This window comes from Pseudomonas sp. OV226 (genome assembly GCF_003148705.1).
Lineage (GTDB): Bacteria > Pseudomonadota > Gammaproteobacteria > Pseudomonadales > Pseudomonadaceae > Aquipseudomonas.
Genome location: NZ_QGGS01000003.1, coordinates 1 through 230,686, shown reverse-complemented (window position 1 = coordinate 230,686; position 230,686 = coordinate 1). Strand labels below are relative to the sequence as shown.

Annotated in this window: 211 protein-coding genes, 3 tRNA genes and 3 pseudogenes (1 of these 217 cut by a window edge); 110 read left to right on the top strand and 107 right to left on the bottom strand. The window is 59.0% G+C overall.

Features of this window, described 5'->3' with window-relative positions; all coding sequences use genetic code 11:
- The 10 genes from C7534_RS07125 to C7534_RS07080 form a co-directional block, all read left to right on the top strand.
- Positions 1-636, top strand: the 3' portion of a protein-coding gene (locus C7534_RS07125) for a primosomal protein N' (RefSeq protein WP_109785370.1). Its footprint begins 1,584 nt before the window's first position; only the last 636 of its 2,220 coding nucleotides appear in the window; the start codon falls outside the window, past its left edge; it ends in the stop codon at positions 634-636.
- 223 nt (positions 637-859) lie between these two features.
- Positions 860-2,596 (top strand): arginine--tRNA ligase, encoded by a 1,737-nt coding sequence (gene argS, locus C7534_RS07120; RefSeq protein WP_109785369.1) that lies wholly within the window; start codon positions 860-862, stop codon positions 2,594-2,596.
- Position 2,597: 1 nt separating this feature from the next.
- Positions 2,598-3,308 (top strand): SPOR domain-containing protein, encoded by a 711-nt coding sequence (locus tag C7534_RS07115; protein ID WP_109785368.1) that lies wholly within the window; start codon positions 2,598-2,600, stop codon positions 3,306-3,308.
- A 248-nt stretch (positions 3,309-3,556) separates the two neighbouring features.
- On the top strand, positions 3,557-4,087 hold the full coding sequence (gene hslV, locus C7534_RS07110) for an ATP-dependent protease subunit HslV (protein ID WP_046031180.1): 531 nt from the start codon (positions 3,557-3,559) through the stop codon (positions 4,085-4,087).
- A 55-nt stretch (positions 4,088-4,142) separates the two neighbouring features.
- Positions 4,143-5,480 (top strand): HslU--HslV peptidase ATPase subunit, encoded by a 1,338-nt coding sequence (gene hslU / locus C7534_RS07105; RefSeq protein WP_046031181.1) that lies wholly within the window; start codon positions 4,143-4,145, stop codon positions 5,478-5,480.
- 119 nt (positions 5,481-5,599) lie between these two features.
- Complete coding sequence (locus C7534_RS07100) at positions 5,600-5,971, top strand: gamma-butyrobetaine hydroxylase-like domain-containing protein (protein WP_046031182.1); 372 nt, start codon at positions 5,600-5,602, stop codon at positions 5,969-5,971.
- 258 nt (positions 5,972-6,229) lie between these two features.
- A complete protein-coding gene (gene phaC / locus C7534_RS07095; protein WP_109785367.1) occupies positions 6,230-7,909 on the top strand; it encodes a class II poly(R)-hydroxyalkanoic acid synthase in 1,680 nt (559 codons plus the stop codon).
- Positions 7,910-8,056: 147 nt separating this feature from the next.
- Positions 8,057-8,911, top strand: coding sequence for a poly(3-hydroxyalkanoate) depolymerase (gene phaZ / locus C7534_RS07090; protein ID WP_046031184.1), 855 nt, complete (start codon positions 8,057-8,059; stop codon positions 8,909-8,911).
- 125 nt (positions 8,912-9,036) lie between these two features.
- Positions 9,037-10,719 carry a class II poly(R)-hydroxyalkanoic acid synthase gene (phaC, locus tag C7534_RS07085; protein ID WP_046031185.1) on the top strand — a complete coding sequence of 561 codons (1,683 nt, stop codon included), beginning with the start codon at positions 9,037-9,039 and terminating at the stop codon, positions 10,717-10,719.
- Positions 10,720-10,778: 59 nt separating this feature from the next.
- The gene (locus C7534_RS07080; protein ID WP_046031186.1) at positions 10,779-11,399 is read left to right on the top strand and encodes a TetR/AcrR family transcriptional regulator; all 621 of its coding nucleotides are present in this window, start codon (positions 10,779-10,781) and stop codon (positions 11,397-11,399) included.
- A 178-nt stretch (positions 11,400-11,577) separates the two neighbouring features.
- Here the strand turns inward: C7534_RS07080 and C7534_RS07075 are convergent, their stop codons facing one another.
- The 3 genes from C7534_RS07075 to C7534_RS07065 all read right to left on the bottom strand — a co-directional run bounded on the left by C7534_RS07075 (position 11,578) and on the right by C7534_RS07065 (position 13,394).
- Positions 11,578-12,435, bottom strand: a complete 858-nt coding sequence (locus C7534_RS07075) for a phasin family protein (protein WP_109785366.1) — start codon at positions 12,433-12,435, stop codon at positions 11,578-11,580.
- 10 nt (positions 12,436-12,445) lie between these two features.
- Positions 12,446-12,868: a phasin family protein gene (locus tag C7534_RS07070; RefSeq protein WP_046031188.1), complete on the bottom strand. Its 423-nt coding sequence runs from the start codon at positions 12,866-12,868 to the stop codon at positions 12,446-12,448.
- Between the two features lie 250 nt (positions 12,869-13,118).
- On the bottom strand, positions 13,119-13,394 hold the full coding sequence (locus C7534_RS07065) for a polyhydroxyalkanoic acid system family protein (RefSeq protein WP_027922116.1): 276 nt from the start codon (positions 13,392-13,394) through the stop codon (positions 13,119-13,121).
- Between the two features lie 155 nt (positions 13,395-13,549).
- Between C7534_RS07065 and ubiE the strand changes: the two genes are divergently transcribed.
- The 11 genes and pseudogenes from ubiE to C7534_RS33235 all read left to right on the top strand — a co-directional run bounded on the left by ubiE (position 13,550) and on the right by C7534_RS33235 (position 21,778).
- Positions 13,550-14,320, top strand: a complete 771-nt coding sequence (gene ubiE / locus C7534_RS07060; RefSeq protein ID WP_007948968.1) for a bifunctional demethylmenaquinone methyltransferase/2-methoxy-6-polyprenyl-1,4-benzoquinol methylase UbiE — start codon at positions 13,550-13,552, stop codon at positions 14,318-14,320.
- Positions 14,320-14,943 (top strand): ubiquinone biosynthesis accessory factor UbiJ, encoded by a 624-nt coding sequence (locus C7534_RS07055; RefSeq protein ID WP_046031189.1) that lies wholly within the window; start codon positions 14,320-14,322, stop codon positions 14,941-14,943. The genes ubiE and C7534_RS07055 overlap by 1 nt, the downstream gene beginning before the upstream one ends.
- The gene (gene ubiB / locus C7534_RS07050; RefSeq protein ID WP_046031190.1) at positions 14,940-16,544 is read left to right on the top strand and encodes a ubiquinone biosynthesis regulatory protein kinase UbiB; all 1,605 of its coding nucleotides are present in this window, start codon (positions 14,940-14,942) and stop codon (positions 16,542-16,544) included. Before C7534_RS07055 ends, ubiB begins: the two co-directional genes overlap by 4 nt.
- A gap of 81 nt (positions 16,545-16,625) precedes the next feature.
- The gene (hisI, locus tag C7534_RS07045; protein ID WP_109785365.1) at positions 16,626-17,027 is read left to right on the top strand and encodes a phosphoribosyl-AMP cyclohydrolase; all 402 of its coding nucleotides are present in this window, start codon (positions 16,626-16,628) and stop codon (positions 17,025-17,027) included.
- Complete coding sequence (locus tag C7534_RS07040; protein ID WP_003220849.1) at positions 17,020-17,352, top strand: phosphoribosyl-ATP diphosphatase; 333 nt, start codon at positions 17,020-17,022, stop codon at positions 17,350-17,352. The genes hisI and C7534_RS07040 overlap by 8 nt, the downstream gene beginning before the upstream one ends.
- 25 nt (positions 17,353-17,377) lie before the next feature.
- Positions 17,378-17,650 (top strand): twin-arginine translocase TatA/TatE family subunit, encoded by a 273-nt coding sequence (locus C7534_RS07035; RefSeq protein ID WP_008005062.1) that lies wholly within the window; start codon positions 17,378-17,380, stop codon positions 17,648-17,650.
- A 10-nt stretch (positions 17,651-17,660) separates the two neighbouring features.
- Positions 17,661-18,119 carry a Sec-independent protein translocase protein TatB gene (gene tatB / locus C7534_RS07030; RefSeq protein WP_109785364.1) on the top strand — a complete coding sequence of 153 codons (459 nt, stop codon included), beginning with the start codon at positions 17,661-17,663 and terminating at the stop codon, positions 18,117-18,119.
- Positions 18,116-18,910, top strand: a complete 795-nt coding sequence (gene tatC / locus C7534_RS07025) for a twin-arginine translocase subunit TatC (RefSeq protein WP_109785363.1) — start codon at positions 18,116-18,118, stop codon at positions 18,908-18,910. Before tatB ends, tatC begins: the two co-directional genes overlap by 4 nt.
- Positions 18,907-19,614, top strand: coding sequence for a 16S rRNA (uracil(1498)-N(3))-methyltransferase (locus tag C7534_RS07020; protein ID WP_109785362.1), 708 nt, complete (start codon positions 18,907-18,909; stop codon positions 19,612-19,614). Before tatC ends, C7534_RS07020 begins: the two co-directional genes overlap by 4 nt.
- Before the next feature lie 247 nt (positions 19,615-19,861).
- Positions 19,862-20,920: pseudogene (locus C7534_RS33240) on the top strand (methyl-accepting chemotaxis protein); the annotation flags it as partial.
- Positions 20,906-21,778 carry a methyl-accepting chemotaxis protein gene (locus C7534_RS33235; RefSeq protein ID WP_371916745.1) on the top strand — a complete coding sequence of 291 codons (873 nt, stop codon included), beginning with the start codon at positions 20,906-20,908 and terminating at the stop codon, positions 21,776-21,778. The pseudogene C7534_RS33240 and the gene C7534_RS33235, both read left to right, overlap by 15 nt.
- A 157-nt stretch (positions 21,779-21,935) precedes the next feature.
- On the opposite strand, the gene C7534_RS07010 is transcribed toward C7534_RS33235, so the two are convergent.
- The 21 genes from C7534_RS07010 to hutC all read right to left on the bottom strand — a co-directional run bounded on the left by C7534_RS07010 (position 21,936) and on the right by hutC (position 47,937).
- The gene (locus tag C7534_RS07010) at positions 21,936-22,670 is read right to left on the bottom strand and encodes an amino acid ABC transporter ATP-binding protein (protein ID WP_046031197.1); all 735 of its coding nucleotides are present in this window, start codon (positions 22,668-22,670) and stop codon (positions 21,936-21,938) included.
- Entirely contained in the window at positions 22,663-23,622 is a 960-nt protein-coding gene (locus C7534_RS07005) for an amino acid ABC transporter permease (RefSeq protein ID WP_046031198.1), read from the bottom strand. Before C7534_RS07005 ends, C7534_RS07010 begins: the two co-directional genes overlap by 8 nt.
- 139 nt (positions 23,623-23,761) lie before the next feature.
- On the bottom strand, positions 23,762-24,559 hold the full coding sequence (locus C7534_RS07000) for a transporter substrate-binding domain-containing protein (RefSeq protein ID WP_109785528.1): 798 nt from the start codon (positions 24,557-24,559) through the stop codon (positions 23,762-23,764).
- Positions 24,560-24,749: 190 nt separating this feature from the next.
- Positions 24,750-27,320 carry a glucans biosynthesis glucosyltransferase MdoH gene (gene mdoH / locus C7534_RS06995; RefSeq protein WP_077432305.1) on the bottom strand — a complete coding sequence of 857 codons (2,571 nt, stop codon included), beginning with the start codon at positions 27,318-27,320 and terminating at the stop codon, positions 24,750-24,752.
- On the bottom strand, positions 27,313-29,127 hold the full coding sequence (locus tag C7534_RS06990) for a glucan biosynthesis protein G (protein ID WP_077432304.1): 1,815 nt from the start codon (positions 29,125-29,127) through the stop codon (positions 27,313-27,315). Before C7534_RS06990 ends, mdoH begins: the two co-directional genes overlap by 8 nt.
- A 321-nt stretch (positions 29,128-29,448) precedes the next feature.
- Entirely contained in the window at positions 29,449-29,886 is a 438-nt protein-coding gene (gene dtd, locus C7534_RS06985; protein WP_034148582.1) for a D-aminoacyl-tRNA deacylase, read from the bottom strand.
- Complete coding sequence (gene pip, locus C7534_RS06980) at positions 29,883-30,854, bottom strand: prolyl aminopeptidase (RefSeq protein WP_046031201.1); 972 nt, start codon at positions 30,852-30,854, stop codon at positions 29,883-29,885. The genes dtd and pip overlap by 4 nt, the downstream gene beginning before the upstream one ends.
- A gap of 105 nt (positions 30,855-30,959) precedes the next feature.
- Complete coding sequence (locus C7534_RS06975) at positions 30,960-31,877, bottom strand: alpha/beta hydrolase (protein ID WP_109785360.1); 918 nt, start codon at positions 31,875-31,877, stop codon at positions 30,960-30,962.
- 49 nt (positions 31,878-31,926) lie between these two features.
- Positions 31,927-32,874: a choline ABC transporter substrate-binding protein gene (locus C7534_RS06970; RefSeq protein WP_109785359.1), complete on the bottom strand. Its 948-nt coding sequence runs from the start codon at positions 32,872-32,874 to the stop codon at positions 31,927-31,929.
- Positions 32,875-33,139: 265 nt separating this feature from the next.
- Positions 33,140-33,943 carry an N-formylglutamate deformylase gene (gene hutG / locus C7534_RS06960; protein ID WP_109785358.1) on the bottom strand — a complete coding sequence of 268 codons (804 nt, stop codon included), beginning with the start codon at positions 33,941-33,943 and terminating at the stop codon, positions 33,140-33,142.
- Positions 33,944-33,953: 10 nt separating this feature from the next.
- Positions 33,954-35,159: an imidazolonepropionase gene (hutI, locus tag C7534_RS06955; RefSeq protein ID WP_109785357.1), complete on the bottom strand. Its 1,206-nt coding sequence runs from the start codon at positions 35,157-35,159 to the stop codon at positions 33,954-33,956.
- Between the two features lie 17 nt (positions 35,160-35,176).
- A complete protein-coding gene (locus C7534_RS06950) occupies positions 35,177-36,586 on the bottom strand; it encodes an amino acid permease (protein WP_077432302.1) in 1,410 nt (469 codons plus the stop codon).
- A gap of 110 nt (positions 36,587-36,696) precedes the next feature.
- Entirely contained in the window at positions 36,697-38,229 is a 1,533-nt protein-coding gene (hutH, locus tag C7534_RS06945; RefSeq protein ID WP_077432301.1) for a histidine ammonia-lyase, read from the bottom strand.
- A 131-nt stretch (positions 38,230-38,360) separates the two neighbouring features.
- Positions 38,361-39,884 carry a histidine ammonia-lyase gene (gene hutH, locus C7534_RS06940; RefSeq protein ID WP_109785356.1) on the bottom strand — a complete coding sequence of 508 codons (1,524 nt, stop codon included), beginning with the start codon at positions 39,882-39,884 and terminating at the stop codon, positions 38,361-38,363.
- A gap of 168 nt (positions 39,885-40,052) precedes the next feature.
- Positions 40,053-40,883: a quaternary amine ABC transporter ATP-binding protein gene (locus tag C7534_RS06935; protein ID WP_052961897.1), complete on the bottom strand. Its 831-nt coding sequence runs from the start codon at positions 40,881-40,883 to the stop codon at positions 40,053-40,055.
- Entirely contained in the window at positions 40,880-41,731 is an 852-nt protein-coding gene (locus tag C7534_RS06930; RefSeq protein ID WP_109785355.1) for an ABC transporter permease, read from the bottom strand. The genes C7534_RS06935 and C7534_RS06930 overlap by 4 nt, the downstream gene beginning before the upstream one ends.
- Positions 41,732-41,801: 70 nt before the next feature.
- Positions 41,802-42,770, bottom strand: a complete 969-nt coding sequence (locus C7534_RS06925) for an ABC transporter substrate-binding protein (protein WP_046031211.1) — start codon at positions 42,768-42,770, stop codon at positions 41,802-41,804.
- Positions 42,771-42,839: 69 nt separating this feature from the next.
- Positions 42,840-44,309: a purine-cytosine permease family protein gene (locus tag C7534_RS06920; protein ID WP_046031212.1), complete on the bottom strand. Its 1,470-nt coding sequence runs from the start codon at positions 44,307-44,309 to the stop codon at positions 42,840-42,842.
- Positions 44,310-44,464: 155 nt separating this feature from the next.
- Positions 44,465-46,132 carry a urocanate hydratase gene (gene hutU / locus C7534_RS06915; RefSeq protein WP_046031213.1) on the bottom strand — a complete coding sequence of 556 codons (1,668 nt, stop codon included), beginning with the start codon at positions 46,130-46,132 and terminating at the stop codon, positions 44,465-44,467.
- Positions 46,133-46,660: 528 nt separating this feature from the next.
- Complete coding sequence (locus tag C7534_RS06910) at positions 46,661-47,230, bottom strand: HutD/Ves family protein (RefSeq protein ID WP_109785354.1); 570 nt, start codon at positions 47,228-47,230, stop codon at positions 46,661-46,663.
- The gene (gene hutC, locus C7534_RS06905; RefSeq protein ID WP_154505298.1) at positions 47,227-47,937 is read right to left on the bottom strand and encodes a histidine utilization repressor; all 711 of its coding nucleotides are present in this window, start codon (positions 47,935-47,937) and stop codon (positions 47,227-47,229) included. The genes C7534_RS06910 and hutC overlap by 4 nt, the downstream gene beginning before the upstream one ends.
- A 146-nt stretch (positions 47,938-48,083) precedes the next feature.
- Between hutC and C7534_RS06900 the strand changes: the two genes are divergently transcribed.
- On the top strand, positions 48,084-49,448 hold the full coding sequence (locus tag C7534_RS06900; RefSeq protein WP_109785353.1) for a formimidoylglutamate deiminase: 1,365 nt from the start codon (positions 48,084-48,086) through the stop codon (positions 49,446-49,448).
- A 113-nt stretch (positions 49,449-49,561) separates the two neighbouring features.
- Here C7534_RS06900 and C7534_RS06895 read toward each other — a convergent pair whose 3' ends face one another.
- A complete protein-coding gene (locus C7534_RS06895) occupies positions 49,562-50,131 on the bottom strand; it encodes a lipocalin family protein (RefSeq protein WP_046031216.1) in 570 nt (189 codons plus the stop codon).
- A gap of 31 nt (positions 50,132-50,162) precedes the next feature.
- The gene (locus C7534_RS06890) at positions 50,163-50,417 is read right to left on the bottom strand and encodes a lipoprotein (RefSeq protein ID WP_046031217.1); all 255 of its coding nucleotides are present in this window, start codon (positions 50,415-50,417) and stop codon (positions 50,163-50,165) included.
- 274 nt (positions 50,418-50,691) lie between these two features.
- On the opposite strand from C7534_RS06890, the pseudogene C7534_RS33230 reads away from it, so the two are divergent.
- A pseudogene (locus C7534_RS33230) lies at positions 50,692-51,735 on the top strand (HAMP domain-containing protein); the annotation flags it as partial.
- 93 nt (positions 51,736-51,828) lie between these two features.
- Positions 51,829-52,593 carry a methyl-accepting chemotaxis protein gene (locus tag C7534_RS33225; RefSeq protein WP_371916744.1) on the top strand — a complete coding sequence of 255 codons (765 nt, stop codon included), beginning with the start codon at positions 51,829-51,831 and terminating at the stop codon, positions 52,591-52,593.
- 130 nt (positions 52,594-52,723) lie between these two features.
- Here C7534_RS33225 and C7534_RS06880 read toward each other — a convergent pair whose 3' ends face one another.
- The 5 genes from C7534_RS06880 to C7534_RS06860 form a co-directional block, all read right to left on the bottom strand.
- Positions 52,724-53,326 (bottom strand): DUF924 family protein, encoded by a 603-nt coding sequence (locus C7534_RS06880; protein WP_109785351.1) that lies wholly within the window; start codon positions 53,324-53,326, stop codon positions 52,724-52,726.
- 3 nt (positions 53,327-53,329) lie between these two features.
- Entirely contained in the window at positions 53,330-54,340 is a 1,011-nt protein-coding gene (locus tag C7534_RS06875) for a class 1 fructose-bisphosphatase (protein ID WP_046031220.1), read from the bottom strand.
- A 293-nt stretch (positions 54,341-54,633) separates the two neighbouring features.
- Positions 54,634-56,007 carry a DUF3999 domain-containing protein gene (locus C7534_RS06870; protein ID WP_109785350.1) on the bottom strand — a complete coding sequence of 458 codons (1,374 nt, stop codon included), beginning with the start codon at positions 56,005-56,007 and terminating at the stop codon, positions 54,634-54,636.
- On the bottom strand, positions 56,004-59,606 hold the full coding sequence (locus C7534_RS06865) for a DUF2339 domain-containing protein (protein WP_109785349.1): 3,603 nt from the start codon (positions 59,604-59,606) through the stop codon (positions 56,004-56,006). The genes C7534_RS06870 and C7534_RS06865 overlap by 4 nt, the downstream gene beginning before the upstream one ends.
- 102 nt (positions 59,607-59,708) lie before the next feature.
- Positions 59,709-62,159, bottom strand: coding sequence for a glycogen/starch/alpha-glucan phosphorylase (locus C7534_RS06860; protein ID WP_109785348.1), 2,451 nt, complete (start codon positions 62,157-62,159; stop codon positions 59,709-59,711).
- 259 nt (positions 62,160-62,418) lie between these two features.
- On the opposite strand from C7534_RS06860, the gene C7534_RS06855 reads away from it, so the two are divergent.
- Entirely contained in the window at positions 62,419-62,859 is a 441-nt protein-coding gene (locus tag C7534_RS06855; protein WP_090473876.1) for a YkgJ family cysteine cluster protein, read from the top strand.
- Positions 62,860-63,197: 338 nt separating this feature from the next.
- Here the strand turns inward: C7534_RS06855 and typA are convergent, their stop codons facing one another.
- Both typA and thiI read right to left on the bottom strand, forming a co-directional pair.
- A complete protein-coding gene (typA, locus tag C7534_RS06850) occupies positions 63,198-65,018 on the bottom strand; it encodes a translational GTPase TypA (protein WP_007949013.1) in 1,821 nt (606 codons plus the stop codon).
- Positions 65,019-65,157: 139 nt separating this feature from the next.
- The gene (gene thiI, locus C7534_RS06845; protein WP_046031225.1) at positions 65,158-66,612 is read right to left on the bottom strand and encodes a tRNA uracil 4-sulfurtransferase ThiI; all 1,455 of its coding nucleotides are present in this window, start codon (positions 66,610-66,612) and stop codon (positions 65,158-65,160) included.
- A gap of 330 nt (positions 66,613-66,942) precedes the next feature.
- On the opposite strand from thiI, the gene glnA reads away from it, so the two are divergent.
- From glnA to ntrC, 6 genes and pseudogenes are all read left to right on the top strand, one after another.
- Positions 66,943-68,349: a glutamate--ammonia ligase gene (gene glnA, locus C7534_RS06835; protein ID WP_046031226.1), complete on the top strand. Its 1,407-nt coding sequence runs from the start codon at positions 66,943-66,945 to the stop codon at positions 68,347-68,349.
- Positions 68,350-68,527: 178 nt separating this feature from the next.
- Positions 68,528-68,950, top strand: coding sequence for a cupin domain-containing protein (locus C7534_RS06830; RefSeq protein ID WP_109785347.1), 423 nt, complete (start codon positions 68,528-68,530; stop codon positions 68,948-68,950).
- 25 nt (positions 68,951-68,975) lie between these two features.
- On the top strand, positions 68,976-69,482 hold the full coding sequence (locus C7534_RS06825) for a DUF4124 domain-containing protein (RefSeq protein ID WP_109785346.1): 507 nt from the start codon (positions 68,976-68,978) through the stop codon (positions 69,480-69,482).
- A pseudogene (locus tag C7534_RS06820) lies at positions 69,479-70,098 on the top strand (DUF4124 domain-containing protein). Before C7534_RS06825 ends, C7534_RS06820 begins: the two are co-directional and overlap by 4 nt.
- Before the next feature lie 230 nt (positions 70,099-70,328).
- On the top strand, positions 70,329-71,414 hold the full coding sequence (glnL, locus tag C7534_RS06815) for a nitrogen regulation protein NR(II) (protein WP_046031230.1): 1,086 nt from the start codon (positions 70,329-70,331) through the stop codon (positions 71,412-71,414).
- Positions 71,411-72,847 (top strand): nitrogen regulation protein NR(I), encoded by a 1,437-nt coding sequence (ntrC, locus tag C7534_RS06810; RefSeq protein WP_046031231.1) that lies wholly within the window; start codon positions 71,411-71,413, stop codon positions 72,845-72,847. Before glnL ends, ntrC begins: the two co-directional genes overlap by 4 nt.
- Before the next feature lie 543 nt (positions 72,848-73,390).
- Here ntrC and C7534_RS06805 read toward each other — a convergent pair.
- Positions 73,391-73,831: a hypothetical protein gene (locus tag C7534_RS06805; RefSeq protein WP_046031232.1), complete on the bottom strand. Its 441-nt coding sequence runs from the start codon at positions 73,829-73,831 to the stop codon at positions 73,391-73,393.
- Between C7534_RS06805 and trmL the strand changes: the two genes are divergently transcribed.
- Entirely contained in the window at positions 73,830-74,285 is a 456-nt protein-coding gene (gene trmL / locus C7534_RS06800; protein WP_046031233.1) for a tRNA (uridine(34)/cytosine(34)/5-carboxymethylaminomethyluridine(34)-2'-O)-methyltransferase TrmL, read from the top strand. The genes C7534_RS06805 and trmL overlap by 2 nt on opposite strands.
- A 108-nt stretch (positions 74,286-74,393) precedes the next feature.
- Here trmL and secB read toward each other — a convergent pair whose 3' ends face one another.
- Genes secB through C7534_RS06785 form a run of 3 tightly spaced genes read right to left on the bottom strand, consistent with a single transcriptional unit; the run spans position 74,394 to position 75,596 of the window.
- Positions 74,394-74,885, bottom strand: a complete 492-nt coding sequence (gene secB, locus C7534_RS06795) for a protein-export chaperone SecB (RefSeq protein ID WP_046031234.1) — start codon at positions 74,883-74,885, stop codon at positions 74,394-74,396.
- 41 nt (positions 74,886-74,926) lie between these two features.
- Positions 74,927-75,181 carry a glutaredoxin 3 gene (gene grxC, locus C7534_RS06790; RefSeq protein ID WP_008149430.1) on the bottom strand — a complete coding sequence of 85 codons (255 nt, stop codon included), beginning with the start codon at positions 75,179-75,181 and terminating at the stop codon, positions 74,927-74,929.
- Between the two features lies 1 nt (position 75,182).
- Positions 75,183-75,596, bottom strand: a complete 414-nt coding sequence (locus tag C7534_RS06785) for a rhodanese-like domain-containing protein (RefSeq protein ID WP_077432291.1) — start codon at positions 75,594-75,596, stop codon at positions 75,183-75,185.
- 152 nt (positions 75,597-75,748) lie between these two features.
- Between C7534_RS06785 and gpmI the strand changes: the two genes are divergently transcribed.
- The 4 genes from gpmI (at position 75,749) to C7534_RS06765 (ending at position 80,956) form a co-directional block, all read left to right on the top strand.
- Complete coding sequence (gene gpmI / locus C7534_RS06780) at positions 75,749-77,278, top strand: 2,3-bisphosphoglycerate-independent phosphoglycerate mutase (protein ID WP_077432290.1); 1,530 nt, start codon at positions 75,749-75,751, stop codon at positions 77,276-77,278.
- 250 nt (positions 77,279-77,528) lie between these two features.
- Positions 77,529-78,827: a murein hydrolase activator EnvC family protein gene (locus C7534_RS06775; RefSeq protein ID WP_109785345.1), complete on the top strand. Its 1,299-nt coding sequence runs from the start codon at positions 77,529-77,531 to the stop codon at positions 78,825-78,827.
- A gap of 31 nt (positions 78,828-78,858) precedes the next feature.
- On the top strand, positions 78,859-80,178 hold the full coding sequence (locus tag C7534_RS06770) for a S41 family peptidase (protein WP_109785344.1): 1,320 nt from the start codon (positions 78,859-78,861) through the stop codon (positions 80,176-80,178).
- Between the two features lies 1 nt (position 80,179).
- Positions 80,180-80,956: a divergent polysaccharide deacetylase family protein gene (locus C7534_RS06765; protein ID WP_109785343.1), complete on the top strand. Its 777-nt coding sequence runs from the start codon at positions 80,180-80,182 to the stop codon at positions 80,954-80,956.
- A gap of 44 nt (positions 80,957-81,000) precedes the next feature.
- On the opposite strand, the gene C7534_RS06760 is transcribed toward C7534_RS06765, so the two are convergent.
- From C7534_RS06760 to C7534_RS06725, 7 genes are all read right to left on the bottom strand, one after another.
- Complete coding sequence (locus C7534_RS06760) at positions 81,001-81,756, bottom strand: substrate-binding periplasmic protein (RefSeq protein WP_046031240.1); 756 nt, start codon at positions 81,754-81,756, stop codon at positions 81,001-81,003.
- Positions 81,757-81,924: 168 nt separating this feature from the next.
- Complete coding sequence (gene hisF, locus C7534_RS06755; RefSeq protein WP_007897430.1) at positions 81,925-82,695, bottom strand: imidazole glycerol phosphate synthase subunit HisF; 771 nt, start codon at positions 82,693-82,695, stop codon at positions 81,925-81,927.
- A 9-nt stretch (positions 82,696-82,704) separates the two neighbouring features.
- Positions 82,705-83,442: a 1-(5-phosphoribosyl)-5-[(5-phosphoribosylamino)methylideneamino]imidazole-4-carboxamide isomerase gene (gene hisA / locus C7534_RS06750; protein WP_017336056.1), complete on the bottom strand. Its 738-nt coding sequence runs from the start codon at positions 83,440-83,442 to the stop codon at positions 82,705-82,707.
- Positions 83,443-83,484: 42 nt separating this feature from the next.
- Entirely contained in the window at positions 83,485-83,742 is a 258-nt protein-coding gene (locus C7534_RS06745; RefSeq protein ID WP_077432287.1) for a DUF2164 domain-containing protein, read from the bottom strand.
- Positions 83,743-84,381: an imidazole glycerol phosphate synthase subunit HisH gene (hisH, locus tag C7534_RS06740; RefSeq protein WP_046031242.1), complete on the bottom strand. Its 639-nt coding sequence runs from the start codon at positions 84,379-84,381 to the stop codon at positions 83,743-83,745.
- On the bottom strand, positions 84,381-84,974 hold the full coding sequence (hisB, locus tag C7534_RS06735; RefSeq protein WP_003218037.1) for an imidazoleglycerol-phosphate dehydratase HisB: 594 nt from the start codon (positions 84,972-84,974) through the stop codon (positions 84,381-84,383). Before hisB ends, hisH begins: the two co-directional genes overlap by 1 nt.
- A 293-nt stretch (positions 84,975-85,267) precedes the next feature.
- A complete protein-coding gene (locus C7534_RS06725; protein ID WP_109785341.1) occupies positions 85,268-86,932 on the bottom strand; it encodes an OFA family MFS transporter in 1,665 nt (554 codons plus the stop codon).
- A 221-nt stretch (positions 86,933-87,153) separates the two neighbouring features.
- Here C7534_RS06725 and C7534_RS06720 point away from each other — a divergent pair, with 221 nt between their 5' ends.
- From C7534_RS06720 to C7534_RS06650, 13 genes are all read left to right on the top strand, one after another.
- Positions 87,154-87,558 carry an acetyl-CoA sensor PanZ family protein gene (locus C7534_RS06720; protein ID WP_046031244.1) on the top strand — a complete coding sequence of 135 codons (405 nt, stop codon included), beginning with the start codon at positions 87,154-87,156 and terminating at the stop codon, positions 87,556-87,558.
- A 79-nt stretch (positions 87,559-87,637) separates the two neighbouring features.
- Positions 87,638-89,863: an AsmA family protein gene (locus tag C7534_RS06715; protein ID WP_109785340.1), complete on the top strand. Its 2,226-nt coding sequence runs from the start codon at positions 87,638-87,640 to the stop codon at positions 89,861-89,863.
- Positions 89,860-90,927, top strand: a complete 1,068-nt coding sequence (gene mutY, locus C7534_RS06710; RefSeq protein ID WP_109785339.1) for an A/G-specific adenine glycosylase — start codon at positions 89,860-89,862, stop codon at positions 90,925-90,927. Before C7534_RS06715 ends, mutY begins: the two co-directional genes overlap by 4 nt.
- Positions 90,924-91,196 (top strand): oxidative damage protection protein, encoded by a 273-nt coding sequence (locus C7534_RS06705; RefSeq protein WP_046031247.1) that lies wholly within the window; start codon positions 90,924-90,926, stop codon positions 91,194-91,196. The genes mutY and C7534_RS06705 overlap by 4 nt, the downstream gene beginning before the upstream one ends.
- A 103-nt stretch (positions 91,197-91,299) precedes the next feature.
- Positions 91,300-91,375, top strand: a tRNA-Phe gene (locus tag C7534_RS06700).
- Between the two features lie 173 nt (positions 91,376-91,548).
- Positions 91,549-92,772 (top strand): tyrosine-type recombinase/integrase, encoded by a 1,224-nt coding sequence (locus C7534_RS06695; RefSeq protein WP_442963199.1) that lies wholly within the window; start codon positions 91,549-91,551, stop codon positions 92,770-92,772.
- A 92-nt stretch (positions 92,773-92,864) separates the two neighbouring features.
- Positions 92,865-93,542 carry a hypothetical protein gene (locus C7534_RS06690; RefSeq protein WP_146206160.1) on the top strand — a complete coding sequence of 226 codons (678 nt, stop codon included), beginning with the start codon at positions 92,865-92,867 and terminating at the stop codon, positions 93,540-93,542.
- Positions 93,543-93,811: 269 nt separating this feature from the next.
- A complete protein-coding gene (locus C7534_RS06685; RefSeq protein ID WP_109785337.1) occupies positions 93,812-94,066 on the top strand; it encodes a helix-turn-helix transcriptional regulator in 255 nt (84 codons plus the stop codon).
- Between the two features lie 547 nt (positions 94,067-94,613).
- Entirely contained in the window at positions 94,614-97,214 is a 2,601-nt protein-coding gene (locus tag C7534_RS06675; RefSeq protein WP_109785335.1) for a phage/plasmid primase, P4 family, read from the top strand.
- A gap of 1,213 nt (positions 97,215-98,427) precedes the next feature.
- Complete coding sequence (locus C7534_RS06670) at positions 98,428-101,196, top strand: class I SAM-dependent DNA methyltransferase (protein ID WP_109785334.1); 2,769 nt, start codon at positions 98,428-98,430, stop codon at positions 101,194-101,196.
- A 51-nt stretch (positions 101,197-101,247) separates the two neighbouring features.
- A complete protein-coding gene (locus C7534_RS06665; RefSeq protein WP_109785333.1) occupies positions 101,248-103,362 on the top strand; it encodes a DEAD/DEAH box helicase in 2,115 nt (704 codons plus the stop codon).
- Entirely contained in the window at positions 103,355-104,545 is a 1,191-nt protein-coding gene (locus C7534_RS06660) for a GIY-YIG nuclease family protein (protein ID WP_109785332.1), read from the top strand. Before C7534_RS06665 ends, C7534_RS06660 begins: the two co-directional genes overlap by 8 nt.
- Positions 104,546-105,656: 1,111 nt before the next feature.
- The gene (locus tag C7534_RS06650; protein WP_046031248.1) at positions 105,657-106,118 is read left to right on the top strand and encodes a DUF4234 domain-containing protein; all 462 of its coding nucleotides are present in this window, start codon (positions 105,657-105,659) and stop codon (positions 106,116-106,118) included.
- Positions 106,119-106,197: 79 nt separating this feature from the next.
- On the opposite strand, the gene C7534_RS06645 is transcribed toward C7534_RS06650, so the two are convergent.
- Positions 106,198-106,641, bottom strand: coding sequence for a hypothetical protein (locus tag C7534_RS06645; RefSeq protein ID WP_046031249.1), 444 nt, complete (start codon positions 106,639-106,641; stop codon positions 106,198-106,200).
- 263 nt (positions 106,642-106,904) lie between these two features.
- Here C7534_RS06645 and C7534_RS06640 point away from each other — a divergent pair, with 263 nt between their 5' ends.
- From C7534_RS06640 to C7534_RS06625, 4 genes are all read left to right on the top strand, one after another.
- Positions 106,905-107,963, top strand: coding sequence for a PDDEXK nuclease domain-containing protein (locus tag C7534_RS06640; protein ID WP_109785330.1), 1,059 nt, complete (start codon positions 106,905-106,907; stop codon positions 107,961-107,963).
- Positions 107,964-108,031: 68 nt separating this feature from the next.
- Complete coding sequence (locus C7534_RS06635) at positions 108,032-109,006, top strand: alpha/beta hydrolase family protein (RefSeq protein ID WP_109785329.1); 975 nt, start codon at positions 108,032-108,034, stop codon at positions 109,004-109,006.
- A gap of 29 nt (positions 109,007-109,035) precedes the next feature.
- Positions 109,036-109,452, top strand: coding sequence for a hypothetical protein (locus C7534_RS06630; protein WP_046031252.1), 417 nt, complete (start codon positions 109,036-109,038; stop codon positions 109,450-109,452).
- Between the two features lie 6 nt (positions 109,453-109,458).
- Entirely contained in the window at positions 109,459-109,902 is a 444-nt protein-coding gene (locus C7534_RS06625) for a hypothetical protein (RefSeq protein WP_046031253.1), read from the top strand.
- A gap of 77 nt (positions 109,903-109,979) precedes the next feature.
- Here C7534_RS06625 and C7534_RS06620 read toward each other — a convergent pair whose 3' ends face one another.
- Positions 109,980-110,306 (bottom strand): hypothetical protein, encoded by a 327-nt coding sequence (locus C7534_RS06620; RefSeq protein WP_046031254.1) that lies wholly within the window; start codon positions 110,304-110,306, stop codon positions 109,980-109,982.
- Between the two features lie 381 nt (positions 110,307-110,687).
- A complete protein-coding gene (gabP, locus tag C7534_RS06615; RefSeq protein WP_046031255.1) occupies positions 110,688-112,079 on the bottom strand; it encodes a GABA permease in 1,392 nt (463 codons plus the stop codon).
- 562 nt (positions 112,080-112,641) lie between these two features.
- On the opposite strand from gabP, the gene C7534_RS06610 reads away from it, so the two are divergent.
- The 9 genes from C7534_RS06610 (at position 112,642) to C7534_RS06570 (ending at position 119,925) form a co-directional block, all read left to right on the top strand.
- Positions 112,642-113,415, top strand: coding sequence for an ABC transporter ATP-binding protein (locus tag C7534_RS06610; RefSeq protein ID WP_007897462.1), 774 nt, complete (start codon positions 112,642-112,644; stop codon positions 113,413-113,415).
- 13 nt (positions 113,416-113,428) lie between these two features.
- Positions 113,429-114,175 carry an ABC transporter substrate-binding protein gene (locus tag C7534_RS06605; protein ID WP_109785328.1) on the top strand — a complete coding sequence of 249 codons (747 nt, stop codon included), beginning with the start codon at positions 113,429-113,431 and terminating at the stop codon, positions 114,173-114,175.
- A gap of 78 nt (positions 114,176-114,253) precedes the next feature.
- Positions 114,254-114,949: an ABC transporter permease gene (locus tag C7534_RS06600; RefSeq protein ID WP_109785327.1), complete on the top strand. Its 696-nt coding sequence runs from the start codon at positions 114,254-114,256 to the stop codon at positions 114,947-114,949.
- Positions 114,946-115,635 carry an ABC transporter permease gene (locus C7534_RS06595; protein WP_046031258.1) on the top strand — a complete coding sequence of 230 codons (690 nt, stop codon included), beginning with the start codon at positions 114,946-114,948 and terminating at the stop codon, positions 115,633-115,635. The genes C7534_RS06600 and C7534_RS06595 overlap by 4 nt, the downstream gene beginning before the upstream one ends.
- On the top strand, positions 115,616-116,848 hold the full coding sequence (locus C7534_RS06590; protein ID WP_109785326.1) for a methyltransferase: 1,233 nt from the start codon (positions 115,616-115,618) through the stop codon (positions 116,846-116,848). Before C7534_RS06595 ends, C7534_RS06590 begins: the two co-directional genes overlap by 20 nt.
- A gap of 345 nt (positions 116,849-117,193) precedes the next feature.
- Positions 117,194-118,018: an FkbM family methyltransferase gene (locus C7534_RS06585; protein ID WP_109785325.1), complete on the top strand. Its 825-nt coding sequence runs from the start codon at positions 117,194-117,196 to the stop codon at positions 118,016-118,018.
- A 77-nt stretch (positions 118,019-118,095) separates the two neighbouring features.
- Positions 118,096-118,171, top strand: a tRNA-Thr gene (locus C7534_RS06580).
- Between the two features lie 251 nt (positions 118,172-118,422).
- Positions 118,423-118,635, top strand: a complete 213-nt coding sequence (locus C7534_RS06575) for a hypothetical protein (RefSeq protein WP_046031369.1) — start codon at positions 118,423-118,425, stop codon at positions 118,633-118,635.
- 300 nt (positions 118,636-118,935) lie between these two features.
- A complete protein-coding gene (locus C7534_RS06570) occupies positions 118,936-119,925 on the top strand; it encodes an Abi family protein (RefSeq protein ID WP_109785324.1) in 990 nt (329 codons plus the stop codon).
- Positions 119,926-119,997: 72 nt separating this feature from the next.
- Here the strand turns inward: C7534_RS06570 and C7534_RS06565 are convergent, their stop codons facing one another.
- Genes C7534_RS06565 through C7534_RS06555 form a run of 3 tightly spaced genes read right to left on the bottom strand, consistent with a single transcriptional unit; the run spans position 119,998 to position 121,627 of the window.
- On the bottom strand, positions 119,998-120,708 hold the full coding sequence (locus tag C7534_RS06565; RefSeq protein WP_027922197.1) for an SDR family NAD(P)-dependent oxidoreductase: 711 nt from the start codon (positions 120,706-120,708) through the stop codon (positions 119,998-120,000).
- 44 nt (positions 120,709-120,752) lie between these two features.
- On the bottom strand, positions 120,753-121,409 hold the full coding sequence (locus tag C7534_RS06560) for a DsbA family oxidoreductase (protein WP_109785323.1): 657 nt from the start codon (positions 121,407-121,409) through the stop codon (positions 120,753-120,755).
- Positions 121,406-121,627 carry a tautomerase family protein gene (locus tag C7534_RS06555; RefSeq protein WP_109785322.1) on the bottom strand — a complete coding sequence of 74 codons (222 nt, stop codon included), beginning with the start codon at positions 121,625-121,627 and terminating at the stop codon, positions 121,406-121,408. Before C7534_RS06555 ends, C7534_RS06560 begins: the two co-directional genes overlap by 4 nt.
- 225 nt (positions 121,628-121,852) lie before the next feature.
- Between C7534_RS06555 and C7534_RS06550 the strand changes: the two genes are divergently transcribed.
- Positions 121,853-122,176, top strand: a complete 324-nt coding sequence (locus C7534_RS06550) for a helix-turn-helix domain-containing protein (RefSeq protein ID WP_046031264.1) — start codon at positions 121,853-121,855, stop codon at positions 122,174-122,176.
- Here C7534_RS06550 and C7534_RS06545 read toward each other — a convergent pair.
- Together C7534_RS06545 and C7534_RS32290 are read right to left on the bottom strand one after the other, a co-directional pair.
- On the bottom strand, positions 122,173-122,520 hold the full coding sequence (locus C7534_RS06545; protein ID WP_109785321.1) for a type II toxin-antitoxin system RelE/ParE family toxin: 348 nt from the start codon (positions 122,518-122,520) through the stop codon (positions 122,173-122,175). The genes C7534_RS06550 and C7534_RS06545 overlap by 4 nt on opposite strands.
- A gap of 68 nt (positions 122,521-122,588) precedes the next feature.
- Entirely contained in the window at positions 122,589-122,837 is a 249-nt protein-coding gene (locus C7534_RS32290) for a hypothetical protein (protein ID WP_139348152.1), read from the bottom strand.
- Between the two features lie 494 nt (positions 122,838-123,331).
- Here C7534_RS32290 and C7534_RS06540 point away from each other — a divergent pair, with 494 nt between their 5' ends.
- On the top strand, positions 123,332-123,625 hold the full coding sequence (locus tag C7534_RS06540) for a DUF3077 domain-containing protein (RefSeq protein WP_109785320.1): 294 nt from the start codon (positions 123,332-123,334) through the stop codon (positions 123,623-123,625).
- A 280-nt stretch (positions 123,626-123,905) separates the two neighbouring features.
- On the opposite strand, the gene C7534_RS06535 is transcribed toward C7534_RS06540, so the two are convergent.
- From C7534_RS06535 to C7534_RS06520, 4 genes are read right to left on the bottom strand one after another with little or no spacing between them, the layout of a single operon-like run.
- Complete coding sequence (locus tag C7534_RS06535; RefSeq protein ID WP_109785319.1) at positions 123,906-124,679, bottom strand: DeoR/GlpR family DNA-binding transcription regulator; 774 nt, start codon at positions 124,677-124,679, stop codon at positions 123,906-123,908.
- 55 nt (positions 124,680-124,734) lie between these two features.
- On the bottom strand, positions 124,735-125,736 hold the full coding sequence (gene pdxA, locus C7534_RS06530) for a 4-hydroxythreonine-4-phosphate dehydrogenase PdxA (protein ID WP_046031370.1): 1,002 nt from the start codon (positions 125,734-125,736) through the stop codon (positions 124,735-124,737).
- A gap of 5 nt (positions 125,737-125,741) precedes the next feature.
- The gene (locus C7534_RS06525; RefSeq protein ID WP_109785318.1) at positions 125,742-127,022 is read right to left on the bottom strand and encodes a four-carbon acid sugar kinase family protein; all 1,281 of its coding nucleotides are present in this window, start codon (positions 127,020-127,022) and stop codon (positions 125,742-125,744) included.
- Complete coding sequence (locus C7534_RS06520) at positions 127,019-128,032, bottom strand: 2-keto-3-deoxygluconate permease (protein ID WP_077432267.1); 1,014 nt, start codon at positions 128,030-128,032, stop codon at positions 127,019-127,021. The genes C7534_RS06525 and C7534_RS06520 overlap by 4 nt, the downstream gene beginning before the upstream one ends.
- Positions 128,033-129,306: 1,274 nt before the next feature.
- Between C7534_RS06520 and C7534_RS06510 the strand changes: the two genes are divergently transcribed.
- Complete coding sequence (locus tag C7534_RS06510) at positions 129,307-130,233, top strand: LysR family transcriptional regulator (protein WP_109785316.1); 927 nt, start codon at positions 129,307-129,309, stop codon at positions 130,231-130,233.
- On the opposite strand, the gene C7534_RS06505 is transcribed toward C7534_RS06510, so the two are convergent.
- The 6 genes from C7534_RS06505 to C7534_RS06480 all read right to left on the bottom strand — a co-directional run bounded on the left by C7534_RS06505 (position 130,150) and on the right by C7534_RS06480 (position 134,731).
- Positions 130,150-130,467, bottom strand: coding sequence for an AzlD domain-containing protein (locus C7534_RS06505; RefSeq protein ID WP_109785315.1), 318 nt, complete (start codon positions 130,465-130,467; stop codon positions 130,150-130,152). The genes C7534_RS06510 and C7534_RS06505 overlap by 84 nt on opposite strands.
- Positions 130,446-131,165: an AzlC family ABC transporter permease gene (locus C7534_RS06500; RefSeq protein WP_046031272.1), complete on the bottom strand. Its 720-nt coding sequence runs from the start codon at positions 131,163-131,165 to the stop codon at positions 130,446-130,448. Before C7534_RS06500 ends, C7534_RS06505 begins: the two co-directional genes overlap by 22 nt.
- Positions 131,162-131,575 (bottom strand): GNAT family N-acetyltransferase, encoded by a 414-nt coding sequence (locus tag C7534_RS06495; RefSeq protein ID WP_175649052.1) that lies wholly within the window; start codon positions 131,573-131,575, stop codon positions 131,162-131,164. The genes C7534_RS06500 and C7534_RS06495 overlap by 4 nt, the downstream gene beginning before the upstream one ends.
- A gap of 46 nt (positions 131,576-131,621) precedes the next feature.
- The gene (locus C7534_RS06490; RefSeq protein WP_046031273.1) at positions 131,622-132,371 is read right to left on the bottom strand and encodes a 2OG-Fe dioxygenase family protein; all 750 of its coding nucleotides are present in this window, start codon (positions 132,369-132,371) and stop codon (positions 131,622-131,624) included.
- A gap of 229 nt (positions 132,372-132,600) precedes the next feature.
- The gene (locus C7534_RS06485; RefSeq protein ID WP_109785314.1) at positions 132,601-133,887 is read right to left on the bottom strand and encodes an OprD family porin; all 1,287 of its coding nucleotides are present in this window, start codon (positions 133,885-133,887) and stop codon (positions 132,601-132,603) included.
- A gap of 229 nt (positions 133,888-134,116) precedes the next feature.
- Positions 134,117-134,731: a DsbA family protein gene (locus C7534_RS06480; protein WP_109785313.1), complete on the bottom strand. Its 615-nt coding sequence runs from the start codon at positions 134,729-134,731 to the stop codon at positions 134,117-134,119.
- A gap of 256 nt (positions 134,732-134,987) precedes the next feature.
- On the opposite strand from C7534_RS06480, the gene C7534_RS06475 reads away from it, so the two are divergent.
- Positions 134,988-137,081: a TonB-dependent receptor gene (locus tag C7534_RS06475; RefSeq protein ID WP_109785526.1), complete on the top strand. Its 2,094-nt coding sequence runs from the start codon at positions 134,988-134,990 to the stop codon at positions 137,079-137,081.
- A gap of 231 nt (positions 137,082-137,312) precedes the next feature.
- On the opposite strand, the gene C7534_RS06470 is transcribed toward C7534_RS06475, so the two are convergent.
- From C7534_RS06470 to C7534_RS06455, 4 genes are all read right to left on the bottom strand, one after another.
- Positions 137,313-137,525, bottom strand: coding sequence for a hypothetical protein (locus tag C7534_RS06470; RefSeq protein ID WP_046031276.1), 213 nt, complete (start codon positions 137,523-137,525; stop codon positions 137,313-137,315).
- A gap of 245 nt (positions 137,526-137,770) precedes the next feature.
- Positions 137,771-138,877, bottom strand: a complete 1,107-nt coding sequence (aguA, locus tag C7534_RS06465; RefSeq protein WP_109785312.1) for an agmatine deiminase — start codon at positions 138,875-138,877, stop codon at positions 137,771-137,773.
- A gap of 5 nt (positions 138,878-138,882) precedes the next feature.
- Complete coding sequence (gene aguB, locus C7534_RS06460; RefSeq protein ID WP_046031278.1) at positions 138,883-139,761, bottom strand: N-carbamoylputrescine amidase; 879 nt, start codon at positions 139,759-139,761, stop codon at positions 138,883-138,885.
- Between the two features lie 211 nt (positions 139,762-139,972).
- A complete protein-coding gene (locus C7534_RS06455; protein WP_109785311.1) occupies positions 139,973-142,885 on the bottom strand; it encodes an aminotransferase in 2,913 nt (970 codons plus the stop codon).
- 198 nt (positions 142,886-143,083) lie between these two features.
- On the opposite strand from C7534_RS06455, the gene rfbC reads away from it, so the two are divergent.
- The 4 genes from rfbC to C7534_RS06435 all read left to right on the top strand — a co-directional run bounded on the left by rfbC (position 143,084) and on the right by C7534_RS06435 (position 147,410).
- Positions 143,084-143,629: a dTDP-4-dehydrorhamnose 3,5-epimerase gene (gene rfbC, locus C7534_RS06450; protein ID WP_109785310.1), complete on the top strand. Its 546-nt coding sequence runs from the start codon at positions 143,084-143,086 to the stop codon at positions 143,627-143,629.
- Between the two features lie 98 nt (positions 143,630-143,727).
- Positions 143,728-145,536 (top strand): sensor histidine kinase, encoded by a 1,809-nt coding sequence (locus tag C7534_RS06445; RefSeq protein WP_109785525.1) that lies wholly within the window; start codon positions 143,728-143,730, stop codon positions 145,534-145,536.
- On the top strand, positions 145,533-146,915 hold the full coding sequence (locus C7534_RS06440) for a sigma-54-dependent transcriptional regulator (RefSeq protein ID WP_109785309.1): 1,383 nt from the start codon (positions 145,533-145,535) through the stop codon (positions 146,913-146,915). The genes C7534_RS06445 and C7534_RS06440 overlap by 4 nt, the downstream gene beginning before the upstream one ends.
- A 39-nt stretch (positions 146,916-146,954) precedes the next feature.
- Complete coding sequence (locus tag C7534_RS06435; protein ID WP_046031285.1) at positions 146,955-147,410, top strand: thioesterase domain-containing protein; 456 nt, start codon at positions 146,955-146,957, stop codon at positions 147,408-147,410.
- A gap of 95 nt (positions 147,411-147,505) precedes the next feature.
- On the opposite strand, the gene cysQ is transcribed toward C7534_RS06435, so the two are convergent.
- Positions 147,506-148,339, bottom strand: a complete 834-nt coding sequence (gene cysQ, locus C7534_RS06430) for a 3'(2'),5'-bisphosphate nucleotidase CysQ (RefSeq protein ID WP_109785308.1) — start codon at positions 148,337-148,339, stop codon at positions 147,506-147,508.
- A complete protein-coding gene (gene nudE / locus C7534_RS06425) occupies positions 148,336-148,902 on the bottom strand; it encodes an ADP compounds hydrolase NudE (protein WP_046031287.1) in 567 nt (188 codons plus the stop codon). The genes cysQ and nudE overlap by 4 nt, the downstream gene beginning before the upstream one ends.
- A gap of 89 nt (positions 148,903-148,991) precedes the next feature.
- On the opposite strand from nudE, the gene yrfG reads away from it, so the two are divergent.
- Entirely contained in the window at positions 148,992-149,654 is a 663-nt protein-coding gene (gene yrfG, locus C7534_RS06420) for a GMP/IMP nucleotidase (protein WP_109785307.1), read from the top strand.
- A 95-nt stretch (positions 149,655-149,749) separates the two neighbouring features.
- On the opposite strand, the gene lysM is transcribed toward yrfG, so the two are convergent.
- The gene (lysM, locus tag C7534_RS06415) at positions 149,750-150,190 is read right to left on the bottom strand and encodes a peptidoglycan-binding protein LysM (protein ID WP_109785306.1); all 441 of its coding nucleotides are present in this window, start codon (positions 150,188-150,190) and stop codon (positions 149,750-149,752) included.
- Positions 150,191-150,326: 136 nt separating this feature from the next.
- On the opposite strand from lysM, the gene C7534_RS06410 reads away from it, so the two are divergent.
- The 4 genes from C7534_RS06410 (at position 150,327) to C7534_RS06395 (ending at position 155,322) form a co-directional block, all read left to right on the top strand.
- Positions 150,327-151,214, top strand: coding sequence for a LysR family transcriptional regulator (locus C7534_RS06410; RefSeq protein WP_046031290.1), 888 nt, complete (start codon positions 150,327-150,329; stop codon positions 151,212-151,214).
- A 94-nt stretch (positions 151,215-151,308) separates the two neighbouring features.
- On the top strand, positions 151,309-152,148 hold the full coding sequence (gene fdhD, locus C7534_RS06405; RefSeq protein WP_046031291.1) for a formate dehydrogenase accessory sulfurtransferase FdhD: 840 nt from the start codon (positions 151,309-151,311) through the stop codon (positions 152,146-152,148).
- Positions 152,145-154,493 carry an FdhF/YdeP family oxidoreductase gene (locus tag C7534_RS06400; RefSeq protein WP_109785305.1) on the top strand — a complete coding sequence of 783 codons (2,349 nt, stop codon included), beginning with the start codon at positions 152,145-152,147 and terminating at the stop codon, positions 154,491-154,493. Before fdhD ends, C7534_RS06400 begins: the two co-directional genes overlap by 4 nt.
- Positions 154,494-154,833: 340 nt before the next feature.
- Positions 154,834-155,322 carry a glycine zipper domain-containing protein gene (locus C7534_RS06395; RefSeq protein WP_046031293.1) on the top strand — a complete coding sequence of 163 codons (489 nt, stop codon included), beginning with the start codon at positions 154,834-154,836 and terminating at the stop codon, positions 155,320-155,322.
- Positions 155,323-155,393: 71 nt separating this feature from the next.
- Here the strand turns inward: C7534_RS06395 and C7534_RS06390 are convergent, their stop codons facing one another.
- From C7534_RS06390 to C7534_RS06380, 3 genes are all read right to left on the bottom strand, one after another.
- Positions 155,394-155,813 (bottom strand): acyl-CoA thioesterase, encoded by a 420-nt coding sequence (locus C7534_RS06390; protein ID WP_077432254.1) that lies wholly within the window; start codon positions 155,811-155,813, stop codon positions 155,394-155,396.
- Positions 155,814-155,951: 138 nt separating this feature from the next.
- Positions 155,952-157,178, bottom strand: a complete 1,227-nt coding sequence (locus C7534_RS06385; RefSeq protein ID WP_109785304.1) for a 3-hydroxyacyl-CoA dehydrogenase — start codon at positions 157,176-157,178, stop codon at positions 155,952-155,954.
- Between the two features lie 103 nt (positions 157,179-157,281).
- Positions 157,282-159,216 (bottom strand): RecQ family ATP-dependent DNA helicase, encoded by a 1,935-nt coding sequence (locus C7534_RS06380; protein ID WP_109785303.1) that lies wholly within the window; start codon positions 159,214-159,216, stop codon positions 157,282-157,284.
- Positions 159,217-159,542: 326 nt separating this feature from the next.
- Here C7534_RS06380 and C7534_RS06375 point away from each other — a divergent pair, with 326 nt between their 5' ends.
- From C7534_RS06375 to C7534_RS06355, 5 genes are all read left to right on the top strand, one after another.
- Positions 159,543-159,818 (top strand): hypothetical protein, encoded by a 276-nt coding sequence (locus C7534_RS06375; RefSeq protein ID WP_109785302.1) that lies wholly within the window; start codon positions 159,543-159,545, stop codon positions 159,816-159,818.
- A 281-nt stretch (positions 159,819-160,099) separates the two neighbouring features.
- Positions 160,100-160,396 (top strand): hypothetical protein, encoded by a 297-nt coding sequence (locus C7534_RS06370; RefSeq protein ID WP_109785301.1) that lies wholly within the window; start codon positions 160,100-160,102, stop codon positions 160,394-160,396.
- A gap of 92 nt (positions 160,397-160,488) precedes the next feature.
- Positions 160,489-160,992, top strand: a complete 504-nt coding sequence (locus tag C7534_RS06365) for an antitoxin PaaA2 family protein (protein ID WP_335739948.1) — start codon at positions 160,489-160,491, stop codon at positions 160,990-160,992.
- Positions 160,992-161,264 (top strand): type II toxin-antitoxin system RelE/ParE family toxin, encoded by a 273-nt coding sequence (locus C7534_RS06360; protein ID WP_109785300.1) that lies wholly within the window; start codon positions 160,992-160,994, stop codon positions 161,262-161,264. The genes C7534_RS06365 and C7534_RS06360 overlap by 1 nt, the downstream gene beginning before the upstream one ends.
- A gap of 119 nt (positions 161,265-161,383) precedes the next feature.
- Positions 161,384-161,749 (top strand): DUF1493 family protein, encoded by a 366-nt coding sequence (locus tag C7534_RS06355; protein WP_109785523.1) that lies wholly within the window; start codon positions 161,384-161,386, stop codon positions 161,747-161,749.
- Between the two features lie 129 nt (positions 161,750-161,878).
- Here C7534_RS06355 and C7534_RS06350 read toward each other — a convergent pair whose 3' ends face one another.
- From C7534_RS06350 to C7534_RS06340, 3 genes are all read right to left on the bottom strand, one after another.
- The gene (locus C7534_RS06350; RefSeq protein WP_046031304.1) at positions 161,879-163,420 is read right to left on the bottom strand and encodes a phosphoenolpyruvate carboxykinase; all 1,542 of its coding nucleotides are present in this window, start codon (positions 163,418-163,420) and stop codon (positions 161,879-161,881) included.
- A gap of 180 nt (positions 163,421-163,600) precedes the next feature.
- Positions 163,601-164,503, bottom strand: coding sequence for an Hsp33 family molecular chaperone HslO (gene hslO / locus C7534_RS06345; protein ID WP_046031305.1), 903 nt, complete (start codon positions 164,501-164,503; stop codon positions 163,601-163,603).
- Between the two features lie 204 nt (positions 164,504-164,707).
- The gene (locus tag C7534_RS06340) at positions 164,708-165,115 is read right to left on the bottom strand and encodes an RNA-binding S4 domain-containing protein (protein ID WP_046031306.1); all 408 of its coding nucleotides are present in this window, start codon (positions 165,113-165,115) and stop codon (positions 164,708-164,710) included.
- Between the two features lie 216 nt (positions 165,116-165,331).
- Between C7534_RS06340 and rimB the strand changes: the two genes are divergently transcribed.
- Together rimB and rimK are read left to right on the top strand one after the other, a co-directional pair.
- A complete protein-coding gene (gene rimB / locus C7534_RS06335) occupies positions 165,332-165,811 on the top strand; it encodes a retropepsin-like aspartic endopeptidase RimB (RefSeq protein ID WP_109785299.1) in 480 nt (159 codons plus the stop codon).
- Positions 165,808-166,713 carry a 30S ribosomal protein S6--L-glutamate ligase gene (rimK, locus tag C7534_RS06330; protein WP_007949201.1) on the top strand — a complete coding sequence of 302 codons (906 nt, stop codon included), beginning with the start codon at positions 165,808-165,810 and terminating at the stop codon, positions 166,711-166,713. Before rimB ends, rimK begins: the two co-directional genes overlap by 4 nt.
- A 38-nt stretch (positions 166,714-166,751) precedes the next feature.
- Here rimK and C7534_RS06325 read toward each other — a convergent pair whose 3' ends face one another.
- Both C7534_RS06325 and ompR read right to left on the bottom strand, forming a co-directional pair.
- Positions 166,752-168,065 (bottom strand): ATP-binding protein, encoded by a 1,314-nt coding sequence (locus C7534_RS06325; RefSeq protein WP_046031307.1) that lies wholly within the window; start codon positions 168,063-168,065, stop codon positions 166,752-166,754.
- A 103-nt stretch (positions 168,066-168,168) separates the two neighbouring features.
- Positions 168,169-168,909, bottom strand: a complete 741-nt coding sequence (gene ompR, locus C7534_RS06320) for an osmolarity response regulator transcription factor OmpR (RefSeq protein ID WP_046031308.1) — start codon at positions 168,907-168,909, stop codon at positions 168,169-168,171.
- A gap of 361 nt (positions 168,910-169,270) precedes the next feature.
- Here ompR and C7534_RS06315 point away from each other — a divergent pair, with 361 nt between their 5' ends.
- The 7 genes from C7534_RS06315 to tauD all read left to right on the top strand — a co-directional run bounded on the left by C7534_RS06315 (position 169,271) and on the right by tauD (position 177,667).
- A complete protein-coding gene (locus C7534_RS06315) occupies positions 169,271-171,595 on the top strand; it encodes a Tex family protein (protein ID WP_109785298.1) in 2,325 nt (774 codons plus the stop codon).
- On the top strand, positions 171,595-171,978 hold the full coding sequence (locus C7534_RS06310; protein WP_046031310.1) for a PaaI family thioesterase: 384 nt from the start codon (positions 171,595-171,597) through the stop codon (positions 171,976-171,978). Before C7534_RS06315 ends, C7534_RS06310 begins: the two co-directional genes overlap by 1 nt.
- A gap of 318 nt (positions 171,979-172,296) precedes the next feature.
- Entirely contained in the window at positions 172,297-173,880 is a 1,584-nt protein-coding gene (gshA, locus tag C7534_RS06305; RefSeq protein ID WP_109785297.1) for a glutamate--cysteine ligase, read from the top strand.
- A 181-nt stretch (positions 173,881-174,061) separates the two neighbouring features.
- Positions 174,062-175,039 carry a taurine ABC transporter substrate-binding protein gene (gene tauA, locus C7534_RS06300; protein ID WP_109785296.1) on the top strand — a complete coding sequence of 326 codons (978 nt, stop codon included), beginning with the start codon at positions 174,062-174,064 and terminating at the stop codon, positions 175,037-175,039.
- Between the two features lie 16 nt (positions 175,040-175,055).
- Positions 175,056-175,850: a taurine ABC transporter ATP-binding subunit gene (gene tauB / locus C7534_RS06295; RefSeq protein WP_109785295.1), complete on the top strand. Its 795-nt coding sequence runs from the start codon at positions 175,056-175,058 to the stop codon at positions 175,848-175,850.
- Complete coding sequence (gene tauC / locus C7534_RS06290; RefSeq protein ID WP_077432247.1) at positions 175,847-176,680, top strand: taurine ABC transporter permease TauC; 834 nt, start codon at positions 175,847-175,849, stop codon at positions 176,678-176,680. Before tauB ends, tauC begins: the two co-directional genes overlap by 4 nt.
- Before the next feature lie 144 nt (positions 176,681-176,824).
- Entirely contained in the window at positions 176,825-177,667 is an 843-nt protein-coding gene (tauD, locus tag C7534_RS06285) for a taurine dioxygenase (protein ID WP_109785294.1), read from the top strand.
- Between the two features lie 132 nt (positions 177,668-177,799).
- Here the strand turns inward: tauD and mgrA are convergent, their stop codons facing one another.
- From mgrA to C7534_RS06265, 4 genes are all read right to left on the bottom strand, one after another.
- Complete coding sequence (mgrA, locus tag C7534_RS06280) at positions 177,800-178,837, bottom strand: L-glyceraldehyde 3-phosphate reductase (protein ID WP_109785293.1); 1,038 nt, start codon at positions 178,835-178,837, stop codon at positions 177,800-177,802.
- Positions 178,838-178,972: 135 nt separating this feature from the next.
- Positions 178,973-179,437, bottom strand: a complete 465-nt coding sequence (locus tag C7534_RS06275) for a type II toxin-antitoxin system HicB family antitoxin (RefSeq protein ID WP_177412223.1) — start codon at positions 179,435-179,437, stop codon at positions 178,973-178,975.
- The gene (locus C7534_RS06270) at positions 179,434-179,616 is read right to left on the bottom strand and encodes a type II toxin-antitoxin system HicA family toxin (protein ID WP_046031318.1); all 183 of its coding nucleotides are present in this window, start codon (positions 179,614-179,616) and stop codon (positions 179,434-179,436) included. The genes C7534_RS06275 and C7534_RS06270 overlap by 4 nt, the downstream gene beginning before the upstream one ends.
- Positions 179,617-179,744: 128 nt before the next feature.
- Positions 179,745-180,635: a LysR family transcriptional regulator gene (locus C7534_RS06265; protein ID WP_109785292.1), complete on the bottom strand. Its 891-nt coding sequence runs from the start codon at positions 180,633-180,635 to the stop codon at positions 179,745-179,747.
- Between the two features lie 122 nt (positions 180,636-180,757).
- Here C7534_RS06265 and C7534_RS06260 point away from each other — a divergent pair, with 122 nt between their 5' ends.
- Together C7534_RS06260 and C7534_RS06255 are read left to right on the top strand one after the other, a co-directional pair.
- Entirely contained in the window at positions 180,758-181,492 is a 735-nt protein-coding gene (locus C7534_RS06260) for an SDR family oxidoreductase (protein ID WP_046031320.1), read from the top strand.
- Positions 181,493-181,630: 138 nt separating this feature from the next.
- The gene (locus C7534_RS06255; protein ID WP_046031321.1) at positions 181,631-181,891 is read left to right on the top strand and encodes a hypothetical protein; all 261 of its coding nucleotides are present in this window, start codon (positions 181,631-181,633) and stop codon (positions 181,889-181,891) included.
- A gap of 27 nt (positions 181,892-181,918) precedes the next feature.
- Here C7534_RS06255 and betT read toward each other — a convergent pair whose 3' ends face one another.
- Positions 181,919-183,880, bottom strand: a complete 1,962-nt coding sequence (gene betT, locus C7534_RS06250; RefSeq protein ID WP_109785291.1) for a choline transporter BetT — start codon at positions 183,878-183,880, stop codon at positions 181,919-181,921.
- 312 nt (positions 183,881-184,192) lie between these two features.
- Positions 184,193-185,119 carry a serine O-acetyltransferase EpsC gene (epsC, locus tag C7534_RS06245; RefSeq protein ID WP_046031323.1) on the bottom strand — a complete coding sequence of 309 codons (927 nt, stop codon included), beginning with the start codon at positions 185,117-185,119 and terminating at the stop codon, positions 184,193-184,195.
- 192 nt (positions 185,120-185,311) lie between these two features.
- On the opposite strand from epsC, the gene C7534_RS06240 reads away from it, so the two are divergent.
- The 13 genes from C7534_RS06240 to C7534_RS06175 all read left to right on the top strand — a co-directional run bounded on the left by C7534_RS06240 (position 185,312) and on the right by C7534_RS06175 (position 198,553).
- The gene (locus C7534_RS06240; protein WP_046031324.1) at positions 185,312-186,304 is read left to right on the top strand and encodes a D-cysteine desulfhydrase; all 993 of its coding nucleotides are present in this window, start codon (positions 185,312-185,314) and stop codon (positions 186,302-186,304) included.
- A gap of 315 nt (positions 186,305-186,619) precedes the next feature.
- On the top strand, positions 186,620-187,420 hold the full coding sequence (gene tcyJ / locus C7534_RS06230; protein WP_046031325.1) for a cystine ABC transporter substrate-binding protein: 801 nt from the start codon (positions 186,620-186,622) through the stop codon (positions 187,418-187,420).
- A complete protein-coding gene (gene tcyL, locus C7534_RS06225; protein ID WP_046031326.1) occupies positions 187,420-188,085 on the top strand; it encodes a cystine ABC transporter permease in 666 nt (221 codons plus the stop codon). The genes tcyJ and tcyL overlap by 1 nt, the downstream gene beginning before the upstream one ends.
- A 4-nt stretch (positions 188,086-188,089) precedes the next feature.
- On the top strand, positions 188,090-188,845 hold the full coding sequence (gene tcyN / locus C7534_RS06220) for an L-cystine ABC transporter ATP-binding protein TcyN (RefSeq protein WP_077432246.1): 756 nt from the start codon (positions 188,090-188,092) through the stop codon (positions 188,843-188,845).
- A 480-nt stretch (positions 188,846-189,325) separates the two neighbouring features.
- Positions 189,326-190,090, top strand: coding sequence for a hypothetical protein (locus C7534_RS06215; protein WP_077432245.1), 765 nt, complete (start codon positions 189,326-189,328; stop codon positions 190,088-190,090).
- 298 nt (positions 190,091-190,388) lie between these two features.
- On the top strand, positions 190,389-191,630 hold the full coding sequence (locus tag C7534_RS06210; RefSeq protein WP_046031329.1) for an SfnB family sulfur acquisition oxidoreductase: 1,242 nt from the start codon (positions 190,389-190,391) through the stop codon (positions 191,628-191,630).
- A 40-nt stretch (positions 191,631-191,670) separates the two neighbouring features.
- Positions 191,671-192,864: an SfnB family sulfur acquisition oxidoreductase gene (locus C7534_RS06205; RefSeq protein WP_109785289.1), complete on the top strand. Its 1,194-nt coding sequence runs from the start codon at positions 191,671-191,673 to the stop codon at positions 192,862-192,864.
- A complete protein-coding gene (locus C7534_RS06200) occupies positions 192,864-194,222 on the top strand; it encodes an LLM class flavin-dependent oxidoreductase (RefSeq protein WP_109785288.1) in 1,359 nt (452 codons plus the stop codon). Before C7534_RS06205 ends, C7534_RS06200 begins: the two co-directional genes overlap by 1 nt.
- Before the next feature lie 142 nt (positions 194,223-194,364).
- The gene (locus tag C7534_RS06195) at positions 194,365-195,174 is read left to right on the top strand and encodes a MetQ/NlpA family ABC transporter substrate-binding protein (protein ID WP_109785287.1); all 810 of its coding nucleotides are present in this window, start codon (positions 194,365-194,367) and stop codon (positions 195,172-195,174) included.
- A gap of 2 nt (positions 195,175-195,176) precedes the next feature.
- Positions 195,177-196,298, top strand: a complete 1,122-nt coding sequence (locus tag C7534_RS06190) for a methionine ABC transporter ATP-binding protein (RefSeq protein WP_109785286.1) — start codon at positions 195,177-195,179, stop codon at positions 196,296-196,298.
- A complete protein-coding gene (locus tag C7534_RS06185) occupies positions 196,288-196,932 on the top strand; it encodes a methionine ABC transporter permease (protein WP_046031334.1) in 645 nt (214 codons plus the stop codon). The genes C7534_RS06190 and C7534_RS06185 overlap by 11 nt, the downstream gene beginning before the upstream one ends.
- Positions 196,933-197,452: 520 nt before the next feature.
- On the top strand, positions 197,453-197,809 hold the full coding sequence (locus C7534_RS06180) for a DUF6124 family protein (RefSeq protein WP_046031335.1): 357 nt from the start codon (positions 197,453-197,455) through the stop codon (positions 197,807-197,809).
- Positions 197,810-197,923: 114 nt separating this feature from the next.
- Positions 197,924-198,553 carry a class I SAM-dependent methyltransferase gene (locus tag C7534_RS06175; RefSeq protein ID WP_109785285.1) on the top strand — a complete coding sequence of 210 codons (630 nt, stop codon included), beginning with the start codon at positions 197,924-197,926 and terminating at the stop codon, positions 198,551-198,553.
- 112 nt (positions 198,554-198,665) lie between these two features.
- Here the strand turns inward: C7534_RS06175 and C7534_RS06170 are convergent, their stop codons facing one another.
- The 3 genes from C7534_RS06170 to C7534_RS06160 are packed head-to-tail and all read right to left on the bottom strand — an operon-like array spanning position 198,666 to position 203,889.
- Positions 198,666-201,716, bottom strand: a complete 3,051-nt coding sequence (locus tag C7534_RS06170; RefSeq protein WP_046031337.1) for an efflux RND transporter permease subunit — start codon at positions 201,714-201,716, stop codon at positions 198,666-198,668.
- Positions 201,713-202,789, bottom strand: a complete 1,077-nt coding sequence (locus C7534_RS06165; RefSeq protein WP_109785284.1) for an efflux RND transporter periplasmic adaptor subunit — start codon at positions 202,787-202,789, stop codon at positions 201,713-201,715. The genes C7534_RS06170 and C7534_RS06165 overlap by 4 nt, the downstream gene beginning before the upstream one ends.
- Entirely contained in the window at positions 202,786-203,889 is a 1,104-nt protein-coding gene (locus C7534_RS06160) for an efflux RND transporter periplasmic adaptor subunit (RefSeq protein ID WP_077432237.1), read from the bottom strand. The genes C7534_RS06165 and C7534_RS06160 overlap by 4 nt, the downstream gene beginning before the upstream one ends.
- A gap of 178 nt (positions 203,890-204,067) precedes the next feature.
- On the opposite strand from C7534_RS06160, the gene C7534_RS06155 reads away from it, so the two are divergent.
- Positions 204,068-205,264 (top strand): AAA family ATPase, encoded by a 1,197-nt coding sequence (locus tag C7534_RS06155; RefSeq protein WP_109785283.1) that lies wholly within the window; start codon positions 204,068-204,070, stop codon positions 205,262-205,264.
- A gap of 97 nt (positions 205,265-205,361) precedes the next feature.
- Here C7534_RS06155 and C7534_RS06150 read toward each other — a convergent pair whose 3' ends face one another.
- The 8 genes from C7534_RS06150 to C7534_RS06110 all read right to left on the bottom strand — a co-directional run bounded on the left by C7534_RS06150 (position 205,362) and on the right by C7534_RS06110 (position 212,868).
- A complete protein-coding gene (locus C7534_RS06150; RefSeq protein WP_109785282.1) occupies positions 205,362-206,228 on the bottom strand; it encodes a transporter substrate-binding domain-containing protein in 867 nt (288 codons plus the stop codon).
- On the bottom strand, positions 206,225-207,007 hold the full coding sequence (locus C7534_RS06145; protein WP_046031342.1) for an amino acid ABC transporter ATP-binding protein: 783 nt from the start codon (positions 207,005-207,007) through the stop codon (positions 206,225-206,227). The genes C7534_RS06150 and C7534_RS06145 overlap by 4 nt, the downstream gene beginning before the upstream one ends.
- On the bottom strand, positions 207,004-207,663 hold the full coding sequence (locus C7534_RS06140; RefSeq protein WP_046031343.1) for an amino acid ABC transporter permease: 660 nt from the start codon (positions 207,661-207,663) through the stop codon (positions 207,004-207,006). Before C7534_RS06140 ends, C7534_RS06145 begins: the two co-directional genes overlap by 4 nt.
- Positions 207,644-208,309: an amino acid ABC transporter permease gene (locus tag C7534_RS06135; protein WP_046031344.1), complete on the bottom strand. Its 666-nt coding sequence runs from the start codon at positions 208,307-208,309 to the stop codon at positions 207,644-207,646. Before C7534_RS06135 ends, C7534_RS06140 begins: the two co-directional genes overlap by 20 nt.
- Positions 208,310-208,869: 560 nt before the next feature.
- Complete coding sequence (locus tag C7534_RS06125; protein WP_109785280.1) at positions 208,870-209,667, bottom strand: MetQ/NlpA family ABC transporter substrate-binding protein; 798 nt, start codon at positions 209,665-209,667, stop codon at positions 208,870-208,872.
- Positions 209,668-209,814: 147 nt separating this feature from the next.
- A complete protein-coding gene (locus C7534_RS06120; protein WP_109785279.1) occupies positions 209,815-210,759 on the bottom strand; it encodes a sigma 54-interacting transcriptional regulator in 945 nt (314 codons plus the stop codon).
- Between the two features lie 59 nt (positions 210,760-210,818).
- Complete coding sequence (locus C7534_RS06115) at positions 210,819-211,400, bottom strand: alpha/beta hydrolase (RefSeq protein WP_046031347.1); 582 nt, start codon at positions 211,398-211,400, stop codon at positions 210,819-210,821.
- Positions 211,401-211,794: 394 nt separating this feature from the next.
- Entirely contained in the window at positions 211,795-212,868 is a 1,074-nt protein-coding gene (locus C7534_RS06110) for a fatty acid desaturase (protein WP_109785278.1), read from the bottom strand.
- A 100-nt stretch (positions 212,869-212,968) separates the two neighbouring features.
- Between C7534_RS06110 and C7534_RS06105 the strand changes: the two genes are divergently transcribed.
- Positions 212,969-213,973 (top strand): AraC family transcriptional regulator, encoded by a 1,005-nt coding sequence (locus C7534_RS06105; RefSeq protein ID WP_046031349.1) that lies wholly within the window; start codon positions 212,969-212,971, stop codon positions 213,971-213,973.
- Here the strand turns inward: C7534_RS06105 and C7534_RS06100 are convergent, their stop codons facing one another.
- The 4 genes from C7534_RS06100 to C7534_RS06085 all read right to left on the bottom strand — a co-directional run bounded on the left by C7534_RS06100 (position 213,974) and on the right by C7534_RS06085 (position 216,120).
- Positions 213,974-214,645, bottom strand: coding sequence for a HipA N-terminal domain-containing protein (locus tag C7534_RS06100; RefSeq protein WP_109785277.1), 672 nt, complete (start codon positions 214,643-214,645; stop codon positions 213,974-213,976).
- Positions 214,638-214,886 carry a helix-turn-helix domain-containing protein gene (locus C7534_RS06095; protein ID WP_109785276.1) on the bottom strand — a complete coding sequence of 83 codons (249 nt, stop codon included), beginning with the start codon at positions 214,884-214,886 and terminating at the stop codon, positions 214,638-214,640. The genes C7534_RS06100 and C7534_RS06095 overlap by 8 nt, the downstream gene beginning before the upstream one ends.
- Before the next feature lie 111 nt (positions 214,887-214,997).
- A complete protein-coding gene (locus C7534_RS06090; protein ID WP_046031352.1) occupies positions 214,998-215,363 on the bottom strand; it encodes a response regulator in 366 nt (121 codons plus the stop codon).
- Between the two features lie 70 nt (positions 215,364-215,433).
- The gene (locus C7534_RS06085; protein ID WP_109785275.1) at positions 215,434-216,120 is read right to left on the bottom strand and encodes a Crp/Fnr family transcriptional regulator; all 687 of its coding nucleotides are present in this window, start codon (positions 216,118-216,120) and stop codon (positions 215,434-215,436) included.
- Between the two features lie 81 nt (positions 216,121-216,201).
- Here C7534_RS06085 and C7534_RS06080 point away from each other — a divergent pair, with 81 nt between their 5' ends.
- Positions 216,202-216,720 (top strand): Mpo1 family 2-hydroxy fatty acid dioxygenase, encoded by a 519-nt coding sequence (locus C7534_RS06080; protein WP_046031354.1) that lies wholly within the window; start codon positions 216,202-216,204, stop codon positions 216,718-216,720.
- 102 nt (positions 216,721-216,822) lie between these two features.
- On the opposite strand, the gene C7534_RS06075 is transcribed toward C7534_RS06080, so the two are convergent.
- The 6 genes from C7534_RS06075 to dibA all read right to left on the bottom strand — a co-directional run bounded on the left by C7534_RS06075 (position 216,823) and on the right by dibA (position 223,048).
- A complete protein-coding gene (locus C7534_RS06075) occupies positions 216,823-217,812 on the bottom strand; it encodes a sulfate/molybdate ABC transporter ATP-binding protein (protein ID WP_046031355.1) in 990 nt (329 codons plus the stop codon).
- Positions 217,813-217,815: 3 nt separating this feature from the next.
- A complete protein-coding gene (gene cysW, locus C7534_RS06070) occupies positions 217,816-218,688 on the bottom strand; it encodes a sulfate ABC transporter permease subunit CysW (RefSeq protein ID WP_046031356.1) in 873 nt (290 codons plus the stop codon).
- A 13-nt stretch (positions 218,689-218,701) separates the two neighbouring features.
- On the bottom strand, positions 218,702-219,520 hold the full coding sequence (cysT, locus tag C7534_RS06065; protein ID WP_033058556.1) for a sulfate ABC transporter permease subunit CysT: 819 nt from the start codon (positions 219,518-219,520) through the stop codon (positions 218,702-218,704).
- 69 nt (positions 219,521-219,589) lie between these two features.
- Positions 219,590-220,603, bottom strand: coding sequence for a sulfate ABC transporter substrate-binding protein (locus C7534_RS06060; protein ID WP_109785274.1), 1,014 nt, complete (start codon positions 220,601-220,603; stop codon positions 219,590-219,592).
- A gap of 69 nt (positions 220,604-220,672) precedes the next feature.
- Positions 220,673-220,852, bottom strand: coding sequence for a sulfur starvation response protein OscA (oscA, locus tag C7534_RS06055; RefSeq protein ID WP_046031358.1), 180 nt, complete (start codon positions 220,850-220,852; stop codon positions 220,673-220,675).
- A gap of 276 nt (positions 220,853-221,128) precedes the next feature.
- Positions 221,129-223,048, bottom strand: a complete 1,920-nt coding sequence (gene dibA, locus C7534_RS06050) for a phosphodiesterase DibA (protein ID WP_109785273.1) — start codon at positions 223,046-223,048, stop codon at positions 221,129-221,131.
- 147 nt (positions 223,049-223,195) lie between these two features.
- Here dibA and desA point away from each other — a divergent pair, with 147 nt between their 5' ends.
- Together desA and C7534_RS06040 are read left to right on the top strand one after the other, a co-directional pair.
- Positions 223,196-224,380: a delta-9 fatty acid desaturase DesA gene (desA, locus tag C7534_RS06045; protein ID WP_046031360.1), complete on the top strand. Its 1,185-nt coding sequence runs from the start codon at positions 223,196-223,198 to the stop codon at positions 224,378-224,380.
- A 148-nt stretch (positions 224,381-224,528) separates the two neighbouring features.
- Entirely contained in the window at positions 224,529-225,518 is a 990-nt protein-coding gene (locus C7534_RS06040; RefSeq protein ID WP_046031361.1) for a GGDEF domain-containing protein, read from the top strand.
- A gap of 32 nt (positions 225,519-225,550) precedes the next feature.
- Here the strand turns inward: C7534_RS06040 and C7534_RS06035 are convergent, their stop codons facing one another.
- The 3 genes from C7534_RS06035 to gabD form a co-directional block, all read right to left on the bottom strand.
- Positions 225,551-226,765 carry a response regulator gene (locus C7534_RS06035; RefSeq protein WP_109785272.1) on the bottom strand — a complete coding sequence of 405 codons (1,215 nt, stop codon included), beginning with the start codon at positions 226,763-226,765 and terminating at the stop codon, positions 225,551-225,553.
- 138 nt (positions 226,766-226,903) lie between these two features.
- Complete coding sequence (gene gabT, locus C7534_RS06030) at positions 226,904-228,181, bottom strand: 4-aminobutyrate--2-oxoglutarate transaminase (protein WP_046031363.1); 1,278 nt, start codon at positions 228,179-228,181, stop codon at positions 226,904-226,906.
- 183 nt (positions 228,182-228,364) lie between these two features.
- A complete protein-coding gene (gene gabD, locus C7534_RS06025; protein WP_109785271.1) occupies positions 228,365-229,807 on the bottom strand; it encodes an NADP-dependent succinate-semialdehyde dehydrogenase in 1,443 nt (480 codons plus the stop codon).
- A 347-nt stretch (positions 229,808-230,154) separates the two neighbouring features.
- Here gabD and C7534_RS06020 point away from each other — a divergent pair.
- A tRNA-Arg gene (locus C7534_RS06020) sits at positions 230,155-230,231 on the top strand.
- Positions 230,232-230,686 lie beyond the last annotated feature (455 nt).

The window sequence follows — 230,686 nt, the reverse complement described above, 5'->3', positions numbered from 1 at the left end:
TTTGCCACCATCCAAAAGGGCCAGCCGTGCATTTTGGTCGGCACGCAAATGCTTGCCAAAGGGCATCACTTTCCACGGGTGACGCTGGTGTCGATTCTCGACGCCGACGGCGGGTTGTACTCCGGTGACTTCCGCGCCAGCGAACGCATGGCGCAGTTGATTGTTCAAGTGGCCGGGCGGGCCGGGCGGGCGGAAGAGCCGGGCAAAGTCATCATCCAGACGCACCTGGCAGACCACCCGCTGCTGGTGCAGTTGACGGAGCAGGGCTATTTCGCATTCGCCGAACAGGCCTTGAGCGAACGTCGCTCGGCGGGCCTGCCGCCCTTCGCACACCTGGCGCTGCTGCGGGCCGAAGCGCACAAGCCGGGGCAGGCCGAAAGTTTCCTGGATGAAGCATGCAGCGAGGCCGAACGTTTGGTGGACGAACAGAATCTTGGCGGAATCGAACTGCTGGGGCCGGTGCCTGCGCCGATGGAACGCCGCGCCGGACGTTATCGTGCACAGCTATTATTGCAGGCCACGGCGCGGGCGCCGCTGCATCGGTTGCTGGCCAGTTGGTTGCTGGTGCTGGAGCAGATGCCGAGCGGACGGGCGGTGCGCTGGTCGCTGGATGTCGATCCTGTCGATTTGTATTGACCTGAAGATCGTCGTTGAATGTGTAGGAGCAAGGCTTGCCCGCGATAGCGATCTCAAGGGCGCCATCGCAGGCAAGCCTTGCTCCTACAAACGAAGACATTTGTCACCACATATCCACATCCTGCCTGCTAAGGTTGGCAAGCCCGCCTTCGCAACGGATAATGCCCAGTTTTTCCACCAGCGCATCGAAGCGCCGCCGCGCTTGCGGTCGAAAGAGAAGACCATGAAAGACACCATTCGCCAGCTGATCCAACAAGCCATCACCCAACTCGTCAACGAAGGTGTGTTGCCTGAAGGCCTGTCGCCGGCGATCCAGGTGGAAAACTCCCGCGACAAGAAGAACGGCGACTTCGCCAGCAACATCGCCATGATGCTGGCCAAACTGGCCGGCATGAAGCCGCGCGACCTGGCCGAGAAAATCATCGCCGCGCTGCCGGCTGATGAAAACATCACCAAAACCGAAATCGCCGGCCCGGGCTTCCTGAACTTCTTCCAGAACACCCAGGCCCTGGCCTCGCGCCTGGATGCCGCGCTGGCCGACAGTCAGATTGGCGTGCGCAAGGCCGGCCCGGCACAGCGCACGGTCATCGACTTGTCGGCACCGAACCTCGCCAAGGAAATGCACGTCGGCCATTTGCGCTCGACCATCATCGGTGACGGTGTCGCGCGAGTCCTGGAATTCCTCGGCGACGAAGTGATCCGTCAGAACCACGTGGGCGACTGGGGCACTCAGTTCGGCATGTTGATGGCGTACCTCCAGGAAAACCCGATCACCAGCGACGAGCTGTCGGACCTGGAAAACTTCTACCGTGCCGCCAAGCAGCGCTTCGACGAATCCGAAGAGTTTGCTGATCGCGCCCGAGGCCTGGTGGTCAAGCTGCAGGCCGGCGACCCGGACTGCCTGGCGCTGTGGACCAAGTTCAAAGACATTTCCCTGTCGCACTGCCAGAAAATCTACGAACTGCTGAACGTCAAACTGACCATGGCCGACGTCATGGGCGAAAGTGCCTACAACGACGACCTGATCAACGTGGTCAACGACCTCAAGGCCGCCGGCATGCTGGTCGAAAGCAACGGCGCCCAGTGCGTGTTCCTCGACGAGTTCAAGAACGCCGACGGCGATCCGCTGCCAGTCATCATCGTGAAAGCGGACGGCGGCTACCTCTACGCCACCACCGACCTGGCGGCCGTGCGTTACCGCAGCGGTAAGCTCAAGGCTGATCGCGCACTGTACTTCGTCGACCAGCGCCAGGCCCTGCACTTCCAGCAAGTGTTCGCCGTGGCGCGCAAGGCCGGCTTCGTGACGCACCCGATGGAAATGGAACACATGGGCTTCGGCACCATGAACGGCCCGGACGGCCGGCCGTTCAAGACCCGCGACGGCGGCACCGTGAAGCTGATCGATCTGCTGGTCGAAGCGCAAGAGCGCGCCTATACGCTGGTGAAGGAAAAGAATCCTGACCTGGCTGAAGAGGAACTGCGCAATATCGCCAAAGTGGTGGGCATTGCAGCGGTCAAATACGCCGACCTGTCCAAGCACCGCACCAGCGACTACAGCTTCAACTTCGAGCTGATGCTGAACTTCGAAGGCAACACCGCGCCTTACTTGCTGTACGCCTACACCCGCGTTGCCGGCGTGTTCCGCAAGCTGGGCAAGGACTTCACCGAAGTCGAAGGCCAGATCGTGCTGGAAGCCGCGCACGAACACGAACTGGCCGCCAAACTGGCGCAGTTCGGCGAAGTACTGAACAACGTTTCCGACAAAGGGACGCCGCACATCCTGTGCACCTACCTGTACGATGTGGCCGGCCTGTTCTCCAGTTTCTACGAGAACTGCCCGATCCTGAGCGCCGACACCCCGGCGCAAATGCAAAGCCGTCTGCGCCTCGCCGCACTGACCGGTCGCACACTCAAGCAAGGCCTGGAACTCTTGGGTCTGGAAACTCTGGAGCGTATGTAAGTTGGCTGCCAAGAAAAAACCTGCACCCAAGCGTGGCGCCAGCCGATACCAAGCTCCAGCAAAGCAACCGATCCCGGGTTGGTTGTGGATGGCCATCGGCCTGACGGTCGGCGCGTTCATCGTTTTCCTGATGAAACTGGAACCGGGCAAGGGCAGCGACACGGTCAAGCGCGAGAAGGTGGAGCAGCAACAGAAAGCCACCAAGATCGCCGAGGCCAACAAGACCCCGCCGAGCCCGACGCAACCGGTGAAGCCGAAATACGACTTCTACACCTTGCTGCCGGAATCGGAAGTGATCGTACCGCCGGATGCCGTGCCGGAAAAAACCCTGCCGACGCCACAGGTGCCAGCCATTCCGACCACACCGGTGACACCGGCGGAAGCGGCGAAGATCGACACGGCACGCGCGCAGGCTGCCCTGGCCGGGATAACACCACCGCCACCGCCGCCCGTCACCAAAGCCGCGCCGGTGACCAAGTTCTTCCTGCAGGCGGGCTCGTTCCGCAAAGAGGCTGATGCGGACAAGGTTCGTGCGCAGATCATTCTGCTGGGCCAGGCCGTGGCGGTTGAGTCCGGCACGGTGAAGGATGAGACCTGGTATCGCGTTCTGGTCGGGCCGTTCAGCAACCGCGAACAACTGACCACCGCGCAGAAACAACTGGCCGGCGCAGGCTTTAGCAACCTGTTGTTACAACAACGCCAAAGCCGCTGATTTCCCGGCAGGATCTGTGCGTCATCGTTCATCGCGGGCAAGTCGAATCGTCGCACCGCCGCTCCCACAGGATATGCGCTATCCCTGTGGGAGCGGGCTTGCCCGCGAAAGCGTTCTGATAAACACCACACATCCCATCTGACTCAAACCACTCGTCCCCTCTCCCGCCCCGCAGTTGAAAAATGCGCCACCACCCCCATATGAGTTGGCATAAGGCATTTTCGCCCCGCTGCGTGGAGACTCTTCCCTTGACCACCATCGTTTCAGTTCGCCGCCACGGCAAAGTCGTCATGGGCGGCGACGGCCAGGTTTCTCTCGGCAATACCGTGATGAAAGGCAACGCGAAGAAAGTTCGCCGCCTGTACCACGGCCAGGTCATCGCCGGTTTCGCCGGTGCCACCGCTGACGCCTTCACCCTCTTCGAACGTTTCGAAGGCCAGCTTGAGAAACATCAAGGTCACCTGGTTCGCGCAGCCGTCGAGCTCGCCAAAGAATGGCGCACCGACCGCTCCCTGAGCCGTCTCGAAGCCATGCTCGCCGTTGCCAACAAAGACGCCTCCCTGATCATTACCGGCAATGGCGATGTCGTAGAACCCGAAGAAGGCTTGATCGCCATGGGTTCCGGCGGCGGCTACGCCCAGGCCGCGGCCAGCGCACTGCTCAAGAAGACCGATCTGTCGGCCCGGGAAATCGTCGAAACCGCCCTCGGCATCGCTGCCGATATCTGCGTATTCACCAATCACACCCAGACCATTGAGGAGCAGGACTGCGCCGAGTAAGCCCGTGTTGGCCATCGTGCCACGGCTCATTCTTGCTTGAGGTCCGCTAAATACTATGTCCATGACTCCCCGTGAAATCGTCCACGAACTCAATCGCCATATCATCGGCCAGGACGATGCCAAGCGCGCCGTCGCCATTGCGCTGCGCAACCGCTGGCGCCGGATGCAGCTGCCTGAAGAGCTGCGCGTTGAAGTCACCCCCAAGAACATCCTGATGATCGGCCCGACCGGTGTCGGCAAAACCGAGATCGCTCGTCGCCTGGCCAAACTCGCCAACGCGCCCTTCATCAAAGTTGAAGCGACCAAGTTCACCGAAGTCGGCTATGTCGGCCGCGATGTGGAATCGATCATTCGTGACCTGGCTGACGCAGCCATCAAACTGCTGCGCGAACAGGAAATGACCAAGGTGCGCCACCGCGCCGAAGACGCTGCCGAAGAGCGCATTCTCGACGCCCTGCTGCCACCGGCACGCATGGGTTTCAACAACGACGAAGCACCCTCGGCCGATTCCAACACCCGCCAGCTGTTCCGCAAGCGTCTGCGTGAAGGTCAGTTGGACGACAAGGAAATTGAAATCGAAGTCGCCGAAGTGTCCGGCGTCGACATCTCCGCGCCACCTGGCATGGAAGAAATGACCAACCAGCTGCAAAGCCTGTTCGCCAACATGGGCAAGGGCAAACGCAAGAGCCGCAAGCTCAAGGTCAAGGAAGCGCTGAAACTGGTGCGCGACGAAGAAGCCAGCCGCCTGGTCAACGATGAAGAGCTGAAAGCCAAGGCACTGGAAGCGGTCGAGCAGCACGGCATCGTGTTCATCGACGAAATCGACAAGGTGGCCAAGCGCGGCAATTCCGGCGGTGTCGATGTGTCCCGCGAAGGCGTACAGCGCGATTTGCTGCCGCTGATCGAAGGCTGCACCGTCAATACCAAGCTGGGCATGGTCAAGACCGACCACATCCTGTTCATTGCCTCCGGTGCGTTCCACCTGAGCAAGCCGAGCGACCTGGTGCCAGAGCTGCAAGGCCGCCTGCCGATTCGTGTCGAGCTCAAGGCGCTGACGCCTGAAGACTTCGAGCGCATTCTCAGCGAGCCGCATGCCTCGCTCACCGAGCAATATTGTGCGCTGCTGAAGACTGAAGGCCTGGGCATCGAGTTCCAGCCGAGCGGCATCAAGCGCATTGCCGAGATCGCCTGGCAGGTTAACGAGAAGACCGAGAACATCGGTGCCCGTCGCCTGCACACCTTGCTTGAGCGACTGCTTGAAGAGGTGTCGTTCAGCGCCGGTGATCTGGCCAGTGCCCATGACGACAAGGTGATCCTGATCGACGCCGACTACGTCAACAGCCACCTGGGTGAATTGGCGCAGAACGAAGACCTGTCCCGTTATATCCTGTAAGCCATGTGACCTCCTGTAGGAGCACAGCTTGCTGGCGATGGCGCACTTGAAATCGCCATCGCCGGCAAGCCGTGCTCCTACAGGGGGCTGACCACACGCCTACAGACGGATACCCGGTCATGATCCCCACCGACATCAAACTGCACAAAGCCTCGAAAACCCTGTCGCTGAAATACGCGTCGGGCGAGGAATACACCCTGCCCGCCGAATTTCTTCGCGTGCACTCTCCCTCCGCCGAGGTCCAGGGCCACGGCAAACCTGTCCTGCAATTTGGCAAGATCAACGTAGGCCTGAGCAAGGTAGAACCGGCCGGTCAGTACGCACTGAAATTGACCTTCGATGACGGCCACGACAGCGGCCTGTTCACCTGGGAATACCTCTATGAATTGGCGCGACGTTATGACGCACTTTGGGCGGATTATCTTGCCGAGCTCAAAGCGGCCGGAAAAACCCGCGACCCGAATGAATCCGTCGTCAAGCTGATGCTCTAAGTCAGGCCTCTTGCTCTTTAGAGGGCATTTTCTAATTTCATCTGTTTGAATGCTCCGCTTCTGGGTCAATGATTGGCCTGCTTGCGAAAAAAATTAAACTCGGGTAACCAATGGAGCTGGCAAGTTCCCTGCAGTGCTCTCTGAACTAAAAAGCAGCGATGCAGTATTAACGGTCACCCGAGCAGTAGTACCTGGCATTGGCTGTGTGACTACACCGCTGGTATCAGGTACTCGTCTCAGGACAATGGAGCGTCGTAGATGAGTAACAAAAATAACGATGACTTGAAGACTCAAGCCTCGGAAAACACCTTGGGGCTGAATCCTGTCATTGGGCTGCGTGGAAAAGATCTATTGGCTTCTGCTCGCATGGTGCTCAGGCAGGCCATCAAACAACCGATTCACAGTGCCAGGCATGTCGCCCATTTCGGCCTTGAACTGAAGAACGTGTTGTTCGGCAAATCCGAACTTCAACCGTCCACCGATGACCGTCGTTTTGCCGATCCGGCCTGGAGCCAAAACCCGCTCTACAAACGTTATTTGCAAACTTACCTGGCGTGGCGCAAGGAGCTCCACGACTGGATCGATGACAGTAATCTGCCACCCAAAGATGTCGCTCGCGGGCATTTCGTGATCAACCTCATGACCGAAGCCATGGCCCCGACCAATACGGCGGCCAACCCGGCGGCGGTCAAACGCTTCTTCGAAACCGGTGGCAAGAGCCTGCTCGACGGCCTCTCGCACCTGGCCAAGGACATGGTGAACAACGGCGGCATGCCGAGCCAGGTCAACATGGGCGCATTCGAAGTCGGCAAGACCCTAGGCGTGACCGAAGGCGCGGTGGTGTTCCGCAATGACGTGCTGGAACTGATCCAGTACAAGCCCACCACCGAGCAGGTGCACGAACGCCCATTGCTGGTGGTGCCACCCCAGATCAACAAGTTCTACGTGTTCGACTTGAGCCCGGAGAAGAGCCTGGCGCGCTACTGCCTGCGCAGCAATGTGCAGACCTTTATCGTCAGTTGGCGCAACCCGACCAAGGAACAGCGCGAGTGGGGTCTGTCGACCTACATCGAGGCGCTCAAGGAAGCGGTCGACGTAGTCAGCGCTATCACCGGCAGTAAAGACATCAACATGCTCGGCGCCTGCTCCGGAGGCATCACCTGCACCGCGTTGCTGGGCCATTACGCGGCAATCGGCGAGAAAAAGGTCAACGCCCTGACGCTGCTGGTCAGCGTGCTGGACACCACCCTGGACAGCGACGTCGCCCTGTTCGTCGACGAGCAAACCCTGGAATCCGCCAAGCGCCAGTCCTATCAGGCCGGGGTTCTGGAAGGCCGCGACATGGCGAAAGTCTTCGCCTGGATGCGCCCCAACGATTTGATCTGGAACTACTGGGTCAACAACTACCTGCTGGGCAACGAGCCGCCGGTGTTCGACATCCTGTTCTGGAACAACGACACCACACGATTGCCGGCCGCGTTCCACGGCGACCTGATCGAGATGTTCAAAAGTAATCCACTGATCCGCTCCAATGCACTGGAAGTGTGCGGTACGCCGATTGACCTCAAGCAAGTCACCGCCGACATCTATTGCCTGGCTGGCACCAGCGACCACATCACCCCGTGGAAGTCCTGCTACAAGTCAGCGCAACTGTTCGGTGGCAAGGTCGAGTTCGTGCTGTCGAGCAGCGGGCATATCCAGAGCATTCTGAACCCGCCGGGCAACCCGAAATCGCGCTACATGACCAGCACCGAAATGCCGGTCAAGGCCGAAGACTGGCAAGAAAACTCCACCAAACACACCGATTCCTGGTGGCTGCACTGGCAGGCATGGCAAGCCGAACGTTCGGGCAAGCTGAAAAAATCCCCGACGATTCTGGGCAACAAAACCTATGTCGCGGCGGAAGCGGCACCGGGCACTTATGTGCATGAGCGGTAACTGACACACCTCGCGCCCCTGTAGGAGCCGAGCTTGCTCGCGAAGGCGGCAGCACAGTCAATATTGCTGAGCCTGCCCCACCGCTATCGTGAGCAAGCTCAACGCCTACAGAGGATCGGGGATGAATTAACCCACAGGGCTTGAAGCATGCCGCAACCGTTCATCTTTCGTACCGTCGACCTGGATGGCCAGACCCTCCGCACGGCAGTACGCCCCGGCAAGCCTCACTTGACGCCCTTGCTGATTTTCAACGGCATCGGCGCCAACCTGGAGCTGGTGTTTCCGTTCGTCGCGGCACTGGACCCGGACCTGGAAGTCATTGCTTTCGACGTACCCGGTGTCGGCGGTTCATCCACGCCGAACCGGCCTTATCGTTTCCCGGGCCTGGCGAAACTCACGGCACGGATGCTCGACTATCTTGACTACGGACAAGTCAACGTCATCGGTGTGTCCTGGGGTGGCGCCCTCGCCCAGCAGTTCGCGTATGACTACCCCGAGCGCTGCAAGAAACTCGTGTTGGCGGCCACGGCGGCCGGCGCGGTGATGGTGCCGGGCAAACCGAAAGTACTGTGGATGATGGCCAGCCCACGGCGCTACATCCAGCCGTCTCATGTCATCCGCATTGCTCCGATGATCTATGGCGGCTCGTTCCGTCGCGATCCCACCCTGGCGGCCAGCCACGCGGCGAAAGTCCGTTCGGCAGGCAAGCTCGGGTATTACTGGCAGCTGTTTGCCGGTCTTGGCTGGACCAGCATTCACTGGCTGCACAAGATCAACCAGCCGACCCTGGTATTGGCCGGCGACGACGACCCACTGATCCCGTTGATCAACATGCGCATGCTCGCCTGGCGTATTCCCAACGCCCAGTTGCACATCATCGATGACGGGCATTTGTTCCTGATTACCCGCGCCGAGGCGGTGGCACCGATCATCATGAAATTCCTCGAAGAGGAACGTCAGCGCGCCGTCATGCACCCACATCCGTCGCCATTGAGCGGTTAATTCGGGAATTTGTTTACCCAAACAGGCAGGCAGGACGCCACGCCGCGCAACAACCCACAACAGCGACTATGGTGATCTGGTTCTGTTTGTTTGTTTTTGGCTTGAAGACGAAGGAGTGTTGAGACATGCGCGAAAAACCAGCGAGAGACGCTTTGCCCACTCCCGCCGCGTTCATCAACGCACAGAGTGCGATTACCGGCCTGCGCGGCCGGGATCTGATTTCGACCCTGCGCAGTGTCGCGGCCCATGGCTTGCGCAACCCGGTGCACAGCGCCCGCCACGCCTTGAAGCTGGGCGGCCAGCTAGGTCGCGTATTGCTGGGTGAAACCTTGCACCCGACCAACCCGCAGGACAGTCGTTTCAACGACCCTGCGTGGAGCCTCAACCCTTTTTACCGACGCAGCCTGCAGGCCTACCTGAGCTGGCAGAAACAGGTGAAAAGCTGGATCGACGACAGCGCGATGTCGCCTGACGATCGTGCCCGCGCGCACTTTGCGTTTGCCTTGCTCAATGACGCGGTGTCGCCAACCAACACGTTGCTCAATCCATTGGCGATCAAGGAGATCTTCAATTCCGGCGGCAACAGCCTGGTGCGTGGTATCAGCCATCTGGTCGACGACCTCTTGCACAATGACGGCCTGCCTCGGCAAGTCACCAAGCAAGCGTTCGAAGTGGGCAAAACCGTGGCCACCACGACTGGCGCCGTGGTGTTTCGCAACGAGCTGCTGGAACTGATCCAGTACAAGCCGATGAGTGAAAAACAGTATTCCAAACCACTGCTGGTGGTGCCGCCGCAGATCAACAAGTACTACATTTTCGACCTCAGCCCGCATAACAGTTTCGTCCAGTACGCCCTGAAGAATGGCTTGCAAACCTTCATGATCAGTTGGCGCAATCCGGATGTGCGTCATCGCGAATGGGGGCTGTCGACGTACGTTGAAGCCGTGGAAGAAGCGATGAATGTCTGCCGGGCGATCACCGGCGCCCGCGAGGTGAACCTGATGGGTGCCTGCGCCGGCGGGCTGACCATCGCCGCGCTGCAAGGTCACTTGCAGGCCAAGCGACAGCTGCGGCGAGTGTCCAGCGCGACCTATCTGGTGAGCTTGCTCGACAGTCAAATGGACTCCCCGGCAACGCTGTTTGCCGACGAACAGACCCTTGAGGCGGCCAAGCGAAAGTCGTATCAAAAAGGCGTGCTGGAAGGTCGCGACATGGCGAAGGTGTTCGCCTGGATGCGTCCCAATGACTTGATCTGGAGCTACTTCGTCAATAACTACCTGCTCGGCAAAGAACCGCCAGCGTTCGACATCCTCTACTGGAACAACGACAACACTCGGCTGCCGGCAGCCTTTCATGGTGATCTGCTGGACTTCTTCAAGCACAACCCGCTGAGTCATCCGGGCGGCCTTGAAGTGTGCGGCACCCCCATCGATTTGCAGAAAGTCACCGTCGACAGCTTCAGCGTCGCGGGCATCAACGACCACATCACGCCGTGGGATGCGGTGTATCGCTCGACCCTGCTGCTGGGTGGCGAACGACGCTTCGTCTTGTCCAACAGCGGTCACGTACAGAGCATTCTCAACCCGCCAAGCAATCCGAAAGCCAACTACGTCGAGAGCGCAAAACTGAGCAGCGATCCGCGGGCCTGGTACTACGACGCCAAGCAAGTCGACGGCAGTTGGTGGTCGCAGTGGCTGGAGTGGATTCAGCAACGTTCCGGGGCACAAAAAGAAACTCACATGCCCCTCGGCAATCAGAACTACCCCCCGCAGGAGGCAGCACCCGGTACCTACGTGCGTGTGCGCTGACGTTCAACCCACCACGGCCGACGCCGGCCGTGGCCTGACTCGACCATTAAGAAGACTGGATGAAAACCCGCGACCGGATTCTCGAATGTGCCTTGCAGTTGTTCAATCACAAAGGCGAACCGAACGTCTCCACCATGGAAGTTGCCAACGAGATGGGCATCAGCCCCGGCAATCTCTACTACCACTTTCACGGCAAGGAACCGCTGATTCTCGGGTTGTTCGAGCGTTTCCAGACCGAGCTGGCGCCGCTGCTCGACCCACCCGCCGATGTGGAACTGGGACCAGACGATTACTGGCTGTTCCTGCACTTGATCGTCGAACGGCTGGCGCACTACCGGTTTCTGTTCCAGGACCTGTCGAATCTCGCCGGGCGCCTGCCGAAACTGGCCAAGGGCATACGCAATTTGCTCAATGCGCTGAAGCGCACACTGGCTTCATTGCTGGCGCGGTTGAAGGCTCAAGGGCAGTTGGTCAGTGACACCCAGGCGTTAGGGCAGTTGGTGGAACAGATCACCATGACGCTGCTGTTCTCGCTGGATTACCAACGGATTCTGGAGGGTGAAGGTGAAGTGCGGCTGGTGGTGTACCAGATCATGATGCTGGTGGCGCCGCACTTGCTGCCGCCGATCAAGGTCGCGACGGAGCAGATGGCCCTGCAATATCTCGAAGTCCACGACTAACCTTGTAGGAGCCGAGCTTGCTCGCGATGGCGTCGTGTCAGTCGATATTAAATTGGGCTGACACACCGCCATCGCGAGCAAGCTCGGCTCCTACCAAGGGCTGCGTCGCTCATTGAACCGTGCACAAACAAAAACGCCCGACCTTGGCAGGCCGGGCGTTTTTTTGAGCCCCGGGTTATCAGGACTGACTGGTTGGCGTCGATGGAGCTGGCGCGACAGTCGGGGTAACAGCTGGGGTTGGCGCAGTCGCGGAGTTCGATGCGCTGACCGGTGCTGTCGGGGTTGCCGGTTTGGCAGCCGCAACGGCTGGTTTTGCAACGGCTTTCGGTGCGGCCGGTTTTTTCACTGCCGGCTTCTTCGCTGCAGCAGGTTTTGCTGCCGGTTTGGCGGCTGCGGTTTTGACAGCCGGTTTAGCCGCTGGCTTAGCGGCCGCTTTGGCGGCGACCGGCTTGGCCGCTGGCTTGGCTGCTGCAGGTTTGGCGGCGGCAGTCTTGGCAGCTGGCTTGGCCGCTGCTTTCGTGGCTGGTTTGGCAGCCGGTTTAGCGGCAGCTTTGGCCAGTGGCTTGGCAGCCGATTTAGCAGCCGGTTTGGCCGCCGCGGTTTTCGCCGCAACAGGCGCAACCTTGGCACCGGTGAGTTTTTCGATTTGCTTGGTCAGGGTGTCGACCTTGCTGTGCAGTGCTTTGACTTCGTTGCGGCTCGGGACACCGAGGCGCGAAATGGCGCTGTTCAGACGCTTGTCGAAAGCCCCTTCCAGTTCATCCCACTTGCCCAGCGCACGATCTTTCACGCCGCTGATGCGCGACTTGGCCGACGAAGCAGAATCCTTGGCGGCGTCGACTTTCTTGCCAACAGCGCTCTTGGTGAGCTTCTCGGCTTTCTCGCCGTCTTTGACCAATGTATCGAAGAGCTTGCTGCCGTCAGTGTCAATCTTCGAGTACACGCCTAAACCAGCCAGCCAGATTTTGCGGGAGTAGTCTTCGACTTTCCCGATCCACGAGCTGCCTTCTTTTTCGGTGTTCTTTTTAACAGCCATCCCGTTCTCCTTAAGATTTACGCGCGACGTTTTCGAGCAATGCCGTCAGCTCATCGAGCTTAGCAGAGAGTGTCTCAACGTCATGTTTAGACGGAATGCCGATACGATTCAAGGCACTTGCGACACGCGAGTCAAAAGCCTTCTCGACCTTGTCGAGTTGAACTTCGACCTTGCCTTTGAAAGTGCTCACTTCACTCTTGGCTTCATCGATCTCGGCATTAGCGGCTTCAAGTTTCTCAGCCACTACTTTTTTGCCTTTCTTTTCAACAGTTTGACCAGCCTTGATCAACTCTTGAAAGTAATCGCTGCCCTCTTGGCCGACCTTGGCGTAGGCACCCAGGCCTGCCAGCCAGATCTTGCGGGCATAGGATTTGACGTCGCCCAGAGCAGTGGTCGATGCGTCGATTTTTTTCTTCAGAATAACTTTGGCCATGGTGCACCTCACGCGCAGAAGGTTTGAGGAACTGCCCGGATAAGTGTCGGGCTCAGGCACAAAGTAGGGAGAAAAATTAGAAACGGCACCCTAACAACTGACATAAACCAGTGGTGCCACACACCTCGACCTGTAGGAGCCGAGCTTGCTCGCGATAGCCCCTCATCATTCAAAATGGATGTGGACTGACACACCGCCATCGCGAGCAAGCTCGGCTCCTACAGGGACTGCCTTCAAAAATCGATGCAGGTCACACCAACGCTTTATCCAGCGCCTTCTCGATTTCCGATTTAATCATGCCGCTCATGGCCGACATCATCAGGCCCAGCTCGACATCGACGCGGATCGAATCTTCGCTGACATGCACCGCGCCTTTCACGCCGGAGCGCTTGAGGTTCAAGGTGTCACCCGACCACTGCGGCTCCAGGCCATATTGATCGGACAATTTCTGCGCCAGCTTGTCGGCCTTCTCGCGAGCCGCTTCCTTACCCAGGCCGTGGGCGCGTTCAACACTAATACGGGCCATCAAATGACTCCTGCTTTATGAATGCTTGGTCGGTAAATCCTGACCGCGGGTGCGGCAAAACGTCCCGAGGGTGATCCATCTTACCTTCAGCCTTGCCAAGACAAAGCATCCCTTGGGGATTAGAATGTCCCGCATTCTCTTCTGGTGACAGCGATATGACTGATCAGCGCAAAGGCAGCGATGCCGAACCCACCACGCACTTCGGTTTCAAAAACGTTCCGGAAAGCCAAAAAGCGGAAAAAGTCGCTGAGGTTTTCCATTCGGTAGCCGCCAAGTACGACTTGATGAACGACCTCCTGTCGGGCGGCATGCACCGCTTGTGGAAGCGTTTCGCAATCGAGCTTTCGGGCGTGCGCACCGGTAATCGCGTGTTGGACATCGCCGGCGGCACAGGCGACCTGACCAAAAAATTCTCGCACCTCGTTGGCCCGACGGGCCAGGTCGTGCTGGCCGACATCAACGAATCGATGCTCAAGGTCGGACGTGATCGCCTGCTGGACCTCGGTGTCGCCGGCAACGTCGAATTCGTTCAGGCCGACGCTGAAAAACTGCCGTTCCCGGACAATCACTTCGACTGCGTGACCATCGCCTTCGGCCTGCGCAACGTGACGCACAAAGAAGACGCCCTGCGTTCGATGCTGCGCGTACTCAAGCCTGGCGGTCGCCTGTTGGTGCTGGAGTTCTCCAAACCGACCAACGCGCTGATGTCCAAAGCCTACGATGCTTACTCGTTCGCCTTCATGCCGTTGATGGGCAAGCTGATCACCAACGACTCGGAAAGCTATCGCTACCTGGCCGAATCGATCCGCATGCACCCGAATCAGGAAACCCTGAAATCGATGATGGTCGAGGCCGGTTTCGACCGCGTGACCTACCACAACATGACCGCAGGCATCGTCGCCCTGCACCGCGGCATCAAACCCTGATGTTGCTGGCCGGCCTGCTCGCCAGCGTTGAACTCGGCCTGAACCGGGTGCTGCGTCTCGACAGCACGGCGCTGCCACGGCTGGCGCATTTGAGCGGCCGGGTGATAGCCATCGATTGCCGCAGCCCGGCATTGCAGCTGTTCATCCTGCCCAGCGACGAAGGCCTGATGCTCGCTTCCCACTGGGAAACCGGCGTTGATTGCACCTTGCGTGCACCGGCCTCAAGCCTGCTGAAACTGGCGATGAGCAAGGACAAGACCTCGGTCCTGCATGGCCCTGAAGTCGAACTCGACGGAGACAGCGGCGTGCTGCTGGAACTGGCGGCGATCCTTCAGGACCTCGAGCTGGATTGGGAGTATGAACTCTCGCGCTGGCTCGGCCCGGTGGCGACGCAACTGATCGGTGGTCACCTGCGCAGTCGCGCTCGCTGGTATCAGCAAGGGTTCATCAGCCTGGGGCAAAACCTGGGCGAATACCTGGCTGAAGAATCGCGAACCCTCGTCGGTCAGCGCGAAGCCGAAGCCCGTTTCAGTGAACTGGACCAGATCAAACTCGATCTGGAACGTCTCGAGGCGCGCTTCGAGCGCCTTTCCCGATCCCTCGACCCAAGCGATAACGCATGAAGCTGCTTGCCGTCCGCCGTTTGTTGCGCATCCAGCGCGTTGTGATTCGTTACCGTCTCGATGACCTGCTGTTCGCCCTGCCGCTGCCCTGGTTCCTGCTGGCGCTGCGTTACGCGTTGCCATGGCGCTGGTTCCCGCGCAAGACGCTGGACTTGAGCCGCGGCGCGCGATTGCGCCTGGCGCTGCAGGACCTCGGGCCGATTTTCATCAAGTTCGGGCAGATTCTGTCCACCCGCCGTGACCTGCTGCCGGAAGACATCGCCGATGAGCTGATGAAGCTGCAGGACCGCGTGCCGCCGTTCGACTCGCAAGTGTCGGTCAAACTGATCGAAGAACAGCTCGGCAAAAAGATCAGTGAAGTGTTCAGCCGCTTCGATGTCGAGCCACTGGCTTCCGCCTCGGTGGCGCAGGTGCATGCCGCGCAGTTGAAAACCGGCGAAGAAGTGGTGGTCAAGGTAATTCGCCCGGGCCTCAAACCGGTCATCGCCCAGGATCTGGCGTGGCTGTTCATTCTCGCCCGCGCCGCTGAAAAGCTCTCGGCCGACGCGCGTTTGCTGCACCCGGTGGACGTGGTCCAGGACTACGAAAAAACCATCTACGACGAACTCGATCTGCTGCGCGAGGCGGCGAACGCCAGCCAGTTGAAGCGCAACTTCGAAGGCTCGCCGCTGCTGTACGTGCCGCAAGTCTATTGGGACTGGTGCCGGCCGAAAGTGTTGGTGATGGAGCGCATCTACGGCATCCAGGTCACCGACCTGACGACCCTGGCCGACCAGCGTACCGACATGAAAATGCTCGCCGAACGCGGTGTGGAGATCTTCTTCACGCAAGTGTTCCGCGACAGTTTCTTCCATGCCGACATGCACCCCGGCAACATCTTCGTCAGCACCGTGAACCCGTGGAGCCCGCAATACATCGCGATCGACTGCGGCATCGTCGGCAGCCTGACCCCGGAAGACCAGGATTACCTGGCGCGCAACCTGTTCGCCTTCTTCAAGCGTGATTACCGGCGCGTGGCGCAGTTGCACATCGATTCGGGCTGGGTGCCGGCGGAAACCAAACTCAACGAATTCGAAGCGGCGATCCGTACGGTGTGCGAGCCGATTTTCGAAAAACCGTTAAAGGATATTTCCTTCGGTCAGGTGTTGATGCGCCTGTTCCAGACCGCCCGACGCTTCAACATGGAAGTGCAGCCGCAACTCGTTCTGCTGCAAAAGACCCTGTTGAACATCGAAGGCCTGGGCCGCCAGTTGTACCCGGACCTCGATCTGTGGAACACCGCGCAGCCGTTCCTCGAGCGCTGGATGCGCGAGCGCGTCAGCCCCAAAGCCTTGCTCGGCAACGTGCAGAGCCAGTTTGAACAGCTGCCGCACCTGGCCAATATGGCCCGCGACCTGCTGGAGCGCATGTCTCAACCCCACGCGTACGACCCGCCGCCACCGTGGCATCGACGCCGCGACGACTGGTTCCTGCGGTTGCTCGGTACGGCCCATCTGGCCGGTGGCGCGATACTCGCCGCTGGCGGGCCACTGAACCAGTTGGCCTACTGGCCGGCGGGAATCATGATGGCCGTCGGTTTGTATCTGGTCGTTCGCCGATAGCCAGTTGTGTTACGCACTGGCACACTGTTTCAACGCCTGGGCTTGACTATTGAAGTGTGGAGCCCGCTGTCGGAGTCGAAGATGAAAAACTGGCTGGACGAGATCAAGTGGGACGCCGACGGCCTGGTGCCCGCGATTGCCCAGGATCACAAGACCGGGCGCGTCCTGATGATGGCCTGGATGAACCGCGAAGCGCTGGAACTGACCGCTGCCGAGAACCGCGCCATCTACTGGTCGCGCTCGCGTGGCAAGCTGTGGCGCAAGGGCGAAGAGTCCGGCCACGTACAAACCCTGCACGAGATGCGTCTGGACTGTGACGCCGACGTGATCATCCTGATGGTCGAGCAGATCGGCGACATCGCGTGCCACACCGGTCGCCAGAGCTGCTTCTACCGCGTATACGAAAACGGCGACTGGACAACCGTCGACCCGGTTCTGAAAGATCCGCACGCCATCTATTCCGCAGGACACGCACATGAGTGACACTCTGACCCGTCTGGCCCAAGTGCTGGAAGAGCGCAAAGGCGCCGCCGCCGACAGCTCGTATGTCGCCAGCCTGTACCACAAGGGCTTGAACAAGATTCTGGAAAAAGTCGGCGAAGAGTCGGTCGAGACCATCATTGCCGCCAAGGATGCCGCCATCAGCGGTGACTGCAGCGATGTGATCTACGAGACCGCCGATTTGTGGTTCCACAGCATGGTCATGCTCGCCCAACTGGGGCAGCATCCACAGGCTGTACTCGATGAACTGGACCGTCGTTTCGGTCTCTCCGGACACGTCGAGAAAGCCTCGCGTCCGTCCGCCTGAATAACTATTAGAGAGGAGCTGCAACATGGGCATTTTTGACTGGAAACACTGGATCGTCATCCTGGTTGTTGTCGTGTTGGTATTCGGCACCAAGAAACTGAAGAACCTCGGCACGGACGTTGGCGAGTCGATCAAGGGCTTCAAGAAAGCCATGAACGACGACGAAAAACCGGCCGATCCGACCGCCACGCCGTCTCAACCAGTACCGCCGGTGCAGCCACAGGCCTCGGTAAACCAGCCGCACACCATCGATGTGCAGGCGCAAAAAGTCGAAGAGCCGATCCGCAAAGACGTGTGAGCACAGACTAATGTTTGGTATCAGCTTCTCTGAACTGCTGCTCGTCGGCCTCGTTGCCCTGCTCGTGCTGGGTCCTGAGCGCCTGCCGGGTGCTGCGCGCACCGCCGGCCTGTGGGTTGGGCGCTTGAAGCGCAGTTTCAATGCAATCAAACAGGAAGTTGAGCGTGAAATCGGTGCCGACGAAATTCGTCGGCAACTGCACAACGAGCACATTCTGTCGCTGGAACAGGAGGCGCGGAAGATCTTCACGCCGACCCAGCAGGAGCCGACGCCGGTGGAGCACGTGGGAGAGCAGACGATTCATGCCCCTGCCGCCGCCCTCGAACCCACACCCGCGCCTGCACCGGCTGTAGCGACCGCACAACCCGCGCCCGCTGCACCAGCGACGCCGGTTGAACCGGTTGCTCATGCCGTCGCGCCGACAGCGCCGGCCCCTCATGACCCCACACTGCCGCCGCGAGCCCCATGAGCGATCTCCCCGAAAACGACCAGCACATGCCGCTGGTTTCGCACCTCACCGAGTTGCGTACCCGCCTGCTGCGTTGCGTAGCGGCGATTTTCATCATCTTCGCCGGGTTGTTTGCCTTCACCCAGCAGATCTACACCTTCGTCTCCACGCCGCTGCGCGCGTACCTGCCTGCTGGCGCGACGATGATTGCCACCGACGTGTCGTCGCCGTTCCTGACGCCGCTGAAGCTGACCATGATGGTCTCGCTGTTCCTGGCGATCCCGGTGATCCTGCATCAGATCTGGGGCTTCATCGCACCGGGCCTGTACAAGCATGAAAAGCGCATTGCCGTGCCATTGCTGGTGTCCAGCATCCTGCTGTTCTACACCGGCATGGCGTTCGCCTATTACCTGGTCTTCCCGCTGATCTTCAAGTTCTTCGCTGCCGCCACCCCGGCCGGCGTGGAAATGATGACCGACATCACCAGTTACCTCGATTTCGTCATGACGCTGTTCTTCGCCTTTGGCGTGGCATTCGAAATCCCGGTGGCCGTGGTGCTGTTGGTGTGGATCGGCGTGGTCGACGTCAAATACCTGAAGAAAATCCGCCCATACGTGGTCATTGGCTGCTTCGTGGTCGGCATGATCCTGACGCCGCCGGACATCTTCTCGCAGACGCTGTTGGCAGTTCCGATGTGGCTGCTGTTCGAGATCGGCATCCTGTTTGGCAGCCTGGTCAGCAAGCGCGGCGAGCACCCGGACGATCAACCGGCTGACGACAACAACGACCAGCCGCCAGCAACCCAACCGTGAACCTGCTGCTGCTCGAAGAAGCCGATTTCATTGCGGCCGACCGGGTGATCCTGCGTGATCGCCGGTTGACGCACATGCAGGAAGTCCACCGCTGTGAAGTCGGTGACAACATGCGCGTCGGACGGATCGGCGGTTTGATGGGGGCAGCCGAAGTGCTGCGCCTGGACGCCAATGAAGCCGAGTTGCGTGTCACGCTGGACCAATCGCCCCCGACCAAGCTGCCGTTGACCCTGGTATTGGCCCTGCCACGCCCGAAAATGCTGCGTAGGGTGTTTCAGACCGTGGCCGCCATGGGTGTGCCGCGCATCGTCCTGGTGAACAGCTATCGCGTCGAGAAGAGCTTCTGGCAAACCCCGTTTCTGGAGCCCGAAGCGATTCGTGAGCAACTGATCCTCGGCCTCGAACAGGCCCGGGACAGTGTGCTGCCGGAAATCGTCATCGAAAAGCGCTTCAAGCCGTTCGTTGAGGACCGTTTGCCGGCAATCACCGAGGGCACCCTTGGCCTCGTTGGCCACCCCGGCAATTACCCGCCCTGCCCCCGTGGGCTAGACGAACCGGTGACGCTGGCCATCGGCCCCGAAGGTGGCTGGATCCCCTACGAGATCGACCTGCTGGGCAAGGCCGGCCTGCAACCGGTGCAACTCGGCGAGCGCATCCTGCGTGTCGAAACCGCCGTCACCGCGCTGCTCGCCCGCCTCTTCTAACCCCGACTACCTTGTAGCAGCTGGCGAAGCCTGCGTTCGGCTGCGAAGCAGTCGTCAATCCGGACAACTCGGACTACCTGAAACACCGCGGTGTCTGATTTCACGACTGCTTCGCAGCCGAACGCAGGCTTCGCCAGCTGCTACAGGGACTGTGATCGTCGCAAGTCCTTTTCCGCCCTACAGATTCTCTTTCGCCTGCCGATACAGTTCCCACAAAACCAAAATCAGTGGTCCAGGGAGTTGCAGCATGTACCAATGGCTAGCCGAGAATCTGGGAAACGTCAGCGTCAATCGCAAACTGGGAATCGGTTTCGGCCTGGTGCTGCTGCTTACCCTATCGATCACCGTCACCGGCTGGACCGGCCTGAGTGATGTGACGAGCCGCGGCGACAAGCTTGGGTTCATTGCCAGCCTCAATGACCTGACCAAAGACCTGCGCATCGCCCGCCTGGACTATGAGATGCGCCGCGGAGAACAAGGCCCGGGGGCGGTTAACGACAAGCTTGCGCAACTCGATACCGGCCTGCAAAGCGCCCGCAAAATGATCGAACAACCGGCTGATGCAGCGATGGTCGACCAGCAACTGGCCGCCGTCAGCCAGTACAAACAAGCGTTCGCCGCCATGACTCAGGCAGGCGCCAACCGCGAAGACGCCCGCAGCAAACTCGGCGCCACGGCCGATAATGCCGTGGCCCGCGTCGCTGAAGTCGAGAAGTCCCTGTTACAGGGCGATAGTGTTGCCGACTTCAATAGCGTGATTGATCTGAGCAAACTGATCCAGCAAGCGCGCTTCCAGGTCCGCGGCTACACCTATAGCGGCAAGGCCGAAGCTGAACAGCCAGCACTGGATGCCATCGACAACGCCCTGAAAAACCTCGAAAGCCTGCCGTCCAAATTGCCGGAGCAGCACATCGCCAACCTGCAACAGGCCACCGACTCGCTCAAGGCCTACCGCGCCGCCGTCAGCCAGTACCGCGACTCACAGGTCGCCAGCGCTGCCGCGCTCAAAACCATGGCTGCGCAAGGTGACATCCTGCTCGACGTCAGCAAAAAACTCACCGTGTCGCAAACCATTGTTCGCGATACCGATGCCGCACACGCCAAGAACATGCTGCTGCTGGCCACGGCTCTGGCCCTGGTCTTTGGCATGATTGCCGCTTGGGCGATCACCCGTCAGATCGTTATCCCGCTGAGCCAGACCCTGAAAGTCGCTGAGCGCGTCGCAGCAGGCGACCTGACTCACAACCTGACCTCCAAACGTCGCGACGAACTCGGCCAGCTCCAGCGCGCCATGCAGAGCATGATTCTGGGCCTGCGCGAACTGATCGGCGGCATCAGCGACGGCGTCACGCAAATCGCCAGCGCCGCCGAAGAGTTGTCGGCCGTCACCGAGCAGACCAGTGCCGGGGTCAACAGCCAGAAGGTCGAAACCGACCAGGTGGCCACCGCCATGAACGAAATGACCGCGACCGTGCAAGAAGTGGCGCGCAACGCCGAGGAAGCCAGCGAAGCCGCTGTCGCCGCCGATCAGCAAGCCCGCGAAGGTGACAAAGTGGTCGGCGAAGCCATCGCCCAGATCGAACGCCTGGCCCTCGAAGTCGGCAACTCCACTGCCGCGATGGGCGACCTCAAGCGCGAAAGTGACAAGATCGGCAGCGTGCTCGACGTGATCAAATCCGTGGCCCAGCAAACCAACCTGCTGGCCCTCAACGCCGCCATCGAAGCTGCCCGTGCCGGTGAGGCCGGACGGGGTTTTGCGGTGGTGGCCGATGAAGTTCGCAGCCTGGCGCAACGCACCCAGAAGTCCACCGAAGAAATCGAAGAGCTGATCGTCGGCCTGCAAGCCGGCACCCAGCAAGTCGCGACCATCATGGACAACAGCCGCACCCTGACCGACAGCAGCGTCGAACTGACCCGCCGCGCCGGCGGCTCACTGGAAAGCATCACCCGCACCGTGTCGGCCATTCAGACGATGAACCAGCAGATTGCCGCCGCTGCCGAGCAGCAAACCGCCGTGGCCGAGGAGATCAACCGCAGCGTGCTTAACGTGCGCGACGTGTCCGAACAAACCTCGGCCGCCAGCGAAGAGACCGCGGCCTCCAGCATTGAGCTGGCACGGCTGGGGACGCATCTGCAGATGCTGGTGGGCAAGTTCAAGGTTTGAGGGGGTGTTTTGACCTCGGTTCACTCAGGACCGAGGTGATGCAATCGCGGGCAAGCCCGCTCCCTCAGGGATAAGCGGTGTTACGCAAATAGCATGAACAGCGCAATCCATTGTGGGAGCGGGCTTGCCCGCGATGGCGATCGCAAGGTCGCCGCCGTCAGAGGACCTGACGCAAAAACGCCTGCGCCCGTGGATCCTTCGGCGCATCGAAGAATTCGGCCGGCGAAGCATCTTCCAGCAATTTGCCGTGATCGAAGAACAACACCCGATCCGCCACTTCCCGCGCAAAACCCATTTCGTGGGTGACACAGACCATGGTCATGCCCTCCAAGGCCAGGGTCTTCATCACATCCAGCACTTCGCCGACCATTTCCGGGTCCAGGGCCGACGTCGGTTCATCGAACAGCATGACCTTGGGTTCCATGGCCAATGCGCGGGCAATCGCCACACGCTGCTGCTGGCCACCGGACAAGCGCGATGGAAACTCGTGGGCCTTCTGCGCGATCCCGACTTTTTCCAGCAGCGCCAAGGCCTTGGCCTCGCGCTCCTTCTTGCCGCGCTTGCGCACGACTTTTTGCGCCAGGCAGAGGTTTTCCAGCACGGTCATGTGCGGGAACAGGTTGAAATGCTGGAACACCATGCCGACTTCGCGGCGGTAGGCATTCACGTCGGTTTTCGGGTCGGCCAGTTGCAGGCCATCGATGCTCACCGAACCCGAATCGAATTCTTCCAGGCCGTTGAGGCAGCGCAAGAAGGTCGACTTGCCGGAACCGGACGGACCGATCACCACCAGCACTTCGCCCTTGGCCACTTGCGTGGTGACGTTATCCACCGCGCGAACCACTTGGCCACGGGTGTCGAAGACTTTTACCAGATCGCGGACTTCAATCACTTTGCGCGAGCCTCCGTTCAAGCCGACTGGCGATTTTCGACAGTGGCAGGTTGATCAACAGGTACAACCCGGCCACGCAGAACAGGATTTCGAACGGCGAAAACGAGGTGGTAATAACTTCACGACCACTTTTGAGCAGTTCGGTAATCGCAATCACCGAGACCAGCGACGTGTCCTTGACCAGGCTGATGAACTGCCCGGCCAAGGGCGGCAGTACGCGCTTCAAGGCTTGCGGCATCACCACGTGGCGCATCGACTGGCCAGCACTCAGCCCCAACGAGCGCGCCGCTTCGTTTTGCCCCCGGGCGATGGACTGCACGCCGGAACGGATGATTTCCGCGACGTAGGCCCCGGTAAACAACGACAGTGCAGCGATCCCGGCGAATTCACGGGACAGGTTCATCACGGTGCCGATGAAGAAGTAGAAAATGAAGATCTGCACCAGCAGCGGCGTACCACGGACCAGCTCGACATAGATCGTCGAGAGATCGCGCAGCGTCGGGTTGTTCGAGAGCCGGCACAGGCCCGTGGCGAGACCAATCAACAGCCCGAGCACACCGGACACTACCGACAACCACAAAGTTGTCCACAGCCCCCAAAGCAGCGGCCCGGCGGCCCAATGACGGGTCACGCCAATCACATCGCCTTCGGCCACATCATCGCCTTGGGCGACTTGCAGGCTGTTGTCGTCGACGGTCACGCGTTGCTCATCGCCTGCGTCGTTGCGCAGCGTGACTTCAGCTTTATCGCCTTTGCGCACCAGTTCGCTGACAGTGGAGATATCAGTGGCGCGCTGGGATTCTTCGGCGTGGTAGGCGAAGTATTGCGGCACGCGATTCCAGCGCCATTCGTAGGACATCAGCGAGGTGGCGTAGTACAACGCACCAGCCAGGCCGATCAGCACCAGCACGGTTAATACGTGCCAGGGCCATTGGGATTTTTTTTGTTTCATTACGGGTTCCGGAATTTGATCGTTCCCACGCTCTGCGTGGGAATGCCGCCCGGGACGCTCCGCGTCCCTTCTCAAGCGTGACGCAGAGCGTCACAGGATGCGTTCCCACGCAGAGCGAGGGAACGATCAGCGGTAAGCCTTATTCCATGTCTTTCTGCCAAGCGGTGTCTTTGAACCACTTGTCATGGATGCGATCGTAGGTGCCGTCTTCGTGGATCTGGTGCAGGAAGTTGTTGATGAAGTTGATACTGTCGTAGTCACCCTTCTTCAGACCGAAGGCAAGCGGTTCGTAGGTGAACGGCTTATCGAGGAACACCAGCTTGCCGGCGCCGACCTTGTTCACCGCCACCACGTTGTAAGGCGCGTCGTAGATGAAGGCATCCGCCTTGCCGTTGACCACGTCGAGCACCGCTTCCTGCTCGTTGTCGTAGCCGTGGTATTTGGCTTTGGAGATCAGTTTTTTCGCGACCATTTCGCCGGTGGTGCCGAGCTTGGAGGTGATGCGGTACTCGTCGGTGTTCAAGTCTTTATAGGACTTGATAGTGCCTTCCAGCTCTTTGCGGATCAGCAGCGTCTGACCGACCACAATGAACGGTTCGCTGAAGTTCAGGCGCAGGTTGCGCTCTTGGGTCAGCGTCATGCCGCTGCCGATCAGGTCGAACTTGTCGGTCATCAGGGCCGGGATGATGCCGTCGTAGCCGGTGGACACCAGCTCCAGTTTCACGCCCATGGCCTTGGTCATGGCTTTGAGGATGTCGACTTCGAAACCGATGATCTCGCCGCGCTTGTTGGTCATCTCGAACGGCATGTAGGTCGGGTCCATGCCGACTTTCAGCGTGCCGCGCTTGACCGCGTCATCAATGGCGCCGGCCTGCGCCGTGCTGACTGCAACCAATGCCGTGACGCCGACCAGCAGCATCGAGAGATACTTCTTCATCATCATGTCCCCAAAACCATTGCGGTGTGAGGCGCGCAAACGGCCGTCTCCCTCAGGAAACGTAGCCATGTGGACAAAAATTATCCGGGCGCACCAATTCGGGGACGGATCCTAACGTACTCGTCCGTTTGCACAAGGGCTTGCAAACGATCAGGCAAAAAAAACCCCGCTTGATGAGCGGGGTTTTTTGTTATGCCAACTGAGGCTGTGCGCTCAGCGGCTTGAGCGGCAGCAGCGGCGCATGGGGATCGGATTTCACCGATGTACGCCAGGCTTGCAACCACTCTGCGTGACCTTCACTCCAGATCTGCTCATGCAGACGAGCCAATGCCACCGGGTCGCTCAGCAGTTGCACGCGCTCATTGTTGTTCAGGCCGTCAGGCCCGACTTTCAATGCATGACGCACCCGCTCGATCCGCAGCCACTCGATCGGCTCGGCCTGGCCGTGACGCGACGTCGCCAGCGAGCACGCCAGGGCGTTCTGCTGCGGGTCGACCACTGACCGGATGAAGCCGTCTTTGAGTGCGTGATAACGGTTTTCGTGGGTGTACTGGTCTGTGGCCAGCAGCGCCTGTGGCGGATTGTATTCCTCAGGGATCAGGAACAGGCTCTCGTCACGGGACTTCAGGCCCAGGCCAACACGGCTGGAGATCACGGACACCGGGATCGACAGCATCAACGAACCCACGATTGGCACCAGCCACCACAGGAAGCTCGGGTTCAGCCAGATCACCAGCAAGGCCCAGAAGAAGCCCAGCAAGGTTTGCGGACCATGGCGCTTGACCGCTTCGCTCCACGGCGTGGAGTCGTCGTCACGTTGTGGCGAGTTCCAGGTCGCCGCCCAGCCGAGGAACGCCGCAAGAACGAAACGGGTGTGGAAAATCATCCGCACCGGCGCCAGCAACATGGAGAACAACATCTCCAGCAGCATCGACAGGGTCACCTTGAACTTGCCGCCGAACTCTTTCGCGCCTTTGGCCCAGATCAGGATGATGCTCAGCAGCTTCGGCAGGAACAGCAACACGACGGTCGTGGAGAACAGCGCCACGGCCTTGTCCGGATGCCATTGCGGCCACAGCGGATACAGCTGTCGCGGCTCCATGAAGTACTGCGGCTCCATCAACGTGTTGACCGCCAGCAGCGCTGTCGACAGCACGAGGAAGAAGAACCACAACGGCGCCGACAGATAAGACATCACACCGGTCAGGAATACCGCCCGGTGAACCGGGTGCATGCCTTTGACCAGGAACAGACGGAAGTTCATCAGGTTACCGTGGCACCAGCGACGGTCACGCTTGAGTTCGTCCAGCAGGTTCGGTGGCAACTCTTCGTAACTGCCCGGCAAATCGTAGGCAATCCACACGCCCCAGCCAGCACGGCGCATCAGCGCGGCTTCAACGAAGTCGTGGGACAGAATTGCACCGGCGAAAGCCCCTTTACCAGGCAACGGCGCCAAGGCGCAGTGCTCGATGAACGGCTTCATGCGGATGATCGCGTTGTGACCCCAGTAGTGGGATTCGCCCAACTGCCAGAAGTGCAGGCCAGCCGTGAACAACGGGCCATACACGCGAGTCGCAAACTGCTGCATGCGCGCATACAGGGTGTCCATGCCCGACGCACGCGGCGCGGTCTGGATGATCCCGGCGTCCGGCGTGGCTTCCATCAAGCGCACCAGACTGGTCAGGCACTCGCCGCTCATGACGGAGTCAGCGTCGAGCACGACCATGTACTTGTAGTCACCGCCCCAGCGACGGCAGAAGTCGTCAAGGTTGCCGCTCTTGCGTTTGACGCGACGGCGACGGCGACGATAGAAGATCTTGCCGAAGCCTTTGGCTTCGCGACAAACGTCCAGCCAGGCTTGCTGCTCGGCGACGCAAATGTCGGCGTCGTTACTGTCGCTGAGGACGAAGAAGTCGAAGCGATCCAGGTCACCCGTGGCCGCGACCGACTCGAACGTCGCGCGCAAACCGGCAAACACCCGTGGCACGTCTTCGTTGCAGATCGGCATCACCAGTGCGGTGCGCGCATCCTTCGGAATCGGTTCATTGCCGGCGCTGGCGCCGGAAATGCGGTATTTGTCGTGACCGGTGAGCAGCTCGAGGAAACCCATCAGCGCGGTCCAGAAACCGGCCGATACCCAGCAGAACAGAATCCCGAACAGAATCAGGATGCTGGTTTGCAGTGCATACGGCAGCACTTGCGTGGCCGTTTGCAGCAGCGGTTGATGCAACACTTCGTTGAGGTCGACGAACGACCAGCCCTGGTACGGCATGATGCCTTTCATGTACCAACCGGCAACGATGGTCTGGCCGAGCATCAGCACCAGCAGAATGTAGCGACGGATCGAACCAACGGTCCGCCAGCGGGCAGCCGGCAACACGCGCTCATCTTTCGGCGGAGCCGGCGGATTGGTGCGACCGGTCAGACGCCGCCAGCCACGCACCAGAATGTTGGTGCGCCAAGGCTCCGGCACAACTTTGGTCCGGCGGATCGGCGGGGTGGCCTTGAGGCATACCCGGCCACTGGCGTCGACCGCCAGCATTTCCGCTTCTTCCAGCTCTTCAGCGGTGTTCAGAGTCAAGCGGCGGCCTACCGAAGCTTGAGCTGCTTCGGTCGGTGCGTCGAACGTGGAGGACGACAGACGCTGGTGCAACTCGCTGAAGGACTGGCAGCCCGCAAGTTCCGCGCGCTGCTCGTCGGTCATCGGTAAATGCGCCAGATACTCGGAAAGCGACTCTGGCTGTACTTGAGAATTACTCATCGGCAGGCAACTGGTAGCTCCAGGTCTCGGTCAGGACTTCTTCAGTCGGCGCCGATTCCGGTGTGGCTGGGGCCGCGTCGGCAGCAACAGGCTGCTTGGCGTCTTTGTTGGCCTTGTCCTTGGCATCTGCAACTGGCTTGGCATCAGCCTGCTTGGCTTCTGCTTGCTTGGCTTCCTTGTCCGCTTTCTCTTGTTGCTTGGCGGCAACCTTGTCGGCCTTGGCGACAGACGAATTCGACGCTGGAAGCGACGTTTTGGCCAGGTCAGCCGGCACGATGTTCTGGACCAGGGCCGCACGCATTTCGGTGGCCTTGCCCGGGTCCTTGATCTTCATGCGCAGCGTCAGGCGCCAGCCCTTGGTTTCAGGGTTGTAACGCACGCTGTTTTCGACCAGTTCGGCATTGTCGCCAACGCTGACCTGGCTGCGAACGTCCGCTTCCGGAGGCAATGCCGCCAGGGACGGGCCTTCGAAGTCCACCAGATAAGCCACGCTACCGTCCGGCTGACGAATCAGGTTGGACTGTTTAACGTCACCGGTGGAGCGCAGGGTCTGGCTGACCCAGGCGCTGTCGGGGGCGTGGATTGCGGATTCATCCATGGTCCAGTGCAGGCGATAGGCAACATCGAGCGGCTGGCCAGGTTCTGGCAGTTTTTCCGGGTTCCAGAAAGCAACGATATTGTCGTTGGTTTCGTCGGCGGTCGGAATCTCAACCAGATCCACGGTACCTTTACCCCAGTCACCCTTCGGCTCGATCCAGGCGCTTGGGCGCTTGTCGTAGCGGTCGTCGAGGTCTTCGTAGTGACTGAAGTCGCGGCCACGCTGCAGCAGACCGAAGCCACGCGGGTTCTCGACCGAGAAGTTGCTCACCGACAGGTGCTTGGGGTTGTTCAATGGACGCCAGATCCATTCGCCGTTGCCGGCATGAATCGCCAGGCCGCTGGAATCGTGCAATTCGCGACGATAGTTCAGCACTTTCGATGGCTGGTTGGCGCCGAACAGATACATGCTGGTCAATGGAGCGATACCCAGCTTGCCGACCTTGTCACGCAGGAACATCTGCGCCTTGACGTCGACAATGGTGTCGCTGCCCGGACGCAGGGTCAGGCGATAGGCGCCGGTGGCACGCGGCGAATCCAGCAGGGCGAAAATCACCAGGTGCTTGTCGCCCGGCTTCGGCTGTTGAATCCAGAATTCGGTGAAACGCGGGAACTCTTCGCCCGATGGCAATGCGGTATCAATCGCCATGCCGCGCGCGGACAAGCCATAGACGTGACCCTTGCCGACGACGCGGAAGTAGCTCGCGCCGAGCATGGTCATGATTTCGTCTTGCTTGTCAGCCTTGTTGATCGGGTACAGCACCCGGAAACCGGCATAACCCAGTTGTTCGGTGGCTTTAGGATCGAATTTCACATCGCCAAAATCGAAACGAGTCGGGTCGTACTTGATCTCTTCGACGGAGTTAGCTGTGATTTCGTTGATTTTCACCGGCGTATCGAAATGCATACCCTGGTGATAGAACGACAACTTGAACGGGGTTTTCTGATCCGCCCATTCGGCTTTTTCGGTCAGGAAACGAATTTTCTGATAGTCCGCGAATTTCATATCGCGGAACTCGTTCGGCAGGTTACTGCGCGGAGCTTCGTATTTTTGCGCGGCCAACTCTTTTGCCTTGACCGACACGTCATCCAGATTGAATGCCCAAAGCTGGCCGGCGCTGAACAGGCAGAGCAGTGCAGAGCCCGCTACCAGAGCGCTTCGGAACCGTTTGGCAGTCAATTTTGGTGCATTACAGGGACTAACAATCACGAGCAACCCTCGCCGAAAACAGATCAAAAAACCAACGGCCAGTTAAAGGATTTGCACGATCAACGGCCTGAAAAAACCGATCTTGCAAACCACTCTTGCCAAGTTGGCGAGCATTGTTCCGACTCCGATGGGGCTAAATGATTCCCCAAACGGTCCAGGACAAGTCTCTACCTAAGTCAAAATGGACCAACGAACGCCGATCCCCGTAGCGCGCGATTATCTAGTAGGCCGCGTTACAACGCATCAGGCGCAACAAAGTATTTCTCGCGTAAAACGCCTGTTTTCAGTCGAAAAGCCCTTAAAAAGTTGTTTCAAGCGCTTTCAGGTCTGTAACAGGAAGGTGACCGGGCCATCGTTGACCAGGTGCACCTGCATATCCGCGCCGAATCTACCTGATGCCACTGTGCCATGCACCTGTTTCGCTTTGCCTAATAGATAGTCGAAAAGCTCCTCGCCCAAGGCCGGAGGCGCCGCGGTCGAAAAACTCGGGCGCAACCCGCTTTTGGTGTCGGCAGCCAAGGTGAACTGTGAGACCAGCAGCAACCCGCCGCCGACATCCGCCAGGGACAGATTCATCTTGCCCTCGGCGTCGCTGAACACCCGATAGTTAAGCAGCTTATTAAGAAGTTTGTCGGCGCTGGCCCGAGTGTCCTCGGGCTCAACCGCGACCAGCACCAGCAACCCCTGGTCGACCGCTCCCACCACCTCGCCCGCGACCTCGACTCGCGCACCCCGTACGCGCTGGAGCAAACCCTTCATGCTTCTTCAGGCGGCAGGTCGAGCAAGCGGCGCGCCATCTGGTTGGCGGCTCGCACCAGCGCATCAGTGATACCCGGTTCGGAGGCAGCATGGCCGGCGTCCCGGATGACCTGCAATTCACTGTTCGGCCAATTCTGGTGCAATTCCCAAGCGTTATCCAACGGACAGATCACATCGTAGCGACCGTGAACGATCACGCCGGGCAAATGGGCAATCTTGCCCATGTCACGAATCAACTGGTTAGGCTCAAGGAACGCATTGTTGGTGAAGTAATGACATTCGATGCGAGCAATCGACAATGCACGCTGCGGCTCCGAGAAGCGATCGACCACCAGCGGGTTCGGACGCAGGGTGGCGGTCCGGCCTTCCCAGAGGGACCAGGCCTTGGCCGCGTGCATCTGGGCAATCTGGTCATTGCCGGTCAGGCGCTTGTGGAAAGCGCTGAGCAAATCGTCGCGCTCGTCCATCGGGATCGGCGCAACGTAGTCCTGCCAGTAGTCCGGGAACAGACGGCTGGCGCCCGCCTGGTAGAACCACTCGATTTCCTGTGGGCGGCAGAGAAAAATCCCGCGCAGGATCAGACCGTGTACACGCTCTGGGTGGGTTTGCGCGTAGGCCAACGCCAGGGTCGACCCCCAGGAGCCGCCAAACAGCACCCACTTGTCGATGCCCAGATGCTGGCGAATTCGCTCAAGGTCGGCGACCAGATCCCAGGTGGTGTTGTTTTCGAGGCTGGCGTGGGGGGTGGAGCGACCGCAGCCGCGCTGGTCAAAGGTAACGATGCGATACAGGTTTGGATCGAAATACCGACGGCTTTGGGCATCACACCCGGCACCGGGGCCGCCGTGGATAAACACCACCGGTAAACCTTCCGGTGAACCGCTTTCGTCGACGTAGAGGGTGTGGGTGTCATCGACGGCCAGATCGTGCCGGGCGTGGGGTTTGATCTGCGGGTACAAAGTCTGCATTGCGCGCTCCGTAAGGGGTCGAGGTCATCCCTGGGGGGACTTCTATTATTCTGCCGTCCGGCATCATAAACCCGAATTACGTCAATGAGCATGCCCCGTGCAGCGTCACAACTTGTCAGCCAAAAACCCGAGCAGTGTTTCATAGAGCGCATCGACCTCGGCGACTTGAGCGCGCGCGCGCAAACAACCATGAACCAGCCCCTCGCCGTAGTACAGCGTGGTGTCCACACCGGCGGCTTCCAGTTGCTCGGCGTAGAGCACGCCGTCATCGCGCAGCGGATCGAACTGCGCAACGGCGATCAATGCCGGTGGTAGACCACTGAAGTGTCCGGCGAGCAGTGGCATGGCATAGGCCCCCGGATGTCGGGTGCCATGCAGGTACAGCGCGTGATAACAATCCACATCGCTGCTGCTGAGCAACGGCGCGTCGATGCATTCGCCGCGCGATGGCAACTGATCACCGCCACCCAGTCCCGGATAGACCAGAATCTGCGCAGCAGGCAATGGCTCGCGAGCATCCCGCAGCGCCAGACATAATGCAGCGGCCAGGTTGCCGCCCGCGCTGTCCCCCATCACCAGCGTCCGCGCAGGATCAAGCCGGAATGGCCCCGTACGCAACGCCCGCCAGACCTTGATGCAATCATCGAACGCCGCCGGAAACGGATGCTCCGGCGCCAGGCGGTAATCAACCGCGATGACCAATACACCGAGGGTTGATGCGAGCTCGGCGCAGATGAAGTCGTGGGAATCCAGATCCCCCACCACCCACCCACCACCGTGCAGATACACAATGCACGGGCAAGCCTCGGACGACGATGAGGCGTGCGGCTGGTAGGACCTGATCGCCACGCCCGCCAGCTCGACATCAAGCACATAAAGCCCTTCAGGACGTGGCGGAGTAAACGCCCGGCACATCTCGCTGTAGGCCCGACGCAAACCCTCGAGGCTGCTGTCGGTGCTGTTGAAGCTGACGGTTGTCTCGACGAATGCCGTCATCTGTTCGGAAAGCGGGTAAGGAGCCATGAGCCTGGTGCCAGTCCGTTCAGCGGTTTAAGGAGAGCAACATTTGAATTCAGTTTTTCAAACTGGCCTGAACGGTGGCAACGCCATCCTTACCATCAAAACTGCTGACACCCGCCAACCAACGCTGCATATCTTCCGGGTGATCGCGCAACCACTGCCTGGCGACATCCTGCGGCGTCTTGCGCTCCATGATCGGCACCATCAACTGACTTTCCTGCGAGGCGCTGAAAGTCAGGTTCTCCAGCAGGCGATTTACATTCGGGCAACGTTCAGCGTAATCCGGCGAAGTGACCGTAGAGACCGTCGCCGCACCTTCGTTCGGTCCGTAGACGTCTTCACTGCCGGTCAGGTAGTCGATCTTCATGTTGATGTTCATCGGGTGCGGGGTCCAGCCGACGAACACCACGAACTCCTTGCGATTCACTGCACGCTGTACGGCGGCGAGCATGCCGGCCTCGCCGGATTCAATCAGTTTGAAATCCTTCAAGCCAAAGTGATTGGTCTCGATCATGGTTTTGATCGTGGTGTTGGCGCCGCTGCCGGGCTCGATGCCGTAGATCTTGCCGCCGAGCTGGTCTTTGAATCGGGCGATGTCGGCAAAGGTTTTCAAACCGGCGGCGGCCACGTAGTCCGGAACCGCGAGGGTGGCCTGAGCATCGGCCAGGCTCGGTTTCTCCATGACTTTCACTTGGTTGGCCGCCACGAACGGCGCGATGTTTTTGTCCATCGCCGGTTTCCAGTAACCCAGGAAAATGTCCAGGCGCTTGTCGCGGATGCCGGCGAAGATGATTTGCTGCACAGCGCTGGTTTGCTTGCTTTCGTAGCCCAGGCCATTGAGTAACACATCGGCCATGCCACTGGTGGCGATCACATCGGTCCAGTTGACCACGCCCATGCGCACGGCTTTGCAGGAAGCATCGTCGCTGGCCAGGACGCTGGTGCTCAGAAGAGCCGTGCCGCAGAGGATTGAGAGACAGCGGGTGAACAGTCTTTTCATCGGGAGAGTCTCGTGCGGCAGATTATTGTGAGGGCCGGTGTCTTCGTGCACCGTGCCCTGCACATTACGCAGCGTCGAGCGGGTAAAAGCGACCTGTGGCGACTGTGTTTTGCACAGAGGCGACAGTTCCAATCAGCTATGAAGGCCAATGAAAAACCTGTGGGAGCGAGCTTGCTCGCGATGAGGCCATAACATTCAACATAGATGTTGCCTGTTAGTCCGCCATCGCGAGCAAGCGCGCTCCCACAGGGTTATGCGCCAGGCTCTAGCGTTTGTAGTGGTTTTGGCCCCAATCGAGCAAACCTTGCAGCAGCTCCTTGAGCACCACTTGCGTCGGCGCAGCCAGATCCGGGCGATAGCGGAACGGTTCGAACTCTTCCATATATGTGCACTGACCCAACTCCAGTTGCACGGCATGGATATTCTCGGCCGGATTGCCGTAATGCCGGGTGATGTGGCCGCCCTTGAAGCGGCCGTTCAGCACATGGCTGTAATCGCCGTGGCGCGCGCAAATGGCTTCCAGTTGAGTGGCCAACTCAGGATCGCAACTGGCGCCATTGAAGGTGCCGAGGTTGAAGTCCGGCAGCTTGCCGTCGAACAGGTGCGGGATGATCGAGCGGATCGAGTGCGCGTCGAACAGCAACGCAAAACCGAACTCGGCTTTCAGCCGTGCCAGCTCGTTTTGCAATGTCGTGTGATACGGCGTCCAGATCTGTTCCAGCCAGGTCGTGCGCTCTTCTTTCGACGGTTCCAGGCCTTCGCGGAACAAGGGAATGCCATCGAACAGCGTCGCCGGGTACAGGCCCGTGGTCGCGCCGACATACAAAGGCTTGTCGTCGGAGGGACGGTTCAGGTCGATGACAAACCGCGAGTACTCGGCGGCCAGGGTGCTGGCGCCCAGTTCCGTGGCAAATTCATAAAGCTTCGGGATGTGCCAGTCGGTATCCGGCAGACTGCGGGCGTCGGGAATCAACCCGGCTTCGACCGCCGGGGTCAGGCGCACGCCCGCGTGAGGCATGCTGATCAGCAGCGGCACACGGCCTTGTTTGAAGTTCAGAACCTTATCCACAGCTGTTCTCCTAAACACTTGTCTCGACGCCGTGACGCACGACGCGTTTTTCCAGGTCACCGCCCAGCCAGTACGACAGATCGGCCGGACGATCGATTTGCCAGGCGACAAAATCCGCGACTTTTCCGGCTTCCAGCGAGCCGTGGGTATCGGCCATGCCCAGCGCGGTGGCGGCATGAATCGTCGCGCCCGCCAGCGCCTCTTCCGGGGTCATGCGGAAACAGGTGCAGGCCATGTTCAGCATCAAGCGCAACGACAGCGCAGGCGAGGTGCCCGGGTTGAGGTCGCTGGCGATGGCTATTTTCACACCGTGCTTGCGCAGCGCGTCCATCGGCGGCAACTGAGTTTCCCGCAGGAAGTAGAACGCGCCCGGCAGCAGCACCGCGACGGTTCCGGACTTGGCCATGGCGATGGCATCGTCCTCGGTCATGAATTCCAGATGATCGGCCGACAGTGCGTGATAACGCGCCGCCAGGCTCGAACCGTGCAGCGACGACAGTTGTTCTGCGTGCAGCTTCACCGGCAAACCGAGTTCCTGTGCGGTGATGAACACCCGTTCAACCTGCGCCGGCGAGAACGCCAGGTATTCGCAGAATGCATCCACCGCATCCACCAACCCTTCGGCGGCCAGGGCCGGGAGCATTTCGGCGCAGATGTGATCGATGTAGTCGTCGGCGCGGTCGGCGTATTCCGGCGGCAACGCGTGAGCGGCCAGGCACGTGCTGCGCACGCTGATCGGCAATTCGGCGCCGAGGCGGCGAATGACTCGAAGGATCTTGCGCTCGCTGGCCAGGTCGAGGCCGTAGCCGGATTTCATTTCGACCGTGGTCACGCCATCACGCATCAGGCTTTTAAGACGCTTGGCGGCGCTGGCGAACAGCTCGTCTTCAGAGGCTGCGCGGGTCGCGCGTACGGTGCTGGCGATGCCACCACCGGCCGCTGCGATTTCTGCGTAGCTGACGCCTTGCAGGCGCTGTTCGAATTCGCCGCTACGATTACCGCCAAACACCGTGTGGGTGTGGCAGTCGATCAGACCCGGCGTTACCCAGGCCCCTTGCAAATCGTTGACGGCCGGGTACTCGCCCGCGGGCAGGTCAGCGCGCGGGCCGATCCACTCAATGAGCGCACCTGACGTCACGATGGCCGCGTCCTCGATGATCGAGTAGACGCCTTGTGCCATGGTTGCGACGTGGCAGTGTTGCCAGAGAGTTTTCATCCGTGGCCTCCGTTAGGTTATTGATGTGAAAAAGAAGGTTCCTGCTCTACCAGTGCCGCCTGGCCCGCCGCCGGTTTCACCCACGTCAGGTAGGCCAGCACCAGCAGCACGATCCAGACCACACCGACGATCAGCGCCGCCTGGGTGTCCGGGAAATAACCCAGCACGCCGAAAATGAACAGCATGAAGGCAATCGCCGCCATCGGCGCATAGGGCCAGAACGGTACAGGGAACTTCAGTTGTGCGACCTGCTCGGCACTCATGGAGCGACGCATGGCCACCTGGGTACACAGAATCATCAGCCAGACCCATACCGTGGCAAAGGTCGCGATGGAGGCGATCAACAGAAACACGTTTTCCGGAATCAGGTAGTTCAACAGCACACCCAGCAGCAGCGCGGCACTCATCACCACCACGGTCATCCATGGCACGCCATTACGCGACAAACGGGCGAAGCCCTTAGGTGCGTGCCCTTGCTGGGCCAGACCGTACATCATGCGGCCAGCGCCGAAGATGTCGCTGTTGATGGCCGAGATCGCCGCCGAGATCACCACAATATTGAGGATGGTCGCCGCCGAGCTGATGCCCAGATTGTCGAAAATCTGCACGAACGGACTGCCTTGGCTGCCGATCTGCTGCCATGGAAAGATCGACATCAGTACGAACATGGTCAGCACATAGAACAGCAAAATACGCAACGGTACGGCATTGATCGCTCTAGGCAGCACATGCTGCGGATCTTTGGCCTCACCGGCGGTCACGCCGATGATTTCAATCCCGCCGAATGCGAACATCACCACCGCGAACGAAGCGATCAGGCCACCCACGCCATTGGGCATGAAACCGCCATGGCTCCAGAGGTTGCTGATATCGGTCGCTTGGGCGCCGGGCGCCGTGCTGATGCCGAACAGCATGATGCCGAAGCCACCCAGAATCATCGCGACGATGGCTGCGACCTTGAGCAGTGACAGCCAGAACTCCATTTCACCGAAGACCTTGACGTTACACAGGTTCAAGCCGCCGACCACCGAAACGATGCCCAGCACCCAGATCCAGCGGGAGACTTCCGGGAACCAGAAGCCCATGTAAATACCGAACGCGGTGACGTCGGCCATGCCGACGATGACCATTTCGAACGCGTAGGTCCAACCGAGGATGAAGCCCGCCATCGGCCCCAGATAGGTGCTGGCGTACTGACCGAAAGAGCCGGCCACCGGGTTGTGCACTGCCATCTCACCGAGGGCGCGCATGACCATGAACACCGCTGCGCCACCGATCAGGTAGGCGAGCAATACCGCGGGGCCGGCCATTTGAATGGCCGAGGCAGAACCGTAAAACAGCCCGGTGCCGATCGCCGACCCCAGCGCCATGAAGCGAATATGTCGGGCAGAAAGCCCGCGTTTCAAACCTTTTGCTGGCTGTTGCATTTCTCGTCCTTAATTATTCTTATTCGACGCAAAATCGAATCGCGAGCAGGCTCGCTCCCACAGGGTTTACACAATCCACTGTGGGAGCGAGCCTGCTCGCGAATAGGCCATTACAGGCTCGGCAGCAACTTCGCCATTACCAGCTCGTTCAGGCAACGCGAGGCCAACAACTCAGTCGCCGCATTGATGTCCGGCGCAAAGAAACGGTCCTTCTCATAGAACGGCACTTCCTTACGCAGGATGGCACGGGCCTTTTCCAGTTTTGCCGAGCTCTTCAGGCCTTCGCGCAAGTCCAGGCCTTGAGCCGCCGCCAACCATTCCACGGCCAGAACACCGCGGGTGTTTTCCGCCATTTCCCACAGGCGCTTGCCTGCAGCCGGGGCCATGGACACGTGGTCTTCCTGGTTCGCCGACGTCGGCAGGCTGTCTACCGAATGCGGATGTGACAGGGCCTTGTTCTCGCTGGCCAATGCGGCAGCGGTCACTTGGGCGATCATGAAGCCAGAGTTCACGCCGCCGTTTGCCACCAGGAATGGCGGCAGTTGCGACATGTGCTTGTCCATCATCAGCGAGATGCGGCGTTCGCTCAGAGAACCGATTTCAGCGATGGCCAGCGCCATGTTGTCAGCGGCCATGGCCACTGGTTCGGCGTGGAAGTTACCGCCGGAAATCACATCGCCTTCAGCGGCGAATACCAGCGGGTTATCGGAGACGGCGTTGGCCTCGATAGCGAGCACTTCAGCGGCCTGACGGAACTGAGTCAGGCAGGCGCCCATGACTTGTGGCTGGCAGCGCAGGGAGTACGGGTCCTGGACCTTTTCGCAGTTTTCGTGCGAGTCGGACACTTCACTGCGCTCGCCCAGCAGGTCGCGGTAAGCGGCAGCGGCGTCGATCTGGCCTTTCTGGCCACGGGCGGCATGGATGCGAGCATCGAACGGCGAGCGCGAGCCCAATACCGCTTCAACGGTCAGCGCGCCCAGCGCGACAGCGCCAGCGAACAGGTCTTCGCCTTCGAACAAACCGCGCAGTGCGTAAGCGGTCGACACTTGAGTGCCGTTGAGCAGCGCCAGGCCTTCTTTCGCGGCCAGGGTCAGCGGCGTCAGGCCGGCGACTTTCAGCGCTTCGGTCGCCTCCATCCACTCGCCCTTGTAGCGCGCCTTGCCTTCACCCAGCAGCACCAGCGACATATGGGCCAACGGCGCCAAATCGCCGGAAGCACCGACCGAGCCTTTCAATGGAATGTGCGGGTAAACCTCAGCGTTGATCAGGGCGATCAGCGCGTCGATGACCACGCGACGGATACCGGAGAAACCACGGCTCAGGCTGTTGACCTTGAGCACCATGACCAGGCGCACCAAGGCGTCGCTGATCGGCTCGCCGACACCGGCGGCGTGAGACAGCACCAGCGAGCGCTGAAGGTTTTCCAGGTCTTCGCTGGCGATGCGGGTCGAGGCCAGCAGGCCGAAACCGGTGTTGATGCCATAGGCGGTGCGGTTCTCGGCGAGGATCTGTTCCACGCAGGCAACGCTGGCTTCAATTTGTGCCGAGGCGCTGTTGTCGAGGGTCAATTTCACCGGCTGCTGATAGACATCACGCAGTTGGGCGAGGCTCAGTTGGCCGGGAATCAGGTTTAGCGCAGTCATTTTGTGCTCCTTTTGAGAGTTGTAAATGCTCTCTATTTAGAGAGGCAGACCAGACGCTCCGGAAATGTCCGTTGTCCGTCGCGTCTGCCTCTTGGGGAGACGCGCCTTGGCACGCTGGTTTTATTGGGAAATCAGTTCAGATTCGGTAAAGCCTTTTGCAGCAAGTTCGGGTCTTTCAATACACCGGCAGCGGCGGCAATGTCCGGTGCCAGCCAGCGGTCCTGATCGTAGGCAGGAACGCGCTCACGCAGCAGACGCCAGGCCGCATCGGTACCGGCGCCGAAGCGTTGCTCTTTCAAGAATTCAAACGCCTGAGACGCCAGCAGGTACTCGATGGCGAGGATCTGCGTGCAGTTTTCCAGTGCGCGGTGCAGCTTCAGCGCGGCGTTGGTGCCCAGGCTCAGGTGGTCTTCCTGAAGGCCCGACGTGACGTAGTTGTCGAGCACCGCCGGTTGCGCCAATTGGCGGTTTTCCGCGCACAGGGACGCGGCGACGTACTGGACGATCATCATCCCGGAGTTCACCCCCGGGTTGGCCACCAGAAATGCCGGCAGACCACTGACGTGAGGGTTGATCAAGCGGTCCAGGCGACGCTCGGCGATGGAGCCGATTTCGGCCATGGCGATGGCCAGCAGGTCTGCTGCCAATGCCACGGACTGACCGTGCGGGTTGGCCTGGGACACCACGCGGTAGTTGTCCGGCGTGCCCAGCACCAGCGGGTTGTCGGTGGCGCTGTTGAGTTCGGTTTCGATCTGTCGGGTCGCGTGAACCAGTTGATCGCGCGCCGCGCCGTGAACCTGCGGGATCGAACGAATGCTCAAGGCATCCTGGGTGCGAATGCCCTTGCTGCTGGCGATCACTTCGCTACCGTCGAGCACCGCACGCAGATTGATCCCCACTTGCTGCATGCCCGGGTGCGGCTTGAGTGCAATGATCTCGGCATCGAACGCATCGATCTGACCGCGCTGGGCCTCGAAACTCATGGCACCGATCACGTCGGCCCATTGCAGCAGGCGCGTGGCATCGGCAATGGCCAGGCAGCTCAGGCCGGTCATGCACGGCGTGCCGTTGACCAGGCACAAACCGTCCTTGGCGCCGAGCTTGACCGGTTGCAGGCCTTCTTCGGCCAGGGCTTGCTGAGCGGAAACGACCTGCCCGCGATAGCTGACATTGCCGACACCCAGCAGCGCAATGCCGATGTGCGCCATGTGGGTCAGGTAACCCACGGAACCCTGGGAAGGCACTTGCGGGGTAATGCCACGGTTGAGCAACGCCAGCAAGGCTTCGACCACCTGGCGGTGCAGGCCGGATTTGCCATGGCTGTAGTTGACGACAGCAGCGCACATGATCGAGCGAGTCTGCTCGTCGGTCAGGGGCGCGCCAACGCCACAGGCATGGCTGAGCAAGGTATTGCGCGACAACTGGCTGAGTTGTTCATCCGCCAGCGAGACGTTGCACAACGCCCCCAGCCCGGTGTTGATGCCGTAAGCGCGCTCACCGCTGGTGACGATACGCTGGACGATGCCTTGCGCGTTTTCAATCCGTGCCCAGACCTGCGCCGACAGCTCAAGCTGCGCGCCATCACGGGCGACGGCCACCACATCCTGCCAACGCACGGGGGCATCGGCGATAACGATTTTTTCAGCCTGGGACATCTTCAACCTCGTGCGTACAACCTGAATTGATCGTTCCCACGCTCTGCGTGGGAATGCTGCCTGGGACGCTCCGCGTCCCGTTGCCAGTGCAAGGCTCAAGCCCTGCGCATGTGTGACGCGGAGCGTCACGGGATGCATTCCCACGCAGAGCGTGGGAACGATCGACCTTTAAACCACCGCCGCCCGACGTTGCACAAACCGGTCGACATACTCATCCGCCGGCGAATGCAGGATCTCTCTCGGGGTGCCGACCTGGATCAGGCGGCCGTCCTTGAGGATCGCGATGCGGTTGCCGATGCGCACGGCCTCGTCGAGGTCGTGGGTGATGAAGACGATGGTCTTGTGCAGGGTCTTTTGCAGCTCCAGCAACTGGTCCTGCATCTCGGCGCGGATCAGCGGGTCGAGGGCGCTGAACGCTTCGTCCATCAGGATGATGTCGGTGTCCGCCGCCAGGGCACGGGCCAGGCCCACACGCTGGCGCATACCGCCGGAAAGCTGATGCGGGTATTTGTTTTCGTAGCCCTTGAGGCCCACGGTGTTGATCCAGTGCAGCGCACGCTCGGCGCACATGGCTTTGCTCTCGCCACGAATTTTCAAGCCGTAGGCGACGTTGTCCAGCACGCTCTTGTGCGGCAACAGGCCGAAGCTCTGGAACACCATGCTGATCTTGCGTCGACGAAATTCGCGCAGGGCTTCCATGTCGTATTGCAGGATGTCCACGCCATCCACCAGGATCGCGCCGCTGGTCGGGTCGATCAGGCGATTGAAGTGGCGTACCAAAGTCGACTTGCCGGAGCCCGACAGGCCCATGATCACGAAGATCTCGCCGCTGCCGATGCTCAGCGACAGATCGTTCACGCCGACCACGCAGCCGGTTTCGGCCAGCACCTGGTCCTTGGTTTTGCCCTGGCCAATCATCGCCAGTGCATCTTTGGAACGGTTGCCAAAAATCTTGAAGACGTTTTTGACTTCGATCTTGCTTACGGTCGCGTTGTTCATTTGCTCACCTCATGCCGGGCCCGACCGTACGCCTGAGTAATACGGTCGATCACCACAGCCAGAATCACGATCGCCAGACCGGCTTCCAGGCCACGTCCGACGTTGAGGGTCTGAATCCCCACCAGCACGTCTTCACCCAAGCCACGGGCACCGATCATCGAAGCAATGACCACCATCGACAGCGCCATCATGGTGGTCTGGTTGATCCCGGCCATGATGCTCGGCAGGGCCAGCGGCAGTTGCACGCCAAACAGTTGCTGCCAGCGGTTGGCACCGAAGGCGTTGATCGCTTCCATCACTTCACCGTCGACCTGGCGAATGCCCAGATCGGTCAAGCGGATCAGCGGTGGCGCGGCGTAAATCACGGTGGCGAAAATCGCCGGGACCTTGCCCAGGCCGAACAGCATCAGCACCGGGATCAGGTACACGAAACTCGGCATGGTCTGCATGATGTCCAGCAGCGGCATCAGTATCGAACGCAGGCGGTTGCTGCGCGCCGAGAGAATGCCCAGCGGAATGCCGATCAGCACCGAAATGATCGTCGCCACCATCATCAACGCCAGGGTTTGCATCAGCTTGTCCCAGAGGCCGACGGCACCCACCAGGAACAACAAGCCGACGATCACGGCCGTGGTCACGACTTTGCGGGTCGCGTGCCAGGCAACGCCTGCGACGATGGCCAACATCAGCCACCAGGGCGCCGCGCGCAGCAGCCCTTCAAGATTGACGATGGCCCACAGCAGGGTGTCAGAGATCTGCCGAAACACGTCGCCGTAGTTGGTGACCAACGAGTCGACCCAACCGTTGACCCAGTCGGCGATGGAAAAGGTAAAGCTTTCGGGAAACATAAGAGACTCTCAATCAAGGGGTTGCGATCAAGCGTCCGACTGCCGCTACCGGCAGTCGGAGAGGCCCAACCTACAAGGCCGCGTCGATTTTCTTGGCTGCGTCTTCGCTCACCCAGGCGTGCCAGACTTCAGGATGTTCCTTCAAGAAGATCTTGGCCAGTTTTGGCGACTCGATCCGCTCTTTGGTCATGCGCCCCAGGTTCTGGTTGAGGATGTCGATCGGCACATTGACTTTTTCCAGTACAGCCACCAGTTCCGGGGCTTGTTCGTGGAACGTCTTGGACAGGCCGACCTTGATATCCACGGTCTTGTTCACGCCTGGCTTCTCTTCGAGTTTCACCACATCGACCTGGCCCATCAGCGGGGTGGGCGACCAGTAGTAGAACAGGATCGGCTCGCCACGCTTGTAGCTCGACAGCACGGCGGCATCCAGCGCCGGGCCGGTGCCTGGGCGGAAGTTGGTGTAGGTGCTTTCCAGACCGTAGCTTTTCAGCATTTCGCTGTTGTCCAGCTCACAGGTCCAGCCGGCCGGGCAATTGTAGAAACGGCCTTTGGACGGCTCTTCAGCGTCTTTGAAGATCGCCGAGTATTTGCCCAGGTCAGCAATGTTTTTCAGGTCCGGGGCTTTAGGTTCCAGTTTGCGCTTGGCGTCGCCTTCGATCACGTAGCGCGGCACGTACCAGCCTTCAACCGCGCCAACAACCGGAGCGCCGACACCGACGACTTTGCCGGCCTTCTCGGCCTTGTTCCAGACTTCGCTGCGGCCGACCCACTCTTCGGCAAACACTTGAATGTCGTTGCTGCTCAGGGCGTTTTCCATGGTGATGGAGTTGCCCGGCAGGCTGTCGGTCTTGCAGTCGTAGCCTTTCTCCAACACGACTTGCAGCACGTCGGTCAGCAGCATGGCGCTTTCCCAGTTCAGGCCGGCAAATTTCACCGGTTTGCCCGACTCGCACCAACCGGCTGCCTGAGTGGCGCCGGCACTGGCCAGCAGGCCCATGGAAAGCAATGTGGTCAGCAGGGTCTTGTTCGATTTCATTGTTGTGACGCTCCTAATCATGAATTGGCTTACGGCAGTCAAGAGGCATCCAGCCCTGTCCACGTCCAATCAGGCCTGCGCCGAAGCGCGACCAACATTCAGCTTTTGTTCAGTGATCGCGTCCTGCTCGACCGGCAGGATCAAACGATCAGGCACTGTGCCGTGCCATTTTTTTGCGCACACGTAATACAGGGCGGCGGGAATCACCAGACCGATGATCCAGGAAATATCCACATCACCCAGGGCCGCCACCAGCGGACCGGTATAGAACTTGGTGGAAATGAACGGCAGTTGAACCAGCACACCGAAGACATAAATGCTGATACCGAGGACGTTCCAACGACCATAGCGACCGTTCGGATCGGCCAGCGCCGGCACGTCATAGCGCTCGCGGGTGATGCAGTAGTAGTCCACCAGGTTGATCGCGCTCCATGGCGTAAAGAACGCCAGCAGGAACAGGATGAAGGACTTGAACGCACCGAGGAACGAGTGCTGGCCGAGCAACGCCATCAGGGTCGCAGCCCCGACGATGACCAGCACGAACACCAGACGCTGCAAGCGCGATACCTTCAGGTCACCACGGAACCCGCTGATGATGGTCGCAATGCACATGAAGCTGCCGTAGGAGTTCAGCGTGGAGATGGTGACTTTGCCGAACGCAATGCTGAAGTACAGCAGCGCAGCGGTGGCACCGGTACCACCCAGACCCACGATGTAGGCCACTTCGTGGCCGGCGAATTGTCCGTTGGCCGAAGCGGCGGCGAACACGCCGAGGACCATCGCCACCTGTGCACCAATCACCGAACCGGCGCCTGCGGCGAAAAAGGTTTTCACCGAGGAAGTCTTGCTCGGCAGGTAGCGCGAATAGTCAGCCACGTACGGACCGAAGGCGATCTGCCACGACGCCGCGAGCGACACCGCGAGCAAGAAGCTGCTCCAGCTGAAGTGGCGGATTTGCAACAGCGCGCCGACGTCAGTCTGGCTCATCAGACGGCTGAACAGATAAACAAAGGCAATCACACCAATGACACTGGCGACACGGCCGATCCAATGGATCACCCGATAACCAAGCACCGTGACCAGCACGATGACGCTGGCGAAAATGAGGATACCGACGGTATCGCTGACACCAAACAACTGGCCCAGCGCCTGGCCGGACAGTACGGTTCCCGTTGCGGTGAAACCGAGATACATCAAGCAGACCAATACGATCGGGATGGCCGCGCCGTAAACACCGAACTGCACACGACTGGAGATCATCTGCGGCAGGCCAAGCTTGGGGCCTTGCGCGGCATGCAGCGCCATCACACCACCGCCGAGCAGTTGACCGATCAACAGACCGATCAACGACCAGAACACGTCACCGCCAAGGACCACGGCCAATGCGCCGGTGACAATCGCGGTGATTTGCAGGTTGGCACCCATCCACAGGGTGAACTGACTCAACAGACGACCGTGTCTTTCCGCTTCCGGGATGTAGTCGATCGAGCGTTTCTCGATCAACGGTTTGTTACCTGCACGCTCGCTGTTAACAGCCATGGTTCAACCTCTGTGGATTGTTATTCTGGTTTCACTCAATCTCTGTAGCAGCTGCCGAAGGCGGCGTCGGGTTGCGAAGCGACCCCGGCATTCCAACGCGGAACGAAGGTCCTTCGGCCCTTAACGCAGCCTGCGGCAGCTGCTACATGGCTTGTTTATTTGCCGGTGATCATCGGCAGGTTCAGCCCTTGTTCCTTGGCGCAGTCGATGGCGATCTGGTAGCCCGCATCGGCGTGCCGCATGACGCCGGTAGCCGGGTCGTTGTGCAGGACGCGAGCAATACGCTCGGCCGCTTCGTCAGTACCGTCGCAGACAATCACCATGCCCGAGTGCTGGGAGAAGCCCATGCCGACGCCGCCGCCGTGGTGCAGGGAAACCCAGGTCGCGCCGCTCGCGGTGTTGAGCAGAGCGTTGAGCAGTGGCCAGTCGGACACGGCGTCGGAACCGTCCTGCATGGATTCGGTTTCGCGGTTCGGGCTGGCTACCGAGCCGGAGTCCAGGTGGTCGCGACCGATGACGATAGGCGCGGACAATTCACCGCTGCGTACCATTTCGTTGAACGCCAGACCCAGCTTGGCGCGCAGGCCCAGGCCAACCCAGCAGATACGGGCCGGCAGACCCTGGAAGCTGATGCGCTCGCGGGCCATGTCCAGCCAGTTGTGCAGGTGGGCGTCGTCCGGGATCAGCTCTTTGACCTTGGCGTCGGTCTTGTAGATGTCTTCAGCGTTGCCCGACAGTGCAGCCCAACGGAATGGGCCGATGCCGCGGCAGAACAGTGGACGGATGTAAGCCGGTACGAAGCCTGGGAAGTCGAATGCGTTTTCCACGCCTTCTTCCTGCGCCATCTGACGGATGTTGTTGCCGTAGTCGAAGGTCGGGATGCCCATTTTCTGGAAATCCAGCATCGCTTTAACGTGCACGGCCATCGATTGCTTGGCGGCTTTGACCACGGCGGCAGGCTCGGTCTGGGCGCGAGCGCGGTACTCTTCCCAGGTCCAGCCGGCTGGCAGGTAACCGTTGAGCGGGTCGTGGGCGCTGGTCTGGTCGGTAACCATGTCCGGGCGTACGCCACGACGAACCAGTTCCGGCAGGATTTCAGCCGCGTTACCCAGCAGCGCGATGGAAATCGCCTTGCCTTCTTTGGTGTATTTGGCGATGCGGGCCAGCGCGTCGTCGAGGTCTTTGGCTTGCTCGTCGACGTAGCGGCTGTTCAGGCGAAAATCGATGCTGACCTGCTGGCATTCGATGTTCAGCGAGCAGGCACCGGCCAGGGTCGCGGCCAGCGGTTGGGCACCGCCCATGCCACCGAGGCCTGCGGTCAGGACCCAACGACCTTTCAGGTCATCGTTGTAGTGCTGACGACCGGCCTCGACGAAGGTTTCGTAGGTGCCTTGAACGATGCCCTGGCTACCGATGTAGATCCAGCTGCCGGCGGTCATCTGGCCGTACATGGCCAGGCCTTTGGCGTCCAGTTCGTTGAAGTGCTCCCAGCTTGCCCAGTGTGGAACCAGGTTGGAGTTGGCGATCAGAACACGCGGTGCGTTGCTGTGGGTCTTGAACACGCCGACCGGCTTGCCGGATTGCACCAGCAGGGTCTCGTCGTCGTTCAGATTGGTCAGGCTTTCAACGATCTTGTCGTAGCATTCCCAGTTACGTGCCGCACGACCGATACCACCGTAAACCACCAGTTCTTTAGGGTTCTCGGCGACTTCCGGGTCGAGGTTGTTCATCAGCATGCGCAGTGGCGCTTCGGTCAGCCAGCTCTTGGCGGTCAGCTTGTTACCGCGGGCAGCGCGGATTTCAACGTCACGAAATTTAGTCACGAAAAAAACTCCTCAGCAATCAATCCAAAACCAACCCAGGCAGTGGGCGAGCAAGCCGATGGGCATCAGTGCACACCGGCGAATCAGTGGACGACGGTTGAGTCTTCGTGACTCATACGCATACGTCTTTACTTGTACATACAAGCATATGCAATCAAGCGGCCAACTTGTTGGATGGATGTTCAAGAAAACCTTTTGGCATGGCTGGAGAGCGCCTGAATCAAGGGTTCTGGCGTAGATGAAATTTTTCGGGGGGGGATATTTTGCAGCGCTGCGATGGTGTTACTAGAGCGTGGTTTTGCGCCACGCTGGGGCGTTCGGTAACAAGTTGGTGCGCTTTGGGGAACAGATATGAAGTATCGGGCAACTTGCGATCTGTAGCAGCTGGCGAAGCCTGCGTTCGGCTGCGTTCGGCTGCGTAGCAGTCGCCTATCAGATGAGATGGCCCTGGAGACCGCAGTGGCTGATTTCACGACTGCTGCGCAGCCGAACGCAGGCTGCGCCAGCTGCTACAAAGTGAGCGTTGACTCAGTGAGCCGTCAGTTCGATCACACAGCAGGGGCCGTTGGTCGAGACTTCCAGCAGGCCGGTGTTACCGTCGAGTTGCAGGCAATCATGGCGACCAAGGTGCGAAGCGCTGTTACCTGTCTGCACGTCCAATGTGTCGCTGATGCTGAACACCAACACCGTACTCGCCGAGCTGAAAAACCGCTGCTCGCCGGAAAGCCACTGCAAGCGCGCATCAAAACGCTGCGGCGCATAAATCAGGTTGAAATCGCGAATCGGCCCGCCGAGCAATGTGCAGGACACGTCGCTCTCACCGCTAAAGGCAAACGGGGTCAGCGGTAACAACGGATGCGTATCTTGACCGTCCACCCGCAAGGTCATGCCATCACCTTGCAGCACGGTGATGACGCGCTCGTACCCGGTGAACGTCGAGAAGCCGCCCGACTCGCCGATGTCGGCAATCGACAGGCGCCAGCCAAAACCGTCAAGGCCCGTGCCTGCATCGCGGGTGATTTCTTCTGTGCTGCCACCGCCGTTTTTCCACGGCATGCGTGGGTAATCCTGGGCGCGCAAAACCTTCAAAGCATTCATTTATGAAAGCGTCCTTCCAGACGATGACGGGAACCGGGGTGGATCAAACGGGCGGCGGTCACTGGCTGACGGCCCGACCAGGTGCGGCGGCGAATCAGCAGGCACGGCTCGCCCTTTTCAATCTGCAGCAATTTGCATTCGCTGGCTTCGGCCAGAATCGCCTCGACCACATGCTCGCCCTCCGTCAGCGGCGCGACCTGGTTCAGGTAGGCGTAAGGCGTTTGCAGGGTGAAGTCCTGCTTGAGGTAGTCGGGGGCCACCAGCGCGTTGACGAAACGGTCTTCGATTTGCACCGGAATATCGTTTTCGAAATGCACGATCAGCGAGTGGAAAACCCGCTGCCCTTCGCGCATGTCCAACGCCAAAGCGCGTTCGGAGCCGGCGGCTTCTTCTTCGAGGGTAATCACTTTGCAGGTGTGACGATGACCACGGGAGGCGATTTCGTCGGCAATGTTGTGCACTTCAAACAGCGCGGACTGGCTTTTCGGCTCGGCGACGAACGTGCCGACGCCTTGCATGCGCACCAACAGACCGTCGGCAGTCATCTCCCGCAGCGCACGGTTGATGGTCATGCGGCTGAAACCGAGTTGGCTGACCAGCTCGCTTTCCGACGGAACGCGGTAGTGCGGCGGCCAGTTTCCACTGTCGATTTGCTGGGTAATCATCTGTTTGACGCGGGCGTACAAGGGCGCCGGACTGTCGCCCATGTTCGCGGCCAACGGTGACACTGGGGGCGGAGTCGGCACGGTTAATCCTTGGTCGTTTAGTGAATATCGCTAGCTTGCCGGAGTTTACCGGGCAGGCAAACGTCTGTATATGTATATACAAATAACACACGATGGGGTGCTGAACCATGTCCGCCTTCTTTGCCGAACGCGCGCTGCTGCCTAGTGGATGGGCCAACAATGTACGTCTTGAGGTCAATGCCGAGGGCGTTTTGACCCATATCCAGGCCGATTCCCATGCAGATGGCGCCGAACGGCTGAGCGGTCCACTGCTGCCGGGAATGCCGAATCTGCACTCCCATGCCTTCCAGCGAGCAATGGCCGGGCTGGCAGAAGTGGCGGGCAATCCGAACGACAGTTTCTGGACCTGGCGCGATTTGATGTATCGCCTCGTCGGAAAAATCAGCCCGGACCAACTCGGCGTCATCGCCCGTCAGTTGTACATCGAAATGCTCAAGGCCGGTTACACATCGGTGGCGGAATTTCATTACGTGCATCACGACACCAACGGCCAGCCTTACGCGGACCCGGCCGAGTTGGCGCTGCGCGTCAGCCAGGCCGCCAGTTCCGCCGGTATTGGCCTGACCCTGCTGCCGGTGCTCTACAGCCACTCCGGTTTTGGTGGCCAGACCCCGAACGAAGGTCAGCGCCGCTTCATCAACAGCACCGAAAACTACCTCAAGCTTCAGTCGCGCTTGCAACCACTCCTGGCGCAGCAACCAGCGCAGTCGCTGGGTCTGTGTTTCCACTCATTGCGCGCAGTTACGCCGCAGCAAATCAGCGAAGTGCTGGCGGCCAGCGACAAGCAATGCCCGGTGCACATCCATATCGCCGAGCAGCAGAAAGAAGTCGATGACTGCCTGACCTGGAGTGGTCGCCGTCCGCTGCAATGGCTGTATGAAAACACCGAGGTCGATCAGCGCTGGTGCCTGGTTCACGCCACCCACGCCAACGCCGAAGAGGTCACGCTGATGGCCAAGAGTCGCGCCATCGCCGGCTTGTGCCTGACCACTGAAGCCAACCTGGGCGACGGGATCTTCCCGGCGGTGGATTTCCTCGCTCAGGGCGGACGCATGGGCATCGGCTCTGACAGCCATGTCTCGTTGAGCGTGGTGGAGGAATTGCGCTGGCTGGAATATGGCCAGCGTCTGCGCGATCAGCGGCGTAACCGCTTGTATGGCGCGGATCAGCCAATGGTGGGCCGCACGCTGTACGACGCCGCACTGGACGGCGGCGCACAGGCACTGGGGCAGCCGATTGGCGCGCTGGAAGTGGGCAAGCGGGCAGATTGGCTGGTGCTCGATGGCAATGATCCGTACCTGGCGACGGCCAGTGGCGACGGGATTTTGAATCGCTGGCTGTTTGCCGGTGGTGATCGCCAGGTGCGCGATGTGCTGGTCAATGGCCAGTGGGTTGTGCGTGACGGGCGTCATGCCGATGAGGAAGAAAGCAACCGCGCTTTCACCCAGGTCCTGCGCGATCTTTTAGGCTGATAAAAAAACCTGTGGGAGCGAGCTTGCTCGCGATGGCGGCCTGTCAGTCAACATTTCTGTTGAAGCTGATGGCCTCATCGCGAGCGAGCTCGCTCCCACAGGTATATGTGCAGTTAGTCCGAGGTCTTGGCCATCTGCTGCTCGGACGCACGCCAGATCAGCCGCGAGGTGTCGTAACCCTGCTGACGCGCCTTGCTCAGCAGCTCCTCGCGCACGACGCCATTGACGGTCGGCGTGCGGGCCAGCAGCCACAAATACTTGCGGCTCGGGTCGCCAACAATGGCTGTCTTGTAGTCGTCGCTGACGTACAGCACCCAGTATTCGCCCTTCGCCGTGCCGGGGATCAACCGAGAGAACCAGGTATCGAACTTGACCCACAATTTGTCGGTTTTGCCCGGCACCTGTGGATAAGCCGTGCCCTTGACCTCTTCCCACTGCCACTGCGGCGTCAGGCAGCGGTTCAAGACCGCCAGGTTGCCGTCCGGCTTGAGCGTGTAATGGGCTTCGGATTGTGCGCAGTCACGCTGGAAATACATGGGCATGCGAGCCAACTCGTACCAGGTCCCTTGGTAGCGCTTGAGGTTGACGCTGTTGACGGTTTTTGGCGCCAACGGATCTTGGCCAGAAGTGGCGCAGCCAGCCAAAACCAGGCCGGCAAAAAGTACGAGTAATAACCGCTTCATTGTTTTTCTCCCGCGGGCGCAGCGCCCCGGTTTACTTCAGGCCTTGGCCGGAAAACATCAATACTTTGTCACCGGCGTACTGCACGCTGATAAAGCTGTTTTTGTCGCCCCAGGTGCAACTGGACATGCCGAGCGCGCCCGAGCAATCAGCAGGTGTACCCAGCAACGTCTCGACCTCTGCCTTGGGCATGCCGGTCGATAGTTTCGAGTAGTTTTCCTGATTAACCTTGCTGCATGCGGCCAACAACACGCAGAACGAGAGCAAGGCGATAGAACGCAGCGACATGGTGAGACTCCTGGAACGAAGGGGAATGGCATGGCTGCCAAGCTGAAGCTTAGAAGAGCAAACCCCCATCTGGTTCCCCGACTGTTGTGCTATTTATCGGGCCACTCGTCTGCCTTCTTTCGAAAAATCAGTAACTTTCTCGCGCCATTGAGTATTTCGTCGGTTTTTGCAAAAACGCGCCTAATCTTTGGCGCTGACCAGTCGACATAGAGGCAGCGCCAAGCCCTCGACTGTGACGATTTGACGCCCCTCGCCGACCAGCCCCTCCGCGGTAATGCATTTAATGACCAGAAACATGAAGTTCAGCCACAAGATCCTGTTGGCAGCCGCCCTCGTGGTCGCCGTTGCGTTCGCCTGCTTTATCCTGTTCAACGACTACCGCCAGCGCCAGACCCTGCGCAGCAGTACCGAATCGTCGATGCAGGAACTCGGCAGCCTGACCACCAGCAACATCCAGACATGGCTGGAAAGTCGCATCCAGTTGCTGCAATCGCTGTCCCAGCAGATCGCCGTGGATGGCAGCGCCCAGGCCAGCCTGAAACGCGCCATCGACCTGCCGGCCTACACCAGCAACTTCCAGCTGAGCTATTTCGGTGGCACTGACGGCGTGATGTTCTCGGTCCCAGCCGGCAATCGCGCCGCCGACTACGATCCTCGTTCCCGCGGCTGGTACAAGGCGGCCAACAGCGCACAACAGACCATCGTCACCGAACCATACATTGCCGCATCCTCCGGCAAACTGGTGATCACCGTCGCCACGCCAGTGAAGTATCAGGGCCAGATGATCGGCGTTGCCGGCGCGGACATTGACCTGTCCAGCGTCAGCGCGATCATCAACTCGCTGAACTTCGGCGGCCACGGCCACGCGTTCATCGTCAGTGCCGACGGCAAGATCCTGATTCACCCGGACAACAAACTGGTGCTCAAAGGCCTCGCCGACGCCTACCCGAACGGCGCGCCGAACGTCAGCCCGGGCATGAAAGAAGTCGAGATCGACGGCAAGAAACAGTTCATGTCCTTCACCCACGTCAACGGTGTGCCGTCGGCAGACTGGTACGTGGCACTGGTGCTGGATCAGGACACCGCGTTCTCGATGCTCAGCGAATTCCGCACCTCGGCGATCATCGCCATGGTGATTGCCGTGGTGATCATCATCGCGTTGCTGGGCGTGTTGATCAGCGTCCTGATGCAGCCGCTGCTGACCATGGGCCGCGCGATGCATGACATCGCCGAAGGTGAAGGTGACCTGACCAAGCGCCTGACCATTCATGGCCAGGACGAATTTGGTGCACTGGGCACGTCCTTCAACCGCTTTGTAGAGCGTATTCACACCTCGATTCGTGAAGTGTCGTCGGCCACCGGCCAAGTCAACGAAGTCGCCCTGCGTGTGGTGGCCGCTTCCAACTCGTCGATGTTCAACTCCGATCAACAGGCCTCGCGTACCAGCAGCGTGGCCGCGGCGATCAACGAGTTGGGTGCCGCCGCCCAGGAAATCGCCCAGAACGCCGCCCTCGCTTCCCAGCATTCGAGCGATGCCCGCGCCATGGCAGAAGATGGCCAGCAAGTCGTCGACAAGACCATCGCGGCGATGCAGCAGCTGTCGGCGAAGATCAGTGATTCGTGCGGCAACATTGAAACGCTCAACAGCAACACCGTGAACATCGGGCAGATTCTGGAAGTGATCACCAGCATCTCCCAGCAGACCAACTTGCTGGCCCTGAACGCGGCCATCGAAGCGGCTCGCGCCGGTGAAGCCGGTCGTGGTTTTGCCGTGGTGGCGGACGAGGTGCGCAACCTGGCGCACCGCACGCAGGATTCGGCGCAGCAAGTGCAGAAGATGATCGAGGAATTGCAAGTCGGCGCCCGCGAAGCGGTGAGCACCATGACCGACAGCCAGCGCCAGAGCGAAAGCAGCGTCGGCATCGCCAACCAGGCTGGCGAACGCCTGGGCAGCGTGACGCAGCGCATTGGCGAAATCGACGGGATGAATCAGTCGGTGGCGACAGCGACTGAGGAACAGACTGCCGTGGTGGAATCGATCAACGTCGACATCACCGAGATCAACACGTTGAACCAGGAAGGCGTGGAAAACCTGCAGTCAACCTTGCGCGCCTGCGCTGACCTGGAACAGCAGGCGGCGCGGTTGAAGCAGTTGGTCGGCAGCTTCCGGATCTAAAGCGCTTGATCGTTACTGATCGTTCCCACGCTCCGCGTGGGAATGCCTCAACGGACGCTCCGCGTTCCGCTGTGGAAGGGACGCGGAGCGTCCCGGGCTGCATTCCCACGCAGAGCGTGGGATCGATCGGCTAAAAACGAGAGCCAGGCTTCGACAGAAACGCCAACTCCTCAGCCGTCGACTCCCGCCCCAACACCGCATTGCGATGCGGAAACCGCCCAAACTGCGCAATCACCCTCTGATGTTTCTCGGCATAGTCCAGATAGTCGGTAAACAGTGTTCGATCCGCCTCCGGCTGTTGCGCCAGCAAATCGATGTAACGCGAGATGCACTCGTTCTGCACCACCAGGTGTTCGCAGTGCTCCAGCACCAGATAGATGAACACCCGCTGAATCGGCCGCAACTGCCGGTCGAAATCCGCAGCAATGCCTTGCGCCACCAGTGCCTGAGCCCTGAGATCGCCGGAATAGGATTTGGGAGTGTCGCGGTAGATCATTCGCGGGAGTTGATCGAGCAACAGCACCAGAGCCAGCCAACCTTCGGGGCGTTGCGCCCAGTCAGTCAAACCGCCGGTCAGTGCCTGCTCGACCCAGTCCCCGAAACGCGTGCGCGCTTCGAGGTCCTGGCTGTCGCGCTTGCCGAACCACAACTTGCCCTTGTCAGCCGCTATTTCGCTGGCGGATTGGAAAGAACCAAACCACCAATCGAGCAACGGCTGCCAGGGCGCGGTCATGAATCAGGCCTTGTGGTAAGCCGTAACGCGTTCGACTTCTTCTTTCGAGCCGAGGAACACTGCCACGCGCTGGTGCAGGCCATCAGGCTTGATGTCGAGAATGCGCTGGTGACCGTCGGTGGAAGCACCGCCGGCTTGCTCGACCAGGAACGACATCGGGTTGGCTTCGTACATCAGGCGCAGTTTGCCCGGCTTGGACGGCTCGCGGCTGTCGCGTGGGTACATGAACAGACCGCCACGGGTCAGGATACGGTGCACGTCGGCCACCATCGCGGCGACCCAGCGCATGTTGTAGTTCTTTTTCAGCGGACCTTCATCGCCTGCCAGCAATTCGCCGACGTAACGCTGTACCGGTGCTTCCCAGTGACGCTGGTTGGACGCGTTGATGGCGAATTCCTGGGTGGACTCAGGAATGGTGATGTTTTCGTGGGTCAGTACGAAACTACCCATTTCACGGTCCAGGGTGAAACCTTTCACGCCGTCGCCCAGGGTCAGGATCAGCATGGTCTGTGGACCGTAGATCGCGTAACCGGCGGCTACTTGCTGGGTGCCTGGCTGCAGGAAGGCCTTTTCATTCAAGGGCTCGTTCTGGCTCAGGTATTCGTTCGGGCAGCGCAGTACCGAGAAGATGGTGCCGACCGGGGCGTTGATGTCGATGTTCGACGAACCGTCCAGCGGGTCGAATACCAGCAGGTACGCGCCTTTCGGGTATTTGCCCGGGATCTGGTAGGCATTGTCCATTTCTTCGGACGCCATGCCGGCCAGGTGACCGCCCCATTCGTTGGCTTCGAGCAGGATCTCGTTGGAGATCACGTCGAGCTTCTTCTGCACTTCGCCCTGGACGTTTTCAGTGCCCATGCTGCCCAGAACACCACCCAGGGCGCCTTTGGACACGGCGTGGTTGATTTCTTTGCAAGCACGCGCCACCACTTCGATCAGGAAACGCAGATCGGCAGGAGTGTTGTTGCTACGGGTCTGCTCAATCAAATAGCGACTCAGGGTAACGCGGGACATGGAAGGCTCCGGTGGAATGGGGGGCTAAAAACCCGCGCAGTTTAACGCGAGTCGAGGCGCATTTCCTCCTATCAGACGTGATACGCCCAAGAGAGTTCATGCGCGGGGATGAGCGTAGTTCGAAACGGGCCGGATGTGGACCGGTGGCAGGGGGCAGATTCGAGATTTTCTTTGCCAGGCAGTCCGCCTTCGCGGGCAAGCCCGCTCCCACATTCGACCGCGTATCTCTAATGAAACCCGGTCACCTGTGGGAGCGGGCTTGCCCGCGATTTGGCGCGCAGCGCCAGCCGTTCTCAGGGTTTGACCGGTGGTTTGCGCAGCAAACTGAACGCCATCGCCGCCAGGAACACCACACTGAGCAACAACACGGCCCACAGGCCGAGCTTCTTCCAGCTCGTGTCACCCGTCGCCGGGGCCGCCGATGTAGACACCGGCGTTACCACCGCTCCGCCGTCCACCGTCGCCTTACCCAACGTCGCCACCTTCTGCGCGCTGTAATCGGGAATCAGCGTCGACAATGGCAAGCTCACCGCTTTCGCCGTCGCACTGCCCAGCGCCAGCGTGTAGGGGCCGGGGCCGCGCGCCAGGAATACCAGTTGCGTCGAGCGCACGGCAAATTTCAGCGTCGGCGCGGCGCTGCCCAGGCCACCGCCGCGCTCATCCACCACCAGCTTCAGCTGCTGCACGGTTTGCCCCGGCAACTGCAATTCGTTCTGCACCACGTCCTGGCCATTCTGGGTCAGGCGATACAGCAAACCGCTGCCCAGTGGCTGCCACGGCAAGCTGCTCTCCCGGCGACCCGACAAGGTGACCGGCGCCAGGCTATTGGGTTGGCTCAGGTCGATCTGCACCCGTTCGACATTCAGCCCCATCGGCAACTGCCAGGTGTATTCACCCGCCTTCGAGCTGCTGCCGGCCAAGGCCTGTGACCAGACCAACGGCAGTGGCAGGCTGCGGCTGCTCGCGCTTTCCAGTTGCGCGGACGTCAGCACTGGCGCCGATTGTGGTGAAGTCCACAGCAAGCGCAGATAACGCGCCGATTGCCCCGGCAAGCCGACCTCATGCTGCTCGACCCGTTCGTCGGCAAACGCCAACCGCGCCACCTGCCCGTCGCCCCATGACTGCCAATGCTGCAAGTCGTCACTGGCTTCAATGCTGAATCGCTGGAAGCCGTCGTGCTCGGTGGTCCAGTCGAGGACCAATTGCTGTAACGGCGCCTTGATGCCACTGGCATCGAGCAACCAGCCGCGCAGTTCTTCTTCGCCCGCCTCCAACTGGCTGGACGGCTGCACCTCGACCAACGTGCCGTTGGCGCTTGATTGCACCCGCACGCTGGGCGCGCGCTCGGTGGAATCCGCCGAGCTGTACAACGGGAACCACTTCACATCGGTCAGCGCGCGACTTTCGCGGGTCTGGGCCGATTCTCGGGCCAAGGCATACGCCTGAACCTGGCCAGCAGCGTTGAACACGCGTACATCGCTCAGGTCGGTTTGGCGCGCATTCAACTGCACGCTCAACGGCAAATCGAGGCGATACCACGGGCCTTCGCCGCTCACGGACAACGGCACTTGAGTGGTGAAATCCGCGGGTTGTTCCTGTGCGCCAACCGACAGCGTCACACCCAGCGCAACCACGCTCAACCAGCCCAGATTCAGCTTCTGACTCAAGACGACACTCCTTCGGTTTCCGGGGCCGGTTTTTCTGATTCCGGCACTGCCTCGGCGCGCTTGGGCGGCAGCGGTGCGAAATAACCGACGACCAACAGCAACACGCCAACGCCGATAAACGAGACGATCCGCGCCAGTCCGCCGCGGTTACTCAATTCAACAAAGAACAACTTGGCCACCACCACACCGATCAACGCCGCACCGATCAGCCAGACTTCGCGGCGATGACGCAAATGACCGCCGATCATCAGGCTCAGCGCCATCAGGGTCCAGACGATGGACAGCCCGGCCTGCACCAGCATCGATTCAAGCAACGCGTCGAACTCGAACGGCACGCCACCCCAATGATGAGCCGTGCGCATGACCAGCGCGGTGAAGAACACGAACAGCGAAACCCCGGCGATCAGTTGCGTGGCGTGTGCGGCGTAGTCCTTGCGGATCGCCAGTTGCGTCACGGCGCTGCGCGACCAGAGGTAGACGCCGAACAGTGCAAACAGCAGGCCCATCTCCAGTGGATTGATCAACGGCACATACGGCAGTGGTTCGGCGGTGCCGTCACTGACGACGTTTGCCAGCCAGAACCAGCCGAGCATCAGCAACGCCAGCGGCGCCGCCGCATACAGGCGATATTCGCGAGGATAAGCCGACACCGGCCACGGCCCGTTGCGCGGTGCCGCCATCAGCACCAGATACAGGCTCGGCAGAATCGCCCAACCCAACCAGCGCCAGGCGTTGTATTGCTCGGACAACAGCAGCAAGCCGTAACGCAGTTCCAGCGCCAACACTCCGATCAACAGCCAGCAGCCGAGCACATGCGCGGTGCTCAGGGCGCGGGCGGGCAACATCGGCGCCAGACGCTTCAGTGAAACGAAATGCACCCCAAACACCGCAGCCCAGGCCAGCCAGCCGAAACTGGCCGCCGGGTGATAACGCGACTGCCAGGCCGCGAGCAGCACGACGCCGGCAGCAGGCATCAGCAATGTGCAGAGCAAACCCAGCGCCGACCAGTTCAGACGTAGCGCCAACACGCTCCACAGCACCACGCTGACCGCCGCGACCGCCAACAGCAACGTTGCTTGCAGACTCTGCGGCGCAAAACGCAGCACTTCGCTGATCCACGCCAGCGCCCACCACCCCGCGCCCCACACCAGCAACACTTCAGACAAACGCCGCAAACTCAGGACATCGAACGCGGAGCCATGGTTACCCAGTTGCAAGCGCCAGGCACCGACCAGCGCGGCCAGGCCCAGCACCAGCGGCGTCCAGAAACCGCTGTGCGCCAGCGGCTTCAGCCCTTCGCTGGCCAACGGCCCGAGCAATTGCGGCCCGGCGAACAGAAACGCCGCGCCACCGATCACTTGCAACAACAGACCGAAGACAAAACTCACGCGCTGCTTCAGGTAAAGGCTCAGCCAGATGATCAACAGACCGCTGGCCGCCCACACCGCACTCGCGGTTTGCCATGGCAAGACGAACAACACCGCCAGATTGATCAGCACCAGACCGGCCAGCAACACCACCGACAATCCGCGCAGCAATCTCACGTCGCTGCGCACCATGTCATCGCGCGCCGCCAGCAACATGCCGGCGATCAACGCCAGGCCGATCAACGATGCGCTGAGCAATCCGCTCCAGCCGGCGCTGAACACCGCAGCCGACTCGCCGCTCGCCCCTTGCAGCCGCAGCAGAAACAACGCGCCACCGAGCAACTGCACGGCAAACGCGGTGAACAGGAACGTGCGCGATTGCAGGCGCAGACCGACAAACAACGTCGCCAACCCCGCCAACGCCCAACTGATCGCCGTGCCCTGGGTGAGGAAGAACAACGGCGCCAGCAGATAGAGGAAGGTCAGGCCGAGACATGCCAGTACGGGCAGCCCTTGGCGTTCCCACTGCGAGGTAAGCTCGGGCAAGGCCTTGCGTAATTGATAGAAGCTGAACAGCAATGCGATGCCGAGCATCATCGCGCCCAGCGGCGAGCCGTCGAGCAGGCTGCCTTCACCGATACGCAGTTCACTGAGGAACGCCAGCGCCGAACCCAGTTGCAACAGCAAGGCAAAGGCTCGGGCCAATGGGCGTTGCTGGCGCAGGCCGAGCCAGAAGATTCCGGCGCCTTCGACGGCCCAGGCAGCGGCGGTCCAACGGGCATCGAGCCCCAAAGGAATCGCGAGGCTGGCGAAGATCACGCCCAGTGCCAGGCAGGTTTCCGCCAACAGCAGCGCCCGTCCGCCCATCAGCAAACGGGCAAGGCCCATGTAGATCATGCCCAGCGCCAGCGCACTGAACGCAGCGGCGAATTCCAGATGCTGGACCAGCGCGAACTGTAAGCCGAAGCCCACCAGCGGTGGCCCAAACAGCATCGTGCCGTCGACGTAATCACCCTTGCGCGCCGACCAGCGCAGTAGCGCCTCGCGGCTGTCGTCGTCAGGGGCGTCGCTCATTTCCAGCAACTTGCGCCGGGCAAACAGCAGGCCGATGGCCAGGTACATCAGGAAGAACAGGATCAGAAACGGCTCGGTACTCCACAGCAATTCTGGCGCGTAGGAACGCAGCCCCCAGGCGAAACCGATGCCGAAGGTGCCGGCAAAGCCAATTAGGTTGAGCAGCCGCCAGGCCTTGAACCAGGCGATGGCGAGGATGCCGGCATTGAGCAAGGCGAAGTAGCTGAACAGCGCGACGTGGTTGCCGGCGCCGGTAGACGTGAGGATCGGCGCGGCAAAACCGCCCAGCGCGGCGGCGCACGCCAGCGCCAGTGAGTCCTGGGTGATGGCCAGAATGGCCGAGAACACCGTCACCGCCACCAACAGGCCAAGGGCTGCCGTCGGATCCAGCAATGGATGCAAACGCATCGCCGCGAACACCGTCAGGTACAGCACGGCGATCCCGGTGCCTTGCAGCATCAGCGCATAATTGGCATTGCGATGGCGCAGCCACCAGCCCAAACCGAGCAGCCCCAATGCCGCCGCTGCGACGCCGGCGTAACGCAATTCGATCGGCACCACCATGCCTTCGGTGGCGTAGCGCAGCAGAAAGGCCAGACCAAGGAAGAGCAGCACCACACCGACCCGCAGCACGGTGTTGCCGCCGAACAGCCACGCTCGGGCGCCACTGATGGCGCGGTCGATGAAGTTGGGGCCGCGCGGGGTGACGGGTTCTTGCGGTTCGTGGGTGACCGGTTCGGGTTTCCAGGCATCGGCAGGCAGTGGCCGACTAGTTTCAGTGGCCGCCGCCGTAATGGGTTCGAGCTCGGGAGGCAGGTCCCAGATCAGCTCCGGGGTATGGAGCGCAATTTCGTCGAGTGAGAACCCGGCAGTCGGGGCCGGCTCACTAGCAATCGATTCATTGGCAACCGACTCGCTGGTATCAGGCACCTGGACGCCAGACACCTCCAGCAACGCCAGACGTTGCTGCACCGCCTCAAGCGCCACCTGCGCCTGGGCCAGTAATTGGCGTTGCGCGGTGGCTTGCGAATCCAGACGGCCGATGCGAATGGCCTGGCCAATCCCCAACCCGAGCAAGCCGCCCAAGAGTGCATCACTGAACGACTCGTCGAGTATCCAGCCGAGCACCAGCCCTATCAGCATGAAAATCCATTGCATGGTCGATATCCCTAAGCGCAGTCACCCATCCGGCGAACTGGCGCTTAGTATATCGGTCAGGCCCAACAATCGCCGGGCCTTGCACGCAATTATTGCTAAAAGTTACTCCAGCGCCTTCCAGATATCCGTGGCGTACTCGCGAATGGTCCGGTCCGAGGAGAACCAGCCCATCCGCGCCGTGTTCAGCACCGCCGAGCGCCACCATTCCTTGGAGTCGTGCCAATGGGCTTCGACGCGCATCTGCGCATTCCAGTAAGAATCGAAATCGGCGCACACCAGGAAGCGGTCGTAATCCACCAGCGAATCGATCAGCCCGGTGTAACGGGACGGATCATCCGGCGAAAACACCCCGCCACGAATTGCTTGCAACACGTCATTGAGTCGATGAGACGCGGCGATATCCGGCGTCGCATTGAATTCATGGTTCTGCTTGCGCGCTTCAACCTGCTGCGCACTGAGGCCGAAGATGAACATGTGCTCAGAGCCGATGCGCTCGCACATTTCCACGTTGGCCCCATCAAGGGTGCCGATGGTCAATGCACCGTTGAGGCCGAACTTCATGTTGCTGGTGCCGGAGGCTTCGAAGCCGGCGGTGGAAATCTGCTCCGACAAATCCGCCGCCGGAATAATGCTCTCCGCCAGGCTGACGTTGTAGTTGGGCAGGAACACCACTTTGAGCAAGCCGCGCACCGTCGGGTCGTTGTTCACCACCCGGGCGATGTCATTGGTCAGTTTGATGATCAGCTTGGCCTGGTGATAACTGGCCGCCGCCTTGCCGGCGAAGATCTTCACCCGCGGTACCCAGTCGATTTCAGGTTCCGCCCGAATCGCCTGATACAACGCCACGGTGTGCATGAGGTTGAGCAACTGGCGTTTGTATTCGTGGATCCGCTTGACCTGCACATCGAACATCGCCGCCGGGTTGACCGCCACCCCCAGCCGCTCGTGAATCAGGTGCGCCAGGGCTTTCTTGCTGTGCAGCCGCTGCTCCGCGAACGCCTTGCGGAACGCGGATTTCTCGGCGAACGGTTCCAGATCAAGCAAGCGCCCTTCGGGGTTGTCCAGCAAATCAGGGCCGAGGGCATCGACCATCATCGACGTCAGCTCGGGGTTGGCCTGGTACAGCCAGCGGCGGAAGGTGATGCCGTTGGTCTTGTTATTGATCCTATTCGGGTAGAGCTTGTGCAGTTCGGAGAACACCGTTTTACGCATCAATTGCGTATGCAGGCCGGACACGCCGTTGACGCTGTGGGAGCCGAGAAACGCCAGGTTACCCATGCGCACACGCCGACCGTTGTCTTCCTCGATCAGCGACACAGCACGCAGCACGTCGAAATCGTGCACGCCTTTGGCGCGTAGCGAATCGATGTGATGGGCGTTGATCAGGTAAATGATCTGCATGTGTCGCGGCAACATCCGCTCCATCAAACCGACCGGCCAGGTTTCCAGCGCTTCCGGCAGCAGCGTGTGGTTGGTGTAGGAAAGCGTGTCGACGGTAACCTGCCACGCCGCATCCCAGGCGACGTCGTAGACATCCACCAGTTGGCGCATCAATTCGGCCACGGCAATCGAGGGATGGGTGTCGTTGAGTTGGATCGCCGCGTGATCGCCCAGGGTCAGGACCGAGGTGTGCATGTTGCGATGGCGGCGCAGCAAGTCTTGCAGGGAGGCGGCGACAAAGAAGTATTCCTGACGCAAACGCAGTTCCTGGCCGGCTTCGGTGCTGTCCGCCGGGTAGAGCACGCGGGAGATACTTTCGGCCCGGGCCACTTCGGCCACCGCACCCAAGTGGTCGCCAGCGTTGAAACGTTCCAGGTGCAAATCTTCCATGGCCCGGGCGCGCCACAAACGCAGGGTGTTGACGCTCGCCCCGCGCCAACCGACCACCGGCGTGTCATACGCAATGGCGCGGACGGTTTCCACCGGGGTCCAGACCTGCTTGGTCTTGCCGTTTTCATCGGTGAAGGTTTCGACGCTGCCACCAAAGCCAATCGGGTACACAACCTCTGGCCGTTCAAACTCCCACGGGTTGCCGAAGTCCAGCCAGTGTTCGGTCTGCTCCTGCTGCCAGCCGTCGACGATGGCCTGGCGAAACAAACCGTGCTCGTAACGAATGCCATAACCATGACCGGCGATGCCGAGGGTCGACATGCTTTCCATAAAGCACGCGGCCAGACGACCGAGGCCGCCGTTGCCCAGCGCCGCATCGGGTTCCAGCAGGCGGATGCGTTCAAGGTCGACACCGAGTTCGGTCAGGGCTTCGCGAGCGACGTCGAGCAGGCCAAGGTTGCTCAGGCTGTCGTAGAGCAGCCGGCCAATAAGAAATTCCAGGGAAAGGTAATAAACCCGTTTCTGCCCTTTGCGGTAGATCTGCCGGGTGTGGTCCATCCAGTGCTCGACCATGTGATCTCGTGCCGCCAGGGCGATGGCTTCGAACCAGTCGTGGTCGAAGGCGTGATCCGGGTCTTTACCCACCGCGTAAGTGAGTTTGGTCAAGACGGCGTCGCGGAATGCGGCCACCTCTGCATCGCGAACAAGTGGTTCTTGAGTCATCGATAGGACCTCGAGCGAGCGTGGAGTTGTTGAGCCTAGACGGTCTGACAGACGCTGGGGGCTCTGGTTCGGCAGTTTTTCCTGAGAGTGCGAGATCGGTCGGCATTACATTGTCGTGTGCCTGAATCAATGCAGGGGCCGTGCCGGATTAACGGTGCCGATTGGGCAATACAAAAAAAATCTGGCGAAAGGTTGTTCAAAAATCCACCAGTCCCGGTATGATCGCGCGCCCTGATGCACGTGCTGGTAACAACCGATGATGAAGCCCAACCTGATCGCCGCCGCTGAGATCGATCGCCTCGATACCTGGGCCAAGTACTCTGCGCCGATGTGCGGTTCCTGCGTGTCCAGCTGCTGCACGCTGCCGGTCGAGGTCAAGATCAAGGATCTGATCCGCATCGGTATCGTCGACGAATTCGAGCGCGGCGAGCCGGCGAAAAACATCGCCAAGCGCCTGCAGAAGGAAGGGATCGTCGAGCGCTACAGCCAGAAAACCGAGATCTTTACCCTCCAGCGCATGAGCAACAACGATTGCCTGTACCTGGATCGTAAGAGCCGTCTGTGCACTATTTATGAAAAGCGCCCTGACACGTGCCGCAACCACCCGAAAATCGGGCCGCGCCCGGGGTATTGCGCTTACAAGCCCAAGGAAGTGGCGCGCGAGACCAGCAGCAGTCGCCGGCCCCTCGAGAAGTTTTAACCCCTTCGCATGATCATTCCCACGCTCGGCGTGGGAATGTAGCCCGAGATGCTCCCCGCACTAAAGCGGACGCGGAGCGTCCATAGAGGCATTCCCACGCAGAGCGTGGGAACGATCAATCCCCCGTAGCAGCTGTCGAGCCTCAGCGAGGCTGCGTTCGGCTGCGCAGCAGTCGCAGTCCGGGGACAAGGTCGAAATGATGCACCGCAGCGTTTGATTTCACGACTGCTGCGCAGCCGAACGCAGCCTCGCAAGCTCGGCAGCTGCTACAGCCAGACAAACAAAAACGCCCCCGACCTTGCGGTCGGGGGCGTTTTTTTGCCAGCTAACTAAATGACTTAGTTACCGGACTTCTTCGCAGCGCGGGTACGCTCGCTTTCGCCCAGGATCTTCTTGCGAAGACGGATGGACTTAGGAGTGACTTCACACAGTTCGTCTTCTTGTACGAACTCCAGAGCTTGCTCCAGAGTGAACTTGACAGGCGGAACCAGTGCGATGGTTTCGTCTTTACCCGAAGCACGCATGTTGTCGAGCTTCTTGCCTTTAGTCGGGTTAACACCCAGGTCGTTGTCGCGGCTGTTCAAGCCAACGATTTGACCTTCATAGATGTCCTGGCCGTGTTCTACGAACAACTTGCCACGCGCCTGCAGGGTTTCCAGCGAGTAAGTCAGAGCCTTACCGGTCGCTACCGACACCAGTACACCGTTCTGACGGCCGGACATGTCGCCGGACTTCATCACGTCGTAACGGTCGAAGATCGAGGTCAGGATGCCGCCACCGGAGGTCAGGGTCAGGAACTCGTTACGGAAACCGATCAAGCCACGAGCCGGGATGTTGTACTCAAGGCGCACACGGCCCTTGCCATCCGGAACCATGTTGGTCAGGTCGCCTTTACGCAGGCCCATTTGCTCCATGATCGCGCCCTGGGATTCTTCCGGCAGGTCGATGGTCACGTTTTCGTACGGTTCGTGCTTAACGCCGTCAACCATACGGATGATCACTTCCGGACGACCAACACCCATTTCGAAGCCTTCGCGACGCATGGTTTCGATCAGTACCGAGAGGTGCAGCTCACCACGGCCGGACACTTTGAACTTGTCAGCCGAGTCGCCTTCTTCAACGCGCAGAGCAACGTTGTACAGCAGCTCTTTGTCCAGACGTTCCTTGATGTTACGGCTGGTCACGAACTTGCCTTCACGGCCGCAGAACGGCGAGTCGTTAACCTGGAAGGTCATCGAAACGGTTGGCTCGTCAACGGTCAGCGGCTTCATCGCTTCGACGTTCAGTGGGTCGCACAGAGTGTCGGAGATGAACAGTTGGTCGAAGCCGCTAACGCAGACGATGTCGCCGGCAGCTGCTTCTTCAACGTCGATGCGGTGCAGACCGTGGTGACCCATCAGCTTCAGGATACGACCGTTACGGCGCTTGCCGTCGGCATCGATTGCCACAACCGGGGTGTTCGGCTTGACGCGACCACGAGCGATACGGCCAACGCCGATAACACCCAGGAAGCTGTTGTAGTCCAGAGCGGAGATCTGCATCTGGAACGGACCGTCACGGTCGACTTTCGGTGCTGGTACATCGTCGACGATCGACTGGTACAGCGGGGTCATGTCTTCAGCCATGGCGGTGTGGTCAAGACCAGCAATACCGTTCAGGGCCGAGGCGTAGACGACTTTGAAGTCCAGCTGTTCTTCGGTAGCACCCAGGTTGTCGAACAGGTCGAAGATCTGGTCCAGAACCCAGTCCGGACGCGCGCCTGGACGGTCAACCTTGTTGATGACCACGATTGGACGCAGGCCGGCTTCGAAAGCCTTCTTGGTCACGAAACGGGTTTGCGGCATAGGGCCGTCTTGAGCGTCAACCAGCAGCAGAACGGAGTCAACCATCGACATTACGCGTTCAACTTCACCGCCGAAGTCGGCGTGGCCCGGGGTGTCCACGATGTTGATGTGGTAGCCGTTCCAGTTGATGGCGGTGTTTTTCGCCAGAATGGTAATACCGCGCTCTTTCTCCTGGTCGTTGGAGTCCATCACGCGCTCGTCGTTGAGCTCGTTGCGCTCCAGGGTGCCGGATTGACGCAAGAGTTTGTCTACCAGGGTGGTTTTACCATGGTCAACGTGAGCAATGATGGCGATGTTGCGTAGATTTTCGATCACTTGTGTATCTCGATCAGAGGATTCGGTGTGCTGACAAGTCTTGGCAGCGATTTACAGTAGAGTCAGGCCTTGCCGTTACAGCTTGACGGCAGAGTCGGGGGGCCGGTGACGCAGGCCACAGGCATACAGCCCCGGGCTCTTAGCTCGGTCGATAAACGCGCACATTGGCATGCCCCTCACTGAGCAAATGGTGGGCATGCAGGCGACTCATCACGCCTTTGTCGCAATACAGCAGGTACTGGCGAGTAGGGTCCAGTTCCTTGAAACGAGCGTTCAATGCATAAAACGGCATCGTTTGTACCTCGATGCCAGCGAGGTCCAGCGGGTCATCCTCAGCGGCATCCGGGTGACGGATGTCGATGACGATTTGCCCCGCCAGCGCTTCGCTGACTTCTTCAATCTGCAAGTCCTGGCCCAATTCGTCGATTACGCGATCGATCGGCACCAGTTTGGCGTTTTCGAGCGCACGCTCGAGCACCGCCATGTCGAATTCTTTCTCTTCGTGCTCCACCCGGTGGCGCTTGGCAGCCGTCTTCGGATTAACCGAGATGACCCCGCAGTATTCCGGCATGTGCTTGGCGAAGTCGGCCGTCCCGATTTCGTTGGCCAGGTCGATGATGTCCTGCTTGTGACTGGCGATCAGCGGACGCAGCACCAGCTTCTCGGTCACGCAGTCGATCACGTTCAGGTTCGGCAAAGTCTGGCTCGACACCTGGGAGATCGCCTCGCCGGTCACCAGCGCTTCGATTTGCAGTCGATCAGCAATACGGGAAGCAGCGCGCAACATCATACGCTTCAAAACTACACCCATATGACTGTTATCGACTTTCCCGAGAATTTCTCCCAGTACTTCCTCGAACGGCACACTGACAAATAACACGCGCTGGGAGCTGCCGTACTTCTTCCAGATGAAGTGCGCGACTTCCATCACGCCCAGCTCGTGGGCCCTTCCGCCCAGATTGAAGAAGCAGAAGTGGGCCATCAGGCCGCGACGCATGATCTGGTAGGCCGCCACGGTGGAGTCGAAGCCGCCGGACATCAACACAAGTGTCTGTTCCAGTGCACCCAGCGGATAACCGCCGATGCCGTTGTGCTGACTGTGGATCACGAACAACCGTTGGTCGCGAACTTCGATTCGGACTTCGATTTCAGGCTTTTTCAGGTCAATCCCGGCGGCACCGCACTGACGGCGCAACTGGCTGCCGACGTACTTCTCAATATCTATCGAGCTAAATGGGTGCTTGCCGGCGCGTTTGCAACGCACCGAGAAAATCTTGCCGGCCAGCGCATCACCGTAGTGCTGCTTGCATTTTTCAACGATGTCGTCGAAATCCCCCAGCGGGTACTCATCGATCTGCAGGAAGTGCGCGACGCCCGGCATGCAGCTCAGGCGCTCGCCCATCTCCTTCAGGGCCTTGGGGTCGCTGACGCGGGTTTCCAGCTCGAGGTTGTCCCACACGCCGTTCACCACCACGGCCGGGTCCAGATCGCGGAGCACGGCACGGATGTTCTTGGCCAATTGGCGGATGAAACGCATCCGTACCGGGCGGCTCTTGATGGTGATCTCAGGGAAGACTTTTACGATTAATTTCATGGAAACAGCGCGCGCATGGCCTGCCGAAAAAGGGGGGCGCGGATTATAGCGGAAATTGCTCAAGGTTTAACCAATTAATGTGCAGAAGGTTTTGCGCGCACCAAAACGGGTCATTTGTGAATTTCAGCGCTACATTGTAGGGCGGGATTTCCCACCTAAAGGGCCTTTGCGCCTTTATAAGCGTGTATTTGGGGCAAAAAACCCATGGTGGGGCACTGGCATGCAATTTGCTCCCTTGTGAGGCAGGTTGCCTTGGCAGAGTATTCGCGCCGGCATCACCAACATTCTAAGGGCATCCACTACTAAGCCCGAAGCCACCCGGAGGACACTATGTCGAAGTCGGTTCAACTCATCAAAGATCATGACGTCAAGTGGATTGATCTGCGCTTCACAGACACCAAAGGCACTCAGCACCACGTGACCATGCCGGCTCGCGACGCGCTGGATGACGACTTCTTCGAAGTCGGCAAAATGTTCGATGGCTCCTCCATCGCTGGCTGGAAAGGCATCGAAGCCTCCGACATGATCCTGATGCCGGACGACTCCACCGCTGTTCTCGACCCGTTCACCGAAGAGCCGACCCTGATCCTGGTCTGCGACATCATCGAACCTTCGAGCATGCAAGGCTACGACCGCGACCCACGTGCGATTGCCCGCCGCGCCGAAGAACACCTGAAAGCCACCGGTATCGGTGACACCGTGTTCGCTGGTCCAGAGCCAGAGTTCTTCATCTTCGACCAGGTCAAATTCAAGTCCGACATTTCCGGCTCCATGTTCAAGATCTACTCTGAACAAGGTTCGTGGATGTCCGACCAGGACATCGAAGGCGGCAACAAAGGCCACCGTCCAGGCGTCAAAGGCGGCTATTTCCCGGTTCCGCCGTTCGACCACGACCACGAAATCCGTACCTCCATGTGCAACGCACTGGAAGAAATGGGCCTGACCGTCGAAGTTCACCACCACGAAGTGGCGACTGCCGGCCAGAACGAAATCGGCGTCAAGTTCAACACCCTGGTGAAGAAAGCCGACGAAACCCAAACCCTGAAGTACGTCGTGCACAACGTTGCCGATGCCTACGGCCGCACCGCGACCTTCATGCCTAAGCCTCTGTACGGCGACAACGGCTCGGGTATGCACGTACACATGTCCATCTGGAAAGATGGCAAGAACACCTTCGCTGGCGAAGGTTATGCCGGCCTGTCCGACACCGCCCTGTACTTCATCGGCGGTATCATCAAGCACGGTAAGGCCCTGAACGGCTTCACCAACCCGGCTACCAACTCCTACAAGCGTCTGGTTCCAGGCTTCGAAGCTCCAGTGATGCTGGCCTACTCGGCTCGCAACCGTTCCGCTTCGATCCGTATTCCTTACGTGTCGAGCCCGAAAGCCCGCCGTATCGAAGCACGTTTCCCGGATCCGGCTGCCAACCCGTACCTGTGCTTCGCCGCACTGCTGATGGCTGGCCTGGACGGCATCCAGAACAAGATCCACCCTGGCGACGCAGCTGACAAAAACCTGTACGACCTGCCGCCTGAAGAGGCGAAAGAGATCCCACAAGTTTGCGGTAGCCTGAAAGAAGCCCTGGAAGAACTGGACAAAGGTCGTGCGTTCCTGACCAAAGGCGGCGTTTTCAGCGACGACTTCATCGACGCTTACATCGCCCTGAAAAGCGAAGAAGAAATCAAGGTACGTACCTTCGTACACCCACTGGAATACGAGCTGTACTACAGCTGCTGATCCGGTAGCGCTGCGGCACGCAGCGTGACAAAAAGAGGCCTCCTTCGGGAGGCCTTTTTTGTGGGCGGCTTCCGACAACGAATATCGATTTCTCCTCCCACACACACAGCATCGTCCGGCATCAACCCAGTTGAATGACTCGTAGCCTGTTCACTACCTGCAATCAATGGATGGAATGATGAAAACTTTCCCACTCAAGACGCTACTGGCCGCCTTCACCGCCCTCACCCTTCTAGGCTGCACCACAAAACCTCAATCGACAGAAATCGAACGAGAAATCCTGCTCAAAAGCAGCCAGTCGTGGGACAACTCGCCTTACATGCGTTACCCGGATGCCGCACCCGAACTGACCGTGCTCAAACTCAAGATACCGGCCAACACCCGACTGCCCTGGCACATCCACGCGATTCCCAATGCGGGTTATATCCTCTCCGGCGAGCTGATTATCGAGAGCAAGGACAGCGGCCAGACCAGACGCGTCAAACAAGGCGAAGCCGTCGCAGAAATGGTCAATATCACCCATCGAGGGGTCACCGGTGATGAACCGGTAGAACTTATTGTGTTCTATGCTGGCAGCGAAGGTATTCCATTGTCGGAGTAAGTCCTTGCTTTAACAGGGAGTCTGAATGCGGCCATTTTTTATGCTTCTGCTGCTGTCTTTCGTTTCTCCCGTGATGGCCCAGATCTACAAATACACCGACGTCGACGGCAACACCGCTTACAGCAATCAGCCGCCCGATGGCGTCAAGGCGCAGCCGGTTGAGTTGCCACCGCTCAATAGTGTGGAACGCCAAACGCCTCCCGCAACGTCGAACGTCACCCGCGACGAACAGCCTCGCAGCGCCTACGAGGTGCTGCAGTTGACCGGCCTGCCCACCGACGAGGCCTTGCGCGCCAACAACGGCACGTTCACCGTCACCGTGTTGATCAAGCCTCGCTTGCAGGCGCCGCATGTGTTGAGGCTGCTGCTGGACGGTCAACCCTACGGCCAACCCAGCAACGTGCCGATCCTGCAGCTGGTGAACATCGACCGTGGCGAACACCGCCTGGCGGTGCAGGTACTCAATGGAGAGACCGTGCTTCAGCAAAGTCCGACCGTGACGCTCACCGTACAAAGGGTGCATAAGTCATGAGTCGGTGGCTGCTGGCGGCCTGGCTGATCGCCCTTCCTGTGTCGGCCGAGGTGTTCACTTACATCGACGCCCAAGGCAACCGCACCTTCACCGACCAACCAACGCACGGCAACGCCAAACGTGTGCCGCTGGCAACCAGCAACCGCATGGCCGCCCACCCTACCGCTGCACAGCCGTTGTTGGCGGCGAACCCGCCCGAAGAACAGCCGCTGTTTCACTACGACATGCTGCGCATACTGGTGCCCGAACCGGACGCGACGATCCGTAGCAGTGCCGGCGAAATCATCGTCAGTGTCACCAACGAACCCGGCCTGCAACCGGGTCATCGCTACCGGCTGCTGCTTGATGGCCAACCCACTGCCGAACCCGGCTTCAGCCCTGTATTCCCGCTGAGCAATATCGATCGCGGCACGCCAACCTGTCCGTGGAAATCCTCGATGAGCAAGGCCGCACTGTCGAACGCACGGCCAACCAGCCATTTCACATGCAGCGAACCTCCCTCGCGCAAAAACGCCAGGTCAAACCCTGCACCCTCACCGACTACGGCCAACGACCGGAATGCCCGCTCAAAGACAAACCGGCAGAAGAAAAAAATCCGTTCTTGCGTTTGTTCTAACGCCGTTCAGGTTTGCGCACTATATTGGTGCAATAGGTTGCACCGTTCCCACATCGCAACCCATTTTGGTTCGAAAGTACCCGCGAAAGCTGGCAGAACGCCACGCAAACGAGCTTAAAACGTCCGTTTCAGGGGTTAAACGCTTCTTTTCGGAGCCTTGGTTTGGTTTTTGCATTTTCCCCGCATCAGCGCTTGTTTCGTGCGCACGCTCCGCCCCAGAAGAGGTCCCGATGACCATTAGCGACGCACTACACCGTTTGCTACTCGACAACCTCACCACTGCCACCATCCTGCTCGACGCCGAACTGCGCCTTGAGTACATGAACCCGGCGGCGGAGATGCTGCTGGCCATCAGCGGCCAGCGTAGCCATGGGCAGTTCATCAGCGAGTTGTTCACCGAATCCACCGAAGCGTTGAATTCCCTGCGCCAGGCCGTCGAGCAGGCGCACCCCTTTACCAAGCGCGAAGCGATGCTCACCGCCCTCACCGGCCAGACATTGACCGTCGACTACGCCGTAACGCCGATCCTGGCCAACGGCGCCACCCTGCTGCTGCTGGAAGTCCACCCGCGTGATCGCTTGTTGCGCATCACCAAGGAAGAGGCGCAGTTGTCGAAGCAGGAAACCAGCAAGATGCTAGTGCGCGGCCTCGCTCACGAGATCAAGAACCCGCTGGGCGGGATTCGCGGCGCGGCGCAATTGCTCGCCCGCGAACTGCCGGAAGAAAGCCTGCGCGACTACACCAACGTCATCATTGAAGAAGCCGATCGCCTGCGAAACCTCGTCGACCGCATGCTCGGCTCGAACAAGCTGCCCTCGCTGGCCATGTGCAACGTCCACGAAGTGCTGGAGCGCGTGTGTCATCTGGTGGAAGCGGAAAGCCAGGGTTGCATCACCTTGGTGCGCGACTACGACCCGAGCATTCCCGACGTGTTGATCGACCGCGAACAAATGATTCAGGCCGTCCTGAACATCGTGCGCAACGCGATGCAAGCCATCAGCAGCCAGAACGAACTGCGCCTGGGTCGCATCAGCCTGCGCACCCGCGCCATGCGCCAGTTCACCATCGGCCATGTGCGCCATCGCCTGGTGACCAAGATCGAGATCATCGACAACGGTCCGGGCATTCCTGTGGAACTTCAGGAAACCATTTTCTTTCCCATGGTCAGCGGTCGTCCGGACGGTACCGGGCTGGGGCTGGCCATTACCCAGAACATCATCAGCCAGCACCAGGGCTTGATCGAATGTGACAGCCACCCAGGCCACACCACTTTCTCGATCTTTCTGCCACTGGAACAAGGAGCCACATCGACATGAGCCGTAGTGAAACCGTGTGGATCGTCGATGACGACCGTTCTATCCGTTGGGTCCTGGAAAAAGCCTTGCAACAGGAAGGCATGACTACGCAAAGCTTTGACAGTGCCGATGGCGTGATGAGTCGCCTGGCGCGCCAGCAGCCGGATGTGATCATCTCTGACATCCGCATGCCGGGTGCCAGTGGCCTGGACCTGCTGGCACGGATCCGCGAGCAACATCCACGGCTGCCGGTGATCATCATGACGGCTCACTCTGATCTGGACAGCGCTGTCGCGTCCTATCAGGGTGGCGCTTTTGAGTACCTGCCCAAGCCATTCGATGTCGATGAAGCCGTCTCCCTGGTCAAGCGCGCCAATCAGCACGCCCAGGAACAGCAAGGCCTGGAAGTCGCGCCAACCCTGACGCGTACCCCGGAAATCATCGGTGAAGCGCCGGCCATGCAGGAAGTGTTTCGCGCCATCGGGCGCTTGAGCCACTCCAACATCACCGTGTTGATCAATGGCGAATCCGGTACCGGTAAAGAACTGGTAGCCCACGCGCTGCACCGCCACAGCCCACGGGCCGCCTCGCCGTTTATCGCGCTGAACATGGCGGCCATTCCAAAAGACTTGATGGAATCAGAGCTGTTCGGCCACGAGAAAGGCGCGTTCACCGGCGCGGCCAACTTGCGTCGCGGCCGTTTCGAGCAGGCTGACGGCGGCACGCTGTTCCTTGATGAAATCGGCGACATGCCGGCCGACACCCAGACGCGCTTGCTGCGTGTATTGGCCGACGGCGAGTTCTATCGCGTGGGCGGTCATGTGCCGGTGAAGGTCGATGTGCGAATCATCGCCGCGACTCACCAGAATCTGGAAACCCTGGTGCATGCCGGGAAATTCCGTGAGGACTTGTTCCATCGCCTCAACGTGATCCGCATCCACATTCCGCGCCTGTCGGACCGTCGTGAAGACATCCCGACGCTGGCCAAGCACTTCCTCAGCCGCGCCGCGCAAGAACTGGCGGTCGAGCCGAAGCTGCTGAAAAGCGAAACCGAGGAATACCTGAAGAACCTGCCGTGGGGCGGCAACGTGCGCCAGCTGGAGAACACCTGCCGCTGGATTACGGTGATGGCCTCCGGTCGCGAAGTGCACATCAGCGACCTGCCGCCGGAATTGCTGAGCCTGCCGCAAGATTCGGCGCCGGTGACCAACTGGGAGCAAGCGCTTCGCCAGTGGGCCGATCAGGCGCTGGCGCGTGGTCAGTCAAGCCTGCTCGACAGCGCCGTGCCGGCCTTCGAACGGATCATGATCGAAACCGCGCTCAAACACACCGCCGGCCGCCGCCGCGATGCTGCCGTTTTGCTGGGCTGGGGTCGCAATACCCTGACGCGCAAGATCAAGGAATTGGGAATGAAGGTTGATGGCGGGGATGATGACGAGGGGGATGAGGGCTAAGCAGCTTTAGTTTTTCACTGACTGTTACATCCAATCGCGGGCAAGCCTTGCTCCTACCGGTCATACGCCAATTTTGACATTGCGCATGACCGGTAGGAGCAAGGCTTGCCCGCGATGCTTTTAGGGGCCTGGTGCACCGTGGCAATGCACCGTGAACCGCAATCGCGCACAAAGACTGATTCACAACCTCGCATTTTTTCGCAATTGAACCCCACTCGAAAAAACACGAAAGCCCCGAAATACGGGGCTTTGCGCGTTCAAGGACGGCTTTCTGTACCAAATTGTTAAAACCTGGCACGCCCCCTGCAACAGTCCATTCAGTGATTCGGTTCACTACCCGGTTTCGGGGACCTTGGTACAGGCAGGCCGGGGATTCCCCTCTTTAACATCGGGCTCACACCGCACAAGCGACGAGCCCAAACAGTTTTGGGGCCCTTGATACAGGCAGGTCAGGGGTTCCTTCTTTACACCGGGCTCACGACGCAATGCGCGAGCCCTGCCGTTTTGGGAACCTTGGTACAGGCAGGCCGGGGATTCCCTCTTTTATTGCTCCCGGAGATGGATCTCCAACCGCCAGCGGTCATCGACCTCGCTGCCGGCCCATTCGCCTTGCAGCGGCCGGGCCGCCACCACCGACAGCAACAACCCCCCATCACTCAAACGCACCCGCCAGTTGACGCTTTTGTCGCCGAGCCTGAGCTGACCTTTCTGCGCCTTGCCCTCAGCCTCGAACAGCAGCGCGAGACTACCGTCCACGAACTCGCCGTGGCTCTTGGGTTCGTTGTTGAACCACGCCACCAGCCCGTCGCTTGTGACCTCGACCTGCTGCAAAACAGTCGGGTCGGGCGCGGTCAGGCGACCGATCATCAGCCCCACCATCATTCCGACAATCGCCAGCGAACCAAGCACTCGCGGGAATAGTTTCGAACGCGGGTCCTTTGGCGGCGTAGAATGCCCGTCATCTTTACCTTCGGAGCCGTGCATGTTTCACGTCATCCTTTTTCAACCAGAAATTCCGCCGAATACCGGCAACGTTATCAGGCTGTGCGCCAACAGTGGCTGCCACCTGCATTTGATCGAACCGCTAGGCTTCGAGATGGACGACAAGCGCCTGCGCCGGGCCGGTCTCGATTACCACGAGTATGCCACCCTGCAACGTCACGCAGACCTCGCCAGTTGCCTGGAGAGCCTCGGTCATCCTCGGCTGTTCGCCTTCACCACCAAGGGCTCGCGGCCCTTCCACGATGCCAGCTTCGCCGAGGGCGACGCCTTTCTGTTCGGCCCGGAAAGCCGCGGCTTGCCGGCCGACGTGCTCGACGCCTTGCCTGCGGAACAGCGCCTGCGCTTACCGATGCGTGAAGGCTGTCGCAGCCTGAACCTGTCGAACACCGTGGCGGTCGCCGTGTACGAAGCGTGGCGCCAGAACGGCTTCAAGTAACCCCAAGATCATTTTCGCCGGACAGAAACAATCGCGGGCAAGCCCGCTCCCACAGGTTTCGCACAACCCTGTGGGAGCGGGCTTGCCCGCGATTTTCAGCAGCGCCGTTTATTGAACGGTCGGCGTCTCGCCCGCAGCCTGCATGCGCTGCAGCTCTTGCGCATACAGCGCGTCGAAGTTCACTGGCGCCAGCATCAGGGCCGGGAACGAGCCACGGGTGACCAGGCTGTCCAGGGTTTCACGAGCGTACGGGAACAGGATGTTCGGGCAGAACGCGCCGAGGGTGTGGCTCATCGAAGCGTCGTCCAGGTTCTTGATCAGGAAGATCCCGGCCTGTTGCACTTCAGCAATGAACGCCACTTCGCCGTTTTCACCGTTCTTCACGGTAACCGACAGGGTCAGCACGACCTCGTGGAAGTCACCTTCCAGGGTCTTTTGACGAGTGTTCAGATCCAGACCGACGCTCGGTTCCCACTGCTGGCGGAAAATTGCCGGGCTTTTCGGGGCTTCGAAGGACAAGTCGCGTACGTAGATGCGCTGCAAGGAGAATTGCGGTGCGGTTTCTTCTTCGCTAGCTGCAGTGTTCTGTTGGTCAGTCATCTCAGATCCTTTCTGATCTTGGGGTCTTATAGGGAAGGCATTCAGGCCTTGAGCATTGCGTCGAGCTTACCGGCGCGCTCAAGGGCAAACAAATCATCACAACCGCCCACGTGGGTGCTGCCGATCCAGATCTGCGGCACGGACGTACGTCCGGCTTTCTGGGCCATGGCGGCGCGCACCTGCGGCTTGCCATCGACCTTGATCTCTTCGAAGGCCACACCTTTGTTCTCGAGCAGGTACTTGGCTCGCGAACAGTAAGGGCAGTAATCGCTGGAGTAGACGACGACGTTGCTCATATCACTTCACCAGCGGCAGGTTGTCGCCCTTCCAGCTGGAAATACCACCGGAGAGCTTGGCGGCGGTGAAGCCGGATTTCATCAGCTCGCGAGCGTGCGTACCGGCGGTCTGGCCCATGGCGTCGACCAGGATAATGGTCTTGGCCTTGTGCTTTTCCAGTTCGCCGATGCGAGCGGTCAGTTTGTCGTGAGGAATGTTCACCGCGCCAACGATGTGACCAGCGGCAAAGTCCTTGGTCGACCGAATGTCGATCACAACGCCCGCGTCCTTGTTGACCAGCCCGGTCAGTTCACCGGTGCTCAGGCTACGGCCGCCGCCTTGCATTTGATAGGCAATCAGCGACGCCAGCAGTACGACGAAGATACCGACAAGAATGTAGTGGTTAGTGGCAAATTCAATCAGGTGAGCAACCATCGAAGGAGGTTCCAGGGCGTTAAAATGTCGGCCAGTATACACAGCCACTATGGTGGGCCAAACCCCGTCCGGCGGTGACGTGGCCGGAACTTCGCTTTAAACTGCCACTCCCTTTTCCATCGCCCTCTTTTAACTTGAGCCAGAGTGAATCCATGACTACCACGCCTAAACCTTTGGTCCTGATTATTCTCGATGGCTTCGGTCACAGTGAGAGCCCTGAATCCAATGCCATCTTTGCGGCCAAGAAGCCCGTGCTGGACCGTCTGTGGGCCACCGTGCCGAACGGCCTGATCTCCGGCAGTGGCATGGACGTCGGCCTGCCGGACGGCCAGATGGGCAACTCCGAAGTCGGCCACATGAATCTCGGCGCCGGCCGCGTGGTGTATCAGGACTTCACGCGCGTGACCAAATCGATCCGTGACGGCGAGTTCTTCGAGAACCCGACCATCTGCGCCGCCGTGGACAAAGCCGTCGCTGCCGGCAAAGCCGTGCATTTCATGGGCCTGCTGTCCGATGGCGGCGTTCACAGCCACCAGGACCACCTCATCGCCATGGCGGAACTGGCATTCAAGCGCGGCGCCGAGAAAATCTACCTGCACGCCTTCCTCGACGGTCGCGACACCCCGCCTAAAAGCGCACAGTCGTCCATCGAATTGCTCGACGCCAGCTTCCAGGCGCTGGGCAAAGGCCGGATCGCCAGCATCATTGGCCGTTACTTCGCCATGGACCGCGATAATCGTTGGGACCGCGTGGCCCAGGCCTACAACCTGATTGTCGACGGCAACGGCGAATTCAACGCCGCCACCGCCCAGGAAGGCCTGCAAGCCGCTTACGAGCGTGGCGAGAGCGACGAATTCGTCAAAGCCACCTCCATCGGTGAGCCGGTAAAAGTAGAAGACGGCGACGCCGTGGTGTTCATGAACTTCCGCGCTGACCGCGCCCGTGAACTGACTCGCGTGTTCGTCGAAGACGGTTTCAACGAGTTCGAACGCAGCCGTCAGCCGAAACTGGCCGGCTTCGTCATGCTGACCCAATACGCCGCCAGCATCCCTGCGCCGTCGGCGTTTGCCGCGGGCAGCCTGGAAAACGTGCTGGGCGACTACCTGGCAAAAAACGGCAAAACTCAATTGCGCATCGCTGAAACCGAGAAGTACGCCCACGTGACCTTCTTCTTCTCCGGCGGTCGCGAAGAACCGTTCCCGGGCGAAGAACGCATCCTGATCCCGTCGCCAAAAGTCGCTACCTATGACTTGCAGCCGGAAATGAGCGCACCTGAAGTCACCGACCGCATCGTCGATGCCATCGAAAACCAGCGTTACGACGTGATCGTGGTCAACTACGCCAACGGCGACATGGTCGGCCACAGCGGCGTGTTCGAAGCAGCGGTCAAGGCAGTGGAATGCCTGGACCAGTGCGTCGGCCGCGTCGTCGATGCGCTGGAAAAAGTCGGCGGCGAAGCGCTGATCACCGCTGACCACGGCAACGTCGAGCAAATGTCCGATGAAACCACTGGCCAGGCACACACCGCCCACACCACCGAGCCGGTGCCTTTCATCTATTTCGGCAAGCGAGACCTGAAGGTTCGCGAAGGCGGCGTCCTGGCGGATGTAGCGCCGACCATGCTGAAGTTGCTGGGCCTGGAACAACCGGCGGAAATGACCGGGACTTCGATTCTGGTGTAATCAAACCTCCAAACACCAAAAAACCTGTAGGAGCGGGCTTGCCCGCGATAGCAATCTGACCGCCAACATACATATTGAATGGTCGAAAGCTATCGCGGGCAAGCCCGCTCCCACAGTGGTTTGTGGTGGTTTTAAAGATTATTTGCAGATGTATCCCAGCCCAGTTATCACACAGTCCCAATTGGGCATTTTTTTTGCCACGCTTGGCGGGCATACTAGGCCGTCCCTTTCCCTGGTGCCGCCCGCCTCTATGCTTCGCGTCCTGATAGCCCTCGCACTGACTTGCCTGCTCCAACCGGCTTTTGCTGACGAGCGCGAGCAAACCCAACAACAGTTGGACGCCACGCGTCAGGACATTGCCGAGCTGAAAAAACTGCTGGGCAAGTTGCAGGAAGAGAAATCCGGTGTTCAAAAAGAACTCAAAGGCACCGAAACCGAAATGGGCAAGCTCGAGAAGCAGGTCGATGCCCTGCAAAAAGAGCTGAAGAAAAGCGAATCCGAGCTGCAGCGACTCGATGCGGAGAAAAAAAAACTCCAGAGCGCGCGCATTGAACAGCAACGACTGATCGCTATCCAGGCCCGTGCGGCCTATCAAAATGGCCGTCAGGAGTATTTGAAGCTACTGCTGAACCAGCAAAACCCGGAAAAATTCGCCCGCACCCTCACCTATTACGATTACCTGAGCCAGGCGCGCCTGGAGCAGCTGAAGAATTTCAACGAAACCCTGCGCCAACTGGCCAATGTCGAAAAAGACATTGCCGCGCAGCAGGCGCAATTGCTGGTGCAGAAGAGCAGCCTCGACAGCCAGCGTGACGAACTCGATAAAGTCCGTCAGGAGCGCCAGAAAGTCCTGGCCAAGCTCAGCGACGACGTAAAGGCTCGCGACCAGAAACTGGCATCCCGCGAGCAGGATCAGGCAGACCTGTCTAAAGTCCTTAAAACCATTGAAGAAACCTTGGCTCGCCAGGCCCGTGAGGCAGAAGAAGCGCGGCAAAAAGCGCTGATCGCCCAGCAGGAAGCCGAAAAAAAGCGTTTACGTGAGGCGCAGGCTGCAGCAGATGCAGAGACTACCGACGCCCCACACAAACCGGTTAAATCGACACCCGGCGCTCTGGTTTCAAGTTCAGGCGAGACCTTTGGCGGCCCTTTCGCGTCAACCCGGGGAAAACTTCCCTGGCCAGTTGATGGTCGACTGCTGGCACGTTTCGGTGAAACCCGTGGCGACGACGCCCGCACCAAGTGGGACGGCGTGATGATCAGCGCCTCCGCCGGCAGCCAGGTGCATGCCGTGCACGGCGGTCGCGTGGTGTTTGCCGACTGGTTGCGGGGCGCCGGGCTGCTGGTGATTCTCGACCACGGCAACGGTTTTTTGAGTCTTTATGGTCACAACCAGACGCTGCTCAAGTCTGCGGGTGACGTCGTAAAAGCCGGTGAGTCCATCTCCACTGTCGGCAACAGTGGCGGGCAGGACACACCAGCGCTGTATTTCGCTATTCGTCAGCAGGGTCACCCGAGTGATCCGGCGCAATGGTGCCGCGCGCAAGGATAAGCGTGCCGCCTAATTCAGGAGTTCGTTAGACATGCTGCATTTGTCCCGCCTTACCTCGCTGGCCCTGACGATCGCCCTGGTGATCGGCGCGCCTCTGGCGTTCGCCGCTCAGCCGGCCCCGGCAGTCGCGCCTGCGGGCACTGCCGCGACGACCAAGGCGCCGTTGCCGCTGGAAGAACTGCGCACCTTTGCCGAGGTCATGGACCGGATCAAGGCTGCCTATGTCGAACCGGTGGACGACAAGACCCTGCTTGAAAACGCGATCAAAGGCATGCTCAGCAACCTCGACCCACACTCCGCCTACCTGGGCCCGGAAGACTTCGCCGAGTTGCAGGAAAGCACCAGCGGTGAATTCGGCGGTCTGGGCATCGAAGTCGGCGCCGAAGACGGTTTCATCAAGGTGGTTTCGCCGATCGATGACACCCCGGCCTCCAAGGCGGGTATTCAGGCCGGCGACTTCATCGTCAAAATCAACGGCCAGCCGACTCGCGGCCAGAGCATGACCGAAGCCGTGGACAAGATGCGCGGCAAGATCGGCCAGAAAATCACCCTGACCCTGGTGCGCGATGGCGGCCCGCCGTTCGACGTGACCCTGGCCCGCGCCATCATTCAAGTGAAGAGCGTGAAGTCGCAGTTGCTGGAATCCGGCTACGGCTACATCCGCATCACTCAGTTCCAGGTCAAGACCGGCGAAGAGGTTTCCCAGGCCCTGTCCAAGCTGCGCAAGGAAAACGGCAAGAAGCTCAAAGGCATCATCCTCGACCTGCGCAACAACCCGGGCGGTGTGCTGCAGTCCGCGGTGGAAGTGGTCGATCACTTCATCACCAAGGGCTTGATCGTCTACACGAAGGGCCGTATCGCCAACTCCGAACTGCGCTTCAATGCGACGGGCAAGGACGAAAGCGAAGCCGTGCCAATGGTCGTGCTGATCAACGGCGGCAGTGCCTCGGCCTCGGAGATTGTTGCTGGCGCCTTGCAGGACCAGAAGCGTGCCGTGGTGATGGGTACCACCAGTTTCGGCAAAGGCTCGGTGCAAACCGTGCTGCCACTGAACAACGATCGCGCACTGAAGATCACCACCGCGCTGTACTTCACGCCCAATGGCCGCTCGATCCAGGCCCAGGGCATCGTTCCAGACATCGAAGTGCGCAAGGCCAAGATCACCAACGAGCAGGACGGCGAATACTTCAAGGAAGCCGACCTGCAAGGTCACCTGGGTAATGGCAACGGCGGCGCCGACAAACCGACCAGCTCCAGCGGCAAACCCAAGGCCATGCCGCAGGATGATGATTACCAGTTGGCCCAGGCCTTGAGCCTGCTCAAAGGGTTGAGCATCACCTCCGGCCGCTGAGATGTTCCAGCGGTTTATCCTGGGGCTGTGTCTCTGCCTGGCGGGTGCTGTTCACGCAGCGCCCGTCGAAACGCCTTCTCAAAAAGCCTACCTGAGCCTGATCATCGACGACCTGGGGCAGAACCTGCCCCGGGATCGCCGCGTGCTCGCCCTGCCCGGCCCGGTGACCACGGCGATCATGCCCGACACCCCCCATGCCACCGAGTTCGCCCGCGAAGCCCATCGCGCCGGCAAAATCGTGATCCTGCACATGCCCATGGACCCGGCGACCGGTCCGTTCGCCTGGCATCCTGACCTGCCCATCGAGGAGCTGGAAAAACGCCTGAGCGCGGCGTTCAAGGTTGTGCCTTACACCGCCGGGATCAACAACCACATGGGCAGCCGGATGACTGCCCAACCGGCCGCCATGGCCTGGTTGATGGCGGACTTGCAGCAGCGCCACAAGTTCTTCGTCGACAGCCGTACCAGTGCGCAAACCGTTGCCGCCGCCCAGGCACAGAAAATTGGCTTGGCGAGCGTATCGCGGGATGTGTTTCTGGATGATGAGCGAACCGAGGCGGCGATTTTCACGCAGCTGCAAACGGCGATCAATCTGGCGCGAAAGCAGGGGGCGGCGGTGATGATCGGGCATCCGTACCCGCAGACGCTGGCGGTGCTGGAGCGGGAGTTGCCGAAGCTGAAAGCTCAGGGAATCGAGTGGATTGATATCAAGCAGATGATCAGCGTGCGCGGCAATCGGGCGACAGCGGCTCATGGCAAGGACGGCGTGTACCGTTGAAGCGGGATCGTTCCCACGCTCTGCGTGGGAACGATCAGTGCCCCCTAGAGATACCGCGCCATGATCTCGTCCACCTTGCCTTCTTTACGCAACTGATCCAGCGCAGCCTGCAGTTTGGCCACCGTTTCGTCCGGCACTTCTTTGTTCAGTGCCAGATACAGCTCGGCGCTGTTGAAGCGCAGAACGGTCTTGAGCCCGCTCACACCTTCCTGACGCGCCAGATAACGCCCGGCCGGATCACCGGTGGCCCACAGATCGATCTGGCCGCTGACCAGCTTCTTCGCGTTGTCCTGATCGCGCAGGACCACCACCGGTTTCAAGCCTTGCTTGGCCAGTGTCATGGCAATGGCATCGCCCTTGTAAGCGCCGATTTTGTACTTTCGCGCGTCATCCAGGGTTTCGAGGGTGATAGTGCTGTCAGCCTTGGCCAGCATGATCCAGTCGTCCGGACCGATCGGCCCGACCCACTTGAAGAGTCTCTCGCGGTCCGGCAACCGCGCCATCACGAATGCACCGTAACCGGGGTTTTCCAGCGCGAGTTTGTAGACCCGCTCCCAAGGGAAGCGCAGCGTCAGGCTGTAGGTAACATCGGCACGCTTGAACATCTCGCGGACGATGTCCACGGCGATGCCATCGATATTCTCGCCCTGAGCAAAGTTTTTGCCGTTCTTGGCCATGTTGTAGGGCGGGAAATTTTCTGTCAGCAACACCAGGTCGGTGCCGGGACTTTCTGCGGCACGCACTCCATTGATAAACAACAGGGAGGCGCTGGCGAGGACTAGAAGAAGGCGTTTGAGCATGTCTGGCTACCGAAATCCATGGCGTACCCAAGAGTGCCTTGAGCCCGCCATGATGTCCACTGGCCTGTATCGTTTGTTTAGGCGCTGTACGAAAACTCGTCGAGCGGCGATCAAGCAAACTCGCTTTCAATACAGCATGATCGTCGCGAAGGCAGTTTTCGTAGGAGCCTAACGCATCACGATGCCGCGATGAGCCATGTAGGCCTTGGCTTCCTGCACGGTGTATTCGCCGAAGTGGAAAATACTCGCCGCCAATACCGCGCTGGCGTGGCCTTCGAGGATGCCGTCTGCCAAGTGCTGCAAGTTGCCGACACCGCCGGATGCGATCACCGGAATGCCCAGCGCGTCGCTGATGGCGCGAGTGACGCCGAGGTCAAAACCGTTTTTCATGCCGTCCTGATCCATGCTGGTCAGCAGGATTTCGCCAGCGCCCAGGCCTTCCATCTTCTTCGCCCATTCAACGGCGTCGAGCCCGGTTGGCTTGCGGCCGCCGTGGGTGAAGATTTCCCAGCGAGGGGTTTCGCCAGGTCCCGAGACCTTCTTCGCGTCGATGGCGACGACAATGCACTGCGAACCGAAATGCTGCGCGGCTTCACCGACAAACTCCGGGTTGAACACCGCCGCGGTGTTGATCGAAACCTTGTCGGCACCGGCATTGAGCAGGTTGCGAATGTCCTGCACAGTACGCACGCCACCGCCCACGGTCAGCGGAATGAACACCTGGCTGGCCATGCGCTCGACGGTGTGCAGTGTGGTGTCGCGACCGTCGACGCTGGCGGTGATGTCGAGAAAGGTAATCTCGTCGGCACCTTGCTCGTCATAACGACGGGCGATTTCCACCGGGTCGCCGGCGTCGCGAATGTTCTCGAACTTCACACCTTTAACGACCCGGCCGTTGTCCACGTCCAGGCAAGGGATGATGCGTTTGGCCAGCGCCATGGTCAGTCCTCAGCCTTTGTACGAATCGCAGAAAGCTTGCGCTTCGGCGACATCGAGGGTGCCTTCGTAGATCGCCCGGCCGGTGATCGCGCCGATGATGCCTGGCGCCTTCGCGTCGAGCAGCGATTTGATGTCACCCAGATTGTGAATACCGCCGGACGCGATCACCGGAATGCGCGTAGCAGCAGCCAGCGCGGCGGTGAACGGTACGTTGCAGCCCTGCATCATGCCGTCTTTGGCGATGTCGGTATAAACGATCGCGGACACGCCGTCGGCTTCGAACTGTTTGGCCAGGTCGATGACCTGAACGGTGCTGATTTCTGCCCAGCCGTCGGTGGCAACAAAACCGTCTTTGGCATCGAGGCCAACGATGACCTTGCCCGGGAATGCACGGCAGGCTTCAGCGACGAAAGCCGGATCTTTCACAGCCTTGGTGCCGATGATCACGTAGCTGACGCCGGCTTTGACGTAGTGCTCGATGGTTTCCAGCGAGCGGATACCGCCGCCGATCTGGATCGGCAGGTTCGGGTAGCGCTTGGCGATAGCGGTGACCACTTCGCCGTTGACTGGCTGGCCTTCGAAGGCGCCGTTCAGGTCGACCAGATGCAGACGACGGCAACCGCCCTCCACCCACTTGGCAGCCATGCTCACCGGGTCATCGGAGAACACCGTGGAATCTTCCATGCGGCCCTGGCGCAGACGAACACAGGCACCGTCTTTGAGATCGATAGCGGGAATAATCAGCATCTGGCAAACCTTCAAATTCGAGTATTCAGCTTCGCTCGGAAATCAGTTTTTCTCGAGCGCCCACAAGTCGCTTTCGATGCTTTCGAACCTCTCTTTGAGGTGCGTCTGCACATCGAAAATCGCCCTGTTGTAATAGTGCGGAGCAATTTCACGGGTAAACAGCTCAAGGATTTCGGCCGCTTCGAACGAACCCAGGTCCAGTTCGAAGCGATCCTCCATGAAGCGCTTGATCTTGTGATTGGCCTCGCGCTCCTGTTCGGGCGTGAGGGTCAGGATCGGTGGCTTCTTCTTGACCGCCATTTACCAGCGACCATCCCACGCGGCGAAGTTCTGCAGCAATTGCAGGCCATGGGTATGGCTCTTTTCCGGGTGAAACTGCACGGCGAAACGCGAGCCTTCGGCCAGCGCCGCAGCGAAATCGACACCGTAATGACCGCCGCCCACCACCTGCCGCGCGTTGCCGGCGGCGATGTAGTAGCTGTGCACGAAGTAGAAACGCGCCATGTCCGGAATGTCGTGCCACAGCGGGTGACTGACCTTCTGCTTCACTTCGTTCCAGCCCATGTGCGGGACTTTCAGGTGTTCGCCGTCTTCATGCAGGTCTTTGCCGAAGAACTTCACCGCCCCCGGGAACAGGCCGATGCAGTCAACGCCATCGTTCTCTTCGCTGGAGTCGAGCAAGGCTTGCATGCCGACGCAAATCCCGAGGAACGGGCGGTCCTGGCTGACTTCACGCACCAGCGAATCAAAGCCAAGACGACGGATCTCCGCCATGCAATCGCGAATCGCGCCAACGCCGGGGAACACCACCCGGTCAGCTTCGCGAATCACGTCGGCATCACTGGTGATCAAGACCTTGCCGGCACCGACGTGCTCGAGGGCCTTGGCCACCGAGTGCAGGTTGCCCATGCCGTAATCGATAACCGCGACCGTCTGCATTACAGAACGCCTTTGGTCGATGGCATCTGACCGGCCATGCGGTCATCGAGCTCTACGGCCATGCGCAGTGCGCGGCCGAATGCCTTGAACACGGTTTCGATCTGGTGGTGGGTGTTGGTGCCACGCAGGTTGTCGATGTGCAGGCTGACCAGCGCGTGGTTGACGAAGCCCTGGAAGAATTCCTGGAACAGGTCAACGTCGAAGCCGCCAACGGTGGCACGGGTGTAGGGAACGTGCATCTGCAGGCCAGGGCGGCCGGAGAAGTCGATCACCACGCGCGACAGCGCTTCATCGAGCGGCACGTAGGCGTGACCGTAGCGACGGATGCCTTTCTTGTCGCCGATGGCTTTGGCGAAAGCCTGACCCAGGGTGATACCGACGTCTTCCACGGTGTGGTGGTCGTCGATATGCAGGTCGCCCTTGCTGACAATATCCAGGTCGATCAGCCCGTGACGGGCGATCTGGTCCAGCATGTGCTCAAGAAAAGGAACACCGATATCAAATCGGGCCTTTCCGGTGCCATCCAGGTTGATCGAGGCTTTGATCTGGGTTTCCAGAGTGTCGCGCTCGACTGACGCCTTACGTTCGGCCATCACCAGCTCCGCAAAATCATTGGGCGAAAAAGGCAGCCATTATAGGGGCGCGGGCACGAAACAGAAACACGAGAGGTGATATCACTGACGGATAGAAACCCGTGTGGTCGGGGATAGACATGTCCGTACAAGCGGCCTGGTGCGCAGAATTTCGGGCTTTGATCGCTCCCACGCTCTGCGTGGGAGTGCAGCCCTGGACGCTCCGCGTCCGCTCTGTATGTGACGCGGAGCGTCACGGGAGGCATTCCCACGCGGAGCGTGGGAACGATCAACCACAGGGGTACTGCGTTTACTTAGTGGAAGAGGATCGCCGTTTTCTGCAGGGTCACCCACACACCCCACGCCAACGGAACCCCCACCACCAGCCATGCAGCGACGGCCAGCGGCTTGGTGCCAGCATCGGCTTTCCATTCCAGCACAGTGCTGCTGTCAGCACCTTTGTCATGACCCAGCGCCTGTTCGGCAGCCAGTTCAGCGTCGGTCATGAAGTACTTGTCAGCCACCGGACGCACCAGCAGGTTGCACAGGAAACCCAGCACCAGCAGGCCTGCGAGGATGTACAAGGTGATGTCGTAAGCGGCAGCGCGTTCAACGCCGATGCTCAACTGATACTCACGCAGGTAGTTCACCAACACCGGCCCCAACACGCCCGCCGCCGCCCAAGCGGTCAACAGACGACCGTGGATCGCGCCGACCATTTGCGTACCAAACAGGTCCGCCAGGTAAGCCGGGACGGTCGCAAAACCGCCGCCGTACATGGACAGAATGATGCAGAACGCGGCGACGAACAGCGCGACGTTGCCCAGATGACCCAGGTTCGGGATCAACGCGTACAACGCGAAACCCAATGCGAAAAACACGAAGTAGGTGTTTTTACGGCCCAGGTAATCGGAAAACGAGGCCCAGAAGAAACGGCCGCCGATGTTGAACAAACTCAGCAAACCGGTGAAACCGGCCGCAATCGCCGCAATCGAAGCCAGTTGCCCGGCGTCCAGCTGACCAAACGGCAGGTCTACACCGATCAGTTTTCCACCGAACACTTCCTGCAGCAGTGGCGAAGCCATGCCCAGGATGCCGATACCGGCGGATACGTTCAGGCACAGCACCAGCCACACCAGACGGAACTGCGGAGTTTTCCACGCCACGTTCACGTGGACGTGACGGTGGGTGATCATCGCGTTCGCCGCTTTTTTCGCCGGGGCCGTCCAGCCTTCAGGCTTCCAGCCGGTTGGCGGAACGCGGTACGACAATGCGCCACCGATCATGAACACGAAGTAAATCGCAGCCATCACCAGGAAGCTCTGCCATACGCCGACGCTGTCTGGCGAAGCGAAATGGCCCATCAAGGCTGCGGCCAGCGGAGCACCGACCATCGCGCCACCACCAAACCCCATGATCGCCATGCCGGTCGCCATGCCGCGCTTGTCCGGGAACCATTTGATCAGCGTCGAAACCGGCGAGATATAGCCCAACCCCAGGCCGATACCGCCAATGACCCCGGAACCGACCCACATCAGCCAGATCTGGTGGGTATAAATCCCCAGCGCCGAAATCAGCAGACCGCCACACCAGCACAGTGCCGATACCACGCCAGCCTTGCGCGGCCCGGCGTGTTCCAGCCAGCCACCCCAGATCGCTGCCGAGCAGCCAAGGAAGATGAAGAACAGGGTGTAGATCCAGCCGAGCATCGAAATCGGCCAGTCGCACTGCGACGAAAACACTTGCGAGATGAAGCTCATGTCCGGCGCGCAGGCCATGGGCTTGGTGACGCCCAAGGCTTTGGACAGTGGCAACCAGAACACCGAAAAACCGTAGGCCATGCCGATGCAAAGGTGGATGGCCAAGGCGGCCGGTGGTACCAGCCAACGGTTGAAACCGGGCTTGGCGATGATGCGTTCCTTGGACAGGAACGCAGGCTGGCCGGTGTTAAGGCCGTCCGCCGTGATGCTCGTGGTCATTGTGTATCCCCCAATTATTAGTAGGGTTCGCCAGCCACTCCTCGCCCCCGGCCTTCATGCGCACGCATGACCGTTTTGTTGGGTGAAGTGCCTTTTTGTGCGACATCTGGTCGCAGCGGGACGGACGAACGGGCAAAGGTTACCATTTGCACGTGACATAAAAACCAAACTGATATCACCTTTTGTAAGTCATCTGTTCTCGTACCTCTTAAGGAGACACCATGCCGATCATTGTCGAACCGCTGAACGAGGCCACGTACCAGGATCAGCAAGACCTGCAGAAAATTTACCGCGACGCTCCGCTTTGGCTGTTCGCCCCGTTTTCAGGGGAAGCGCAGTTGATCGAAGGCTGCCTGCGGGACGGCTCGCTGATCGCAGGACGCTTCAATGATCGACTGCTCGGCGCCGCGCGTTTACAGCGGAATCAGGACGTTTGGCACTTGTCTCAATTGTGTGTACGAAAAATTACCCGTCGGCGTGGCGTCGCCGAGCGCCTGGTGAACCAAGCGCAAAAAATGGCCTCTGAGTCGGGCGCAACCCTGCGTCTGCTGGCCCCCGCCGGGCATCTTGAAGCCCAGGCGCTGGCGGCCAAGCTGAAACTGCCGCTGGATGTGTTGCCCGATTGATCGCCTGACCGGTCGTCCGCTTCGGAGCGCTATACTCCCCGGCTAAATTTCGAATTCGACTAACTACAAGGACTCGCCCATGAAAGCGTTCGGCAAAATCCTGGGTCTGGTGCTTCTCGGGCTGTTGCTGATCATTGTGGCGCTGGGCTTTGCCCTGACCCACCTCTTCGATCCCAACGACTACAAAGACGAGATTCGCCAGATTGCCCGCGACAAGGCCCACATCGAGCTGACGCTCAATGGCGACATCGGCTGGAGCCTGTTCCCGTGGCTTGGCCTGGAGTTGCATGACGCCAGTGTCGCGACCCTGGTCAAGCCAACCGAGCCGTTCGCCGACTTGCAGATGCTGGGTCTGTCGGTACGCGTGCTGCCGCTGCTGCGCCGAGAAGTGCAGATGAGCGATGTCCGTGTCGAAGGGCTGAACCTGCGCCTGACCCGCGACAAGGATGGCCACGGGAACTGGCAGGACGTGGGCAAGGTCCCCGCGCCAGCCACTGCAAGCACGACGCCGACCACCACCGGCGAGCCTTCGCCAGCGGCCACGGCCCCAGTGGAAAAACCGGCCCAGCCCATGCGCCTGGACATCGACAGCCTGACCGTCAATAACGCCCGCGTTGAGTACAGCGACGAGCAGACGGGCAAGCAGTTCAGCGCCGAGAGCATTCAGCTCAGCACCGGCCCGGTCCACGACTCGACCAATATTCCGGTCAAGCTCACGGCATTCCTGGGCACCAACCAACCGGTTCTGCGCGTACGCACCGAGCTCAATGGCGAACTGCGTTTCGAGCGCGCCTTGCAACGCTACAAATTTGAAGACATGAAAATGTCCGGCGAACTCGCGGGTGATCCGCTGCAGGGCAAGACCATGACGTTCTCTGCACAGGGGCAATTGCTGCTCGATAAAGCGGCGAACGTCGCTGAATGGACCGGTATCAAGATCTCTGCCAATCAACTGCGCGCACTGGGTGAACTCAAGGTCAACGACCTCGACAAGACCCCGCAAATCAGCGGCGGCATTTCGATTGCCCAGTTCGACCTGGCGAAATTCGTCGACAGCATTGGCCAGCAACTTCCGGCCATGGCTGAAGGCAGCCTGAGCAAAGTCGAACTGGTCAGCCGCGTGGCCGGCACGCCGAGCAGCGTGGCGTTCGACAATATCAATCTGAAAGTCGATGACAGCAGTTTCAGCGGCCGTATCGCTGTTGAGGATTTCGCCAAGCAATCGCTACGCGCAATCCTGAAGGCTGACACGTTCAACATCGACCGCTATCTGCCAGCAAAATCCGCCGAAGCCAACAGCGCGACCCAGGTGCGTCAGGCTGAAGTCGCCAGCACCGAGGCCGACGCCATGGCGGGTGCGGGCAGCACGCCGCTGCCGGAGAAACCGACCAAAGACGCGTGGAGTTCCGAACGCCTTTTGCCGGTCGAGCGCTTGAGCAAACTCGACGTGGACGCCGACCTGACCTTCGGCCAATTGACCCTCGACAAGCTTCCGATCCAGAACGCGGCACTCAAGGCCACGGGCCAGGGCGGCCTGCTGACCCTGCAGAACCTGCGCGGCGATCTGTATGGCGGCAACTTCGAAGCCAAAGGCACTCTCGACGTGCGCCAGCAGGTCCCGGCGCTGAGCCTGCAGACGAACATCAACAAAGTACCGGCGGAAAAGATCCTCGAAAGCCAAGGGAAAAATCCGCCGGTCAAAGGCCTGGTGACGCTCAACAGTGCGCTGACCGGTAGCGGCAACAGCCAGAAGGCGCTGATCGACAGCCTCAACGGCAACGCCAGCTTCGTCATCAACAACGGCGTGCTGCTCAATGCCAATCTCGAACAACAGCTGTGCAAGGGCATCGCCACCCTGAACCGCAAAACCCTCAGCGGCGAGCCACGGGGCAAGGACACGCCCTTCCAGGAGCTCAAGGGCAACCTGACGTTCCGTAACGGCGTCGCCAGCAATCCGGACCTGAAAGTGCGTATCCCGGGCATGACCGTGAATGGCGACGGCGACGTTGATCTGCGCGTGCTGGGCATGGATTACCGCGTGGGCATCATCGTCGAAGGCGATACAAGCGCCATGCCGGACCCGGCTTGCCAGGTCGGCGACAAATTTGTCGGTGTCGAGTGGCCGCTGCGCTGCCGTGGGCCGCTGGAACTCGGTGCCAAGGCTTGCCGTCTCGATAACGAACGCATGGGCCAGGTCGCGAGCAAAATGGCCGGCGACAAGATCAGCGAAAAAATCGACGAGAAGCTGGGCGACAAGGTCAGCCCTGAATTGAAAAACGCATTGAAGGGGCTGTTCAAGCGATGAGATCCGAGCAGTTTTCATCGGCGGTGCTGGATTGGTACGACCGCCACGGCCGCCACGATTTGCCTTGGCAGCAGGGCATTACGCCGTATCGCGTGTGGGTCTCGGAAATCATGTTGCAGCAAACCCAGGTCAGCACCGTGTTGAATTACTTCGACCGCTTCATGGCTTCGTTGCCGACGGTCGAAGCCCTGGCCGCCGCGCCGGAAGACGAAGTGCTGCACCTGTGGACTGGCCTGGGTTACTACACCCGCGCCCGCAATCTGCAGAAGACCGCAAAAATTGTCGTGGCTGAATATGGCGGCGAGTTTCCTCGTGATGTCGAAAAGCTGGTTGACCTGCCAGGCATTGGCCTGTCGACGGCGGGTGCCATCGCCAGCCTGAGCATGGGCCTGCGGGCGCCGATCCTCGATGGCAACGTCAAACGCGTCCTGGCGCGCTTTACCGCGCAAGAGGGTTACCCGGGGGAGCCGAAGGTCGCCAAACAGCTCTGGGCCAACGCTGAGCGCTTTACGCCGCATGATCGTGTCAACGCCTACACCCAGGCCATGATGGACCTGGGTGCCACGCTGTGTACGCGCAGCAAGCCAAGTTGCCTGCTGTGCCCGCTGGAAAAGGGCTGCGAGGCGCACATGCTTGGGCTGGAAACCCGCTACCCCATTCCAAAACCGCGTAAAAGCGTGCCACAGAAGCGCACGCTGATGCCGATGCTCGCCAACGGTGACGGCGCGATTCTGCTCTACCGTCGCCCTTCCACGGGCTTGTGGGGCGGTCTCTGGAGTTTGCCGGAGCTCGACGACCTCGACGACCTGCAACATCTGGCTTCGCAACACTCACTGGAGCTGGGCAGCCCAAAGGCGCTGCCGAGCCTGGTACACACCTTCAGTCACTTCCAATTGTCCATCGAACCCTGGCTGGTCCGGGTCCAGGAAGCCGGCCATCACGTGGCCGAGGCCGACTGGCTCTGGTATAACCTCGCCACCCCGCCGCGCCTGGGCCTTGCCGCCCCGGTCAAAACCTTGCTCGAACGCGCGGCCGCCGTATTGAACGCAGGAGAATCGTCATGACCCGCACCATCATGTGCCGCAAGTACAAAGAAGAATTGCCTGGCCTGGAGCGCGCTCCGTTCCCGGGCACCAAGGGCCAGGACATTTTTGATCACGTCTCTGCCAAGGCCTGGGCCGACTGGCAAAAGCATCAGACGCTGCTGATCAACGAAAAACGCCTGAACATGATGAACGCCGAAGATCGCAAATATCTTCAGGGCGAGATGGACAAGTACTTCTCCGGCGAGGAATACGCCAAGGCCGAAGGCTACGTGCCGCCGGCAGAATAACCCCGCCAAATCGGGGGTCGGATCGTAAGCGACGGTAATAATTAAATTTTTTTTGAAAACTTTCTTGACGACCCCCTGAAAAACCAGTTTAATGCGCCCCGTTGCCCAGATAGCTCAGTCGGTAGAGCAGGGGATTGAAAATCCCCGTGTCGGCGGTTCGATTCCGTCTCTGGGCACCACTAATTAATTTCAGGTGGTGTCTAAACCACCCGAAAGCCCCAAGAAACCCGCCTAGTGCGGGTTTTTTGTTGTCTATGCTTTCCCAAATGACCCCTAGCTGCCCCAACAGTTGGGGGCATATCTGGGGGCATCCCCGGTTCGGTCAATTTTATGCCCCTACGGAGATCCCCCAATGCCTCGCAAAGTCATACAGCTCACCGATTCAGCCATCAAGGCAGCCAAGCCCCACGAGAAGCCCTACAAGCTCTCTGACGGTGGAGGCTTGTATCTGGAGATCATGCCGACAGGTTCAAAGCTGTGGCGTCTCAAATACCGCCACTTCGGCAAGGAAAACCGACTGGCACTTGGGTCATACCCTGGAGTGACGCTGGTACAGGCACGAAAAAAGCAGTCTGACGCTCAACAGTTGATAGCCGAAGGCAAAGATCCCAGCGCCGAAAGACAGGCGGCCAAGCAAGCACAGAAGGTCAAACAGCTGACCTTTGAGGCGCTGGCGCGGGAGTGGTACGACTACAATGCCCCTCGCTGGGCCGAGACGACCCGCTACAAGGCCAATCTGTACCTGGAGAACGACATCCTCTCCGGCATTGGTTCGCGCCCCGTAAAGGAAATCACCCGTCCCGAACTAGTGGCACTGGTACGCGGCGTGGAGGGACGGGGCACCCTCAATGCAGCCGGTAAGATTCGCCAGTGGTTGCATCAGATATTTCGCTATGGGCTGGCCAAGGGAGTAGTAGACGCCAACCCGGCCACTGACCTGGATGTGTTGGCAGCATCAGCGAAGCCTCCTCGCCATCACCCACACGTCACATTTGCCGAATTACCTGACCTGCTGGCAAAGGTGGAGGCCGCAAATGTTTACGCTCCTACCCGCTGTGCCATTCGCCTGCTGATGCTGACCGCCGTGCGCCCCGGAGAACTGCGCACCGCCGCTTGGTCCGAATTCGATCTTGACGCTGCCACGTGGAAGATCCCCAAAGAGCGGATGAAAGCCCGTCGCCCGCACGTGGTGCCGCTGCCCCGTCAGGCGGTCGCGATCCTGCGCCAGCTTCACGTCATCACCGGCAGCTATGCCCTGTTGTTCCCAGGCCAGCAAAACCCCGACCGGCCGATGAGTGAAAACACGATCAACAAAGCGTTGCGCCTAATGGGTTATGAGGACCGACAGACCGGCCACGGGTTTCGCCATTTATTGTCCACTGAGCTGAACGGGCGCAACTATAACCGCGACTGGATCGAACGCCAGCTTGCCCATGGCGATTCGGACGGCATCCGCGACACCTACAACCATGCCGTTTATCTGGATCAGCGCCGAGACATGATGCAGGCGTGGGCTGATTCCATCGACGCACTTTGTGCAGGCGCCAACGTAGCATGCTTCAAGCGTAAGGCCTGAAGTCCCGCGCACCCACAAAAGTCCCCCAAACCACCCCTGCCATCACGACAGGAAACAGGTGTACTCTAAATCTTTTGTTGGGGGGTACGCCTGTGATCGAACAGATGTCTGCTGGGGAGATGGAGTCTTGGCGATCAGCCGAGGCTCTGTCACTTGCGGAAGCCGCCGCCTTAATTCACGGTATTTCGCCCAGCTTGATCAAGACCAGCGTTCAAGAATTGGGACAGGTTTATGTGGCGACCGCTGATGGCGATCCCCGCAGTAACGAGTTCAGCGCCGCACTTCGCAGCCTAATGGCAGCTATAAAGCTCGGCACGCTGAAGGCCGAAGTCCTTAAAGTGGCGAGACACCTTTACGCGCTGTCGCCTAATGAGGACCTGTATGAGTTCGGGGAGAAGATCGACCCCACCGAGACAATGGTCTGCGCTGACGATCTTCGTGCATGGCTGGACAAGCAAGGCATGCGCCCCGCGCTTTTCTTCACCCGCCCCCAAACATATCAACAGCCAGGTTATCTTGATCCAACCCACACCGAATACGCCCCGAAGATTAAGGCGCTGGTTAACGCTTGGGAGGCCGTTACCACCAATCCCGAATTACTTAGAGGCAAAACCCCAAAGCAGGCGCTTGCCAATTGGCTGACCGAACATGCCAGTGAATTTGGGTTGATCAATGGCGACGGCGCTCCCAGCAAATCAGTTATCGAGGCGCTTGCCAAGGCGGCGAACTGGAAACCGGAAGGAGGTGTAGGTAAAACGCCGGGGCATTGAGAACCTCCCCCCTTCCAAAACCCGCACAGGCGTGGGCTTTCAGCAGTTATCCCGAGCGAGCTTACCCCGAACCTACAACCCCACCTACCCTAGGTTCGCTCGGACTTGAGGCGAACCTACACCCCTACCCTCCCTAGCTTCGCTCGGATTTGAGGCAAACCTACACCCCTACCCTCCCTAGGTTTTCGTTAACCTAAACCCTATTCAAACGCCATCGCCACGCCTAGCGTAAATCGTGTAATCACTTTACAACCGTGGAGACACACGACATGGCACGTACAACTAAACAAATTCAAACCCCAACCGAAACTCCCACCGTCGCCGCCGAGCCCCGAAAGTTCATAAAGCTGGATACCGTCAAAGCGCTAACCACGCTTTCCGCTACTGAAATTTATCGACGCATTGGGCTTGGAACGTTTCCCGCCCAAATAAAATTTGGGCCCAAGTCGTCCGCCTGGCTCGAACACGAGGTCTTCGAATGGCAGGAGGCGCGCATTCGTGAGAGCCGCGCCGAAGTGGTCTGACGCCAGACGCCAGACGCCAGGGCAGTCGCTACCAAATTTCCGACAACCGCCTTACGCATTAACAACTGATTAAAACGACTCGAACAACCTGCACAAAAAAACGGGGCGCTTTCGGTTTGCCTGAAGAAAGCGCCTCCGTAGAGGGAATGAACATGAACTTGCGATTTGAATATATCAAGTCCGGCGATGACCGGAAACCTCATTACAGTTCTGAATGCAATACTGCCCTAGAGCAGATAAAGCGCGGAGACCCACAAACAGCCCACATGTATCGGGCACTTGAACTTCTTTATCAGTCACTTATTGGCGCTCGCACTATAGTGATCAGACGTCCCTTTTTTCGCATTGCCTGCCTCGACTTCGTGGAGGCTTACGGCGAGTTAACCCAAGCACCCAAAGACAAACGTAATTCTTATAACTGGATACGCGCTCACAATCTCGCAGCGCAGGTGGCGTACTTAGTTAGAGGCGGGATCTCCACCATCCTCGTTGTCGAGTCCGAGCCAAAGCCGCTACCGAGAAGCTGGAAAATTGGGGGGGGGCGGCCATGAATAGCGTGGACTTGGCCAAGCTCAAGAACAGTGTCTCGCTGGTGGATCTGATCAGGGAAGACGTGGCGCTAGTCAGTGCAGGCAAAGAATACAAGGGACTATGCCTACACGGCGAACAGACACCCAGCCTACGCATATACGTTGACAAGATCGACGGTGCCGAGCGTTGGTATTGCCACGGATGCAATAAGGGTGGCGATCACTTCGACTGGCGGCGCGAGTTTCACGGCGAGAGCCTGCAAGAAGCGGCGAAGGCATTGCATAGCCGAGCCGGTGCCCATTCAACGACACCGTCCAGTGTGCAGGCCAAAGCCAAGGAAAAAAAGCACAAGTGGACAGCGGTGATGCCGCCACCGGATGCACCGCCGCCGAAGACGATCTGGAGGGGCCGCGGCAATGGTCACCTGCCCGTGATCAGTGCATACGCCTACCGGCTGGCTAACGGCGCGCTGATCAGTTACGCGTGCCGTATCGAGGTCGACGGGCACAAGGACGTTATCCCTCATCGCTGGAGCAAGGAGGAAAACAAATGGCGGCAAAAGTCCCTAGACACTCCCCGCCCCCTGTATCAACTGCATCTGCTGGAAGGCACCGACCGGGTGTTGGTGGTCGAAGGTGAGAAGGCCTGTGATGCGGCCCGCAAGCTGGTGCCGGACCTGCTGTGTGTGACATGGGCCGGGGGCTGCGGTGCCGTCAAGCAGACCGACTGGACCCCACTTGCAGGCAAGGAGGTATGGTTATGGCCTGATTGTGACTCGCAGCGCTACAAGGTGACCGACCCGCGCGCAGGAGAGTATCTGCCGTACTTCGAGCAACCAGGCGCCAAGGCTATGGCCAAAATCGCCGAGATTCTGCGAGGGCTGGGCTGCACCGTGCATCTGGTGAAGGTGCCAGACCCCGGCAGTGACTGGTGTGACGGCTTCGACCTGGCCGACGCGCTGGCGAATGGCTGGAGCAAGCAGGACGTCATCACATACATGGATCAGAACAGCGCCGCCCCAAATGACCATATCGCTGAAGCGCGAGCAGCGCTTGCGCTGGAGGATGGTCCGCCGTCATGGATGGATGACCTGCCACCCGAGGATGACAGTCAGATCCATGCCCGACTGGTAGAGTGTACGGACGACTACATGCCGCCAGCGCTGGGCGATATCGCGCCACCCAGGCAGCGCAAGTCGCGCAAGAAAGCCCCACCACCGACCGACCATCCACCCTTTAACGCCAACGATGCGAAACCACACGAACCGGTGTTTATCTCGGCGGGCGACATGAACCAGAAGTATCTGGCCGAGTGGTTCGAATGGAAATTTTCTGAGGTTCTGCGCTACTGCAATACCAACAAGGCATGGTTCGAATACCGTGAAGGCCATTGGCACAAAGATCAAAAAGGACACGTCCTGCGTCAGTCGAAATTAGTCTGCGACACCTACGCCCTCAATCGTCCGCCGTTTATGAACCGCAAAACCTATTGCGACGTGGAACAGATCGCCCGCACCTTGGGAAATTTTTCCGTCACCGCCGAGATATGGGACAGCAACCCGCTTCTACTGGGCACGCCCGACTCCACCGTGAATATGAACACTGGTGAGATCTACTCCCCACGGCGCGATGACTACATCACAAAAGTTACCGCCATCAGTCCTGGCCCTGTAGGTTCAGCCCCAAAGCTGTTTTTGAAATTCCTGCGGGAGGTCACCAACAACGACCCCGAACTGATTCGTTACTTACAACAGTTCTGCGGCTACTGCTTGACCGGGATGACCGACAAGCACAAATTTTTTTTCATTTACGGCCCTGGCGGCAATGGCAAGTCAGTGTTCCTCAACATCCTGCAATGGATTCTCGGGGACTACGCGACCGTAGCGGCACCGGGAACGTTCATCGCCACCCAATACCAAAAGCACACTACTGATCTAGCCATGTTGATGGGTTCTCGTCTAGCGACGACGAGCGAGACGGGTGAAAGCCAGAAGTGGGACGAAGATAGGGTAAAACGGGCAACCGGCGGTGAACTGATGACCGCCCGATTCCTGTACGGTCAAAACTTCACCTACTTCCCGCAATTCAAACTGGCGTTCATCAGCAATAACAAACCGAATCTCACCAATGTCGACGCGGCGATACGCCGTCGGATCTACATCATCCCTTTTTTGTACACGCCCGCCACGCCTGATGAAGGCCTAGAAAGGAAACTGCGCGATGAGGGCCCCGAAATTTTGCGCTGGATGCTTGATGGATGGTTTGACCTAAAGGCCAACGGATTCGTGATCCCGAAAGTGGTGGCCGACGCAACAGCGGAATATTTTGACGAGCAGGATGTTATTGCAGAATGGGCGGGCGAGTATTCCGAGCTTGGGCCGATCTCTGGGGCAACCCCTTTTATGGACACCAAAAAGAAACTGTACGCCAGCTATGTGAGGCATTGCGCGGAGGTGGGAGAGCGACCCAAAAAACAAACAGCCTTCACGCAAGCACTGATTCGATTGGGTTGCGAGAACGCTTGGGTGGATGGCGTTAGAGGCCTCAAAGGGATACGTCTCAAAAGCCCCGACATGACACCCGACCGACGCGAGCAGCCGGAGAACGGATCCGATTAGGCCAATAAGGACGACCCAACATGCTCGTGCATTTGACTTAGAGCCCGGCCTTCGTGTCGGGCTCTTTTTGAGTCGCCTGTGAGAGCCACACTTTTTGCGTTTATCGCACTTTCACCACGCTTTATTTAAAAACTGTGGTGGGCTGGAAGTCACGTGCTTACTGGCCTGCAGGCTTCCCACCACACCAACCACACTTTTTCCATATAAAACAACTTAATATATGTAAACTACATATATATACTGCAGGTGGACATTATAAATGTATATATAGGGTAACAATACTCAAAAAAGTGTAGAAATGTGGTAGGCCTAATTTTTTTATTTCCTCATATAACCCTACATAAACCTATATAACCCACACTCAAAAAAAGAAGTGTGGTAAATCTAGGGCACTCCCACTCTGTCACCGACACCTAGGCAGCCACCCAAGTCTCACACTGACACCGGGCGCTCGCCTTCGACGAAATGTTAACGCGCCGGTAAAGGCAGGCCGCTTACCCTGAATGCACTCACCGCTTGCAGACAGCCCTTGGTATTAGTGGGACAAACATGTCAGCCGTCGATCGCCTGCTGGCATGCTCGCCAGCGCACCTACTGAAACGAGGCTTAAAAGATCAAGACCTGGCCGAACAATGCGAAACGCATGCACGCTACGCTGCCAGACTGATCCGCAGTCACCCGAAGTGTGGAGCGCCACCACCCGCTGCTAACCACTCGAAGATCACCCGCCCCCCACTGAAGTAGTAGCACGCCAATAGCGGGCTACATATACCCCCCCCGGTATAGGTACTGACTTTCCACCTTTTGTCGCGGGTACATTCGGGCGCGACATTCGCCGACTTTGTGGCGTAAAAAGAGTGACCAGGAAACTGAAAAAACACCTGTCTTATTTTCATTAGGGCACACCAGAAACAACCAAATCCGCCATTTTTCTGGCCCAGCCAGGAGGGCTGCAGAAAACACGGGGAGGTCTGAGACTTTTTTCGCATGGCAGAACCGCCTTCCTTTATCATTCCGGCATCGTGTTCCCGGTCACTGACTTAGGGCGTTCGGCGGGTGGAAAGCAACATCCGGAAAACCGATGCGGCTTAATTGCAGGTGCTGAAAGCAAGCCGACAGAACGGCATGTGCTGGCCGGAATATAACCATCAGAAAAAATCTTGCGGCTAAAAACGCCGCCTTCGCGCATCGGCGATCTGGACAGTGGTAAACCATGAATGCATTAGAAATTGAGTCCGCCATATCGGATCTGGCCCTTGAGCCCTTTGACGCAGCAGAGTTTCCGTTCACCTTCTTGGCCGCGTTCGACAACAAGGAAACCACGCTCAAGCGCCTGCGCGCCGGCAACAACAACGCCTCGGACGTACCCGGCGGCGTACTACTGCGCAGCAACATTCATATCGCTGCATGCGAGCCCGGCACCGTAAGCGAAGCGCTCAAGGCGTTGCGCGACAGCCCGGCCACCACAAAAGCCAAAGCCAAGTTCATCCTCGCTAGCGACGGGCAAACGTTGGAGGCCGAAGAGCTGATCACGGGTGAAACCATCACCTGCGCCTACCCAGACTTTCCCAACCACTTCGGTTTCCTGCTGCCGCTGGCCGGCATCTCCACTATCAAGGAGATCAAGGACAACCCCATCGACGTGCGCGCCACCAGCCGCCTGAACAAGTTGTACGTCGAGCTACTGAATGAAAACCCAGACTGGGCCAAATCCGAACGCCGCCATGACATGAACCACTTTATGTCGCGGCTGATTTTCTGCTTCTTTGCCGAAGACACCGATATCTTCGATGGCGATAGCCTGTTCACACGTACCGTGGAACGCTGGAGCGAGCGCGACGGATCTAACACCAGCCAGGTGCTGTCGGAAATCTTCCGTGCCATGAACATCAAGCAGGCCGAGCGCGTCACTGCTCAGACGCGTCTGCCCAGTTGGGCCAACACCTTCCCTTATGTGAATGGCGGCCTGTTCTCTGGTAGCACCGAAGCGCCACGCTTTACGCGGATGGCGCGCACTTACTTGCTACACGCAGGCAACCTGAATTGGCAGAAAATTAACCCCGACATCTTTGGCAGCATGATCCAGGCCGTAGCCGATGATGAAGAGCGCGGCGCGCTGGGCATGCACTACACCAGCGTGCCCAATATCCTAAAAGTGTTAAACCCACTATTTCTGGATGATTTGCGTACTCAACTGGAGGCAGCCGGTGACAACAAAGCCAAGCTGCTCAACCTACGCAAGCGCATGGCGCATATCCGCTTATTCGATCCGGCTTGCGGCTCTGGCAATTTCCTGGTCATCGCCTACAAACAGATGCGCGAGATTGAGGCGGAGATCAATCGCCTTCGAGGGCAGGCCAACAATAAATCGGAAATCCCACTGACCAATTTTCGCGGCATCGAGTTGCGCGACTTTCCGGCAGAAATTGCCCGGTTGGCACTGATCATTGCCGAATTTCAGTGCGACGTGTTGTACCGCGGCCAGCAGGATGCACTGGCTGAGTTTTTACCGCTGGACTCACAAAACTGGATTGTTTGTGGCAACGCACTGCGGCTCGACTGGCTAAGCATCTGCCCGCCTACGGGCACCGAGGTGAAGTTAGTAGCAGATGACTTATTTAGCTCTCCGCTCGACCAAGCCGAGATTGAGTTTGACAACGCAGGCGGTGAGACATACATCTGTGGTAATCCACCGTATTTGGGAGGTAAAGGGCAGTCGCCGTCACAGAAGGCAGAGCTTGCGAGTGTTTTTGGCTCTCACGAGAAAAACGGCGAGCTAGATTACGTATCGGCTTGGCTATTGAAAGGAGCGGAGTATTCGGCTTCAAACTCTGCCGAGGTCGCTTTTGTAGTCACAAACTCGGTGAACCAAGGCGCACAGGTTCATCAGCTTTGGCCGCGAATCTTCAAACTTGGAATCGAGATCTCCTTTGCTCACAAGGACTTCAAATGGTCAAACAATGCGACCAAGAATGCAGCTGTTATTTGCTCCATAATCGGATTAAGGCCGCGTGGGCGAAAGCAGAAAATCTTGACTGAAAACGGTCTTGCAAGGGAAGTGTCTTGCATTGGACCTTACTTGGCCTCGGGAAATGAAATAGTCGTATTTCAGTCCCTCTCACCCATTTCAGAATTAATGCCAATAATTACAGGGAACAGCCCCTACGATGGAGGCAACCTGATTCTGTCAAGCGATCAAAAAGAGGAATTGGTAAATAATCACCCAGAGGCCATTCACCTAATTAAACGGCTATATGGTTCAAAAGATTATTTGAATGGCGAGCAGCGTTATTGCCTCTGGTTAGATAATACGAGTAGCCCTTTGGCAGAATCTATTCCAGACATTAAACATAGAATCGATAACGTTCGTAAATTCCGCTTGGACGGTGGGGATGTCGCCCGAGGTATTGCATCACGACCACATCAGTTCCGCTATACACACCAAGCCAAATCACATCTTATAATTGTTCCGCGTGTCTCGTCTGAAAGGCGAACGTATATTCCCTTCGGCCTTCTTTCGAGCGACTGCATAGTTGGGGACTCCGCGCAGGCCATATATGACGCAGAAGTGTGGCACTTGTCCATTCTTCTTAGCCTGTTGCACATGTCTTGGGTTCGGGCGCTTGCTGGACGGCTAAAAACTGACCTGCGCTATTCGTCAGCGCTCTGCTACAACACGTTCCCGATGCCTCTGCTCACCGAGCAAAACAAGGCAGATCTTACAGCCAGCGCAGAGAGCATTCTTTTAGCCCGCGAAGCCCACTTCCCCGCCACCATCGCCGATTTGTATGACCCGGACACCATGCCGGATAACCTCCGGCGTGCCCACGAGCACAACGATGAAGTGTTGGAGCGGATTTACATCGGCCGCCGCTTCAAGAACGACACTGAGCGACTGGAAAAGCTGTTTGACCTCTATACCAAGATGGCGACAAACACAGCGAAGGCCACACCGAAAAAGCCACGAGGGAAAATGGCATGAGCTACACCCCTGCTAGCCTGACAACCTCACCCTCATGGAGGATGAATCACCGTGACTGACACTACCAACCCGACCAACAGCTACACGGTGCCGTCGGTATCCATTACTACAGCGCACACTGGGGCATCCAGCAAGGCCAATGAGTTGGGCATGCGCACCATGCAGGAGCGCGCCTATACCAAGCGCGGCGAACAGTACCTGCTGATCAAATCGCCCCCCGCATCGGGCAAGTCCCGCGCACTAATGTTTATCGCGCTGGATAAGCTGCATAACCAGGGCTTGCAGCAGGCTATCGTCGTGGTACCCGAACGCTCTATTGGCGGTAGCTTTGCCGATGAGCCGTTGAGCCAACATGGCTTTTACTGGGACTGGCAGGTGGAACCACAGTGGAACCTATGCAATGCCCCTGGCATCGATGAGCCGCGTGTGGCCAAGTCCAAGGTAGGCGCCGTACGCGCCTTCCTGAACAGCAACGACAAGTCGCTAGTCTGCACCCATGCCACCTTCCGCTTTGCCGTGGAAGAACTGGGCATCGAAGCCTTCGACAACCGCCTGATAGCCATCGACGAGTTCCATCACGTTTCCGCCAACCCAGATAACAAACTCGGCAGTCAGCTGAGCGCGTTCATAAGCCGCGACAAAGTGCACTTGGTTGCCATGACCGGCTCCTATTTCCGGGGTGACAGCGAGGCGGTGCTGGCCCCAGAGGAAGAAAACAAGTTTGAGACAGTGACGTACACCTACTACGAACAGCTCAACGGCTACCGCTGGCTCAAGTCGCTAGATATTGGCTACTTCTTCTACACCGGTAGGTATGTGGATGCGGTCGCCAAGGTGCTGGACCCGGCGCTGAAAACCATCGTCCATATTCCAAACGTAAATTCCCGCGAGAGCCTCAAAGACAAGGAGCGTGAGGTCAACGAGATCATGAGTTCGCTGGGCGATTGGCAGGGTGTCGACCCTGCCACCGGTTTCCACCTCATCAAGGCCAAAGATGGTCGCACACTGAAAGTGGCCGACCTAGTGGATGACAGCGATGCGTCCAGGCGCTCCAAAGTGCTCAGTGCACTGAAAGACCCTGCGCAGAAGAACAACCGCGACAACGTGGATGTGATCATCGCACTGGGCATGGCGAAGGAAGGCTTCGACTGGATCTGGTGCGAGCATGCGCTGACCATCGGCTACCGTTCGAGCCTGACCGAAATTGTACAAATCATTGGCCGCGCCACGCGTGATGCCGAAGGCAAGGAGCGCTCGCGCTTCACCAACCTGATCGCTGAGCCAATGGCCGACCAAGCGGCTGTAGCTGAAGCGGTGAACGATATGCTCAAGGCCATTTCCGCCAGCCTGCTGATGGAACAGGTGCTCGCCCCGCGCTATGAGTTCACCCCGAAAGATACCGGGCCGAAAGAAGGCTTTATTTACAACGGTGGCGAGGGCTATCAATCAGGTGGCACCAATCTGGGAGTGAATGAAACCACAGGCCAGTACCATGTCGAAATCAACGGCCTGACCACGCCGCAAAGCACAGAAGCCACGCGCATCTGCAAAGACGACTTGAACGAAGTGGTAACCAGCTTCCTGCAGGACAAAACCGTGCTGGAACGCGGCCTATTCGATAAGGAAAACACCCTACCCGAAGAGCTGACCCAACTGCGCATGGGCAAGATCGTGCGCGAGCGCTACCCCGACTTGAGCGACGTCGACCAGGAAGCAATCCGTCAGCATGCCATCGCAGCCATGAACATTACCCAGCAGGCCAAATTGATGTTGTCTCAGGCCGATGCCAATGAGAGTGACACCTTAAAAGGCAGTACAGCCCTGCTGGAAGGCGTGCGCAAATTCGTTAACGTGCGCGAGCTAGACATTGATCTGATCGACCGCATCAACCCCTTTGATGCCGCCTATGCGGTGCTGGCGAAGGCGATGGATGAAAAATCCCTGCGCCAAGTGCAGGCCAGCATTGCAGCCAAGAAGGTGAGCATTCCCGAAGACGAAGCACGAGACTTGGCAATGCGCGCGCTGCAGTTCAAAAACGAGCGTGGCCGGCTGCCAGACATTAACTCCGCCGATGCTTGGGAGAAACGAATGGCTGAAGGTGTGGTTGCGTTCGCACGTTACCGCGCCCAAGCCAAAGCGGCGCAAGGAGAATCCGCCAATGGCTGAAATGAACGATGACGACCTGCTAAATGCGCTGGGCGTAGAAGTACCCTCACTCAAGACAGCCACTAAAACTCCTCGCGGAGAACGCATCATCGCTGGCTTCGAGGACATTCAGCGGTTCTATCAGGCCCATGGCCGCGCTCCACAATATGGTGAAGACCGAGAAATCTTCGAGCGCTTGTACGCCGTGCGCCTGGATCAGCTGCGAAAGTCACCGGAAGCACAAACCCTACTGGCAGGCTTGGATAATCAAGGCCTACTGTCAGGTGCTGCGGTAGCCACGGTAAATGTGGATGACCTGGATGAGGACGCTTTGCTAGCCGAACTGGGCATCGGCAGTGAGTTCGTCGACCAAGACGATATCACCGTGCTGCGGCATGTGCGTACCAGTGCGGCAATAAAGGCGGCAGAAGAAATTGCCGCCCGGAACCCATGTAAAGACTTCGAGAGATTTAAGCCACTGTTTGATGAAGCGGAAGCAGGCCTGAAGCAAAAACTGTGGGTAACCAAACCCTTTGGCAAGAACGCCAGCATCGAGGCCGGGGACTTCTTCATTCTGAGCGGACTCATTGCTTATGTCGCCGAGGTGGGCGACACCTACAAGACGCCAAATGCGGAGACGAATGGGCGTCTGCGTGTTATCTACTCCAATGAGACGGAAAGCGATCTGCTATTACGATCCTTGCAGCGGGCGCTCTACAAGGACAGTGACGGGCGCGCCGGGGCTAGGCTCATCAAGGTAGATTCCGGCCCCCTATTCAGCGACATAGCCGAGCCGGACGACATCGAGGCTGGCACTATTTATGTACTGCGCAGCCAGTCCAGTCACCCATTCGTAGCCAAGCACCGCGAGCTGATCCACAAGATCGGCGTCACCGGTGGAAAAGTGGAAACCCGCATCGCAGCGGCGGATAAAGATGCCACTTACTTGCTGGCAGATGTGGAGGTGGTCGCTACTTACAAGCTGCACAACCTGAACCGCACTAGGCTGGAAAACATCTTCCACCGCCTGTTCGGTGCGGTGCAGCTGGACCTAACCATCGAAGACCGCTTCGGCCATCCGGTCAAACCTAGGGAGTGGTTTCTGGTGCCGCTGCATGTGATCGATGAAGCGGTTGAGCGCGTTCGGGATGGGTCGATTACCGATTTTGCGTACGATCCGCAAACAGCTCGTCTGGTCAGATAAAGCTCATACAGTCGGCTCCGGGCGCAACTTACCTGTTCCCCGGATAGGCAGTTAGGGCGTTAATGACATCTCCTTAGGTTCCAGAGTGTGTAAAAACGCAGGCATCGTTTTGAAGTCTGCGTTGCAGCGTAAAATCTGGCAGCGTTTGGTTAATCAGCAGACGTGAAATTTGCGTAGCGACGCGATTTTTGTTTCGGTTGTGTCCGCCAAAACAGCTCTAAACGTTTTTACAAGCCTACGCCGGTAGTTACCCGCTCACGAAAGACCAAATATGTTAGAGGTGATTTCACAGCAGTGGATAGTTAGGACTTCAGCCTGCGCCGGGCCTTAAGGTACTAAGACAGCTAGCTACCATCTGACCTACGCTTGCATAAAGCTAGCAGTGAGGTGAAAGGTCATGCGATGCACTATCAGCGAAATCGCTCGCCGCGTGGGCATATCGAAGGCCGCGATCATTCAGGCCCGGAAGCAAGGACGCCTTCCCGAGTCGCTGTTCACGCTGAACGAGCAAGGAATAACCTGCATCGCGGATGCTGAATTGGCAGAGCAGATGCTCCAGGGGACTATTGGGCTCAGGATCCGGAGCACGCTGCGTATTCTACGAATGTAATGCATCCCTATATTGTTGGCTTTAGCTGGGATGTGTAGGGCAGTATGGGGAACCAAGACCGGGATTACTTTTCGTTTTGGGGGCATTTTTGGGGGCATCTCAGGATACCTAACCATAAAATCCCTAATAACAACAAGTAGTTAGGCGTGCAGTTCGGTTCCGTCTCTGGCACCAAATACCGAAAACCCTGAATCGCAAGATTCAGGGTTTTTTTATGCCTGCGATTTGATAACGGCAGAAAACCACAGCACAGACGCCTGAAACATTTCCTTTTTTTGATCCAGTCCAGTGATAGCTCCGTGCTATCATTTTTCGCGTACATGGAAGATGGTCAGCATCGATCCCGACGCCCCCCGCATTCGGATCAATCGCCACAGGCTAGAGACAGCGCAAGGAGTGCGTGCTTTTCACCCCCTCCCCGCAGAACACCTTCTCCCCTGCAGGACGATTTGCCCCCCCTTTCAAGCACGCCCTCCCCTCGATCCTGAACATGGAACCGTTATGTCTGACATCAATGAACTCAAAGACAAGATCAACACCAAAACCTTGAATATGGTTTTGCTGTCGGTCGCAACCTTCGGGCTGTACCTGTTGCTGTGGCTGGTCAGAACCAATCAGAAAATCAGCGAAACCACCAAGATCAAACTGGTCGATAACACCTACATTATCTGGCTGGCCGTCTGCCTTGGCTGGAGCCACGCGTTGTCCAATTCAGGCGAGGTACTGTTCGAAGCGTTGTCGGGCATTCTGATTATTGCGACAAACGCCCTGTATATCGTCTGGGCGTTCAAAGCCAAGAATGCCTTGTCGGAATACGCCCTCAGCGAGCACAAAATCGATCTGCGTATGAACGCGTTCTACACCTTCTTCCTGAACGTTTTCTACATCAACTACTGCATCAATGACCTGCCAGAAGAGCAACGCAAGCAACAGATCCTGCGCGGTCAAACGACGCAGGCCTGATGCGACCGACAGGCGAGCAGTCTCAAGACGACTGCCGCCTGTTTGCTCAAGGTATAACGCCGGTCGTTAAAGAAACCGATCAGCTGTTCCAGTGAAAAACCAGGTTGCGCGCTGCGCCGCTACCAATGTCTGTCGTATCCCGCCGCGTTTCTCCATTGCGAGTCGCAACAACGGTGTATTTGCCAGGAGGCAGCTGGACATAAACCAGCGGGCCAGCCTGACTCAACGTCAACACTGTTTGCCCCGCTGCTTTCTGAATCACCACCTCTACATCGGGTATGTATTCATTCCCGGACCCGACAGAAAACGTCATGTGCAGGTTGTAACCCGACGTCTGCTGGATGGCCTTTGATTCATCCTCACCGATACCACCGTTCAGGTAAGTGATGCCGTTCTGCGCTTCACGCTGGACCTGTACGCCTGCGTTATCAACAGGATCAAGACTGGCCGCCGGCGCGATCCCTGGAAAAACCAGCACACCGACAGCGATGAGGGGCAACATGAATGAATGGAAGTTTTTCATGATGACGACTCCCGGGCTCTGTAGAACCCTATCGTTACCCCTTTTTAGACGCCTCGCCGAAGGCCAGGGTTTTAGATTGATTGGTACTTTGGCTCACGGCGAAATGGACTACAGGTTGTATTCCACAAACGTGCTCTGACGTCGGCTTGCTCCTGCAAAACGGATCCGGCATTTCCTTGCGAATCACCAGCGCCATCCTGCATCGCCGAATGACGCTCCCTTGTCATCCTCTTTCGCCTGTTCCTTCAGCCGCGGAAGACTCCATGAGCCTCGTCAAATCCGATCACCTGCATGATCCACAACTCGCCTCACTGGTGGGCAATCTTGGGGAGCTGATCCGTCAGGCACGTCAAAAGGTGCTGCGCGCGGTCGATACCGCTCAAGTACAAACCTGCTGGCAGATCGGGCGGCATATTGTGGAGTTTGAGCAGGAGGGGGCCAGAAGGGCAGGTTATGGCAAGCAGTTGCTGTCAATGCTGGCGAAGGTTCTGACAGCCGAGTTTGGGAAAGGCTTTGATGCCTCCAACCTTCGTTATATGCGCCTGTTCTATCAAGCATTCCCAATGTGTGACGCACTGCGTCACGAATTGAGCTGGACCCATTACCGCCGCCTGTTACGAGTCGACAATGACCACGCTCGCCACTGGTACATGAACGAATCAGCCATTCAAAACTGGTCCAGCCGTGCGCTGGAGCGCCAGATCAACACGCTTTACTACGAGCGCCTGCTGGCGAGTCGGGACCGCGATGCCGTCAAGGATGAAGCAGATACCAATATCCAGAAAATGCGCGCCAGCCCCAGGGATTTCATTCGTGACCCCGTCGTACTGGAGTTTCTTGGCCTGCCCAACGCAGGTCAGGTGCTGGAAACCGAACTCGAACAAGCACTGATCAACCAACTTCAGGGCTTTTTGCTCGAACTGGGCAAAGGATTTGCCTTTATCGCCCGACAGCAACGCATCAGTACCGACAGCAAAGACTTTTACATCGATCTGGTGTTCTACAACTATCTGCTCAAGTGCTTCGTCATCTTCGACCTAAAGCGCGGCGAATTGACCTGCCAGGACGTCGGCCAAATGGACATGTATGTGCGCATGTACGACGAGCTCAGACGAGGACCGGAGGACGGCCCCACTGTCGGTATCATTCTCTGCGCCCAAAAAGATGAATCAGTGGTGCGTTTTTCAATCCTGGAGGGTAATGAGCAACTGTTCGCCAGCAAATACAAACTGGTGCTGCCGAGCGAAGAGGAGCTTCGTGCGGAGCTGGATCGGGAGCAGGCAGCGCTAGAAGAACGACTGCTTTATCAGAAATCACGATAGTGCCGGTGGATTGCTCCCAAGCAACGTGAAGACTATCGTTAGCGACTCCGCGCAAAGGCCCGAAACCTATGAATGTGCAGGACATACCGCCATTGGCGCCGGCTGAGATTGAGCTGTCGCAGCCCACCCTGGCTTGCGGCGAACCGTTCAAGGAGCCCGCCGCAGATGGCTTCATGCTCGGCGGCTTCACGTGGCGGCACGCCCCGCAGGATGCAACCCGCCCGGTCGTTATCATCAACGCCGCCACCTCGGTACGCTGCCGCCACTACTCGCGTTTCGCCGATTACCTGTTCGCCAACGGTTTCGACGTGATCACCTTCGACTACCGAGGCATCGGTGAGTCCCGCCCCACCTCAATGAGAGATCTCGACGCTTCATGGTCCGATTGGGGCGCACTGGACTTTGAGGCGATGCTCAGGCGCGCTCAGCGAGAATTCCCCGGCCAGCCCTGCGATGTCGTCGGTCATAGCTTTGGAGGCTGTGCAGCGGGCCTGGGAGCCTCTGGGCGTGTCATTCGGCGCTTGGTGACGGTAGGCGCTCAATTTGCTTACTGGCGCGATTACGCGCCGGCCCACCGCTGGCGAATGTTTGGCAAATGGCATGTAGTGATGCCGCTGGTGACGATGCTTTATGGCTACTTTCCCGGAAAACGCCTTGGCTGGCTGGAAGACACGCCTGCCGGCGTCGTGCATGACTGGAGCACGCCCACCGCCCGCTACGAAAAACGCCCCAGCGGTCGCGTCATCCACGCCAGGGACGGTGGGCTCCCGTTCGCTAACGTCAGCGCAAAAACCCTGGCCATCAGTATCAGCGACGATCCTTACGGCACCGTTGCGGCCATTGAACGCCTGCTCGGTTACTTCACCGGCAGTACAAACACCCACCTGAGAATCGCCCCCGAAGACATCGGCGAAAAAGAAGTCGGACATTTCGCCTTTTTTCGCAGCGCATACCAAGCCACACTATGGCCCATTGCATTGTCCTGGTTGCAGACCGGCGAACTGGCCCCCGATACCCCCGGGCGGCAAGTCCCGCGCAACTGAGCCCCTCAACGAATTACGGAACGACACCCATGGCCTCCGCCAACAAGCAGCACAAACGCGCCACTCGCGCTAAAGCCAAGGCCAAGCAAAACCGCACGCAGCGGGCAGCCGCACCGGTCGAGCTGGACCCGAACGATGATCGCATCGACTTCGAATCGGTGGACCTGACCGAACTGTTCAAGAAAATGATCGACGCCGAAAAAATCAGCCAGCAAGCGATGTGCGTAGCCTTCCTGGAAGACCCGCTGCTGGAGCTGGTGTACGAGCAAGAAGGCGAAGAAGGCGCGATGGACTTCATCCTCGCCGCGCTGATCGAGTACCGCCAATGGTCGACCGAAGTCGACGAGGCTGGCGCCCTGGCGTGGATCGAATCACCGGCCTTCCAGGCCGACTATGTCGCAGCGTCCGATATCATCGCCGCCCAAACCCAACAGAAAACCAACTGAGTTCCCATGGCATCCCTGAACAAGCAACAAAAACGCGCCAAGCGCGCAAAGGCCAAAGCCAAGCAGATCAACATCCACGGCCGCAAACCCGCCGCGCTGGACGATGACCTTGGCCATCTCGATGAGCCGATCCCGGAATACACCCTGGCGATGTTCAGCAAAATGCGCGATGCGGAAGCCGTCAGCCGCAGTGAAATGCTCTCGGTGTTGCTGACGAACCTCGCCTTTATCATCATCGACCACCCAGAACTGCTGGACATGGAAAACGCCGACGACGAAGGCATGGCTGCCACCCACCTGGCCGCCGACATGCTGATCGACTACCGCATGTGGGCCGACGGCATGGACCGCGACGCCGCCCAGGCGTGGCTGAGCGAGCCACAGTTCATCGCCGATTTCGGCGCTGCATTGGATGTCTACCGTGAGTCGCTGGAAGAAAAAGCCGAGTAAGGATTACGACTCAAACAAAAACGGCCGCTCGTCATCACTGACAGCGGCCGTTTTTTTAACTGCAGAAGCTACAAGCCTCAGGCAGCCACAGGATTCAGACGCGGGATTTCCATGCCGATCTTGGCACTGGCGTAGCTAAGATCACCGCTGGCAATGGATTGAGCCTTGAAGCCGGCACCGATCAGATCCTTAACGTACAGCTTGTTGTAGATGAACATGAACACGAGGTTGCTGAGGCTAAAAGTGAAGCAGGCCACGACAAACATGATCGCTGCCCACTTGAAATCACCACGGAATAAAGCCGGGAAAAAGCCAAAGAAAAACACAGTCCACGAGAAGCCGATTGGCGCTTCTTTCATGGCACCGGTATTCGGGTTTTTGAACACAACCGATGTAAACGCCATGCCTGTCTCCTTGATGCCCCAATGGGTTGGCTGAGTGGCCGGGCTAGCTCCATGCAGCGCTGACTCTGATCTGCCGCTTGAACGGCAGGCACACGCAAATGCATCTGTGAACACACCGCAGATGAAGGAGCAGGCAAGAAAGGGTCGGGGGGCTTTTAGCCGCAAAGGCTGAGGGCGTCGAACAATCCGTGTCCTGAAACTCCATCGTATCCCGTAACAGCGAGATACACATTCGGTGCAAAGGCTACTATCTCGCCATCATCGTGTCTATCCGCTTACCACCCAATAAAGCACCTGAATGAAAGGCAAAAAAACGACCGCGATCATTTCTGATGGCGGTCGTTTCGGTGCCTCAACAACAATTGGCTTGAGTCAGATATCTCAGCGCGCCAAGGCTGCGCTCAGCTTCTCATTGTGACGACGACGAGCTACCAGCACGCCTGCCGCGACTACCAACAGCGCCAGCAGGCCGGTCGCGAGAATCTCTACGCGATGCGCTTCCTGGAACAACATGATGGTCAGGGCCGCCACGATGAAAATGATCACCGCGTAGGTCAAGCCCGGGAACAGCCACATGCTGAAGGCAATTTTTTCACCGCGTGCCATACGCTGTTTGCGCATACGCAGCTGGGAAATGGCGATCACCAGGTACACCAGCAACGCGATGGCGCCGGAGCTGGCCAGCAGGAACTCGAACACCGCAGCCGGGGCGACGTAGTTGGCGAACACGGCGAGGAACGCAGCACCGGTCGACAACATCACAGCCCAATACGGCGTGCCGCTCTTATTGGTGCGCTGGGAAACGGCCGGTGCGTCACCGCGCTTGCCCAGGGAGAACATCATGCGCGAGGCGGTGTAAAGCGCCGAGTTGAGGCAGCTGGTCACAGCAACCAGTACCACGATGTCGACGATCAGCTTGGCATTCGGGATGCCCATGCGCTCAAGCACAGTCTGGTAAGAACCGACGCTGGCCAGAATCGGGTCGTTCCATGGCACCAGGGCCACGACGATGAAGATCGACACGAGGTAGAACAAGCCGATCCGCCAGATAACCGAGTTGGTCGCCTTGGAGATTTGCTGGCCAGGGTTTTTCGATTCCGCGGCCGCGATGGTCACGATCTCGGTGCCCATGAAGGAAAACATGGTGGTCAGGATCGCGCCCAATACCGCGCCCATGCCGTTTGGCAGGAAGCCCTGGGTGTCGAACAGGTGCGAAACGCCGCTGACCTGGCTGCTTGGCAGGAAGCCGAAGATCGCCAGAACGCCAAGGACGATGAAACCGATGATCGCTACAACCTTGATCAAGGCGAACCAGAATTCGAACTCACCGTAGTTTTTGACGCTGAACAGGTTGGTCACCGTCAACAGCAGGGTGATGATCAGCGTGAACGCCCAGATCGCCACGTTCGGGAACCAGGCGTGCAGGATGGTGGCGGCGGCGTTGGCTTCCAACGGGATGACCAGCACCCAGAACCACCAGTACAGCCAGCCGATGGTGAAACCGGCCCAGTGACCGATCGCGCGATCGGCGTACGTCGAGAAGGAGCCGGTGTCTGGCGAAGCAACGGCCATTTCACCGAGCATGCGCATCACCAACACCACCAGCATACCGGCGGCAGCGTAAGCCAACAGCACGGCCGGGCCGGCGGCGGCGATGGCGTGACCCGAGCCTACGAACAAGCCGGCGCCGATAACCCCGGCAATCGACAGCATGGTCACATGACGCGGTTTAAGCCCCTGTTCGAGGCCATTGGAGTTTGGGGTACTGCTCATTGAAACTACCTTTGTAAGGAAAAGCGAATGCATGCATCCCGCCTGGTTTTCTTTCTCGTAAAAAGAAACCAACGGGGCGTTCTGGATTCTGTACGCAATAATTGCGCCAAAATGTTTCAAAACCGTCTATCACGGCGATCTCGACCTGACCGGACAGTCATCGCAAGTCATTGAAAGTAATAGCACTTTGCCAGAACGTTACCCTGCGACTCACTTTTCCAACGAGCGCGCGCACCAGAAACACATCCGGTAAACGCTCGACGCACAATAAAAGTGCGGATCAGGAACGTTTGGCCGCATAGCGCTTCCAACACCCCGCCAAAGCTGGCAACATCGCGCCCTTTTTTACGCAACCCGCGGCTGCTTTGTATTTAAAAGCAGGATCAAACGGCTGTTCGGTTGATAGCAGCGCGACAGTCTGCTGTACCGATGCGACAACCTGCCACATCACTTCCGTTTACCGCCCGTAGCGCTGTTGGCTGCCATTCAAACGCTATGCTAGCGTGGCCGCCTCGCCAGGAAGGCCGCCAACAGCAGGAGCGAAACACTATGAGGAACGCACATGGCTGAGGCCACGCCCGCGCTTGAAATCCGCAATTTGCACAAACGCTACGGACAGCTTGAGGTGCTCAAAGGCATCTCGTTGACCGCCCGCGACGGCGACGTGATCTCGATCCTGGGTTCTTCCGGTTCCGGCAAGTCCACGTTCCTGCGTTGCATCAACCTCTTGGAAAACCCGCACCAGGGCCAGATTCTCGTAGCCGGCGAAGAACTCAAACTCAAAGCGGCGAAGAACGGCGAACTGGTCGCTGCCGACGGCAAGCAGATCAACCGCCTGCGCAGCGAGATTGGTTTTGTGTTTCAAAACTTTAATCTCTGGCCGCACATGAGCGTGCTCGACAACATCATCGAAGCTCCGCGCCGCGTGCTCGGCCAGAGCAAGGCCGAAGCCATCGAAGTGGCCGAAGCCCTGCTGGCCAAGGTCGGCATCGCCGACAAGCGCCATGCCTACCCGGCGCAACTGTCCGGCGGCCAGCAGCAGCGCGCCGCCATCGCCCGAACCCTGGCGATGCAGCCCAAGGTGATCCTGTTCGACGAGCCCACCTCAGCCCTTGACCCGGAAATGGTCCAGGAAGTACTTAATGTCATCCGTGCACTGGCCGAAGAAGGCCGCACCATGCTGCTCGTGACCCACGAAATGGGCTTCGCCCGTCAGGTCTCCAGCGAAGTGGTGTTCCTCCACCAGGGCCTGGTAGAAGAGCAAGGATCGCCACAGCAGGTGTTTGAAAACCCGCTTTCGGCGCGCTGCAAACAATTCATGTCCAGCAACCGCTAACGGAGCTCCCCACATGCAGAACTACAAAAAGGTCTTCCTGGCTGCCGCCGTCACCCTGGCTTTCAGCGCCGGTGCCATGGCCGAAACCCTGAAGATGGGCATCGAAGCGGCCTACCCGCCGTTCAACAACAAAGATGCCAGCGGCAACGTGGTCGGCTTCGACAAGGAAATCGGCGACGCCCTGTGCGCCAAGATGAAAGTCGAGTGCACCGTGGTCACCTCCGACTGGGACGGCATCATCCCGGCCCTGAACGCGAAGAAGTTCGACTTCCTGATCTCCTCGATGTCGATCACCGACGAGCGCAAGCAAGCGGTCGACTTCACCGAGCCTTACTACTCGAACAAGCTGCAGTTCATCGCTCCGAAAAGTGTCGATTTCAAAACCGACAAGGCTTCCCTGCAAGGCAAAGTGATCGGCGCACAACGTGCGACCCTCGCCGGTACCTGGCTGGAAGACAACATGGAAGGCGTCGAAGTCAAACTCTACGACACTCAGGAAAACGCTTACCTGGACCTGACCTCTGGTCGTCTGGACGGCATCCTCGCCGACAAATACGTCAACTACGAGTGGCTGAAAAGCGACGCCGGCAGGTCTTACGAATTCAAAGGCGATCCGGTAGAAGAAAGCGACAAAATCGGTATCGCTGTCCGTAAAAACGACCCGATCCGCGAGAAGCTGAACGTCGCACTGAAAGAGATCGTCGCTGACGGCACCTACAAGAAAATCAACGACAAGTACTTCCCGTTCAGCATCTATTGATTCTGACCTGCCTGACCGGCGCCGCTTTATAGCGGTGCCGGTTCTCGGCATTGCCTGCCGCGATTTGAAAAGAAATCCATGACTATCGATCTCTACGGATTCGGCCCGGCGCTCGCCGCCGGCGCGCTGATGACTGTGAAACTGGCACTCTCGGCCCTGTGCCTGGGACTGGTGTTCGGTCTGCTCGGCGCCTTGGCCAAGACTTCGCCATACAAGCCTCTGCAATGGCTTGGCGGCACTTATTCGACACTGGTTCGCGGTATTCCGGAATTACTCTGGGTGCTGTTGATCTATTTCGGCACGGTCAACCTGATGCGTGCCATGGGCGAGTTTTTCGGTAACCCCGACCTCGAACTCAATGCCTTCGCAGCCGGTGTGATTGCCCTGGGGCTGTGCTTTGGCGCCTACGCCACCGAAGTGTTTCGGGGCGCGATTCTGGCGATTCCCAAAGGTCACCGTGAAGCCGGCGTGGCATTGGGTCTGTCGAAGTTTCGCATCTTCACCAAACTGATCATGCCGCAAATGTGGCGCATCGCCCTGCCGGGCCTTGGCAACCTGTTCATGATCCTGATGAAAGACACCGCGCTGGTATCGGTCATCGGCCTGGAAGAAATCATGCGCCACGCGCAAATCGGCGTGACCGTGTCCAAGCAACCGTTCACCTTCTATATGGTGGCCGCGTTCATGTACCTGGGCTTGACCGTGCTCGCCATGAGCGGCATGCACTTAATGGAACGACGTGCCGCTCGCGGCTTCGCGAGGAGCACCCAATGAACTGGGAAGTCATCATCAAGTGGCTGCCGAAACTGGCCCAAGGCGCAACGCTGACCCTGGAACTGGTGGCCATCGCCGTGATCGCCGGTTTGCTGCTGGCGATTCCGCTGGGCATCGCGCGTTCGTCACGACTCTGGTACGTACGGGCATTTCCCTACGGCTATATCTTCTTTTTCCGCGGCACGCCGTTGCTGGTTCAGCTGTTCCTGGTTTATTACGGCCTGGCGCAGTTCGATGTCATCCGTAATAGCTCCATGTGGCCGTACTTGCGCGATCCGTTCTGGTGCGCCACCGCGACCATGACCCTGCACACCGCTGCCTACATCGCCGAGATCCTGCGCGGCGCGATCCAGGCGATTCCGCCGGGTGAAATCGAAGCGGCGCGCGCGTTGGGTATGTCTCGCGCCAAAGCGCTGTTCTATATCATCCTGCCGCGAGCCGCGCGCATCGGCCTCCCGGCCTACAGCAACGAAGTGATCCTTATGCTCAAGGCCAGCGCCCTGGCCAGTACCGTGACCCTGCTGGAACTGACCGGCATGGCCCGCACCATCATTGCCCGAACCTACCTGCCGGTGGAGATCTTCTTCGCCGCGGGCATGTTCTATCTGTTGATGGCTTACGTGCTGGTTCGCGGCTTCAAGCTGCTGGAGCGCTGGTTGCGCGTCGATGCCTGCCAAGGGCGTTGATTCCTCCTGCGTGCTGACGGGCGAGGCCCTGCTCGCCCGCTTCACGGCGCTGGATGCTTTTCTGATCGAGCATCAAGCGCTGTGGAAGCCACGGCCGTTTACTCATCTGCACCTGCCTTGGGAAACGTCCTACCCGAAGTTGGCACTTTGGCTATGGGGGCGGTCGCTGGACGACGCAGAACTTGCTCATAACCAACCTTGTTTGCTGGATGCGCCGGAGCCGTTTGCTTCGTTGGCGGCGTTATCGCTTGAGCTGAGTACGGTCGGTGAATTGCCGGCGCATTCGCTGCAAGCGGCCGGGCATCGCCTGAACGTCGATGTGCCGGGGCGTAAGTGGCAACAGATCGAGGCGTTTGCCAGTCGCCTGTCGTTTGCTGCGCCACCGAGGCATTGGCTGGACTGGTGCTCGGGCAAGGGCCACCTGGGCCGGCGTTTGCTGCAAACCGGGCAACAACTGACCTGTCTGGAATACGACCCGGCACTGGTGGCCAGCGGACAGGCACTCAGCCAGCGTCATCACTTGCACGCACTGCACGTCGAACAGGATGTACTGGCCTCGGATGCTGCATCACTACTGCACAACGGACACACACCCGTCGCGCTGCATGCATGCGGTGACTTGCATGTGCGACTGATCCAGCTCGCCAGTGCGGCAGGTTGCAAGCAACTCGCCATCGCGCCGTGCTGTTATAACCGGATCAGTCTTGCGGCCTATCAGCCGCTTTCCTCTGTGGCTTTACGCTCCGACCTACAGCTGTCCCTCGACGATCTCGCCCTCCCGATGAGCGAAACCGTCACTGCCGGCGCGCGCGTGCGCCGTCAGCGTGACACCTCCATGGCCCGGCGTCTGGGTTTCGACCTGCTGCAACGGCAACTGCGCGGCGTTGATGAATACCTGCCGACTCCGTCCCTGCCCAGCGCCTGGCTGGACAAACCCTTCGCCGAGTACTGCCATCATCTGGCCGCGCTGAAAGAGTTATCCACAGTTGGCGCGCAAGATTGGTCCGCACTCGAAGCCGCTGGCTGGCAGCGCTTGGCGCATGTACGCAATCTGGAGCTGCTGCGCGGACTTTTCCGACGCCCGTTGGAGCTATGGCTGGTTCTCGACCGGGCACTTTTCCTCAGGGAGCAGGGCTATACCGTTCGTCTGGGCACCTTCTGCGAAACTCCGCTCACGCCGCGTAATTTCCTGCTTCTGGCAGAACGCCCTTAAAGCAATTCAGACCTGTGGATAACTCTGTTGATGAAATAATCGTGGATCCAATAAACACGGTTGTTTCAGAGCTGAAACTAGTCTGTTCACTTTTCGTACACCTGCGAAAAAAACCAGAAAAACAGGCATTTGCGAACAAATGAGAACGGGTCCGCAAAAACAGTAATGAAGGGGGCAAGGCGTGCGGCCCGATGTGCATAAGCATTCAATGCAAAGGACATAAGCGCCGAAGTCAGGACGCCAGACCGGGGAAATTGCACCGCTTCGTGACTCTTGTTATACACAGACGCAAGGACGCCGACAGCGCGACCACCCACAAGAAAATTCGACCGACAGGATGCGACAGTGACGTTCATTTCTTACGCACAGAATTTCGAAGACATCCGCCTGTGGCGCGCCCTCAAGACTGTCGAGAACGGCTTCTATATCGATGTCGGGGCCAACGACCCCACCCATGACTCGGTCACCAAAGCGTTCTACGACCATGGCTGGACCGGCATCAACGTCGAACCGATGCCCAACTACTACGAAGCCCTGTGCCAGCAACGTCCCAAAGACACCAACCTGCAATGCGTGGCCGGCGAAAGCGCTGAGAGCCTGACCTTCTACGGCATCGCCGGCACCGGCCTCTCGACCGTCGACCCGGCCATGGCGCAAATGCACAAAGACGCCGGCATGGACGTGCGCAGCCAGACCGTCAAATCCCGCACCCTGACCTCCATCTGCGAAGAGCACGCGCAGGGCCGGCCGATCCACTTCCTGAAAATCGACGTCGAAGGCCACGAAGAAACTGTCCTGCGCGGCATGGACTTCACCCGGTGGCGGCCGTGGGTCATCCTCATCGAAACCCCGTGGGAACGCGACCAGACCTGGGAAACCCTCGTCACCGGCGCCGGCTACCAGTCCATCCTGTTCGACGGCATCAATACCTATTACCTCGCCGAAGAACACCTGCACCTCAAACCCGCCTTCGACATCCCGCCCTGCAACCTGGACAATTTCCAGTTCTGCAAAGGCCACAACTTCAGCCACCCCGTCAGCGACGCCGAACACCAACTCACCGCCGCCCTGCAACGCGCCGAACAGGCCGAAGCACAGCTGCGCGCAATGCAAAACAGCCGGACCTGGCAAGCCATCCAGAAACTCAAGAAAACCCTGCTGCGCGCCTGACCTGACGCCTGCGCAAAAATAGTCTGAATTCAGGGGTTTACAGAACCAATCCAATCGCTATAATCGTCGCCCAACACGCCGGTATAGCTCAGTTGGTAGAGCAACTGACTTGTAATCAGTAGGTCCCGGGTTCGACTCCTGGTGCCGGCACCATACGCAATATCGAAAAAGGCTCACCGAAAGGTGGGCCTTTTTCGTTTATGGGTCTTACGCTCGCCCGTCTCGCTGAAGGATGGTCATATTCATCAAAGACGCGAGTCGACGCATCCCATTCTGGTACCGCGCATCTACATACCTCCCCGAAACGATGAGCGGTTACGGTCGAAAATCAGTGAGACGGCATAATGGCAGCAGTGCTTATGCACAATCTGCCACTTCACTCCGCCGTTGCGAGCCCCTTTGTAATGAACACCGAACGACGTTACTCGATCATCTTGGAGCACAGCGCCGAGGTGCTGCTGGAACATGCACCCATGGCGCAGATAGAGGCATTTTGGGACGCCAACGATACCCGCTACTTCGGGTTGCGCATGGAGGAAGAGCACAGCGCGCACGCACGAGTGATTGTTACGGACGAAGTCCCCGACGACGAAGATGTGGAGCTTTCTTGTCTGTAGCGAATGTTGCGGGCAACATAAAAAAGCCCTCGTAGAAATACGAGGGCTTTGTTGTTTCTGGGGTTTGGAGACAGTCCCCGGGACGCCAACACATTGGCTTCTATAGAAGCCAACAAAACCTTACCTCCAGCGCCAGACCAAACATTGCCCGCACACCTAATCGTTACAAATTCGCGTCAGTGCAACGTTGACGGGGTCTCACACCTACCTATAATGCACCCCAACACACCCGCCAAGCCTAGGTTGACCCAGTCAGCAAGCTCAAATCGTGCGGGTTTTTGTTGCCTGGAGAAAAGCTACATGAGGTCCTTCGACAAACCGGCCCTCAGCGTAGAACAGCAATTGGAACTGCTAAAGCAACGAGGCCTGCAAGTCGCAAACAACGACCGGGCCATGCGCTTTCTCGAAGTGGTCACGCTGTTTCGCCTGAGCCCCTATATGCGCCCCTTCCAAGAGCAAGGGCCAGAACATACCTTCAAACCCGGTAGCACTCTGAAAGCCGTAGTCGACATATACCGATTCGATGGGGCGTTGCGACGCATAACCATGGACGCCATCGAGAGGGTCGAGGTCGCGATACGAGCAAGCATCAGCAGCCACATGTGCCCCAAGTATGGGTCTGACTGGATCGCCGATGCCTCGGTGTTCTCCTCGTCCTATTCGCACACCGAACTCTTACGCCCCCTTCGGGACCAATTGAGCAAAGAGCGAAATAAATTCGAACGTGAAACGGACCGTATCAAGAAAGGGCGACAGGACGACGGCCTTCAGCAGCAGAGAATCGAAAACCGCATGCGTGATAACTATTTTCGATACTACGGTGCGACCTATGCCTTTCCCGAACTGCCGCCCGCATGGGCCATTCTTGAAGAACTCAGCCTCGGTACGGTATCCACCCTATTCAATGCCATAGGCAGAAGTGCCGACAAGAAAGCTATTGCCGCCAGATTCGGTCTGCCGTTCGATGTTTTGGCTTCGTGGCTCCACACCCTGACCTTCATACGAAACTGTTGCGCCCACCACTCGCGGTTATGGAACAGAGAACTCTCAATTCGGCCCTCGCTACCCAAAGAGTGGAATATCCCAAACGCAGCTGCCAGCAGACCTCAGCCCAAACAGCGGCTTTATATCGTATTGACGATCCTCGCGTATCTAACCGATTTGATCAGTCCAGACAGCCGGTGGAAACCTCGTCTCGCAGAAATCATGGAGCATCTGGAATCAACGAATTTAAGCCTGATGGGCTTTCCTGGCGATTGGAAACGTCAACCGCAATGGCACCTGGAATAAAAACCCGAAGTAAAAAAAAGCCCTCGTAGAGATACGAGGGCTTTGTGTTTCTGGGGTTTGAAAGACCAAGTCTTAGTGACCAGCGCTCTGCCCACCATCCACATGCAGAATCTCACCAGTAACAAAGTTCGCGCTATCCAGGTAAACAACCGCCTGAGCAATGTCACCGATCTCGCCCATATGCCCAACCGGATGCAGATTCCCCAGCGCTTCATGCGTTTCCTCACCATGCATCGGCGTCTTGATGATGCCTGGCGAAACCGCATTCACCCGAATCCCACGCTTGGCGTACTCAATCGCCAGGGACTTGGTCGCCGCGTTCAAACCACCTTTGGTCAGCGAAGCCAGAACCGATGGCACACCATCAACCGCGTGGTCCGTCAGACTGGTGGTGATGTTGACCACGTGGCCTTTGCCCTGTTTTTCCATCTCGTTGATCGCGAGTTGGGTGATGTAGAAGAAGCCGTTCAAGTTAACCGACAACACATTGGCGTAGTCTTCAGCGGTGTAGGCAGTGAACGGCTTGGCAATGAAGATCCCGGCGTTGTTGACCAACGTATCGATGCGGCCAAAACGGGCGATGGCTTCGCGGATCACTTGCTGCGCAACAGCCGGGTCGCCGATGTCGCCCGCTACAGTGAGGATGTCCGGGTCGGTAGATGGTTTGATCGAACGCGAAGTGGCGACAACCTTGTAATCCAGATCACGGAAGGCTTTGACCATGCCGGCGCCGAGGCCTTGGGATGCGCCGGTAATGACGATGACTTTTTTCGAATTGCTCATGATGAACCTCTGCTAATTAAAAGATGATTTAAAAAAGTAAGTAATCAGGCTTCAGCGGGGGCCTTGGCCATTTGTCTCAGCATTTGTTCGTAGTACTCGACCGACTGCGAGCCGGACACCAGGTGACGACCGTTAAGGATCATGGCCGGGACCGAATTGATCCCGTGCTGGCGGTAGAACGCCTCAAGCTCGCGCACTTCTTTCGCGAACGCTGCGGATGCCAACACTTCCTGCGCAGCTGCCACATCCAGTCCTGCTTCCCCGGCCAGACGAGCCAGCGTTTCGCGGTTGCTCGGGTTCTGGCCGTCGGTGAAGTAAGCGCGCAACAGGATCTTCTTCAGCTCGATCTGCCGACCTTCCTGCAACGCCCATAACAGCAACCGGTGCGCATCAAACGTGTTGTAGAAGCGCGTGCGTTTCTCCAGATCGAACGTGAAACCAATGGCCTCGCCACGAGCGATTTGCATCGCTTTCCCAGCGGCGACGTCCTCGGCGGTGCGTCCATACTTGCGCATCAAATGCTCGACGGCTTTTTCACCGACCGCCGGCATGTCCGGGTTCAACTCGAAGGGCTTGTAAGTGAGCTCCACCGAGACTTCACCGGCCACGTTCTCGATGGCCTGCTCCAGCGCCGTCGCACCCAACGCGCACCACGGGCACACCACGTCGGAGATGAAATCGATAGAGACCGACGCGGTCATGACTTGCCCTCCCCCTCAGCCAGTTTTTTGCGGTACTGGGTGGTGGTGATGCCGGCGTAGCCCCAGTTATCGGTGTCGACTTCTTCGATCACGATGTGGGTCAGGTGCGGATCCTTTTTGAGGACGCGTTCCAGGGTTTCAGTGATTTCGGCGATCACCTGAGCTTTCTGCTCTGAGGTAACGCCATCGCGGGTGATGCGAACGCTGACAAAAGGCATGAGGGAATCTCCAGTGACCTGCCCTTCGGAATGAATGGGTAGGCGTTGGAGCTCAATGTAGGGAGTTAGCTGGAGGGGATAAAGGTGGGGACGGGAACATCATTAGTTACTTGGTGTAATGAGTGCGCTAGGGGCAGGCGAAAAAATGTTTGCATCAAAAATGATCAATCGCTAACCTCCATTTATCGTAAATTTTAGATAACCATTTAAAAAAGGAGATTGCTCATGGCAATCCAATTCTTCGACAGTCCGTTCCATGTCACGCATGACGAGGAAGTCGCCAGCAAAATGGCTCTGAAAATGGAGTTGTCCATTTTCATCACTGAGTGCATCAAAAAACTGGGCCTCAAACAGAGTGAGACCGCAGCCAGGTTGAACGTGACCCAATCACGTGTTTCTGAACTCACCACTGGGAAAATCGAGAAGTTTACGATCGATGCAATGATGGACATGCTGGATAAACTCGGCTTTCGCACCACGTTTACTCTGCCATCCAACGATGCTGGCGCGTTGCCTCAGATAGTCATTTCACAAGCTCACGCCTGCTAGACGTTCCACTCCATATTCCGAAGCTCCCGTTTGAGCTCCTTCAACCGATCCTCCGCAACTGCCATTGCGTGACGATCAGTTCGATTCGTCGTCTTCACGAACGAATGAAGGACGAAAATGGTGTCCGCATACTTCGTGATGTAGATGCATCGGTATGCCGGGCTACCATTGATGATCATCTCAATCGTCCCCGCCCCGATTGAACTCAGCTGCTTTATTGCCAACTCTGGATCCCCGCCGTACTGCACACGCATCAGGTCTTTCCCAAACTCATCCTGAACCCAGTCCGGCAAGGCCTTGTACTCCCATGTTGCAGCTTCACTTACAAAAGCAAATCTCTTCAAATGCTGGATTCCTACCTGAAACAGTCGATGCCTTCTCAACGTCCAGTAGACGATTGAAGGGATGCTGTTTAGTAGTTATCGCAGGCTTCTTTTTCCGTAGGACTCAGCCCCTTTTGATGTAGTCCGCTTTGTAACGTGTCGCTTTTTTTCACTTTCTGCGACACGTTATTGGAACGTGTCGCTGATAACGACATGTGCGAGTTGATGCGTTCCTTCGTTAACGGCCTGCCCTCAGCGATTGGAAGCGCTCGGTGCTCATTCATTTCGCGCACAGATTCCAGCAAATCCTTTTGAAACTGATCCAATTCGATATCCAATACTGATGCCTATTTCGCCAGTCGATAAGGTCTCAACAAGCCTTCTCAAATTATCAAAATTATTGCTGGGCAATATTTATTGCCCAGCCATAAAAATCACCAAAACATTTCGGCACGCCACCACCTAGCCACGATTGCGCATCCTCCCCTCTCAAGCTACCTTCAGGTCGTCGCTGCCAATTCAGCGACCGGGCCTGAGAACCCGAGTAAGATACAGGCGCACAAGCGCCCATAATCACGATTGTTGGCGTTTTTTTGTGCCTGCATTTCCGTGTAATGGCGGCTGTGCGTGGGAGACCTTCGGGTCTGCCGGGTTCCTGTATCTCCGGTTTCTCAGCCCACGCATAGCTGCCACCCATTCGCCTGAGAACGAACGTGGTAGCTCAAACTTTGATTCAGGAGTTTTTGCTAATGCCCGCTATCGATCCGTCCAAAATTTGCGCTACCGCTCCACCAGCCATCACCCACCACCGCCCAAAAACCGGAGGTGCCCAATGACCAACCCTCAAGACCTCAAAACCATCGGCCTCACCCCTTTCTCCTACCACGCAAACGATGCACTCTTCCGTATCAACGCTGGCGTCCCGGTGATCCAGGCCCTCTCCCACGCTTCCGATCTGCTCCACATCGCCAAACTTCTCGCATCAGATGCCGTGATGGTTCGGGATACCGACCGGCATGCCTGGGCATCGCATTATTTGCAGGATATGAGTAAGGCGATCATTGATGATGTGGTGAAGGTGCTCGCCGCACCGTGTAACAACCGATCCAGTGACGTCGCACCATAAAAAATTGCACGCATAAATAAGCCCCGAGCCTATCGGGGCGTTTTGAGTCGTTCTTATTAACGTGTCGCAATTTTTCACTTTTTGCGACACGTCTTCGGAACGTGTCGCCGCGGACGACATGTTGGCGACACGTGTCGCCGAAATTGGATTTTTGCGACATGAGCTTTGTCGCGAGGGAGACAACTACCGTTTGAGTGCAAAAAAAAGCGTTGCTTGTGAGAATTTTGGGGCCGCTTCGCAGCCCAGCGGGAGCAAGCTCCCTCGCCACAGAGGTGAGCAATCAAGCGACGTCGACAGTTTCCACCGTGATCTGCTTAAGCGCATAAAACGGCGCCAGCGCAGCTTCATCCGCAGTGGAGCCGGTAATCAACCGCCACTCCCGCTCAATCGGCGTCCAATTCTGCTGCCGGGCACGGCCCAACTTGTCGGTGTCGGCGAGGACAACAATCTGCGCCGCACGCTTGATGATGCATTCCTTGAGATACGCCTGCTGCGCACTCGCTTCACACAAACCAAACTCCGCGACCACACCGTCCGCACCCAGAAAGGCCTTGTCGACGCTCAACCGGCTCAACGTCAGTTCCGCCAACGGCCCCAATGTGCTCATGCTCGAACCGCGCAGATCGCCGCCGATCAGGGTCAGGCGCACGCCCGGCGCGTTGGCCAGGGTCATCACCGCCAGCAGATTATTGGTCACCACATGCACGTCTTGCCGTGAACACAAATGGTGAGCCAGCGCGGCGCAGGTGGTGCCGCCATCGAGCAATACGGTATCGCCATCCTGAACGTGAGCCGCCGCCGCTTGGGCGATGGCGTCTTTCTGTTCCCACTGGCTGGTTTTGCGTTCTTCGAGGGAAGCTTCCGGCTCATGAACGCCAACCACCGAAGTCGCGCCGCCGTAGGTGCGCACCAGATGCCGCTGTTTGGCGAGCATGGTCAGGTCACGTCGCACGGTCGCTTCCGAGACCCCGAGCGCCGCGCTCAATTGCTCGACGTTGGCATCGCCAATGCGTACGAGATCGAGGATGGCGCGGTGGCGTTCGGAGGCTTTCATGGCGGGTCTCGTTGTGTGGACGGTGGTCGATCTTACACGACAGCGCCCGTGCGCCTCATCCCCGTCGCGTGGCAAGCTCCGCACCCTGGCGCAGCGCTTCGAGCAGGCTGCGTTCATCGGCGATGCCCTTGCCGGCGATATCGAAAGCAGTGCCGTGGTCGACCGAAGTGCGGATCACGTCCAGGCCCACGGTCACGTTCACACCGGCTTCAAGCCCCAGCACTTTGACCGGGCCGTGGCCCTGGTCGTGATACATCGCCACCACCAGGTCGAAGTCGCCGCGTCCGGCGCGGAAGAACAGCGTATCGGCGGGCAGCGGGCCGGTCACGTCGAGGCCGCGTTCCTGCAACAGCTTCACCGCAGGGATGATCTTTTCTTCCTCTTCGCCATAACCGAACAGACCGTTTTCACCGGCATGCGGGTTGATCCCGCACACGCCGATTCGTGGCTTGGCAATGCCGGCCTTGATCAGCGTCGCGTTGCCGCGCTCGATGGTGCGCTGGACCAGGCCCGGTTCGATCTTGCGGATCGCGTCGATGATCCCGATGTGGGTGGTGACGTGAATCACCCGCAGCTGCGGCGCCACCAGCATCATCGATACTTCGTCGACGTTGGTCAGGTGCGCGAGCATTTCGGTGTGGCCCGGGTATTTGTGGCCGCCGGCGTGCAGCGCTTCCTTGTTCAATGGCGCGGTGCAAATGGCATCAATCTGGCTGGCCTCGGCGAGTTGCACAGCGCGGGCGATGTATTGATAAGCGGCGTCACCGGCGATGGGCGACAGTTCACCGAACGGCAGGTCGTCGGGGATCAGGTCGAGGTCGATGCAGTCAATGGTGCCGGCCTCGTACAACGCTTGGGAGGCATCTTCGATGCGGCGCACTTTGGCGCTGCCGCCGACGATGACGTTGGCCTGCTCCAGGCGACGGGCATCGCCGATCACCAGTGGTCGGCATTGCTGGTAGACGATGTCATGAGTCAGGCTCTTGACGATGATTTCCGGGCCGACGCCCGTGGCGTCGCCCATGGTGATGCCGATGATGGGGAGGTAGTTGTTCATAGTGTTCATTGGAGTCCTTGGATTCGTGTGCGTTTGGACGGGGAGCGATCGGCGTTGTCGCTCAAGTGTTGCCATGCCGCATACAAGGCGTGATCGGTGCCGAACGCGCCTGCCTTGGTAACGATGCCGGGACGATGGCCCTGCCGGGAATCGGTCGGGCGGGCGAAGGCGACGCCGGCTTCGATTTCCGTCAGCAGTTGCAGGCTGTCGATGCCGACGGTGGTCAATATGGCCCGCGCCGTCTCGCCACCCGTGGCGATCAAGCCGCCAACCTTGGCGAAGTGGGGTTCTACCAGCACGGCCAGCAGGTTCGAGAGTTGCGCGCCCTCCTGGGGATCGAACGCTTCATCGCGGCCGATGCGCAGCAGCAGGTCACTCCAGCCGTCCAGTTGCTCGCCGATGCGCGCCTGCCACGTCGCCCAATCGACATGCGTTGTGCCCTGGCGAAGGACCTCGGGCGGTACGACCAATTCGCTGACGCCGCCACGCTCCTTGAGCCGTGCGCATTGCCGGTCGCAGACTCCGGAAAGGCTACCGACGAGTATCAGGATAGGCGCCTGACTTTTTTCGACTGCATCCGGTTCGATGGCCGTGAAACCTGTTTCGCTGAAGTCAGGAAGACCGGCTATTTCCCGAGCGAGACCACCCGAACCGATCCAGAACAGCGGCTGTTCCATCGACGCGGTCAGGCGAGCGAGGGTCAGCAGGTCATCTTCGGTTTGTGCGTCGACGATCAACGCCTGCGTGCCGCTGCGGGCGACTTCGATAATGTGCTGTGCGAGCGCATTTTCGTTGCCGCGCAAGGTGTCGAGGTCCAGCTTCGCGGTGCTCAGGCCCGCGGCGATGAGCATCACTTCGACGTCAGCCGGGCGGTCGGCGTTTTCGAGTTTCCAGGTGTCGGTGGTTTCCAGTGGCTGGCCGTTCACGAACACCCGACCGCCACGCAACGTACGCCCGGTGGCGGGAAACGCCGGGGCGACGATGGCCAGGCCTGCCAACGGTTGCAGGGCAGCGACTTCGGCCGCCCAGTTGCCGCGCAAGGTTGAATCGATTTTTTTATACAGTCGCTGCCCGGGTTGATGCAGCGCTTTAAATGCAGCGACGGTGCGCTCGGCGGCCCGCTCCGGAGAGAGGCGTCGAGTGTCCGTATCGGCCGCAATCACCTGAGCGTCAGCCTTGTCATTCAAAGGGTCGAGCGTGACCACCGTTTGTAGCCCCGCGCTCGCAAAACCGATGGCGCAATCTGCCGCGCCCGACAAATCGTCCGCGATGATCAGAATCCTCATCGCAAGGCCTCCTGCTTTTGAGGCTCTATCTCCGGTTCAGGGATAACGACGGGATTGCGCTGTTGCACGCGCTTGGCAACGGCTGCGGTGAGCAACGGCGCGAGAATCGCTGTGACCACGACACAAGCGGCGACCAATATGGTCGCACTCTTGGCCGCTTCTGCGTACACCGGATTGGCCGCCGCGATCAGTGCTGGCACGGCGGCGGCGTTCCCGGCGGTGGTGGCCGCAGCGACGCCGGCGACGCCAGTGCCACCGGTCAAACGGTCAGCGAAGAACAGCGGGATACCGGTCAACACGACAACCGCAACACCCATTCCCAGACCGAGCAAACCGGCCTGCCAGACGTTATGCAAATCCAGGCTGGCGCCGAGTGCCAGGGCGAAGAACGGGATCATCACCGGAACGGCTTTGGCCAGAAAATCGCGCATGTCACGGTCAAGATTGCCCAACAACATGCCCAGGGCCAGCGGCAGAATGCTGCCCACCAGCGTCGGCCACGGGAAGGCCGACAGGCCGGCGATACCCAAGGTGACCATCGTCAGAAAAGGCCCGGACTCCAGGGACATGACCGAGTAGGCACCGACGTCTTCGGATCGACCGTATTGCCCCATCAGCGCCATGTACAACCCGCCGTTGGTGTCGTTCATCGCAGCAACGATCGCCAGCGTGGAAATACCGGCGAACAGCCCTGACGAAACCGGCTGCTCACCCAGGAAGTGCCCAAGCACAATGCCGATCAGGACAGCGATGCCGACTTTGGTGATGAGCAGCGTGCCGCCCTTCTTCAGCAGGTAAGGCGTGGCCTTGATGTTGATGCTCGCGCCCATGCAAACGTAGAACACCGCGAGGATGGGTAATGCCCCGGTGAACAGCGCATTGGTGAAAGAGCCGAAAAACTTCGGTGTATCGGGAAGAAAGGTAGCCACCAGCGAACCGATCAGCAGCGGGACAATCATCATGCCGCCAGGGATGCGTTCTATGGTGCGCTTGATAGGAATTTGGGCCACGAGGGTCTCCTTTTATAATTGTTTGGCAAGACGTTTATCACCTCGAAACTGACTGAATCGATCACGCAGTGATTAATTCAGTCAAATTTATCTTAGGCTTTCGTCATGAACTGCGCAAATCAATCATTCAAATGATCGTTTTGATCATTTGTGGTGGAGGAGCCTGCTGTAACAGGTGAATTTATGCCCTCGTTGAAAAGAGGTAACAAGGTGTAAACCTTAATCGGGACGAGCCACCGCGCACTTAAAAGCCCCGAATTACTCGAGGCTTTTAAGCTTGAGGACATCGTTAGTAATTTCGGCCCTCTGCATAAAAATGAGTTTTCGTGCATAAAAACGATCATAAAACTGCCTGTTTGCATAAAAACGTTTCGAAATCGTCAAATGTATCCGGATGGTCGACTCAAGATCCTCAAATTGACACCGACGTCGCAAGTTGCAGAGAATCGGTCCAAGAGCGCGAAACCGACTGCCATCAGGTGGCGATAGTCGGCGTTAGGAACCCCGTTGATGACCTGGAGATTAGCGCTCGGGTGAGACCTCTTCTCCCCTGCTTGAGGGAGCACAATATCAAGCAACCTCTTCAAGAAAAGCAGCCTAATCAGGCTGCTTTTTTTGTTTGTGGGGAAGACATCGTTGATAAACCAACATCCCATGCCGATGCTTGTTTAGTACCTGGTCCAAGGCGTGATTGAGATCGACTGCACTTGGTTGTTCCCGAGCGTCGCTCGCCAGTATCGATAGCGGTATATCCCGGATATCTGGCAAACCAATGTCTTTCCAGTTTTGTTGACCGAGAACTTCCTTTATCCCTGGTACATCCATCGGTATCTACTCGCTCGCGTCGTGGATGCTGGCAAATGCCTTGATATCCAATGGGCTCAAATTCGGAGAAAAATCTCGAATTGATGAGTCGATATTTCAGCGAAACAAGTCAGGGATGGAAATCAGGCGGGTCCTCTTTTTGACTGGGAGACGTCCGATAGCCGTGCAGGTAGCGGCTTTCTTATACGTACGAAATGGCGCGCCCATATGAAAACAAACGACAAAAAAATGCCCAAACCTCCCGGTCCGAGCATTCTTTGACCCCCATCACCCACCCTCCCCCAGAAACCCTCGATCCTGCGCAACCCTCCAACCATCGGACGCCAGCATCAATTCGCTACTAAACTCGGGACAAGCGGGTTCAGGTGCAGGATTATAGCCAGCACGTATCGCCCAACCGACGGCCAGGTACACAACAATAGCCAGCCCACTTCAGAGGGCATTACCCAATGGATAGCAGAACCCTACGCAACCTGATGCGCATTGTGCAGACTGGCTCATTGTCAGCGGCGGCAGAGCATTCCTGTTTGACCGTGCAGGCATTGGCTGCACAGTTGAACAAAGTCGAAGAGCAGTTTGGTTTTCGGTTGTTTCGTCGCTCCAACAAGGGGTTGACCCTGACCACGCAGGGCTCGGAACTCACGCCTTTCATGGACAAGGTGTTGGTGGCCACGCGGCAACTGGAAGAAAAAGTGGCTGCGCTGAAAGAGCCTGGGCAGCGCACGCTCAAAGTGGCGCTGAACACAACGCTTTCGGCTGACTTCAATCGACGAATGATCGGACGCCTGATTGAGGTGTTTCCCGACTATCAGCTGGAATTCAGCTACGCCGAGTCGATGGAAAACCTCAGCAAGCTCAAAAACGAAGACTTTGACCTGGCCGTGTTGATCGGCCCGCAGCTGCCAGGGATGCCCAGCATTATCCTGCCCGAGGTTCAGGTGCAGGTGGTCGGTGCCCATTGCGGTCAGGAACATGATCCGCTGGTGATGCTTGGCAACAAATTTCAGGTGCGTCCGGCCGACGATTGTCCGTATTCCCACAGTTTCTTGCGCTTTCTCGACGCCGGCCTTGGCAATTACGAGTCGAACAAACGGATGGTTTACTCCTGCAGTGAGACGCTGACGCTCTCCTTGATCACGCAAATGGACGGCCTGGGCATGGTGTCCCGTGACGCCGCCCAACGTAACGGCTTGACCATTTTCCCTGGCTTCGAGGATGCCCTCGAAGTTCGGTTGGCGGTCAATAACCCAGAGTTGTCGGGCCAGGCTTTGCACGATGTGGTCGACCTGGCGCTACATGAACGAACTGAGCGCAATATACGCAGCCGTTCCCACCGCAACGGAGAGAAAGAGGTTTTTGCTGAAGTACGCACATAACAACGTCGGAATCGCGGCATAAAATTCCGGGCGATCGAGCTGCACGTGTTGATCCTTGATCAACAGCGGTGTGACGCTGATGGCAGCGACGATCGCCACCGGCAGGAATTCCAGCGCCCGGGCGACGAAGGGCGGCCAATGGTCGGTGTTCACTTGCAGCGGCAGCGCACGCGGCAAGAACGTCACAGCCATCATCAGGACGACGACCAGAATCAGGAACGTTTGGTCAGGCATACACCCACCCCGCAGCCCACAAAGGTGGCGATGAATACGTTGAACGGCGAGCTGCCGACCAGGCTCAGTGCGCCCATACAGGCGACGGCGGCCAGTGCAGCGATGAGTTTGTTACGCGTATTGCACAGCGAAACCAGCACGTAGAGCATCATCGCCGTCAGCGCGTAGTCGAGCTGATACTTGATCAAGTGCGCCGCGTACTGCGCGCAAATCGCCCCGAGCAATCCGCCGAGCACCCACGAGGTGTGGCAAAACAGATTGAAGCCGATCAGGTAGCGCACATTGACCGGCGCACCCTTGCCCAGTTTGACGCTGTGGAAGGCGAACGACTCATCGGTCAACCCACCCGCATAACACCAACGCTCAAGTCGACTGAGCCCCATCGCCTGCAACGCCTTGGCCATGTAAACGGACATCAGCATGTGCCGCGCGTTGATCAGAAACGTGGTGAGGACGATGGTGGTCAGTGACGCGCCGCTGGTAATCAGCGCCAGCGCAGCGAACTGCGAAGCACCGGCGTAGACAAACAGGCACATCGCGACCGGTAACCACACCGGCATCCCGGCATTGACCGCCATCAGGCCGAACACGAACGACACCGTGAAATAGCCCGCCACTACCGGGCTGGCTTCTGCAAAGGTGCGCGAGCGTTGTTGTGGCCCGACCATCAGCGGACGGCTGCTGGACGTCTCATTCATAGATCCCTCTCAAATGTTCTTTCGCCACGCGGTTCGCAAAAACCCTGGGCACTCCAAAAACGTTTGCCGGCGAGGTTGGCATCGTCGACAAACAGGAACATGCGCAGCACGCCCACGCGTTTCATGTCCGCCGATGCCGCTTCAACCAAGCGTTGACCGACACCCTGGCTGCGATACATCGGGCTCACGGCCAAATGGTTGATCGTGCCGCGACTGCCGAGCATGCCGCCCAGTACCGCGCCGACGATTTCGCCACTGGCGTCCAGCGCAATGAATGCGGTGGTGGTCTTTTGCACCAATACACCACGCAGGCATTTGGCGTCCTGCCATTCGCAGAAAGACACCTCTTCGAATTGCCGGAAGAAGCGCTCCAGGCGCTGGGCATCCTTGGCTGTCGTACGCCTCAGCATTACCGGTGCAGGGCACTCGGCGAGGCTGATCGCGGCGTTGTACTGTTCAGCGAACAATGTCGAAAGCGGTCCCGGGCCGCGAGAAGGAAATCGCCAGAATTTGCCGATAAGCCATGGCGTGGGAATGGGTGTTGCGCGCCGGCGTGACGTAGTGGCGCATGTCCCGATCCAGGAAGTAAGTGGTGTCGAGAATGTCGGTGTAAGTCGTCGACGCCAGATGTTCTTGTTCATGGGCGCTGTACAAGCGGCTTTCCGCCCCCTCCACGTTATTGCGCCCCCAGAAATGCACGCCGCTGAACGGGTAACCGTCGCAGTGAATGCCTTCCGGGGTGATCTCCAGTTGCTTGCCTGGTTTGATCTCGATGCGGATCTGGTGAATCTGGCATTGCCAGATTTCATCGTGCAGTTCCGGCGGCAGAACGTTTTTGTACACCTCGAAATCCGTGTCGATCAGGCTGCGCATCACCGGCGAATGAATGATTTCATCGGAGAAGTCCTGGAAGTGCCGAACCATTCCGCCCACGTAGGCGTTGTTAGCCTTGGACTGGACGTAGGCGCGGTGTTCCAGCTGCGTCAGTTCACGGGTCACCGGGTTGTATTCGAAATCACTGTAGCGACGGTATCGATTGCCCGCGTCAGCCTGACCGTAGTAACTGTCGGGCTCCATGTTTTCCCAACTTCGGGTCAATCTGACGAAGTCGGAGAAGTGACCGAATAGATTGAAGTCACTACTTTTGACGTTGACGTATTTGTCGCGCCGTAGCGATTCGCCCACTTCTTTATTCAAAACGAGCATTTTCAAAATCTCCGTGCATTTAGCTACCTAATCTAGAGAGCACAGGATTTGCGTCCATGAGAAAGAATTTCAGGCATATCAAGCACTGCTTGAAACGGAGTATGAAGTCGCTTCAATTCCACTTTTCAAGACTGAAAACAGCGGCTTTTAGTGCGTTTTTGCAGTCACAAGGCAAAAAAAACCCCGAATCAATCGGGGTTTTTTTCGAGTTTTAACGCTCAGTCGATCATCAGAAGATGCTGATTGGGTAATCCACGAACACACGCACTTCGTTACCGCTGACGTTGTACTCGCTGGATTTTTGCGACACACGCAGAACCGAACTGCGCAACTTCACACTCAGGTCTTTGACCGGGCCACTTTGCACGACGTACTTGAACTGGTTGAAGATTTCGCGCTCGGTACCGCCTTCGCTAGTGGACGTGGTGATGTTGTCACCGCGCACATAAGCGAAGTTGTAGGTCAGGCCCGGAACGCCGAATGTGCTGAAGTCCAAACCGTAGCCCAACTGCCAGCTGCGCTCGTCTTCAGCGTTGAAGTCGGACCAGTAGGAGTTTGCCAGGTAGATGGTGTTGCCGCCGTCGCCGATACGCCCCTGGTCTTTCTGATAACCACCGTAGGCGTAGCCCAGGTTGCTGTCACCGGTGCTGCGTTGGTGCGCGAGGGTGAACGAGTGCGGGCCGGTGACGAATGTTGCGGCCAGGCTCCAGATCTTGTTGTCGTCGCCGGTGATCCCGTTTTCGCGGACGTAAGCATCGTCCAGCTTGGTGCGGTAACCGTTGAAGTCCAAGGTCAGGGACTGATCCTTGTCGATCGGGAACAGGTAGTTGGCGTTCACGTATTGCTTCTTCAGCACGTCTTCGACATCGGAAGCGTACAGCGCGCCTTTGAATTGTTCGGTGAACTGGTAGCTGCCGCCCAATACGTTGATCGACTTCAAGCCACCGCTGTCACGGCCTTCAGCGCTTTTACGCGACTCGGCGGTGAAGCGGCCGGCGTCCAGTTGCAGGCCTTTGATCTCTTTGGAGGTGATCAGGGTGCCGGTGTAGCTTTCTGGCAGTAGACGCGAGTTGTCGTAGTTCAACACCGGCAGGGCCGGCATCTGGTCGCCGTAAGTCAGCGTGGTGCTGGACAGACGGAATTTGACGGCCGCGCCGCCCTTGGACAGATCATCAGCAGGCTGGCTGCTGGCGCCCTTCTTGAAGAAGTCGATGCCTTGCGCGCCGCTACGGTCTTCGCTGCGCTCCAGATTAAGGGCGTACAGACCGAAAGCGTCCACACCCACACCCACGGTGCCTTGGGTGAAGCCGGACGAGAACGTGCCGATGGCCGCCTGGCCCCACTCGGATTTATCCGGGTTGCCGTCTTTGTAGTCACGGTTCATGTAGGCGTTGCGCAGCAGCACGTTGAGGCTGCTGTCTTCTACGAAACCCTTGGATTGGACCTGGTCGTTAGCCATGGCCGGTGTTGCACTCAATATCCCCAGAGCGATCAGGCTGATTCGCTTGTTCAACATCTTGTTTTCCTTATTTCGGGTTGAAACGCGCTGTGTCGAACGGCTGAAACGGCGCTATCGCACTCTTTTTTCACCCCAAAACAAAAAGGCCCGCACACGAAAAAATCGTGGCGGACCTTTTATTATTTTTTGAGTCGTGGCGGTTAGCCACAGGCGTTGGGCGCGATCCTAGTAGGGCCCACAACTGCCTGTCAATTTGACGAATTGACTATGGATAGACGAAAAACGCCTAAGCGCTTTGCGCAAGCCAGGTCGCAAATGCCTCCGGCTTGCCGAGCCATTGGCTGACATCGACCAGGGAGAATTGGCCATCTTGCTCAAGCGCCAGCGTTGGAAAACCCTGACCGCCGACGCGGGCCAATAAGGCGCGAGTGTCTTTGATGTGCTGATCGGTATTGACACTTTTCAAGGTGGCCGCAAATGCCACGGGCTCCAAATCGATGCCTATTGCCAATTCAAGCAGCACCGATTCGTCCGCAATGCGCCGACCTTCCACATAGTGAGAGGTCTGCAAACGCCCCAACAACTCGACACCGCGCCCGGCTATCTGCTCAGCGGCCAGCACCGCAGCGATCGGTGGAGCGGAATCGAACACCGCCGTTTCATCACGCAGCAGGCCTTCAAAATAGGCTTCACCAAAGGGCTGGCCCGTGAACTCGGCGATGCGCCGGTCGTGTGGCATCACGTAGTTGCGCAGTTGTGGCGAAACTGCCTGGCGGTTGGCGCCGGTCATCATTCCGCCGCCGTGGGCGATCACGGGCAACACGCCTTGGGCAGCCTGTACCAACGGTTTGGCGCCGTAACACCAGCCGCACAATGGGTCGTAAATATAATGAAGGATCATCGCAAGGCTCCGGCAATACGTCAGGAAGATTCAATGGCCGGCAGACTAATCCTCAGGTGGTTTCGGAAAAACGCTGGAATGGCTTTCAGTCTGTTTCATGAATCGGTCGAATGACGCCGCGTGGCCGTTGTAGCAACTTCGACACAACTCGACACAATCAAACAGCCACCATTTTCAAGAACAATTAACGAAAGTAAATAACAAGCATTACCATTCGCACCCTGAAATTTCCCACCCCTTTCGGATGCGCTTCTTGATGCCTGCCCCGTTCCGTCTAACGCCCGCTACGCTTGGGCTGTCTGCCTTTTTGTCCACCGGTTTTGCCTGCGCTTCCACCACTGTTTTACCCGAGACCGCGATCAGCGCCGATGTGGAGGCTGATGACCCTCGCGTAAAAGAAACCAACACCGCGACCCGAACAGAGACCCCGGTGCGTTACGTGCCACAGGCCATCGACTCGATCAAAACCTCGAACGTCATGGATTACGGCACCAACGACCTGGGCACAGCGCTCAGTGGCCTCCCCAACGTCAGCAGTGGCGCCGATACCCGCTTCGACAGCCTGCGCATCCGTGGCTTCGACGCGAGCAACGACTTCTACCTCGACGGCATCCGCGATGACAGCCAATACGTGCGCGACTTGCACAACATCGAACGCATCGACGTCCTCAAAGGCCCGGCGGCAGTGTTGTATGGCCGTGGCAGCCAGGGCGGCATCGTCAACCGGGTCAGCAAGGTGCCGGAGTTCGGTCGCCGCTCGACCCTCGAAGCCCAGGGTGGCAGCGATGACCTGCGCAGCTTGTATGCCGACCTCAGCACCGACCCGAGCGAGAACATCAGCCTGCGTTTGAACATGGGCAACATGGATCAGAACAGCTTTCGCGATGGCGTCAGCGGTAATCGGCAATTGTTCGCGCCGTCGATGAGTTGGCAACTGACGCCGGACCTGAACTGGCTGGTGCAATACGAATACAGTCGCTACAACCGTACGCCGGATCGGGGTGTTCCCGGTGTGAATGGGCGTCCGGCGGATGTAGGACGCGATACGACCTACGGCAGCGAGCACGATTTCATCGACGACAAGTCGCAATCCCTACGCTCCAGGCTCAGCTATGAACTCAGCGACAACTGGCAACTGCGCCACACCCTGGGCGTGTTCAAGCTCGACAGCGATTTCGACAACACTTACCTGACCGGTTACACCCCGGCAACCAACAAGGTGACGCGCCAGCACTGGCAGCAAGATCTGACCACCCGCAACGTGTACAACAACGTTGAGCTGGAAGGCGGTTTCCACACGTTTGGACTGGAGCATCGTCTGCTGACCGGCCTCGAAACGGGCAGCCAGCGCCGCGATCCGACCTTGTACAACGCCGCCACCTCCGGACGCGGCAGTTCACCCGTGCCGGCCCTGGACCTGTACAACCCCAATCGCGATTTGCGCCATACCGGACGCATGCAGGTGTCCAGCAGCAGCCACACCGAAGTCGAGAGCCGCGCGGTGTACGTACAGGATCAACTGCGCCTGAACGATCAATGGCAACTGCTGGCCGGTCTGCGTTACGACACATTCGACATCGAGTCGACCAACAAGCTGAAGGACATTTCCGAAGACCGTGACAGCCACAGCACCAGCCCGCGTGTCGGGGTGGTCTGGACGCCGCTGCAGAATCATTCCTTCTACGCGTCCTGGACCAAAACCTTTTCGCCGGTGGGCGGCGGTTTGATCGGCATCACACCGGGTGCGCCCGGTAACGCCAATGACTTGAGCCCGGAGCTGACCAAGCAAAAAGAAATCGGGGTGAAGAGCGATTGGCTCGATGATCGCCTGAGCACCACACTGGCGATCTACGAACTGGAACTCTACAACCGTCGCACCAGCGACCCGAATGACCCCACCGTGACCTTGATGAGCGGCCTGCAACGCTCGCGCGGAATCGAGCTGACCGGCACCGGCAAAATCACTGGCAACTGGTATGTACGCGGTGGTGTGGGCGTGCAGGACGCCACCGTCGAGAAGGATAACAACGGCTTTGAAGGCAAACGCATCAGCAATGTGGCCAAGCACAATGGCAGCCTGTTCCTGACGTGGAAACCGGAAATGGGTTGGTACGCCGAAACCGGTCTGACCCTGGTCGGCCAGCGTTATGCCGACAACCTCAATACGGTTGTGCTGCCCGGTTATGGCCGTTGGGATGCACTGGCCGGGTTCCGCCAGAAGGACTGGGACTTGCGCGCGGCGCTGAACAACATCAGCGATAAAACCTACTACGCCTCCGCCACGAGTGCCGCGCAGATCCAGCCGGGCGAACCGCGCAGCGTGGTGGTGACCGGAACCTACAGCTTCTAAGGAGGCAGTAAAACCTGAAGCAGCTGCCGAAGGCTGCGTTCGAGGACGAAGTCCTCGTAAACCGGACACCGCAGTTTTTCTGAAAAAACGCGCTGTTCGGTTTGACGACTGCTGCGCAGCCGGACGCAGGCTCCGCCAGCTGCTACACGTTCGGTGTACGTCCCATAAGATTCACGCAAAAAAAAGCGCCGCCATCCCGGCAGCGCTTTATCAATCCTTTGTTTATTCTTCTTATCCTTCCATCACATCCCACAACGCTTCCAGTTCCGCTTCGCTGAATAAACCAGCGGGGTAGCGCTCGATCATCATCCGGCGCGGATCAGGTTCCCCGATCTGACGCGTTCCATTGGACTTGAACCAGTGCGCAAGGACCTGGAGCGATTCGCTATTAATTGCCAGGGGATGCGACGCCCGCTCGCTCACTACGTTCACTTCGGCGTTCATTTCAGCGCTCTCTCCTGGTTTGTGAGCGGCTAACTTATCCAAGGTTTATGACAGAACATCGCAGTTCTCCCCCTCCCTGTTTCACCCCTGACAGATACAAGAGCTGTGCCAATGTTTCGCATCTGTCGACAAGCGGATACAAAGAAGCCCGCAGTCCATACGGATTGCGGGCTCTTCGTCGAGCAGCATAGGGGGTTGCTTTTTTTGATCGATTTCGCAATCGACTCAGGCTGTTACGACCTCACTCACTCCTTGTGCGGAGCGGGTTGTTGTTGGGTAAGGCAGTGGATGTTACCGCCCCCCAGTAACAGTTCACGGCCCGGCACCATCACCACTTCATGTTGCGGGAACAGCGTCTGCAAAATTTCTTTTGCCGGGCCGTCCATCGGGTCATCGAAGCTCGGCGCAATGATGCCGCCGTTGACGATCAGGAAGTTCACGTAGGAACCGGCCAGACGAACGGAAGGATTTCGTTCCTGAGTGCCGTCCACCGGGTCGACACCCGCGCACTCTTCTTCGGTCGCGTACAGCGGCCCCGGAATCGGCATCTTGTGCACCGTGAATGGGCGACCCTTGGCGTCGGTGCTGCTTTGCAGCACGTTCATTGCTGCCTGGCAGCGCGGGTAGTTCGGGTCTTGCGGGTCATCGGTCCAGGCCAGCAAGACTTCGCCCGGGCGCACGTAGCAGCAGAAGTTATCCACATGGCCGTCGGTTTCGTCGTTGAACAAACCGTCCGGCAGCCAGATGATTTTATCCACAGCCAGGTTGGCGCTGAGCACCGCTTCGATTTCGGCACGCCCAAGGTGCGGATTGCGATTGCGGTTGAGCAGGCATTCTTCGGTGGTGATCAGGGTGCCTTCGCCATCGACGTGAATCGAACCGCCTTCGAGCACGAAACCCTCGGTGCGATAACGCGGGCTGCGCTCGATCTCGAGGATCTTGCCGCCCACTTGCGAATCACGGTTCCACGGCGAATACAGGCCACCGTCGAAACCACCCCACGAGTTGAAATCCCAGTTCACACCACGGACTTCGCCACGGTTATTGATGACAAATGTCGGACCGGTGTCGCGTACCCATGCGTCATCGCTGGACATTTCCACCACACGAATATTCGGCACGTCGAGACGGGCGTGAGCGTTTTCGTACTGGCCTGCGGAAACCGCCACGGTCACCGGTTCGAAACGCGCGATGGCTTTCGCCACCGCCACGTGCGCGGCTTGCGCCGGTTTGCCACCCAGGCGCCAGTTGTCCGGACGCTCGGGCCAAATCATCCAGGTCTGGGTTTGTGGCGCCCATTCGGCCGGCATGTAGAAACCGTCGGCGCGAGGCGTGGTGTGCAAAGTGGTCATGACAATCAGGACTCCAGGGAACCGTCGAGAGTTTTCAGTGCGCCGTAAAGGTTAGGACGGCGATCACGGAACGAACCCCACGCGCTGCGAATGTGTTCCAGCTCGTCGAGGTCGAAAGTGTGCACCAGAATACCTTCTTCGGTTTTGTTGAGCTCCTGAACTTTTTCGCCGAACTGGTTGGCGATGAACGATGAGCCATAGAAGGTAATGTCGTAGCCGTCCTGCTCTTCGTTGCCGATTCGGTTGCTGGCGATCAGCGGCATCAGGTTGGCGCCGGCATGGCCCTGCTGCACGCGCTGCCAGTGATCACGCGAGGAGATGGTCTTGTCGTGCGGCTCGCTGCCGATGGCGGTCGGGTAGAACAGGATTTCCGCGCCCTGCAACGCCATGCTGCGGGCGGCCTCAGGGAACCACTGGTCCCAGCAGATGCCCACGCCGATTTTCGCGTAACGGGTGTTCCACACTTTGAAACCGGTATCGCCCGGGTTGAAGTAGTACTTCTCGTGGTAGCCAGGGCCGTCCGGGATATGGCTTTTACGATAAATCCCGAGGTTGGAGCCGTCGGCATCGATGATCGCGATGCTGTTGAAACGCGCACGGCCGGCCAATTCGTAGAAGCTGATCGGCAGCACCACTTGCAGCTCTTTGGCGACTTTCTGGAAGTGCTTGATGGCGACGTTGTCTTCAACGGTCGTGGCCAGTTGCAGGTAATCCGGGTTCGGCTTCTGGCAGAAGTACGGGCTCTCGAACAGTTCCTGAATCAGGATGATCTGCGCGCCTTTGCCCGCAGCCTCACGGACCAGCTTCTCAGCGGTTTCGATGTTGGCTTCAAGGTCCCAGGAACAGGCCATCTGGGTAGCGGCGACGGTAACGATACGGCTCATGAATCGGCTCCTGAGCAAAGGCGTGGGGTCGAGTGTGGCCTCGACCCATGACAGAAATGGGAAGCATCGGGCGTGGTTCGTCCACACCGAGGCTGCGGTGACTTTATATCCGATAAATATCGGCTTTAAAAGCCACCAATAAGCCATACGTCATATTTTTTTGCTTAAAAGCCGATATCTATCGAATTATCACTCCTACAGAGGTATGTGTTTACAGGCCCTCTGCGAGCACCTTCGAGAGGATGTCGACGAAGAAGTCCACACTCTGGCGCGAGGTCACCATCGGCGGTTTGATCTTCAGGACGTTGAGGAAGTCGCCGGTCGGCTGCATGAAAATCCCCAGTTCGCGCAGGCGATCACACAGCGCCGTGGTTTCTTCGGTTGCCGGTTCCAGGGTCTCGCGATTGCGGATCAGCTCGACGCCCAGGTAGAAACCGGAACCATGCACCGCGCCCACCAGCGGATGGATATCGATCAGTGCCTCCAGTCGCTCTTTGAAGTACCCGCCCACCACCTGGGCGTTTTCCCAGAGCTTTTCTTCTTCCATCACATCCAGCACCGCCATGCCGATCTGGCAACTGACCGGGCTGCCACCTGCCGAGGAGAAGAAATACCCTTCGGCTTCCAGCGCCTCGGCGATTTCCCGACGCGTGATCACCGCGCCCAACGGCTGCCCATTGCCCATGCCTTTGGCCATGGTGATGATGTCCGGCACCACGCCCTGTTCCTCAAAGCCCCAGAAGAAGTGCCCCATACGCCCGTAGCCGACCTGCACTTCGTCGGCGATGCACACGCCGCCCTGGGCTCGAACCAGTCCATAAACCTGTTTCAGATAGCCGGGTGGCAAGGAGATTCCGCCTGCATTTCCGTACACCGGCTCGCAAATGAAACCGGCCAATGGGCGACCTTGCGCGGCGATTTTCGCCAGGTTGTGTTCGACGCTGCGTACGTAGTCCGGCGCACTGTCCGGGCCTCGGAACTCTCCGCGATACGTATTTGGCGCAATGACTGGATGCACCCAATCCGGGCGGCTGCTCAAGGCCTTGGGGTTATCGGCGATCGACGTCGAGACGGCATCCGCGCCCACCGTCCAGCCGTGGTAGGCCTCCAGCACGCTGAGCATGTCGCGACCTCCGCTGTAGGCCCACGCCAGACGAATCGCCAGGTCGTTGGCTTCGCTGCCGCTGTTGACCAGGAACACGCGGTCCATGGAGTCCGGCGACAATTTCAGCAAGCGCTCGGAGAACTCGGCGACCGCGGCGTAGTTGAAGCGCGAATTGGTGTTGAGCAGCGACCACTGACGAGCGGCGACCGCCGCCATGCGCGGATGGCCATGGCCGAGCACCGCGACGTTATTGAGCATGTCGAGGTAGGAACGGCCCTGCATGTCGATCAGGTGGTTGCGCCAGCCGCGTTCGATGCGCGGCGGGTCAACGTAGTAGTGCTTCTGGGTACGGGCGAAACTGGCGTCGCGGCGTGCCAGCAGTGTCTGCGAGTCCAGCTCCTCTTCAGCATCACAGGCCAGCCCCAGCAGCGCTGCGGGCGACGGGCACAAGGCTTTCCAGGCCCGGGCGCGCGACGGTGTGCAAAACAGCGGCGCATTGAACGCCGTGCCTCGGCACAACTGCACGATCAGTGGCCCGCTGACCGAACCCAACACCTGGCCTTTGACCAGTGCTGCGCCGGTGTGCAGCGATGGGGTCACGCCCCACAGCCGCACGCTGAGTTGCGGCCCGTCGAGTTGCAGCACACCCGCCGACGGCTGATGAACCACCCCGGCAAACGGCGACTCGACGGCCGTGCCGTGGGGCACTCGCAACTCGACGTGCAATGGGCAGGTGTCCGGCTCGTCCGCCGTGTCTGGCCGGGTTCGCGACAACCGGTATTGCCCATAACGACTGGCCGCCAGGCCGTGGGTCGCGGCGGCTTCCGTCAGCAGCCGCTGATCGATGCCTTCCTGTTCCCAGTTGCCCGCCTCGAAATGCGGGCTGAGGACGCCCAGATCAATCAGCGCAAACTCGCGCCCCACCAGGCTCGGCAACAATGGCGCGAATCCTTCGCTGCCAATGCTCGGCAGGCTCTGGCCAACACAAGCCAGGATCGCCGCCTCCATCAGTTCCAGCGGCACCGAAGTGGCGACGCGGAAAATTTCCCATTCATGAATGAGGTTGTCGCGGCTGTATTGATTGCCCGGATCAATGCTGACCTGCTGCTCGCCACTGAGCACCAGCACCGCCGCCCGCGCGACGATCAACGGCCAAAGCGCCAGCAGTTCTTCGCGCTGCAACGGGTTGATTGCGTGATAGGCCTGAATCGCCGGCAAAATGTAAAACGGATCGCTATTGGCGTGATGCAGCAACGCCGCGCAGGTCACCGAAAGATCGGTGATACGCCAGGTGCGGACCAGGTCGCCGAAATCGATCACGCCCTGCAATTGCCACTGGCGCTGAGCATCGCGCTGCCAGACCACGTTGTCGTCAGTGATGTCCATGTGAATGGCCTGCACCGGCAACTTATCTACCAGCGGTTGCAAATGACGCTCGGCGCGTTCGGCGGCCTCGGCGATCAACCGGCGTTGCGCGTCATCCTTGATCACCGGCAGCAAATGGCCGATCAATGCGTTGGCGTGACGAGCGTCCCACTGCAACGTGCGTTCAAGTCCCGGATGGTCGAAAGCGGCCAGGGCCAGGTCCATTTCGCCGCAGAGTTGACCGAAACCGGCGACCACGGCACCCGGCAAATGATCGAGGTGGGTGAGCGACTGGCCCTCGATGTAGTCGAGCAGGCGCACGTGCACCGATTGGCCTGCGACGTCCAGCGTGAGCAAATCCACACCGTTTTTCGCCGCAATCACACGCGGCACCTTGACGCCGGACTGTTCGCCCAAATGCTTGAGCCCTGCGTGCTGGGCTTGCAGTTCCAGCGCTGAATAGTCGCCACGGCAGATTTTCAGGACGAAACGCCCCTGGTCGCTGTCGACGCGGAAATTGAGATCTTGCTGGCTGCCCAGGGCCTGCAACCTCCCGCTAAGCCCGTAATGCCCCTCCAGCAGCTCAAGCGCTTGCTGCGCAGACACTTGCGGGCTGGGCAAACTGGCGCGGTGAATCAACGTGGCGAGCGGCATACAACGACCTCTGAAATTTTATTAGGCGCTTATATCGCCACTGCTTGCGGCGATACGCAACCCCCATTCGACTGCCTGACCAGCGCCGGGCGCTCGACACAACGAGCACACGAATCGGGAAAATTCACGCCGCACTCGCCTCGCTCGACACTTTGCGCAAGAATGTGCCCCGTCAACGCCTATTGCTGGAGAAGTACCATGAATGTAGTCACCACCGACTTGCCCGGTGTTCTGATCATCGAACCCAGGGTTTTTGGTGACGAGCGTGGCTTCTTCTATGAAAGCTTCAATGCCAAGGCATTCAAAGAAGCGACTGGCCTGGATGCACAATTTGTTCAGGACAACCATTCCCGCTCGCAAAAAGGCGTACTGCGCGGCCTGCATTACCAATTGGAAAACACTCAAGGAAAACTGGTCCGTGTGACGGCCGGTGAAGTGCTGGATGTGGTGGTGGATATTCGTCGTAGCTCGCCGCATTTCGGTAAATGGCTGGCGGTGCGCCTGTCAGCCGGCAACCATCGTCAACTCTGGATCCCGGAGGGTTTCGCCCACGGCTTCGTGGTGCTGAGCGAGTTCGCTGAATTCCTCTACAAAACCACCGATTACTACACCCCATCCGCCGAGCGCAGCATTCGCTGGGACGACCCGGACCTGGCCATCGACTGGCAACTTGAAGAAGCACCGCAACTGTCCGGAAAAGATCAAGCCGCCGAGTTTTTCAAAGACGCTGAAGTTTTCGCCTGAGTCTGAATTTTCGCCTCAAGAAGGACTTGGCAACGGTGCGCAGACTGCGCCACCAAGCCTAGGCATAATGCGCCTGTACCCCCAGGCGCCCGATGCTCATGACTCCGACCCTCCCTCGCAGACCCCGCTGGCGCAGCCTCGCCCTGGTGGCGCTATGCCTGGCGCCGTTACTGTGGCCGCTGGAGCACTTGGCCGAGCGCTATTACCGCAGCGAACTGGCCGGGCAAAATCGCCAAACCCTCGACCTGTACGTCGCCAACCTGCTGGGCACGCTGCATCGTTATGAAGTGTTGCCGCAAATCCTCGGCGACTTGCCGGCCCTGCGCGCGGTACTCGGCGCGCCGGACGATGGCGTCACCCAAGGCAATGCCAACCGCTTGCTGAAAAACATCAGCACCCAGACCGGTGCCGAAGTCATGTACTTGATGGACACCCGCGGCAAAACGCTGGCGGCGTCCAATTGGGACAAACACGACAGCTTTGTCGGCCGTAATTTTTCCTTCCGGCCCTATTTCAGCGAAGCCATGGCCGGGCGGCTCGGACGGTTTTTCGGCCTGGGCACGACCTCCGCCAAACGCGGCTACTTCTTCGCCGCCGCAGTACGCGATGGCGAAAAAGTCATCGGCGTGCTGGTGGTCAAGGTTGATCTGGACCACACCGAAAGTCTCTGGGGCAAAACCCCGGAACAGCTGTTGCTGACCGACCATAACGGCGTGGTCATTCTCACGTCACGGCCAGAGTGGCGCTTCCGCTCGACCCGTCCGTTGAGCGACGAAGAAAGCAAAGCGATAACCGCGATCCAGCCCTACCCGACCCGTGACCCCAAACCGCTGAAGCTCAACCCCAACGCCTGGCTGACTCAGACCCAGCAGATCGCCGAAACCGGCTGGAACGTCAGCATCCTCGCCCCGCGCACCTTGATCGACCGACCGGTGCGTACGGTGGTCGCCATCGGAGGCGCCACGCTGTTGGTGTTGATGCTGCTGCTTGGGCTGATGATGCAGCGCCGCCGCCATTACCTCGAACGGATCGCCTTCGAAGCCAAGGCCCGTCGCGAACTGGAAGGCCGGGTCGCCGAACGCACCAGCGACCTCGAAGGTCTCAACCGGCGTTTGAAACAGGAAGTGCTGGAGCGCGAACACGCCCAGCAGGAACTGGTGCGCGCGCAGGATGATCTGGTCCAGGCCGGTAAATTGTCGGCATTGGGAACGATGTCGGCGAGCATCAGCCACGAACTCAATCAGCCACTGGCGGCGATTCGCAGCTACGCGGAAAACGCCGAAGTGCTGCTCGATCATCAACGCACCGACGATGCGCGCGGCAATCTCAAACTGATCAGCGAACTGACCGGGCGCATGGCCTCGATCATCGCTCACCTGCGCGCCTTTGCCCGGCGTGATCGTCACGCGCCGGAAAGTGTCGCTCTGCAACCGGCGCTGGATGATGCGCTGGCGTTGCTGGCCAAGCGTCGACGCAGCATGGAGGTCGAGCTGATCCGCGATTTACCGGCCGCCACGCTGTGGGTCGAGGCCGGGGAAACCCGTCTGCGCCAGGTGCTCGGTAACCTGTTGGCCAACGCTCTGGACGCGCTGACCGAAAAAGGTCCACCGCGTAAACTCTGGTTGAGTGCCCAATCCACCGCCGACGGCGTCCATCTGTACATTCGCGACAACGGCCCCGGCTTTTGCATGGAAGCCCTGGGTCGCGCCAGCGAGCCTTTCTACACCACCAAGACTCGCACACAAGGGCTTGGGCTGGGGCTGGCGATTTGTGAAACTCTGATGCGTGCCTTCGGGGGTGAACTGTCGTTCGCCAACCACAAGGAAGGCGGCGCCCTGATTACTTTGAAGCTACGCGCTGGCGCACCGGGTGTGAGCCTGCAACCGTCCGAGGACCGAAGTGCATGACCATCGACAACCGCATCCAGGTCGTGTTGATCGACGACGATCCCCACCTGCGTCAGGCCCTGAGCCAGACCCTGGACCTCGCCGGCCTGAAAATCCTGCCGCTGGCCGAGGCCAAGGGCCTGGCCGTGCAATTGGAGCGCGACTGGCCGGGCGTGGTGGTCAGTGACATTCGTATGCCGGGCATGGACGGTCTCGAACTGCTGACCGAACTGCATGCCCAGGACCCGGAGCTGCCCGTGCTGCTCATCACCGGCCACGGCGATGTACCGCTGGCGGTGCAAGCCATGCGCGCCGGGGCTTATGACTTCCTGGAAAAACCCTTCGCCAGCGATGCCTTGCTCGACAGTGTGCGTCGCGCACTGGCTTTGCGTCGGCTGGTGCTGGATAACCGCAGCCTGCGTCTGGCCCTGAGTGATCGCAATGAATTGAGCACCCGGCTGGTCGGGCAATCGGCGCCGATGTTGCGTCTGCGCGAGCAGATTGGCGCGCTGGCCGCGACCAAGGCTGATGTGTTGATTCTGGGTGAAACCGGTGCCGGCAAAGAAGTCGTGGCGCGGGCGCTGCACGATTTGTCGAACCGTCGTAATGGCCCGTTCGTGGCGATCAATGCCGGTGCGCTGGCCGAGTCGGTGGTGGAAAGCGAGTTGTTCGGCCACGAGCCCGGAGCGTTCACCGGCGCGCAAAAGCGTCGCATCGGCAAGTTCGAGTTCGCCAACGGCGGCACGCTGTTCCTCGATGAAATCGAAAGCATGAGCCTGGATGTGCAGGTGAAATTGCTGCGATTGCTACAGGAGCGCGTCGTCGAGCGCTTGGGTGGCAATCAATTGATCCCGCTGGACATCCGCATCATCGCCGCGACCAAGGAAGACCTGCGCCAATCCGCCGATCAAGGACGCTTTCGCGCCGACTTGTATTACCGCCTGAACGTCGCACCGCTGCGCATTCCGCCGCTGCGCGAACGTGGCGAAGACGCGTTGACGTTGTTCCAGCATTTCGCCGATGAAGCCAGCGCCCGCCACGGTTTGCCCTCCCATGAATTGCAACCGGGGCATCGCGCCCTGTTGCTGCGCCACACCTGGCCCGGCAACGTTCGCGAGCTACAAAATGCCGCCGAACGCTTTGCCTTGGGCCTCGAACTGGCGCTGGACAACAACACGCCCGGCGGCGGCCCCAACACAATGGTTGAAGTGGTCAGCGGCGGCTTGAGCGAGCAAGTGGAAAACTTCGAAAAGAGCCTGATCGCCGCCGAACTGGCGCGCTCACACAGCTCCGTACGCAGCCTTGCCGAAGCGCTGGGCATCCCGCGTAAAACCTTGCACGACAAGCTGCGCAAACATGGGCTGATCTTCGCCAGCGGCCCGACCGACGATCTCGATTGAGCGACCGTTAATCAACACCTTCAGACAAGAGGCCCATGCATGAACCGCGACAGTCGTCACCTGGAATCCATTCTCCATCACGACATCCCCTTGACGCAGGCCATGGGTATCAAAGTGCTCGACTGGCACGACCAGCAATTGCGCCTGTACTTGCCGCTGGAAGCCAACGTCAACCACAAAAGCACCATGTTCGGCGGCAGTCTCTATTGCGGGGCGGTGCTGGCGGGTTGGGGCTGGCTGCATTTGCGCTTGCGTGAAGAGGGGATAAAAGACGGGCACATCGTGATTCACGAAGGGCAGATCAGCTATCCACTGCCGGTGACCATGGATGCGACGGCGATTTGTCAGGCACCGAGTGCGGCGGTGTGGAAGAAGTTTTTGGTGATGTATCAGCGCTATGGGCGAGCGCGGTTGACGTTGCATTCGCGGATTGTGAATGTCGACAGTGATGACGATGCGGTGACGTTTACCGGGCAGTACGTGCTTCACCGTTGACGCAAAAATTCGCAGCCTCGTTTCACTCGACAGCTCCTACAGGGGGTTTCTCTGTAGGAGCTGTCGAGTGAAACGAGGCTGCGTTTTTTTGATCTTTATGCCCGCGCCAACGCCAGCAGTTTTTCGCGCCAGGCAGCCTTCGCCGGCAGCGCCAAAAAGAACTCATTCAACAACGACTCGCGCGCCGGATAGCAAAACGGCGCACCGCTCAAATCCAGCACCTCGCCGCCCGCGCCTTCCAACACGCCTTGCGCAGCTGCCGTGTCCCACTGCGACGTCGGCGCCAGACGCGGATAACAATCTGCCGCCCCTTCCGCCAACAGGCAGAACTTCAACGAACTGCCGATGTTGGCCAATTGCAACTCACCCAGGCTATCGCTCAACCCGGCCAGCAAGCGCTCCTGCTCCGGGCTCGAATGTCGACGGCTGGCGACCACGGTAAACGCCTCTCCCGCAGCAGGCACTTCGCGGACCTGGATCGGTAATGGCTGGCTGCCCCTATCGCCACGCCAAGCGCCCAAGCCTGCACCACCGACGTAGAAGCGCCCGTTGGTCGGCATCGACACCACACCAAACACCACCCGCCCCTGCTCGATCAACGCAATGTTGACGGTGAACTCTTCGCTGCCGCTAATGAATTCCTTGGTTCCGTCCAGCGGATCTACCAGCCACCAACGCTGCCACCCGGCGCGCACGCTTTGGGGGATGTTGGCGTCTTCTTCGGACAGCACAGGAATACTGGGGTCCAGCGCGGTCAACCCGGCCAGAATCAAATGATGAGCCGCCAGATCGGCAGCGGTCACTGGCGAATCGTCAGCCTTGGCCGTCACGGCCGTGCCGGTGCGCCAGAACGGCAAAATCGCTTCGCCAGCCTTCAACGCCAGTTCAACCACCGGCGCCATCAACGGATGGGGGAAATTCAACTTCATGGCAAAAACACCCCACGTTGGGTCAATAAGTCACGGGCCAAGTACAACGCCGCCAAGGCTCGGCCCTCAGTGAAGCGTGGGTTCTGCGCCAGGGCAGACAGCTCATGCAGATTGATCTTGTCCACGCCCATCGGCTCGGGTTCGTCGCCCTCCAGGCTTTCTTCGTACAGATCGGTGGCCAGCACCACCTGAATCTTCTGGCTCATGTAACCGGGCGACAACGACAACTCGGTCAGGTGCTCCAACTGCCGCGCGCCATACCCGGCTTCTTCCTTGAGCTCCCGCTCGGCCGCCGCCAGCACATCTTCGCCCGGCTCGATCAGGCCTTTGGGCAGGGACAGCTCGTATTCATCCGTACCGCCGCAGTATTCCTCGACCAGTACCGCGTGATCGGCATCGAGCATGGCCACGATCATCACGGCGCCATAACCAGCGCCCTTACCGACCAAACGCTCGTACGTGCGCTCCACGCCATTGGAAAAGCGCAGTTTCAGCTCTTCGACACAGAACAAACGGCTGGTGGCGACGATCTCGCGGGCGAGTACGGTGGGTTTCTGGCGCATGAAAAGCTCCTTGGCGTGAACGCGTTACTATACCCGGCCTATCCTGATTGTTGACCTCGGATATCCTTTTTACCGCTGGAGATTTTTTAATGCCCCCGCTGCCCTGGCTCGACATCGATACCGTTCTGCTGGACATGGACGGTACGCTGCTGGACCTGCACTACGACAACCATTTCTGGATGGAGCACTTGCCCCAGCGCTACGCAGAATTGCACGGAGTGAGCCGAGCGATGGCCGAGTTAGAGTTGCAGCCGCTGTTCGAGCGCAATGCCGGTCAGTTGCAGTGGTATTGCCTGGATTTCTGGAGCGCCGAACTGAAGTTGCCAGTGCGCGAACTGAAACTGGAAACCGCCCACCTGATCGCCCTGCGCCCCGACGCGGATACCTTCCTGGCTGCGATCAAACAGGCCGGCAAGCGCGTGGTGATGATCACCAATGCGCACCGGGACTCGCTGTCATTGAAGCTGGAAAGGATTGAACTGGCGCCGTACTTCGAGCGTTTGATCAGTTCTCACGATTACGGTTTTCCCAAGGAAAATCCACAGTTCTGGGAGGCGTTACAGGCCGACATCGGCTTTGATCCGGCGCGCAGTCTGTTTATCGATGACACGCTGCCTATTCTGCGCAGCGCGCGCCATTTTGGCGTGGCACATCTGTTGGCGGTGAGTGAGCCGGACAGTCGAAAAGGGCCCAAGGACACGGCGGAGTTTGCGGCGCTGGGGGATTATCGGGATTTGATTGCAGGGCTCTAGACCGCGCCGCCTGCATCGCGGGCAAGCCATGCTCCTACAGGTTTTGCGTCGTTGATCGTTCCCACGCTCTGCGTGGGAACGATCGGCGCAGAGGCTTACTCAGGAATTCGCAACGACTGCCCCGGATAGATCTTGTCCGGGTGCGACAGCATCGGTTTGTTGGCGTCGAAGATTTTGTTGTACTTGTTGGCGTCGCCATACACGCGCTTGGAAATCGCGCTGAGGGTGTCGCCCTTCACAACCGTGACAAATACCGCCGCGGCCACCACCGGCCCGGTCACCGTGATCTGGTCATCCACACTGCCGACACCGGCAATATTGCCCACCGCCAACAGAATCTTCTCCTTCTCTTCCTGACTGGCGACTTCCCCGGTGACGGTCACTTTGTCGCCATCCACCGTCGCCTGCACATTCGGGTTACCCAGGCCGACCTTGCTGATGTGTTCCTTCAACTGCTCGCTGGCATTGGCATTGCCGGGGGTCAGCAGATCCAGCAGTTTTTCGCCGGCTTCCTTCACAAAGCTCAAAAGACTCATGGTGCACTCTCCTTGGGTTTAAAGTTCCAGACGCAAAAGACTAGACCAGGCCTGTCATCCCCGGTTCCAACCCGACCAATGACGTCGATCCGGCGCAAGCGCTAGAATCGCGCCTTCACCGCGCCCTGGAGCGAAGATGGACATCAAGCAGCTGAAATTCCTCATCGCCCTCGACGAAACCCGGCACTTCGGCCAGGCCGCCGCGCGTTGTCACATCACCCAGCCAACCTTGTCCATGCGCCTGCGCAGCCTCGAAGAAGAGCTTGAATTGCCGCTGGTCAATCGCGGTCAGCGTTTCGAAGGGTTTACCGCCCCCGGCGAGCGCGTGCTGGCCTGGGCGCGCACAGTGCTGGCGGCTTACGACGGCTTGCAGGCTGAAGCCGCGGCCTGCCGTGGCAACCTGGTCGGCACATTGCGGTTGGGCGTGGTGCCGTTGTCGAGTTTCGATCCGTTGCCCTTGATGCAACGCTTGCACACCGAACACCCGAACCTGCGCTTCGAACTCTCGGCGTTGAGTTCCGAGCAAATCCTCGAACAGCTGGCGAACAACCGCCTCGACCTCGGCGTGTCCTATCTGGAGCGTCTGGACAACGAGCGCTTCGATTCGCTGGCCTTCAGCGAAACCCGCATGGGTCTGCTCTACGACCAGCGCTTCTTCAATTTCGGCGAGGCGCCGTTGAGCTGGGAATCGTTGATCGAACTGCCGCTGGGCATGCTCACCAGCGGCATGCACTTTCGCCAATCCATCGACCACAACTTCCACAGCCGTGGCCTGACGCCCCAGCCGTTGCTGCAAACCGATGCAGTCCATCAATTGCTGCAAGCGGTACACGGTGGCATGTGCTGCGCGGTGATGCCGCTGGACGGCGGGCTGGAGAACCTCACCGATCACCTTCGCCTGCAACCGATCGAAAACGCGCAGACCCTCGCCCGGCTGGGGCTGATCATGCGTCGAAGTGCGCCGCGTTCGGCGTTGGCGGAAGCCTGTTTCGCGCTCTATCAGAAATCACCAATAGCTTCTTGATCGACGGCATCTATCGGCAGATCAGTAATAGCGATTAGACGCGACAAGTTGACACGCCTAGGCTTAAAGCTGACTAAAACGTCGGTGATACCTCATGAACGCCAAGCGCCCTACTTGCGCGGCGCCTGCCCTCGACACGCCCGCGCCAGACGCTAGCCAGAAGTACAGTTTTTGCGACCTTCAATACACCGAATCGGCCAGCACCGCGCTGGCTGAAGAAGTCGCGTTGGCGATCGCCTACAACGGCATCAGCCAAGCCGTAATGCTGGTGACACCGACGGACCTTGAAGACTTTATTGTCGGCTTCAGCCTCGGCAGCGGCATCATCGAAGACGCCAACGACATTTACGACCTGCAACTCAGCGGCTCGGGCTCGGCGCAGTACGCGCAAGTGACCATTGCCAACCGCGCCTTCTGGAACCTCAAGCAACAGCGTCGGCAATTGGCCGGCACCAGCGGTTGCGGGCTCTGCGGCGTGGAAGCCGTGGAACAGGCGTTGCCGGATCTCAAGGTGTTACCCGGCGCACCGCTGCCGCCTGCTGAATGGCTCGATGGCCTGCGCCAACGCATCGGCGCCTTCCAGCCGTTGGGCCAGCATTGTGGCGCAGTGCACGCGGCGGTGTTCATGAACGGTCAGGGCGAATTGCTGATGGGCCGTGAAGACATCGGTCGGCACAATGCCCTCGACAAACTGATTGGCGGGTTGATCCGCCAGAAGATCCCGACCACCGGCGGCCTGGCGATCGTCACCAGCCGGTGCAGCCTCGAACTGATCCAGAAAGTATTGCGCGCCGGTATCCAGACCCTCGTCAGCCTGTCGTCGCCCACGGGCCTCGCCGTGCAATGGGCCCGTCGTCACCACCTCAATCTCATCCACCTGCCGCAAAAAAGTGCGCCGCGGGTTTACAGCCCTGCGATGGAGAACCAAGCGTGAGTCAACACCGTCAAGCCGATCAGACACCCGTCCCTCGCTACAAGCCCTACAAAGGACCGGCCGGCGGCTGGGGTGCACTGATCAGCGTGGCCCAGGCCTGGTTGACCAGCGACAACGCGTTGAAAAACCTGCGCATCATGCTCAAGACCAACCAGAACGGTGGCTTCGACTGCCCGGGTTGCGCTTGGGGCGATTCTCCGGAAAAGGGCATGGTGATGTTCTGCGAGAACGGCGCCAAAGCGGTGAACTGGGAAGCGACCAAACGCCGGGTGGACGGCGCGTTCTTCGCCAAGCACAGCGTTACGTCCTTGCTGGAGCAGAGCGACTATTGGCTCGAATATCAGGGTCGTCTGACTGAGCCTATGGTTTATGACGCCGAGACCGATCGCTACAAACCGATCAGCTGGGAGGGCGCCTTTGCGCTGATCGCCAAACATTTGAAGGGCCTGTCGAGCCCGGATCAGGCCGAGTTTTACACCTCGGGGCGGGCCAGCAACGAAGCGGCTTACTTGTATCAGCTGTTCGTGCGCGCTTACGGAACCAACAACTTTCCGGACTGCTCGAACATGTGCCACGAGGCCAGCGGCGTGGCGTTGGCGCAAAGTGTCGGCGTCGGCAAAGGCACCGTGACCTTCGACGACTTCGAGCACGCCGACGCGATTTTCGTCTGGGGCCAGAACCCCGGCACCAACCATCCACGGATGCTCGAGCCACTGCGTGAAGCGGTGAAACGCGGCGCTCAAGTGGTGTGCATCAACCCGCTCAAAGAGCGTGGCCTGGAACGCTTCCAGCATCCACAGCACCCCATCGAAATGCTCACCAACGGCGACAAGCCCACCAACACCGCCTACTTGCGCCCGGCGCTTGGCGGCGACATGGCGCTGATGCGCGGCATGGCGAAGTTCCTGCTGCAATGGGAGCGCGACGCACAGAAGGCCGGTGAGCCGGCCGTATTCGACCATGACTTCCTCAATGAACACAGCGCCAACGTGCTGGAGTACCTGGGCATCGTCGACGATACGTCATGGGAGCAGATCGTCGAGCAGTCCGGCTTGACCCTGGTGGAGATCGAACAAGCGGCGCGCATGTACGCCAAAGGCAAGAACGTGATCATGTGCTGGGCGATGGGCATCACCCAGCACCGCCATTCGGTGGCGACCATCCAGGAAATCGCCAACCTGATGCTGCTGCGCGGCAACATCGGCCGACCGGGCGCCGGCCTGTGCCCGGTGCGCGGCCACAGTAACGTGCAGGGCGACCGGACCATGGGCATCAACGAACGTCCGCCAGTGGCGTTCCTTGACTCGCTGGAACGCCGCTTCCAGTTCAAAGTGCCACGCGACAACGGCCACAACGTGGTCGAAGCGATTCACGCCATGGCTGAAAGCCGCTCCAAAGTATTCATCGGCCTGGGCGGCAACTTCGCCCAAGCCACCCCGGACAGCCCACGCACCTTCAAGGCCCTGAGCAATTGCGACCTGACCGTGCAAATCAGCACCAAGCTCAACCGCAGCCATTTGGCCCACGGCAAAGACGCGCTGATCCTGCCGTGCCTGGGCCGTACCGACATCGACATCCAGACTGAAGGCCCGCAAGCGGTGACCGTGGAAGACTCGTTCAGCATGGTCCACGCCTCCAACGGCCAGTTGCAGCGACTGTCCGATCAGATGCGTTCGGAGCCGTCGATTATCGCCGGTATCGCCGCCGCGACCCTGGGCAGCAAACCGGTGGACTGGAACTGGCTGGTGGCTGATTACGGGCGCATTCGCGACCTGATCGCCGACACCATTCCGGGCTTTCGCGATTTCAATGAGAAGGTCAAGAACCCGGGTGGTTTCTACCTTGGCAACAGCGCCGGCGCGCGCAAGTGGAATACCCCGTCGGGCCGGGCCAATTTCCGTCCCAATACGCTGCCCAAAGACCTGGTGCACGAACGTACGCGTGCGACGGGCGTGTTGCCTGACTTGATCATGCAATCGATGCGTTCACATGATCAGTACAACACCACGATTTATGGTCTCAACGACCGTTACCGTGGAGTGAAAGGTCAGCGCGATGTGCTGTTTGTGAACGAAGCCGACATCATTCGCCTGGGTTTCAAACCGGGGCAGAAGGCCGATATCGTTTCGATCTGGGATGACGGACGTGAGCGCCGCGTCAAGGGCTTCACCCTGCTGGCGTTTGATATCCCGGCGGGGCAAGCGGCGGCTTACTACCCGGAAGTGAATCCGCTGGTGCCACTGGAAAGCACCGGGGATGGCAGCCATACGCCGACGTCGAAGTTTGTGGCGATCCGTTTGGAAGCAGCGAGTGAAACCGGATTGATCATGGCCAGGTCGGCCTGACGTCCCACCCCTGATCGTTCCCACGCTCTGCGTGGGGATGCAGCCCGGGACGCTCCGCGTCCCAAAGCGGCCGCAAAGCGTCCATTGAGGCGTTCCCACGCAGAGCGTGGGAACGATCACTCTTCGCGACGAACAACTTTCCAATCGCCCACAAAAAAGGCCGTTTCTGTATAGAAACGGCCTGTCCGAAGTAACTAAAGACCGGCGAAAAACCGTTAAGTTCCGTCTATAAAACAGTAACTTATCAAAATGTGCTGAAGTCGTGTTACTCGTCGGATTTCGATTGTCACACCTCTGACACAGCCTCAGGATCGCGCCGTCATCCCCTTGAGGTTCCCCCATGAAGTTCTCCTCGATTCTCTTGTTGTCCCTTGGCTTGGTCAGTGGCATTGCTTCTGCTGGCGGCACCACCGAAGCAGGTGTGGGCGGCGCATTGGGCGGGGTTCTTGGCTCGGTCGTCGGTCAGTCGTTAGGCGGCAATACAGGTTCCACCATCGGCGCGGCCCTGGGCGGCGCGGGTGGTAGCGCAGTTGGCGCAAACAAACACAGCCGTGGCGAAGCCGCTATCGGCGGCGCACTGGGCGCAGCAGGCGGTAACGTGGTCGGCCGCAGCATGGGCGGCACCACCGGCAGCCTGATCGGCTCCGCAGCAGGCGGCGGCGCTGGTGGCGCGCTGGGTAACTACATGGGCAACAAATACGATGATGAGGGCGACAACGATAATCGCTCTTATCGTGGTGATCGTGGCTACTACCGTGACGGTCACCACGATCGTGGCCACCACTACGGTCATCGCAAGCACCACAAGTACTACCGCGACCGCGATTGAGACTTCAGTCGCCTCGCTAGCCGGTACGTCAAAAAATCGCAGCCCTCGGGCTGCGATTTTTTTTGCCCGGTCTAAACCACCAAACGCTCCAGCGCCCCACGCAATCCGGCCGGAATCGACACAGGCTGATTCGACAGGCGATCTACAAACACATGCACGAAGCGCCCGGCCGCGCAGGCTTCCTCTTCCCCTTGCTTGAACACGGCCAATTCATATTGCACCGAACTGTTGCCCAACTTGCCGACTCGCAGGCCGATCTCGATCCGGTCCGGAAACGCGATGGAAGCAAAGTAGTCGCAAGCCGAACTTACGACAAAACCCACCACCTCGCCGTCATGGATATCCAGGCCGCCGACTTCGATCAGGTAAGTGTTCACCGCCGTGTCGAAGAAGCTGTAGTAGGTGACGTTGTTGACATGACCGTAGGCGTCATTGTCGTGCCAGCGGGTGGTGATGGGCTGGAAGTGTGGGTAGTCGGTGCGTTGGCTCATGGGAGGCTCTCGTCTTGAAAGATCGTTCCCACGCTCTGCGTGGGAATCCAGCCCGTGACGCTTGGCGTCACAGTGGACGCAGAGCGTCCAAGGAGGCGTTCCCATGCAAAGCATGGGAACGATCACCGGTATTGAAGTCTACCGATCCGCGAATCCTTTACCCACCGCCGCCAACTCGCCAATCAGCCGTGCTGGCTGCCAGTGATCGCCTTGCCGGGTTTCCAATGCCATCAAGCGTTGGTGGATGTCCGCCAATCCTTGCTGATCCGCCCAGGCCATCGGCCCGCCCTTGTCCGCCGGGAAACCATAGCCGTTGAGGTACACCAGATCGATGTCGTGTGCCGACCCGGCAATGCCTTCCTCAAGGATCTTCGCGCCTTCGTTGACCAGTGCCAGCAAGCAACGCTCCAGAACCTCTTCAGGGCTGATTTCGCGGCGCTGGAAGCCCAAGCCTTCGCTGACCTTCAAGACCAGCGCATCAACCTCGACATCGTGCTCAGCCTGGCGACTGCCCGGTTCGTAGTGGTAATAGCCGTTGCCACTTTTCTGACCGAAACGCCCGAGTTCACACAGCCGGTTATCCACTTGAACCTCTGGCGCATCCTGCCCGGTGCCGGCCAATTCCCGCGCACGCCACCCCAGGTCGACCCCGACCACGTCGTACATGCGGAACGGTCCCATGGCAAAACCGAAACCTTGCAGCGCCGCATCCACCTGGTAGGGATAGGCCCCCTCCAGCAGCATCTTGCGCGCTTCGAGCACGTAGGTATTGAGCATGCGGTTGCCAATGAATCCGTCACAATTGCCTGCCACCACGCTGACCTTGCCCATGCGCTTGCCCAGCGCCAGCGCGGCATCGAGTACCGCCGGCGCAGTCTGGGCGCCACGGACGATTTCCAGCAGTTTCATGATGTGCGCCGGGCTGAAGAAGTGCAGCCCCAGGACCTGTTGCGGACGGCGAGTGGCGGCGGCAATGGCGTCGATGTCCAGGGCCGAGGTGTTGCTGGCCAGGATCGCTTCGGGTTTGAGCAGGCCATCCAGTTCCCGGAAAATTTTCTGCTTCAGTTCCAGGTTTTCGTAGACCGCTTCAATCACCAGATCAACATCGCGGATCGATGCGTAATCGGCAGCCGCCGTTACCCGTGCGAGGCGCGCATCCGCCTCCGCCTGATCGATGCGGCCCTGACGCACGTTATGGGCGTAGGTGTCCGCGACGGTGGCCAGCGCCTGTTCAAGCATCTGCGGATTGTTATCCACCCACTGCACCGGCACCCCGGCATTGGCCAGACACATGACAATGCCACGGCCCATGGTGCCTGCACCGATGACGGCGGCACGCTGAATATTGAATGGCGTCTGGCTCATGATTTGCTCTCTTGTTGGCGATCCAAAGACAGCCCTCACCATAGTCAGACGCCCTGCATTTTTGAAATTTATTCCTGTGATGAGCAACATTCAGCGGATGGATCTACCCCGGGAGATGCGCCTCGGCCCACTCCCGCACGTCGGCATAGGGATAATTCTCCAGCGCCGCGAACCCCGCAATTGCCCGCACCTTGAGCTTGGTAAACAGCGGTACGCTGATGCCGCACAGAAACCGCGTGACGCGCTCGGCCGACGGTGCATTGCCGGTGTGCTGCTCGTGCCTGTGGATAAAATCACCGCACAGTGCTTCGAAACTTTTATCCACAAGTGCCGGCAACTCCGGCGGTGCTGGCAGCCGGGCTACGTGCCCGTGACAGACCGAACAATGCCCGCACTGCCGAGGCGCGTTTTCATCACCGAAATACTCGGCCAGGCGATAACCCAGGCACTGGTCAGTGGCAAACAGATCAAGCATGGCGTGAATCCGAGCGATCTCGGTTCGCTCGTGTTGAGTGAAGTAGGCATGTAACTCGACACTCAAGGCCTGAGAATCAACTTCCGATTGCAGCAGGCTGTAGACCTCGGTCATCTGCTTGCTTTCGAGTTCGACCCAACCCTTTTCCTGGAAGTAATCCAGTGCCTTGACCACCCGATTGCGCTCGGCCTGGTGCTGCTCGTACAGCGCATCGAAATTCACCGTCGCCCAAGTCCGTGCGCGACTGGAGGTCTGGATGATTGCCGCGACAAAGTCCCTTCGCTCACCCTCAAAACGGGCTAACAGGGCCTCGGGTTCCTGCAAGTATTTGAAGCGGTATTCGGCGTAATAGGCGTAACGCGGGGCAATCAATCCGCGCAGTTCCAGTTGCACCAGCAAGGTCTTGAGCGGTAATTGCCGGATGTTGCTCTGGTCCGCCAGCGGGCCGATTAAAAACTCCCATTGACCTTCGGGGGCGGACGCTTGCAACTCGTCGAGTACGCAGCGAATGCCGTCCAGTTCCGGCGTATCGCCGTAGACGAAGTTTTCCAGCACGTTGAGGCTGTCGCGGTTGGCTAGCACCAGACAATCGGACGGCTGCCCGTCACGTCCGGCACGGCCGATTTCCTGGCTGTAGTTTTCGATGGATTTGGGCAGGTCGAAATGCACCACATTGCGGATGTCACTCTTGTCGATGCCCATGCCAAACGCGATGGTGGCGACGATGCAATTGGACTGCCCGCCCATGAAGCGCTTTTGAATGGCTTCGCGTTGTTCGTGGGGCAAACCGGCGTGATACGCCTCGGCCTGAATGCCGTTGCGGCTCAAATGTTCAGCAATATGCTCAGCGGTTTTTTGCAGGGTGACGTAGACGATGCTTGGCTGATTGGGGCGCTCGTTCATCCATTCGACCAGCCGTCGGCGTTTGTCCTGACCACGCACGGGCTCTACCAATAAGTTGAGGTTGGGTCGATAGAAACCCGTGGTCACTACGTCTTCCGGTGCGATGGCAAACTTGGCCTCCATGTCGGCGATGACCTTGGGCGTCGCGGTCGCGGTCAGCAGCAGCGCCTGTGGAATATTGAACTGGCGCTGGTAGTCCGGGAGCTTGAGGTAGTCGGGGCGGAAGTTGTGGCCCCACTCGGAAATACAATGCGCCTCGTCCACCACCAGTAGCGAGATAGGCACTTGCTGCAAAAAGTTACGGAAGCGCTCGTTCTTCAGCCGCTCCACTGAAATCATCAAGATCTTCAGCTCGCCAGACTTGGCCCGCGCCATCACATCACTGGCGTCATCACGGCTCTGCGCCGAATCGATGCTGCCCGCCGCAATACCGTGGCGTTGCAGGAACGCCAGTTGATCCTGCATCAGCGCCAGCAATGGCGAGACCACCAGCGTCAGGTGTGGCAGCAGCACGGCGGGTAATTGGTAGCAAAGGGATTTGCCCGAACCTGTCGGGAAAATCGCCGCCGCCGAGCGCCCGGCCAAGACCGCGCTGACTGCCGCCTCCTGGCCAGGACGAAACTGTGGATAACCGAAAACCTGTTCCAGGGTGTTGTGCATAAGCTGTCACTCCGTTGACCGCTGCGAAGCCCAAAGCCTAGCCGGCAAACGCAGCGAGTCGAGAAAAGGTCGGGGGCCAAAACGATACGGGATGATACAGCTTCAAAGGGTCACCAGCAGGCGAAGGGGCTAAGGCATCGCATGCCTGACTCGCTTTAAGCGAAACGCAGGCGTTTTCGAATCGTCCTACGGATTCTGGCGCGCGCGTAGGCAAAAGACGACATCGACGGTAAACCCCCTACAAAACCTGTCCATTTGCGCGGTATTGCGACCCCTTGATGCGCGCCCCTATAGTTTGCCGCGCCGCTGAAAACAGGACGGACCTCATGCAAGACCGCTATCGCCCACTCAAATCCAGCTACAGCGAAACACCGGTGCTGGTCATCGACACCGACGCAGATCCTCACGAAATTCTCGACGCCGCCCGACAACGCATCCGCGCCGCCACCGGCCTGCTCGAAACCCTCTATTGCCTGTGCTTCAAACACGCCGATACAGCCGACATCCCCAACATCGTCAACGCGTTGTACCTGCTGACTCAGGACGGCAACGAACTGTTGGACATCGCCCACCAGCGCCTACCGAGAATTAGCGCTGGTTGATGCCCGGATGAAAATCCCTGTAGGAGCCGGGCTTGCCCGCAATGGACGATAACGCGGAAGGCCTGATGGCTCTAAACGATAGATATTTCGGCTGGGGATAAGTCTGTAGGCAGCGCCCTATCAAAGCTTCATCCCGGTCCTACAACGACAGATCCCTTGTCGCCTTTCGCTGCCTGGCGGCTCACACCTATAGTCGTGACCGTCGCTGCCAAATCAGCGGCTCGGGCTTGGTCACCCGACAAAGAGAGTTCACATTTCCAATTAAATACAGGTGTTCATCAGTGACAACGTTAAATCCTCTTTTTGATCGCTACCGCCCGCTGCAAACCAATCTCACCGACTCCCCGCCCCTGATCATCGACACACAGGCCAACCCCCAGGACATCCTCGAAGCTGCCATGCAGCGCATCCGAGCCTCCAGTGATCTCCTCAAAACCCTGCACTGCATCTGCTTCAAACACGGCGACGTCGAAGACATCCCGCACATCACTCACGCGCTCTACCTGCTGACTCAGGACGGTTGCGACCTGATGCAAGTCGCCCAACAACGCATGATGGGCTGGAAAGCACCAACCTAAGACACCCTTTTCACCGGGAAGCCAACTTCACTGTGAGCTGGCTGCCCACGAAAAAGGATACTAATTCCTACATCCCTAATGGAGGCAAAAGATTGCAAACTATTATTGATTGCGTAGCATGTGAGCCACTGATCAGCCACGGGCTCCTTTTTATGACAACCGAAACGATTGATCACAGCACGCTTGTCAAACTGGTTGAAAACGGCGCCGTTAACGCCGCTCACATCTCAGCCAAACAGGGTGGGTGGACGGTACAGATTGAACATGGATCACAAGCACATTCCCTGGCAGCGCAACGCAGCCAACAAATTCGCCTATTTAAAAAACTTGAAACGCTAGTGATTTATTTGCAAGGAATAGGCATCAATCATTTCGATGTCGATGCTTCGGGCTATGACCCCCTACAAGTAAAAACCTATTCGCGCCCGGACCGTTCCGACGCAATGAAGCAAGCTCATGAAGCCGCTGCTTATGAGGAGTGGTTCAGGAAGCAGGTTCAGGCCAGCATTGATGATCCCCGACCAAGCGTGAGTGACGAAGAGGCACGCCGAATCTTTGCTGCAAAACGTGATGCCATACGTCGACGGACGCGCTAATGCGGGTTGTTTGGCGCCCCTCGGCGCTGACTGACCGGGACAACATCATGAATTACATTTGCCAGGACAACCCTTACGCGGCAATTGCTTTAGACGAAGTCTTCGAATTCAAAGCAGAGCAAGCACGCCAGCAACCAAAGCTATATAAAAAGGGCAGAATCCATGGCACTCATGAAATAGTCGCCACACCAAATTACGTTATGGTCTATGCGGTCTTGCCACAAACGATAGAAGCAATACGGGTACTGCATGCTAGACAACAATGGCCGTGATTAGGCCCACCACCAGGTTTCGAATGCTACAAAAGCTCTCCGACGCCGACCCAACCGCTCGTTATTTGAAAGAAGGCACTGAGCGTATCAACGCCACTTTTCTCCAACTGGAGGCCATCATGAACCTCGCCCCCAACTTCCCCGACGACCACACCATGCACCTGCTCATGCAGTTGTTGCACGAGGAACTCGGCCTGCCTGAACGCAAATCCATCAGCCTCACCACCTCGATCAACTTCGACCTGAGTTGTGACGGCACCGATGCGCGGCACTTGATGGAAGCGCTGGAAGAGCAGTTTGGGATCGACTTGATAGATTACGACGCCTATCGCTACTTTCAGCCGGAAGGGTTTGATGTGTTCCTCAAGCGCCGAGCCAAAGGTCGCGGTGACAAAGTCCCACTGACCATTGGCATGCTGTACAAAGCAATCAAAGCTCAACGGTGGGATACGCTCGAATTGGAAGGCTCCAAATCGAACGCATAAGTGCCATTATCCTGGTCGTTTTACGCAGTTTCAGCTGGAATATTGGCAGTTTCGTGAATCTGACGAGCTGAATAGCGCCCACAAAAAAGCCGCCCCGAAGGGCGGCTTTTTCATTCGCCAGAACCAGTCTTACAACTTCGGCCCGGCAGCCTTGATCGCATCGCTCACTTCGAACTTCTTGAAGTTCTCAACAAACAGACCCGCCAGTGCTTTGGCAGCTTCATCGTAAGCAGCCTTTTCAGCCCAGGTGTTACGTGGGTTCAACAGGCCAGTCTCAACGCCCGGCACGGCCAATGGCACGTCGAGGTTGATGGTGTCGAGGTGTTCGGTTTCAGCACCGATCAACGCGCCGCTCTGGATCGCTGCGATCACCGCACGAGTGGTCGGGATGTTGAAGCGTTTGCCGACGCCGTAGCCACCGCCGGTCCAGCCGGTGTTGACCAGGTAAACCTTGGAGCCGAAGCCGCGGATGCGCTTGATCAGCAGTTCTGCGTATTCGCCAGCCGGACGCGGGAAGAACGGTGCGCCGAAGCAGGTGGAGAAGGTCGACTTGATGCCGCTGCCCGAACCCATTTCAGTCGAGCCCACCAGAGCGGTGTAGCCGGACAGGAAGTGGTAGGCCGCTTGTTCTTCGCTGAGGATCGACACTGGCGGCAGCACGCCGGTCAGGTCGCAGGTCAGGAAGATTACAGCGTTTGGCTCGCCACCGAGGTTCTTCTCGGAACGCTTGGCAACGTGCTCCAGCGGATAGGCCGCGCGGCTGTTCTGGGTCAGGCTGACGTCGGCATAGTCGGCGTGCTTGGCGTCATCGATAACGACGTTTTCCAGGACTGCGCCGTGCTTGATGGCTTTCCAGATGACCGGCTCGTTCTTCTCGGACAGGTCGATGCACTTGGCATAGCAACCGCCTTCGATGTTGAACACTACGCCCTCGCCCCAACCGTGTTCGTCGTCACCGATCAGGTAACGGCTTTCGTCGGCGGACAGAGTGGTTTTACCGGTGCCGGACAAACCGAAGAACAGGGTCACGTCACCTTCTTCGCCGATGTTGGCAGCACAGTGCATTGGCAGCACGTCGGCGGCCGGCAGCAGGAAGTTCTGCACCGAGAACATCGCTTTCTTCATTTCACCGGCGTAGCGCATGCCAGCGATCAACACTTTTTTCTGTGCGAAGTTGAGGATCACGCAACCATCGGAGTTGGTGCCGTCACGCTCTGGATCGCATTCGAAGTTGGCAACGTTCAGAACCTGCCACTCTTCACGACCAGCCGGGTTGTACTGGGCCGGGTTGATGAACAGGCAACGACCGAACAGATTCTGCCAGGCAGTCTGGGTGGTCATTTTCACGGCCAGGTAGTGATCGGCAGCCGCACCTACATGAACGTGGGAAACGAAATGCTCTTGTGCATTGTTGAACGCCTCAACGCGGTCCCACAGGGCATCGAACTTGTCGGCCGGGAACTTGCGGTTGATCGGGCCCCAGGCGATGGCAGCCTGAGTGGTTGGCTCTTCAACAATGAAACGGTCGACTGGCGAGCGGCCGGTACGGTGACCGGTGCGAACAACCAGCGCGCCGGTATCGGCAAGCTCGCCTTCACCGCGATTCAGGGCTTCTTTAACCAGATCATCAACACTCAGATCGGTGTACACGGCGTTATTGGCTTGCGTCATGAGGTTCCCCGTCGGCCAGTGGCCGAGTGCTCCAAACGTTTTTGTAGTAGAAAGTCGTGCACTACTACCGCGAAAAAAGTGGGCCGGATTATGCCAGAAAAGCCCAAAAAGAGTAGGCCCCTCCTGTCGTAACGGCGTTATTCCGGCACTTACCAGTGAATTTACCTGCGCTGAACCGTTTTAGTGACGGGTATCTGACGGCGTCTCGACCCCTGCGCCCGCGAACAATTGAGTGACGTCAGCGGCATCGAACAGGTAGCGCTGGTTGCAGAATTGGCAGTCGATTTCGATGTTGCCACCGTGTTCAACCACCAGATTTTGCGCATCGTCCATCCCCAGACTGACCAGGGCATTGGCCGAACGTTCGCGCGAGCAGCTGCAACGGAAGCGCAGTTTCTGCACGTCGAAGAGGCGCACTTGCTCTTCGTGGTAAAGACGATGGAGCACGGTTTCGTTGTCCAGGCTCAGCAATTCATCGGCGGTCAGGGTGGTGGCCAGCGCAGTGAGGTGCTGCCAGTTGGCGGCGCGTTCTTCTTCGTCTTTCAAGCGATCGGCAGGCAGTTGTTGCAACAGCAGGCCACGGGCGCGGCGGCCATCGGCGTACAGCCAGAAACGGGTGCCGACCTGTTGGGACATGACGAAATAGTTGGTGAAGCACTCGGACAGGGTCTCGCCGTCGAGGTCGACGATGCCCTGGTAACGCTGACCCTGGGTCGGGTCGACTGTCAGCGCCAACACGCCGTTTGGCATCAAATCGGCGAGTGTCGCATCGGGGGCAATCTGATCGGCCTCGTAACGGGCCAGGCCGCGGATATCGCGCTCGCTGGAGCACTCGATCATCAGCAGCGGGATCGGGCCATCGGAACGGGCCTGGAGAATCAGCAAGCCATCGAACTTCAGCGCGCCGACCAGCAGCGATGCAGCCGCCATCAGTTCGCCGAGCAATTGTGCGACCGGTTCCGGATAGGCGTGTTTGGCCAGGACTTCGGCGTAGCTGAGCTCCAACGAGACCAGCTCGCCACGGGTGTCGCTGTCATCGAAGATGAAGCGTTGGGTGAAGTCGTTATCCGGTAGGTCGGTCATAAGTCTGGGTATCTGAATTGATCAAAATGAAGTTTCAACGCCTCTGACGCCATAGGCCCTCTTTATGGCCCATGGGGTCGGATGCGGTAGTGATTTTCGACGAGTGGCTATTTATCAGCTCGTAGTACCGTCAGGGAATGACCCGATATGGTTACTCATCCCGCCAATTGCAAGTCCGCCGCGGTCAAAGGGCCGGATTTCAGGCTAGTCGCCGCTGCTACTGCCACGAAACTTGAACAAATCCCGTCGCTGTTTCTTGCTCGGTTTGCCATCGGTGCTCACACCCAGCGCGCCAGCCTTACGCTGGGCGGCGGCGTTTTCGCGCTTGGCGATGCTGGCTTCGGTTTCGGCATACAGCGTCTGGGCCTCCGGCGCGCCCCGACGAACGATCGACAGCGCCTGAACCACCACCGTGCGCTCGTCGAAACCGGCTCGAATCACAAACTCATCGCCGACTCTCGGTTCCTTGCCTGGCTTGCAACGCTCGCCCCGGCAATGCACCTTGCCGCTTTCAATGGCAGCCTTGGCCAAGGCACGGGTTTTGTAAAAACGCGCGGCCCACAACCATTTATCGAGACGGACTTTATCGTCCTCTTCGTTTTTTTGTGCCATGGGATTTCCTCATTCTGAAATATTGCTGAACTGTACTACCGTTTCAGTCGTACCAAGAATTCCACCGGCTCGGATTACAATGCACGCATTCCAGAACCTCTCGCAGGGGCTGGAAATCCGGGCCGTAGATATCTGTCGCCTTTTAACCATTATTCTGCGTGAATACCGCGAATTCGGCCGCTTGCCGGGCCGTGCGGTTTCTACCGGTTGAGCACTTTGAAGACATTTGACCATTTGACCGTTGTCGGTCTGCGCGAGTGGGTGGCGCTCCCGGATTTGGGAGTCGCGGGCCTGCGGGCAAAAATCGACACCGGTGCCAGTACCTCCAGCCTGCATGCCACCGACATCGAGCCGTTCGAGCGCGATGGCGAGCAGTGGGTTCGCTTCACCGCGCACTTGGGCACGGTGGTGCAGTTGCGCCATCGACGCTGCGAAGCGCCGCTGGTGACGATGAAAACCATTAAAAGCTCCAACGGTCACGCGCAGAAGCGATACGTGGTCAGCACCACCCTGGCCCTCGGTGATCGGGTCTGGCAGGTCGAGTTCACGCTCGCCTGCCGCAAATCCATGCGTTATCGCCTGTTGCTCGGTTCCAAAGCCCTGATTCACGGTCAGCTGGTGGTCAATCCGGGCATCAAGTACATACAAGACAAGCCGGTGTTCCCGGTATCTACCTCCTCCACAGGTGTTGCATGAAGATCGCTGTGCTGTCGCGGAACCCGCGTCTGTATTCCACTCGTCGTCTGGTTGAAGCCGGTACCGAGCGTGGCCATGAAATGGTGGTGATCGACACCCTGCGCGCCTACATGAACATTGCCAGCCACAAGCCGCAGATCCACTACCGCGGCAAGCCGCTGGAAGGGTTCGACGCGGTGATCCCCCGGATCGGTGCGTCGGTCACGTTTTATGGCTGCGCGGTGTTGCGCCAGTTTGAAATGATGGGCGTGTTTCCGCTCAATGAATCGGTGGCCATTGCCCGTTCGCGGGACAAGCTGCGTTCGTTGCAATTGCTGTCACGTCGCGGCATCGGCCTGCCGGTGACCGGGTTCGCTCACTCGCCGGATGACATTCCCGACCTGATCGACATGGTCAACGGCGCCCCGCTCGTGATCAAGGTGCTGGAAGGGACCCAGGGCATTGGTGTGGTGTTGTGTGAAACGGCGACGGCGGCGGAGTCGGTGATTGAAGCGTTCATGGGCCTGAAGCAGAACATCATGGTTCAGGAATACATCAAGGAAGCCGGCGGGGCCGACATTCGTTGCTTCGTGGTCGGCGACAAGGTGATCGCAGCAATGAAGCGTCAGGCCAAGCCCGGGGAGTTCCGCTCCAACCTGCATCGAGGTGGCAGCGCCAGCCTGATCAAGATCACACCCGAAGAACGCATGACCGCGTTGCGTGCAGCGAAGGTGATGGGCCTGGCGGTGGCGGGCGTGGACATCCTGCGCTCCAATCACGGGCCGCTGGTGATGGAAGTCAATTCGTCGCCGGGACTGGAAGGGATCGAAACCACCACCGGGAAAAACGTGGCGGGGATCATCATCGAGCATCTGGAAAAGAATGGCGGGCCGAACATGACCCGAACCAAAGGAAAGGGCTGAGGCTGATCGTTCCCACGCTCCGCGTGGGAACGATCAGGTCAGACAGCATCCCGCGGCAACATCAACCCCAGCGGCAACCGTACCCGAGCTTCCAGCCCGCCACCGGAACGGTTACGCAACTCAACATTCCCACCGTGCATCGACGCAATCCGCTTCACGATCGCCAGGCCCAGGCCGGTCCCTTTGCCACCCCGGGCACGATCCCCCCGAGTGAACGGATTGAAGATCGCCTCCAGCTCCGACGGATCAATCCCCGCCCCACGGTCCATGACACTCAGCACCACATACGGCGCGGCAGTATCGCCAGACACATAGGCCGCCACCTCAACGCCGCTGCCGGCGTGATGCAAGGCATTGCCGATCAGGTTGTTCAACAGGCGTTTCATCGACACCCGGCGCAATGGAAACGGCTGGATCGGCTCCAGGCGCAAACGCACTCTTTCTTCGTTCTGGTTGTACGGTGCCGCGACTTCGCGAACCAGGTCGCTGAGGTCCACTTCCTCCACCGACTCGTCACGACCATCGCGGATAAACGCCAGGAACTGATCGAGGATTGCGTCCATGTCTTCGATGTCGCGCACCATGTCGTCGGTCAGATCGGTGCGATCACCCATCAGCTCCAGGGACAAGCGCAATCGGGTCAACGGCGTACGCAAGTCATGGGACACACCGGCCAGCATCAGCTCGCGTTCCCGGCCGGCCTGCTCGACGTCTTCCGCCATCTGATTGAAGGCGCGATACACCTCGGTCATTTCGCTGGGCGTGTCGCTGATGGGCAATCGCACGCTGCGCCCCTGGCCGAGTTGCCTTGCGGCATACACCAGACGTTTCAATGGTTGGTTGAGCTGACTGACGAAGATCCATGCCGACGCCGTGGACAACAAGCCAATGGCGAGGAACCAGCCGAGCACGTTCCAGATTTTCTGCCCCCGCAATGGATGCGGATACAGCGGCACTTTCAGCCAGCCATCACCCAGGCTCGGCGCCCGGACCCACAGCGCCGGCGGCGAGTGCATGCGTAACCGGACTTCGGTATCGGCGCCCAGTTCAGCCTGCATCTGCCGCTGGTAGATCTCGCTGTATGGCCAGTGCTGCTCACCCTCAGGCACACCGGCACCCACCACCCGAATCAGGGTGGCGGCATCGGCGATCTTCGCGCGGTTTTCTTCATCGGCGGCCCAATAGGCGCGCAGCGTCAGGGCGACACCGTGGCTGTATTGCCGGTCCACCAGCACGTCTTCGTTCATCAACAGATAAACCAGGGTCAGCGCCTTGGAAAACAGAACGACGATCAGCACCAGCCAAAGGGTGCGGGAGAAGAAACTCTGGGGGAACCAAACGGGGGTTTTCATGGATAACCGCTACACACTTGCAGGAGCGAGCGATGCTCGCATATTGCGGATCGCGAGTCTGCGGACAATGTCGTCCGCAGGACCCGCTCCTACAAATCGCCGATCACTTGGTGGCGGCGCCATCCGGAACGAACACGTAGCCCACGCCCCAGACTGTCTGGATGTAACGCGGCTTGGACGGATCGGGTTCGATCATCCGGCGCAGACGGGAGATCTGCACGTCGATGGAACGCTCCAGGGCATCCCACTCGCGGCCACGGGCCAGGTTCATCAACTTGTCGCGGGTCAGTGGCTGACGCGCGTTCATCACCAATGCCTTGAGGACCGCAAACTCACCGGTGGTGAGCATGTGTACTTCGTCGCCACGCTTGAGTTCGCGGGTCGCCAGCGACAGTACGTAATCACCGAAGGTCACGCTTTCGTCTTCGCTGCCCGGTGCTCCCGGCACAGGTGTCGACTGACGACGCAGGACCGCTTTGACGCGGGCCATCAGCTCATCCGGGTTGAACGGCTTGGCCAGGTAATCGTCGGCGCCCAGTTCCAGGCCCTTGATACGGCTCAGCTCATCGCCCTTGGCGGTCAGCATGATGATCGGAATCTGATTGTTCGCGGCGCGCAGGCGGCGGCAGGCGGTCAAGCCGTCTTCGCCGGGCAGCATCAGGTCGAGGACGACCAGGTTGAACACTTCACGCGACAGCAGACGATCCATCTGCTCGGTGTTGGGTACGGCGCGGGCGCGGTAGCCCTTGCTGACGAAAAAACGCTCCAGCAGGCTGCTGAGGCCCGGATCGTCGTCAACAATAAGAATTTTTTCGCCTTCAGCAGTGTTTGCAGTGCTGCTCATTAGATGCTCCTTTGATCTCGGCGCGCATTATGGCGTAGCTGCCGTTATACGCACCGTGTGCATTGTTAGCAGATTTTTCCTCCACCGCCAGTAAACCGGCCATTCCCCTTCCCGCCAGCGATGCCCCGGAATGCGCGAACGCTGGTTATAATGCGCGGCGTTTTGTGTCAGGCAACATCAGACAGGTACTACAGGCAGGCGCTATTTATTTTCCTGCCGCCCGCAGTAATTGTTCGATTTCACGGGTCAATGGGGTGCCCTTTGATCCAGGCAGCGGCGCAGGCCAGGCCGCTCAACCAGACTCGCAGAGCCTCTATCTCTGCGCCTGCGAGCCTGCTTTCACAATTTGTCAGGTGGTTTTATGGACAGCATCAACAGCCGCATCGCCGAGGAACTCGGTGTACGCCCACAACAGGTCGAAGCGGCCGTCGCGCTACTCGATGAAGGCTCTACCGTTCCCTTCATCGCCCGTTACCGGAAAGAAGTGACCGGCAGCCTCGATGACATCCAGTTGCGTCATCTGGAAGAGCGTCTGCGCTACCTGCGAGAACTCGACGAACGGCGCATCAGCATCCTCGCCAGCATCGAAGAGCAAGGCAAGCTGACCCCGGCACTTGAGCGCGATATCAAACTCGCCGACACCAAGACCCGCCTCGAAGACTTGTACCTGCCGTACAAGCAAAAGCGCCGCACCAAGGGCCAGATTGCCCTGGAAGCCGGCCTCGGCGAACTGGCTGACGGCCTGTTCAACGATCCATCCCTGACGCCCGACGCTGAAGCCGCACGCTTCGTGAATGCAGAAAAAGGCGTGGCCGATGTGAAGGCCGCCCTCGAAGGCGCCAAGTACATCCTCATGGAGCGCTTCGCCGAAGACGCCGGTTTGCTGGACAAACTGCGCAGCTACCTAAAGCAGGAGGCTACCCTCAGTGCCCGCGTTATCGCTGGCAAGGAAGAGGAAGGCGCCAAGTTCCGCGACTACTTCGAACACGACGAACCGCTGAAAAGCATGCCGTCGCACCGCGCGCTGGCAATTTTCCGTGGCCGCAACGAAGGCATTTTGAGTTCGGCCCTGAAAGTCGGTGACGAACTGCCGGGCACCATGCACCCGTGCGAGGGCATGATCGGCCAGCAATTCGGTATCCAGAACCAGAACCGCGCCGCCGACAAATGGCTGGGCGAAGTGGTGCGCTGGACCTGGAAGGTCAAGCTCTACACCCACCTTGAAACCGACCTGCTGGGTGAGCTGCGCGACGGTGCGGAAACCGAAGCGATCAACGTGTTCGCGCACAACCTGCATGACTTGCTGCTGTCGGCTCCAGCCGGCCCGCGCGCGACACTGGGCCTCGACCCGGGCCTGCGTACCGGCTGCAAGGTCGCCGTGGTCGATGCCACCGGCAAGCTGCTGGACCACGCCACCGTTTACCCGCACGTGCCGCATAACAAGTGGGATCAGACCCTCGCGATTCTCGCCGCCCTGTGCGCCAAGCACTCGGTCGACCTGATCGCCATCGGCAACGGCACCGCCAGCCGTGAAACCGACAAGCTGGCCGCCGAGCTGATCAAGAAATACCCAGCGATGAAGATGACCAAAGTCATGGTCTCCGAGGCCGGTGCATCGGTTTACTCGGCGTCGGAACTGGCTTCCAAAGAATTCCCGGACCTGGACGTATCGATCCGTGGTGCGGTGTCGATTGCCCGTCGCTTGCAGGATCCACTGGCTGAGCTGGTGAAGATCGATCCGAAATCCATCGGTGTCGGCCAGTACCAGCACGATGTGTCGCAGCTGAAACTGGCGCGTGGCCTGGACGCGGTTGTCGAAGACTGCGTGAACGCCGTGGGCGTCGACGTCAACACCGCCTCCGTGGCGCTGCTGGCGCGCATCTCCGGCCTCAACGCGACCCTGGCACAGAACATCGTCAGCCATCGCGATGAACACGGCGCGTTCAAAACCCGTGCGGCATTGAAGAAAGTCGCGCGTCTGGGCGAGAAAACCTTCGAACAGGCCGCCGGTTTCTTGCGCGTGATGAACGGTGACAACCCGCTGGATTCCTCGGCCGTTCACCCGGAAGCCTATCCGTTGGTGCAGCGCATTGCCGCTGAAACCGACCGTGACATCCGTTCGCTGATTGGCGACGCCAGCTTCCTCAAGCGTCTCGATCCGAAGAAGTACACCGACGAAACCTTCGGTCTGCCAACGGTCACCGACATCCTGCAAGAGCTGGAAAAACCCGGTCGCGACCCGCGTCCCGAGTTCAAGACCGCCGAGTTCCAGGAAGGCGTCGAAGACCTCAAGGACCTGCAACTGGGGATGATCCTCGAAGGCGTCGTCACCAACGTGACCAACTTCGGTGCGTTCGTCGACATCGGCGTGCATCAGGACGGCTTGGTGCACATCTCCGCGCTTTCGGAGAAGTTCATCAAGGACCCACGCGAAGCGGTGAAGGCCGGTGACGTGGTGAAGGTGAAAGTCATGGAAATCGACATCCCGCGCAAACGCGTGGGCCTGTCGATGCGCATGAGCGACACCCCGGGCGAGAAAATCGACGGCGCTCGCGGTGCACGTCCGGGGTCGGCGCCACGCCAGTCCCAGAACACCGCACCGCGTAAGGAAACCACAGCTGCCGCACCGAGCAACAACGCCATGGCGTCGCTGTTCGCCAACGCCAAGCAGTTGAAGAAACGCTGATGGACATCCCCGCCGGGTACACCGAAAGTGCCTTTTTCAAGCTGCTGGGCTGTCGCTTGCACAGCCTGGAAACCGGGGTGGCGCACGTCGCCCTGGTGCTTGAGCCCGAGTTGCGCAATCGCGCTGGCAAGCTGCACGGCGGGGCCTTGTTCAGTCTGGTGGACATTGCCATGGGGCTGGCCTGTTCCAGCGCCCACGGCTTTGACCAGCAGAGCGCGACCATCGAGTGCAAGATCAACTACATCCGCGCGGTATCCGACGGCGAAGTGATGTGCACGGCACGGGTGATTCACCCGGGCCGACGCACATTGGTGGTCGAAGCCGATGTGATGCAGGGCGACAAACTGGTCGCAAAAGCGCAAGGCACGTTCGCTGTCCTGTAGCTAGTCGTCATCAATTTGAGTTAATTTCAGCGCTGTGACAGCAGCGTCGGAGTTTCCTGTGGGAGCGGGCTTGCCCGCGAAAAGGGAGTGTCAGTCAACATCAAGTCGTCTGACACACCGCCTTCGCGGGCAAGCCCGCTCCCACAGGGATTGCGTTTCCTTCGCGTGCATCTGCCAGATTCAAGGATTGAAGCCGGTGGCTCCACAGGGGCTTTGAGAGCCCGAAAAACCAGGCGAAAACGCCAGTTTTAACTTCACCCTTGTAGACCGTCCTGCCCACCCCCATATTGGGGCGACTGACGCGTGAAGGAATCCAACTTGAGCGAACTTCTCAACCGCCGCCTGGCCCTGCTTGGCGAGCGCGCTAACCTCTCTCTGCTCGAACAGTGCCTTCACGGCATCGAACGTGAATGCCTGCGCGTGACCGGCGAAGGTCGCCTGGCGCAAACGCCGCACCCGGAAGAATTGGGTTCCGCGCTGACCAACGAACAGATCACCACCGACTATTCCGAGTCGCTGCTGGAGTTCATCACTCCGGCCCTGCCCGACCCGGCGGACACGTTGGCGAGCCTGGACAAGATTCACCGTTTTGCCTACAGCAAGCTCGGCAACGAGTACCTGTGGAGCCCCTCGATGCCGTGCCCGTTGCCGGCCGAGGAAGACATCCCGATTGCCTACTACGGCACGTCCAACATCGGGCAGCTCAAGTACGTGTATCGCAAGGGCCTGGCCCTGCGTTACGGCAAGACCATGCAGTGCATCGCCGGGATCCACTACAACTTTTCCCTGCCGGAAAAGCTCTGGCCGCTGCTCAAGCAAGTTGAAGATTTTGTTGGCGACGATCGCGACTATCAGTCAACGGCCTACATCGCCCTGATCCGCAACTTCCGCCGCTACAGCTGGCTGCTGATGTACCTGTTTGGCGCCTCGCCCGCACTGGACGCCGGCTTCCTGCGTGGTCGCTCGCACCAGTTGGAACAACTGGACCCGGACACCTTGTACCTGCCGTACGCCACCAGCCTGCGCATGAGCGACCTGGGTTACCAGAGCAACGCCCAGGCCGGCTTGACGCCGTGCTACAACGATCTGTCGAGCTACACCGATAGCCTGCGCAAAGCGGTCGCCACACCGTATGCACCGTATGTCGAGATCGGCACGCATCAGGACGGTGAGTGGGTTCAGCTCAACACCAACATTCTGCAGATCGAAAACGAGTACTACTCCAACATCCGCCCGAAGCGCGTGACCTACACCGGCGAACGGCCGATTCAGGCGCTGGTGGCCCGTGGCATTCAGTACGTTGAAGTGCGCTGCCTGGACATCAACCCGTTCCTGCCAATGGGCATCGATCTCACCGAGTCGCGTTTCCTCGATGCGTTCCTGCTGTATTGCGCGCTGAACGACAGCCCGCTGCTGACCAACACCAGTTGCGGCAACGCGACGTCGAACTTCCTCAGCGTGGTCAAGGAAGGTCGTCGTCCGGGCCTGCAACTGCAACGGGATGGCCAGCCGGTTGACCTGAAAGAGTGGGCGGGCGAGCTGCTGGAAAAAATCGCTCCGCTGGCCGCACTGCTCGATCAGAGCCATGGCGGAGATGCGCACAGCAAGGCGCTGGATACGCAAATGGCCAAGGTCCAGGATCCGTCCCTGACACCGTCGGCCCAGGTGTTGGCATCGATGGCTGAGCACAAGGAAAGTTTCGCGCAGTTCTCCTTGCGTCAAAGCCAGGCCCATGCCGAGTTCTTCCGCAGCGAGCCATTGGCGGCGGATGAGCAGGCCAAGTTTGAAGAACTGGCGCGTTCGTCGCTGGCCCAGCAGGTTGAGCTGGAACAGAACGAAGTCGGTGATTTCGACGTGTTTGTCGGCGCGTATCAGGCGAGCATTTTGGCAATCAGTAACTAAACGCTGACTTCTGCCTGATCGTTCCCACGCGGAAGCGTGGGAACGATCAAGCGATTTGCAGCGACGCCCTTAACGTTTTCCTCTCATAAGCTAATTCGAAAAAGTTATTTATTTTTGAATTCTTAGATCATTTAGTCTCTTTATCACGCCGACACTCGGTCGCCGGATAAGGAGCTTCGCAATGAAACTGACCTTCCCACTTCGCTTGCTGGCGGCCGCCACTCTGGCTGCAGCGAGTCTGTTTGCCCAAGCCGCTGACGTTACCGTTGCCTACCAGACCACCGTGGACCCGGCAAAAGTTGCCCTGGCCGACGGCGCCTACGAAAAAGCCACCAAAGCCGATATCAGCTGGCGAAAATTCGACAACGGTGCCGACATCATTGCCGCCATCGCCTCGGGTGACGTGCAGATCGGCTACCTCGGTTCCAGCCCCCTGACGGCGGCGATCACCCGCAAAGTGCCGGTGGAAACCTTCCTCATCGCCACCCAGATCGGCGCTGCCGAAGCGCTCGTCGCGCGTGACGGCTCCGGGATCAAGACACCGCAGGATCTGATCGGCAAGAAAATCGCCGTGCCATTCGTTTCCACCGGTCACTACAGCCTGCTGGCTGCGTTGAAGCACTGGAACATCGACCCGTCGAAAGTCACCGTCCTCAATCTGGCTCCACCCGCGATCATTGCTGCGTGGAAACGCGGTGACATTGACGCCACCTACGTCTGGGATCCAGCCCTGGGTGTCGCCAAGGAAAACGGCAAAGTACTGATCACCTCCGGCGAACTGGCCAAGTTCGGCGCACCAACCTTCGATGCCTGGATCGTGCGCAAAGACTTCGCCGAGAAGCACCCGGAAATCGTCACTGCGTTCGCCAAAGTGACCCTGGACGCCTACGCCGACTACCGCAAAGACCCGAAAGCCTGGCTCGCCAACCAAAGCAACGTCGACAAACTGGTGAAGCTCTCCGGCGCCAAGGCCAGCGACATTCCATTGCTGCTGCAAGGCAACGTCTACCCGCTGGCGGCTGACCAGGTGATCACCCTCGGCGCACCGACCACCAAAGCCATCACCGACACCGCCGCGTTCCTCAAGGAACAAGGCAAGGTCGAAGCCGTGCTGCCGGACTACGCACCGTACGTCAACGCCAAGTTCATCACCAACTGATCGGGAGTTAACCGCAATGGCCTTGCTACAGCTGGAGCGCATCAGCGCACAGTACCCCGGTAGTCCGGAACCGGTACTGGCGGATATTTCCCTGAGCCTGGGGCCCCAGCAGTTGCTGGTTGCCCTCGGCCCGTCCGGCAGTGGCAAGACTTCGCTGTTGAACCTGATCGCCGGTTTTGTCGAGCCCAGTGCCGGGCGCATTGCCCTCGACGGCGTGCCGGTCAAGGGCCCGAGTGCCGAACGCGGCGTGGTGTTTCAGGACGACGCGTTACTGCCTTGGCAGGACGTATTGGCCAACGTCGGTTTCGGTCTGGAGCTGGCGGGCGTTCCTCGGGACAAACGTGAAACCCGCGCGAAGGAAATGCTCGCGCTGGTCGACCTTACCGGTTTCGAAAACCGTCGCATCTGGCAGCTCTCGGGCGGCCAGAAGCAGCGTGTCGGCCTTGCCCGCGCATTAGCCGCCGACCCTCGCGTCTTGCTCATGGACGAGCCCTTCGGCGCTCTCGACGCCTTCACCCGCGAACAGATGCAGGAGCTGTTGCTGCAAGTCTGGCGACGTACCGCCAAGCCGGTGTTCCTGATTACCCACGACATTGAAGAAGCAGTCTTCCTCGCGACAGACCTGATTCTGCTGGCGCCCAATCCTGGGCAAATCGTCGAGCGCCTGAGCCTGGATTTCGGCCAACGTTATGCGGCCGGCGAGTCGGCGCGGGCGATCAAATCCGACCCGCGCTTTATCGAAACCCGCGAACACGTGCTCGCCAAAGTATTCTCCCAACGCAGCGCCGCCCAGCGGCAGGAGCGCGCATGAGCAGCTATGAAATTCCGGCCGTGACGGTGAAACCGAGTTCGACGGTGATTCCGGTTCGTCGCAGTTTGAGCACCCGCTGGATCAGCGTGCTGACACTGGTGGCGCTCGTGATCCTCTGGTGGGCCGTCACGGCCACGGGGATGATCGAACCGTTGTTCCTGCCGCCACCATCCGCCGTGCTGCAAAAGGGTTGGCTGCTGGCGACTTCCGGCTACATGGATTCGACGTTGTGGCAGCATTTGGGCGCGAGCCTGAGCCGTATCGGCCTGGGCCTCGGCTTTGCCGTGCTGACCGCTGTGCCGGTGGGGATCGCCATCGGCCACAACCGCATCGCTCGCGGCATTCTCGATCCGCTGATCGAGTTCTACCGCCCGATTCCACCGTTGGCGTATCTGCCGCTGATCGTGATCTGGTGCGGCATCGGTGAGTTGTCGAAAGTCTTGCTGATCTACCTGGCGATTTTCGCCCCGATTGCCATCGCTACCGCGACCGGTGTGCGCACTGTCGACCCAGCCAAGTTGCGTGCAGCGCAGTCGCTGGGTGCAACCCGCGCGCAGTTGATTCGTCATGTGATTCTGCCGAGTGCCTTGCCGGATATTCTGACCGGCGTGCGCATTGGCCTGGGCGTGGGTTGGTCGACCCTGGTCGCCGCCGAATTGATCGCCGCCACTAGCGGTTTGGGCTTCATGGTGCAGTCGGCCGCGCAGTTCCTGGTCACCGATGTGGTGGTGCTGGGGATTCTGGTGATTGCCCTGATCGCCTTCGCCATGGAAATGGGCCTGCGCGCCCTGCAACGCAAACTGGTGCCGTGGCATGGCCAGGCCCATTGAAAATCGCCTTTTGAAAACCCTTGCAGGAGTGAGCCTGCTCGCGATTGCAGAGTGTCAGACAACGATGTTGTGAATGACACACCGCTATCGCGAGCAGGCTCACTCCTACAAATGCTCGACACCACGAATTTGAAGAGAACCACCATGAGCTACCTGACCATCGTCCCCCTCAGTTCTGCCCTCGGTGCGCAAATCAGCGGCGTCGATACCAGCCAGCCACTGAACCTGGAACAGCGCGATGCCATTGAGCAAGCGCTGCTCAAGCATCAAGTGCTGTTCTTCCGCGACCAGCCGATCACGCCGCAGCAGCAGGCACGATTCGCCGCCCATTTCGGCGACCTGCACATTCACCCGATCTACCCCAACGTACCGGAACAACCGGAAGTGTTGATCCTCGACACTGCCGTCACCGACGTGCGCGACAACGCGATCTGGCACACCGATGTGACCTTCCTGCCGACCCCGGCCATGGGCGCAGTACTCAGCGCCAAGTTGCTGCCGGAGTTTGGCGGTGACACGTTGTGGGCCAGTGGGATTGCGGCGTATGAAGCATTGTCCGCGCCGATGAAGTCCTTGCTCGAAGGGCTGACCGCCACCCACGATTTCACCCGTTCGTTCCCGCTTGAGCGTTATGGCAATACGCCCGAAGCGCTGGCCCAGTGGGAAGAGGCACGACGCAAGAATCCGCCCTTGTCGCACCCGGTCATTCGTACACACCCGGTGAGCGGGCGGCGCTCGCTGTTCGTCAATGAAGGATTCACGTCGAAGATCAACGAACTGTCGGACACCGAGAGCGAAGCGGTTCTGAAGTTCTTGTTCGCCCATGCCACACGGCCGGAATTTACCATTCGCTGGCGCTGGCAGAAGGATGATGTGGCGTTCTGGGATAACCGCGTGACCCAGCATTACGCGGTGGATGACTACCGCCCGGCGCGGCGGGTGATGCAGCGGGCGACGGTGTTGGGGGATGTGCCGTTTTTTCGGTAACCCCTGAAACCCGATCATTCCCACGCTCTGCGTGGGAATGCAGCCCGGGACGCTCCGCGTCCCCTCCAAAGCCGAACGCGGAGCGTCCGCTGAGACATTCCCACGCGGAGCGTGGGAACGATCAGTGCTCGCTCACTCAGCAGTTGAAGGCTTCTCCCAAAGATTGATCCCACCCTCTTGGGCGAACCGATCAATCTCCGCCAGTTCTTCCGCGCTGAAGCTCAAATTTTTCAACGCCCCGACGTTCTCGATAATCTGCTCCGGCCGGCTAGCACCGATCAACGCCGAGGTCACCCGAGGGTCGCGCAATGTCCAGGCCAACGCCAATTGCGCCAGACTTTGCCCACGACGCCTGGCGATTTCATTGAGCCCACGCACATGGGCGATGTTGGCTTCGGACAGGTGCGACGACTGCAACGAACCACCCCCCGGACGATTGACCCGCGCATCCTTCGGAATGCCGTTGAGGTATTTGTCGGTCAACAGGCCCTGCGCCAATGGGGTGAAAGCAATCACGCCGGTGCCGAGTTCGTCGGTGACTTCCAGCAGGTCCTTTTCCACCCAACGGTTGAGCAGGTTGTACGCCGGCTGATGAATCAGCAGCGGCACTTTCCACTCTTTCAACAGCGCCGCCATCTCACGGGTTTTCACCCCGGAATAGGACGAGATGCCGATGTACAACGCCTTGCCTTGTTGTACAGCGGTCGCCAGTGCACTGGCGGTTTCTTCCAGTGGTGTGTCCGGGTCAAAGCGGTGCGAGTAGAAAATGTCCACATAGTCCAGGCCCAGCCGTTGCAGGCTCTGATCCAGGCTGGCCAGCACGTATTTGCGCGAACCACCGCCCTGCCCGTAAGGACCGGGCCACATGTCCCAGCCAGCCTTGCTGGAGATGATCAGCTCATCGCGATACTGCTTGAAGTCTTCACGCAGCAATCGGCCGAAATTGATCTCGGCACTGCCGTACGGCGGGCCGTAGTTATTGGCCAGGTCAAAGTGATTGATGCCCAGGTCGAACGCCGTGCGCAACAACGAACGCTGGGTGTCGATCGGCGTGCTGTCGCCGAAGTTGTGCCACAGGCCCAGCGACAACGCCGGCAATACCAGACCGCTGCGCCCCACGCGGCGGTAAGGGATGGAGTCGTATCGGTTTTCGGCAGCGGTGTAGGTCATCGAATCCTCTCTTGTCGGTCTTGAATGTGGTATCGACTGCTTCGCAAGCGGCCAAGCATACGCCCGGACAAGCGCCGATAAACCTCGGACTCGAGAAAATGCTGAAACGTTTCACATATTTCGATTCATAAACGTTTACGCCGACAATTCTCTCAGCGCAGCAGCCGCCAAAAATCCCGATCTTGAGCTATATCGCCGGTCGCGGCTGACTGTCTGGTCGATACGCTCAAGCAACTGTTCAGGCAACGTGGCATTGAAGCGCACTGATTTGCCGAAATAAGGCGTGATATCAAACTCGACCACTCCCCACACACCGCCCGCGTAATCCGGGTTATCGAGGTGAGCATCGATTTCACGCACCTGCGGCAGCGGATCACCATCGGCCACCAGACCTTCATAGTGCAAAGACAACGCTTCTTTTACGTTTTCAAATGCCTGCGCCACAGTACCGCCTGCGGAGAAGCAGCCCGGTACGTCCGGGATAATCACTCCGTATTCTGAGTCGGCATCCTTATGCAGAACGACCGGGAATTTCATTTCGGTAAGTCCTTCCTGTGATGTGGCCTCATCGAGGCTCGCGTTTCCGACGTCGGGCCTCATTTCAGACCCGCCTGTTTCAATATGCTGTTGATCGTCCCTTTTGGAAGATCCGAATCAGGGTGCTTGATCGTTACCCTGCCTGACTTATACAAATGCTTGTACTGATGGTGGCTGCCTTTTACGGCCACCAGATACCAACCATCCTCCTCGATCATCCTGATCATTTCCCGACTTCGCATCACCTTCGTCCTTGTGGGCAGCATCTGCCGAGCACATTACGCGATGACCGCAAGACTTATACACACGATACACACTCTGATAAATATTAGCGGAATGCAAGCCGGTCAGAGTGACCGTAGACCACCGGCTACCCCGCCCCCGCAAACACCTCCCCCAACCAATCCACAAACACCCGGACCCGTGGCGACATGTGTCGGTTGTGCGGATACAACACGGAGACCGGCATCGCCGGTGGCGGTATATCTGTGAGGACTTCCTGCACCAGTCCTTGGGCAATCTGCGTTTCCATCCGGTAATGCGGGCACTGGATCAGCCCCAATCCGGCAATCGCCGAGGCGGCGTAGATTTCCGCGCCGAACACTGAAAGCGCGCCGTCAATGGCGACTTCCTTGATCTCGCCGTCCACTCTGAATTCAAACGGAAACAGCTTGCCCGTGGTGCGCGAAACGTAGTTCACCGCACGGTGATGCTTGAGGTCTTCGAGGGTTTTCGGTTCGCCGTATTTGCGTAAGTACGCGGGGCTGGCGCAGGTGATCTGGCGCAGGTTGGCGATGCGTTTACCGACCAGTGCCGAATCCGTCAGCGTACCCGCGCGCAGCACGCAGTCGACGCCTTCGGCGATCAAGTCGACAAAGCGGTCGGATTCGCTGATGGACAGGTCGATCTCCGGGTAGCGCTCCATGAATTGCGGCAACGCGGGGATCACAAAATTTTTAGCCAGCGTGCCGTGCAGGTCGACCCGTAATCGGCCTTTCGGCGCGCAACCGCGAAACGCCAGCTCGGCCTCTTCCAGCTCCGCCAACAGTTGCACGCAGCGCAAGTAGTACGCCTCGCCGTCCAGGGTCGCACGCACCTTGCGCGTACTGCGCTCCAGCAACCGTGTGCCTAGCCAGGCTTCGAACTGGTTCAGGGTGTGAGTCAACGTTGCGCGGGGCAGGTTCAAGTCTTCGGCCGCCAGGGTGAAGCTGCTGCGCTCGTAGATCCGCACGAACACCTTCATCGCTTTGACTTGATCCACGTGAGCCTCCGATTGTTGGCGATTATTGAACAGTCAAGGCAACTCTCGTGCATTTATCGGCCTGAGTAAACATGTGAAATTGGCCTCACACCCAGCAACCCACCTCATCAGGATTCAACGCCATGACTCACCAAAAAGTTGCCATCGTCACCGGCGCCTCGCGCGGCATCGGCGCAGTGATCGCCAAACAACTGGCCAGCGACGGTTTTGCCGTCGCCATCAATTACGCCAGCAGCGCCACTGAAGCCTCAAGGCTGGTTGTGGAATTGCGTCAGGCCGGTCATCAAGCCATAGCGATCAAGGCTGATGTAGCCAGCGCCGACGACGTGCGCCGGATGTTCGACGAGACTGAGGCGCAATTGGGCAAGGTCGATGTGCTGATCAACAACGCTGGCATCCTCAAGGTCATGCCCTTGGCGCAGCACACGGATGAACTGTTCGAGCAGACCTTCAACATCCACGCGCGCGGCACGTTCAACACGTTGCGCGAAGCGGCGACGCGCTTGAACGGTGGCGGACGGATCATCAATTTTTCCAGCAGCACCGTCGGCCTTAACTTGCCGGGTTATGCGGTGTACATCGCCAGCAAAGCGGCGGTGGAGTCGCTGACCCAAGTGTTCGCCAAGGAAATGCGCGGGCGCAGCATCACCGTCAATGCCGTGGCACCTGGGCCGGTGGCCACCGAGTTGTTTTTGCAGGGCAAGAGTGAGGAGCAGATTCAGAACTTCGCCAAGATGCCGCCGCTGGAGCGCTTGGGTCAGCCTGAAGACATTGCTCGTGTTGTGTCGTTTCTGGCGGGGCCGGATTCGGGCTGGGTCAACGGGCAGATTTTGCGGGCCAATGGTGGGTTGGTTTAACTAAGCTCACACTGACACTGCAGCGACGCTAATCGCGAGCAGGCTCGCTCCTACAGGGATCGCGGTGATCCTTGTAGGAGTGAGCCTGCTCGCGATAGCGGTTTATCAGGCGACACACAACGACCAGGTGAGCTCACCATGCACACAGCAATCATCATCACCTTCGGCCTGGCCCTCCTCGCCCTGATGCTGTTCATCGGCGAAAAAATCGGCTTCAGCCGCCAGACACTGATCTACAGCTTTGTGATCCTGTGGCTGGCGCTGACGGTGATCAACGGTGCCGTTGGCGTGGTCACGGCCGGCCAGCCCTTGAGTTCAGAGCTGGTGATCGGCACGGTGGTGTTCAGTGTGCCGGTGGCGGCGTTGGTGCTGTTCATGGTGATGAGCGCCGAGGCCTGATAAAGCCCCGGCGCCTGTCCGTCTGGATCAACGCACCAAGTGCAGGAATTGCAGGTGCCGTTCGTACTGATCGAGGATGTCGTTGATGATCTGGTCCTTGGTGTAACCCACCAGATCGTAGTCCTGGCTGCCTTCGCTCAAATGCACTTCGGCCCGGTAATAACGCCGGTTGTTGATTTGCTTGGACCCCATGCCGCCTCGGGCGAAAGACGGTGTGAAATAACCGCGCATCTGCACCTGATAGATAAACGGATGCTGTTCACCGTGACCGATTTCCAGGCTGACGCTGTCGTTGACCGGGTCCGGTTGCGTGATCACGTTCAAACCCTTTTCGACAAACACCGCCGACACTTCCTCGATCGCCGGCCGCACCGTCGTATCCAGAAAACGATACACCTCATCGCGCGACGGGAAGTGCACCGCCTGGCTCAAACGCTGTCGCCAGCCACCCTTGCCACGCCTTGACCCGGAAACCGGTGCCAGCGAATGCAGTTGCGCGATCTGTTTCTGGGACTCCAGATAAAACGCCTTGTGCAGACCCCACATCATCAATAGCAAGATCAACGAAAACGGCAGCGAGGTCAGCACCACTGCTGACTTCAGCGCATCGATGCTGCCGGAGAACAACAGCGCGCTGGTCACCAATGCCGTCATCGCGCCCCAGAACACCCGCAGCCATTTCGGCCCGTCTTCATCCGGGTTGCCGCCCTTGGCGGACAACGTCGACAGCACCACGGTGCCGGAGTCGGCCGAGGTGACGAAGAATACGAAGCTGATGAACACCGTGACGGCAATCACGGTTTTGCTCCACGGGTAGGTTTCCAGTAGCAAATAAAGCGTCATTGACGGGTTGTCGATGGCCGACATGCCGAGCGCGCTCATGCCGTGGTTGAGCACTTGATCGATGGCGCTGTTGCCGAAGATCGACATCCACGCCAGGGTGAAACCAAGCGGAATCAGCAGCACGCCGAAGACAAATTCACGGATGGTGCGGCCACGGGAAATCCGCGCGATGAACAGGCCCACGAACGGCGACCATGCAATCCACCAGGCCCAGTAGAACACCGTCCAGCCGCCGAGCCAGTCGCTCGGTTTGTCGTAGGCGTACAGGTCGAAACTCTTCATCGGCAAGGCGCCGAGGTAGTCGCCCAGGTTCTGGATCAGCGTGTTGAGCAAGTGCTGCGTGGGGCCGGCGAACAACACGAACAGCAGCAGCGCGCAGGCCAGCAGCATGTTGATGTCGGACATCACCCGCACGCCTTTATCGACGCCGGAGACCGCAACGATGATCGCGGCGCCCATCATCAGCGTGATCAGGCCGACCTGAATCCACTGGGTGTGGGCAATGCCAAACAGGTAGTCCAGCCCTGAGTTGAGGTGCAGTACGCCGAAGCCCATGTCGGCGCCAAGACCGAACACCGTGGCGATGATGCCGAACCCGTCCACCGCATAACCGATGGGGCCGTTGATGCGCTTGCCGATCAGCGGATACAACGCCGAACGCAGGGCCAGCGGCAGGTTGTGCCGGTAGGCGAAGTAGGCCAGCGCCATGCCGACAAAAGCGAACACGCCCCAGCCGTGCAGGCCCCAGTGCAGAAACAGAATCTGCATCGCCTGACGTGCCGCGTCCGCCGTACCGGCCTCGCCTTGTGGCGGCTGGAGCATGTGGGTCAGCGGTTCGGACACGCAAAAGAAAAACAGCGTGATGCTGATCCCTGCGGCGAACAGCATGCCGGCCCAGGACAGGTAACTGAATTCGGGTTCGTCGTGGTCGGCACCGAGCTTTATCTTGCCGTAGCCGGACAAGGCGGTGACCACCACGAAGACCAGATACAGGGTCATCGCGAGCATGTAATACCAGCCGACCGTGTTGGCCGCCCAGTTTTGCGCCGCCAGCAACCAGGCACCGGCCTGTTCGGGCATGGCGATAACAACGATGCCGAACAACAGAATGAAGCTCGCCGAGAAGTAAAAAACCGGCGGATTCATGCGGATCAAACCGCTGGGAGGGACGATGCACTCATGAAACGTGCACCGCGAAGGGATTGAACATGGCTGTAGAAATCGGACTCAGCAAAGGCAAGCCTCCTGTTGTGAGCGGGCCGCGAACGGCCGGTTTAACTTGAATGAACGTTCAAGTTAAACATGGATAGGCTGCTAAGGACTAATCGCAAGGCTCGGCGGTACTGTTCGTACGCTAGCTCAAGGAGGGGTAAGAGGAGGGTTTTTGAGGATGAACTGGAACGCGGAGCGTCCCTTGAGGCATTCCCACGCAGAGCGTGGGAATGATCCGTTGTAGGTTTATTTCTGCGTCCCGTCATCGTGTTGAAGATTGGCCTGTGTCAAGTTGCAGCCCGCCGGCACGCTGCGGGTCAGCCAGACGTTGCCACCGATGGTCGAGCCCTTGCCAATCGTGATCCGCCCCAGAATCGTCGCCCCGGCATAGATGACCACGTCATCTTCAACAATCGGGTGCCGTGGATGGCCCTTCTGCAATTGACCGTCCTCATCGGACGGGAAGCGCTTGGCGCCCAGGGTGACCGCCTGATAAATCCGCACGCGCTCACCAATAATCGCGGTTTCGCCGATCACCACGCCGGTCCCGTGATCGATAAAGAAGCTGCGACCGATCTGCGCCCCAGGGTGAATGTCGATACCGGTGGCCGAGTGGGCGATTTCCGAGCTGATCCGCGCCAGCAACGGCAAACCGGCGCGATACAAATGGTGGGCCAGGCGATGGTGAATCACCGCCAGAATGCCCGGATAGCACAGCAACACTTCATCGACACTGCGCGCCGCCGGGTCGCCGTGATAGGCCGCCAGCACATCGGTATCCAGCAAACTGCGCAGCCCCGGCAAGGCGAGCGCGAAGTCCTGAATGATCTGAATGGTCTTGGCTTCGATGTCAGAGTCGGCCTGCTGACTGTGGCGGGCGGCATAGCGCAATTCGAGTCGAGCCTGAGCCAGCAGCGCGTTCAACGCCACATCTAGGGTGTGGCCAACGTAGAAGTCTTCACTCTCTTCGCGCAAATCCACCGGCCCCAACCGCATCGGGAACAACGCCCCGCACAGCGCCTCAAGAATGTCCGCCATGGCCGCCCGCGAAGGCAATTCGCGACCGCCCTGCTCTGTGCTGGCGCGGCCATTTTGTGCGCGCCACTGATCACGCGCCGCGCGCAGTTGGCTGACGATGGTCTGCAGTTGCCAATGACTGGAACGCTCGCTCACGGTAAAAAACTCCTCACAGGCGGCCGGACAGTCTGGCCGCATTAACGGCCATTACTTTACGGCAAGGTCTTGAGGTCGAATTAAGAACCAATTGTGCAGAGTTAAGAATCTTTGGCTATAAGCGATTGGCGGTTGCCCAGGCAAATGGGCGTGCCTATAGTCCTGACAATCTTTCTGCGCCAGTACGGACCCATGATCAAACAACAGCTCGCTCGCTTTAACCGTCTCGATTTACTCGGCCACCCCACTGCCCTGGAAAAACTTGAACGCTTGTCGACCTGGCTGGGCCGCGATGTGTACGTCAAACGCGATGACCTGACGCCACTGGCCATGGGCGGCAACAAGCTGCGCAAGCTCGAATACCTCGCCGCCGATGCCCTGGCACAAGGCGCCGACACGCTCATCACCGCGGGGGCGCTGCAATCCAACCATGTGCGCCAGACCGCCGCCATTGCCGCCAAACTGGGCCTGGGTTGCGTTGCGCTGCTGGAAAACCCGCTGGGCACCGACGACGCCAACTACATCGGTAACGGCAATCGTCTGTTGCTGGACCTGTTCGATGCCAAGGTCGAGTTGGTCGAAAACCTCGACAACGCCGATGAGCAATTGGAGGCATTGGCCACACGACTGCGCAATAACGGCAAAAATCCTTATCTGGTGCCGATAGGCGGCTCGAATGCGCTGGGCGCATTGGGTTACGTGCGCGCCGGCCTGGAACTGGCCGAGCAGATCAAGGACACCGGGCTACAATTTGCTGCCGTGGTCCTGGCCTCCGGCAGCGCCGGCACCCACAGCGGTTTGGCGTTGGCGCTGAGTGAAGCACTGCCGGATTTGCCAGTGATTGGTGTCACGGTTTCCCGTAGCGATGAAGACCAGCGCCCGAAGGTGCAGGGCCTGGCCGAGCGTACCGCCGAGTTGTTGGGCGTGAAGTTGCCGGCGAGCTTCAAGGTCGAGTTGTGGGACGAGTATTTCGCACCGCGCTATGGCGAGCCGAATGCCGGGACACTGGCAGCGGTGAAGCTACTGGCCAGTCAGGAAGGTTTGCTGCTCGACCCGGTGTATACCGGTAAGGCCATGGCCGGGTTGCTGGACGGCATCGGTCGCCAGCGATTCGATGAAGGACCGATTATCTTTTTGCACACCGGTGGGGCTCCGGCGTTGTTTGCCTACAAGGATTTTCTCTAACCGAGACGCTGACTGATCGCTCCCTCGCCCTGCGTGGGAGTGCAGCCCGTGACGCTCTGCGTCACTGGACGCGGAGCGTCCCTTGAGGCGTTCCCACGTGGAGCGTGGGAACGATCCAATCTTATATGCAATTTAAGAATATAAAATACAGCATTGAGTATTTTCAATTCTATAGGCGTCATCATATAGTCACGCCGCAGGCGAATTTGTAGCAAGACGCATATGCTGCTTTAGGGCAGGATATTGCAGTCGTTCAATTCCCGAATTTGCCAACTTTCCTAATGCGTCTTCCATAAGAAAACACAGGGGCTTGTCATGAATTTTTCCGCACTACGTCGTAACCTGCTGGTAGGTTCACTGGGCCTGGCGCTGAGCGCTGGTCTGCTGGGGCAAGCAGTTGCCGGTGAGCAACTGCAAAAAATCAAAGACGCTGGCGTTATCAACGTCGGCCTGGAAGGCACTTACCCACCGTTCAGCTTCGTCGACGCCGACGGCAAACTGTCCGGCTTCGAAGTCGAATTCTCCGAAGCCCTGGCCAAAGAGCTGGGCGTGAAGGTCAAGCTGCAACCCACCAAATGGGACGGCATCCTCGCGGCGCTGGAATCCAAGCGTCTGGACGCCGTCATCAACCAGGTGACCATCTCTGAAGAGCGCAAGAAGAAGTACGACTTCTCCGAGCCGTACACCGTTTCCGGGATTCAGGCGCTGGTGCTGACGAAGAAGGCCGCCGATCTGAACATCAAGTCCGCCGCTGACCTGGCTGGCAAGAAAGTCGGCGTTGGCCTGGGCACCAACTACGAAGAGTGGGTGAAAACCAATGTGCCAAAGGCTGACATCCGCACCTACGAAGATGACCCAACCAAGTTCCAGGACCTGCGTGTCGGGCGCATCGACGTCATTCTGATCGACCGTCTGGCCGCTCTGGAGTACGCCAAGAAAGCCAAGGACACCTCCGCCGCCGGCGACGCGTTCTCTCGCCAGGAAGCCGGCATCGCCCTGCGCAAAGGCGAACCTGAGTTGCTGGCCGCTGTGAACAAGGCCATCGACAAACTGCGCGCCGACGGCACCCTGAAAAAGCTCTCGGAAAAATACTTCAACGCTGACGTCACTCAATAATGGAAGAAGCTTTCCAACTCGCACTGGATTCCGTGCCCTTTCTACTCAAGGGCGCGTACTACACAGTGATCCTCAGCCTGGGCGGAATGTTTTTCGGCCTGCTGATGGGTTTCGGCCTGGCACTGATGCGCCTGTCGCGCTTCAAGCTGGTGAGCTGGATTGCCCGCATCTACGTGTCGTTCTTTCGCGGCACGCCGTTGCTGGTGCAACTGTTCGTGATCTATTACGGCTTGCCGCAATTGGGCATCGAACTTGATCCGCTGCCAGCGGCCCTGATCGGCTTCTCGCTGAACATGGCCGCCTATGCCTGCGAAATCCTGCGTGCCGCGATCAGCTCCATCGAGCGCGGCCAATGGGAAGCCGCCGCGAGTATCGGCATGACCCGTGCGCAAACCCTGCGCCGGGCCATCCTGCCGCAGGCGATGCGCACGGCCTTGCCGCCGTTGGGCAACAGCTTCATTTCGCTGGTCAAGGACACGGCGCTGGCCGCTACCATCCAGGTGCCGGAACTGTTCCGTCAGGCGCAGCTGATTACCGCCCGCACCTTTGAAATTTTCACCATGTATCTTGCCGCCGCGCTGATCTACTGGGTTCTGGCCACGGTGCTGTCGCACCTCCAAAACCAGTTGGAAGCACGGGTCAATCGGCACGACCAGGAGTCCTGACCCAATGATTGTCGTGGAAAAACTGACAAAGCAGTTCAAGGGTCAAGTGGTGCTCAATGGCATCGATCTGGAAGTGAAGGAAGGCGAGGTCGTGGCGATCATCGGGCCCAGTGGCTCGGGTAAAACCACGTTCCTGCGTTGCCTGAATTTTCTGGAAGAGCCGAGCAGCGGCCGGATCAAGGTCGGTGATATCGAGATCGATGGCAGCCGTCCACTGAACCAGCAGCAAGGCCTGGTGCGACGCTTGCGTCAACACGTGGGTTTCGTGTTCCAGAACTTCAACCTGTTCCCGCATCGCACTGCGCTGGAAAACGTCATCGAAGGCCCGATCATCGTCAAGAAGATCCCGCAGGCCGAAGCCATTGCCCTGGGCAAAAAGCTCTTGGCCAAGGTGGGGCTGGCGGGCAAGGAAGATGCTTACCCGCGACGCCTTTCCGGGGGTCAGCAACAGCGTGTGGCGATTGCCCGTGCGCTGGCGATGGAACCGGAAGTGATCCTGTTCGATGAGCCGACCTCGGCGCTCGACCCGGAACTGGTCGGTGAAGTGTTGGCGACCATCCGCGGCCTGGCCGAGGAGAAGCGCACCATGGTCATCGTCACTCACGAAATGGGCTTTGCCCGGGACGTGGCCAATCGCGTGGTGTTTTTCGACAAGGGCGTGATCGTCGAGCAAGGCGAATCAAAAGCGTTGTTTGCCAACCCGAAAGAAGAACGGACAAAACAGTTCCTCAGCAAGTTTCTGAACAACGCCCACTCCTGAGTCGCGCGCAACTACTTGTTAACTTCCATGGACGGAAGTAACAACTACCCCAGCGACACCCCCCTTCTAAGCTACTTTTCCAGCTCACACTTTAGATAATTCATCCAACACTTTGTGCGGTACATATATATGTCCTGCAACAGATCTTTCCCGCCTGGAATTCGTTTATATCGACGCTGCGACTTTTGACCGTTGCCCGCCCTCACGCGCCTTCAAACCGTGGTCATATTCGACGAAGCGCTGACGCTTATTAACTTCACCACGTAGGATTATTCTGAATAACAAGTTATCCAGCACTTAACTAGCCAGCTCTATTGACACCTATTCAAGCGCACTCTTATCTAGTCACCAACAGGCGCCAACTTTCGCACTCAATCATTATTTAACGGCCCAATAATGAGCCGTTATGTTGCTGGGTAATGCACGCCTTTTGATCTTTCAGAAACGGAACTTCGCTGCAAGGCTTCAAGGAGAAACCCCATGACAAGCACTTCGAACACACCCGAACTTGCGGCCCCGACCCTGGCGCAATCGCACAAGGCCGGCGTCAACATGATCTCGGCGGCTCACCTCATGATCGACATCGCACCCTACTCCCGCATGGACGCAGGCGACCTTATCGAACTGTTCTGGAACAACTGCTACGTCGCCTCCAGGGTGCTGACTGCCGACGACAGCGGCAACGTGATCAGCCTGCGAGTGCCGCAAAGTTTCATCGCTAACGGCTGCGCACGCATCCACTACAAGGTCATGCAGGTCGGGCAAGACCCGGCGTTGTCACCGGCCACCCGCGTCCAGATCAAACTGGATGGCCCTGGCGGCCCGCACTCCGCCCAGGGCGGCGACGAAAACCAAAACCTTGCACCCGTCGGCATCCCCGAGACTATCCGCCGCCAAGGAGTCAATCCGAATCAGATCAAACGCGGCGTCCCGTTGACCATCGAGCCTTACCTGAACATGGCCATCGACGACGAAATCACCCTGCGTTGGGGCGATGTGCGCATGGACCTGCCCCGGCTCAAGGCGGACGAAGTAGGCCAGCCGATTCAGGTGTGGGTGCCGCCGGCGATCATTCTCGAAGCGGGTGAAGACCTGCGGCTGGAAGTGACGTATTGCATCCTCGACCACGTGGGCAATAACTCACGCTGGGCGCCACCGCGCTGGCTGAAGATCGGCTGCGCGAATCCGTATCTGAAGGTGCCGCCCAAGGACATGTTGATGGCCGCTGAACCCCGAAAACGCTGATCTCTCTGTGGCACTGGGCGATCTCGATCCTGTAGCAGCTGGCGAAGCCTGCTGCTACAGGGGTATGCGCACACTCATCAAATGGGTGTATGCCACCCCTTCTATGTATATTCCTAAAAGTTAGTTTATTAATTTTTTATACACGCTTAGGGTATATGCACCGGACCACCGGACATTCTTGTTTTTATTCGTCGCCACCACGCGGCGATCCCATGAGATGTGAGGTAGGTATGGTCCGGAACACAATCACCCCAGTGCAGATCGCCAGGGCATTGCGTGCAGCCAAGGAGCGGCACTGATGTCCAGTCTGGCAGAAGCCCACGTTCAGAGTGATCTGGACATCGCCCCGTTGTTGTTGCCCGCACAGGTCCTGCGCAACGATGCTCAAGCCATCGAAGCCGCCCATGAGCTGGCGCAAGTCGCCCGTCTGCACGCGGCCAAACGTGACCGGCAGCGCAAGTTGCCCTGGTCGGAAATCGAACAGTTCACCCGCAGCGGATTGGGCAGCATTGCCATCCCGCGTGAATACGGTGGCCCACAGGTTTCGTTCGTCACCCTGGCCGAAGTCTTCGCGATCATTTCCGCAGCAGACCCGGCACTGGGACAGATCCCGCAAAACCAGTTCGGCATTCTCAACCTGGTGCTTGGCAGCGCCACTGAAGCGCAGAAAAAGCAGCTGTTCAAAAGCGTGCTCGACGGCTGGCGCATCGGCAATGCAGGGCCTGAACGCGGCACTAAAAACACCCTGGAGCTCAAGGCGCGCATTACCGCCGACGGCGACGGCTTTGTCCTCAATGGCCAGAAGTTTTACTCCACGGGCGCGCTGTTCGCCCACTGGGTCGCAGTCAAGGCGCTGAACGATGACGGCAAGCAAGTGCTGGCCTTTGTCCGTCGTGGCACCCCGGGGCTGCGCATCGTTGATGACTGGTCGGGCTTCGGTCAGCGCACCACTGCCAGCGGCACTATTTTGCTCAACAACGTGCGGGTCGATGCCGAGCTGGTGGTGGATAACTGGAAGATCAACGATAAGCCGAATATTCAGGGCGCCGTGTCGCAACTGATTCAAGCCGCCATCGACGCCGGGATTGCCCGGGGCGCCATCGATGATGCCATCGACTTCGTGAAAACCCGCGCCCGTCCGTGGATCGACGCCAAGGTCGAACGGGCCAGCGATGACCTGTATGTGATCGCAGACATCGGCAAGTTGAAAATCGAGCTGCACGCCGCCGAAGCGTTGCTGCGCAAGGCCGGGCAAGTGCTTGACCAGGTCAACGCCGCCCCCCTCACCCCCGAGTCTGCCGCCCGCGCTTCGATTGCCGTGGCCGAAGCCAAAGTGCTGACCACCGAGATCTCGCTGCTGGCCAGCGAAAAGCTTTTCGAACTGGCCGGCAGCCGCGCCACCCTCGCCGAATTCAACCTCGACCGCCACTGGCGCAACGCCCGCGTGCACACGCTGCACGACCCCGTGCGCTGGAAATATCACGCCGTCGGCACCTATCACCTCAACGGCACCTTGCCGGCGCGGCATTCCTGGATCTGACGACCAGCACCCTTTTTTGACCAGATCTCTGGAGAAACACATGACTTATTCTCACCACGTCGCGGTCATCACCAGCGACGAGCAAGCCCTGGTCGTCGCCAGCGATCTGGCCGAAGACTTCAAACGCGACAGTGCCCTGCGCGACCGCGAACGCCGACTGCCGCACCCGGAACTGGAAGTGTTTTCCCGCTCGGGCCTGTGGGGCATCAGCGTGCCAAAGGAGTACGGCGGCGCCGGGGTTTCCAACGTGACGCTGGCCAAGGTGATCGCCTTGATTGCCCAGGCTGACGGCTCGCTCGGGCAAATCCCGCAGAATCATTTTTATGCCCTCGAAGTGCTGCGCGTGAACGGCAGCCATGCGCAGAAAAAACGCTTGTACGCCGAGGTATTGGCCGGCCAGCGCTTCGGCAATGCGCTCGCCGAGCTCGGCACAAAAACCGCGCACGAGCGCATCACCAGCCTCAAGCGTGACGGCGACGGTTATCGCATCAGCGGTCGCAAGTTCTACGCGACCGGCGCCATTTACGCGCAACGCATTCCCACTTCGGTGGTGGATGAAAACGGCGTGCAGCAACTGGCGTTCGTCCCGCGCGATAGCCAAGGCCTGACGGTCATCGACGACTGGAGCGGCTTTGGCCAACGCACCACCGGCAGCGGTTCGGTGGTGTTCGAAGACGTGTATGTGGCGGCCGAGGACGTGATCCCCTTTCAAAGCGCGTTCGAACGCCCGACCACCGTCGGGCCGTTGGCGCAGATTCTTCACGCGGCCATCGACACCGGTATCGCCCGCGCGGCGTATGAAGACGCGCTGCATTTTGTCCGGACCAAAACCCGCCCGTGGATCGACGCCACCCACGAAAAAGCCACTGACGACCCGCTGACCCTCAAAAGCTTCGGCCACTTGAGCATTCGCTTGCATGCGGCTGAAGCCCTGCTGGAACGCGCCGGTGAATTCCTCGACATCGCTCAAACCGCAACTAACGCCGAAACCGTCGCCGCCGCCTCGATTGCCGTCGCCGAAGCCCGGGCCATCAGTACCGAGATTTCCCTCGCCGCCGGCAGCACGCTGTTTGAACTGGCCGGCAGCCAAGCCACCTTGATCGAACATGGGCTGGATCGACACTGGCGCAACGCCCGCGTGCACACCCTGCACGACCCGGTGCGCTGGAAATATCACGCAGTGGGCAACTACTACCTCAACGATGAAAACCCTCCGCTACGAGGGACCATCTGATGGCCGACGCCAAAAAGAAGATCTTGCTCAACGCGTTCAACATGAACTGCGTCGGGCACATCAACCACGGCCTGTGGACCCATCCACGGGACAATTCCACGCAGTACATGACGATCGAATACTGGACGGAGCTGGCGCAATTGCTGGAGCGCGGGCTGTTCGACGGATTGTTCATCGCCGACATCGTCGGCGTGTACGACGTCTACCAGAACTCGGTGGAGGTGCCGCTCAAGGAGTCGATCCAACTGCCGGTCAACGACCCGCTGCTGCTGGTGTCGGCCATGGCGGCGGTAACCAGAAACCTCGGCTTCGGCCTGACCGCCAACCTCACTTACGAACCGCCGTACCTGTTCGCCCGGCGCATGTCGACGCTCGATCACCTGAGCCGCGGCCGGGTCGGCTGGAACATCGTCACCGGCTACCTCGACAGCGCCGCCAAGGCCATGGGCCTGAGCGAGCAGGTGGAACACGACCGTCGTTATGACCAGGCCGATGAATACCTGGAGGTGCTCTACAAACTCTGGGAAGGCAGTTGGGAAAACGGCGCGGTGCTCAACGACCGCGAGCAGCGGATCTATGCCCAACCGGACAAAGTGCACAAGGTCGAGCACAAGGGCGAGTTCTATCAGGTCGAGGGTTATCACCTGTGCGAGCCGTCGCCACAACGTACACCGGTGCTGTTTCAGGCCGGCAGTTCGGATCGCGGTTTGCTGTTCGCCGGTCGGCATGCCGAGTGCGTGTTCATCAGTGGCCAGAACAAACCGTCGACCAAAATCCAGGTGGACAAGGTGCGTGCCAGCGCCGTCGAGGCCGGGCGCAAACCCGAGGACATCAAGGTGTTCATGGGGCTGAACGTGATTGTCGGCGCCACCGAGGAACTCGCCTGGGCCAAGCACGCCGAGTACCTGAGCTACGCCAGTGCCGAGGCTGGCGTGGCGCATTTCTCGGCGTCTACCGGCATCGATTTTTCCGAGTACGCCATCGACGAACCGATCCAGTACGTGAAGAGCAACGCGATTCAGTCGGCGACCAAAAACCTGCAAAACAACGATTGGACCCGGCGCAAATTGCTGGAGCAACACGCGCTCGGTGGCCGCTACATCACGCTGGTGGGTTCGCCTGAACAAGTGGCGGATGAACTGGAATCGTGGATCGCCGAAACCGGTCTGGACGGCTTCAACCTGACACGGATTGTCACGCCGGAAAGCTATGTGGATTTCATTGAGTGGGTGATCCCGGAGCTGCAACGCCGCGGGTCGTACAAGACCGCTTATGACGCGGGCAGCTTGCGCGAAAAACTGTTTCACGCAGAGGCGCTTTTGCCTGAGCAACACACTGGCTCGGCGTTTCGCCGCTAAAAGCATCGCGGGCAAGCCTTGCTCCTACAGATTCAGGGGGGCCTTTTTTATGGGCCACACCCATACCTGTAGGAGCAAAGCTTGCTCGCGATGAGGCCCTACCAAGCACCACAAACTTAATGCACTGACTGGATAACTCATCATGAAAAAGTACGACCTCTCCCACCCAGTCAAAGCACTGGCTCTGGCCCTCGGCCTCTTCAGCTCCATTACCTTCGCCGCCGACGCGCCATTGAAAATCGGCACCACCGCCGCCTTCGCCATCCCCTTGGAGGCCGCCGTCGAAGAAGCCAAAAAACAAGGCCTGCAAGTCGATTTGGTGGAGTTCAGCGACTGGATCGCCCCCAACGTCAGCTTGGCGGCTGGCGACATCGACGTGAACTATTTCCAGCACGTCCCGTTCCTGGAAAACGCCAAGGCCGCCTCGGGTTTTGACCTGGTGCCGTTCGCACCGGGGATCATCAACAACGTCGGCCTCTACTCGAAGAAATACAAAAGTTTCGAGGAGCTCCCGCAAGGCGCCAGCGTCGCCATCGCCAACGACCCGATCAACAGCGGTCGCGGTCTGCAACTGCTGGCCAAGGCAGGGCTGATCACGCTCAAACCGGGCGTGGGCTACAAGGCCACCGAAGACGACATCATCGCCAATCCGAAGAACATCAAAATCCTGCAAGTCGAAGCCGTGCAACTGGTGCGCGCCTACGACGATGCGGATCTGGTCCAGGGCTACCCGGCCTACATCCGTCTGGCGAAGACGTTCGATGCCGGCTCTGCGCTGCTGTTCGACGGCCTCGACCACAAGGAATACGTGATCCAGTTCGTGATCCAGCCCAAGAGTAAAACCGACCCGCGCCTGATCAAATTCGTCGACATTTATCAGCATTCACCGGCCGTTCGTGCCGCACTGGACAAGGCTCACGGCAAGCTCTACCAAGCTGGCTGGGAAAGCTGAGGATGACGGCAGCCACCCAACGGCGACTGGAGATTCCAGAGCCCCATAACGCTATACAAACCGAACTGCACCCGGACCTGAACCGCGCCCACGTGCGTTTCATTGGCCTGGGCAAAACCTACGACGGCCAACAAGGCCCGGTGGCGGCACTGCACGGCGTCGACCTGGCGATACAGCGCGGCGAAGTGTTTGGCATCATCGGCCGCAGCGGCGCCGGCAAATCGTCGTTGATCCGCACCATCAACCGTCTGGAACAACCGAGCAGCGGTCGCGTATTGATCGATCAGGTGGACATCGGCGAGTTCGATGAAGACCGTCTGGTGGCGCTGCGTCGGCGCATTGGCATGATCTTCCAGCACTTCAACCTGATGTCAGCCAAAACGGTGTGGCAGAACGTCGAGTTGCCGCTGAAAGTCGCCGGTGTGCCCAAGGACAAACGCGAGCAGAAGGTTCGTGAACTGCTGGAACTGGTGGGCCTGCAAGGCAAGCACCAGGCCTACCCGGCGCAGCTGTCCGGCGGGCAGAAACAGCGCGTCGGCATCGCCCGTGCGCTGGTGCATGACCCGGCGATTTTGCTGTGCGACGAAGCCACTTCGGCGCTGGACCCGGAGACCACCCAATCGATCCTCGGCCTGTTGCGCGAGATCAATCAGCGCCTGGGTTTGACCATCGTTTTGATCACTCACGAAATGGCGGTGATCCGCGATATTTGCGACCGCGTCGTGGTGCTCGAGCACGGGAAGATCGTCGAGCAGGGGCCTGTGTGGGAAGTGTTCGGCGATCCGCAGCACGAGGTCAGCAAAACGCTGCTGGCGCCGCTGCAACACGCCTTGCCGGAGGAATTGCACAATCGCTTGCGAGCGCAATCGCAGAGCCCGGATGCCGCTGTGGTGCTGCGTTTGCAGTTCACCGGCAGCGCCAGCGATGAGCCGGATCTGGCGGCATTATTCGCCGCCCTCGGCGGCCGGGTGAAGTTGTTGCAGGGTGGCGTGGAACGGATTCAGGGCCATGCGCTGGGGCAGTTGTTGTTGGCGGTGAGCGGCTCACCGTTCGATGCCGAAGACCTGCGCCAGCGCGCCAGCCAATGGGCGCAACAGGTGGAGGTGCTGGGTTATGTGGTTTGATCGCTTGCTGCAAGGCTTCATCGACACCTTCCTGATGGTCGGCGTATCGTCATTGATCGCGCTGCTGGTGGGCATTCCGCTGGCGGTGTTTCTGGTCACCAGTTCCAAGGGTGGCATCTACGAAGCGCCGACGCTGAACCGCGCGTTGGGCGCATTCGTGAACCTGTTCCGCTCGATTCCGTTTTTGATTTTGATGGTAGCGCTGATTCCGTTTACCCGGCTCATTGTCGGCACGACGTATGGCGTCTGGGCGGCGGTGGTTCCACTGACCATTGCCGCGACGCCATTCTTTGCGCGCATCGCCGAAGTCAGTTTGCGTGAGGTCGATTTCGGCTTGATCGAAGCGGCGCAGGCGATGGGGTGCCGGCGTTGGCACATTGTCTGGCATGTGCTGCTGCCCGAGGCGCTGCCGGGGATTGTCGGCGGTTTCACGATTACGCTGGTGACGATGATCAACTCGTCGGCCATGGCCGGGGCGATTGGTGCCGGCGGATTGGGCGACATCGCGTATCGGTATGGCTATCAGCGATTCGACAGCCAGATCATGCTGACGGTGATTGTGTTGCTGGTGGTGTTGGTGGCGGTGATTCAGTTGGGCGGGGATCGATTGGCGCGGGGGCTCAACAAGCGTTAAGCCGCGACACACTTTGTAGCAGCTGGCGAAGCCTGCGTTCGGCTGCGAAGCAGTCGTAAACCCTGCTTGCAGAGTCTTCCTGAAACACCGCGAACACTGATTTCACGACTGCTGCGCAGCCGAACGCAGGCTTCGCCAGCTGCTACAGGTTGCATTGCGGCTTGGCTGATCGGGGAAGTTTTCGTACAGGAAAATCAGAGCTTCCGAAGGTCCGTTCCCTTTCCTTTGCAGGACATTTCCTAGATCATTCCGCTCGCTTGCGCCTGCCAGATTCGGTGGCTAGTCTCGGTCCGTCACTGCTCATCAGTGATCGGGTTTAGTCGCCCGGATCTCTCTAGGCGCACAGCGCCACCTCATTTCAGGTGTTCTCATTTCCTGAAAGCTATGGTGGCTGTGCGCAGGGCACCTTCGGGTGCGCCGGTATGCCTGGAGGCCGGTCGACTAACCTGCGTGCAGCCGCCACCCCTGCTCGTTTAGTCGCGATTACGGTTGGCTCCAATTAGCTCTAGGAGTTTTACCAATGAAGAAATCCGTACCCGATCCACCTCCCGAAACCTCTACCCACGAAACCGCCACTGAAGCCCCGCCCAGGGATCGATCAGCGCTCTACCGTGCCATTGATTTCTACCTCACTGGCGACCAACCTTCACCGCCCGATGAGCTGCGCTTCTACAACGTCAGCAAAGACGTGAGTTTCGAAGACACCCAGCTCTATGTCGCCGATCTGCTGCGCTGTGCTTCGGTGACCGCATATCAGTGTGGCGATCACCTCAAGGGTGCCGACCGGGCGATGGTGTTTTCGGTCTGGCATTTGCTGGAGATCGCCAAAGCCATGGTGGATCGCTCGATTGATTGCCTAGGGATGAAGCAGGGCTGAGTTATTGGTTGTCAGTGATACCGCCATCGCGAGCTTGCTCGCGATTGGCTGCGAAGCAGCCACCGGCTTCATGGCGTATATTCGGCAAACCCTAATTGCCCGTGCAGCCCGACCATGAAGCAGACGCCCACCGACCTTGAGCAGATCACCGCCACCACCCTCGGCCATTACAACTCGGTGGCCGAGGACTTTCGCGAGGGCACTCGCGATCACGATGTCAGCCAGAACATCGATGCCCTGTTGCGGCATATTCAAGGCGAGGCGCCGTTCGACATTCTTGATTTTGGCTGCGGCCCGGGCCGCGACCTGCAAACCTTTACGCGCATGGGCCATAGCGCCATCGGTCTCGACGGCTCAGAAAAACTGGCGCAGATGGCACGCGAGGACAGCGGTTGTGAGGTCTGGCAGCAGGACTTCCTGAAGCTTGATTTACCGGCCGAACGCTTCGACGGAATTTTTGCCAATGCGGTGTTGTTTCACATCCCGCGCCAGGAATTACCACGGGTGTTGAAGCAACTGCGCGGGGCGTTGAAACCGGGTGGGGTGTTGTTCAGTTCCAATCCTCGCGGGGAGAATCAGGAGGGCTGGAACGGGCCGCGTTATGGGTCGTATCACGACCTTGCGGCTTGGCAGCAGTTACTGACCGAGGCGGGGTTTGTGGAGTTGGAGCACTACTACCGGCCAGCGGGGCTGCCGCGGGAGCGGCAGCCTTGGTTGGCGAGTGTCTGGCGTAAGCCTGTGTAGTCAGTTCGGACGCCTTCGCGGGCAAGCCCGCTCCCACAGGGTACGCGGTCACTGTGGGGGCGGCGGTGCGACGATTCGACTTGCCCGCGATTAGAGCGCGAAGCGCTCGCCTTTAAGCCACCTCTTTCTTCGGCTCGCGAATTTTGTACCAGGCCACATAAAGCGCCGGCAAAAACAGCAGCGTCAGCAAGGTTGCGATGACAATCCCGCCGATCATCGCGTAGGCCATCGGCCCCCAGAACACTTCCCGGGCAATCGGAATCATCCCCAGGCTCGCCGCCGCCGCCGTCAGCAGGATCGGCCGACGTCGATGCTCGGTGGCCTCGACCACCGCGTCCCACGGCGCATAGCCCTTCTTCTCGTATTCGTCGATCTGGGTCACCAGAATCACCGAGTTACGGATGATGATGCCGATCAGCGCCAAAATCCCAAGGATCGCCACAAAGCCCATCGGCGTGCCTGTCGGCACCAGCGCGATCACCACGCCGATCAGGCCCAACGGCGCGACGCTGGCCACCAGGAACAGCTTCTGCACGCTGTGCAACTGGATCATCAGGAAGGTCGCCATCAAGAACAGCATCAGCGGCACAACCTTGGCAATCGGCCCCTGGGCCTTGCCGCTTTCCTCCACCGTACCGCCGGTGGCGACCTTGTAACCTGCCGGCAGCTTGGCAGCGAAGGCGTCGATGGACGGCTTGAGGATCTTCACCAGGTCCGTCGGCTGGATCTCGTCGCGTATCGCCGCCTTGATGGTGATGGTCGGCAGACGATCGCGACGCCACACCAGCGGCTGCTCCAGCTCGTAGCGCACGGTGGCAAACGCCAACAGCGGAATCGACGTGCCGTTCGGCGAGACGATCTGCAAGTTCTGCAGGGTTTCCGGCGTACCACGTTCGGAATCCACTGCACGCCCGACCACATTGATCAGATAGATGTCGTCATCGACCTGGGTCACCGCCTGGCCGCTGACGATGCCGTTCATCAGGTTGGCCACGTCTTCGGAAGACAGCCCCAACTGCCGCGCCTTGTCTTGGGCAATGTCGATGCGCAGCACTTTGCCCGGTTCGTTCCAGTCGTAGATGATCTCGCCAATGTGCGGGTTCTTGTCCAGTTCGGAGGCCAGGTCGATGGCGTGCCGGCGAACCTGGTCGATGTCTTTGCCGCTGATCCGGTACTGGATCGGACGCCCTACCGGCGGGCCCATTTCCAGTGCCTGGACATAACCGCCGATGCCGACGAAGTCATTGCGCAAGCGCTCACGAAGCTTCTGCATCATGGCCTCACGGGTCTTGCCTTTGCTGACGATCACCAACTGCGCATAGAACGGGTTTTGCAGTTGTTGGTCCAGAGGCAGATAGAAACGGATCGCGCCCTGACCGATGTAGGTGCTCCAGCGCACGATGTCCGGATCGTCCTTGAGCGTGGCTTCGAGACGATCGACGGCCCGGCGGGTTTCGTCGATCGAGGCGTTTTGCGGCAGGTTCAGGTCGACCAGGATTTCCGGGCGATCCGAAGACGGGAAGAACTGGTTCTGCACAAAACGCATGCAAAACAACGCCAGCACAAAACACAGCACAGTGATGCCGATGGCCCACCAGCGATTGCGCATGCACCACAGCAGCCCGCCATTGAACGCCTTGCCGATGCGTCCGGGTTCGCCTTCATGGGGTTTCACGTTGGCACTGAGAATGTGCACGCCGAGCACCGGTGCAAACAGTACCGCCACCACCCACGACACCAGCATTGCGCAGGCAATCACCGCAAACAGCGTGTAGGTGTACTCACCCGCGGAACTGGCGTTCAAGCCGATCGGCACGAACCCCGCCACCGTTACCAGCGTACCGGTCAACATCGGGAACGCCGTGGAGGTGTAGGCGAACGTGGCGGCTTGCTCCTTGGTGTCGCCCAACTCAAGGCGCGTGACCATCATCTCCACGGTGATCATCGCGTCGTCCACCATCAGGCCGAGGGAAATGATCAGTGCGCCAAGGGAGATCCGCTGCATGGTAATGCCGCTGTACTCCATGAACACGAAGACCAACGCCAGCACCAACGGGATCGAGCACGCCACCACCAGCCCGGCACGCACACCGAGGCTGATGAAGCTAACCACCAGCACGATGATCACCGCTTCGAACAGCGCACGGGTAAAGCCGCCGACGGCCTCTTCCACCACCACGGCCTGATCCGAGACGTTGTAGATGCCAACACCCACCGGCAGGTCGGCGGTCAGTTGTTCGATACGCTCGTGCAAGGCCTTGCCGAACGCCTGGACGTTGCCACCCGTCTGCATGGCAATCGCCAGGCCGATGGCCTGTTTGCCGTTGAAGCGAAATTCCGGCGAGGCCGGGTCGACATAGCCGCGACTGATTTCGGCAATGTCGGCCAGACGATAGTAGCGGTCGTTGAGCTTGAGGTTGACCTCGGCCAGGTCTTTCTCCGAAGCGAACTTCCCTGAAGTGCGCACCGAAATCCGCTCCGGCCCGGCCTCTATGACACCTGCCGGGGTCACGGCGTTCTGGGTTTGCAGGCTCTGCACCACCTGACGCTGATCGATGCCCAGCGCTGCGAGTTTGCGTGTGGAGAAATTCAGGTACAGCACTTCGTCCTGCTGGCCGACCATTTCGATCTTGCCCAGCCCCGGCACGCCGCGAATTTCCATGCGCGCCTGTTCCACGTAGTCGCGCAACTGACGCAAGGTCAGGCCGTCAGCGGTGAAGGCGTAGATCGACCCGAAGACGTCACCGAACTCGTCGTTGAACGACGGCCCCTGTATGCCTTGCGGGAACTGGTACTTGATGTCGTTGATCTTCTTGCGTACCTGGTACCAGATCTCCGGGATGTCCTTGGAATTGGTAGTGTCGCGCAAGTACACGTACACCGTGGACTCGCCCGGCCGTGTGTAGCTTTTCACGTAGTCGAGGGAGTCGAGCTCTTCGAGTTTTTTCTCGATCCGGTCAGTGATCTGCTTGAGCGTTTCCTCCTGGGTCGCGCCCGGCCATTTGCTCTGGATCACCATGGTTTTGATGGTGAACGAAGGGTCTTCTTCGCGCCCCAGGTTGAAGTACGAGAACACACCCATCAGCAACGCGACGAACATCAGATACCAGACGAACGACTGATGCTTGAGGGCCCATTCCGAGAGATTGAAAGGCCCTTTCATTGACTGTCCTCGTCGAATTTCACTGGTTGCCCCGGTTTGAGGCTGTTTACGCCGGCCGTGATGACGCGCTCGCCGTTCTTGACGCCGCCGGCCAGCACCACGGTGCTGTCGGTACGGCTGATGACCTTGACGTCCCTGGGTGCCACGGTCTTTTTCTGTGTATCAATCACCCAGATGCGGGGTTTGCCGTCGACCTCCTGCAACGAGGTGAGAGGCAGTTCGATGCGCGGCTTGATCGCCGAACTCAGGGTGACGCTGATCGCGGTGCCCAAACGAAAGCCTTCCGGCGTTTCAGCGAGGGTCAGGCGAGCACGACGGGTGCGCGTGGCACTCTGCGCCTGGGGTTCGATTTCGCGGATGATCGCGGTGGTGTTGGTGTTCGGGTCGAGTTGGGCGGCGACCTGAAACACCACATCCTCGGGCAGTTGATCGACCAATGTATCGGGCAGATCAATCACCGCTTCCTTGATGTCAGGTTGCGCCAGGGTCACCACTTGCTGGCCGGCGGAGACTACCTGGCCGGCCTCGGCGTTCCATGCGGTGACCACGGCTTTATGGTCGGAGCGCAACTCGGTGTAGCCGAGTTGATCCTGGCTCTGGCTGACCGTCGCCTGAGCTTGATCGAGGGAGGCCTGGGTGGTTTTCAGATCGGTCAGGGCGGCGTCCAGCTGCGCTTGCGCACCCACTCCGCGATCAAACAGGGCCTGCTGGCGCGACGCACTGGCTTTGGCATTGATCAATTGCGCGAAGATTTTCGCCAGGTCGCCCTGAGCCGAACGCAACTGGTTTTGCTGATCAGAAGGATCAAGGGTCGCGAGCAATGTGCCCTTCTCGACCTCGGCCCCGACATCGACGTTACGACTGGCGATGCGCCCGCCCACCCGAAAACCGGTATTGCTTTCGTAACGCGCCTGGATACTGCCGGCAAACCGGCCCAGATCCTCTTCGTTCAAGGCCTTGACCTTGACGGACAGCACGGGACGTACCGGCTGCGGTGGCGGTTCGTTTTTGGAACAGGCGCTCAGCACCAGCCCAAGGGACAATCCAAGGGGCAATGCCCAAAAAGGCTTCATGGCTTGGCTCCCCAACTCAGATCCTTGTAAGTATTTTCGGCAATCTCGACTTCCATGCCCGGGTGCAACAACTGCCCTCCGGCGATGATGACTTTGTCGCCCTCGTTGAGGCCTTTACTGATAATGACCCTGCCGGTCAGGTAGCGTAAAACGGTGACCGAGTGCAATTGGGCCTGGCCTTTGTCGTCGACCAACCAGACAGCAGGCTCACTGATGTTTTTGGTCAGGGCCGACCATGGCAACTCAATCGCAGACTTTCCCGAACCTCTGGCCGTGGCGCTCACCACCGAACCCAATTGCATCCCGGCGGGCAGGCTGTCGAGGCCAACCTTGACCTGCACGGTGCCGGACTGGGCGGACACCGCCGGGGTCACTTCGCGCACGGTGCCGGTGGTTTTGATCTCGGGGTTATCGAGCAGACTGAGGACAATGGTTTGATCCGTCGGCTTCTCGGCCAGTAGCGATTCATAGACATTGAACACCGCATCTCGATCGCCATCGCGAGCCAGGCTGAAAACCGGCATTGTCGCCTGCACCACCTGGCCGACTTCAGCCTGACGTGCGGTGATGATGCCCGGCGCTTCGGCGATCAGTGCGGTGTAGCTCAGTTGATCGCGGGCATTGGCCAGCTGCGCCTGGGCCGCGCTCAATGCGCTCTGACTGCTGCGCAACGCTGCCTGCGCCGAGTCATATTCGCTCTGGCTGGTGTAGCCCTTGGGCAGGAGTTTTTGCTGGCGCACGAACGCCGCCGCATTCTGCTTGACCAGCGCCTGTTGGGCGGCCACTTGGGCCTGGGCCGAATCGACATTGGTCTGCAAGTCCTTGGGATCGAGGCGCGCCAGCACTTGCTTGGCGGTCACCCGATCACCGACATCCACCGTACGCTGGATGATTTTGCCGCCGACGCGGAAGGACAGCTCGGTCTGGACACGGGCCTGAATGTCACCCGTCAGCGTCACCGAGGCCGCGTAATCCGACGGTTTGACCACTTGTACGAATACCCTTGGCAGGTATTCCTGAATCGGTTTTTTCTCGTCGCATGCCGTCAGCAGCATTGTGACACTCAAGGCCATGATGACTTTCAATCCGGGAACCGCCATGCAAACTCCTTGGCCTTTTTTATGAACAACACGACAGAGAGCTTAGAACAATGTCGTGACCTTGCACGCCCGACTTATGAAGAAAAAAGTTGTCATGATTGACCCTAAAACACTTGCCATAGACGCCTGCGCGCACCCGACAATGCCCGCCTATTGAACCCGCCCAAGGAACCGGCACATGCTCAACACCCTCGCGGTGGCCAATTACCGCTCGATCAATAAATTGGTCATCCCACTGGGCCGCTTGAACCTGATTACCGGTCCGAATGGCAGCGGTAAATCCAATCTATACCGCGCACTGCGCCTGCTGGCGGAAACCGCTCAGGGTGGCGTGGTCAATGCGCTGGCCCGTGAGGGTGGGCTGGACTCGACCTTCTGGGCCGGGCCGGAAAACATCACCCGACGCATGCGCAATGGTGAAGTCCCGGTCGAGGCAACGGTGAGACACGGCGTCAAACGACTGCGTCTGGGGTTTGCCGGTGAGGATTTCAGCTATTCGATCAGCCTCGGGCTGCCCGATTCCAACGGCCACTTCATGCTGCCCGAACACCCTACCCCCATTCCGTCGCGTTTCAGCCTGGACCCGCAAATCAAGCGTGAATGCGTCTGGGCCGGGCCAATCTATCGGCCGGCCAGCCTGCTGGTGGATCGCAACGGCCCGATGATCCGCGCCAGAGCCAATCGCAGCTGGGACGTGCTGGCCCAACACACGCCGAATTTCGACAGCCTGTTCGATCAGGTCGGCAGCTTGCGTTCTTCGCCGGAGGTCCTGGAATTACGCGAGTTCATCCGTCGCTGGCGCTTCTACGATCACTTTCGCAGTGACGCCGACGCGCCCGTGCGTCAACCGCAACTCGGCACCCGCACGCCCGTGTTGCACCACGACGGGCGCGACCTGGCGGCCGCCTTGCAGACCATCATTGAAATCGGCGACCCCGAGGCGCTGCGAACCGCGATCAGCGACGCCTTTCCCGGTGCGAGACTGCACATCGCGCCGTTGCAAGGCGGACGGTTTTCCATCGAGTTTTATCAGGAAGGGTTGTTACGGCCGTTATCGGCCGCCGAATTGTCGGACGGGACGCTGCGTTATTTGCTGCTCGTCGCCGCGCTGCTGACGCCACGCCCACCCACGTTGATGGTGCTGAACGAGCCGGAAACCAGTCTGCATCCGGATCTGTTGCCGGCCTTGGCACGTTTGATTATCCGGGCCTCGGAGCAGTGCCAGGTGTGGGTGGTGTCTCATGCGCGGCGGTTGATTTCAGCGTTGCAGGAAGACCCGGAATGCAATTGCATCGTGCTGGAGAAAAACCTCGGCCAGACCGGCATTGTCGGCCAGCGAATGCTCGATGAGCCGGCGTGGAACTGGCCGGATTGAGGCTGCCCCCCCGCCCTGCGGCGTGGGAGCTCGCTCCCGCTTGATCGTTCCCACGCTCTGCGTGGGAACGATCAGTGCTCCTGCGTAGAAACGATCATCAGCCCTGCCACTTCCCGCCCTCGACAATCACACTCTCAGGCTTGGTGTCATCGCTCAGTTCCTTGCGCACGTACTGGTCGTACAGCTTGAGCAAATACTTCTCCTCACCCAGTTTCGCCAACTCGGTATTCACCCAGTCTCGCAGCTCGATATTGCCCTTCTTCACCGCTGGCGCGATCGGTGCCTCAGCGCCCAGTGTCTGGGTCAATACGCGGTAGCCAGGGTTTTGCTTGGCCCAGCTGAACAGCACCAGATTGTCCTGCGCATAGGCATCACCGCGACCATTGGCCAGGGCTTGCAGGGATTCGGAGTTCTTCTCGAACTTCAGCAGTTTCCAGTCCGGGTGATTCTTGGTCAGCCAGATGTCCGCCGTCGTACCGGTGGTGACGATGGTGGTGCGCGTCGCCAGGTCATCGAGGTTTTTCACTGTGCTGGCTTGTGGCACCAAAGCCTGTACCGCGACTTTCAGGTTCGGGTTGGTGAATTCCACTGCTTCCTTGCGCTCCGGGGTGACGGTCATGTTGGCCAGGATCAGATCGACCTTGTCACTTTGCAGAAACGGAATCCGGCTGGCCGGCTCCACCGCGACGAACTCGACTTTGTTTTCATCGCCCAACAAATCCTTGGCGAATTGACGACCGATGTCCGTATCGAAACCCACGTAGCGCCCGGCCTCATTGACGAAACCGAACGGCGGCTTATCGGTGAAGACGCCAACGATCAGTTTGTCCCGGGCTTTGATTTTTTCCAGGTAACTGCCACTGGTGGCGACCGGCTTGGCGGGCTCCTCGGATTTGTTGCAACCGGCCAGTAACGCGAGGCCGAACAATGACAGTAGCAAGCGTGAAGTCTTGGCAGTTTTCATAGCAGTTCCAGTTCCTTTGTTTGAGTCGTTTTGGGTAGTGCGGCGACGTAGGAGAACTTCTCCAGGAACTGCTGCGCTCGTGCGGTTTGCGGGTTCGTAAAGAAAATCTCGGGAGGGTTTTGCTCAAGGATTCGCCCGGCATCCATGAACACGATGCGGTCCGCCACAGCGCGGGCGAAGGCCATTTCGTGGGTGACGATCAACAGCGTCATGCCTTCGCGGGCCAGGCCTTGAATGACGTCCAGAACCTCCTTGACCATTTCCGGGTCGAGGGCGGCGGTGACTTCGTCGAAGAGCATGACCTGAGGGTTCATGCACAGCGAACGGAGGATGGCGATGCGTTGCTGCTGGCCACCGGAGAGCTGACGCGGGAATGCGTCGCGCTTGTCCGCCAGGCCCACGCGCGCCAGCAAGGCTTCGGCCTGGTCACGGGCCTCACGGCGGTCGCGCTTCTGCACTTTCAGCGGGCCGAGCAACAGGTTGTCGAGCACGCTCATGTGCGGGAACAAGTGATAGCTCTGGAACACCATGCCGATCTGTTGGCGTACTTCGCGCCAGTCGGTGCCCTTGCCCAGCAGTTCGCGGCCGGCCAGTTGCAGGCTGCCACTGTGCGCGACCTCCAGTCCGTTGAGACAGCGCAGCAGGGTGCTTTTGCCACAACCGCTGGGGCCCAGGATGACGATGACTTCGCCCGCCTTAACCTGTAAGTCGATGCCATTGAGCACCTGCTGTGCGCCGAAGAACTTGTTGAAACCCTTGAACTCGATCAGTGCGTTCATGCTTGCGTCCAGCGCCGCTCCAGCACGCGCGAGGCGGCCGAGAGCGGGTAGCAGATGAAAAAGAAAAACAGGAAAAGTGCGCCGTAGATCAGCACCGATTCGTAAGTGCGTTCGATGATCTGCTGGCCGACCTTGATCACATCCACCACACCGATCAGCACCGCCAGGGAGCTGGTTTTGATGATGCGCGTGTAGACGTTGATGGTCGGCGGTGTCATGCGTTTCAACGCTTGCGGCAGCAGCACGTAGCCGTAGAGTTGCACGCCGTTCAAGCCAATCGACAACCCGGCTTCACGCTGCCCGCGTGGCAATGAATGCAACGCGCCGCGCACCACTTCGCCGACTTCACTGGCGCCCCACAACGACAACACCAACACCGCGCACCAGAAGCTCGGAATGCTCAAGCCGAAGAAAATCGGCAAGCCAAAGAACAGCAAATACAGCCAGACCAGCACCGGGATCGCCCGGAACAATTCCAGGTACACCCGCAGGATCGCGTTCAGCCATGTCGAATTCAGCGTACGCAACACGCCATAGAGCACGCCGCCGACGGTGCTGATGGCGATGCTCAGGAAGGAAATCGACAAGGTTTGCGCCGCGCCCTTGCCCAGTTGCGGCAACGACACCCAGAGCAACTCAAGACCCGAACTGGCCATGCTGGAGCCTCCTTTCCAGACGGCTGAGCAACAGCGACAGCGGCAGAAACAGCAACACGCAAATCAGCGTCAGCACGGTGAGCATTTCGTAGGTTTTGTAATACAGCGCGATGTAGCTTTTGGTGGTGTAGAGAATCTCTGGCACGGCCACCGCCGAGACCACGGTGGTTTCCTTGAGCAGGAAAATGAAATTGGCGAACAGCGACGGCAGGCTGAGGATTCCGGCTTGCGGCAGGATCACATAGCGCAGCAATTGCCCTTGGGACAGGCCGATGGATCGGCCGGATTCGAGTTGCGCCTGGGGCACGGCATCCACGCCGGCGCGCAGCACTTCGGTGAGGTACGCACCGCCAAGGAAGGTCATGGTGATGATCGCCGCGGCAAAGCCCGACACCTTGATGCCCAGCGCCGGCAAGGCAAAGTAGACGAAGAACAGTTGGATCAGCAGCGGCGTGTTGCGGGCAAGCTCGACATACAGGCCGACGAGGCGCTGCAAGTAAGGCGTGCGGAACACCAGAATGGTCGCGTTGACCAACGCCACCAACAGCGAAGTACCGATGGCAATAAAGCCGACCTGCAGCGTCACGCCCACGGCCTTGAGAAACGCCGGCAGGGTGCTGAGGATAAACGCGTAATCGAAAGTCATTGAACGTCCTGTACGCCGCTCGGTAAGCGACGGTGATGCACTCCATGGGCAGGGGATAACTGCCCGGCGGATATCGACTTTAAAGGTATAAAAACCATAATTTAAATACCGATAAAGCATATTGATATCACGCAAAAAACTATCTGCGGATTTGCTGTGGCAACGGAAGACGACTATTTTCCTTTGCACTGTAGGAGGGATCTTTTTTTCACATTGCCCCTCCAAGGACGTACAGCTTTTGGCCAGACTCCCCCGGCCGAACCATCACAAGGAAGAGAAAATGGCTGACGTAAAAGTGCCGCAGCGACTGGATCCGCAGGACATCGTGAAGTTATTGGTAGCGTTGCGCAGGGCGTTGAAGGCCGGGGTGGCCTGAACGATCGAGAGGTGGGCAGTTGTTGATCGTTCCCACGCTCTGCGTGGGAATGTAGCCCGTGACGCTCCGCGTCACTGGACGCAGAGCGTCCCTAGAGGCATTCCCACGCGGAGCGTGGGAACGATCACGCCGACGCTGCATCAGCCGTCGGCGTTTGAAACCTTGAAAGGGTTTACGTCGCGAATCAGAACGCTGGCAGAACGGCGCCGCTGTACTTCTTCTCGATGAAGGCTTTCACTTCAGGGCTGGTCAGGGCCTTGGCCAGTTTCTGGATGGCATCGCTGTTCTTGTTGTCCTCACGGGCAACCAGGAAGTTCACGTAAGGCGAATCGGCGCCTTCGATCACCAGTGCATCCTTGGTCGGGTTCAACTTGGCTTCCAGCGCGTAGTTGGTGTTGATCATGTCCAGATCAACCTGATCCAGCACACGCGGGAGCATGGCCGATTCCAGTTCCTTGAACTTGAAGTTGTGCGGGTTCTTGGCGATGTCTTTCGGGGTCGCCAGGGCGTTCTTCGGGTCTTTCAACTCGATCAGGCCAGCCTTCTGCAGCAGGATCAGCGCACGGCCGCTGTTGCTGCCTTCGTTCGGGATGGCAATGGTCGCACCGTCTGGCAGTTCGGCCAGGGTTTTGTATTTCTTCGAGTAGCCACCGAACGGTTCAACGTGAACACCTTGCACGGTCACCAGGTACTTGGCTTTGTCGTCCTTGTACTTACCTTCGTTGAAGCTATTGAGGTATGGCAGAGTCTGGAAGTAGTTGGCATCCAGGCGCTTTTCGCCAACCTGTACGTTCGGCTGAACGTAGTCGGTGAAGACTTTGATTTCCAGGTCCACGCCTTCTTTGGCGAGGGTTGGCTTGATCAGCTCCAGAATCTCGGCGTGTGGAACCGGGGTAGCCGCAACTACCAGTTTCTCGCCAGCCTGGGCCAGGCCCGCAGTCAGGGCAGCCGCCAGAGCGGTGAACAACAGAACCTTTTTCATGCAGTGTCCTTATCGAAAATCACGGTCGTCATCGACGACGGCTAAATACAAGTGCCAGTGAAGTGCTATCGCTGGCGTGACGCGGACAATACCGGGATTTTTTATTCCCGAATAATATCTTTTATTCACTTTCATATTCCATTTTGCTCATACAGATCCGTGCAGCGTCTGCGTCAGGCTTTCCAGCAAACGCTTAAGCGCGGAACGCTCGGCTGCGCTGCCGTTTTCAATCAGTTGAGCCGCTTGCTGTTCGATCTGCGCCAGCGATTCTGGCGCTTCCGGCAAATTCAAATGCTCCGGCAAAATCTCGTCGCCGGTGCTCACCAACAATGCAAAGTGAATGATGTTTTCCAGCTCTCGGGTATTTCCCGGCCAACTGTGCCGCTCCAGCACACGCTGCGCGGTTTCACTGATCAACGGCACCGGCAGATCGAGGCGCTGGCTGTAGATGCCGAGGAAATACTCGGCCAGCGGCAGAATATCGCCCACGCGGTCACGCAATGCCGGCAGCTCCAGATGACCTTCGCTGAGGTAGTGATAAAGCCGCTCGTGGAATTTCCCGGCGGCTACGGCCTGGGCCAGATCTATGCTGGTCGCGGCGACCAGGCGCACGTCCACCGGGCTCGGTTGATGTGCGCCGACGCGGATGACTTCGTGGTTCTCAAGCGCGGACAACAATTTGATCTGAATCGGCAGCGGCAAATCGCCGATTTCATCCAGATAGAGCGTGCCGCCATTGGCCGAGCCGAACCACCCGGCGCGGCTGCTGGCCGAACCGCTGAAGCTGCCGGCGGCATAGCCGAACAATTCGGCATCGGCGTAAGTCGGGCTGATCGCGCCGCAATTGACCGACACGAACAAGCCGCCGCGATCACTGGCGCGATGGATATGACGCGCCAGCAATTCCTTGCCGGTGCCGGTTTCACCGCGGATCAATACCGAGATCGAACGCGGGGCCAGCGCTTCCAGTTCCTGGCGCAATTGCCGCGAACGCGGATCGACGAACACCAGCGCTTTGGCGCGGATGCTCAGGGGACTTTTTTCTGCATCGGGGAAGGTCAGCAGCGGCTGACCGAAGGCTTCAAAACTCATGGCAGACTCCCGCCCAAGGCCGCCGGGAGACGGGTAGGCGTTTTAAAAAAAATAAGGGTTCAAGCGCGGCGCAAGGCGTGGTGTTCCATTCGGTTTTGCAGGCGATAGAGGTACGCAAACCCCTGCTCCCAGCGCTGGTGACCCGACTTCACATTGATATGTCCGGCACCCGATAAAATCCCCGCCTCGGCACCCCAGTTGCGCGCCAGCTCAAGGGCTCGCGACGCACTGACGGCGTTGTCGTTGTCGGAGCTGACGACCTGGCTTGGAAACGGCAACAGGTCAGTGGGAATCGGCGCGAAGTTGCGCAAGGCCGGCGCGCACGCCGGGCGTTCGACATCGGCCGGCGCGACCAGCAAGGCCCCGCGAACCTGACGTAGAAATTGCACGGGGGCAGCCGCTGCCCAGTGGGCGACGGTGATGCAACCCAGGCTATGAGCGATCAGGATCACCGGCGTGCTGTCGGCGACTATCGCCTCGGCCAGCGCCGCGACCCAGTCTTCACGACGCGGCGTCAGCCAGTCGGCCTGCTCCACCCGCGCGCTGTTCGGCAGGCTGTTCTGCCAGTGGCTTTGCCAATGATCTTCCGGCGATCCTTGCCAGCCCGGCACAATCAGGTAGCGAATTGATTCGTTGCGCATGGGGAACTCTCCTGCAGCGTGTCTGTTCGTGGTCGAGTATAGGGAGGAGAGTTATATTCGTTAAGGAATAAGAAGCTATTTATTAATGCATTTATAGAATATGCAGGTTACCAAGAATGGGTCGGCATTTTTCCTGGGCAAAAAAAAGGGCCGCACCCTGCCAAGGAGACGGCCCCGGAAACTCAAAAACCTGTGAAGCGATGATTGTTCGAAACGGTTATCTAATAAAGGAATATTTAATTACTTTATTAGACCCATAAAGAATATGCGTTCAGCGATTCGTGGAACACCCAGCCTCCCTGCTGGTGTCTTAACGTATCGCTCGTTTGGGTCAGATTGATGACGAACGCCAATGCCATCGCTTGTTGCGTGTTTGAATTTCCGATCACAGCCATTACACCTGAGCGGCACGCACCTCTCGCGGCTGCACAGCTTCTTTGCGTGTAAACCGGTTGGCCCGGGCGAATGTGCCGAAATCATTGAACCGCACGCCCATCTCGCGCATCACTTTATGCGCGACCGGCACGGTCATCTGGCGAATGTAAAACGGTTCTTTCACGACAAAGTGATGGATGCCGTGGCTGCTGCCGAAGTTGAAGCAGAACGCCTGCAAGGGCCACAGCCATGCAGCGTTCAGCACTTGGGTTTGCTGAATGACGTTCCCCGGTTCCACGTCACCGTAGTAGTGCATGTTCGAGCTGATGAAGTGCAGGCAGAACGTGCGCAAGACATTCGGGCCGATAATCACCACCGCCGCGATGTCGATCAACTGCATCACCGACAACGTGGTCGCTGACCACTCGATAGGCGCGCCCATCAAAGACGCGATTCCGTTGGCCGCATGGAAGCCGAGAAACACGTACCACGCGCCCCAATGCAGCAGCGCCAGCGGTGCGTAGACCTTCACCGTGCGGTAGAGGATGCTGAATTTTTGCGCCCAGGTCTTGGCCCGTAGCATGCGGATAAACGACGACATGATGTTGTCGCCGATCATCAACAGTCGCGCAACACCCCAAGGCTCGCCGTTGGTGATGGCACGTTCTTCCATGTCGGTTTCAGTGCCGGACACCTTGTGGTGATTGAGGTGCAGATGACGACGGATCCATGGATTGATCGTGCTCGGCCGCGCCAGCCACACGAGCCCCATCATCAGGTTGTGCGGCACCCGCTGTTTGCGAAAGTACATGCTGTGAATCAGGTCGTGTTCCAGCTCGTGGGTCAACGAAGCAAAAAACGCGTTGAGCAACAGGCAGGCCCACCAGGCCATGTGCCCGGTCATGTAGAGGGCCGCCGACCCGATCATCCCGGTCAGGGCGAACGCCAGAATGCCTGCGCCGAGGGCGTCCTGGTGATTGAGTATCGGGTAGCGTTGACGCAATTCGACGCCCTTGGCCAGCACCACTTCACGAATATGTGCTGATCGCTGCGCTGCATTCAGTCGTTGGGGACTTGCAGAAGTACCGTGCATGCTTCCATCCTCTGGTTATTGATGTTCGCATCCTGCCTTGTGACTGTTTACAAGGTGGTAGCCGTGAACGCCAACCTGTTGACCGGAAGCGCCAATCAGCATGACTGAACCGACCTCCCTTGCCAGCTGGACCCGCGCCCTGCGCAAGCAGCTCGATGCCCTGGGCCTCGACAGCACCGCCCTGTGCCACCAGGCGGGGCTCGACCCGCAATTGATGGACGACCCGAACGCTCGTTACCCGTTGTCCAGCACCACACGCCTGTGGGAAATCGCGGTGCAGGTCAGTGGCGATCCGGCGATTGGCTTGCGCGTGTCGCGCTTCGTCAGCCCCACCACGTTTCATGCGCTCGGTTATGCGCTGGTGGCCAGCGGCAGTTTGCGCGAGGTGTTCGAACGCATCGTGCGCTATCACCAAGTGGTCAGCGATGCCCTGGAACTGGAGCTGACCCGTGCCGAAGATTGCTACCGTTTTCGCCTGAAAATTCCGCCCGGCAACCCCGCACCCGCATTCGAAGCCATCGACGCTTTCGCGGCGATTTATGTGCGCACCTGCCGCAATCGTCTGGGCCGCGATTACGCCCCACTGGCGGTGTACCTGCGCCGCCCGGAACCGGCAGATTCACATCAATGGCACAAGGTGTTCCGTTCGCCGGTGTACTTCGGCGCCGATGAAGACCGACTGGAATTTGCCCTCGTCGACTTCGACAGTCACCTGGACGACGCCAACCCGGAGCTGGCCGAGCACAACGAAACCGTGCTCAAGCGAACGCTGGCGCAGCTAAAGCCGCTGACCTGGGAGCGCAAGGTGCGCGATGCCATTGAAGAACAATTACCGGAAGGCGAACCCAGCGCCGAACACATCGCCAAGGCCCTGCACCTGAGCTTGCGCAGCCTGCAACGGCACCTGGCGGACGAAGGTTGCCGGTTCGATACGCTGCTCAATGAAAGTCGCGAAAACCTGGCGCTGTTGCACCTGCGCGACCCGCAGTGTTCGTTGAGTGAAGTCAGTTACCTGTTGGGCTTTGCCGATACCAGCAGTTTCAGCCGCGCGTTCAAGCGTTGGACTGGAATGACGCCGGGGCAGTTTCGGGATGGGTTGCGCTGATCAGCCTTTGACCAGACTGCGCGCAACGCCTGCTTCCCACTGGTCCAACATCCCGGCGCCAACCTCGGCAAATGCGCTGTTTGCCTTGATGTGGTTGCGCATTTCGATCATCGCCAAATCCATCCCATGGACGACTAGTTGCAGCAGTTCGTTGCAGCGCCCTTCGGTCAAGTTGCAGGCCGAGCGGCCAAAGCGCATCAGCACTTTGGGCTGCACGCCGGAAACACCGGAATATTGGCCATAGGTATCCATGAGGTCGTCGAACAAGCCTTGCGTGCCATCGTGAATCAACAGGTCTGCAAGACTGGTTTCGGGAGGCCGGTCGGGCACATTCTGCTCCGGTGTAATGCCTACTCGCCCAAGCTGGTGGGGACCGACAATAGTCAGCAGAGAAAAATCGTCAAATCCTCGAACTGCCTTACTGAAACGACGAGTCAACTCGTCGCGCAAAGCGCCTTCAGGCAAATTCATTTCAAAAAGCGGCGGCACGCCTCGCTCCCACGAGTAACTTTCGAGGCGAACCGGCATCGTCAACGAGACGGCGTTTTCTTCCTGCGTCTCTATCGCATAAGCAAACACAGTGTCGCTGCGAACCTGGCCTCGGCCGAGGTTTCCGACTGCGGTATCGCTGACATTGATTTGCAGCCTGTCCCTTTCCTGCGGTTCATCCATGGAAGTTCACCTTCTTGAGACTGTCGAGCGTGGGGCGCTTCGACTGCAGCGGCACGGCGGTCAGTTCATAACCGAAGCCGTTGAGGATCGCTTCGACCTTGCGCAAACCAATTTCAGAGACGGTATTGTTCTCTATGCCCGAGATCGTAGAACGGCTCATGCCGTACTGCTCTGCCAGCGCCTGCTGGGAGAGCTTTCGCTCTTTGCGTAGCGAACGGATTAGATCACCAAGATTTTTCATACGCCAACCTGCATTCCATACAGTGCAATAACTACTAACTTGTGTTTATGCATTGTATTTAGTGCAGTTCAGGCACAAAGTTCAGCTCAAATTTTAACCAACTGACAACCATCAGCGCCCGCGATCGCGCCGCAACAACTTGCGCACGCGCGCTACCAGCTCACTCATGGCGAACGGCTTGAGCAAGTAATCATCCTCATGCAACTCCAGGCCGCGCAGACGATCCTCGATGCCGTCCTTTGTGGTGAGGAGCAACACGGGCGTCTCGCCGAGCTTGCGGATCTGTTGCAGCAACTGCCAACCGTTGAGTCCCGGCAGCATCACGTCGAGGATGATCAGCTCGTACTCACCAGACTCGATAAAGCGCCGGCCGTCCATTCCGTTGAGCGCCACATCAACCGAATAACTCGCCTCACTCAGGCCTTTGGCCAGAAGTGCGGCGGTTTCGGGTTCGTCTTCCACTAACAGTACACGCATGGCACACCTCGATAATCGTCATCACAGGCTAGGCGCCTTCGCAGACAAAGCCCACCGATAACGTCGGGTTTCAAACAATCGCCAGCGCCCGCAGCCGCTCAGCGTCCAGAATCTCGATTTCGCCGTACCTCAGATCCAGAATCCCCTGCCCCTGCAACTCCTTGAGAATCTGATTGGTCGTTTGGCGCGACAGCGACAACATCGACGCCAATTGCTCCTGTGGCAGTTGCAGCACACGGCGAGGCGGGGTGATTTCGCCGTAACCGGCAGCGATCATCAGCAAGCGATGCGCCAGCCGTGCCGGTGCCGGCATCAGGCTCAATTGTTCGAGGTTGATGAAGGTCATGCGCAGTTTTTGGCTCATCAGCAACGCCAGTTGCCGCCAATACTGCGGTTGCTCATCGAGCAACTTCAGCAGTACCGCTTGCGGGATGTGCAGCAACACGCACTGGCCCACGCCGAACGCATCGTGAGTGCGCGGCTGGCCGTCGAACAGGCAGATTTCGCCGAACCAATGCGGTGGTTCCACCAGGCTCAGCAAGGCCTCCTTGCCCTGCTCGCTCACCGCGCCAATGCGCACCGATCCCTCGAGGACCGCGTACAGCCCGCACGGCGGATCGCCACGCTTGAACAGCAGTTGCCCCGCTCCCAGTCGTCGCGCCCGGGCAATCGCCAGCAGACTATGCTGGAAAGAAACGGGTAGATGACTGAACCACTGCCCCGTCATGAGGGTTGAACGCCAGTCCTGCATATCCATGAAAACTCCTAGACTGTCGCCTGGCTGACAGAGCGAAAAATGGCCCCGGGGCATGATCGATCACCCTACAGGAGAATAATAATGAAAAGCCTCGTCGACCACCTCAGTCAATACGCCGCCTACCACCGAGACCCGCGCAACATTGCCAGCCACTTTATCGGTATTCCGCTGATCGTGGTGGCAGTCGCAGTGCTGCTGTCGCGGCCGCAATGGGCCGGAGGCTGGCTTTCACCCGCGGTGCTGGTATCGCTGGCGTCGGCGTGGTTTTACCTGCGCCTGGAGTTGCGCCTCGGGGTGTTGATGACTGTGTTGCTGGCACTGTCCGTTTGGGCGGGGCAAACGCTGGCGCAGCAAAGCACGCTGGTCTGGCTGGTGAGCGGCATCGGCATGTTTGTGATCGGCTGGGCGATTCAGTTTGTCGGCCATCACTATGAAGGGCGTAAACCGGCGTTTGTCGACGACGTGACCGGGTTGATTGTCGGGCCGTTGTTTGTGGTGGCGGAGCTGGCGTTTTTGCTGGGGCTGCGGCATGACCTCAAAGAGCAGATCGAGGCGCGAGCCGGGGGTGTACGAATAAATCCGAATCGCGCTGCGGCCTAAGGCGCCATCGCTAGCAAGCTCGCACACATTGGATCTATGGCGTGCATAGAACTCCTGTGGGAGCGAGCTTGCTCCGGGCGGCGCTCCGACGATGCTTTTGCTTTAGAGGTTGGCGAGTTTCTGCCAGACCTTGGGCTTGAAGAACAGCGTCTCGCCCTTCGCCAACCCGGTCAGGCTGTCATGGTCTTTCACCACTTCAGCTTCAATCAGTTCGACCTGGCCTTCGACCTTCAACGTCACCCGAGTCGTCGCGCCCAACGGACGAATGTCGCGCACTTCAGCCGCGTGGTGATCTTCCAGCTCATGACGTGACAGCGACACCTCGTGAGGACGGAACAGCACGTGATGGTCCTCCCCCAGATGCAGCCGGTTCGAGTCGCCGAGGAAGTGATAGACGAAATCGCTGGCCGGGTTTTCGTAGACGTCGCCCGGTGAGCCGATCTGTTCGATCACCCCTTTGTTCATCACTACGATGCGGTCGGCCACTTCCATCGCTTCTTCCTGGTCGTGGGTCACGAAAACGGAGGTCAGGTTGATGTCTTCGTGCAGACGCGCGAGCCAGCGGCGCAGCTCTTTGCGGACCTTGGCGTCGAGAGCACCGAACGGTTCGTCGAGCAGCAGGACTTTCGGTTCCACCGCCAGGGCGCGGGCCAGGGCGATGCGTTGGCGCTGGCCACCGGAGAGCTGTTCCGGATAACGATCCGACAGCCAATCCAGTTGCACCATGTTCAGCAATTCGTGGACTTTCACCGCGATCTGGCTTTCGCTCGGGCGCTGGTTTTTCGGCTTCATGCGCAGGCCGAATGCGACGTTGTCGAACACCGTCATGTGGCGGAACAAGGCGTAGTGCTGGAACACAAAACCGACGTTGCGATCACGCACGTCATGGCCGGACACGTCTTCACCGTGGAACACGATGTTGCCTTGATCCGGGGTTTCCAGCCCGGCGATGATCCGCAGCAGCGTGGTCTTGCCGCAGCCGGACGGGCCGAGCAGCGCTACGAGTTCGCCGCTCTGAATGTCCAGGCTGATGTTGTCCAGCGCCTTGAACGCGTTGAAATTCTTGCTGACGTTACGCACTTCGATCGACATGAATTATTCCTCCGCGGCGCTGGCGCGCAGGCGGTTAATACGGTTTTCGCTCCACTGCTTGAGCAGCAGGATGAAGAGCGCCAGGATCAGCAACAGGCTCGCCACGGCGAACGCGGCCACGTGGTTGTATTCGTTGTAGAGGATCTCAACGTGCAACGGCAAGGTGTTGGTCACCCCGCGAATGTGCCCGGAAACCACCGACACCGCACCGAACTCACCCATCGCCCGCGCGGTACACAGCACCACGCCGTAGATCAGCCCCCATTTGATATTGGGCACGGTGACGTGCCAGAACATCTGCCAGCCATTGGCGCCCAGCAGGCGCGCGGCCTCCTCCTCCTGAGTCCCTTGTTCCTGCATTAACGGGATCAACTCGCGAGCCACGAACGGCACGGTGACGAAAATCGTCGCCAACACGATGCCCGGCAATGCGAAGACGATCTGGATGTCGTGATCCTGCAGCCACGGCCCGAACAGGCCCTGGGCACCGAACATCAACACGTAAACCAGACCGGCGATCACCGGTGAGACCGAGAACGGCAGGTCGATCAGCGTCACCAGCATGCTCTTGCCGCGGAACGAGTACTTGCTCACGCACCAGGCGGCGCTGACACCGAACACCAGGTTCAGCGGCACGGAAATCAACACGGCGATCACCGTGAGTTTCAGCGCCGACAGCGCGTCCGGTTCAAAAATCGCGGTGAAAAACGCACCGAGGCCAAGCTTCAGGCCCTGGGACACCACGATGAACAGCGGCAACAGCAGAAACAGCGCAAAAATCAGCCAGCCAAGACCGATCAGGATTCTTCGCGAGGTGGCACTGCCACGGCGCGCAGCGTTGGCCGAAGAGGCGGCAGCGATAGACGATTGGGACATGGTTCGCGCCTCCTTATGGGGTTTCGATGCGACGTTGCAGCAGGTTGATCAGCAGCAACAGGACGAAAGAAACCACCAGCATCAGTACACCAATGGACGTGGCGCCGGTGTAATCGTACTGGTCGAGTTTGACCATGATCAGCAGCGGCAGGATCTCGGTCTTCATCGGCATGTTGCCGGCGATGAAAATCACCGAGCCGTACTCGCCGACCCCGCGGGCAAAGGCCAAAGCGAAGCCGGTCAGCCACGCAGGCAACAACGCGGGCACCAGGATATGGCGGAAAACCTGCAACGGTTTTGCACCGAGGCACGCCGCCGCTTCCTCCACTTCACGGGGAATATCGGCCAATACCGGCTGTACGGTACGTACTACGAATGGAAGTGTCACAAAAGTGAGGGCAAGGGTGATGCCCAGGGGGGTGTACGCGATCTTGAAACCCAGATCCGCCGCAAACTGACCCACCAAACCGGTGGGGGTGTACAACGCAGTCAGTGCGATACCGGCCACCGCAGTCGGCAAAGCGAAGGGCAAGTCGATCATTGCGTCGATGACTTTGCGCCCTGGGAAGGTATAGCGCACCAGTACCCAGGCGAGCAGCGTGCCGATGATGCCGTTGATGATCGCGGCATAGAGCGCGGTGCCGAAGCTCAGCTTCAACGCCGCCAGCACCCGTGGCGCCGAGATAATTGCCCAGAACTGATCCCAGGTGAGTTGAGCGGCGTGGACGAACATCGCCGCCAGTGGAATGAGCACAATCAGGCTGAGGTACACCAAGGTGTAGCCCAGCGTCAGCCCGAAGCCGGGTATGACGGGGGAGATACGACGCGACATAAAAGTCCTTGGTTGAGAACGCGCAAAGCCCCGACGGTTAAATCGGGGCTCGTTGATGGCTATTTAAGACTACTGCGCCTGGTAAATCTGGTCGAACACGCCACCATCGTTGAAGAACTTCGGTTGTGCGGTTTTCCAGCCGCCGAAGTCTTTGTCGATGGATACCAGCTCCAGGGTCGGGAACTGCTTGGCGTATTTGGCGGCCACGTCTTTGTCACGAGGACGATAGAAGTTTTTCGCCGCGATTTCCTGGCCTGCCGGGCTGTACAGATGCTTGAGGTATGCTTCGGCGATCTGCTCGTTACCCTTTTTCTCGGCGTTTTTGTCGACCACGGCCACTGGAGGCTCCGCGAGGATCGACAGCGAAGGCACGACAATCTCGAACTTGTCGGCACCACCGTCTTCTTTCAGGGCCAGGAAGGCTTCGTTTTCCCAGGCCAGCAACACGTCGCCCTGACCGTTGTTGACGAAGGTGATGGTCGAGCCACGAGCACCGGTATCCAGCACCGGAACGTGCTTGAACAGCGTCTGGATGTAGTCTTTGGCTTTACCTTCGTCACCGCCATTGGCTTTCAGGCCGTAGGCCCAGGCTGCGAGGAAGTTCCAGCGTGCACCGCCGGAGGTTTTCGGGTTCGGGGTGATGACCGATACGTCATTTTTGACCAGGTCGCCCCAGTCCTTGATGCCTTTGGGGTTGCCCTTGCGCACCAGGAACACAATGGTCGAGGTGTACGGCGTGCTCGCTTCCGGCAGACGCGTCTGCCAGTCGGCCGGCAGGGTCTTGCCGAGTTTGGCGATTTCGTCGATGTCGCCGGCCAGGGCCAGGGTCACGACGTCAGCGCGCAGACCGTCAATGACAGCGCGACCCTGTTTGCCCGAACCACCGTGGGATTGCTGGATCTTCACGTTGTCGCCTGCGTGATCCTTCTGCCAGAACTTGATGAACTCGGCGTTGTAGTCCTGATACAGCTCACGCGTCGGGTCGTACGACACGTTCAGCAGTTCGTAATCCTTGGCGACTGCGGAACCCGCAAAAAGGGCACTGGCCAGGGCGGCCAAAGCAAAATGACGAATCGACGACATGGTGAAAGCTCCTGGAATTCTGATTGTGTTGGCTTTTTTATGGAGTGCTGGAAGCGGGTCGCCGATTTCTCAGCTCGGCTTGCTCGGGTTCTGCAAACGGAATTTCTCTTTGCGTTCGATCTGGACGACCTGGGCGTTGTGCACGGTGATCTCCACCGCCCCAAAGCGCAGATCGCGCAACGCGCTCTGGATCTCACGCAAAATGGTTGCTTCGTCTTGGCCATCAACACTACGTAGGGATGCGCTCATGGTGCTGCTCCTTCAACTGAGAGGTTGCCTGGCAGTGGCGGCACTGCTTGCGGCGTGAGACCAATAGTAGAGAGGCGCGGTTATTCTTAAAAAGACTATTTAAGAATGTTTATATAACCAGAAAATATTATTTGGCGGGACGGGGGGTTACGGCGTGTTGATCGTTTCCATGCCCTGCGCAGGAATGCATTCGATGACGCTCTGCGTCATGGTTTTGCGGCAACGCGGAGCGTCCCGGGCGGCATTCCCACGCAGAGCGTAGGAACGATCGCGGGCTTATCGAATAACCGGCGCACACATCCAATCCAGTTGCTCAGCCGGCACCGGTCGCCCAAACCAGTAGCCTTGCCCCAGATCGCAGTCATGCTCCAGCAGGAAACCGGCCTGCTCAAGCTGCTCGATCCCCTCGGCATGCACCTGCATTCCCATGCTCTGCGCCAAGGCAATGATCACCCGCACAATGGCCACGTCATCCTCATCCCAGGGCAAACCTGCAACAAATCCCTGGTCGATCTTGAGCTTCTGCACTGGCAATCGCTTGAGGCGCAGCAGCGACGAATAGCCAGTGCCGAAATCGTCGATGGCCAACCGCACACCCAACTCACGCAGGCGATGCATCTGCTCCAGCGCCTCCTCCGGATCATCCATCACTGCGCTTTCAGTGACTTCCAGTTCGAGATACTTCGGGTCAAGGCCCGTCGCATCAAGCACCCGAACTACTTGCTGATACAGCTCACGCCGGGCAAACAGTCGAGATGAAACATTCACCGCGACAAACGACAACGCCACACCCGCCGCTTGCCACTGGCACATTTGCTCACAGGCTTGCTTCAAGACCCAGGCATCGATCTCGGCAATCAGCCCGATACGCTCGGCGACGGGGATAAATTCTGCCGGCGACACCAGCCCGCGCTGCGGATGTTCCCAACGCACCAACGCTTCCACCCCTATCAGACGGCTGGTCTTGAGGTCATGCACGGGTTGGTAATGGACGCGCAACTCCTGCTGCTGCAGGGCGCGCCGCAATTCAAACGCTATTTCCACGCGCTGCTGGGCATGGGCCGTCAATTCTTCGGTGTAAAGCGCGTAACCATCGCGCCCTGCACTCTTGGCCTTGAACAGCGCTGAGTCGGCGTTGCGCAACATTTGCTCGGCACTCAAGGCATCACCGGGAAACTGACTGATGCCGACACTGGTGTTGATAAAAAGTCGATGCCCGTCGATATAGAAGGGCTCGCGCAGACCATCGATGACCCGCTGAGCCAACGTCGCCGCCTGCGCCACTTGCGGACAGTTTTCGGCGAGCACCGCAAACTCGTCACCGCCCAGGCGCGCCAGCGTGATTCCCGGGCCGAACAGGGCTTTCAAGTGCTCGGCCACGGCTTTTAGCAACTGATCACCCACGGTGTGCCCGAGACTGTCGTTGATCATCTTGAAGTGATCGAGGTCGATCATCAGCAACGCGCAACTCCGTTTGTGGATTTGCGCCGACGCCAGTGCCTGTTCGACACGGTCGGTGAACAACAGCCGATTGGGCAAATCGGTCAGCGGGTCGTGGTGAGCCAGGTGTTTGAGCTCATGCTCGGAGTTTTTGATCGCACTGATATCGGAAAACACCGCAACGTAATGACTGTGCCGCCCCTGATCGTCATGAATGATGCGGATGGTTTGCCATTGCGGGTAGATTTCACCGCTTTTGCGGCGGTTCCAGATTTCCCCGCTCCACTCGCCAGTGCTGTGGAGGGCTGCAAACATCGACCGGTAAAACGACGGTGGATGATGGCCCGATTTGAACAGACTGGGTTGTTGGCCCAGCACTTCATTCTGCTGATAACCGGTGATCGCCATGAAGGCCCGATTTACATGGACAATCCGTCCGTTTCTATCGGTGACCAGAACACCCTCACGCGTGCAATCGAACACGGCTGCGGCCTGGCGCAAGCGCTCCCGGTCGGCATGCCGCTCGCGCAGTTTGGCGCCGATCCCCAGACACTGGAACAGCCGGGCCCGGGCAACGAAGATCAACCCTGCGCTGAGCACCACCCAGACATAGCCGTTGATCAGTTGCCATCGCAATAACTCAGCAGAGCTATCGAAGAAACTGTTCAATAAATAGCCGCTGAACGCCATCCAGGCGACTGAAATCAACAGATAAAGCAGCGCTGTACGCAGGGCATCGCGATAGGTGGCAGACATTGGGCCGTCCATGTCCCTACAGTAGGGTTGGAATTATAGGTTGAAGACACATCCAGCCACTCTTATCTGAAAGGGCGACTGGTTTTATCCGTGGGCTTAGTGATAATGCAACGGCTGTTTTTTTCTTTATCGAGGGCCCTATAGCCTATGTGGTACGAAGGTTTTCTCGGCTTGTCGCCTTGGTCTCTGGTCGCAGTCACTCTGTTGATGACCCACGTCACGATTGTTGGCGTTACGGTCTATTTGCATCGTTATTCAGCCCATCGCTCGCTTGAGCTCAATGCCGGCCTGAAACATTTCTTCCGCTTCTGGTTGTGGCTGACCACTGCACAGAACACCCGCGAGTGGACGGCCATCCACCGCAAGCACCACGCCAAATGCGAAACCGTCGATGACCCGCACAGCCCGGTCATCAAGGGGCTTTCCACCGTTCTGCGCAAAGGCGCCGAGCTGTACCGCGCCGAAGCGGAAAACCCCGAGACCCTGCGCATCTACGGCAAGAACTGCCCCGAGGACTGGATCGAACGCAACCTCTACAGCCGTTATCCGCTGTTGGGTGTGGCGATCATGGGCGTCATCGACTTGCTGCTGTTCGGCACCATCGGCATCACCATCTGGGCCATCCAGATGATGTGGATCCCGGTGTGGGCCGCCGGTGTGGTCAACGGCCTTGGTCATGCCATCGGCTACCGCAACTTCGAATGCCGCGATGCGGCGACCAACTTGGTGCCTTGGGGCATCCTGATCGGCGGCGAAGAACTGCATAACAATCATCACACCTACCCTAACTCGGCAAAATTGTCGGTGAAGAAGTGGGAGTTCGACCTTGGTTGGGCCTGGATCCAGGTCTTCAGTTTCTTTCGTCTGGCCAAAGTCCAGCGTGTTGCACCGATCGCCCACCGGGTTGAAGGCAAAGGCAACCTGGACATGGACACCGCCATGGCGATCCTCAATAACCGCTTCCAGATCATGGCCCAGTACCGCAAATTGGTTATCGCGCCACTGGTCAAGCAAGAGCTGGAAAAGGTTGATCACTCGGTCCGCCATCAATTCCACCGCGCCAAGCGCCTGCTTTCGCGGGAAACCAGCTTGCTGGATGAAAAACACCACGTTCGCATCCAGACCATGCTCGAGCACAGCCAGGCGCTGAAGGTAATTTACGAGAAACGCCTGGCCTTGCAGCAGATCTGGGTCAAGACCAGCTCAAATGGTCATGACATGCTCGCTGCCATCAAGGACTGGGTGCATGAAGCCGAGGCCAGCGGCATTCAATCGCTGCGCGACTTTGCCGACCAGTTGAAAACCTATTCCCTGCGCCCTTCCGCTGCCTGATGCCGTTGATCGGTGCGCCCCCGCTCGCGGGCGCACCCTTCGGAACTTAGCTCTAAATCCCCTATCTCAAAGACACTTCGCCCCCCGGCGAGCTTCGCTGTAGCCGCTTTCGAACCTGGAGCGGCGCAGTACTTTGAGATTTGTCTCGATGGTCCATAAAAACCCGCACGACTCATCCTTTGCGCAATCGCCAGACACGGCTCAAACCCTGATGGCGCTGATGCATGCCCAAAGCGAAGTGGCGCGACTGAGCGAGCGCGAACAGCTGTTCAGCTCGCTGCTGGTGAGCGTCAATGCGGTGCTCTGGGCATTCAATTGGGAAACGCGTCAGGTGCTCTATGTCAGCCCGGCCTATGAGCGGATTTTCGGCCGCAGCGCCGGGAAATTGTTGTCCGACTGTAACGAATGGCGCGACAGCATTTACCCCGACGATCTGGACTATGCGCAGCAAAGCCTGGCCGAAGTACTGGTCAAAGGCGCCGTTGAAGATCGCGAATACCGCATCATCGATGCTGACGGACAGGTTCGCTGGCTCAGCGACAAATGCTTTATCAACCGACAGGCCGAACCCGGGCAACCGGTCATCATCGTGGGCATTGCCGAAGACATCACCGAAAAAAAGCGGATGGACGCCGAGCTGCAACGTTTGGCCACCACCGACGTGCTGACGCAAAGCAGTAACCGCCGGCACTTCTTCGAATGCGCGCAACGAGAGTTTGCACTCGCACGCAAGCAAGGGACGCCGCTGGCGTTCCTGTTGCTGGACATCGATGATTTCAAAGTGGTCAACGACACATACGGTCATCCGAAAGGTGACACGGTGCTGCAACAGATCGCCGAAAGCGGGCGCGGGGCATTGCGCCGTGGGGATGTGTTCGGGCGAATTGGTGGCGAAGAATTCGCGGCGGTGTTCCCCGGCTGCGCGCCCGACACGGCCATGCAAGTGGCCGAACGTCTGCAACGGCAGATTCAACAATTGAGCTTCAGTCATGACGACCAGACGTTCGGCATCACCGTCAGCCAGGGCTTGACCAGCCTCACCGAAGCCGACGAAAGCCTCGACAGCCTGTTCTCACGGGCGGATGCGGCGATGTATGAGGCCAAGCGACAAGGCAAAAACCGGATTGTTTCCAGCTAGCAGGCCAATCACCAACCCCCTTAGTGTATGGCTTACTTTTTGCGCAAACGCATCAGCTCCGGCAAGCCAATCTTGAGCAACCGCGCCGTGCGGCTCCTGGCTAGCGCCTCAATGCCCTCGTGCTCCGTCAGACGCGCCAATTGCGCCGCCATGTTCATCACTAGCGCTTCGCGAGAGTAAACCCCGCCACCGAGCTGATAGACCGCCGCAATCAGTTCTCGCAACTCCAGCGGCAGCCGCCAGCGAGTGCGCAGTGCCGAACCGTAGGCTGCACCGAACTCGGTGAGCGCATCACCCACCTCTTCCCACTCATCCAACTCACCCCCGGCCTGCTTCCATTCCTGCAAACACTTGAGCAATGCCAGGTCGCCAAGTCGATGCAACAAACCTGCGCAATAACAACGCTCTTGATCCAGATCCAGCAAGCGCGCCAGCGTCCGGGCGTATTCGGCGGTATGCAGCGACAACTCCCAATAACGCTCGGCATAATCCGCCAGGAACGGATCGCTCAGTCGGGCACTGCGCTTGAGGGTCAGCCCCAGAATGAGGTTCATGCTTTGCCCCGTCCCCAATCGGTGCAACGCTTGAGACAGGGTTTGAACCGCTGCCCCCAGATGATGGCCTGCGCTATTGGCGGCGGCGATCAATACCGCGGTGATCTGAGGGTCGGTACGGATTTCAGCTTCGAGTCGGGTCAGGTCCAGTCGCTGGGGGGTGAGGCTGCGCTTGACCGCCACTTGTACGTCAGTCATCAACGGTGCGCCATCCGCCAGCTCCCGACGACGCTCCAGATACACCGACAACGTCATGCCTTGTGCCAGCACCGGTATCGCGCAGGACACTTCCTCACCGACATTCAGCAGCAACTCCTCCAGGCGGTGGGTCAGGTTTTCCATGTCCAGGGGTTTGGTCAAGTAAGCGGTGGGCGCCAGGGGCAAGGCTTCATGCACACTCGCGCTGTCATTGCGGCTGCTCATCAGAATGAAGGGCAGCAATGGATTGCGCTTGCGCTGGCGCACATTGCGCAACACATTCAGGCCATCGACGCCGGGTAACTCCCAGTCGACGATGACCAGGTCATACGGCACGTCCGCCAGCAGTTCCAACGCCTGCTGACCATCGGCGCACAGGTCCAGCCGCGCGTCGCAGCGCACATTCAGCAACACCTGTTTGAGCAAATCGCGAGACCAAGGGTCAGCCTCGGCAATCAACACTCTCGGTACAGCGGGCAAATCAACGGCACTCATGCAATACGCTCCCTCGCAATGCATGAACCTTAGTCAACACTGACTGCCCGATACATAACAAATGCACTCAATGTGTTTCAAGAGGCGTAAAAAAACCCGCCTAAGCGGGTTTTTTGTCGATCAGGTCACACAAGGTGATTACAGCTCGGAGAAGCACTCTTCGATGATCGCCAGACCTTTGTCCAGTTGCTCGTCCGGCGAAGTCAGCGGTACCAGGACGCGCAGAACGTTGCCGTAGGTGCCGCAGGACAGCAGGATCAGGCCCTTGTCGCGAGCCTTGGCCACAACCGACGCTACCGCAGCAGCATTTGGCTTGTGGCTGTCGCCGTTTTCAAACAGCTCAACAGCGATCATTGCACCCAGGGCGCGGACTTCACCGATAACCGGGTACTTGGCCTGGATGGCTTTCAAGCCAGTGACCAGACGCTCGCCGACAGCCTTGCAGCGGTCCAGCAGGTGTTCTTCTTCGAACACTTCCATCACGGCCAGGGCCGCAGCGCAAGCGATCGGGCTACCGGCGTAGGTGCCACCCAGGCCGCCTGGAGCGATGGCGTCCATGTATTCGGCCTTGCCGCATACACCCGCCAGCGGGAAGCCGCCTGCGATGGACTTGGCGAACGTGGTCAGGTCGGCAGCAACGCCCATCTGTTCCATGGCGAAGAAGGTGCCGGTACGGCCAGCGCCAGTCTGTACTTCGTCAGCGATCAGCAGGATGCCGTGCTGGTCGCACAGAGCACGCAGACGCTTCATGAATTCTTTAGGCGCAACGTAGAAACCACCTTCGCCCTGCACTGGCTCGATGATGATTGCAGCGATGTCACGCGGTTCAGCATCGTTCTTGAAAATGCGTTCGATGCTGGCGATCGAATCGTCGATGCTCACACCGTGCAGTTCGTTCGGGTACAGGGCGCGGAACACGCCGCCTGGCATCAGGCCCATGCCGGCGGAATAAGGCACGACTTTACCGGTCAGGCCCAGGGTCATCATGGTGCGACCGTGGTAAGCGCCGGTGAAGGCGATCACGCCGGCACGGCCAGTGGCGGCACGGGCGATTTTCACGGCGTTTTCTACGGCTTCGGAACCCGTGGTCACCAGCAGGGTTTTCTTGTCGAAATCACCTGGGACCTTGGCGTTGATTTTTTCGCACACTTCTACGTACGGCTCGTAGGCCAGAACCTGGAAGCAAGTGTGGGTCAGCTTGTTCAGCTGCTCGGTTACGGCGGCGATGATTTTCGGGTGCACGTGACCGGTGTTCAGCACAGCGATACCGCCGGCGAAGTCGATGAACTCACGACCTTCAACGTCGGTCACGGTAGCGTTCTTCGCGGACTCGGCGAAGATCGGGTGAATCTGGCCTACACCACGTGGAACAGCAGCGGTACGGCGGGCCATCAAAGAAGCGTTAGTCTTGCTCATACAGTCCTCATTCACCGCTCATCGGGCGGCGTGGTTCAAGGATTAAGTGGCGGGGAGCAACGGCAACAGCATGCGATGATCGACTGTCACTACGTTCCCGGCCACCGAGAATAATGCGATTTGAAACGCACAAAGGGTCAGCGCTCTCGTGCCCTTTGTGCTTGAAGCAATGCCTTGCCGGGCTTAGATGCCCAGGCAGAGGTATTTGATTTCCAGGTAATCTTCGATGCCGTACTTGGAGCCTTCACGGCCCAGGCCCGAGGCCTTGATGCCACCGAACGGCGCGACTTCGTTGGAGATCAACCCGGTGTTGACGCCGACCATGCCGTATTCCAGGGCTTCAGCCACACGGAACACACGGCCCAGGTCGCGAGCATAGAAGTACGAAGCCAGACCGAACTCGGTGTCGTTGGACATCGCAATCACTTCGGCTTCGTCTTTGAAGCGGAACAGCGGTGCCAATGGACCGAAGGTTTCTTCTTTGGCCACTGCAGCGTTTTTCGGCACGTTGGTCAGGATGGTCGGCTCGAAGAAGTTGCCTTCCATGACCTTGCCACCCGCCAGAACGGTTGCGCCTTTGCTGATTGCGTCAGCAATGTGCTCTTGTACCTTGGCCACGGCTTTTTCATCGATCAGCGGGCCAGTGGTGGTGCCGGCTTCCAGACCGTTGCCGATCTTGAGTTTGGCCACGGCCACTTTCAGCTTCTCGGCGAATGCGTCGTAGACCGAGTCCTGGATGTACAGACGGTTGGCGCAGACGCAGGTCTGGCCGTTGTTGCGGTATTTGGAAATGATCGCGCCTTCGACGGCCTTATCCAGGTCCGCGTCGTCAAACACGATGAACGGCGCGTTGCCGCCCAGTTCCAGGGACACTTTCTTGATGTCCTTGGCGCATTCAGCCATCAGCTGACGACCGATTTCGGTCGAGCCGGTGAAGGACAGTTTGCGTACGATCGGGTTGCTGGTCAGCTCGCTACCGATGTCGCCGGCGCTGCCGGAAACAACGCTGAACACACCGGCTGGAATGCCGGCACGCTGAGCCAGTTCAGCCAGAGCGAATGCGGAGAACGGGGTTTGCGAAGCAGGCTTGAGCACCATGGTGCAACCGGCAGCCAGTGCTGGGCCGGCTTTACGGGTGATCATCGCGGCCGGGAAGTTCCACGGGGTGATGGCAGCGGTCACGCCGATTGGCTGCTTGATCACGATCAGGCGCTTGTCTGGCTGGTGGCCAGGAATCACGTCACCGTAGATGCGCTTGGCTTCTTCAGCGAACCACTCGATAAAGGAAGCAGCGTAAACGATTTCGCCCTTGGCTTCGGCCAATGGCTTGCCCTGCTCGAGGGTCATCAGGCGAGCCAGGTCGTCCTGGTTTTCGATAATCAGCTCGAACCAGCGGCGCAGCTTGTTCGCGCGGTCCTTGGCGGTCAGAGCACGCCAGGCCGGCAGCGCTTTGTCAGCGGCTTCGATGGCACGACGGGTCTCGGCGGCACCCATTTTCGGCACAGTGCCCAGAATTTCGCCCGTTGCCGGGTTGTTCACTTTGATCGTCTGACCATTGTCTGCGTCGACCCAAGCGCCATCGATAAAGGCTTGCTGGCGGAACAACTGGGTGTCTTTAAGCTGCATGTCGGCTTTCCTTAACAGCACCGCGGCAGGCGCGGAGCAAATTATGATTGTAGAAAGGCGCCCTTAGGCTGCCGTCAGGGAAATCATTCACTGGGCTGAAGCACATAAATAGCGCACCGATGGATATCGTGCGGTTCAGCACCCAGACAAGAGCGTTTGAAATCTCAAACGAATCCTAGGATCAAAGGGGGTAAAGGACAATAGCCTGTTCGAAAAAAAGAACGAAAACGCCGCATTTGCGTTATTTTTCGGATCAACGTAGCAAACACACGTTACGCTTTCAAAAAACACAAGCGATTCAGCAGCATGGACGCCCGCTACACATATGAGTATCATGGCGCCCGCTTGCACCAGTAGCTCAGCTGGATAGAGTACTGCCCTCCGAAGGCAGGGGTCGTGGGTTCGAATCCCGCCTGGTGCACCATACGTTGAAACGAGAAAGCCTCAGTCCTTAGGGTCTGGGGCTTTTTTGTGGGTGATGGTCTGCTATTCCTAATCCCGGGGCATCTTGGGCGGCGCATGCCTGAGGCATGTGATCATGCCCTGAAGCACAAGCAAATCAGCCTGCCAGGCCTACCGGGCGGCCTGTAAGCTCCCCAGAAGCTTTATGGCCAGGTCTTCGGCGAATCAGGCTCTTCGTTCCTCGCCCAATAACACGGCACGCTAAGGCGCGCTCAAGCGGCGTTTTGGACTAGCGCAAGCTATTCGTAAAGCCTTGATCGAGCATGAGGCCTGAGTATTCATGCTTGAAGCAGATCACCTGCGTACGAACTTTCCTGCGGGCAAAACAAAACCCCAACTGCTTTCGCAATTGGGGTTTCGGAATTTAATCTTGACGATGACCTACTCTCACATGGGGAAACCCCACACTACCATCGG

Coding starts and splice junctions, on each gene's coding strand:
- C7534_RS06650 (WP_046031248.1), top strand. CDS start 105,657: ATGTCTGACATCAATGAACTCAAAGACAAGATCAACACCAAAACCTTG.
- C7534_RS06590 (WP_109785326.1), top strand. CDS start 115,616: ATGCCTGCCAAGGGCGTTGATTCCTCCTGCGTGCTGACGGGCGAGGCC.
- C7534_RS06115 (WP_046031347.1), bottom strand. CDS start 211,400: ATGCGCAACGAATCAATTCGCTACCTGATTGTGCCGGGCTGGCAAGGA.
- C7534_RS06135 (WP_046031344.1), bottom strand. CDS start 208,309: ATGACTTTCGATTACGCGTTTATCCTCAGCACCCTGCCGGCGTTTCTC.
- C7534_RS06830 (WP_109785347.1), top strand. CDS start 68,528: ATGAAAACTTTCCCACTCAAGACGCTACTGGCCGCCTTCACCGCCCTC.
- hslO (WP_046031305.1), bottom strand. CDS start 164,503: ATGACCGACCTACCGGATAACGACTTCACCCAACGCTTCATCTTCGAT.
- cysQ (WP_109785308.1), bottom strand. CDS start 148,339: ATGAAGTTGAATTTCCCCCATCCGTTGATGGCGCCGGTGGTTGAACTG.
- C7534_RS06170 (WP_046031337.1), bottom strand. CDS start 201,716: ATGAAAGGGCCTTTCAATCTCTCGGAATGGGCCCTCAAGCATCAGTCG.
- tcyN (WP_077432246.1), top strand. CDS start 188,090: ATGATTGTCGTGGAAAAACTGACAAAGCAGTTCAAGGGTCAAGTGGTG.
- aguA (WP_109785312.1), bottom strand. CDS start 138,877: ATGACCACTTTGCACACCACGCCTCGCGCCGACGGTTTCTACATGCCG.
- C7534_RS06315 (WP_109785298.1), top strand. CDS start 169,271: ATGGACAGCATCAACAGCCGCATCGCCGAGGAACTCGGTGTACGCCCA.
- C7534_RS06140 (WP_046031343.1), bottom strand. CDS start 207,663: ATGGCCAGTTCGGGTCTTGAGTTGCTCTGGGTGTCGTTGCCGCAACTG.
- C7534_RS06150 (WP_109785282.1), bottom strand. CDS start 206,228: ATGAAAACTGCCAAGACTTCACGCTTGCTACTGTCATTGTTCGGCCTC.
- cysT (WP_033058556.1), bottom strand. CDS start 219,520: ATGTCGCGTCGTATCTCCCCCGTCATACCCGGCTTCGGGCTGACGCTG.
- C7534_RS06770 (WP_109785344.1), top strand. CDS start 78,859: ATGCTGCATTTGTCCCGCCTTACCTCGCTGGCCCTGACGATCGCCCTG.
- C7534_RS06695 (WP_442963199.1), top strand. CDS start 91,549: ATGCCTCGCAAAGTCATACAGCTCACCGATTCAGCCATCAAGGCAGCC.
- tauC (WP_077432247.1), top strand. CDS start 175,847: ATGAGCAGCTATGAAATTCCGGCCGTGACGGTGAAACCGAGTTCGACG.
- tauD (WP_109785294.1), top strand. CDS start 176,825: ATGAGCTACCTGACCATCGTCCCCCTCAGTTCTGCCCTCGGTGCGCAA.
- C7534_RS06325 (WP_046031307.1), bottom strand. CDS start 168,065: ATGAAAACCCCCGTTTGGTTCCCCCAGAGTTTCTTCTCCCGCACCCTT.
- C7534_RS06550 (WP_046031264.1), top strand. CDS start 121,853: ATGGCAATCCAATTCTTCGACAGTCCGTTCCATGTCACGCATGACGAG.
- C7534_RS06445 (WP_109785525.1), top strand. CDS start 143,728: ATGACTCCGACCCTCCCTCGCAGACCCCGCTGGCGCAGCCTCGCCCTG.
- C7534_RS06040 (WP_046031361.1), top strand. CDS start 224,529: ATGGTCCATAAAAACCCGCACGACTCATCCTTTGCGCAATCGCCAGAC.
- C7534_RS06855 (WP_090473876.1), top strand. CDS start 62,419: ATGAAGCCCAACCTGATCGCCGCCGCTGAGATCGATCGCCTCGATACC.
- C7534_RS06625 (WP_046031253.1), top strand. CDS start 109,459: ATGGCATCCCTGAACAAGCAACAAAAACGCGCCAAGCGCGCAAAGGCC.
- nudE (WP_046031287.1), bottom strand. CDS start 148,902: ATGCGCCAGAAACCCACCGTACTCGCCCGCGAGATCGTCGCCACCAGC.
- C7534_RS06920 (WP_046031212.1), bottom strand. CDS start 44,309: ATGGCTGTTAACAGCGAGCGTGCAGGTAACAAACCGTTGATCGAGAAA.
- C7534_RS06600 (WP_109785327.1), top strand. CDS start 114,254: ATGACTATCGATCTCTACGGATTCGGCCCGGCGCTCGCCGCCGGCGCG.
- C7534_RS07035 (WP_008005062.1), top strand. CDS start 17,378: ATGGGCATTTTTGACTGGAAACACTGGATCGTCATCCTGGTTGTTGTC.
- ntrC (WP_046031231.1), top strand. CDS start 71,411: ATGAGCCGTAGTGAAACCGTGTGGATCGTCGATGACGACCGTTCTATC.
- C7534_RS06110 (WP_109785278.1), bottom strand. CDS start 212,868: ATGCACGGTACTTCTGCAAGTCCCCAACGACTGAATGCAGCGCAGCGA.
- tauA (WP_109785296.1), top strand. CDS start 174,062: ATGAAACTGACCTTCCCACTTCGCTTGCTGGCGGCCGCCACTCTGGCT.
- glnL (WP_046031230.1), top strand. CDS start 70,329: ATGACCATTAGCGACGCACTACACCGTTTGCTACTCGACAACCTCACC.
- glnA (WP_046031226.1), top strand. CDS start 66,943: ATGTCGAAGTCGGTTCAACTCATCAAAGATCATGACGTCAAGTGGATT.
- C7534_RS06970 (WP_109785359.1), bottom strand. CDS start 32,874: ATGAAAAGACTGTTCACCCGCTGTCTCTCAATCCTCTGCGGCACGGCT.
- C7534_RS06205 (WP_109785289.1), top strand. CDS start 191,671: ATGACTTATTCTCACCACGTCGCGGTCATCACCAGCGACGAGCAAGCC.
- phaC (WP_109785367.1), top strand. CDS start 6,230: ATGAGTAACAAAAATAACGATGACTTGAAGACTCAAGCCTCGGAAAAC.
- C7534_RS06090 (WP_046031352.1), bottom strand. CDS start 215,363: ATGCGTGTACTGTTAGTGGAAGACGAACCCGAAACCGCCGCACTTCTG.
- C7534_RS06500 (WP_046031272.1), bottom strand. CDS start 131,165: ATGAATGAGACGTCCAGCAGCCGTCCGCTGATGGTCGGGCCACAACAA.
- C7534_RS33225 (WP_371916744.1), top strand. CDS start 51,829: ATGTTCAACTCCGATCAACAGGCCTCGCGTACCAGCAGCGTGGCCGCG.
- C7534_RS06525 (WP_109785318.1), bottom strand. CDS start 127,022: ATGAGGATTCTGATCATCGCGGACGATTTGTCGGGCGCGGCAGATTGC.
- gpmI (WP_077432290.1), top strand. CDS start 75,749: ATGACTACCACGCCTAAACCTTTGGTCCTGATTATTCTCGATGGCTTC.
- fdhD (WP_046031291.1), top strand. CDS start 151,309: ATGAACGCCAAGCGCCCTACTTGCGCGGCGCCTGCCCTCGACACGCCC.
- ompR (WP_046031308.1), bottom strand. CDS start 168,909: ATGAGCAGCACTGCAAACACTGCTGAAGGCGAAAAAATTCTTATTGTT.
- C7534_RS06910 (WP_109785354.1), bottom strand. CDS start 47,230: ATGAATGCTTTGAAGGTTTTGCGCGCCCAGGATTACCCACGCATGCCG.
- hisA (WP_017336056.1), bottom strand. CDS start 83,442: ATGCTGATTATTCCCGCTATCGATCTCAAAGACGGTGCCTGTGTTCGT.
- C7534_RS06350 (WP_046031304.1), bottom strand. CDS start 163,420: ATGACGCAAGCCAATAACGCCGTGTACACCGATCTGAGTGTTGATGAT.
- tcyL (WP_046031326.1), top strand. CDS start 187,420: ATGGAAGAAGCTTTCCAACTCGCACTGGATTCCGTGCCCTTTCTACTC.
- C7534_RS06480 (WP_109785313.1), bottom strand. CDS start 134,731: ATGATCCTTCATTATATTTACGACCCATTGTGCGGCTGGTGTTACGGC.
- hutI (WP_109785357.1), bottom strand. CDS start 35,159: ATGAAAACTCTCTGGCAACACTGCCACGTCGCAACCATGGCACAAGGC.
- C7534_RS06060 (WP_109785274.1), bottom strand. CDS start 220,603: ATGTCGTCGATTCGTCATTTTGCTTTGGCCGCCCTGGCCAGTGCCCTT.
- pdxA (WP_046031370.1), bottom strand. CDS start 125,736: ATGAACAACTACCTCCCCATCATCGGCATCACCATGGGCGACGCCACG.
- C7534_RS06560 (WP_109785323.1), bottom strand. CDS start 121,409: ATGACCGCGTCGGTCTCTATCGATTTCATCTCCGACGTGGTGTGCCCG.
- C7534_RS06630 (WP_046031252.1), top strand. CDS start 109,036: ATGGCCTCCGCCAACAAGCAGCACAAACGCGCCACTCGCGCTAAAGCC.
- C7534_RS06270 (WP_046031318.1), bottom strand. CDS start 179,616: ATGCGAAGTCGGGAAATGATCAGGATGATCGAGGAGGATGGTTGGTAT.
- C7534_RS06310 (WP_046031310.1), top strand. CDS start 171,595: ATGGACATCCCCGCCGGGTACACCGAAAGTGCCTTTTTCAAGCTGCTG.
- dibA (WP_109785273.1), bottom strand. CDS start 223,048: ATGTCTGCCACCTATCGCGATGCCCTGCGTACAGCGCTGCTTTATCTG.
- C7534_RS06670 (WP_109785334.1), top strand. CDS start 98,428: ATGAATGCATTAGAAATTGAGTCCGCCATATCGGATCTGGCCCTTGAG.
- C7534_RS06475 (WP_109785526.1), top strand. CDS start 134,988: ATGCCTGCCCCGTTCCGTCTAACGCCCGCTACGCTTGGGCTGTCTGCC.
- C7534_RS06390 (WP_077432254.1), bottom strand. CDS start 155,813: ATGAGCCAACGCACCGACTACCCACACTTCCAGCCCATCACCACCCGC.
- rimK (WP_007949201.1), top strand. CDS start 165,808: ATGAAGATCGCTGTGCTGTCGCGGAACCCGCGTCTGTATTCCACTCGT.
- gabP (WP_046031255.1), bottom strand. CDS start 112,079: ATGAGCAGTACCCCAAACTCCAATGGCCTCGAACAGGGGCTTAAACCG.
- betT (WP_109785291.1), bottom strand. CDS start 183,880: ATGAATCCGCCGGTTTTTTACTTCTCGGCGAGCTTCATTCTGTTGTTC.
- C7534_RS06720 (WP_046031244.1), top strand. CDS start 87,154: ATGCCGATCATTGTCGAACCGCTGAACGAGGCCACGTACCAGGATCAG.
- gabD (WP_109785271.1), bottom strand. CDS start 229,807: ATGCAGCTTAAAGACACCCAGTTGTTCCGCCAGCAAGCCTTTATCGAT.
- C7534_RS06165 (WP_109785284.1), bottom strand. CDS start 202,789: ATGAAGCCTTTTTGGGCATTGCCCCTTGGATTGTCCCTTGGGCTGGTG.
- C7534_RS06080 (WP_046031354.1), top strand. CDS start 216,202: ATGAAAAGCCTCGTCGACCACCTCAGTCAATACGCCGCCTACCACCGA.
- C7534_RS06125 (WP_109785280.1), bottom strand. CDS start 209,667: ATGAAAAAGGTTCTGTTGTTCACCGCTCTGGCGGCTGCCCTGACTGCG.
- C7534_RS06485 (WP_109785314.1), bottom strand. CDS start 133,887: ATGTTGAACAAGCGAATCAGCCTGATCGCTCTGGGGATATTGAGTGCA.
- C7534_RS07065 (WP_027922116.1), bottom strand. CDS start 13,394: ATGGCCCGTATTAGTGTTGAACGCGCCCACGGCCTGGGTAAGGAAGCG.
- secB (WP_046031234.1), bottom strand. CDS start 74,885: ATGACTGACCAACAGAACACTGCAGCTAGCGAAGAAGAAACCGCACCG.
- C7534_RS06085 (WP_109785275.1), bottom strand. CDS start 216,120: ATGGATATGCAGGACTGGCGTTCAACCCTCATGACGGGGCAGTGGTTC.
- mutY (WP_109785339.1), top strand. CDS start 89,860: ATGAGATCCGAGCAGTTTTCATCGGCGGTGCTGGATTGGTACGACCGC.
- hisB (WP_003218037.1), bottom strand. CDS start 84,974: ATGGCCGAACGTAAGGCGTCAGTCGAGCGCGACACTCTGGAAACCCAG.
- C7534_RS06240 (WP_046031324.1), top strand. CDS start 185,312: ATGATCAAACAACAGCTCGCTCGCTTTAACCGTCTCGATTTACTCGGC.
- thiI (WP_046031225.1), bottom strand. CDS start 66,612: ATGAAATTAATCGTAAAAGTCTTCCCTGAGATCACCATCAAGAGCCGC.
- C7534_RS06685 (WP_109785337.1), top strand. CDS start 93,812: ATGGCACGTACAACTAAACAAATTCAAACCCCAACCGAAACTCCCACC.
- ubiB (WP_046031190.1), top strand. CDS start 14,940: ATGAAGCTGCTTGCCGTCCGCCGTTTGTTGCGCATCCAGCGCGTTGTG.
- C7534_RS06640 (WP_109785330.1), top strand. CDS start 106,905: ATGAGCCTCGTCAAATCCGATCACCTGCATGATCCACAACTCGCCTCA.
- C7534_RS06570 (WP_109785324.1), top strand. CDS start 118,936: ATGAGGTCCTTCGACAAACCGGCCCTCAGCGTAGAACAGCAATTGGAA.
- C7534_RS06035 (WP_109785272.1), bottom strand. CDS start 226,765: ATGAGTGCCGTTGATTTGCCCGCTGTACCGAGAGTGTTGATTGCCGAG.
- C7534_RS06470 (WP_046031276.1), bottom strand. CDS start 137,525: ATGAACGCCGAAGTGAACGTAGTGAGCGAGCGGGCGTCGCATCCCCTG.
- C7534_RS06155 (WP_109785283.1), top strand. CDS start 204,068: ATGCTCAACACCCTCGCGGTGGCCAATTACCGCTCGATCAATAAATTG.
- tauB (WP_109785295.1), top strand. CDS start 175,056: ATGGCCTTGCTACAGCTGGAGCGCATCAGCGCACAGTACCCCGGTAGT.
- C7534_RS06195 (WP_109785287.1), top strand. CDS start 194,365: ATGAAAAAGTACGACCTCTCCCACCCAGTCAAAGCACTGGCTCTGGCC.
- hutH (WP_109785356.1), bottom strand. CDS start 39,884: ATGTCCCAGGCTGAAAAAATCGTTATCGCCGATGCCCCCGTGCGTTGG.
- C7534_RS06645 (WP_046031249.1), bottom strand. CDS start 106,641: ATGAAAAACTTCCATTCATTCATGTTGCCCCTCATCGCTGTCGGTGTG.
- C7534_RS07070 (WP_046031188.1), bottom strand. CDS start 12,868: ATGGCCAAAGTTATTCTGAAGAAAAAAATCGACGCATCGACCACTGCT.
- C7534_RS06215 (WP_077432245.1), top strand. CDS start 189,326: ATGACAAGCACTTCGAACACACCCGAACTTGCGGCCCCGACCCTGGCG.
- C7534_RS06675 (WP_109785335.1), top strand. CDS start 94,614: ATGAATAGCGTGGACTTGGCCAAGCTCAAGAACAGTGTCTCGCTGGTG.
- gabT (WP_046031363.1), bottom strand. CDS start 228,181: ATGAGCAAGACTAACGCTTCTTTGATGGCCCGCCGTACCGCTGCTGTT.
- C7534_RS06540 (WP_109785320.1), top strand. CDS start 123,332: ATGACCAACCCTCAAGACCTCAAAACCATCGGCCTCACCCCTTTCTCC.
- C7534_RS06410 (WP_046031290.1), top strand. CDS start 150,327: ATGGACATCAAGCAGCTGAAATTCCTCATCGCCCTCGACGAAACCCGG.
- C7534_RS06565 (WP_027922197.1), bottom strand. CDS start 120,708: ATGAGCAATTCGAAAAAAGTCATCGTCATTACCGGCGCATCCCAAGGC.
- C7534_RS06900 (WP_109785353.1), top strand. CDS start 48,084: ATGTCCGCCTTCTTTGCCGAACGCGCGCTGCTGCCTAGTGGATGGGCC.
- rfbC (WP_109785310.1), top strand. CDS start 143,084: ATGAATGTAGTCACCACCGACTTGCCCGGTGTTCTGATCATCGAACCC.
- C7534_RS06505 (WP_109785315.1), bottom strand. CDS start 130,467: ATGCCTGACCAAACGTTCCTGATTCTGGTCGTCGTCCTGATGATGGCT.
- mdoH (WP_077432305.1), bottom strand. CDS start 27,320: ATGAGTAATTCTCAAGTACAGCCAGAGTCGCTTTCCGAGTATCTGGCG.
- C7534_RS06375 (WP_109785302.1), top strand. CDS start 159,543: ATGCAAGACCGCTATCGCCCACTCAAATCCAGCTACAGCGAAACACCG.
- lysM (WP_109785306.1), bottom strand. CDS start 150,190: ATGAGTCTTTTGAGCTTTGTGAAGGAAGCCGGCGAAAAACTGCTGGAT.
- C7534_RS06635 (WP_109785329.1), top strand. CDS start 108,032: ATGAATGTGCAGGACATACCGCCATTGGCGCCGGCTGAGATTGAGCTG.
- C7534_RS06180 (WP_046031335.1), top strand. CDS start 197,453: ATGAAGAAATCCGTACCCGATCCACCTCCCGAAACCTCTACCCACGAA.
- C7534_RS06120 (WP_109785279.1), bottom strand. CDS start 210,759: ATGAGTTTTGAAGCCTTCGGTCAGCCGCTGCTGACCTTCCCCGATGCA.
- C7534_RS06715 (WP_109785340.1), top strand. CDS start 87,638: ATGAAAGCGTTCGGCAAAATCCTGGGTCTGGTGCTTCTCGGGCTGTTG.
- C7534_RS06440 (WP_109785309.1), top strand. CDS start 145,533: ATGACCATCGACAACCGCATCCAGGTCGTGTTGATCGACGACGATCCC.
- C7534_RS07005 (WP_046031198.1), bottom strand. CDS start 23,622: ATGAAACAAAAAAAATCCCAATGGCCCTGGCACGTATTAACCGTGCTG.
- hslU (WP_046031181.1), top strand. CDS start 4,143: ATGTCCATGACTCCCCGTGAAATCGTCCACGAACTCAATCGCCATATC.
- C7534_RS33235 (WP_371916745.1), top strand. CDS start 20,906: ATGCAGAGCATGATTCTGGGCCTGCGCGAACTGATCGGCGGCATCAGC.
- cysW (WP_046031356.1), bottom strand. CDS start 218,688: ATGTCCCAATCGTCTATCGCTGCCGCCTCTTCGGCCAACGCTGCGCGC.
- C7534_RS06160 (WP_077432237.1), bottom strand. CDS start 203,889: ATGGCGGTTCCCGGATTGAAAGTCATCATGGCCTTGAGTGTCACAATG.
- C7534_RS06610 (WP_007897462.1), top strand. CDS start 112,642: ATGGCTGAGGCCACGCCCGCGCTTGAAATCCGCAATTTGCACAAACGC.
- C7534_RS06785 (WP_077432291.1), bottom strand. CDS start 75,596: ATGGTTGCTCACCTGATTGAATTTGCCACTAACCACTACATTCTTGTC.
- C7534_RS06360 (WP_109785300.1), top strand. CDS start 160,992: ATGCGGGTTGTTTGGCGCCCCTCGGCGCTGACTGACCGGGACAACATC.
- C7534_RS06200 (WP_109785288.1), top strand. CDS start 192,864: ATGGCCGACGCCAAAAAGAAGATCTTGCTCAACGCGTTCAACATGAAC.
- C7534_RS06775 (WP_109785345.1), top strand. CDS start 77,529: ATGCTTCGCGTCCTGATAGCCCTCGCACTGACTTGCCTGCTCCAACCG.
- C7534_RS06100 (WP_109785277.1), bottom strand. CDS start 214,645: ATGGATGAACCGCAGGAAAGGGACAGGCTGCAAATCAATGTCAGCGAT.
- C7534_RS06660 (WP_109785332.1), top strand. CDS start 103,355: ATGGCTGAAATGAACGATGACGACCTGCTAAATGCGCTGGGCGTAGAA.
- grxC (WP_008149430.1), bottom strand. CDS start 75,181: ATGAGCAACGTCGTCGTCTACTCCAGCGATTACTGCCCTTACTGTTCG.
- ubiE (WP_007948968.1), top strand. CDS start 13,550: ATGACTGATCAGCGCAAAGGCAGCGATGCCGAACCCACCACGCACTTC.
- C7534_RS06185 (WP_046031334.1), top strand. CDS start 196,288: ATGTGGTTTGATCGCTTGCTGCAAGGCTTCATCGACACCTTCCTGATG.
- C7534_RS06935 (WP_052961897.1), bottom strand. CDS start 40,883: ATGAACAACGCGACCGTAAGCAAGATCGAAGTCAAAAACGTCTTCAAG.
- hutC (WP_154505298.1), bottom strand. CDS start 47,937: ATGGGCGACAGTCCGGCGCCCTTGTACGCCCGCGTCAAACAGATGATT.
- C7534_RS06930 (WP_109785355.1), bottom strand. CDS start 41,731: ATGTTTCCCGAAAGCTTTACCTTTTCCATCGCCGACTGGGTCAACGGT.
- C7534_RS06260 (WP_046031320.1), top strand. CDS start 180,758: ATGACTCACCAAAAAGTTGCCATCGTCACCGGCGCCTCGCGCGGCATC.
- C7534_RS06705 (WP_046031247.1), top strand. CDS start 90,924: ATGACCCGCACCATCATGTGCCGCAAGTACAAAGAAGAATTGCCTGGC.
- C7534_RS06535 (WP_109785319.1), bottom strand. CDS start 124,679: ATGAAAGCCTCCGAACGCCACCGCGCCATCCTCGATCTCGTACGCATT.
- C7534_RS06510 (WP_109785316.1), top strand. CDS start 129,307: ATGGATAGCAGAACCCTACGCAACCTGATGCGCATTGTGCAGACTGGC.
- C7534_RS06860 (WP_109785348.1), bottom strand. CDS start 62,159: ATGACTCAAGAACCACTTGTTCGCGATGCAGAGGTGGCCGCATTCCGC.
- C7534_RS06490 (WP_046031273.1), bottom strand. CDS start 132,371: ATGCTCGTTTTGAATAAAGAAGTGGGCGAATCGCTACGGCGCGACAAA.
- C7534_RS06895 (WP_046031216.1), bottom strand. CDS start 50,131: ATGAAGCGGTTATTACTCGTACTTTTTGCCGGCCTGGTTTTGGCTGGC.
- C7534_RS06975 (WP_109785360.1), bottom strand. CDS start 31,877: ATGGCTCCTTACCCGCTTTCCGAACAGATGACGGCATTCGTCGAGACA.
- hisF (WP_007897430.1), bottom strand. CDS start 82,695: ATGGCGCTGGCCAAACGCATCATCCCTTGCCTGGACGTGGACAACGGC.
- C7534_RS06395 (WP_046031293.1), top strand. CDS start 154,834: ATGAAGTTCTCCTCGATTCTCTTGTTGTCCCTTGGCTTGGTCAGTGGC.
- phaZ (WP_046031184.1), top strand. CDS start 8,057: ATGCCGCAACCGTTCATCTTTCGTACCGTCGACCTGGATGGCCAGACC.
- C7534_RS06745 (WP_077432287.1), bottom strand. CDS start 83,742: ATGGCGGTCAAGAAGAAGCCACCGATCCTGACCCTCACGCCCGAACAG.
- C7534_RS06255 (WP_046031321.1), top strand. CDS start 181,631: ATGCACACAGCAATCATCATCACCTTCGGCCTGGCCCTCCTCGCCCTG.
- C7534_RS06875 (WP_046031220.1), bottom strand. CDS start 54,340: ATGTCCCGCGTTACCCTGAGTCGCTATTTGATTGAGCAGACCCGTAGC.
- C7534_RS06355 (WP_109785523.1), top strand. CDS start 161,384: ATGAACCTCGCCCCCAACTTCCCCGACGACCACACCATGCACCTGCTC.
- C7534_RS06725 (WP_109785341.1), bottom strand. CDS start 86,932: ATGACCACGAGCATCACGGCGGACGGCCTTAACACCGGCCAGCCTGCG.
- C7534_RS06575 (WP_046031369.1), top strand. CDS start 118,423: ATGAACACCGAACGACGTTACTCGATCATCTTGGAGCACAGCGCCGAG.
- C7534_RS07075 (WP_109785366.1), bottom strand. CDS start 12,435: ATGGCTGTTAAAAAGAACACCGAAAAAGAAGGCAGCTCGTGGATCGGG.
- C7534_RS07040 (WP_003220849.1), top strand. CDS start 17,020: ATGAGTGACACTCTGACCCGTCTGGCCCAAGTGCTGGAAGAGCGCAAA.
- C7534_RS06880 (WP_109785351.1), bottom strand. CDS start 53,326: ATGACCGCGCCCTGGCAGCCGTTGCTCGATTGGTGGTTTGGTTCTTTC.
- C7534_RS06555 (WP_109785322.1), bottom strand. CDS start 121,627: ATGCCTTTTGTCAGCGTTCGCATCACCCGCGATGGCGTTACCTCAGAG.
- C7534_RS06925 (WP_046031211.1), bottom strand. CDS start 42,770: ATGAAATCGAACAAGACCCTGCTGACCACATTGCTTTCCATGGGCCTG.
- desA (WP_046031360.1), top strand. CDS start 223,196: ATGTGGTACGAAGGTTTTCTCGGCTTGTCGCCTTGGTCTCTGGTCGCA.
- C7534_RS06435 (WP_046031285.1), top strand. CDS start 146,955: ATGAACCGCGACAGTCGTCACCTGGAATCCATTCTCCATCACGACATC.
- C7534_RS06620 (WP_046031254.1), bottom strand. CDS start 110,306: ATGGCGTTTACATCGGTTGTGTTCAAAAACCCGAATACCGGTGCCATG.
- phaC (WP_046031185.1), top strand. CDS start 9,037: ATGCGCGAAAAACCAGCGAGAGACGCTTTGCCCACTCCCGCCGCGTTC.
- tatB (WP_109785364.1), top strand. CDS start 17,661: ATGTTTGGTATCAGCTTCTCTGAACTGCTGCTCGTCGGCCTCGTTGCC.
- hisI (WP_109785365.1), top strand. CDS start 16,626: ATGAAAAACTGGCTGGACGAGATCAAGTGGGACGCCGACGGCCTGGTG.
- argS (WP_109785369.1), top strand. CDS start 860: ATGAAAGACACCATTCGCCAGCTGATCCAACAAGCCATCACCCAACTC.
- C7534_RS06190 (WP_109785286.1), top strand. CDS start 195,177: ATGACGGCAGCCACCCAACGGCGACTGGAGATTCCAGAGCCCCATAAC.
- C7534_RS06385 (WP_109785304.1), bottom strand. CDS start 157,178: ATGAGCCAGACGCCATTCAATATTCAGCGTGCCGCCGTCATCGGTGCA.
- C7534_RS06275 (WP_177412223.1), bottom strand. CDS start 179,437: ATGAGGCCCGACGTCGGAAACGCGAGCCTCGATGAGGCCACATCACAG.
- C7534_RS06595 (WP_046031258.1), top strand. CDS start 114,946: ATGAACTGGGAAGTCATCATCAAGTGGCTGCCGAAACTGGCCCAAGGC.
- trmL (WP_046031233.1), top strand. CDS start 73,830: ATGTTTCACGTCATCCTTTTTCAACCAGAAATTCCGCCGAATACCGGC.
- C7534_RS06105 (WP_046031349.1), top strand. CDS start 212,969: ATGACTGAACCGACCTCCCTTGCCAGCTGGACCCGCGCCCTGCGCAAG.
- C7534_RS06760 (WP_046031240.1), bottom strand. CDS start 81,756: ATGCTCAAACGCCTTCTTCTAGTCCTCGCCAGCGCCTCCCTGTTGTTT.
- C7534_RS07055 (WP_046031189.1), top strand. CDS start 14,320: ATGTTGCTGGCCGGCCTGCTCGCCAGCGTTGAACTCGGCCTGAACCGG.
- C7534_RS06825 (WP_109785346.1), top strand. CDS start 68,976: ATGCGGCCATTTTTTATGCTTCTGCTGCTGTCTTTCGTTTCTCCCGTG.
- C7534_RS07080 (WP_046031186.1), top strand. CDS start 10,779: ATGAAAACCCGCGACCGGATTCTCGAATGTGCCTTGCAGTTGTTCAAT.
- C7534_RS06890 (WP_046031217.1), bottom strand. CDS start 50,417: ATGTCGCTGCGTTCTATCGCCTTGCTCTCGTTCTGCGTGTTGTTGGCC.
- C7534_RS07000 (WP_109785528.1), bottom strand. CDS start 24,559: ATGAAGAAGTATCTCTCGATGCTGCTGGTCGGCGTCACGGCATTGGTT.
- C7534_RS06805 (WP_046031232.1), bottom strand. CDS start 73,831: ATGCACGGCTCCGAAGGTAAAGATGACGGGCATTCTACGCCGCCAAAG.
- C7534_RS06865 (WP_109785349.1), bottom strand. CDS start 59,606: ATGCAATGGATTTTCATGCTGATAGGGCTGGTGCTCGGCTGGATACTC.
- C7534_RS07100 (WP_046031182.1), top strand. CDS start 5,600: ATGATCCCCACCGACATCAAACTGCACAAAGCCTCGAAAACCCTGTCG.
- pip (WP_046031201.1), bottom strand. CDS start 30,854: ATGCAGACTTTGTACCCGCAGATCAAACCCCACGCCCGGCACGATCTG.
- hutH (WP_077432301.1), bottom strand. CDS start 38,229: ATGACTGCGCTAAACCTGATTCCCGGCCAACTGAGCCTCGCCCAACTG.
- tcyJ (WP_046031325.1), top strand. CDS start 186,620: ATGAATTTTTCCGCACTACGTCGTAACCTGCTGGTAGGTTCACTGGGC.
- C7534_RS06605 (WP_109785328.1), top strand. CDS start 113,429: ATGCAGAACTACAAAAAGGTCTTCCTGGCTGCCGCCGTCACCCTGGCT.
- C7534_RS06340 (WP_046031306.1), bottom strand. CDS start 165,115: ATGGCACAAAAAAACGAAGAGGACGATAAAGTCCGTCTCGATAAATGG.
- aguB (WP_046031278.1), bottom strand. CDS start 139,761: ATGAGCCGTATCGTTACCGTCGCCGCTACCCAGATGGCCTGTTCCTGG.
- C7534_RS06175 (WP_109785285.1), top strand. CDS start 197,924: ATGAAGCAGACGCCCACCGACCTTGAGCAGATCACCGCCACCACCCTC.
- C7534_RS06765 (WP_109785343.1), top strand. CDS start 80,180: ATGTTCCAGCGGTTTATCCTGGGGCTGTGTCTCTGCCTGGCGGGTGCT.
- mgrA (WP_109785293.1), bottom strand. CDS start 178,837: ATGACCTACACCGCTGCCGAAAACCGATACGACTCCATCCCTTACCGC.
- C7534_RS06075 (WP_046031355.1), bottom strand. CDS start 217,812: ATGTCGATCGAAGTGCGTAACGTCAGCAAGAATTTCAACGCGTTCAAG.
- yrfG (WP_109785307.1), top strand. CDS start 148,992: ATGCCCCCGCTGCCCTGGCTCGACATCGATACCGTTCTGCTGGACATG.
- C7534_RS06455 (WP_109785311.1), bottom strand. CDS start 142,885: ATGCCGCTCGCCACGTTGATTCACCGCGCCAGTTTGCCCAGCCCGCAA.
- C7534_RS06950 (WP_077432302.1), bottom strand. CDS start 36,586: ATGCAACAGCCAGCAAAAGGTTTGAAACGCGGGCTTTCTGCCCGACAT.
- C7534_RS06495 (WP_175649052.1), bottom strand. CDS start 131,575: ATGCTGAGGCGTACGACAGCCAAGGATGCCCAGCGCCTGGAGCGCTTC.
- C7534_RS06380 (WP_109785303.1), bottom strand. CDS start 159,216: ATGCACAACACCCTGGAACAGGTTTTCGGTTATCCACAGTTTCGTCCT.
- C7534_RS06210 (WP_046031329.1), top strand. CDS start 190,389: ATGTCCAGTCTGGCAGAAGCCCACGTTCAGAGTGATCTGGACATCGCC.
- C7534_RS06095 (WP_109785276.1), bottom strand. CDS start 214,886: ATGAAAAATCTTGGTGATCTAATCCGTTCGCTACGCAAAGAGCGAAAG.
- dtd (WP_034148582.1), bottom strand. CDS start 29,886: ATGAAGGGTTTGCTCCAGCGCGTACGGGGTGCGCGAGTCGAGGTCGCG.
- hisH (WP_046031242.1), bottom strand. CDS start 84,381: ATGCAGACGGTCGCGGTTATCGATTACGGCATGGGCAACCTGCACTCG.
- oscA (WP_046031358.1), bottom strand. CDS start 220,852: ATGAGCGCATCCCTACGTAGTGTTGATGGCCAAGACGAAGCAACCATT.
- C7534_RS06145 (WP_046031342.1), bottom strand. CDS start 207,007: ATGAACGCACTGATCGAGTTCAAGGGTTTCAACAAGTTCTTCGGCGCA.
- tatC (WP_109785363.1), top strand. CDS start 18,116: ATGAGCGATCTCCCCGAAAACGACCAGCACATGCCGCTGGTTTCGCAC.